Source organism: Sulfurovum sp. TSL6 (genome assembly GCF_019972115.1).
Lineage (GTDB): Bacteria > Campylobacterota > Campylobacteria > Campylobacterales > Sulfurovaceae > Sulfurovum.
Genome location: NZ_BPFJ01000002.1, coordinates 345,656 through 576,341, shown reverse-complemented (window position 1 = coordinate 576,341; position 230,686 = coordinate 345,656). Strand labels below are relative to the sequence as shown.

Sequence of the window (230,686 nt, the reverse complement as noted above, 5' to 3'; positions counted from 1 at the left end):
GGAAGATGTGGGGGTTATCTCTGCTGAAGATGCACTTTCCTGGGGGTGTACAGGTCCTATGCTAAGAGGTTCTGGTGTGAAGTATGATATCAGAAAAGAAGAACCTTATGAACTCTATTCAGAGCTTGATTTTGATATTCCTGTAAGTGAAAGATGTGATTCATACGGACGTTATAGACTCTATATGGAAGAGATAAGACAATCTACAAGAATCATCAGACAACTTATCCCTATGTATGATGAGACTGAGCCTCAACTTATGGCACATTCACCACAGTATATCTCAGCAACAAAAGAAGAGATCATGACACAAAACTATGCATTGATGCAACACTTTGTATTGGTAACTCAAGGTATGAGACCACCAAAAGGTGAAGTTTATGTGCCTACCGAATCACCAAAAGGTGAACTTGGTTTTTACATCAAGTCAGAGGGTGAGCCCTATGCTTACAGACTTAAGTGTAGAGCACCAAGTTTCTTCCATACAGGACTTCTTCAAGAGCTTCTTGTGGGTACATACATAGCAGACGTCGTTACGATCATTGGTACTACCAACATCGTATTCGGTGAAGTTGACAGATAAGGAGAGCCCATGAAAAGATATGATTTAAGACATTTAAAAGACGATTTCTATGATAGAATGGTTGAGCTTATTGATCAGGGATTAAAAGTGGGAGAAGTAGGAATTTTCCTTTTTGAAGTAGGAGATTATTCTTCTATCCAAAAATCTGCAGATGTAGTGAAAGCTACTGGACATGATCTGATGAATTCACTGAAATTTAACGAAGTAGACTGGACGATTGTCGTGAAAAAAGTAGATGAAGCGACAAAGAAAGAGAGAGCTGCCAAGATCGAGGCAGAAAAAGCTGCAGCTGAATCAGAAGAAGCTGAGGCAGAAAAGGCAGAATAAAGCTACTGCTTTATATCATATAGTATCTTTTCATGTATGAAGATGCTATATGATTCTACTATCACTACAACATAAACATCAATCAATTTAGTATTTATAATTATTGTTAAGCGAAAAAAGTTTTATAGAGTATTGTATATTCATACCATGCTCAAAAGAGCACAGTATAGAAGAATTACTTCAGGTTAGAAGCAATATTTTTTACTGCAGATGATGCATGGTTAAATGCAAGTGCAATACTACCTTGGTCTGTTACAACATCACCGATAGTGTAAAGACCTTCAACATTTGTTTCAAATGTGTTTTCGTCGTATACAGGAACATCCCATTCTCCAGTTTTAACACCAGAGTTTACAAGGATATCTTTTGGTGTTGTACCACCAAGTGCGTAGACAGCTCTGTCATACTCACCTGTTGAACCATCTGTAAAGTTTACTTGGATCTTACCAGCTGGTGAAGGCTCAACGCTCTCAACATCTACACCCATTTTGTTAACAATTTTACCATTGTCAAGATACTTTGTACACATTTCAGTATTGATTGGGTTCATACGTGTGATTTCTGCTTTTCTGTAGTTAAGTGTAACCACACAATCTTCCATACCTTCCAGTTCTACTAGACCATAAGCATACTCACCAGCAGTGTCTCCACCACCAACAATCATGACGTGCTCACCGTTTTGAACTTTTGAAAGGTTGAAGTTAAGAACATCTTTAAGCTCTCTAGGGAACTTATATTTAGGTTTGTTTGGTTTACCCATACGACCCACTGAAAGGATAACGTTTTTAGCTTTCAACGTTTCCAACGCTTCATCTACACCGTCAGTACCATAAATAATTGAGAAAAGACCATCTTCACCTTTTTCAACTCTCATGATCTCATGATTATACTCAAATCTGTCAAGTACGCCAGCATCAGTGAGTTTTTTATCCATTTGCTCAATGTACTCTTCTTTAGAACACTCTTCAAATGTAACGTTACCAGTGAATTCAAATTTGATACCCATCCAGTCTTTATCTACACGTTTACCTTTTTTGTAAAACTTGTGGATCATATCATTGTGATGAGGTGCCTTGTCAATAACAACAATGTTCTCAATACCCGCTAGTTTTGCTTCGATAGCAGCTGCCATACCGCCAGGCCCTGCTCCAATAATCGCTATATCAACTACTTTTCCGTTTTCGTGTATCATGTTTACCCTTATAAAACTTTATTTTGACCAAATTGTAACATAGGGAATTAAAAAATTATCTATAGTGAAGTTATAACTTGCATAAGTTGATCTTCGATGTGAGTATATGTAACATCAGAAAGTATAATATAAGCATCAAAGAGCGCTCAATCGATTGTAATTGATACATTTTAACACAGAACTTTGTTTTTTAATTTGTTTTCTAATACAATCATCCAACGCATTTTTAAGCAGAGACAATAGGGTAGTATTGTCTAAGGTAGTTAAAGGCGAGAAAAGCAGGAGGAAGAGACAATAGTGGAGTCCACGTATGAAAATCAAAAAAAGAATTTTGAAAATGTCGAGAGTATAGTTTTTTCAGCAGATATTACAAATGAAGAAGCATATATTTTTCAATTGTTTAAAGAAAAACACGGTAAGAACTTGATATGCCCTGAAGCAAAGGTATATCAGGATTTTTTAAAAGCATATAGCAGTGGTAGCGGGTATCATGTTTTTAAAGGTGATCTAGAAACTTTGGCTGCTTCTGAAGTAGTGATATCTTTTGGCGTATGGTTTCAGGATGAAAGTACAGAAGCTATGCCATTAGTTCAGAAGGTATTGGAAGAAAAAAATCCCAAATTTGTTTATATGCATCCTATAGAAGATGCCACACTACAAACCAGTATCTCACAGTTTATAAAATATGAAGTAGGGAGTGAAGAGGGTGTAGCTGCATTATTGGCAGATGCACTATTGAAAGATAAAGAGCTTCCCGAAGAGATAGAAGATATTTTAGAGGATCTTGATATTGGTTACCTTAGTGCGGAAAGTAATGTGGGAGAAGAAGAACTAGAATCAATGCATAGCCTTATAGGGCATGACACTACAGTCTCTCTGATCCTAGGCAGTGATTTATATACGCATCCAAAAGCAGGACAAATAGCAAAACTCATAGCGCTGTTGGAACGGCATGCCCGATTGCATATTTTGTGTGTACCACCTGCTAAAAATGCCTTAGGTATTGCATTGGTTTGTGACCTTGATGAGAGGACAGAAGGTCGAAGTGTCCTGTATGAAAGTTGTAAAGAGGGTACCTATATCAATAGTGATAAATGTGTGTGTGTCAATGACGACATGAAAACTTCAAGTGCGGGTGGATTACACAGTATTGCCCATACGTTAGGGCTTAATGCCAAAACGCTTACAGACTACAGCAATCAATTACCGCAAGAGAAAGGGTTTCAAAGAGTGAATGAAGAGGATCTGAAGAAACCGTGCCTGTATAGATTGATACCTCAAGAGCAAATACGGGACTTTACACTGGATGAGATAGATGATCTTCCAGTGTATGATGGTGCAGTTATTTATACGTATAAAGTAGAAAAACCAATGGCGCAAGAGAGGGGAACAGATAATATATTACGTGGTTCTAAACAGTTTGCCATAGCTACAAAATTGCAAGATGGTGATTTGATTTCTTTTGAGATTGAGGGCGTTAAATTTATACGTGTGTTTAAAATTGATACATATATGAAAGGAACCATTGCGTTAAATCCTACTTTTGACATAAAATTAAGTGCATCTTTGCTATCCTCCTATAGATTTAGCAGACTAGCTTTTGAAAAAATAAATAATCAAAATATAGGAAACAACGATGAGTGAAGTACAAACAGTAGATAATATGGTCTCAATTTCGATTGATGGTGTAGAGTACAAAGCAAAAGAAGGTGAATATATCCTTAATGCTGCTCGTGCTAATGATGTTTTCATCCCGGCTATATGTTACCTGACAAGATGTTCGCCGACATTGGCATGTCGTATTTGTCTGGTAGAGGCAGATGGTAAACAAGTATATGCATGTAACGCTAAAGTAAAAGAAGGTATGGAAGTCACTACTGAGACAGAAAATATCCTTGAAGAGCGTAGAGCTATCATGGAAGTCTATGATGTGAACCACCCGCTTCAGTGTGGTGTGTGCGATAAGTCCGGAGAGTGTGAATTACAGAACTATACACTTGAACTTGCGGTAGATTCACAATCATATATGATCCCAGATATGAAAAGAGAGACAACAAACTGGTCTTCCGTATTGCATTATGATCCAGGTCTTTGTATCGTGTGTGAACGTTGTACGACTGTTTGTAAAGATATGGTTGGAGACGCGGCGATCACCACAGTTAAAAGAGGTGGGCCTGAACTTGACAAAAGCTATAAAGATACGATGCCAAAAGATGCATACTCTATGTGGAACAAACTGCAAAAGTCTATTATTGCTCCGAGTAACGGTACAGAATCTACGAACTGTTCAGACTGTGGTGAATGTATTGCAGTATGTCCGGTGGGTGCACTCGCAAGCCGTGACTTTGTCTACAAGTCAAATGCCTGGGATTTAAGAAGAATACCTGCTGTTGCAGCACACTCAAGTGATGGTGCGCAAATCTACTATGAAGTAAAACCTACATCCATAGAAGACAGATCTGAAAAAATTTACCGTATTACCAATGAGTGGTCGTATGTATCACTTGATGGTTCAGCACGTTTTGCTTATGACTTTGAGAACAGAGGGGCAACGAAAGATGAAGCAACATTTAATGCAGCACTTGAAGCCTTTAAAAAAGCAGATACAGTCCGATTTAACTCTATGATCACGAATGAAGAAGCAATGATGCTTCAGACACTGAAAGAAAAAATGGGCATTAAACTCTACAACCCAGAAGTAAGAGCATTCCAAAAATTCTTAGGACATTATACAGCAGCTTCAGGTTCCTCTTTATACTCTACAGATCCAGATGCGATCATGAAGAAGAGTGATTTTGTGATCTCTGTAGGTGCAGCACTTAGAAACGATTCTCCAGCAATGAAATATGCCTTTAACAATGTACAAAAGCTTAACAAAGGTGCAGGACTTTATTTCCATCCGGTAGGTGATACACTCATCCCTACATTCGGTAAGACAGTTGAAGTGTTCAATCACAAAGTGGGGCTTGAAGAAGCGGCACTTTACCTTATCTTGGACCTGTTTGCAGACAAAGAGAAACTTCCTGCTGAAGTCAAAGAATATATTGAAAGCTTTAAAAGTTCTGAGACCAGAACGGTGAAAGAGCAAGTTATGAAGACTGTCAAAGAGATGGTTGTTAACGAAGAGACCGGCGAAGAGGAAGAAGTATCTAAAAAAGTCAAAGAGACGGTTGAAAAAGAGATTACTGTGACGATCAACGGTCTAGTGACACTTTTGGGTAAGGATTCCGAGAAGTTTGATGATGCATTTGAAAAAATGATGAAGAAAAAAGAAGCGTTCTCATTGATGGTGGGTGAAGATCTTTACTTCCATGAAAAAGCAGAAAACCTGGCTAAACTTGTAGCACTTATAGAGGCAACATGTAACATTGATGTGGTGATGACTCCACCAAAATCAAATGCACTGGGTGTGGCACTGATCTGTGATCTTGATGATGAATGTTCTGGATATACAATAGGGTATAACGAAAATGGTGACTTTAGACTCTCTGCACTGGGTGATGGAGACTTAGATATGCCGGCTATGAACCAGCAAGAGGGAACATTGACCTCTATAGCTAAAAGAGTACTTCCTACGAACGCTGCATTAGAGTATGGTGGATATGAACTGAATGATCTTATGAAAGCACTGGTAGGTGCACCAGAGTTAACGATTGACTGGACTGAAATGCTTCCAGCAGCAAAAGGCTTTAAAGCTGTTGCATTTGACTCGTTGCCAAATGCATTTACAAATGCTGGTGTAGATAATCGCGGATATAGACTTGATGTCACAGTCGATGAGGTAGCACTACCGACTGTTGAGAAATTTGACGAGAGTTTAGCGCTGGAAGGCGAAATCGCCTATAGATGTAACCCTGCTAGACAGTTTAACGACTTTACAGACAAGTCTCATGAGATCTTTGAAGCATTCGCACTGTATGCAAGTACTGCGAAAGCTGAGAGTTTGGGAGAAAAAGTAGAAGTAGTATTTGAAAATGGAAGTATTACTTTAGATGTGGTAGCCGATGAAAAGATCGAAGGTGACATCGTAAAAGTACCAGATTTCAAATCTGCTAAAGATGTGTATGGTCTCTTTGGTGGGTCAAGATATCAAACAGTAACATTGAGAAAGGTGTAATATGGAAACAACACTCATAGAAAACTTACCGGAGGTAACTGCTCTAGGTGTCATTATCAAAGCCGTGATTATCTTGGCTGTGATTTCGGCAATTGCAGGTTTTGGTACGTATGTAGAAAGAAAAGTACTTGCATTTATGCAGAGACGTCTTGGGCCAATGCACGTAGGACCTTATGGTTTATTACAAATTGCGGCAGATGGTATTAAACTCTTCACGAAAGAGGATATTATCCCACAAAATGCAAACAAACTGATCTTTATGATCGCACCGATCATTACAGCAGCAACGGCATTTATTGCCCTTTCTGCTGTACCGGTTTTCCCAGACTTTACGGTTCCTGAGTTTATTCCTTTACTTGGTGGTACCTTTGTACCATCTATTGCATCTGATTTGAACATCGGTGTATTGTTTGTACTTGGTATGATGGCAGCAGGACTTTACGGTCCACTTTTAGCAGGTATGTCACAAGCGAACAAATGGGGTATCATAGGAGCAGCGAGAACAGCGATCCAGTTTTTATCTTATGAGGTCGTGACAGGGCTTTCTATCTTGGCACCGATCATGTTGGTTGGTTCATTGTCATTTGTTGACTTTAATGACGCACAAGCTGGTGGTATCGGTTCTTGGTTGATCTGGCAACAACCAGTAGCATTTGTACTCTTCCTCATTGCAGGATTTGCAGAGACGAACAGAACACCATTCGACCTTCTTGAACATGAGGCAGAAGTTGTTTCCGGGTATGCAACAGAGTATTCTGGAATGAGATGGGGTATGTTCTTTATTGGTGAGTATGCAAACATGATCACCGTTGCAATTATTGCTTCCATCGTATTCTTAGGTGGCTTTGATACAGCAGGTGCATTTGGATGGTTGTTTATTATCCTTAAAGTCGCATTCTTCTTCTTCTTGATGTTATGGGTAAGAGCATCATGGCCACATATCAGACCAGATCAATTGATGTGGCTTTGTTGGAAAGTATTAATGCCAATCGCTGTGATCAATATTCTGATCACTGCTGTAGTGATGATGGTATAAAGGAGCAGGTATGAGTTTAGAACAATTTAAAAACAGAAATGTAGGAACACAAAACTACAGAACACTTGATGTAGGAAGTAAACCTGAAACAGCGATGGCACAGTTCTCTCAAGTGGCAAAAAGAACTGTTAAAGGTGAGCTTTTTGTAGGACTTTGGGTCACAATGAGATCCATGCTTAAGGCACTTTTTAAAGGCGATATGCATACAGTAAAGTATCCATTTGAAAAAATGCCAATATCGCCAAGATATAGAGCGATCCATGACATGCTTAGATTACTTGAATCAGGTAACTACAGATGTATCGGTTGTGGTCTTTGTGAAAAAATATGTATCTCAAATTGTATCGCTATGGATACAAGATATGATGAAGAACAACGTAAAGAAGTCAGTGAATATACCATTAACTTCGGTCGTTGTATCTTTTGTGGTTATTGTGCAGAAGTATGTCCGGAACTTGCTATCGTTCATGGACCGCGTTATGAGAATGCTGCAGAGCAAAGAGCCGGGTTCTCACTCTTTGAAGATATGTTAACACCTATCGACAAACTGAACTTACAGCAAGAGTATGATGGATTTGGGGCAGTATCCCCAAATGCAGATGAAAATATCAAAAAAACGCCTTTAGCGTATTAGGGAGGAGATGACATGTTAGAAAACTTTATAGCATCTTTGATGACAATGGAAGGATTTGCTTTTTATCTCTTTTCTATTTTGACAATAGGACTTTTCTTGATCACTGTGATGAGTAAAAATATACTTTACTCTATGACATCACTTGCAGCTGGTATGGTCCTTATCTCTGGATTCTTCTTCATCTTAGGCGCAGATTTCCTTGGTGTAGTTCAACTTGTTGTATATGTCGGGGCTGTTATGGCTCTTTATGCATTTGCGATGATGTTTTTTGATGCAACAAGAACGATTAAAGAGAAAAATACAAACAATGCTTTAGTATTTTTACTTGGTGGACTCTCGGCATTGGTGCTGGTACTTATGTTCGCAGCACCGATCTTCAGCGAGAGTGTACAGGCACTTTACCCAATGCATGAAGGTGTGGGCAATGCCCAAGATGTTGGTATCATACTCTTTACAAAGTACCTTGTACCGTTTGAGGTAGCAGCACTCATGTTACTCGTAGCAATGATCGCAGGGATTATACTTGCTGGTAAGAAAATGGATGTGAGTCTCACTGAAGATATGGGTGCAGATGATGAAATTATGATAGTAAAGGATGAAAAATGATGATAGGTCTTTCTCATTATTTGATCGTATCTGCGATCCTATTCTCTATAGGATTGATCGGGGTACTTAGAAGAAGAAACCTTTTAATGCTTTTCTTCGCAACAGAGGTCATGCTTAATGCAGTAAATATAGCATTTGCAGCTATTTCACACTATTACAATGATTTAACAGGGCAAATGTTTGCATTCTTTATTATCGCTATTGCAGCGAGTGAAGTTGCAGTGGGTCTTGGTATATTAATTGTATTGTATAAAAAATATGGAAGTCTTGATTTAGATGACCTTGCAAGCATGAGAGGATAATAATGGAAAATTTAGTATATATAGCACTTTTTGCACCATTTGTAGGGTCTCTTTTTGCAGCTTTATTTGGTATGAGTGAAAGAAAAATATTTGTAGGTGTAGTAGGTTCTCTACTTATAGGTTTGTCGTTTGTCGCTTCAGCAACCTTAGCATTCAACCTTTACACAACAGGTACAGTGGTACATGTAACGATGATGGATTGGATCAATGCTGGAGATCTCAATATACCATTTGGTTTTGTGGTTGATCAGATCTCAGTAACCATGATGACAGTAGTAACTTTGGTTTCTACAGTAGTACATATTTATGCGATCGGTTATATGGACCATGATAAGAGTTTTAACAGATTCTTCTCCTATCTGTCGGCTTTCGTATTCTCTATGATGATACTTGTAATGTCAGATAACTTTGCCGGTCTGTTTATAGGTTGGGAAGGTGTTGGTGTTTGTTCATGGTTACTGGTTGGTTTTTGGTATCACAAGCCAGATCAGACAAGAGAAGAAAATCCTTCGATCTCTCCGTCTTGGGCAGCAAATGAAGCATTTATTATGAACCGTATCGCTGACCTTGGTATGCTGATCGGTATCTTTATTCTTTACTGGAACACAGGTTCACTTCAGTATGATGAAGTATTTGCTCAGCTTCCATATCTTGGTGAAACCGTCTTGGTTACAGCGGCGATCGCACTCTTTATCGGTGCGATGGGTAAATCAGCGCAGTTTCCGCTTCACACATGGTTAACGGATGCAATGGAAGGTCCTACACCGGTTTCTGCATTGATTCACGCAGCAACGATGGTAACAGCAGGGGTTTTCTTAGTGATTAGATCTAACCCATTGTATAGTATGGAAGAAGTTGCTGGAGTGAGTTTCTTTATTGCTTCTCTTGGTACCTTTGTTGCATTCTACGCAGCATCAATGGCACTGGTTGAACGTGACTTAAAAAGAATTATTGCGTACTCTACACTTTCGCAGTTAGGATATATGTTCGCAGCGGCAGGACTTGGTGCGTATTGGATCGCACTTTTCCACCTTGCGGCACACGCCTTCTTTAAAGCACTCCTTTTCCTTGGTGGAGGTAACGTGATGCATGCTATGCATGATGAGCTTGATCTCTTTAAGATGGGTGCACTTAGAAAGAAGATGAGAGGTACATGGATCTATATGACTATCGCTTCTGTTGCACTTGCTGGTCTGCCGCCACTTGCAGGTTTCTGGTCAAAAGATGCGATCATTGAAACAGCATTTAATGAACATACTTATATCTTATGGGGCATGTTGGTGATCACTGCGGGAATGACGGCATTTTATTCATTTAGACAAGTCTTTTTATCATTCCATGGTGAAGATCGTCACACACCATTAGGGTTCCACCCACATGAAATGTACAAATTTGTCCTCGTAGCAATGTCTCCTCTTGCAGTACTTGCTATTATCACAGGATGGTTTATGGGATCATACAAAGCATTTATCTATAAGATAGGTGAGACTGTTCAGTATGAAATGTCTGATCATACACACCACTTGGCAACGTATTTGGGTCTTATTGTAATTTTCTTTGCACTCTCGGGTATCGCTTATGCTTATTATAAATATGCAAGAACAGGTGAAAATGCTTGGAAAAGAAGTGAAAAAGTTGAAAACGGTTTCTTCTATAAACTACTTGCCAACCAATATTATGTGCCAAAATTCTATGAAGAATTCATCACCAAACCATATATGATGATTTCTGAGAAATTCTGGACAGAGGTAGATTTAAAAATAGTAGATGCAACCGTAGATAATATTGCGAAGTTCCTTTACGGTTCTGGTGATAAAACAAGAAGTATGCAAACAGGTAACCTTTCAAACTATCTAAACTGGATGGCTGTTGGTGCGGTACTGTTATTGGTAATTGCTGCGATTTCAGCGATGATAGGTTAAGGGGTAAAAATGGAAAATATTTTAAGTATATTGGTCTTCTTCCCGGCAGTTGCAGGATTGCTTGGATTTGTAGTAGATAAAGAGAGTGCTAGAGCCTATGGTATTACTGTAGCGACAATCGAATTCTTGCTCTCTTTATGGTTATGGTTCAGTTTCGATACATCAAGTGCCGGAATGCAGTTTGTAGAAATGATCCCATTGATCCCTGATATGGGTATCTCTTATTATGTTGGTGCGGATGGTATCTCATTGTTCATTATTCTGATGACAACATTGATGACACTTATCGGTATGGCAAGTATGGGTGAAACGAAAAATATTAAAAATATGATTGTGACACTGCTTTTCCTAGAGATGACAATGGTAGGTGTATTTGTTGCACTTGATGCGATTATCTTCTACTTATTCTGGGAGCTTTCACTGGTACCAATGCTTTATATCGTTGGTGCATGGGGTGGACCGCTTAGAATTTATGCATCGATCAAATTCTTCCTCTATACATTTACAGGGTCATTGATCATGCTTGTAGGTATGTTATTTGTTGCATATATTTACCATAACCTTACTGGCGTATGGAGCTTTGCAATTACTGACTGGTATGCATTGGTATTGCCTGTGAATTATCAATTGTGGTTATTTGCAGCGTTCTTTATCGGTTTTGCTATTAAAGTACCGATGTTCCCATTTCATACTTGGATCCCCTATGCACACGGTCAAGCACCAACAATAGGTTCGGTCATTCTTGCAGCGGTACTCCTTAAAATGGGTACATACGGATTTGTAAGATTTTCACTTCCAATGTTCCCGGATGCCTCTGTGATATCAATCACACCAATTGCTGTATTGTCACTCATTATGATCATCTATACAGCAATGATCGCATATGCTCAAAAAGATGTGAAACAAGTGGTCGCATACTCTTCGGTATCACATATGGGTATTATTATGCTTGGTCTTTTTGCAATGAATGCAGAGGGTCTGTCAGGTTCAGTATTCCAAATGTTGTCTCACGGTATCGTTTCGGGTGCACTGTTTATGCTTGTGGGTATGATCTATGATAGAAGACATACAAAACTTATGTCTGAATTTGGTGGTATCGCATCAGTGATGCCTAAATTTGCGGTTATTTTTGGAATTATGCTCATGGCATCGGTAGGTTTACCACTGACTATCGGTTTTGTGGGTGAATTCCTTGTTCTTCTTGGTTTCTACCAAGTATCACCTATGATGACTATCTTAGCTGGTACTTCTATTATTTTAGGTGCCGTCTATATGTTAAGAGTCATGAAACGTACATTCTTTGGACCATTGAATAATGAAGAGAACAAAAAACTTAAAGATCTAAATCGTAGAGAAACATGGTCACTTATTCCATTGGTTGCGATTGTAGTTTGGTTAGGTGTATATCCTAAACCAGTACTCGGCCCAATAGATAACTCTGTAAAAGCACTGTTAAGCTTTATGGATGAAAAAGCGATTACACAAGAGGCAAAAGATATGATAAGAGTTGCAAAATCAAATAAGGAGGTGAACTAATGTTAGAGCCAATTAATGTGAGTTTAGAAAGCCTAAACCTTATTTCCCTAGCACCAATGCTTATAGCTATTGCCGGCGGTTTGATTATTTTGATTCTTGATCTTCTTAATGAGAAATTACATAAGTCACTGTATGTGATGTTAACGATCCTAGTACTTTTCATTAATTTTGGTTCTGTATTGGGACTCAATGTCAATGAACGTGGATTCTTTGATGTCATGTTGATCGATGGTATCTCTATCATCTCTCAACTGATGATCGTTGGTGGATCAATGATCTTCATACCACTTGCACTCACGTCAAAAAGATTTCATGAGTATTCATATCCTGAATTTTTTGCACTCTTCTTATTTATGATTGCAGGATTCCAGTTTATGGTAGCATCAGATAACCTTATTCTGATCTTTGTAGGGCTTGAGACAGCATCTCTTTCACTCTATACGCTTATTGCGTTGCACAACAGAAGCAATTCATATGAAGCAGCGGTGAAGTACTTTACAATGGGTGCGCTTGCAGCAGCATTCTTTGCAATGGGTTCAGCTGTTATTTATGCACTGACAGGTTCAGTAGAACTTTATAAAGTGGCAGAAGTCATGGCTACACGTTTGAATGAAACAGGATTGATGATCGCTATTTTTGGTTCATCTGTACTCTTACTTGTTTCTTTTGCATTTAAACTTTCACTCTTCCCGTTCCATACATGGGCACCAGATGTATATGAGGGTGCTTCTGCACCTTTAGCTGGATATATGTCAGTGGTACCTAAAATAGCTGCTTTTGTAGTAAGTATTAGACTCTTTGGCATGTATATTGATCTTGGTATCGAGTGGGTAAGATGGACGATCCTTATCATTGCCGTACTTACAATGACACTTGCTAATATTATGGCATTGGTACAAAATGATGTAAAACGTATGCTTGCATACTCATCTATCTCTCATGCCGGTTTCATTATGGCAGCACTGGCTTTAGATACAACAGAGGGTAATACGGCAATATTCCTTTACTATGCACTCTTTATGTTTACGAATCTTGGTGCTTTTGCAATGCTATGGATCTCTCGTCACAAGAAGAGAAGATTCGATGACCGTTATGACCACCCATACGAGAAATTTGCAGGGCTTATCCAGATCATGCCTATGGGTGCAGTGATTATGGGACTCTTTATGTTCTCACTGGCGGGTGTACCTCCATTTTCAGTATTCTGGGGTAAAGTTTATGTGATGCAGGCAGCAGTCAATGCAGGTTATATCTGGTTAGCGATCGTGATGGGTCTTAACTCGGCTATCGCAGCATACTACTACTTGAAACTTGTGGTATACATGTTCTTGAAAGATCCGGTGAAAGATGTGGATGTTGTCTACTATAACATCTCTAAACCACTGATGGCTATCATCGGTTTTGCAACAGTTGCAACTGTATCAGCGATCTTCTATGTACAGCCACTTGTATCTTATCTATATTATATGATAAGTGCCAGCGGGTACTGATCTGCAAAGTTCTAGGGCTCTTTGCTCTAGAACGTATAACAAGGCTTATAAAAGTACTTGTTATCTTCTAAGTAACATATTTTCCAACTCTTTAACACTTCCTTTTATTACATTCTTGAACTGAGAGTTATTAAATGTTGTCTGTCGTTTAGCCAGTCTTGCAGTATTGGTAGTGATCTTTTCACTAAGCATCTTTTTGTCATACCTGCCATCCAGGTAAGCCAATGTCTCTTTGATCCCTATAGATTTCATACAGTTGGGTGTGCGTGTATACTTTTTTTCTAGCATACATATTTCATCGATCAATCCATCGTTCACCATCATCCCGGTACGCAAGGCTATACGTTCACGAAGTCTTTCTCTATCGATTGCAATCTGGTAAATAGGCAGTGGTTCAGTCACAGTAGGCCGGGGTGGGGATTGTTTAAAATAATGTGTCGGGGTCAGTCCTGTTTCCAAATAAATATTTAAAGCTTTTTCTATACGGTAAGGATCATTGGATTCTATATTTGACATATAGAGCTTATCTAAACCAAATAGCCATTCATAGGTTTTATGCAAGTCCTGTAGATAGGAATTGGTCTTTACTTTTGTTTCATTTGAAATAGTAGGCAGTTCACTGATACCTTCAATGAGCATTTTCAAGTAAAAACTGGTTCCCCCGACAATGACAAGGTTTTTTTCGTCTTTAAGACACAGTGTATGAACCTCATGGTAAAGCTTAATAAAGGTTGTAACATCGAAATTTTCATCAGGGTAAAGGTAGTCAATGCCAAAATGTGTAATACCGGCACGTTCCTCTGGTGTAGGCTTAGCAGAGACTATGTCGATCTCTTTGTAGATAGAAAGTGAATCCAGTGATAAAATATAGGCATCCATATGTTGCGCTACTTTGATGGCAAGAGCCGTTTTCCCGGATGCTGTAGGACCGATAAGCGCAAGTTGTTTAAAGGTTTTAAGACTCGGCATTTAGTGCCTCACTATAGTCTGTTTTAATACTTTTCATAGCGTAATCATACCATAACCCCAAAAAGGATAAAATACGGCTATAAATCAATGAGGGTCATGAATGAATTTATTTGACAAGAACAACCGTTTTAATATCGCGAACTTAGTAACATATTTGAATATCACTGCAGGGATCATGGCGATATTTTTCATTGTTAAAGGTGATTTTTTTACGGCTATTGTTTTGGCATGGATCGGTGGTGCCTGTGATATTATAGATGGAAAACTGGCTCGAAAATACAGTCTCTCTACAGAGTTTGGTATACAACTTGACAGTTTTGCAGATTTTCTCTCTTTTGTAGTCATGCCTGCATTCTTACTCTTTTATGCAGTAAGACACTACAGTGGTATCACAGGTGTAGAAGAACTGTTGTTAGGTTTGGTCTTTATTTGGTATATCATCAGTGGTTTACGTAGGCTTGTAGAGTTCAATCTCAAAGTTGATGTAGGAGAAGTTGAAAAATTCTTTGAAGGTGTACCGACACCCTTAGGAGCAATACTGTTATGGGTACTGTATCTATTGAATGCTTACGGTGTGGTCACAAGCGGTTATGTGATCGCTATTTTGGTACTGATCATTGCATGGTCTCTCAATTCTAAGTTAAAAATTCCTCATCCGTAGAGCTGTATTGTGAATCGTATAAAAGAGAAATTGAACCATTTTTCAGAACTGGTTATGTTTAAACACTCCGTGTTCTCCTTACCCTTTATCTTTATTGCAATGCTTGTAGCAGCGCAAGGTTGGTTCGGTTGGAAGTTACTGTTTTTAGGCACACTGGCAGCAGTCACTGCGCGAAACTTTGCCATGGGTGTAAACCGTTATCTTGACAGAGACGTTGACATCCTTAACCCCCGTACAAAAGGTCGTCCTTCCGTAGACGGTAGAGTGTCAAATGCACAAATGCTGGCATTTATAGTGATGAATGCCTTGTTGTTTATTGTAGTTGCATATTTCGTGAATACTTTGGCTTTTCAGCTCTCTCTACCTATTTTACTTGTACTTGGGGCCTATACGCTTTTTAAGCGCTTCTCTTCGATGGCACACCTCATATTAGGTGTGAGTCTTGGACTGGCACCTATAGCAGGTGTAGTGGCAGTCAACGCTGAAATAACGTTTTGGTCTGTTTATCTGGCCATTGGCGTGATGTTCTGGGTGGCAGGGTTTGACCTGCTATACTCTTTGCAAGATATGGCATTTGATAAAGCACATGGCTTACACTCTATTCCCTCTAAGTTCGGAGCAAACAAGACCCTGTGGATCGCAAGGGTATTTCATCTTTTAGCCATCGTTTTCTGGACGTATTTTGTAGTCACTGCAGGATTAGGTTTATGGGCACAGCTTGCAATACTTTTTTCTGCTATCATGTTGGGTTATGAACATTACATAGTCAACAAAGATTTTACAAAAATAGACAAAGCCTTTTTTACAGTGAACGGTTACTTGGGCTTCGTTTTTTTAATTTTAATTATCGTGGAGGTTAACTAAGATGCAAATGATGGATATAACAGTTTTAGCGTTATTGGCACTGTTGGTCATTATACTGTTGACGCTTATGAGTAAAAACAGTAAATTAGCCAAAGAAAATAAAAAGCTCAATGAGATACTGGAAGTAAAAAATGTGACGATAGCAAACTATGAAGCATCACGTGTTGCCGTGAAAGATGTGATAGACAACTTCTCTTCTCTTGATGAAGTGATGGAACTTATCAATGCGGGTGAAAGTAAAGCTTCTGTCTCTAAGAAACTGGGCATCCCGGTGAGCAAGATAGAGCTGATCATCAAGTTTGATAAACTAAAAAAGAGAGATTAATGTCCAAAAGCTCATGGGAGACAGTTTTATTAGAAGCGTATGCCTCTCTTGAGGCAGAGTATCAAAGGTTTTTAGAAGAAGATGAACACTACTTCCCTTCAAAAGCAAACTACTTCAATGCCTTTAACACCCTACCTAAAGAGAAAGTCAAATACATCTTGTTCGGTCAGGATCCCTATCCAAGAAAAGAGAGTGCCGGAGGATATGCCTTTATAGATACCAAAGTACAGAACCTTTTTTCAGTCTCCGGTCTAAGTAAAGAGGTCAATCGTGCAACAAGTTTACGTAACTTTATGAAAATGGCGCTTGTCGCCAGTCATAGATTGACCATAGACGATACTTCGCAAGAAGCCATTAGCAAGTTAGATAAAACGCAAATGATCGATTCTATAGATGATTTACGGCGTAATTTTGAAAAAAATGGGGTACTGCTTTTAAATACAGCACTGATTTTTACAGACAAAAAAAGTACGAAAAAACATGTAAAAGCATGGCAACCCTTTGTGCAGACACTGTTAAATGCTATGGAAGAGAATGCACCGAAACTCATCTTGTTCGGTGCACATGCAAAGGACTTAAAGAAACAATTTACACTTAATAAATTTGAAACGATAGAATTGGAACATCCTTACAATCATACGTTTATTTCCAACCCCAAGGCACTCGAATTATTCGGACCTATGAACTTACTTGATAAATAAAGATTTCTCTGCTATAATTGCGCTCTAAATTATCGCTACTACACTTTAAATGTGCACTCATAGCTCAGCTGGATAGAGCATCGGTTTGCGGTACCGAAGGTCTCAGGTTCGAATCCTGATGGGTGTACCACCTTTAAACACTGAATATACCGTTTGTAAATTACTTTTAACAAGAAGTTGAAATTTTTTTAGATTAGTCTACCTACCACTTTTGTAATATCCCATCATTTTTATTAAGTCAATAAAGTTAAAAAAAAGTTGCATTGTTTCTTCAGTAATTCATTAGTAAATAGCCTCTAGGCAACCTTATAAAATTATATTTAAACTTTAAAAATAAATATTTATTATATTTAAATATTATTTTATTTACACTTTCTTTACAATTTCTAGCTACGATGATGCCTCATTAACTATTCTTAAAGAAGAATAACTAGGATATTTTTACTTATAGAATAAAAATTAACAAGGAGAGGTGTTAACATGAAGCGCAGAAACTTTTTAAAGTTTAGCATGGCCAGTTTTGCACGTACTGCAATCGCAGGCTCAAGTCTCACCGTATGGGCCACATCGGCTCAGGCGGCAACAATAAACAGAACCCTTTATATAACAGAAGGGTTCATCACTCAAATGACTGGCGAAGATGTATATTTTATGGGGTATAGCAGCTCGCCATCGACACTTAATATCCCAGGTGAGTCATTTATAGTTCAAGAAGGCGATACAGTTGAGATAACTATCGTGAATACATTGCAAACACCACACAGTTTTGTGATTGATGGTATTGTGGATAGTGGAATAATTGCAGGTGGTACAACTAAGGACCTTAGTTTTATTGCAACAAGATCTGGTTCATTTATGTATTATGATAAGCTCAATGCTCCTTATAACCGTTTATGTGGTTTACATGGTGGTATGGCAATTATGCCAAGAGATAGTGCTAATGAACTTTACCCAGGTAGTTTAACATTTGTGCAACAACAATTTTGGGTATTTAATGATATAGACCCAGTTTGGAATAATGCAGTACAAAATGGTCAAACACCAACAACACCATTTGTACCACGTTATTTTACAATCAATGGTCTGGGTGGACGTCCTCCAGGAGCACCAGGTTCTCATGACCCCAATCTAGATGCCATGGCAGATCCACGTTCAGCACTACATGGGCATATTGGTGATAGAACATTGGTTCGTGTGATAAACGCAGGTATGTGTCAACAAGCAGTACATACCCATGCAAATCATATGGAGTGGTTAACAAGCAATGGTGTAGTTTGTCCGGATGTATGGAGGAAAGATGTTATTCCATTGGATGCGAATGGTGGACAGATAGATGTGATTTTTCCATTTGAAACACCACCGGATGCATGGCCTCCGGTAAGTACAGGTACCTATCCAATGCACTTACACACAGAGATGTCTCAGACTGCCGGCGGCGGCTTCTATATGTTCGGTTCAATGACCGACATCTATTTTGAATAAAGGAGAATGATATGGGAATGAATGGAGGCGGCGGCATGGGTGGCGGCGGCGGAATGGGTAGTGGATGTTATTTCTATCCAGCATCACCGGCTACACCGGGAATCGTAACAGCAGATGTGACTTATAACCTTAATATTGATATGCAAATTCCAATCACCATGGATGATGGAACAACCATCAACATGTGGGGCTTTGGTAGTGATGGCGGCATGGGTGGTGGTATGGGTGCAGGAACTTTTCCTTCACCACCAATGCGTATTAATGCAGGAACAATTGTACATTCAGTACTAAATGTACAAGGCGGTATGTGGTTACACACCATACACCATCATGGTATTGAGCCAGCAGATCACTCTGATGGAGTTGGTCATATTACTTGGGACGTTGATGGTACATACACTTATCAATGGCGTCCAATGCACCCAGGTACCTATTTTTATCACTGTCATACCAATACGGTATTACATGCTGAAATGGGTATGTATGGTGCACTTATCGTTGACCCGCCAGAAGGTCCGGGTACTTTAGTATCAGCTACAGGCGGTAATCCTGCAGTAACATATGATGTGGAAGCATTTTGGGTTGTGGATGAGATTGATTCAAGATGGCATACGCTTGCGTGGGATGCTGGTACTTGTGGTGAAGATGTAGGACTGAACAGACTTGAACCAGACTACTTTGTTATTACAGGTGTTGATGGTACAGGTACTTCAGCTATGAATACAGCACCAATTTCAGCTACGGTACAAGTAGGTGAGAAACTGTTAGCTCGTTATATCTGTGCAGGTTACCATCCTCAACATATTGATTTTGGTGGCTTAACGGGTACTGTGCATATTTCAGATGGTCGTAATTTACCAAATCCGATTCAAGTAACATCTCTTGATGCTGTTTCAGCTGAACGTTATGATGTGATTTTTGAACCAACTGAGCCGGGTGAATACATTATCACTTGTGATATTAAAGATTGGATTACTATGGAAGTATTAGGCACTGTTAAAACTAACGTTATTGTTACTGCTTAAGCTTTAATAGTTAAGAGGGGTTACACCTTTCCCTTCTTAGCTTTTTAGGAGAGTTCTCATCATAAAAAAATTCTGTTTAAATAAGTTTATATAATTTTTACAATGTATTTGTAGACTTAATTAATTGGAATACTGTCTAGAATATATCTTCACGATCTCCTATTGTTAATGAGTAGGAAACAAGGAATCATATGCGTTTAACGTATGAATAAAAGTGCTTATAATTCAGTCAACTAAAGTGAGTGTCAGATATCTAAATATTTGACGATATCAACTAATCATATGAATATATGTCATAACATTAGCGAGTAATAAATAGATAAATTTATTCTTGGGGGAGAAAAATTACAATGAAAATTCACGGAATAAGACCTGAATTTCAACCAGAGGCTATGATAGAAAAAGCTAGATTGGTAAATGAAGCGTATCATTTGCTTTCTTTTTCAGGTTTTTATTTGATCCTCTTTACAACCAAGTCCTAACCAGATTTATATTATAATGATATTGAATAACTTTAGGGAGTTTCCATCAATGAAAATTTTACTCATTAACATCAATCCTGTCGTCTCAAGATTGTTTGGGCTTTGTACAAGAGATGAACAGATAGGTTTGGATGAAGTAGTGAGTGCAGAGACAGTAGAGAATTTTTCCTATGACATCGTTTTTGTCGATGAAGCTTCTTATGTCAATGATGTTCAAGACTTACTTGAAGTATTAGAAGTAAGAAAGAAAGTTTTTATTTCTTACGCTGGTGAAGCGATGAGAGGCTTTGATGAGACTGTCAAAAAACCATTTTTACCTTCACAAATTATCAATATTATTAAAAGTATCACTGTGAATGATTCTGGTGAAAAAGAAGGAAAAATTGCAGTAGAAGAAGATATTTCTATTTTTCCATTGTCTTCAGAAAATGAAGAGACAGAGGGTGAGATTTTACCGGATATTTTTCCTATGTCTACAGAAGAGAAAGAGACAGGTGAACTGCTGGAGCTGGAAGAAAATGTGAGCCTCCCAAAAGTACTGGACAGTGATGAAATAGCAAAAATCAAAGCATTGCTAGATATGGATGATGAGATATCAGAGCATGAAGATGCTGTCTCTTTGAGCGATGATGAATATGAAGCACGCAAAGTAAAAGTGATCAAAGAACAACTGATCGCTGATGGATTAGAGATCGTAGAAGAAGATGAAATAGTCGAAGAGTTGAGTCATGATACTGTAAATGTTGAAGAAGCAGATGAGACACTTTCTAAGAAAAGTAAAACAAAGAAGAAGCTAAAAGAAGAGACTGGATTGAATGAAGAGGAGCTTTCTCGTATTGAAGAAGCGATCTTGGCTACGCTAAGTCAAATGAAGCCTAAAAAGATAAAAAAGCTGTTAAAAGGCAAAGAGACAAAAGTCAAAATAAAATTAGAGGATGATCAATAATGCAAAAAGGTGCTATTTTAGTGCTCTCAGGCCCAAGCGGTGCGGGTAAAAGTACCATTATCAACGCAGCATCAGATGAGATAGGTGAATATTATTTTTCTATATCGACGACCACACGTGCTCCCAGAGTAGGAGAAGAAGATGGTAAAGATTATTTTTTTGTCACAAAAGAGAGTTTTGAAGAAGATATCAAGGCGGGAAATTTTCTTGAGTATGCGGAAGTGCACGGTAACTATTATGGTACATCGCTCAAGCCTGTAAGAGAAGCTTTGGAAGAGGGGAAACTTGTGATATTTGACATAGATGTACAGGGCCACAGACTTGTACGTGCAAAGATGAATGACATTACAACCTCTGCATTTATCACCCCGCCGACACTTAAAGCATTGGAGACAAGACTTCGGGCACGATCTACAGATGATGAGTCCGTCATAGTGAAACGCATTGAGAATGCAAAATGTGAGATACAAGCCGTCGGTGAGTATGACTTTACGATTATTAATGATACAGTAGAGGAAGCGACAAAACGTTTTGTGATCGTGGCCAAGGCTGCAAGATTGAAACAAAGTACAGAAGATGAAGAAAAATTTATAAGACAATGGTTATCAAATAACTAACATTAAACATATTGCAGTATAATTATTCAAATTAATGCTCAATGTAGCGAAATATAAAGGATTGACATGGGTATGCCAAGTATGCCAGAATTACTAATCGTATTGGCGATTGTTGTGCTTCTCTTTGGAGCAAAGAAAATTCCAGATCTTGCTAAAGGTATGGGAAAAGGTATTAAAGACTTCAAAAAAGCAATTAAAGAAGATGAAGAAGAGCCTAAAGAGATTGCAAAGAATGATACAGAAGAATCTGAGGCAAAAATCGAAGAGAAAAAAAGCGAAAACGCTTAATTTTAATACTGAGTACTTTGTGACTCAGTGTTGAGACTATTCCTCCAAATAGCTATGAAGCTATTTTCTACTACAATTCCATATTAACTATGACGGAAAACCTATGAAATTAAAATTACAAATCAATAACGTGATCAAAGAAGCTTTTATAAAAGCGGGCATAGAACACGAGCCTATGAGTGTCACTGAAGCGACCAAACCTGAGTTTGGAGACTTTCAGTTTAATGGTGCGATGGCCTTGTCTAAAAAATTGGGTAAAAATCCAAGAGAGATCGCAACACAAATTATAGAGAATCTTGACTTAACCGGAATACTGGCAAAAGCAGAGATAGCAGGTCCAGGTTTTATCAACTTATGGCTGAATCCTTTTTGGCTTGCTTCACAATGTGAATTAGCACGTAAAGATAGTAGGCTTGGGGTAGAAGAGCGTGAAACACCTATCAAGGTAGTGGTAGATTATTCTGGTCCGAATATGGCTAAGCAGATGCACGTAGGACACTTGCGTTCAACGATCATTGGTGATACATTGGCAAACCTTTTAATCTATCTTGGAGATGAGGTCATACGCCAAAACCACATTGGAGACTGGGGTACACAGTTTGGAATGCTTATTGCTTACCTTGAAGAGATACATGAAGAGGGTGCGGTAAATTTGAAAGATCTGGAGCAGTTCTATAAGGATGCTAAAGGGCGTTTTGATGAAGATGAGGGATTTGCAAATAAAGCCAGAGAATATGTGGTGAAGATACAGAGCGGTGACAGTCATTGTTTAGAACTTTGGCAAAAATTTATAGATATCTCCTTGGGACACTGTGAAGAGGTGTATGAAAAACTGGGTGTCGATCTGACACGTGAGGATGTTCGTGCAGAGAGTTTTTACAATGATGACCTGCATACTGTGATCAGTGATCTGGATGCAAAAGGATTATTAACGCAGAGCGATGGTGCGCAATGTGTATTTTTAGAAGGTGAGGAAGTCCCGGTGATCGTTCAAAAAGGTGATGGAGGTTACCTTTATGCCACGACCGACCTTGCAGCATTGCGTTATAGAGCAAAGACATTAGGTGCACAGCGTATCTCTTATGTGGTAGACGCAAGACAGGGTGAACACTTTAAACACGTGTTCAGAGTGGCAAAAGAGGCTGGTTTTGTTCCTGAAGATGTGAAGCTTGAACATATTGCCTTTGGTACGATGATGGGCAAAGATGGAAAACCATTTAAAACACGTGAAGGCGGAACGGTCAAGCTGATTGAACTCCTTGATGAGGCTGTTGTGAAAGCCAAAGATACGATCAATGACAAAGAGCACTATTCGGAAGAAGAGTTGGAAAGATTGGCCAAGATCATAGGTATTGGAGCAGTCAAGTATGCAGATCTTGCGATCAACCGTGAATCGAACTACATTTTTAACTGGGACAAGATGTTGAGTTTTGAAGGTAATACTTCACTCTATATGCAGTATGCCTATGCAAGGATCCAAAGTATCTTCAGAAAGTATGATGGTCCTATGGAGGGTGATATTATCATCGGTGACGCGTTGGAGCATAGACTTTCTACGATGCTCCTTCGTTTTGAAGATGTACTGAACCGTGCAGCAGTCGATGCCTCACCGAATCAGATCACTACCTATCTGTATGATCTGGCAACGTTGTTTATGCGTTTTTATGAGCAGAACCCTATACTTAAAGAGGGTGTAGAAGAAGCAACAAAGATGAGTCGTTTACTCTTGGCCGATCTGACAGCTAAGACGATCAAACAAGGCTTAGAGATACTCGGGATCGAGACTGTAGATAAGTTATAGTATTGTGTACTCGTCATTCCCGTGCTAGGCACGGGGATGACGTGGTAAGGGAGAAATTTATATGAAAGTATTCATTATTTTAGCGATCTTTGCTACGCTGGGCATCATCTTTTTTCAGTATACGCGAAACAAAAATCTTAAAAAACTTTTTATAGCACTTCTCACGTTTGGCGTTATCATTTCATTGGCAGTCTTGGGGAATGTAACACGACAGGTCATGCCCATATACCTGGCACATATGATGTTGACAGTTGTTTCATGGGGTGGATTGATACTCTATCTTGTAAGAGATAAATATTACGGATGGATTATTTTGTCACCGCTGGTGACTATAGGGTTGTTTTTGTTATTGGAGTTGTTAACAGGCTCAGGGCATGAGGTAGGTTAGGTAAACGACAATGGCTTGTCGTTTATAGTATTGTAACCAAAGGATATCCATGCAGGTGCTAACTTGCCCCTCATGTTTAATGATTATGCAGGATCTGTATCTTGCTTTTTCTGATTTTCAACAAGTTCATTTAAAAATGTTTCAAGTGAATAACGTTGTCTGTATTCAGGTATCATAATATGGATAAGGATATCTCCCAGGTCAGCTACGGACCATTCATCACTGGAGTCTGATGCAAGAAATTCATCACCTTGTTTTTTGAGCTCTTTTTTAAGATGGTCAAAAAGTGCAAGTGTATGTTTCCCGTTGAGTGAGTTAGCGATCACTACACGTTTTGCGATATAATCTGCATCATCAAGGTTAAATACTTCTATCTCTTCAGCTTTTTTATCGTCAAGTATTTTTACGATGTTTGCTATTCTTTCGTCTATTGTCATATGGTGTTGCCCTTCTAATATATGTTTGACAGATTCTCTGATCTTTTCGTCAATAAATTGTAAATCTTTTTCTTCTCTTATTTGGGTTGAACTTACAGGCGCTTCTATAGGTAGTAGCTCCCAACTCTTAAGTTCATCCGTATCTAAATGATGATTGTCTCGTGTTACTATAACCCAAGTCACTGTTTCATTCAGCCATTCAAATGCATGCCATTTTGTCAATGTTGACAAGTTGTCAGATCCTATGATCAGATACTTGACATCGTATGTCTGGTTAAAATGTTTTACACTTTGTGAGGTTACTGTACTTTTGCCTTCTTTGATCTCATAATCATCTACTTTGACACGGTCTATAGGATCAAATAGTGTATGACACCATGCAAGTCGTGTAGCGGCATCAGCCAGTGTAGATGTTTTAAAAGGGTTCAAATAAGCAGGTACTACGAACAGTTGGTCAATTTGCAAGTTTGCTACAGCTTTTTCAACGATAAGTTGATGTCCTTTGTGCGGAGGGTCAAAACTCCCTCCAAAGATAGCTATAGTAGGCTTTTTATGATTAACCAAATACTAACCTCATTTACTGTAAAATTGCGTAATTTTAGCATAATAATCATAAGGGTAAAGTATGGCTGTAAAAGTAGCAATTAACGGACTTGGAAGAATCGGTAGATGTGTGGCGCGTATTATTGCAGATAGAGATGACATTGAACTTGTTGCAGTGAATGCTTCTGGTACAGATGAGATGATCCAATACAACCTAAAATATGACTCTGTCCATGGAAGACATAATGATGTCAGTGTAGCCAACGGATATCTGAATATCGGCGGGACTAAAGCAAAGATCTTTGCTGAACGTGACCTCTCTAAGCTGGATTTTGCCTCTTGCGGTGCGGACCTTGTGTTGGAATGTACCGGTGCATTTTTAACGGCAGAGAGTGTACAGCCTTATTTGGACAATGGTGTAAAGAAAGTACTTTTTTCTGCACCGGCAAAAGATGATACAGCGACATTCGTACTTGGAGCCAATGCAGATGATTATGCAGGTGAAACTATCATTTCAAATGCAAGCTGTACGACCAATGGACTAGCTCCTGTAGCAAAAGTTTTGGATGATGCATTTGGTATAGAGAAAGGTTTGATGACCACGATCCACTCCTATACCTCTTCACAGCCTATCCTGGATGCAAAACATAAAAAAGATCCGAGAAAAGGACGTTCTGGGGCAACAAACCTGGTACCTACGACAACAGGTGCAGCTAAAGCCATCTCTAAAGTGCTGCCAAATCTTACAGGCAAGATAAACGGACAGGCAATAAGAGTACCAACACCGGATGTCTCTATGGTCGATTTGACTGTCACACTCAACACAAACGTGACTGTTGATGAGATACAAGCCGCATTTAAAACGGCCAGTGAAGGTTCACACAAAGGTATTTTAGGTGTGGATGAAGAGTACCGTGTTTCTCAAGATTTTGTGGGCGAAGAGTTAAGTGCAGTCGTGCCACTCGATACGATCCAGGTCATAGGAGACAACATGGTAAAAGTACTCTCCTGGTATGACAATGAGTGGGGATACTCTCGCCGTTTGGTAGATATGGCAGTACATGTAAGTAAAAAGTAAGACAGGGAATAGATGAAAACATTAAAAGATTTAAATATTGACGGTAAAAGAGTTTTTATAAGATGTGATTTTAATGTACCTAAAGATGAATTTGGGAACATTACAGATGACAGACGTATACGTTCTGCTTTGGCGACCATCCGTTATTGTATAGACAGAGATTGTAAACTTATTCTTGCTTCCCATTATGAAAGACCAGAACCCGGGAAGTATGAAGAGAAGTACTCATTGGCACCTATAGCAAAAAGACTGCGTACATTACTCAAAATGGATAATGATATCTTTATGGCAGAAGATGTTGTGGGTGAAGATGCTAAAGCCAAAGCAGCGACACTGAAAGAGGGTGATGTACTTTTACTTGAAAATCTTCGTTATGAAGCAGGTGAAACGGAAAATGATATGGCATTTTCAGAGCAGCTGGCAAATTTTGCAGAGTTTTACATCAATGATGCATTTGGTGCTTGTCATAGAAAACATGCTTCTATCGATGCGATCACCAAATTCTTTGACACCGACCATAAAGCAGCAGGTTTTCTTATGAGCAAAGAGATCAATTTCTTTTCTAAAGTACTTGAAAACCCTGTTCGTCCCTTTATTGCAGTGGTTGGTGGTTCTAAGGTATCCGGTAAACTCCAAGCATTGACAAACCTTATTAATAAAGTAGACAAGATCATCATAGGTGGTGGAATGGCATTTACTTTTCTTAAGGCACAAGGGTATGAAGTAGGTGATTCATTGGTTGAAGATGATCTGTTGGATGAAGCAAAAGGCATTATGACCAAAGCCAAAGAGCTGGGGGTCAAATTCTATTTACCGGTTGACGTCGTGGTGGCACCAGAGTTTTCAGAGAAGACGACAGTGAAATTCCTCCCTATACAAGAGATACCAGTCGGTTGGATGGGACTGGATATAGGTCCTGCATCCTCAAGGCTTTTCCGTGAAGCACTCAATGATGCACAAACGATCATATGGAACGGTCCTATGGGAGTTTATGAGATGGACAAATATTCAAAAGGTAGTTTCGCCATGTCAAACAACATTGCACAAACACATGCAACGACGATCGTAGGGGGTGGAGACACTGCCGATGTGACACAACGTGCCGGTGATGCAGATGAGATGACCTTCGTAAGTACAGGTGGTGGCGCAAGCCTGAAATTGATAGAAGGTGATTCTTTGCCGGGTCTGGAAGCACTTCAGTAAAAGGATTTTGATTGATTTTTGCAGCCTGCTATTAGAGCAAAGCTCCAAAAACTACACTGTCGCTAAGACTGCTTACGATTCGGCATTTAGTGCCTCACTTGCACTATAATTTAGTTACTTGTCAACAGCAGGTTCATGCGATTGATCGCATTGAAAAATAAAAAAGGAATTTTATGATTTTTGCAGCAAACTTTAAAACGAATCATACCAGAGCATCAACAGAACAATACATTGACGTATTGCATAAAAAGTTGCTTGCAAAAAAACCTGAAGACCAAGTCTATATCTTTCCTCCTGCAACAGCTTTAGGCAAGTATGAGGGTGATTTTACTATCGGTGCACAAAATGCTTATCCTATACAAAACGGTGCATTTACCGGAGAAATAGGCACAGAGCAACTTGAAGAATTTGACATTAAAACCATACTCATCGGACACAGTGAAAGACGAGAACATTTAGGTGAGTCTCAAGAAAAAGTAGCACAAAAATTTGCATTTTTTAAAGAACAGGGGTATGAAATACTCTACTGTATCGGCGAACCGCTTGAGATAAGAGAAAAGGGTGACGAAGCTGTAATGGAGTATCTGCTCGCACAGTTTGACGGTATTGATATCAGCTATAAAAATCTTATCGTTGCCTACGAACCCATCTGGGCTATAGGAACAGGAAGATCTGCTACGGTTGAAGAGATAGCAACTACGCATCAAGCATTAAAACAAACCGTACAAAAGCCACTACTCTATGGAGGCAGTGTTAAGACAACAAACATTAAAGAGATCACTGCTATTCGCGGTGTGGATGGTGTTTTAGTAGGATCTGCTTCTTTGGATGCAGAGAGTTTTTCCGAGATGATCCTAGCTTAGTTTTCTTTCATCATTCTCGTACCTGACACGGGAATCTATCAATTTAATATTCTCAATAGCTATGGATCCTCGGGTGCCCGGAGGAAATGCCCTTGGGGTGCAAGTCCGAGGATGACTCGCTTTTAGTTCATCGTTTTATTTAAAGAGATCCTCTAGTGCTGAGGTATCAGTCGTTTTTGCTGCTTCAGTAGTTTCTGAACTATCTACTTGTCTTTCTGTTACCCCTTCAATTTCGTTTAATTCTATGGTATATCCTGTAAGCATAGAGGCTAGGCGGATATTAATTCCAGATTTACCGATCGCTTTTGCTTTTTGATCACCTGTAATGTTGACAACAGCTTTTTTCTCATCAGCATCTACTTTGATACTCTGAGAAATGGCAGGACTTAATGCACGTGTAACGAAAACTTCAGGGATAGGTGAAAATTCAATACAGTCGATATTTTCACCATTAAGTTCTTCACTTACTGCATTGATACGTACACCTTTAACACCCACAGCTGCACCGATAGGATCCACATTCATCTGCTCTGTCTTCAGTGCTATTTTTGCTCTTTCTCCCGGGATTCTTGCTGCAGCTACGATCTCTACTACGCCATCATCAATTTCCGGTACTTCACTTGCCATAAGGGCTTCAAGGAACTTAGGTGAAGTTCTTGTGAGTTCTAGGAAAAGACCATACTCAGGGTCAACACTTACATATCTTAGAAGTGCACGGATAGAGTCTCCACGTTTAAACTTCTCACCTTTGATACGGTTTCTCTGTGTAAGAATCCCTTTAAGTTCACCGATCTCAACATGAGTGTTCTCCTCTGCATCAACACGGTTCACTGTACCTAGCATCACCGTACCTACTTTTTCTCTATATTTTTCAAAGAGATCTTGTTCGATACGTCTTTGCACATGGTATTCAAGCTCTCTAAAAAGGTTTGCTGAGGCTGTACGTCCATGTTCTTCGAGAATAAACTCTTCTTTAAGTTGATCTCCCAATTCTAAAGAATCATCAAACTCTTTTGCTTCGGAAAGAGAAATAAAGCTATCTGATTCAATTTTTTGTTTGTTGTCATCTTTTCCGACCTCTACAAAAAGTTGTTCATCATCATCAGCTACAACAGTAATGACTTTATAGACAGAGTAGGTTTTTGTATCATTGTTTATAGTAACTTCAAAGGTACTTGTAAAGCTTGTTAGTTTCTTAGCCGTGTTGATCAAAGCCTCTTTGAAAGCATCTAATGCATGCTCTTTAGAGATATTTTTTTCATGTGCAATGGCTTCTATGATGTCTAATATTTTTTCCATAATTATTTCCTAATTTCATAAATGTTTTAATAATCAATACAATATACCGCTACAAGAGGTAACATAACAGTGTTAATAACGTCTTGGGGGGTGTTGTTTTTGAAGTGGAATATTATAGCTAACCAAAGCTTTACAGAAAATAAAGTATAATTCTTACATAAAGCGGAAGAATAAATAATATAATTAAAAGGTAAACATAGATGAAATTAAAACTTGCTAGAACAACACTTAAAGCGAAACCAAAGACGATCGATTTACAAAAATTAGAAGACGAGCTAGCGAATAAATCTATATTTTATTTTGATAAAGATAACTCGCATAAAGAGCTGAAAGAGTTGATCGAATATTTTGAAGAAAAAGGTTTCTCTGTATATATGAGAGAAGTCAAGTACGGACTTGATGAAAATGAATATATCTACGAAGTACATATTATCGCATAAGACTGCTTCTAAAGCAGGCTTGGCGCCAGCATAGTTTTTTGAACTAAAGTTCAAAAAACTACCCCATTAAAGAAGAGATAACATTTGAGTAAAAAATTATTTATAGAAACACTTGGTTGTGCGATGAATGTTCGTGACAGTGAACATATGATCGCAGAACTGAACCAAAAAGAATCCTACGAAATCACTGAAAATCTAAAAGATGCTGATCTTATCATTATAAATACCTGTTCTGTAAGAGAAAAGCCTGTAGCAAAACTTTTTTCAGAGATCGGTGTCTTTAACAAGCATAAAAAATCTTCCGCCAAGATAGGTGTGACAGGATGTACCGCATCCCATTTAGGAGATGAGATCATTAAACGCGCACCTTCGGTGGATTTTGTACTGGGCGCAAGAAATGTATCGAAGATCACTGAAGTGGTCAATAAAAAACATGCAGTAGAGGTCAGTACAGACTTTGATGAAAGTACCTATGCCTTTGGTGAATACAGAAGCAATCCGTTTAAAGCCATGGTCAATATCTCCATAGGATGCGATAAGTCCTGTACCTTCTGTATCGTACCGGCAACACGTGGAGATGAGATATCTATCCCTTCTGACCTTATTGTACAGGAGATCAAAAAGGCAGTCGCTACCGGGGCAAAGGAAGTGATGCTTCTTGGACAGAATGTCAACAATTACGGAAGACGATTTGGATCCTCTGAAGAGCGTTGTGACTTTACACAGTTGTTGCAAAAGATCTCTAAGATAGAAGGTTTGGAACGTATACGATTTACCTCTCCACACCCTTTACATATGGATGATGCGTTCATCCAAGAGTTCGTCTCTAATCCTAAGATATGTAAACAGATACATGTACCTTTGCAAAGCGGATCCACTTCACTGCTGAAAGATATGAAAAGAGGCTATACCAAAGAGAACTTCCTGAACCGCTGTGAAAAGATACGTACACTGTGTCCTGAAGCAACTATCTCTACAGATATTATCGTTGGATTTCCGGGTGAAAGTGATGCAGACTTTGAAGATACGATGGATGTACTGGAAAAAGTACGTTTTGAGCAGATGTTCTCATTTAAGTACTCTCCTCGTCCGCATACAGAAGCAGCAGAGTTTGACAATCAAATCGACAGCGCTGTAGCAGGAGAGAGATTAACCCGTCTTCAGGCAAGACATACAGAAATCCTGGATGAGATCATGGATGCCCAGTTAGGTACAGTGCATAAAGTCTATTTTGATGAACTCAAACCTAACGGAAGGGTTTCTGGACGTTCAGATGATGGTAAACTCTTCTTTGTTCAGGGAAGTGAAGAGCTTTTAGGTAAAATAGTAGATGTCAAAGTGACTAAAACCTCTCGGGGTGCTCTTGATGGAGTACTTGTTTAGGATACCCAATGTTTAAAACACTATCACGAAGCATTGCTCAAGTCATAGTCCCCCCACTGGGCTATCTACTGATGCGTTTCTTCTGGCACACTTCAAAGAAAAACTTTCATATTGCAGAGGAGATAAGCCAGGAACAGTCTATCGTTGTCTGTTGGCATGGTGAACTTCTCATGTCTCCGCAAGCCTATCGGTATTTTCACAAAAGACAGTTGGCTTCCGGGATCATCTCCAGGCATTTTGATGGTGAGATGATCGCAAGGATGCTAATGTACTTCTCTATATCGCCTTTAAGAGGTTCAAGCAGTCGTGGAGCTGCACAAGTGCTCTTAGAAGCATTCAGAGCATTGAAAAAAGGGGATGACCTCCTGGTCACACCTGATGGTCCTAGAGGGCCAAGACATACTATTGGAGATGGGGCTATCGCATTGGCACATAAAGCCAAGGCACCTGTATTGATAGTGAACTATATCCCCGAGTCATACTGGCAACTTGGCAGTTGGGATAAATTTGTGATTCCCAAACCTTTCAGCACGATCAATTTTTATTTGGAAAATATCTCTCTTGAAGGCATGGAGTTCGATGAAGCCAGAACATTTCTTAGAAACAAAATGTTGGCACATACGGTGCACTAAAAGATGAAATCTAAACTTCAAGAGGCATCCGAGGAGTTTTTGAATTATCTATTGGATGTAAGAGGTTATTCTGAAACTTCCATAGTAACATATGAGATAGTTTTGAGGCAAATGCTTGAAAAGAGCCATGTCTATGAAGAAGATGGCTTCATCGTCTTGGATCTTACCCCTTTTCGTCTTCAAATCGTTAGAAACCATAAAAAAACTATCGTAAAAAAGCTCTCTGCTGTACACTCTTTTTCAAAATATTTGGAAGAGCAGTGTCAACTGCGTATCAAACTTATCGGAGATGAGTCTATAAAGGTACCTCAAAGCCTTCCTAAGCCCATAGAAGAGAGATATATTGAAGAGGTACTGAACCATGCCAATGTAGAAGAGAAATTGCTTATTTTTATGCTGTATGGATTGGGGTTGCGGATCTCTGAACTGAGTCATCTCAAACTTGAGGATATCAAAGGGGGATGGATACAGATCCATGGTAAAGGAAACAAGGTAAGAGAGTTGCCTGTGTTGGAGAGTGTACAAGAACTCATTAGCTTGTATACAAAAAGAATGTCTCCTATAAAGTACCTCTTTGAAAAAGGCTCTGCGCCTATGAACGCTGCGCAGTTACGCTACATCCTTACAAAACTTTTTAAAGCACAGGGCTTGAAAGTGACGCCGCATCAACTGCGCCACTCGTTTGCCACACATCTGCTCAATAACGGCGCACGTATCTCAGATGTGAGTGAACTGCTCGGGCATGAAACGATGGCAACCACACAGGTCTATACGAAGCTTGGATCCGTGAAAAAAATGCAAGAGTACATGAAAGCACACCCTTTGGCCGATACCAAAGATATGTTAGAGTGACAATTAACTGTGGAAAGAAAGCCCTGAAGGGTCTATATGCTCTTTGAAAAGGTAGGGTCTGATCTTACCTGGTACTTTTAAAACCCTGCACACCTCTTTAAATTTCTTTGGCATATCGATTCTGAGGTAGGGTGCGATGAAGAGCAAGTCATCTTGAATGGCTACAGTCCACTCTCCGCCTATGACCAAAGAGGATTCTTTTTCTATCTCTTGACGTTGAGAAGCAGAGAGGAGATAACCCAGCTTTTTGAGTGTCAAGTCAGCAGCTTTGACCTTGGCAGTTGGGATATGCAGCTTGACAATATGCAGCAGCTTGTTGCTATAGATCGTTTCAAAGCCGCTTTCAAGTGTCTCTTTGTCTTTTCTCAAGTAATCCATACTGCGTTGGATACCTTCTTTATATTCAGCTATCAGTGCATCGGAAAACTGTTTCCTGAACTTATTGCGTTCATAGCTTTCATCATTGTTGCTTTTATCCACAAAATAGGGATGCCCGTTACTTTTCAGATACTGGAGCAACTCTTCTTTACTGTAAGCAAGCAGCGGACGGATGAGTGTATAGTGTGCTTTTTGTGTGACAGGTTCAAGACCGAGAAGTTCACTTAAACCCGCTCCTTTGCTAAGACGCATAAGCAGCCATTCCAGCTGATCGTTAAGCTGATGTGCCGTGATCAGGGTATCGTAACCCTCTATGCTGATGAGAGATTCAAAAAATTCATAGCGAAAGTCTCTAGCCTGTTTTTCAAAATGGCTGTGAAATGCAGGTGCTTTAATATTGTGGCAGAAGAGTTTATGTTTTTTAGCAAGGGCTCTTGCATGTGCCTCTTCTTTGTCACTTGCTTCACGTGTACCATAATTGACTATGGCGATATCGAATTTGATATCGTTCTCTAAGAGTAAAAAGAAAAGTGCAGAGGAGTCCACACCTGCAGAAAAAGCCAATAAATTCTTTTTTCCTTTGAGGTGTGAGAGATCTGGTATGAGCATAGGCTTGTTAGAGTGCTTTGATGAGTGTGGCAAGCAGTTGGGTACCCACTAACTCTGTGACTTTTGCCTCATATCTTTTTCCGTACTCTACAGGAAGATCAGAAGTATCATTAATGAGTATCTCTCCATCGATGTCTACTGCCCAGATGAGTGGTCTTGCTGAAAGCAGGTACTCGTGTTCATCACTTTCGCCATCGATGACAAGAGTGACAGTTTGCCCGACCATCTTTTCAAGCGATTTGAGGGTACTTCTTTCTGCTATCTCTCCAAGCACCTGTGCTCTTTGGTCGATCGTCTCTTCATCAACCTGCTCCATGTTATAAGCAGCGGTAGTCTCTTCATTGGAGTAGTGGAAGGTGTTAAATCTGTCAAACTCGAAGGTTTCCATAAAGTCACACAGGCGCTGAAAGCTCTCTTCGCTTTCACCAGGGTGTCCTGCGATCACAGAGGTACGTAAAAAGGCATTAGGTTTGCTTTTCATGTATTCGAGCAGCTCTATGGTCTTCTTCTCTCCAAACCCACGTTTCATGACCTTGAGCATCGCATCATCGATATGCTGGATAGGCATATCATAATAGGTTTGAAATACCTCAGAGTCAGCAATGGCATCGATAAGATCAAAGGTAGTAGTACTAGGGTAGAGGTACAAGATACGTGCAGACTTGACACCCTCTATGGCTTCCACTCCTTTGATGAGGTCTACAAGGCCATCTTTAAGTCCCATGTCACGTCCGTAGCTCGAACTGTCCTGTGAGATGAAAGAAAAGTCATAAAACCCTTGAGAAACAAGATTTTCGACTTCTTTGATGATGGACGAGAGTGAACGTGAGTGCAGTTTTCCTTTAAAGCTTGGAATCGCACAAAAAGAACATGCCTGGTTACACCCCTCTGCTATCTTGATGTAGGCATGGTAGTTAGACCCTGTAATGACCCTTCCAGAGGTTTCCGTAGCAAGGTAGACTTCCGGAGAGAAGGTACTCTGTTTGGAAGCGATGAGCTCATCGATCTTCTCATAGTCACCCACACCGGTAAAGATGTCTATCTCTGGCATATCTGCCTGAAGTTCTTCTTTGTACCGTTCGCTTAGACATCCGCTCATCACCAGGATAGAGTTCTCTTTACGTTCGTCATGGAGGTTGAGTACAGTGTTGATACTCTCTTCTTTTGCCGCATCGATGAAGCCGCAGGTGTTCACGATAATGACATCGGCCTCAGTGTTGTTATCGGTGATCTCATACTCTTTAAGGCGGCCAAGCATCACTTCACTGTCAACAAGGTTTTTGGTACAGCCCAGGCTGACCAAGTGTAATTTTTTACTGTTCATTGGTATCCGTTTGTATGTTAAACTTTTTCAGCATTATAGCAAAAAGATAAGATAAAGGTATAAGAGTGAAAAAATTTAAAGGATTTGGAAAGAAAAAAGAAAGGATAGAGCCAGGCAAAAGCCTGAACTCTAAAGCAAGTAAAACTTTAAGAAGTGATTCTTAGAAGTTGTAGTTTGCAATAATACGTACAAGGTTAACTGAGTCAACCATATCATCTGCATCATAATAAACGTAAGCTGCAGTTAAACCTAGAGAATCTGTAAGGTTTGTTGCATAAACAACATCGATTTCGTCAGAGTCAGCAGAAAGATTTGTAACTGGTTTATCAGCTGAAACGTTTGCATATGCCGCAGCAATGTTTCCACCAAGTGCATCCATGTTCGCACCTACAACAAACTTATCTTCATCCATTTCTCTACCTACAAGTTGATCGATAACTGTGTTTGTGTAGAGTGCTGATGTTGAACCACCAATTTGACCCATAGCACCATCTGATACTGTAGAGTATGCACCCATAAGGTTGATACCGCTAACTGTACCTGTTAATTTTGCACCAAATGCAGTCATATCATCAGCTTGAGCAGCAAATGAACCTGCATCAACTTGACCACCCTGAATAGCAACACCGAAGCTACCTGCATCGTATGCAGCATCACCCCATAGGATACTTAAATCATCAGTACCAGTAGCAGTTACAGCCATATCTGAACCAAAGTAGTAAGTACCTGTTAATGTCAAGTTTTCGATAGACTTGTTTTGTGCAGTAATCATCCAAACACCGTCTTCATCATTCAATGAATTGAAGTCAGTTATGTTGTTTGTTGCACCCCAAGCATTTGTGTTAGCACCAGCGATCCATCCACCAACGATAGTTGTGTTTGAAATATCAGTATTTACCACTGTTACCGCATCAAATGTATTTGCAAATACGTTCCAGTTTTCTGAGTATGCAAATGGAGAGAGTGATTGTGGAAGTGTTTGACGACCCGCTTTGATACCTGTGTTACCAAACTCGTAAGTCAAGTAAGCTTCAGCAATCCAACCACCATCAGTCATATCATCGATGTCACCATTACCAGTACCTTGTGGAGTATTAGATACTATAGTATTTTCTAGGTTAAGTGTAGAAAGTCCGTTTACTGCAAAACCTGCACCAATTCCAGCAACAACATCTTTGTTAGCTGCTCTAAGTTGGATACCAGCGTCTGCTGCAGATGTATCTTGATCAAAAAGATCACCACCAGTTGCACCAAGTCCTGAAACTTGTACTGCATCGTCTGTTTGGTAGTAAACTACTGCATTTCCACTGAATTCCCATGCAGCAGCTGCTGCTGGTGCCTCTACCACTGGCTCAACTGGAGCGATATCTCCACCAGCCATGATCATTGTTGACGCTACTACTGAAAGTAATAATGTTTTTTTCATTGTAATCTCCTTAAATTTTGTTTGAATACAACATAAGTATAACCTAAATTCTTGAATTATGTCAATAAAATTAATAATTAGTTAACAAAAAGTTAATAATTGTGTAGAAGTCCCTGTATACGGTATATTTTAGGTGATAAGATGATAAAGAAAGTAAAGATTGAAGGCATTTTTAACGGTTTTTTTAAGTAAAACAGTTGTTTTCAAGGTTTTGGTTAATGATTTTGAATATTTTTGGATGATTATTGAAGGGAATGGTGGCGCCAGACGGAATCGAACCGCCGACACAAGGATTTTCAATCCTTTGCTCTACCAACTGAGCTATGGAGCCAACTTAAAGACAGGATGTCTGTTTAAGTGGATAGAATTATAACAGCTCAAACTTAAAAGACAGCAAATAAAATAAAAAATAAATTATTTTTTTAATGCTTTTACCAATTCCATAAAAGTGTCACCTCTGTGCTTGTAAGATTTGAACTGATCAAAACTGGCAGCAGCAGGAGACAACAGGGCAACGCTCTCTAGCGTATGCACTCTGTCTATCTGCTTGACAGCATTTTGAATGGTTTGTGATTCTATAGCATTAACATTATAGGTTTTTGCAAGGGCTAAAAGTCTGTCAGAATTTGCCCCTATAGTATATAGTGTAAGGTTAAGTGGCTCCATGACTTCAAAAAGCGGTGTCAGATCCACTCCTTTGTCATCCCCACCCAAGATGAGATGGATGTGCTTGTCGGCATAGCCTTTGACTGCCTGTATGGTGGCATCTAGATTGGTTGCTTTGGAGTCATTGATCCAGAGTCTGCCTTGATCATCTTTAAGTTCTTCTTGTCTATGGGCATCAAGTGTAAAGGTATTCATCAACGCATAGTCTGCTTCATCAAAAAGCACTTTGGTGACAGCAAGCGCAAGAAGGGCATCCTGTAAGAAGGCGGCTTTAAATCGTAACTGGGTGCAGTCTAGTTTGAAATAGGCTTCGACAAATTCGTTACTGTCATACTCAACGACATAGGCATTTGTCTTTGGAAGGTTCAACCCTTTGGGTACCAGTGCCAGTTCCCCCTCTTTCATGGTCAGCAGAGGTCTGAGTTTGTCTGCCTCATACTGTTCCGGTGTTTCATGCCAGTCCAGATGATCTGGAGTGATAGGAAGCAAGAGATAAATGTCAGGTGATGCTTTCTTGGTATGATGCAGCGCAAAGGATGAGCTTTCAAGTACCCAGATAGGGGCATTAGTATCGAGTTCTGCCAAAGGTGTACCGATGTTCCCTCCGCTGAGTGCACCACGTTTGGACAAAAGGTGTGTGAGCATCTGTGTGGTCGTTGTTTTACCGTTGGTTCCGGATATCCAGATGCTAAAAGGCATCTCTTTGTCAAAGTAATCATATTCGCTGAGCAGGTTTTTTGCAGATGTGATCAGCGGATGATCGGGTTTGAGACTGGGTGTGGTGACTTCCAAGTGACTTTTTTCAGGATCAAAAAGAGCGGAAGGAAATATATGATTACCTGCTTCGTCGGTATAGGCTTCTGTGACATTGTCATCAAAAAAAGTACATCCTCCACCTAATTTCTTTGCGATGGCTTTGGTGGTGAGTCCGTAACCAAAGAGTGTGGGTTTTATCTGTTCCATCATTATCTGAACTTAAAGGAGATGAGTGCAAGTACATTTGCAATGAAAGAGATCATCCAAAAACGTATGATGATCTTATTCTCAGCCCATTTTTTGAGTTCAAAATGGTGGTGAATGGGCGCCATAAGGAAAACACGTTTACCGCGCAGTTTAAAACTTCCTACCTGCAGTATCACAGAGACGGTTTCAATGACAAAGATGAGACCTATAAGGATAAGCAGGATTTCACTTTTTCCTAAAATGGCAAGATAGGCTAAAAAACCGCCGATAGCAAGGCTGCCTGTATCTCCCATAAAGATCTCTGCAGGGTAGCAGTTGTACCATAAGAACCCGAACAAACCACCGATAAGCGCAGCAGCAAGTATCATTACTTCACCCACACCTTTGATGTTGGGAACCAGCAGATACTGACTGAAGATGGCATGACCTGTGACATAGATGATCAGTCCAAGTGAAACCAAGGCAATGATCGAAGGTACCGTTGCCAGACCATCAAGTCCATCGGTTAGGTTGACGGCATTGGTGGTGGCGAGAAAGACAAGTACCCAAAAAGGGATGGCTGCAAACCCTAGGTCAAACAGAGGTGTTTTGAGAAATGGTACATAGAATTCTGTTGGAAAGCCTCCGTAAAGAAGCAGTCCTGTTGCAAGTGCTGCAATGAGAGCCTGTAATCCCATCTTGCCTCTAGGTGTAAGTCCTTCAAGGTTGTCACCTGCAAGTACTTTTCCCAGGTCATCCTTAAAGCCCACCAAACCAAAGCCAATAAGGGTGATAAATCCACCCAGTATATAGATGTTGGATAGATCTACCGTAAGCAAAGCAGCCAAGAGTGTAGCGATGAGATATACTGCGCCCCCCATGGTTGGTGTATGTCTTTTTCCTTCATGTGCAGGGACATATTTGCTGATAGGTTGATTTGCATTTTTGGAGATAGCCCAGGCGAGGTATTTTGGCATGATAAACAGTGTCATCATAAAAGCGAGGAAAAATGCAATACCTGCACGTACTGAAATGTATCCGAAAAGATTGATATCTAAGAGCTGGGAGAGTTCGTATAGCATGGGCAACTTTCATTTAAAATTTTGTATTAAAGAATTAAGAAAGTTTATTTTACTATTATTTCAATTAAATACTACGAAAAGAAAAGACTATGAAACAAAAAACAGTTTTAATCATCACCGATGGCATTGGGTGTAAGCCTGACAGTACGTGTAATGCATTTAAAGATGCCACAAAACCCACTTATGACACACTTTTTGAAACAGTACCCAGTGCACTCATCTCTACACATGGTTTGAGCGTAGGTCTACCAGAGGGACAAATGGGAAACTCTGAAGTTGGGCATATGACCATAGGATCCGGCCGTATTTTGTATCAGGACCTGGTAAAGATCTCTTTGGCACTTGAAGATGGAAGTATAGAGCAGAATCAAGCACTCAATGATATTTTGGAAAAAAGTGACCGTGTGCATTTGATAGGTTTACTGAGTGACGGGGGAGTGCACTCTCATATAGAACATACTATAGGTTTGGCAAAACTTGCAAAAAGCAGAGGGAAAAAAGTTTTCTTGCATTTGATCACAGATGGTAGAGATGTGAGTCCTACTTCAGCTAAAACCTATGTGGATCAAATAGAAGATATCTGTGATGAAGATATCTCTATCGCGAGTATAGGCGGCCGTTTCTTTACGATGGACAGAGATAACCGTTGGGAGAGAGTGGAAAAGGGGTATCGTGCTATTGCTGAGGCTACACCGTCAACACCATTGAGCCCAGAAGCGTATATTGATGCAAGTTATGCAAAAAATGAAACCGATGAATTTATGGAACCTGTTGCCTTTGGAGCGTATGGAGGTATGGAAGAAGATGATGTGGTACTGATAACGAATTTCCGTTCAGATAGAGTACGGGAAATCACAGCAGCTTTGGGAGATGAATATTTTGATGAGTTCGCATGTAAGTCTACACCACTCAATATCGCAACGATGACAAAGTATGATGCAAATTTTCCGTACCCGATACTTTTTCCTAAAGAGACACCGAAGCATACATTGGCAGAAGTGATCTCTGATGCAGGACTGAGACAACTTCATACGGCGGAGACTGAAAAGTATGCACATGTTACCTTCTTCTTAAATGGCGGTGTAGAAGAGCCTATGATAGGAGAGAGCAGAGTACTTATTCCCAGTCCAGATGTGAAAACCTATGATATGAAACCAGAGATGTCAGCACCCCAGGTAGGTGAAGCTGTACGTACGGCTATGGACGAATCTTATGATTTTATCGTAGTGAATTTTGCGAATGGAGATATGGTAGGTCATACGGGTAACTATGGAGCAGCACGTCAAGCGGTGACTGCGGTTGATACGGAATTGGGTTTGATATTTAACAAGGCAAAAGAAGATGGTTATGCGGTGGTACTTACTTCTGATCATGGAAACTGTGAAGAGATGCGGGATAGTGAAGGACATGTACTGACCAATCACACGGTAGGTGAAGTATGGTGTTTTGTTATGGCTGAAGGCGTAACAGAAGTGAAAGAGGGGTGTGGACTCAATAACGTTGCACCTACGGTACTTCAACTCATGGGATTGGAGATACCTGAAGAGATGGATGCACCACTGATCTAAGACACATTTCTAGATCAGCAGGAGAAAAGGGCTTTTTTGATCTTTTCAAACTCTTCGTAGTCTTTGGGTGTAATGGTATCTGAATAGATAATATGATTAAGCTGCTCTAGGATATGCATTTTAGAAAGTTTATCATCGCATAAAGCCTCATTGATGATAGCGATATGTGCATCAAGATCATATCCTTCTTCTATCGTTCGTTTGAGAAACTCTTTTGCTTCCTCCGCATCCCAATCAAAATCCATTTCCATAAATTTACAGAAAAGCGGTGTTTCTTTTTCTATATCTCTATCATCCATTTTGATGATGTGTGCAAGTAAAGTAGCTACTGATTTTTTAATTTTCTTTTCCATCATTTTGACCTTTCTGCCATTGTACCATAAAAAAATGGTACAATTTTATTAATTTTACTAAATTTATTAAAGAATACAAAAGGGTCAAAATGAAATTTACGGGTAATAATGTCTTAGTCACAGGAGCAAGTAGAGGTATAGGAGCAGAGATAGCAAAAAGTCTTGCGGCTTTCGGTTTAAAAGTATGGGTCAATTATCGTTCTGGAGAGGCTGAAGCAAATGCTGTGAAGGCAGCTATAGAAGCTGAAGGCGGTAAAGCTGAAGTGATCGGTTTTGATGTAAGTAATGATGAAGCCTTTGTAGAAGCGGTGAAGAGCATCGTTGAAGCAGATGGTGAGCTTTCGTATCTTGTGAACAATGCAGGTATTACCAAAGATAAACTGGCGATGCGTATGAAAACAGAAGAGTTCATGGATGTGATCAATGCAAACTTAACCTCAACATTTATAGGCTGTCGTGAAGCACTCAAAGTGATGGGGAAAAAGCGTTTTGGTTCTGTGGTGAATATCTCTTCCATCGTAGGGGAAACTGGGAATGCGGGACAGACAAACTATGCTGCAAGTAAAGGTGGAACGATCGCGATGACAAAAAGTTTTGCGATAGAGGCAGCACCTAGAAGTATCCGTTATAATACGATCACTCCAGGCTTCATCGCGACAGAAATGACAGATGTGCTTAAAGATGAAGTGAAAGATGCTTTCACTGCAAAGATACCGATGGCTAGATTCGGTGAATCAAAAGAGGTAGCTGAAGCCGTAGCTTTTTTACTCTCTGACCACTCTTCTTACATCACGGGTGAGACACTCAAGGTGAACGGCGGGATGTTCATGTAATGGCCAAGAAAACTTTTTTAACGAAAAGTTTTCTTGACAAAATACCACAATAATAATACAGCGATTGCTATGAAGACACCTATCATAAGCATGTCACTGTAAGCAATCAGCTCTTCTTCAAAATTCTTAATTAAATAGATCCATAGAATAATAGCAATCAATGTACTGGAGAGTACAATAGCTAGAGTCACACGATGACGAAATCCGATCAAAAATCCTACAAAACTTCCTACTACAGGGCCAGTCATTGCAAAGGGTGTCAATACAAATAAAATCAGTCCAATCACACCATAACGTTTAATCAGGGGCTCATATTTGTGTGCATTCAGTTTAGAACGTTCTAGATAACGGATAAGTGGCGGGTATGAAACAAAGTCAAGTTTGTTCCAGCTGAATACAAAAAGCGGGTAGAGAATGAGTACCATAATGGATTCAATAAAAAAGTTGAAGAGTACAAGAAAGGTAGTATTCATTTGTGAAGCGACACCTATGGAGAGTCCGGCCATTCGACCAAATATAATATTGGTGACCGTAATACTGAGCAGCTCTTGAAAATAATTTGAATAAAAAATAGCGCAAAGTAATACAAGGATGAAATAGCCACCTAATAACATAAGCCCCAGAAACAGGATCTGGCCCTCTTTTTGTTTTAAAAATGAATGATCGGGTTTCAACAATGTATCCTCTATATAGTCTATGATATCAGATTATAACATGATATTGGCGTATCATGTAAATAATTTTGAGGTATAATCATGGGATAAAACAATAAAAAGAGAGAAAGTATTGGCACGTATACTGGTATTAGAAGATGATAAACTGTTCAATGAGACACTGGAAGACTTTTTAGAAGAAGAAGGGCATGTCATACACTGTGCTTTAGATCCTTATAGTGCACTTGATCTCACCTATGAACATGTGTTTGACCTCTATCTTTTTGATGTCAACCTACCCTATGAAAATGGTTTTGAACTTTTAGAAAAATTACGTCAAAGCGGGGATGATACACCTTGTATCTTTATTACCTCCAGAGAAGACAAAGCATCACTCAAAGAGGGTTTTGAAAAAGGAGGGGATGATTACATCCATAAGCCTGTAGATCTGGATGAACTTTTCTTGCGTATGCAGGCTGTACTACGCAGACAGGTACGTAGTGAGATCGTACAGATAGATACCTATCAGTTCGATATCTTGACAAAGACCTTGTATCAGAACGATAAAGCATTGGAATTGAGTATGAAAGGGAGCGAACTTCTTCTTACTTTGTTAGAAGGCCAGGGACGAGTGGTCCCTTTAGATCAAATAAAAGAACGTCTTTGGAGTTCTTCAGAAGAAGCTAGTGATGGGGCATTAAGAGTGTATATCGCGCAACTTAAAAAATATTTCCCTACGCAGATACAGAATGTACGTGGAGTAGGTTACCAAATGAGTATTAAATGACAAGAATTATAAGTATTAAAATACAATGCAATAAATCACTAAATGATTTATGTGAAGTTCAGTACAAGCGAGGAACTTCTAGGCTAAAGCCTGATGCAATCTTTTCACTAAATGAAAGGATGTGAAATGCTGAGTCGTAAAAAAGAGATTATCTTTGGTACGGTCATCTACTTTGTGACCATGTTTACGCTGATTACTGCAGTATCTCGTTTTTTAGGGAGTTGGAATCTTACTGAGATTAATTTTTTTATAGCGGGCGCTTTGGTTTTACTCGTAGCTATAGGATGGGGGTATGTCCTCTCTACGCTTATTTTTGCACCTAAAAAACAGATGGAAGATACGCTTACGTCTCTTACTAATGACATTATTCATGAACTTAATATTCCTCTTTCTACGATCAAAGCCAATACGGCCATGTTAAAAAAAACCATGGAAGATGAAAAATCTTTAAAGCGTATCAAACGTATAGAAGATGCCAGTGTAAGACTCAAAAAACTCTATGATGAGTTGGTTTATAGCATTCATAAAGAGATGCATACTATAGAAAAAGAACGTTTTGACCTCCAAGCTTTGGTAGAAGAACGGATCGAAGTATTTAAAGAACAGCAGCGCAATCCTTTTGAACTCACTTTAGAACCTTATGAGATAGAAGTGGACAAGATAGGCTTTGAACAAATGTTTGATAATATTGTTTCCAATGCCATGAAGTATTCCTCCAAGGATTCACCTATACGTGTGATATTGCACAATAATATACTAAATGTGGAAGATGAAGGTGTGGGGATGGGGACTACAGAACTTTTACGTATGCATGAACGCTATTATCAGGCAGATGATAGAAAAGATGGAGAAGGCATAGGACTTGCTTTGGTCAAAGCCTATTGTGATGAAGAGGGTATAGATATCCATTTTAAGTCGGAAAAAGGTGTTGGAACCCATGTGAGTTTAAATATGTCCAAGGTACACGCCACTTCATAATATTAGGTTATATTATTTTTTATATAAATTTCACACTTACTTAACACTTCTTTACTATAGTTATGTAAAAAGTAAAAGGTATGGATTGATGAAAAGAAGTTTAGTAAAAAGTTTGTGGGTTGTCAGTACAGTTTTTAGTGTAGTTGGTTGTGGAGGTGGATCTTCTAGTGTGGTAGAAACATCTGAACTACCTATAGAAGTAGAAATTGCGATAGATGCACCTGTTTCAAAATTGTCTCAAGAGTTAACTGATACACTTGCGTATATGGGAAATGAAGAAAGACTTGCCTATGATGTCTATAATGTATTGTATGCACAATATGGAACAGAACAATTTACAAAAATTGCTACCAATGGAGAATATCAACATATCACCGCAGTACAAGAGCTTATTCAAAAATATAAATTGAGTGATGATGTGAATTTTACCAATATTGATCTACCGCCATTAGGCTATATGAACTCGAGTATAGAAGATATGGAAGCAGGAACATATGACATTGCAGTCATACAAAAACTTTATGATGATCTTGTTGCACAAGGTTCTACATCTGAGATAGATGCGTTGAAAGTAGGATGTATTATTGAAGTAGTAGATGTAAATGATTTGAACCGTGATATTGCATTAGCAGAGTCTGAAGGTGCAACAGATATTGTTACAGTATTTAATTTCTTACGTGATGGTAGCTATAATCATTACTGGTCATTTGATAAAGGGCTTAAAAATCAAAATGTTGCTGATGGTTGTTGTTCACTTGGCACTGAATATTGTCATCCTGAGTACCCAAATTCAAAGTAATACAAAGTATCCATTTTACTTAACACTAAATTAACACTTCTGTGTCATAATTCTTTCACGTCGAAATAAGTGAAGCGCAGAAGGTGTCTTGTATTTATACTCCCCCTTTTAAATACAAAGTCCTTCTGTTCTTTTTAACACTTCCTTAACGTTTTTCCGCCATAATACATCCCAAAAAAGACTTTTCTATGATAAACTTGCTAAAACATCGTCATTTTATCTCTTATTTTAGCACTTCAATTGTATATCTTTTCATGATAAGTTTGTTCTTTTATGCACAAAATCGTTATCTTGTGTCAACAAAAAACACAGAAGAGAGAACGACGCAGCTTTGTCTGTGTTCTTTTCAATCTGAAGTTGTTACTTCCGTAGAACAGGTGGAGCAAGAGAAGATAGAAGAGGTAAAAGAGATAGAGAAACCTATCGTTGAAGAAGAACCTATCGTTGATGAAAAGCCTGTTGTTGAACCTGAGATCATTAAAGAACCTATCCCAGAAGAAGAGCCTGAAGTCAAAAAAGAACTTATTCCTGAACCTGTAGTACAAAAAGTGATACCTAAACCGATCGTAAAGGAAGTCAAGAAAAAGTCAAAAACCAAAGCTAAGAAAAAAGTTAGAAAGAAAACTGCTAAGAAAAAGAAACGAAGCCAAAAAGCATCTTCCAGAGGATCAAACATCAGTCCTGCTCAAAAAAATCAATTTCTTGCAAATATCAGGGCTAAAATAAATAAGCACAAGTCTTATCCTCGTATTGCACAAAAAAGAGGTATGCAAGGTACGGTCAAGGTTGAATTCACTATTTTGAGCGATGGAAATGTAGGAAATATCTCTGTAAGTGGACCTAAAGTATTTCACCGGTCTGCACGCAATGCTGTTGAAAGTGCTTTCCCCGTCAATGTGAAAAATGCACCTATTTCACTACCAAAGAGTATTAATATCACACTTCGCTATCAACTTAGATAAATTTAACACTTAATTAACACAATTATGACACTATAACTCAAATTATTTAGGAGAGTACTATGAAAAAGGGAATTTACCTCTCTTTGGCATGTTCATTATGGATGAATGCTGCCGAAGTAGAGCTAGAAACGATAAACGTAGCTACGAAAGTAGATACAGAAGTGGTTAAAGATGTTAGTGGAGAAGATATAAAATCAGCAGATTTGGCAGAAGCACTGTTCAAACAGTCAGCAAGTGTTTCACTTGGAAGAAGGTCAGGTATTGCAAATGATATTATTTTAAGGGGACAAAAAAAAGACAATATCAACATAACGATAGACGGAGCGAAAGTCTATGGTGCTTGTCCAAATAGAATGGATCCTCCAGTTTCTCATATTTTGACGAACAATGTGGATTATATTGAGATCAATGAAGGTCCGTTTAATGTCGAAGATTTTGGTTCACTCAGTGGGGATGTGAAGATTCATACCATTAAACCAGAAGAAGCGTTTGCAGGAGAGTTGAACTTAGGTTTAGGAAGCTGGGGATATCAAAAAGGTGCCTTTGCTTTGAGCGGGGGAACAGGCAAAGTAAGAGTTTTACTTTCTGGTTCAACTGAAACAAGTGAACAATATGAAGATGGTGAGGGAAATGACTTTGTAGAGCAGATGGAAGAGGCTTCAATTCCTATGGGCACACGATATCAGCCTGCATACCAAGATATGGATGCGTATACTAAAAAGACATTTATGGCAAAACTTTTCTGGGATATCGCGGACAATCAAGAATTAAGACTGAGCTACACGGCCAACAGAAGTAATGATGTACTTTATCCCTCTTCTAAAATGGATGCTTTGTATGATGATTCAGATATTTATAATGCAGAATATATAGCTAAAGATCTTAGTAAGTACTCGAAAGAGTTGAACTTACAAGTTTATCAGTCTGAGGTAGATCACCCTATGACCACCAGATATAGAGTTATGGCTGATTCAAATGCCTCTGCAAGTATGAAAGATGGTATTTGGGATTCAAATAAGGCTATGACATCCCACTTGACCACTAAGATGCAGGGTGCAAAACTGAAAAACAGTTTTGACATGGATAACCATACCATTACAGCCGGATTAGATTATAGTAAAAGAAACTGGGATGGTAGATACTATATGGATAATAATCCGATGATGACATTCCCAAAAAGTATTGATGATGCAGATACCAAGAATATGGGTGTTTTCATCAAAGATAAAATAGCATTAGATAAATTTGAAGTAGATATGGCACTTCGTTATGATGATACAGAAATTACAAATAATAACACTGCGCAACAAGACAATAGCTATAATGAATTAACTGGTTATATATTTGGAACATACCAGGCAAATGAGAGTACAAAATATTTTGCTGGAGTGGGTAGATCATCTAGAGTGCCTGATGCCAGAGAACTTTACTTCATAAGCAGCAAAGGAAAGGTTATTGGAACAGATAACTTACAAAATACAGTGAATGATGAGTTTGATATAGGGGCAGAAAAACAATATGAAAATGCAACGGTTAAAATAAAAGCATTCTATTCTAGACTAGACAATTTCATTGCCTATAGTGATATCTCGAAAAGTTTTGAAAATCTAGATGCAACTATCTACGGTTTTGAACTCAGCGGTAGCTATATAGCAACAGATGCACTCTATTTTGATTACGGTATGGCGTATCAAAGAGGCAAGAAAGAAGATGTAACAACAACTCAGCCTGATAGTGACATGCCAGAAATACCACCATTTAAATTCAATGCTGCTGTGAACTATGATTATGATGATACATTGAAGCTAAAAGCAGAAGTGATCGCTTCAGACACTTGGTCTGATTATGACTTTGATAATGGTGAACAAGAATTGGATGCCTATGCAGTAGTGAATTTGAAAGGAACTAAAGAATTTGGTAAAAACTTTGAACTTACTGTAGGGGTAGATAATGTACTTGACAAAACCTATGCAGTATCGAACACTTACAAAGACTTAACGCTACTTTCTACAGGTACAACAGGTGATGTGATGCTACTGAATGAACCTGGACGTTATTTTTATACGAACATAAAATACAAATTTTAACCTAATACTACCGGGAAGAGATGTGCCTTTCTCTTCCCACTACACAAGTAAAAAATCAACTTTACGACTTTACAAATAGCTATTTCATCAAAAATATAAGCTTTTTATACTTTTTTTGTTATAATTACCCGTATTTTTAACAAACCTAAGGAGAAAGTCAATGGCATTATTTGATGATGTAAAAGAAGTAGTTGTTGAACAACTAAACGTGAGCCCGGATGAGGTAAAAGAAGAGTCAAAATTCGTAGAAGATCTTGGGGCTGATAGTCTTGATGTTGTTGAATTGGTAATGGCACTTGAAGAGAAATTCGATATCGAAATTCCTGATGATCAAGCAGAAGCAATTGCAACTGTAGCTGACGCTATCAAATTTATCGAAAACGTATAAGTTAAGTTCCCCTCGGGGGATTTGATAAAATATATATGAATATTTTTTGAAATACTCATATATATTTTATATAAAGTGGAATAGGAGAGCCAGTGAAAAGAGTTGTAGTTACAGGTTTAGGAATGATAAATTCTCTAGGACTAGATAAAGAAAGTGCATTTTCAGCGATCGTAGAAGGGAAATGCGGTATCAAGAATATCGAGTTATTTGATACAGAAAAGCATTCTGTGAGCATCGCTGGTGAAATAACAGACTTTGACCCACTCACTGTGCTTGATGCAAAAGAAGCAAAGAAAGCAGACAGATTTATACAGCTTGGTCTTAAAGCTGCTTTGGAAGCTATGGAAGATGCTAAACTTCCGGAAGATGTAGATATGGAAAGATTCGGTGTGGCTTCTGCTTCAGGAATTGGTGGATTACCAAATATCGAAAAAAACTCAGTGGTATGTGCTACAAGAGGACCAAGAAGAATTTCTCCGTTCTTCATTCCTTCTTCTCTTGTCAATATGCTGGGTGGATTTATCTCTATTTATCAAGGACTTAAAGGTCCAAACCTTTCTTCAGTAACTGCTTGTGCTGCAGGTACACATGCTATTGGTGAGGCTGCAAAGTCCATTATGGTTGGTACTGCAGATAAAATGTTGGTCGTTGGTGCAGAATCTGCTATTTGTGAAGTAGGTATTGGTGGATTTGCTGCAATGAAAGCACTTTCTACAAGAAATGATGATCCTCAAACTGCGTCTAGACCATTTGATACTGATCGTGATGGTTTTGTAATGGGTGAAGGTGCAGCAGCACTGGTATTAGAGACTTATGAAGATGCTGTTGCAAGAGGTGCAACGATCTATGGTGAACTGATCGGATTTGGTGAAAGTGGTGATGCAAATCATATTACTACACCGACTATGGATGGGCCTCTTCGAGCGATGAAGGGTGCTTATAAGATGGCAGGTGAGCCAAAAGTAGACTATGTCAATGCACATGGTACATCCACACCGATCAATGATAAAAATGAAACAGCAGCGCTTAAAGAATTGTTTGGTGGTAAAGAGAATTGTCCTCCGGTAAGTTCTATCAAGGGTCAAGTGGGTCACTGTCTTGGTGCTGCAGGTGCTATAGAAGCAGTAGTATCTCTTATGGCTATGAGAGATGGCGTACTTCCTCCGACGATCAATTATACAACGCCGGATGAAAACTGTGATTTGGATTATGTACCTAATGAAGCGAGAAAAGCAGATGTAAATATTGTTATGAGTAATTCATTTGGTTTTGGTGGGACAAACGGCGTAGTTATCTTTAAGAAAATATAAGGATTCATGTATGGCAACTTATTTAGACTTTGAAAGTAAAATTGAATCGATACAGGAAGAGATCGTATCGGCTCATGCCATAGGAAATTTCGAGGCTGTAAATAAGTATCAAGATGAGTTGGATAAAGAAGTACAAAAAACTTTTAGTTCACTGACTGACTTTCAAAAACTTCAGCTTGCCCGTCACCCGGATAGACCTTATGCATTAGACTACATAAGACTTTTAATGGATGATGCGTATGAAATTCACGGTGATCGTGCATTTAGAGATGACCCGGCTATTTTATGTTACATTGGTTGGATCAATGGTCAGAAGACGATGCTCATCGGTGAACAAAAGGGACGTGGTGTTAAAAATAAGATCAAAAGAAACTTTGGTATGCCAAACCCTGAAGGGTATAGAAAAGCACTTCGTGCAGTCAAAATGGCAGAAAAGTTCGACATTCCTGTACTGATGCTCATTGACACTCCGGGTGCATACCCTGGACTTGGGGCAGAAGAGAGAGGTCAGAGTGAGGCTATTGCTAAAAATCTCTTTGAATTTGCTTCTGTGAAAGTACCCATGGTTTCTGTTGTGATAGGTGAAGGTGGTTCAGGTGGAGCACTTGCTATCGGTGTTGCAGATAAACTTGCCATGATGCGTTACTCTGTATTTGCCGTGATTTCACCTGAAGGGTGTTCTGCGATCTTATGGAATGACCCAAGCAAAGTAGAAGCTGCGACGAAAGCATTGAAGATCACACCAAATTATCTACTTGAACATGGTTTGATAGATGATGTACTTGATGAGCCTCTGATAGGTGCGCATCGCGATAAAGAAACAGCAGCAGATGCACTTAAAAAGTATTTCCTGGAGAGTGTACAAGCACTGAGAGAACTTTCTGAAGATGAAATGCTTGATCAGCGGTATAAAAGACTTACCGCCGTTGGCGCATATAGCGAATAGTGACTAACCCCTTTTTATGATACACGAGATAGCCCAAACCATTGTAAGTTACATTGGTGATATGGGCTACTGGGGTATCTTTCTTCTCATGTTTCTTGAGAGTACCTTTTTCCCTTTTCCCAGTGAAATTGTCATGATACCTGCTGGATATTTAGCATTCAAAGGTGAAATGAATCTTTATATGGTTGTTTTAGCAGGTATAGTAGGGTCTGTGGCAGGGGCACTTTTTAACTACTATCTGGCGATGCACTTTGGAAGAAAATTCATTTTGCGCTATGGCAGATACTTTTTGATTAAAGAAGAAACGTTAGACAGACTTGAAACTTTTTTCATCAAACATGGGGAACTCTCCACTTTCAATGGAAGACTTATTCCGGGGATACGACAACTCATTTCTCTTCCTGCCGGACTTGCACGTATGCATATGGCTAAATTTGCTTTTTATTCAGGTTTGGGTGCAGGTATCTGGGTGATCGTTCTGGTGGCCTTAGGGTATCTTCTGGGCTCAAATGAAGCGCTTATCTCTGAGTATCTTCACTCTGCTACATTGATCGCGCTATTTTGTGTAGTATTGATCACACTTTTCTATATAGTAAGACACAAAAGAAGACAAAAGATATTAGAAGATTAGTTCAATATCCAGGTGACATATTTTTTCTTTTTGATCGGTGTTTTCTTTAATGCTTTAAATACTTTGTCCGTTACAGTATGATGTAGCGCAACATAAGATTTCGTATCTGTGATATTTATCTTTCCTATCATTTTGGGGTCAATGTCTATCTCTTTACATAAAGTACCGAGTATATCTCCCGCACGAAGTTTGGTTTTTTTACCGCCGTTAATACAAAGTGTATCATACTTAGAGACCATTTTAAAAGTCGCGTCTACACGTAAATCTTTCATCTCTCCTTTACGTGCTGCGGAAGTAATGTAAGCGCATTTCTCACTGTCTCTTGGACCATAGAGGGATATAGCAGTACCTTTGGCATCTGCACGTCCTGTACGACCGATACGGTGAGTATAGACTTCTTGGTCAAAAGGCAGATCATAGTTAATGACCAGTTCAATGTCTTTGATATCCAAACCTCTTGAAGCTACATCTGTAGCTACCATAATGCGTTTGGAACCATTGGAAAAAGCGATCACTGATTCGTTGCGATCTCTTTGTTCAAGGTCACCATGGATGTCGATGGCAGAATGCCCACGTTGATGTAAAGTATCAGTGAGTGAGATAACTTCTGCTTTGGTATTACAAAAAATAAGCAGTGACTCTGGTTTATAGGATTGGATCAGGGCTGTAAGAGTCTTCAATTTATCAGATGTCTCATAGACTATTTCATCTATCTTATCGCTCTCTTGAACCGTGTCTACTTTGATGGTAATGGGCTGTTTCAATAGTGCTTTAGCAAGCTTTTCTATTTTATCCGGGAATGTCGCTGAGAAGAGCAGGGTTTGTTTAGTACGTGGCATGTTGGAACCTATTTTGACTATCTCATCATAAAAACCCATATCCAGCATACGATCTGCTTCATCAAGTACCAGTGTTTTGATACTGTCAAGTACCAGTGTTTCTTTAGCCAAGTGGTCTTGTATACGTCCAGGTGTACCGATGAGTATATGTGCCCCTTTTGCAAGTGATTCGGCTTGAGTACGAAGTGGTACACCCCCATAGAGTGTGAGTATTTTGAGGTTAGCCTTATAGGCTGCAACTTTTCTCAGTTCAACAGCTATTTGATCTGCCAGTTCACGAGTAGGGGTAATGATGATGGTTTGTGGTTTATAGGTGTTGGTATCTGTATGTACCACACAGGGTAATCCAAAGGCCAATGTTTTCCCCGAACCTGTCTTGGATTGCGCTAAGATGTCTTTACCTTCCAGAATAGGGCTGATGGCCTTTTCCTGTATTTCAGTCATCGTTGTGAAGTTCAGTGTATTCAGTGTTTCTAAAAGCGCCTCTGGGAATGCTTCGATACTCTTAAAAGCTGCCATATTATTTGACCTCAAATGTAGCATCCTGGATAAGTACTTTATAGAAGTAGCCATATCCAAAATTTTTGTTGACAATGACTTTACCTTTGGCAATGACCTTGTCCCCAGCTTTGATATCGGTTGAAGCAGCGGTAAATACCAGGTCATCGGTAAGTTCTTTCTCGATGCCTGTGCCATCACCTAAGTGAACCCAGTCACGTTTCATGATCTGATGAGAGACTTTAAAGACTGTACCTTCTAGAGAGATGGTCTGACCTTCCAGACTCTTTCTCCACATATGTACCTCTTCAACCGTATAAGTATCTTTTTTCATGAAAGGTTTTGTAGGTTTTCCCTCATCTTCTGGTGACGTGTCTACTCCCATGCCTTTGTGCGGATCTTTATTGCCAAGCCCCAATATATCTTTCATACTTTGAGGTTTTTGTACTTTTTGAGAAAGATAGACATCTGAGGCAAAGATAATCTCTTTAAATGTTTTACCTAGAGATTTACTTTCAAAGTCATGCATAATGGTTCTTTTATCATAGCCGATCCTGTCACCCACCGAAACTGGTGCATTGGCTATGGCAACCCAATGTTGGGTACCATTTTCATCTACTTTAAGATATTTGTATCCTCTGACACCTTGTATCTCTAATACTTTGCCATAGTAGATGGCTTGAGGTGCAGTATGCGCTGTATTTTCATGGGTCTGTTTCTCTTGTCCGGCTTCTGCAGCATGGATCGTTGTTGTAAACAGGGTCATAAGTATGAAGGGTAATAATTTCATGGGTATTCCTATGCTGTGATTCAAGATATTATAGGGTAAGAAGGTTAATATATGGGCAAGAGCCCATGGGAGATTGAAGACTACGATTAAGCTTACGCTTTTTTATAGTCTAAGATCATTTTATAAGCTTCGTCTTTTAAAAGAAGTTTTTCTTTCTTAAGTGTTTCAAGCTCTACATCCGTTAAAACAGTACGACCCGCTTCTGCATCTTCTACTTGTTTATCAAGTGCATTGTGCTTATCAAAGATATTTGCAAAGTGTGCATTGCTTTGTTTAAGTTCGTGTATTTCATCTCTGTATTCGTGTAACATGTTCATTCCTAGTATTAAGATTTCTATATTATAACTTTTTTGTGTTGGGAAAAAGTTAAAATGAAAACTTTTTACGTTCGGTATTCTGCATTTATTTTTACATATTCGTAACTCAGGTCACAGCCATATGAAGTATAATTTGCATCACCTAAGCCAATGTCACAAGTCACTTTAAAATGCTCTTGTTTCATGATCTTGTATGCTTTGTTTTCACGTTCTTTGTCTAATTCTCTAAATTCACTAGAGTAGATAAGAAGGTCATCATAATGTATGGTAAGTGTTTCATCATCACAGGCTATACCGGATGCACCTATGGTGGAAGCGATACGTCCCCAGTTTGGATCTTCTCCAAAGAGCGCAGTTTTTACCAGAAGAGAGTTACTTAAAGCCATACTTGCTTTCTTCGCATCTTCTTCACTTTTGGCTCCCTTGACTTCAAAGGCTACCAGTTTGTTCGCACCTTCCCCATCTTTGAGTATAAGCATTGCCAGTTCGAACATGATCTTATTGAGGGCTCCAGCAAAGGCTTCTTTATCGTACTTTGCACTTTGTTTGTTTGCAAGCAGCATGACCGTATCATTCGTAGAGGTGTCACCATCCACAGAGATACGGTTAAATGAACTTTCTGTGGCTTCTGTGAGCAGTGCATCCATATCAGACTTGGGGATGTTGGCATCGGTAATGACAAAACAGAGCATGGTAGCCATAGCAGGGTTTATCATGCCGGCACCTTTACAGATGGCTGCAATATTAAATGTGTTGCCGTCTTCAAGTTCTACTTTATACGCCAACTCTTTTTTAAAGCTGTCTGTCGTCATTATGGCACGGGCTGCTTGATGTGAATTTGAAGCATTGAAATCAAGTGCATCAAAAGCAGAGGTGATTTTATCTACAGGCAAACGGTATCCTATGACACCCGTAGAACTCATCACAGGGTTCAGTACATTTTGTTTGGTGGTGAGTGTAGATAGTATGGATTCTATATCTTCTATGCCTTTTTCACCTGTCATGGCATTGGCATTTTTGGCATTGATGAGAACAAAGTCGGTTTGAAAATCTTTAGGATATTTTTGAAAATGTTTGATAGGTGCAGCTTGAAATGTATTGCTTGTAAATACAGCGGAAATGTCACAAGGTTGTTCACTTCGTATGAACGCAACATCACCATCTATATCACTGTTACCAGAGTTGGCAGGGTTTGTTCTCATCCCCACATTGGTTGCACCACAGAAGAAGCCTTGTACATTGTTCAGACCATTTTCAAGTGGAATAAGTTTAAACATATTTAAGTTCCTCAGGTTTTTCTTTTTTACGCATGATCTTTTTAGCTTTAGCGATACCTTCACCGGTACCGATAAGTAAAAGCTTAGACTGCGGCATGATGATCGTATCACCTTTAGGCATAGGAATAAATTTACCATCTTTGTGACGTATACCGATAACAGTCACATTTGCGACGTCTCTAAAACGTGCAGTTTTTATCTTTTTGAGTGCAAGCCATGATGTTTTAAAGATCTTTGCCTCTTCCATATCAAGCGGGGTATCTTTTTTATAAAGAAACTCTTGGAGAAGGTTTTCCATGTCTGGACGTGCCGCCATAGCATTGATACGTTGTGCCATAAGTTTTGTTGCCGTGACTACCTTGTCAGCCCCAAGTTTAAGCAGTTTTTGATCATCTTCATTGCTTTTGGCATTGGCAATGATAAGGAATTTTTTCCCACGGTGTATCTCTGATTCATAGAGTCTGGCAGATGCGATAGTTGCAATATTGTCTGCTACGTTATCTGCGAGGGTAATGACACCTTTTGCTGAAGAGAGATGCGACTTTAAGATACCTTCTTCTGTATGGGGTTCTGCTGTTACAAAGTAAGGGTAATGGTATTTTTTTGCTATCTCTTCCATATCTTCTCTAGGGTCCACAACCACAAAAGGGATGTGGTTGGCACGAAGTTGTTTGGTCACCTGTATCGTAAATTCATTATGATAACAGACAACAAAATGGTGTTTAAGTCTAGCAATTTCGTAAAGCATTTTACGCTCCTTAGCTGTTTTTTGAAATTCACCTTTTTTGACGACTTCTGCAATAATACCCACGGCGATAGAAAAGACAACAAAGCCAAAGATAATAAGGGTGATAGTGAAAATACGTCCTGTATCAGAAATAGGTTGTATCTCTCCGAAACCTACGGTCGTAAATGTTATACCTGTTTGGTAAATGGCATCCATAAGCGGGAAACCGTCAATGACCATATATCCCATTGTGCCGATAAGCATAACAATGACAGTAAGTATAAGGGGTAGTCTAAAAGGGGCTAAATGACCATAATACTCGTCATTTAGTGTAATATGAGGTTTGGGTGCGCTTCTCCAACCGAGAAACTTTTTAAGGTTTTGTATGGCTTTCAAAGCCGAGTCCCAAAAGTAGGGACTTACTCAGCTGTTGCAGCTTGAGCAGCACGTTTTTTCATGGTTCTAAGTGTAGAAGCAGCAACTTTAACTCTTTTACTTGTTCCATCTTCAAGTGTGATCTTCACAGATCTTAAGTTTGGAAGTTGTCTTCTTTTTGTTTTGTTGTTTGCGTGAGAAACGTTGTTTCCTGTTAATGGGCCTTTACCCGTAATGTCACATCTTCTTGCCATAGTATGTCCTTTAAGTTGATCATCCCGGTTACACTTTTTTACAAGTTCAGTGTAAAACGATGAATATTTTGTGGGATTATAGACAATTTGAGCATAAAATTTGCTTAAGATGTTTGTCGCTCTCCTTGAAGTTTTGCAGAAGTTTTGCATGAAAAGAGAAAACAAACCCGAAAGCAGCACTCTCATGAGAGTGTGGCGAATATTATTCTTTCGTAAATCGTATGCGTATGGCGCAAGGTCAAAAGTTTGATTTTGCTATAATAAATTAAAATAACACAAGAGGATATTTATGTTAGTAGCCCCAAGTATACTTTCAGCTGATTTTGGACATTTGGCTCATGATGTTGCAGCCATTTGTGAAGGTGGTTGTGATCTTGTACATGTAGATGTGATGGATGGGCATTATGTACCAAACCTTACCATAGGACCTGTTGTTGTGGAAGCAGTAGCTCAAGTGGCAACCAAACCTTTGGATATACACCTTATGGTAGAGAACAACACATTTTTTGTTGACCTTTTTGCCCCTTTGAAACCAGAATTTATATCATTTCATATCGAAGAAGAGAAACATCCTCATCGACTCATACAAAAAATACGTGGATTGGGTATACGTCCTGCAATCACACTGAATCCACATACACCGATTGAAGCGATAGAATTTTTAATTGAAGAGGTCGATATGGTCCTTCTTATGAGTGTGAATCCAGGTTATGGCGGACAAAAATTCATTTCTTCGGTTTTAGAGAAAGCACAGCGTTTAAAAGCACTGATAGAGAAGCGAAATCCAAAATGTCTGATAGAAGTAGATGGTGGAGTGAATGATGAAAATGTCAAAGAGCTGGAGGCAGCAGGTGTTGATGTTGTTGTGGCTGGCTCGTTCGTCTATAAGCATCCAGATGGCATAGAAAAAGCAATTTCTGCATTAAAGTAAGGGGAAGATATTATGCGTGTAAAGATTTGTGGAATTACCAATTTAAAAGATGCTTTACATGCTGTAGAGTGTGGAGCTGATGCATTGGGTTTTGTTTTTTATAATAAATCACCACGCTACATTACACCTGCAGCAGCGAAAAGAATCATTGATCAACTCCCCCCGTTTGTGGAAAGAGTAGGGCTTTTTGTCAATGAAGGTGTGGAGACGATAGATACAGTGTGTAGATACTCTGATATTTCACGCGCACAGATCCATTTTGATGTGGATGAAGAGTCTTTGGCTGCCATCGGCTTACAAACACTGCCTGTAGTACGTGCAAAAGGCCCGGAAGATTTAACAAAATTTAAAGACAGGTATCGTTTGGTAGATGCATACAGTGAAGCGTATGGCGGTACGGGAAAACGTCTGAACCTTGAATGGTTCAATGGTGTAGACTGTTCTAAGATCGTTTTGGCAGGGGGCTTGACTCCTGAAAATCTGGCCCAAGTCAAACAACTTGGTTTTTATGGTGTGGATGTAAGTTCCGGCGTAGAATCCATTAAAGGGAAAAAAGATCCTAAAAAAGTGCAGCAATTTATAGCCAATGCAAAAAGTCTTTGAAGAACTCACCACAGCATTTCGCAAAAATGAGGGAGTGCTGCATGAAGAACAATACAGACATATCGTTACAAAGCATACCACACTATTGGAAGATCCTGAAACGATCTTCATTCTTCTTCAAGCTTCAGGCTATCCTATCACCCAATCAAATGAAGAACACTATAGACTTGAGACATGTTTTACTTCACATAAAGAACAGCGTTATTGTGTCATAGACATAGAAACTAACGGATCTAAGCCCGGTACTTCTCAAGTCATAGAGATCGGTGCAGTGATGTTGCAAAATGGGGAAGTGATAGACCGTTTTGAAACCTTTGTCGAATGTGCTTTTTTACCAGAATATATTACCAAGATCACAGGCATAGAACCTACGGACCTTATAGGTGCACCCACAAGAAAAGAGGCGTTAACAGCCTTACGCCATTTTATGGGTGATGCTGTGTTTGTCGCACATAATGCAAATTTTGATTATAGTTTTTTGAATGCCTCTTTTGACAGGTTTGGCTTGGGACATATAGGTAACCCTAAACTCTGTACGATCGATCTTGCTAGACGTACCTTTGAGAGCGAACGTTATGGGCTTGCCTATCTTATAGATTTTTTAGAGATAGAAACGGCTACGCATCATCGTGCTTTCAGTGATGCTGTATGTGCTGCGAAGGTAATGGAAAAAAGTTTAGAAACACTGCCAGAGTATGTAAAGAGTGCAGATGAGTTATTACGTTTTTCCGTCTCCAGTAAGAAAGAGAGAAGGGTGAAAAAAGAAAAAAAGAGTGAATAAACTCTATTTTTCTTTTCCTAGTATATGGTGCAAAAACAGTATCTGAGCAAATACAGGGGCAAAGATATTGACTAAGGGAATATAGTTAAAGAGTGCAGCTATCATAGCCAAAACCCTTGTTTTTTTCTTTTTTTCTTTGAGTGTTTTTTTGTCATTGATGAAGAGTGCCCCTACATCATAAATAGTAGGTTCCTTCAGTAGGATAGACCACAAGTAGAGTATCAGTACCTGACCAAACAGGGGTATAAAAAGTAAAGGCAGTGTGATGATGAAAAGCAGTAGAAAAACGATACTGGCTTTCAGGGTTAAGAGGATAGAAGTAGTGATATTTGCACTGCCGACTACAGGAACATCAGGATAACGTTTTTTGGCTAAGGCGATAAGTAATTTTTCACTGTAAAGTGAGGTAAGCAATGCAACTATGATGATAAAAAGCATATAGGTAAAGGAAAAGGTTGCTATAGATGCGCCTGATGTTTGTACCCATGTCCATGGGATCCATGAAAGATAGGAAGCAATGATATTGGTTACTAGACCCCACATACTCCATGCGAACAGCAGTGTAACGGCGAATGAAATAAATCCTATTTTGATGACAAATAGGATGACATCCTTAGAGAGCATGTCCTGCAGACTTTTCGTTATGATCTGTTGCATTTTCTTCATACTTTATGTTTACTGATATTCATTTTTAAAACTGACATAACGTTCAGCAGAGGCATAAAGTTCTTCTACTTCTTTGTCAGTTAACCCACGTACAACTTTTGCAGGACTTCCCATGATGAGACTTCGAGGAGGAAAAACTTTGTTTTTTGTGACGAGGCTGTCTGCCCCCACGATAGATTCTTTTCCTATGACTGCACCATCAAGTATGGTGGCCGACATACCTATGAGACAGGCATCTTCTATCGTACAGCCATGAAGCATGACACGGTGACCTACCGTGACATCATTACCTATGACAGTAGGATGTCCATCTGACATATCTGCTTTTTTATGATGTGTGACATGTACCATACTGAGATCTTGGATATTCGTTCTGTCTCCTATGGAAATGTGGTGTACATCACCACGTACGACACAGCCAAACCATACAGCAGAATCTTCTCCCATGGTTACACGTCCTATGACAGAAGATCCTTCTGCTATCCAGGCATTAGGTCCGAGCTTGGGTGTCCACTCTTTAAATTTTAGTATCATTAACTCTCCTTCAATATACGATTTGCTAAACGGCTTACGTAGTCAGGTGTCTCTTTTTTTGTTTTATCATGAATCTTGTTGACATACTCTTCTAAGACAAAATGGTTGTTTACCGTTTTACCCAGAGGCGGTACTTTTGTGTAGTTTCCATCTTCTTGCAGTTCCCAGCGTAAGGCATTATCTGCAAGTTGTAACATCAAGATCTGTTCTATCTTTTGTCTAAGGGTCTCTTCCAAGATAGGTGTCATAAGTTCAACACGCCTTACAAGGTTACGTGGCATGAGGTCCGCAGAAGCAATGTAGCATTTGATTTTGTCATGTTTAAAAAAGTAGATACGTGCATGTTCCAAGTATTTTCCTATGACAGAAGAGACAGTAATGTTTTCACTAATGCCTTTGATCCCCGGTTTTAAACAACAGATACCACGGATGATAAGATCAACTTTACATCCTTTTTGAGAAGCAATATAAAGTGCTTTGATGATATCCGTATCCACTAAAGAGTTCGCTTTAAGAATGATGTGCCCCTCGGATCCATATTTATACTCTTTCTCTATGAGTTTGAGAAGCTTTGGTTTGATCTGTGTAGGTGACATGAAAAGTGTATCTAATTTTGTATGCGTAGAGAAACCTGTGAGGAAGTGAAAAAAGTGTGTGGCATCTGTACTGAAAATTTCTTTGGTTGTAAAATATGATATATCGGTATAGATCTTCGATGTACTCGGATTATAATTCCCTGTGGCTAAATGGACATAACTTTTCAGCTTTCCATTTTGTCTTTTGATCACCTGAGCGATCTTAGCATGCACTTTGAGTCCAGGTATACCATAGACTACGTGTGCTCCAACATCTTCAAGCAATCTTGCCCAACGCAAGTTATTCTCCTCATCAAATCTTGCTTTGAGCTCAACAAGTACCATCACCTGTTTCCCATCACGAACTGCATCTATGAGTGCTTTTACGATAGGAGAGTTTGGACCTGCACGATAGAGTGTCATCCGTATAGTGATCGTTTCAGGGTCGGCTGCTGCCTGTTTGATGAATTGCACTACGGGTTCAAAACTGTCAAAAGGATGGTAAAGAAGGACATCCTGTTTCTCGATAGCCTTAAAGATATCTTCACTGTTTAACGGAGGAAGTATTTTGGGTGCAAAAGTAGGCAGTACAAGGTGTGAAAGTGCTTTATCTCCTACGATCTGCCATAGGCTTCCCAGGTTGAGAGAAAGACTTTTGTAGGAGTAAATGTCTTTGTCATCAAGGTTAAGATGCGAAAGTAAAAAGTTTATAAGATTTTCATCTGCCCCATCGTTGAGTTCAAGACGGATAAGCGAACCTTTGTTTCTGGAGCGTAAACCTTCCTGGAGGATCTCCAAAAAGTCATCCGCTTCTTCCTCTTCTATCTCGATATCCGCATTTCTTGTGACCCTGAAAGGTGTTGAAGCCAGTGGACTGAACCCAGGAAAAAGTTCAGAGGCAAAGTACTCAACCACAGACTCTATGGGAATAAATGTTTGTCCTAACTGGACAAATCTTGGGAGTATTCTAGGGATACGCACAAGTCCATGTTTGATATGTTTGGAGTCATCTTCCAGTGTAAGTGCCAAACCAAAACTAAGATTGTTGAGGTGGGGGAAAGGGTGTGTCGCATCTACAGCTATGGGGATGATCACAGGATATATCTCATGAAAGAATTTTTCTTTTACTTCCTCTTGTTCTTCCTGGTTGAGCGCATCATAGTTCTTTACATTGACCCCATGTATATGAAGTTCCGAGATGATAGAAGTATAACATGACTCCAACACTTTGTGCTCTTTATGAAGGTAACCATGTATTTGGTCGAGTTGTTGGCTTGGCGTCAGCTTGTCCGGTCCAGTCTCCTGTACGCCTGCTTTATAGAGTGCCTTCAGCCCTGCAACGCGTATCATATAAAATTCATCAAGGTTCGTTCCGTAGATAGCAAGAAACTTAAGGCGTTCCAGTGGTGGTAGCTGTTCATCCAGTGCCTGTGCCAGAACACGTGAGTTAAACTGCAGCCATGAGAGTTCACGGTTAAAATAGAGTTGTGAAGAAGAGAGATCTAACGCCATGCATTTTGCCTATATACTTTAAGATTTACGTGTATTATAGCAAAAACCTACAATTTTTTGATTTTTGCTATCTGGTCACGCAGTCTGGCAGCCTCTTCAAAGTCCAGATTTTTTGCTGCAGCAAGCATCTTTGCTTTGAGTTCTTTGACCATTTGTTGACGTTCTGCTTTTGGCATTTTGTCCAGTTTACTTTGTTTATTGTAGAGTTCACCTGCGTCTTCTACTTTGAGGTCTGTGTCAAGGACCCTGAGTGTGGTTTGTGGGGTAATGCCATGTTCTTTATTATAGGCTATTTGTGTTTCTCGTCTGGCTTGTGTGGTATCGATGGTGAACTGCATAGAATCTGTGATCTTTTTAGCATACATAAGCACATGCCCGTTGGCATTTCTTGCAGCCCTTCCTGCTGTTTGTATGAGAGAAGTCCGTGAACGTAAAAAACCTTCTTTGTCTGCATCGAGAATAGCTACGAGACTGACTTCAGGAAGGTCAAGTCCTTCTCTAAGCAGGTTAATACCTACTAAGATATCAAACTCACCTAAACGTAAGGAACGTATGGTCTGGTTACGTTCTATGGCATCCATATCTGAGTGCATATGCCGGGCTTTAAGCCCAAGATCATTGTAGTAAGTGGTCAACTCTTCTGCCATCTTTTTTGTCAATACTGTGACAAGCACACGTTCACCACGTGCTATGACCGGTTTCATCCTGTCATGCAGGTTTTCCACCTGGTACGTACTGTCGATCACTTCTATCTCTGGGTCAAGCAGCCCTGTAGGTCGTACGACTTGTTGGGCTACTGCAGAGGAAAGCTCAAGTTCAAGCGGGGCAGGAGTAGCAGAAACAAAGAGAAAGTGAGGTGCTTTATGGATATATTCGTCAAACATCAAGGGACGGTTGTCCAGTGCAGAAGGGAGTCTGAAACCGTGGTCAACAAGCACTTCTTTTCGGCTTCTGTCTCCGGCATACATTCCCCTGAACTGTGGCAAAGAGACATGGGACTCATCAACAATGACGAGATAATCATCATGCATGGCTTCAAAGTAGTCCATCATGGTATAAGGTGTCTCTCCTGCTTTTTTCCCGGTAAGGTGCCTGGAGTAGTTTTCGATACCTTTACACATCCCTGTACCTTCCAGCATTTCCAGGTCGAACTCTGTACGCTGTTTAAGACGGTTGTACTCTATCATACGGTCTTCTTTTTGGTAATAGGCAAGTCTCTCCTCAAGCTCCTCTTCTATGCTTTTGACCGCACGGGCAAGTTTTTCTTTAGAGACGATGAACTGGTTGGCCGAGTAGATGGTAGCTTCTTTGATACCTTCTTCTTTTTCTCCCGTGAGTGAATTAAACTCATAGATAGCTTCTATCTCATCACCAAAAAATTCTATACGTATGGCAAACTCTTCAGAGTAAGCGGGGTAAATGTCTATGACTTCACCCGTAACCCGAAAATCACCCCTGTCAAAAAATTCATCATTGCGTTTGTACCCCATATCTACCAGTCTGAGGAGCAGGGCTTTTTGGTTGTACTCATCACCCACACAAAGTTTCTGTACGATGGAACGGTAATCATCGGGCGACCCCAATCCATAATTGGCAGAAACAGAAGCGATGACAATGACATCATCATGTGACAGCAGGTTCGCAGTCGTACTTAAACGCAAACGTTCCAACTCTTCGTTGATGGAAGAATCTTTTTCTATAAACAGATCTTGTCGTGGAAGATAGGCTTCAGGCTGATAGTAGTCATAGTAAGAGATAAAGTATTCGACATGGTTGTTCGGAAAAAAACTTTTAAACTCAGAGTAAAGTTGTGCTGCCAACGTTTTGTTATGTGTCATGATAAGGGTGGGTTTTCTGGTCTTTTCTATGACTTTTGCCATCGTATAGGTTTTACCTGAACCCGTAACACCCAGCAGTGTTTGGTACTGATTTCCTGCTTCTATGGAATGACAAAGTGTTTCTATGGCTTTGGGCTGGTCACCGGCTGGTTGGTATGGACTGGCTACCGTGAAATTTGGCAAAATAAACCTCTACTTTATGTTGTTTCTTTTTAAATTTTCGCTATTATAACACAAAGAAATTATGGAGAATGAAATGGCGGCATTACAAAAATTACAAGAGAAGATCACACAGTGGAAAGCAGATCATGAAGCACTGAAAAGTGAAAATACACAACTTAAAGCAGAGCTTGCAAATGTATCAGGGTCTCAAAATGCACAAGAGGCACAAATAGCAGCACTTAAACGTGAACTTGAAGAGAAAGATTCAGAGATAGAAAAGATCATTGCACAGGTCGAAGCACTCTTAGCATAAGCATATAAAGGGATATCATGAAAAATGTTGCACTTACTGTTTCAGGAAATCGTTATGAGATAAAACTGGAAGATGAGTTTGCAGACTTTGTAAACAAAGACTTAGAAGCAGCAGGCGTCAATCTATATCAAGATAACAAGCCAGATAAACTGCTCAAGGCCTATCTGCGTTTAGCCAAACAGGCTACTTCTTACGAAGATGAGATCGAACTGCTTATTGAAACGCTGGATGGTCTATAAAAAACCATTCCATCGTTTATTTTAACAACCCTTCTGTACGGGTTCTGAATGCTTCAGCTGACTCTTTGAAGTTGAGATGGGCTGTTGCGAACTTGAAGTTGAGTTCCGGAACCACACCAAAATCATGTTTCTCAAGTGCTTCACGTACACGTTTCTCTAAAACCAATGCATTTTCTTCTGAGGTATCAGGCAAAAGTATAGAAAAGTGATTTTCGTCATACCGGCATGCCACATCACTTTCTCTAGTCAAAGAAGTGATCAGCCCTCCAAAGGTTTTAAGTATATATGCTTGCATTTTTTGACTATAGTGCTTACTCTCGTCCCCCAGATCATCGATCGCAATAGAAAGTAAAGAGAGGGGGGCGTTGTTTCGTGCTGCTCTGGCACAAGATGTTTTCAGTTCTGCACAAAAATATTTTTTGTTAAAGAGTTTGGTATCATGGTCATGAATGGCATGTTTCTTCATCTGTTGATGGATATAGGCTCTAACCAAGTAGATCAAGAGTAATGCAAACAGCATGGCAGCAGCCAGATTCCAATAAAACATATTGATCAATTTATTTTGTTTTAGATAAATCATATTTTCAATGATAATGGTTAAATTTCTTACAGAGTCGTCCCACTTTAAACTATTTTCTTTAATATTTGTACCAATATCATGATTTGACAGTGCTTGTTTGTATACATTCCAATCATTAGTGACATTTGAGAGGTCTTTTACAAGCGTTTGTCCTCCTATGTAAAACTCTGAATCATTATTTTGAATCACCCAAGCAGATAATTTATGCAATGCATCATCAATATGCTTTACCATCTGTTGATTGTTTTGATCAGAAGGATCTATGGCTAGAGTCATAGCAGCACCCTCTAACCACCCAGCAGTACGTATGGCCTTAGTATCGGCATCTAGAGTATTAAATGAAGTATATACAAAATAAAAAGTGAGAGGTATGATAAAAATAATTGCGTAAAGTAAAAGCGTAAGTCTAAATGATGACCATTCTTTTTGTATTTTCATAGGATAATCCTTTAAAGTAAAGAGTTTTAAGAAGCTTTTCATAGATTATACTTGTAAAAGATAAAGATTGTATAAAGGTAGTTATGAGATAAAGAAATTTATTTAATTAAAAAATAAAAAGTTATTAAATAATGAAAAATTATATTAAAATGTCCCATAAAGTAAACAATAAAGATACTTTTTTACAATTTTTTATTACTTTTTACTTTTTTTTGACATTTATTTGAGTATACTTAACGAGGTCAATTATTGAATTGATACTAATTTATTTTAACAGGAGTTAATCATGACTAACATGAGACGCGGATTCACAATGATCGAATTGATCTTTGTAATTGTAATTATCGGGATTTTAGCAGCGGTAGCAATACCTAAATTGGCAGCAACTAGAGATGACGCACAAGCATCAACTTGTATACATGAGTCTGGTCAATTGGTACAGGAAATATCAGCGCAGTATACAAAATTAGGTTATGCAGACTTTATCCTTACAGATATTGCAGATATGACAAATATAAAAGTAGCAGCTGGTACTACAGAGAACGGAATTAGTGATGCTGCAACTGCTAAGTTAGCTCAAGATGGTGATACTATCACTTATGTATGTGGTGGTGAAGACGTAATGGTTGTAACTGCTGAAATTGGTGGTGGAGATTTTAACTTATCAGTTTCAACAGATATTACTACCCCTACTTCACCAGCTGCTGTAAAAGCTGCAGAAGGTGTCTTGGAGAATATTGGTGGAACTTCGCCTAAGCAATACGAACTATAAAACATTATAGTTCATTCTCGTGCTGTACTGTGAAGGGAATTTTCTTTCACAGTTTTAGGCGCATTAGTGTATTCATTTCCACTGTTAGGTGGGAAGGAATACATTTCTACATTTGATATATAACTTTTGACTATTTACTATCCCTCATTAATATATAATATTTGACATTTTAATGCTATACTTACCTCTCATGGATGTGATTTTCCGTTGCATCATTTAAAGAATAAAGGATAATAGATGAGACGTGGATTCACAATGATCGAACTGATCTTTGTCATTGTTATTATTGGAATTTTGGCTGCGGTTGCTATGCCTAAATTGGCGGCTAGTAGAAATGATGCAGAAGCATCAGTCTGTGTGCATGAAGTAGGGCAGCTTCTTTCTGAAATTGCATCCGAATATGCAAAACTGGGAAATGCAACTTTTAAGTCTACAACTATATCAGATATGACAAATATTCGTATATACTCTGCGGGTGATTCAAAAGGTATCAAAGCAGATACAGTAGTGGACACCAGAGGTATTACCTATGTGTGTGGTAATGAAGATGTTGTGAGTATGGTAGGAGAAAATGCTGGTGCAGACTATAATTTGACTGTTACGGTAACTGCAGGAACCACACCTGTATCTCAAATTGTAGCGCAAGATGTTACTCAAAATATCCTTGGGGGCAGCTCTTCAAAAATATTTGGACTTTAATTTAAAAATACATCTTTCTTTTAATTTTTAATAATAAAATGTTATTATAAAATGTATAATTCATTAGGGAGCCAATATGAACAGTAATCAGCGTAAAGCATTTACTCAGATAGAATTAATCTTTGTAATGCTTGTAGTCGGCATATTGGCAGTAGTGGCCATACCTAAATTGGCAGCAAGTAGAGATGATGCGAATGCTGCAAAATGTACACAGGAAGTACAGCAGCTTCTTTCTGAAATGAGTCATCACTATGCGGTGCAGGGCTATAGGGAATTTTCTACGACAGGAATAGAAGAGATGACAAACCTTAATATAGCAGTAGTAGAGGGAGATGGCGTTTCCAGTCCTCAAGGTTCTTTTGTAAACAATGGGATAACATATATGTGTAATGGTGAGGATATTGTTGAAATACAAGGTATACATGCGGGTGCTGAATATAACTTAACCGTAACCGACTTAAATCCAACTATTACACCCGCGGCAGTGACCGCTTCTAAACTCATACGAAAACTTAATGATATAAGTACAGCCGGTGGAACAAGAGTTTATAGTTTAGAGTAAAATTTATGATATAATCATAAAAAAGAGGGAAGGATTAACCATGTTTCATAAAGATCATAAAGCATTTACAATGATTGAACTTGTATTTGTTATTGTCGTGATTGGTATATTATCGGCTATAGCTATACCAAAATTTGCGGCTACTAGAGGGGATGCAGAAATTGCAAAAGCTAAAGCAACGATAGGATCTGTACGAAGTGCTATTGCGACAGAAAGACAAAAACGTATTTTAAAAGGTGATTTTACACACCCTATCACTACTTTACATTCAGCTAATAATGCTTTTGATGTTTTTAACGCAGATGCAGATGGAAATACAGGAAGAGTTTTAGAATACCCTGTTCCTAAGTGTGCAACATTAGGAAAGTCACAGGGATGCTGGAAGGTGGTTGGTACTAACTATAGATTTATGATGCCTGTATCAGGTTATGCTGATTTTAATATTACAAGTAGCCGTTTTGACTGTGACCCCTCGGATGCGAATTGTAAAATTTTGACTCAATAACTTGCATTTTTATAAAATTCTTCTTCTCAGGTCAAGTGCTCCTAGCTTGACTTATGCATCTAACTATACAGTAAAAAAGGGTACAGTGCTTTCTGTGCCTTTAAAGAGTACGCTCAAAGATGCTGTTGTCATCGAAGAGGTGGCAAAGCCTGAGTTTGAAACAGCAGAGATCGCTTCTATTTCAGACAGTTATTATAGTGATCAACAGATGGAAGTAGCAAAGTTTATCTCTGAGTATTATTTTTCTTCTTTGGGTGAAGCACTTTCTCTCTTTATTCCATTTAAACTTTCTTCCGCAACAGAATTATCTTCGGGAAGCATAGAAAGCAATATGCTTCCGAAGTTAAGTGAAATACAACAAAAAGCCTATGAGCAACTCTCCAAAAAAGACAAAGCGCTTCTTTTTGGTGTCACGGGTTCGGGGAAGACAGAGATTTTCATTTCTCTCATGGCTAAGATGCTGGAAGAGGAGAAAACTTCTATCTTTCTCATGCCCGAAATCTCACTGACACCGCAAATGGAAACACGTCTCAAGGTCTATTTTGGTGAGTGCGTGGCAATGTGGCATTCTAAGTTGACCAAGAAGAAAAAAGAGTCTATTCTCAAAGGCATAGAAACAGGAGAAATACGCATAGTGGCAGGGGCACGTTCTGCTCTTTTTGTGCCATTGTCCAACCTTGGGCTCATTATTGTAGATGAAGAGCATGATGATAGCTATAAGGCGATGACCAGACCTCGTTACCATGCACGCGATGTGGCTGTGTTGATGGGGAGTAAACTGGGTGCTAAAGTGGTATTGGCCTCTGCAACACCTTCGATGAGTTCGTACTATAAATATGATGTGGTCAAGCTCGATAAACCGTATGTTCAGACAGAAAAAAATTACAAGTTCATTTCCGGTGACAGGATCAACCATACGATGTTGGATGCCATACATACACACTATAAAGCGGGAGATCAGTCACTGCTGTTTCTTCCTACACGTGGGAACTTTAAGTACCTTTATTGTGAGAGCTGTGGAAAGACACATTTGTGTCCTTACTGTTCCGTCGGTATGGCATTGCATAGAAAACACAGACACTTGAAATGTCACTACTGCAACTATACGGAAGCGATAGTGGATACTTGTACCCACTGTGGGCACACACCGCTCAAAAGCGAACGTATGGGAACAGTGGAAGCCATAGAAGTGATCTCTGAGGCGGTAGAAGGCATACAAATAGAACAGTTTGATAAAGACAGTATCACGACGGCTAAAAAACTGAAAGAGGCATTGAAACGTTTTGAAAGCGGCGAGAGTCAACTGCTTTTGGGTACACAGATGCTGAGTAAGGGCCATGACTATGCAAATATTACCTTGAGTATCATTATGGGACTTGATTACATCTTGGGACTGGCCGATTATAGAGCACGTGAGAGAGCGATGTCCTTACTCTTTCAAATTGCCGGTCGAAGCGGACGGGCAAAAGCAGCGCAGATCATAGTACAGACCGGTGATCCGGAATTTTTTCAAACCTATCTGGCTGATTATGAACTTTTCATTAAAGATGAACTGGCATTTTTAGAGATGGCTGATTATCCTCCTTTTGCTTCATTGGCACGTATACTCATCGCACATAAAGATGAAACCAAAGCAAGCAAAATCACACTGGATACCGTGACGAAACTCAAAGCATTTGAAGAGGTGGAGATCGTGGGACACGGTAAAGCACCCGTAGAGAAAATAGCCAATAAATTCAGGTTTCATATATTATTGAGAGCCAAGCACAGAGTCCCTTTACTCAAGGCGTTACATCGTGTAGATTGTAGAGAGATAGAGATAGATTTCGACCCGGTTGAATTCTCTTAATATCTGTTGTAGGTTGTTTGGGTAAAATAAGAGAATTATTCAAAAGGCAAACCGTGAAAGAAAGAGTGAAAACCAAAAAAATTTATGTAGGTAATGTCGCTGTAGGCGGAGATGCACCTATCTCTGTACAGTCTATGACATACAGTGATACACATAACATAGCAGAGACAGTAGAGCAGATCAACCGTCTGCATTTTGCCGGGGCTGATATGGTACGTGTGGCGGTACCTGAGATGCAGGATGCATTTGCACTTAAAGCCATTAAGGAACAGATCTCTTTACCTCTCATTGCAGATATTCATTTTAACTATAAGCTTGCACTGGAAGCAGCAAAATGGGTGGACTGTATACGTCTGAATCCTGGGAATATCGGTGAGAAATCACGTATAAAAGAGATCGTCAAAGCCTGCCAGGATAGAAACCTGCCTATACGTATAGGGGTGAATGCCGGTTCATTGGAAAAAGAGTTTGATCAAAAGTATGGTGCAACAGCAGAGGGTATGGTTGCTTCTGCAGAGTACAACATCAAATTTTTGGAAGATCTTGGATTTACAGATATCAAAGTGTCACTTAAAGCTTCAGATGTAGATAGAACCGTAGATGCCTACAGAATGTTACGCCCCAGAAATGAATATCCTTTTCACTTGGGTGTGACAGAAGCAGGTACTATTTTCCATGCAACGATAAAGTCTTCCATAGGTTTGGGGGCTTTGTTGCTTGACGGGATAGGGGATACGATGAGAGTCTCCATCACCGGTGAGTTAGAAGAAGAGATCAAAGTCGGTAAAGCCATACTCAAAGACAGCGGCAGGATGAAAGAAGGACTAAACATCATCTCCTGTCCAACCTGCGGACGAATAGAGGCGGATTTGGTAACAGCTGTAGCAGAAGTAGAAAAACGAACGGCACACATCAAAACACCTATGGATGTTTCTGTGATGGGTTGTGTGGTCAATGCTATTGGTGAAGCCAAACATGCGGATGTTGCTATAGCGTATGGCAAAGGCTCAGGACTGGTCATGCTTAAAGGAGAGGTGGTTGCAAGACTCCCTGAAGAAGAGTTGGTTGAGAGATTTGTGCAAGAAGTAGAGAAATTCGCAGAGGATAATAAATAATGGAAAACATGTACAACCTAAATATCGAAAGAGCAGTACTCTCTGCCATTATTTTTGATCCTGAAATCTATGAAGAGATCGCGGCGAAGTTAAAGCCACATGACTTTTACCTGCCTTTTCATCAGCATGTTTTTGCTGCGATGGAAGAACTTTCGGTAGAAGAGAAACCATTGGATGATGAGTTTCTACGTTCAAAACTCAATGCTATGGGTAAGTTTGATGAAGTAGCGATGTTGGATCTTCTCTCAGCAAATCCTATTACCAATACAGCGGCTTACCTCAAAGAGATCAAAGCAAAATCAAGCAAAAGGGCGTTGGCTACACTTGCCACAGAGATCAAAAAGGTCACGATAGAAGATGATCTGCCTGCTGAAGAGGTGATGAATCTGGTAGAGAAAAAGCTTTACGAGATCACACAAAACTCAACATCAGATGACTTTAGAGAATCTAAAGAGATCACTTTGGCCATGATGGCGGAAATAGAACGTCTCAAAGCGCTCGGAAATTCTAAACTGATCGGTACAGATACGGGATTTAGAAACCTGAATGATAAGACGTCAGGATTTGGTAAAGGTGACCTGGTGATCATCGCTGCACGTCCTGCGATGGGGAAAACAGCATTTGTCCTTAACATGGCACTCAAAGCGATAGAGCGTAATGAAGGGGTGGCTTTTTTCTCACTGGAAATGCCGGCAGAACAGCTGATGCTTAGACTGCTTTCTGCAAAAACCTCCATACCTCTTCAGGCACTGAGAGTAGGTGACCTTAAAGATGAGCAGTGGAGTGATCTTTCTGCTGCGACACAGGATCTCTCTTCAAAAAAACTTTTTGTAGATGACGGCGGATATGCAACTATTCACCATGTACGTAGTAAACTGCGTAAACTGAAAGCACAACACCCTGAAATCTCTGTAGCCATTATAGACTACTTGCAATTGATGAGTGGTGAAGGACGGGAAGGAAGACAGCAGGAAGTCTCTGAAATTTCAAGAGGGCTCAAACAGTTGGCCAGAGAACTTCAGATACCCATCATCGCACTCTCTCAGCTTAACCGTGGTGTGGAAAGCAGGGATAACAAGCGTCCGATGCTCTCCGATCTGCGTGAGTCCGGAGCTATAGAACAAGATGCCGATATCATCCTTTTTGTCTATCGTGATGATGTCTATCGTGAGGCGCAAGAGAAAGAAAAAGAGATGAAAGCCAAAGCCGAAGGTAAAGAGTACACGTCCGAGTTTAGAAAAAAACCTGAGGAAGATGCAGAAATCATCATAGGGAAACAGAGAAATGGACCTACGGGTACCGTTAATCTTATTTTCCAAAAGAACTTTACACGTTTTGTCGATGCGCCAACAGGACCAGCCTTTGAAATAGAGTATGAAGATGCAGATATTCCTATGAATACAGGAAATATAGACTTACCTGCTATATAATAAGAATATTACGTATAATGTTATTTCGTCATTCCCGTACCTGATATGGGGATCTAAGGATATAACATCATGCAATTAGAAAAACCAAAACTATTCCCAGAAAAGAAAACATTTATTTGGGTGATACTCTTTTTTCTATTGGTGATACTGATCCGGCTCTTTTTTGAATATCAAGCGTATCAACAGTTTATTTCAAAACCTTTTTACTATACCCATGCAAAAGTATTGAATGCCTATCAAAAGTCTAAAGAAAATAAACGTTATCAAGTGCTTAAACTTCGAAGTAAAGAGGGTTTGACTTTTTATACTACGAACTACAGTAAAGATCTTTTCGATCACAAACGTCTTCGTCTACAGATATTTCCAAATAAGAACATATCCTTTGTTGATTATATAGGTACCTTTTATGTGAAAAGCCGCATTAAAGCACAAGAACTTCTCCCTGTAACTTTTAAAGACAGGCTATTGGTGAACGTGGCTTCACAACATGAAAAGTCCTCTTTGCAGTCATTTTACAATGCTATATTTTTTGCTACCCTTTTGGAGAAAGAGTTAAGAGAGAAGATCAGTATGCTGGGTGTGAGTCATCTTGTTGCTTTAAGCGGGTTTCATTTAGGGATATTGTGGGGGTTGGTGTATGGTTTGATTTTGTTACTCTATAGACCACTGCAGCAACACTATTTCCCTTATCGTCATGCACTTTTTGATGTAGGATTGACGGCAATGATTCTGCTAGGTACTTATGTATGGTTTGTAGATTTTCCTCCCTCTTTGGTACGTTCCTATGCTATGGTACTGGTCGGATGGATAGTACTTCTGTTGGGGTTGGAACTAATGAGTTTTACCTTCTTAACTACAATCATCTTGATACTTGTGGCACTCTTTCCTTCTTTGCTTGTTTCCCTTAGTTTTGGGCTTTCTGTGGCAGGGGTATTTTATATCTTTTTATTGCTGCAGTACAGTAAAGGTGTTAAAACATGGATCATTTCACTTATTTTTATCCCTTTGGGTATCTTTCTTTTGATGCTTCCTATTGTACATACTGTGTTTCCTGTGATGAATGGATATCAACTTTTGTCACCTCTGCTTTCATTGCTGTTCATTCCTTTTTACCCTTGTGTGATGGGGTTACATCTATTGGGTATGGGTAGTCTTTTTGATACGGGGTTGTTAGTATTGTTTGCTCTTCCAAAAAGCAGTACAGAGTCACTTTTACCTATCTGGGCAATACTTGGATATATAGGTATATCTCTAGGGGCTGTATGGAGTAAAAAACTTTTTTGGTCACTTAAAGGTTTAGCATTATTGTATGCTATGTATCTTTTTTTATTATGAATACTGGGTCTTCCTTCATGGGTCGCCTTGCTCCACCATTTCGGTTCCAAACCTATAAATGACAAACTGTTGTCATTTACTTACGGTTTTCATATATGGTCTATCTCTTCATTTTTGTTCAGTAGGTCACAAAATTTAAGCCCATGGATGAAGATAGCCCATGAGATATAGATCCATAAAAAGAAAAAAAGTGCAATACTGATACTGCCATAGATACTTGCATAGGTCTTATTATGGATAACATAGAAGACAAAAGCACTTTTAGAAAGATACCATACAAGAGAAGCAATGAAGGAACTTATCAGGGCAGCGGAGACCTCTATAGGGGTATTTGGAGAGAGTTGGTAGGCAATGTAAAACATCATCCATATGATGAAATAAGGGATAACTTCGTAGAGATGTATGATACTGGTGATACTGCTTTTATCAAGATACACTTGTATCTCAGCGGAGAGATAAAAAGAAGCAGCCATCATGGCTGGTATGGCGATGATAAGTAAAAGATAGGTTTTAATGGCTTGCCAAATAGTTCGTTTGGATGTTGAAAAGATATCATTCACGATATAATCATAGTCTTTGAAAAACATGACTGCAGCAAATATCACATACAATGCACCCATATAACCCAATTTATCAGAGTTGGCTACAAAGGTATTAAGGTATTCCATAATGACTGTTGATTCTGTAGGTAAGAGGTTGGCAAAAATGAGTTCTTCCACTTTTGCATACATGGTATGAAACAGAGGCATAGTAGTAAAGATAGCAAGCATGATCACTAAGAAAGGAATGATGGAGAAAAGTGTACTCCAACTCAAACTGGATGCATAATGCCCCAGCCTACTGTCAAAAAGATCCCCTAAAAAGTCACGTAAAAAGATGTAATAGTGTTTTAATATTTTTGTGAATTGAGGATTATTTTGCATGTTCATTGATTCCTCCGCTATTCCCGTGTTTTTGACGGGAATGTATACATTCAATCAAAGTGACATACCTCTAGAGGTTATGTCAAAGAGGGTGAATAATTAGTTGGGTAATCCCATTTTACCCGGGTTGAGTATGTTGTTAGGGTCAAAAGAGTGTTTGATACTCTTAAACAGGTCTAGTTCAAGCTCATTAAATGCAATGTTCATGAACGGTGCCTTACTTGTACCGATACCATGTTCACCACTGAGTGTTCCTCCCATCTCTACGACGAGTTCAAAGATCTCTTCTATGGCTTTGTGACCATCGTGAAGTTGTTGCTCATCCGAACCATCAACCATAACATTGACGTGAATATTACCATCACCTGCATGTCCGAAACATGGTACTTTAAATCCATATTTATCACCTATGGCATAGATACGCTCAAGTGCTTCAGGCAGCATACTTCTTGGCACAGAGATATCTTCGTTGAGTTTTTTGCTTCCAAAGATCGTGATGGACGGGGAAGCATTACGTCTTGCATACCAGAGTTCATTTCTCTCTTCTGCATTATGTGCAACAATGAACTCTTGGGCACCATTCTCTTTAAATGATCTTTCCAGAGTATCAAGTTGAAACTCTACCTCTTCTATCACATTTCCATCGACATCACCTATGAGCAGTGCACCTGCATCTTCCGGCAGTTTGATGCCCAGTTTCTCTTTCAATGCCTGGACCACCAGATCATCCATAAATTCCATAGCCACAGGGTTTGCACCCGCTGCAAGTGATTTGAATACGGCATTCATCGCATCATCTACAGAAGGGAATATCCCCATATAGGCTTTAGTAAACTTCGGTTTAGGTATGAGCTTCACTGTGATCTCAGTAATGACTGCAAGTGTTCCTTCACTGGCAATGAGGATACCCGCTATATTGTATCCGGCTACATCTTTGATAGTACGTTTCCCTGCACGGATGATATCTCCATTCGCACGTACAGCACGAAGCGCCATCACATAGTCTTTGGTAATACCATACTTCGCAGCACGCATGCCTCCTGCATTTTCACTCACATTTCCACCGATGGTTGAGTACTCTTCACTGGCTGGATCAGGCGGATAAAAAAGTCCTACTTCTTCAACCGCTTTTTGAAGATCCATATTGATGACACCTGGCTGTACGACGGCTACCATGTTTTCCATATCGACCTCAAGGATCTTATTCATGTGCTTTTCCATACCTAAGGTGATACCGCCTTGCGTCGGCAGAGCACCGCCTGTAAATCCAGAACCTGCGCCTCTTGGTGTAATAACAATATGATGCTCATTACAGTATTTGAGTATGGCACTTACATCCGCTTCATCTCTAGGGAAGACCACTGCTTCAGGTTCAAAGCGTGTGCGTGTAGCATCATAAGAGTATGCGATGAGGTGTGCTTTATCACTATAGACATTCTCTTTTCCGACAATTTTTTCAAAATATTTTATATGTTTGTTATCTAACATGATAGTGTTCCCTTATAAAGATTCCATTGTGTTGTAATAATTACCCTCAACATCGCTGCCGAACCATCCTGAACCACGTTTTTTAAAACGCATATAGAAAGGAAATACTCCTTTGGCAGGTAGATTTGTCATAGACTTTTGAGAGACTATTTTTTCAGAAACAGGGTCTAAAAGTACAGCAGAGTTTTTACGTACGATATAGACAAGTCCTACTTGATATTTTTTTGCAAAACGTGCAAGGTTTTCTCTGGTTGGCTTCTCTTCTCCTTCGACAGAAAGATATAAGGCAAAAAGGTCTGGATGTATCCATTTTTTATGATGTGCAGAGGTGATTTTTGCATAGGTATCTGCATCCGGTGCTAAAACAAGCACATTATTATAAAGGTATCCGCCAATGACCTTGTCTTTGGGTGAAACAGGTGTTTTGATGGTAGGAAGTTCATCATGATGCAGGATATCTTTACTGACCAAGGCAATGGATTCATCCGATGAAGTTTGGGCGATACGACTGGTGATAGCTGTCAGGTCATTGCCGTAATTATGAATCACCACACCACTCATACCATTGATAGGAAACTTTTTGTTGAGTGTAATGGTATTTCCTTTTACAGATTTAACAGAAGTGTGTACTGTTTGAGGGAAAAAACCTGCAAAAAGTGGTAAAGAGAGTAGAGCGATAAGAGCTATTTTGTGCATAGCGGTCCTTTAAGTGTTAAATAATGGTATTGATTATACAAGTAATATAGTAAAAGTTTATTGATGTCTTTATTGTTGCGGGTAGATTAACCTACTTAAGTTATAATTATATCCAACTAAGCAGTAGGGATAATGGTAGAGAATGGGAAGTCTTAAAAATATAGTGGTATGGATCTTGATATCAAGTTCCTTATTTGGTGCGAAAGTAACGCTTGGATATTGGAAAAAAGGGGAAACATTTTCAGAGTATTTAGACTCCAAAAAGATCTCTAAAGAGATACTCAATGATATTTCAAAAGCAGATATTCAGTTTCTCTCCGAAATTGAGGGTGGTCAACTCTTTTATGAGTTGAAAGACAGCAAGGATACACTAGAGCAGGCATTGATCCCTATAGGGGAAGAGATGCAAATAAGATTGGCTAAAGCGCATAACAGTGATGTGTATAGTTTCGATATTATTCCTATAGAGTATAAAGAAAAAGAACATGGTGCTACGGTTACCATAGAACAAAATCTTTATACAGATGTGAACAATGCATTACATCATCCAGCTCTGGCAGATAAGATCGGACAGCTTTTTAAGGGTACTGTGAATACGAGAAAGTTTCAAAAGGGAGATAAAGTTTCTTTTCTCTATTCACAAAAAACGAGAATGGGTCAACCACACTCTATGCCATATATTAAAATAGCTACGTATGAATCTCATAAGAAACGGCAGTTCATCTATGCAGATAAAGATGGCTATGGCTACACGAGTACTAAAAAGTCTCAAGCATATACGGTTAAAGATAAGGAAAAAGTGACTTATTACCGTAGGGTCCCCATCAAAAGTATCTCTTCTCGTTTTGGTATGCCTTTACGTCATGTTCGTATCACTTCCTCATTCAGTCATAGACGATATCATCCGATATTGAAACGGTACCGCCCGCATCATGGTACAGACTTTGGAGCAAGAAGAGGGACACCGCTTCTTGCAGTAAATTCTGGAAAAGTTACTTTTTCGGGTCGCTTGGGTGGGTATGGTAAAGTCGTAAAGATCAAACATCCCGGTGGATATGAATCACTGTACGCACATCAGAGTCGTATACGTGTTAAAAGAGGACAGCGCGTGAAGAAAGGTCAGATTATAGGGTATGTTGGGAGTACAGGACGAAGTACAGGACCCCATCTGCATTTTGGAATGAAGAAACATGGAAGATGGGTAAACCCAATGCGAGTATTACGTAAGGCATCAATCAAAGATACTGTTTTAAAGAAATTTACCAAATATAAGGATGTGTCCACAACAAAATACAAAAAAGTCGTGATCAAGAATGCAAAAGAGAAGAAAGAAAGAATGTTGGCATATCTCAAAGAAGAAAGTACCCCTTTTGTGTGGGATGGATATGAACAAACAAGCATGAGAGTAGAAGATGGAAAAACGGATCAAGCACTTTAAACTTCAGCCTTTGGTCAATGCCAAGTTTATATCAACAGCATTTGCGACATACGAACAAGAAGGTATTCAAAAATCATGGGAGATCGTTGAAGCACATGATAGTGTTGCCATTCTTCTTTACCATAAAGAAAAAAGATCATTTGTTTTGGTGAGACAGTTCCGTCCTGCGGTCTACTTGAACAATGATATTGGTATGACAATAGAACTGTGTGCGGGTATCGTGGATAAAGAACTTTCTCTGGCAGAAATTGCAAAAGAAGAGGTAGAAGAAGAGTGTGGATATGATATCCCACTCCAAAACATCGAGAGAATCACTTCTTTTCATACCTCAGTAGGCTTCGCAGGAAGTAAACAGACACTCTACTTTGCCGAACTCGATGAGAGTATGAAGGTGAGTGAAGGCGGTGGTGTAGACCATGAACAGATAGAGGTTGTCTATTTGCCCATAGAGGAAGCAAAGAAGCTTCTCTATGATGAAAGTATCGCAAAAACACCAGGACTCATGTTCGCCTTTATGTGGTGGTTCGAGAAGCAGTGATCTTCACAATACCCTCTATAATACGTATCGGAAATGATACGTTAGTCACAATATCTTTTCAGTAAACACTCATACGCTTCTATACGTCTGTCACGTAAAAACGGCCAGATATCACGTACTTCTTTGGTACGCTCATGTTCAATGTCTGCATAAAGTATGGTTTCGCTCTTATCATCTGCATGTACAAGCATCTCTCCTTGTGCGCCACATACAAAAGAGTTCCCCCAAAAACGCGTACCAGCCATCACACCGGCACTATCGGCTTCAAAACCTACACGGTTACAGCTTAGTACGGGTAATCCGTTTGCAATGGCATGAGAACGCTGTATGGTGATCCAGCTGTCAAGTTGTCTTGCTTTTTCGTCTTCACTGTCTGCTTCAAACCAGCCTATAGCCGTAGGATAGATAAGTATGTCTGCCCCTTTGAGTGTCATAGCCCGTGCAGCTTCAGGGTACCATTGGTCCCAGCAGACAAGTACACCTAGTTTCCCCACAGAAGTTTGTATAGGTTCAAAACCAAGATCACCTGGCGTAAAGTAGAACTTCTCGTAAAATCCTGGATCATCAGGGATATGCATCTTCCGGTATTTTCCTGCGACAGACCCATCTTTTTCAAAGACGACGGCGGTATTATGGTAGAGGCCTGCTGTCCGTTTTTCAAAAAGTGACGTGACCAGAACCACATTGTACTCTTTGGCAATATTACCCCAAAATACTACATCAGAATCAAAGTGGGCCGCATAATCAAAAAATTTGGTATCTTCACTTTGACAGAAGTACTCTGTTTGATGCAGTTCCTGTAAGACAACAAGTTCTGCACCGTTTTGTGCAGCTTCTTTTATCTTCTCTGTAGTGACTTGAAGGGTTTTATCTTTACTGCCATGGTAGGCTTGTTGAATCAGTGCTGTTTTCATAAAAATCCTTTTTAATAGGCTATCTGCATCGTAGAACAGTGTAGACTCCCACCCTGTTCTATCAGTTTTGAACAATTCACAGGAATGATCTCTTTATCTGGGAAAACCTCTTTAAAGATCTCTCCTGCTTTTGTATCATTTTTATCCTCATAGGTAGGGTAGATCAATGCATCATTGGTAATGAGAAAGTTGGCATAGGTTGCCGGCAGTCTCTCTTGTGCATCATTATATTTTGCTTCACACATGGGAAGTGGAACGAGCGTATAAGGCTGGCCTTCTGAAGTGGTAAAACTTTTCAATTGTTTTTCCATTTCCTGTAGTGCTTCGTAATGTTCATCTTCTTTATCTTCACACTTGACATACATGATGGTCGTTGTGTTGACAAACCTGGCCAAAGTATCTATATGACTGTCTGTATCATCGCCTGCAAGATATCCATGGTCCAGCCATAACACTCTTTGTGCACCCAGATAGGTATGCAGTTTCTCTTCGCTCTCTTGTTTACTCAGTCCACCGTTTCTGTTCGGGTTGCAAAGGCATTCTGAAGTCGTGAGGATGGTTCCTTCCCCATCACTCTCTATCGAGCCTCCCTCAAGAACAAAATCAATATGTTCAAGGGGCGTCGTGCCAAGATAACCTTTTTTATGTAAAGCAGTATTGACAGCATTGTCAAGAGAGGCTTCAAATTTACCGCCCCAGCCATCAAAGGTAAAGTCAAGCAGTTTCACTTCCTGATTTTCTTTTATACTGATGTAGCCGTAGTCACGTATCCATGTATCGTTCGTGGGTATCTCTATGAAAGTCATGTTACGTGTAGAACAGAACATCTTTGCAATTTTTTCTTTGTTTTTACAGATAATGTAAACGGCTTCTCCATAAGCGATAGCTTGAGCGATACGTATAAAAGGTGAGAGACTCGCTTCCAGGTCTGCTGCGTTATGGGGATCATGCCAATCTGTCTCTTCATGAGGAAAGGACAAGAGTACGGCACGCTGTTTTTCCCATTCTGCCGGCATCACCACTTTTAGATCTTTTTGCATCGTATCCCTTATTTATTATCTATATTGTATAATCTCGTCATGGCATTTATTAAAATAAATAAACAAAATTTCTATCATAATCTTAACCAAATTGCACTAAAAACTGGCTCAGTTGAAAAGATCGCAATTGTCCTTAAAGACAATGCCTATGGTCACGGACTGGAACTGATGGGAAGACTGGCATCAGAGTTTGGTATCAGACATGCAGTGGTACGAAAAACGGCAGAAGCAGAAGTGATCAGATCTTTATTTGAAACGATACTGGTATTGGGTGACAGTATCATAAAAGATGAGGTCTATTCTTTTACTATCAATACATTAGAAGATATCAAAGAAGCCCAAAAAGGTGCAAAAGTAGAACTCAAAGTAGATACGGGAATGCACCGTAACGGGATAGCCTTTGATGAGCTGGGTGAAGCTTGTACTTTGATTAAAGCACAAGGGTTAGAACTTACAGGTGTGATGACCCACTACCGTAGTGCAGATGAGTTAAGCTCTGAACTCTTTTGGCAGCAAAAACAGTTTGAGCGTGTGAAAGAAAGCGTAAAAGAAGCTGGGTTTACGCATGTAAGAGTACATTCGCATAACACAGCAGCTATTCTTAGAACAAAAAGTTTTGATGAAGATCTAGTACGTGTAGGCATAGGTGCGTACGGATATAGTGAACTGCCACACCTTTTTGATGAAGTAACACTACGTCCTGTAATGTCACTATATGCTAAAAAGATATCAACTAAAATATTAAAAGATGGAGAGCGCATAGGGTACGGAGGGGACTTCATAGCTTCACATGATATGACGGTATCTACCTATGATCTGGGTTATGGTGACGGATGGTCCAGAGGAGACAGTGCTCAACCTTATATAACAAGTGAGGGCTTACCTATACTAGGACGTGTTTCTATGGACTCTATCTCTCTTGAATCAGATAAAGAAGAAGTGTGTGTGATGAGTGATGCACAAGCGGCTGCAAAACAGTTTGGGACTATTTCTTATGAAATGACGACTGCGTTATCTGCTGAACTGCGAAAAGAAGTGATTTAAATTTGGTGAATTGTTTGAGATGAGGGAAATTGAACCCCCTCTTAAAAATAATCATATACTTTTTCTGTTATAATTTCTTGTATTTAAATAGATATATTTGTTGTGCCAAACTTGTTGTGAAGCAGGGACGGAAAGCCATGGGTCTTAACTTAAGATCGCCAGGTTGCCAAATACTAATACTAGTGTATTATGTATCATTCTCTCTTTACTACTTACTATCCCATATAAATCTTATTTAATTCAAACTTATTTTGTTGTGAAGCAGGGATAGAAAGCCATGGATCTTAACTTGTTAAGATTGTCAGGTTATCAAAATTTAGTTAATTCATTTTTCACAACTATTTTATTTTTATGTCAAAAGGAACAGATAATGAAATTTTTTTTTAAAGGTACTTTAGTTACATGTTTAGTAACAATGGGTGGAGGTTTAGCTTTTGCAGATTCTGTTGGTGAATCAAATTACAATGCTGGTATAACAGTAGGAACATTAGGTGTAGGTATTAATTTAGCAACTCCTATTAGTGATAGTTTTTCAGCTAGAGTAAATGTGAATGGCTTACAGTATAGCCATACTTTAGATGTTGATACTGTTAGTTATGATGGAAATATTGATTTTAAAAATGCTGGTCTTCTAGTAGATTATTTCCCATTTGAAAATACATTTAGAGTAAGTGGTGGTGTTTATTATAATGGTAATGAATTTGATGGTAGTGCTACTCCTTTTGGATCAGAAGTAATAACAATCGGTAATGATAAATATACTGCTTCTGAAGTTGGTAAATTAAATACTCACGTTGAATTTGATGATGTTGCTCCATATCTTGGTATTGGATGGGGAAACAATTCTAATGAAAAAGGTTGGGGATTTTCTTTTGACCTAGGTGTTATGTATCAAGGTTCACCAAAAGTAGATTTAAATGCTGATTTAAATCCATTAATCATTGGAACTCCTATTGAAGATGAAATTAATAATAACCTTGTAATTGAAACTCAAAAAATTATTGATGATGTAGAAGATTATAAATTCTATCCAGTGGTAATGATAGGTGTAAATTACAAATTTTAAAAAACAAGGTGTCCTTCTATTACAATAGTTCAGTATTAAGAGTATGTAAAATGTCTTATTAACACTAATGTAGTTCTTTAGGGCCAATGTAAAATATTTCATATTAGCATAATGATATTTTTGACTTTTACTTATTTGATCAAAAGTGAAACTTTTGTATTATTCGACAGAGAAGTTAAAATGAATACTCTCTTATTGTAATAATCACATGCGGATGTGGTGAAATTGGTATACACGCCAGACTTAGGATCTGGTGCTTTACGGCGTGGAGGTTCGAGTCCTCTCATCCGCACCACTTAAATTAACCAATCCAAAAAAATCCCCTCAATAGCATACTTTTAGAGACTTCTTGATGTTTGATGATTTTGTATTGCAGATAGTTTTCCACTCATATCTATGCGTTCTGTCATTGTATACTTCTTCTTTGCGACAGTTAGATGTTCCTATTGGAGGCACTAATGGCGTTTGTATCAGTCTTACCGATGGAGTTCTAAAAGAACAAATCCTTAGGGTGCATAGGAGGTATGGAACTTGAGTAAGCCTAAAAGATTATCTCATTAACGACCAGCAATATTACCTAAAAATGCCGTAAAGAATGTAAAAATAACCATTAAAATGAAAATAGCTGGAATTGCTGCAAGAGCTGCTTTTACCATAAACGTAACCATTGACATGAATGGCATCTTTATATCTACTACCGTTACTTCATTTTTGTTTTCATTGTTCATTTCTTCTTCCTTTTTTTAATGTACCAATAATTATACATAATAATCTAACACAGTTAGACTATATATGATTTAATGTTCGTAAATAAGGGGGTTATTTGTATTTTATTAGATTGTATTAAATTGGAGTTTGGTGGAGATGAGGGGAATTGAACCCCTGTCCTAAAATAGATAGAACCATGACTCTACATGCTTAGTCAGTGTTGTTAATTTTAATCCTGCTTTGTACTACACTCAAAACTTTACAAGACGAGCTAAAATTCTCACACCCTGGCATAGCTTCCAGGGAGCATAGTCATCAGATGTGATACTTCAAAATCCGGTTAAGATGACACTCACCGGCGAAGCAGTCCTCCGCGTTAGCGGGGTTAATGACTTACGCTACTGCGTAAGCTGGACGATAATCTGTATTGTTTGCGTTTATTCGCGTGTGGGCCGCGTAACGGAATTGCCCAGTCCGACATGCACATAGCCCCGACTACTCCAGTCGAAACCAAGTCATCCCCATATCTGAAAGATGGTGGATATTAACACATTTAGGTTACTTTGTCAATAGGGGCAGAAAAAACTATATTTTGTTATAATGCAAACCACCAATAGAACAGTTAGATTTAGGCCATCAGCTTATGTATCTGGGGTTGAAAAGAAGATTGTAGTATTCAAGTACACTTATGAGATAACCTAACTTTTAACAATAGAGACAATAGAAGGGAAGAAGTAATATGACACTTACACAAAAAGTACTATGGGCGATGCTCTTGGGGATCATCGTAGGACTGGTGATCAATATGGGTGCCTGGAACAGTGAAGGCAGCTTTATACAGGAGTATGTGGTTGGAGGCGTTTTTTACATCATAGGAAAGATGTTCATTACCGCACTGAAAATGCTTGTGGTCCCTTTGGTCTTCTTTTCACTGATCTCAGGTGTATTGGGTATAGGAGATGTGCGGAAACTGGGGAGTGTAGGGGTAAAGTCATTTGGACTTTATATACTAACGACGGCTATCGCTATCGCTACTGCTATAGGTTTCGCGATGATCGTGGCTCCTGGTTCCGGTGTAAATGGTACAACTGCAACGACTTTTACAGCCAAGGAGGCACCGCCTCTTTCGGAAGTACTCATTAACATTATCCCTGACAATGTCATCCATGCCTTTGCTTCTGGAAATATGCTGCAGATCATCTTTTTTTCTATTTTGTTCGGTATCTCATTGTTAATGGTAGGGAAAAAAGCGCAAAACATTGCAGAAGGTGTAGAAGTGCTCAATGAAGCGATGATGCATATGGTCAATATCATTATGTCTGTAGCACCTATCGCTGTGTTTGCATTGCTTGCCAAAGCGATTTCAGAACTCGGTTTGGATCTTCTTATCAGCCTGTCCGGGTATGTATTGGTTCTTGTGGCTGCATTGTTACTCCATCTTTTTGGCACGCTGATGATCCTACTCAAACTTTTTTCCGGTCTGAGTCCTAAAATGTTTTTACAAAAGATACGGGATGCACAGGTATTCGCCTTTTCTACAGCAAGTTCCAATGCTACCATACCGGTGACACTAAGATCAGTGACTAAGCGTATGGGTGTAGATAACTCGGTGGCTTCGTTCACTGTACCTTTTGGTGCCACTATCAATATGGACGGTACGGCCATTATGCAGGGGGTTGCTACTGTTTTTATAGCCAATGTATATGGTGTTGAACTGGGATTAAGCGGCTATTTGACAGTGATACTTATGTCTGTACTGGCTTCCATAGGCACAGCAGGGGTACCAGGTGTAGGGCTCATCATGCTTTCTATGGTCTTTGTGCAGGTAGGACTTCCTGTAGAAGGTATAGGGCTCATCCTGGGGGTTGACAGACTGCTTGACATGATACGCACTTCTGTGAATGTCACAGGGGATGCTGTCGTGACCTGTGTCGTGGCTAAGAGTGAAAAAGAGTTGGAGATGTCAGTCTTTACAGATCCTGAAGCAGGGGTAGTGGAAAAGCTGGATATCGATGAAGAGCAAGAAGAAGGACTGGCTGAAATTATCCACAAGACAGAAGAGGGCTAAAGCCTTCTTACTTCTAAACTTGATATCAATTGTGAAGCCGTACCTGCCTGTTCACTTTTAGGCTGATAGAGATAGTTATGTATCTTCTCTGGTATCTCTTCTGGCAGTGTTAAATTTTCAAATTCCTCTTTTGCCGATTGTTTTGCTTTGAACAGAGCCATCTGTACACGTGAATAAAAGTTCGCTGCGCCTTCTCCTGATGTTTCGATGGCAAGAAAATTGGCTTCAGGAAAACGGCTTGTGACCAGTGACTGTACCCCATCAGAGACTGAAGAAGAGGGCATACATCCAAAAGGTTTGACGGAGATGACAAGGTGTGAAATGTTCTCTTTAACACTTTCGATCAGGTGTGCTACTTCCAAATGTCCTTCACCCCCGTCACAGTCAAGCGTATAGTACTCTTGGCCTAAACGGGCAAGTTTATCCATATCAGGTATCTCATAGTCATGGAGACCTATGGCTTTTGCATACAGGGCGAAATGGGTTTTGATCGCTGCCTTGCCCAGCTTGATAAGCACTCGTGTTTTCACAGAAGAGAAGTCTACTTTTTTTGCATCTTGAACCTGCAAATGTTCTTTTTTGTGTAAAGCACGTTCTGCTTCCCAAAGATTTAAAAGCAAACGGTTGATGATAGGCTGGGGTATACACTCTGCGCCTTCGGATTCTAAAAATCTATGCAGGTTGTAGTTTCCGTCACCCTCTGTCATAGCCGCCCAAAATTCACCCATGACCATGACCTTGGCTTTAGGTTGTAAACGGTCGAGTTTGACCTCTTCTAAAACCCTTCGGCATTTCCATAATGTTTTGATTAAACTCTTTTTTTCTAAGAATGCTTCAGAGACAAGATCTTCACAGATCTTCATGGCTGCATCAACACTTCCTGCTTCTACTTCATACGGACGCATTTTATAGCCAAGGATGTTCATAATATCACCGATAATCACAGATTTGGTCAGTGTGATGAAAAATGTAGGGGTAAAGTTTAAAATCCCGTCATCGATCTCATCTCCTTGGAAGATGCCTTTATCATGGTCAAAAGAGGTAATTCTCAATCCATCAAAACCTGCATCCCTTAAGGCTTTTTTATATTCGGTGATATACATACCAAACCGACAAGGCCCGCAACCGCCCGCAGTGATGTAGACATATTTTCGTACGATCTCTTCACTGCTGAGACCTTTTTCATCACGGAGTTTTTGTAAGTATTTGACGAGGTTTCCGACTGTAAAATAGGTAGGGTTGCACTGGCCCCTATTTCCATAGGCTTTCCCTTTCTGAAAGGATTCAAAATCGGGGTTAGGGATAGAAATATAATTCTCACCCAGTGACTGCAGGGCAGCCTGTATGAGTTGGTCTTGCAGGATGGTTAATCCGCCTGAAAGCAGGATCGTTTCATCTTTGGGTGCATACTGGATCGTTTCTTGCGGTACATCCCTCCATTGTGTTTGAGTTGCATTGATAAATGTTAAATCACCATTGCTCTCTGGAGGTCTCATGCTGCTGCATATTTCACTCATACTGTCATCTCCTCTTGTTTTGTATTGTACGTTGTTTGTTGTGGATGTGAAAGTCTTTTTTGATACTGTTCCATTGTATAGGCAAAGGTTTTCACACGTATTTTGATCGATCCGCCGGGTTTGTTGGCATCGATGTCATGAAGGGTCAAGTGTGGTGTACGGCTTGCACCTAATATTTTGTCAATGATCGCGTAGGTGGGTGCATCATGGCCACATTTGAAACTAGAAAGGTCAAGTACGGCAACATTAGGATGACGTGCTGCAAACTTGGCTGCCCAGACCTTCTGTGCAGAATTGGTTGAAAAATTCTCTGCCCATACATCGCGTATGTCATAAGGCGATTCAACATAACCCAAGTCCACATCTTCTTTAAAATACTGCATCAGGTACGCTTCATCTTTAGGAATGGCACGCATGGATAGTGTTTTAAACCCTAAGGATTGAAATTCATCCAAGACTTCATGGTTGAGCCCCGGGTCTGAATGGTAGGGACGTCCCAGCAGCAAGATCACGATCTCATCCTTGGCTACCGCCTCATCCAGGATACTGCGTCCCTCCTGCATGATCTGGGCATCATTTTTATCCAAGGCTTTCCATGCCTGCTCAACCGCCCAGTTATTCTCATCCTCTGTGATACAGAGTTTGTCTTTCCAGGTTTGAAAAAGCTGTTTTTTCAGCAGGTCGGGGTTGTCAAAATTAAGTGCATCTTCTACGTAATCGATACCTTTTTCTTCAAAGAGATTTTTCTCTTTTGTGAATGCAGAGTAGACTACTTTTGGTGTACCAGAGATGATAGGACAGGAAGTTTGACCCATCGTATGTTTGAGATAGCCGGGAAGATGGGTGACTGCAGGAAACCAAAGATGATCAAAGTGTTTTTTGGAAAACTTTTTAGAGTACATCAGCGAATAGACATGAGACTGGGCTACTTTGGCCGGGTAACATGAGTCTACAGAACCGTATTTAGCTCCTTCCAAGAACATGTCTTCATTGGAAAAACCTGAAAACTGTATGTGCATAGGGCTAAGGTCAAGTGCTTCGAGATAGGTACGTAAAAAAGGAGCCAGAGAGTAAATGTTCAGTACTTTGGGTATGGCTATCTGCAGATTCTTTCTGTAATTTTTACTCTCTTGGCTGCTCTCTGAAAAATTTCTGCTGACCTCTTTTCTTAATGTAGGTCCCCAGCCGCCCAGTGTTACTTTGACCTGTTGCTCTTTGATCTGTGTGGAAGCGGTAGGTTTTGTCTCCAGATCATAGGTAGGTGCAAAGAGCGACATCGACTCTTTTTTGACAAGGTTAGGAGTGTTTTGTTGTAACTCTTTTCTGCTTTCTTTGAGTAGTTTAAGTGCTTCATGTGACTCCACGGTACCCTCTTCACAGGAGAACCCTGCGATGTAGCGTACAGTGTCAGATGAAGGTGTTTGTGTGTCTATAAAGGTACGAGAACAGTTGATACTGCAAAAGTGACAACGCGTACTTTCATCGGTTCTGGAAGTGTAGGTCATCTGTAACGCTTCTTCCATGCCGACAAAGGTTGCATACCCTCTTTGCTCGACTAGATCTTTAGCCTCTAAAGCTGCACCATAGGCACCGGCTTCTCCCGGGTGAGGGTGTACATCTACCCTTGCATGCGGTACTTTGTCTTTGATATAGTCTATTTGGGCTTTGAGCGCTGCTTGATTGTATTGTGTACCGCCTTGCAGTACAAAATGGTCTCCAAACGCAGCGAGGTTAGGTGCCTGTACAACATACTGCCAGACATTTTTAGGCAAAACTTTGGCAATACCAGCAAAGAGTTCTTCTTTACTGTAGCCCTCTTTTTGAAAGTTGACCCTGTCTGTGTCCAGGAAGACCGCACAACCATAGTTGAATAGTGGCGCTTTCTTGGCTGTAAAGGCTGTTTCTGCATAGTTTTCTACAGGGACACCAAACTGTTTTGCCATACTTTGAAGTAGGGTCCCGTTACCTGCAGAGCATTGGTTGGAGAGACGGAAGTTCTTCATCATGCCGTTTTCCATAAAAAGCACTTTGATATCCTGTCCTCCGATATCACAGATGACATTGATATCTTCTCCAAAGGCTTTTTGGGCACTTTTCATGTGTGCGATGGTCTCGATGATATTGGCATCTGCATTGAGTGCACCGCCAAGTACTTCAGCTGCGTAACCGGTCACACCTAAACCTCGAATGTCATAGAAGTGATGAGAATCTTGTGCCTGTATTTTCTGTAGCAACTCTAGGGTATCTTCGATGGGATTCCCTTTGGAGAGTTGATAGACCTTTAAGAGCAGTTCTCCTTTTTCATCACATAAGACAGCTTTAGAAGAGGTAGAACCACCATCTATACCTAAGAAGCAGGTGGTTTTTTCTGTAAGTACAGGAGGTGTGAACGCTTTGATAGTGTACTTCTCTTTAAAGGTTTGTAATTCTTCAGGGCTGGAAATGAGAGGGGTGTCATCATTCTCATTTTGTGTCACACCTCCTGTGTCAACCAGGGTCTTAAGCTGTATAAGACCCGTAAAAGGTTTATCATTGTTCGCTTCGCCTTCACCAAAGATCACAGCCCCTAAAGCAGCATAATACTGGGCATTGTCAGGTACGATGATGAGTTCATTGATTTTCTCTTTGTCATACTTTATACCACGTTCATCCCAAAGTTCACTGATACGCATACGCCAACACTCTTGCAAAAAGGGTAGGTAAGTGTTGGGACCTCCAAGAAGTAAGACTTTAGGCATCAGGGTATTCCCACGTGTCAGTACAGTGAGGTTTTGCATAACGATGGCATCGGCAAGTGAGTTCATGATCTCATGCGAAGGTACAGAGGTTTTGACGAGGTTCACAATGTCTGTTTCCGCAAAGACCCCGCATTTTGCTGCGACATGGTGAAGTTTATCCGTTTCAAAGGTGAGTTTTTGCACTTCATCATTTTCCATGCCAACTTTCATCGTACATTTCTCGATCGTTGCACCTGTACCTGAGGCACACTTGTCATTCATAGAGCTAAGGACAGACTTTTTACCATCCTCACTGACTTTAAAGTGCATGATCTTGGCATCCTGTCCACCCAGTTCGACAACAGCTCTTACATCAGGATGGAGATGTTCTACAGCTAGGACAACCGCATTCACCTCTTGTACAAAACGTGCATTGATCGTTGGCGCTATACGGGTGGCTCCTGAACCGGTGATGTAGACTTTGTCTATATTGTTATAGATATCGGGGTGTGTAAGAGAGAGTTCCTGAAGGAGTCTTAAAAGTGTCGGGGCTTGTTTTGTATCGTGGGGAGTATAGGCTTTTTGGAGTATGTTAAAGTGTTCATCACATACTACATATTTAACGGTAGTTGAACCGATGTCAATACCGAGTGCATATTTAGCTATGAGAGGCTTTGTCATGTTTTTTATCCTTAGACGTACTTTTAAATGCCCATATGATCCATAAGATACCCAATATTATATAAGGTATGCTTAACATCTGTCCTGTAGTAAAAGGAAGATCTGTTGTGTAGGCTGCCTGCCTGGTTTTGGTATATTCCAAAAAGAAACGCGCAGTAAAGACTGCGACCAAAAAGACACCAGGGAGTATTTTGGTTGCAAAAGCAGGTGTTACTTTTCGGTAGATAGCAATTAAAAGTCCTAAGATGATGAGGTAGGAAAATGCTTCATAAAGTTGTACCGGGTGTCTAGGGACCATATCTACACGTGCAAAGATAATGGCCCAGGGTTTATCACTCGGAAGTCCCAGTATTTCAGAATTGAAAAGGTTACCAAAACGTACAAAGGCCGCAGTAAGCGCACCAGGGATGGCTACACGTGAAAGTAACCACATGTAGGGTGTATGGTAACGTTTTGAAAAGAGATAAAGCGCGATCAGTACACCCGCAAGTCCTCCATGACTTGCAAGTCCGCCTTTCCATACTTTGAGGATTTCCAGGGGATGAGAAAGATAAAAGTCCGGTTCATAGAAGAAACAATGGACCAAACGTGAACCCAGTACCGCACCTACCATGATATAGATGAGCATACTGTCAAGCACAGCCGGATCTTTGCCTTCACGTTTATATATCTTGGTGAGGATCATGAGCCCAAGAAAAAATGAACCCACAAAGAGCAGACCGTACCAACGAAGCTGCAAAGGACCTAATTGCAATATATTGGGATTGACGTTCCAGATAAAATGTTCCATAGAGTATAACCCTTTTTGTAATTAAGAGTATTATACTCGAAATTATTTAATACACTTTTATGGGTAGAAGTATTATTCTTTTGGGAGCTTTTTGGTCATATAGTAATATCCGCCGCCTACGACAATAATAGATGCAATGAGCAGAATGAGACCGATTTTGATACCTTCATCCATCATATTCTCCTTATTTAGCTATTTATTTTTTCTTTTATTTCTCTGGCAATAGCAGAGATCTTCGTGATCTTTTGACTATTACTCAAATGCTCATCCAATAGGACCTTGACAAAAGCAGAACCTACGATAACCCCATCTACACCTTTGGCTTTCTCTTTGGCAGTATGTTCATTTACCCCGAAACCTACATAGACTGGTGTATCTGTAAACGCTTTGATATCTGTGATGATCGGTTGTAGATCTTCACTTTGTCCAGAACCGGTAATACCTGCATACGCTACAAGGTAGATGAATTTTTTTGCATCAGTCACTATCTGCTCGATACGTGCTTTGGAGTCTGTAGGCGCAATGAAATCTATAAGGGCCAACCCCGCAGCTTCTATGGCTGGTTTATAGGGCTTTGCTTCTTCTAAAGGAAGATCCGGAATGATGAAACCGTTTACACCGGCTTTGTTTGCTTCAGTGATGAAAGTCTCCAATCCTTTGTGGTAAAAAGGATTGAAGTATCCCATCCATAAAGTATCTATATGGGGAGTTATCTTCGCGGACACTTCAAACAGATGGTCAAGTTTAAAACCGTTTTCCAAGGCTTTCAGGTTGGCCTTTTCGATGACGGGACCATCTGCAACAGGATCTGAAAAAGGCATACCCAGTTCAAGGGTATCAACACCTGCTTCTGCTAAAGCCAAAGCGGCATCAACGGTAAACTCCAATGAAGGGAAACCGGTGGTAATATAGGCAACTAAATTTTTCAATGTGAACTCTTTTATGACAATATGTAATATATTTTTGTTATTATACATTTTTTAGATAAAATGAGACACATTGAGATGAGAAGAAGAGTTTCTTCTCTTTAGTGTCTAAACCGAAGCGTTCTAAGCAAGGAAAAGCAAAGACGTGTAGGAAATACTTAACTATGTAGGAAGACAATGAGTATTCATACCCCAAAAATAGAAAAAAAAGTTACTTTAACGACCCTTGCAAAGATGAAAGGTGTTGAACCTATTACGATGGTGACAGCCTATGATGCACTGTTTGCACAGATCTTTGATGGTGAAGTGGAGATGATACTTGTCGGTGACAGTCTTAATATGAGTTTTCTGGGAAAAGAAGATACACTGTCTGCAACCATGGATCAGATGATCTACCATACACAAGCGGTATGCAATGGTGCAACGTTACCTGTGATCGTAATGGATATGCCTTTTGGGACTTACACGTCGCCTGAAGTTGCAGTCAAAAATGCAACAAGGGTATACCGGGAGACCAGTGCACAAGCAGTAAAGGTAGAAGGCGGTAAAGAGAGAGCACCTATTGTTGAAGCTTTGACACAAAACTCTATCGCAGTACTTGGGCATATAGGGCTCATGCCACAGTTTATACGCAGTGAGGGTGGCTATAAAATACGAGGGAAAGACCAGGCTGACATCGATAGATTGGTTGAAGATGCCAAAGCGATCGAAGCAGCCGGTGCATTTGCCATCGTAGTTGAAGGGGTGAAAGAAGAAGCAGCCAAAGCGATTACCGAAGCAGTCTCTGTACCGACCATAGGTATAGGGGCAGGGAATGTTACCGATGGACAGGTACTCGTCTGGAGTGATATGTTCGGATTCTTTGAAGCCTTTAAACCGAAGTTTGTCAAGCAGTATTTTGATGGAGCAAAACAGGTACGTGAAGGACTTGAAGCCTATCGTAATGAAGTTAAAGCAAGAGAATTCCCCAGTGATGAATATACCTATTGAGAAAGCAAAAAATGACTAAAAGTTTATTTGCTATGGGGATGGTTGCAGGATTATGCTTGAATGGGTGTAGTGACAATAGATCGGTACACAGACCAGTAGCGAGCATAGGTTCTGCTTCTGACATCAAAGATAAACTGGCAGCAACACAGGCATTGCGTCATACAGATATCAAAGTTGATACACGAAATGGTAAAAACATTTTATCTGGTGCGGTACAGACACAAAAACAGAAATTTTTGGCAGGTTCTGTGGCACGTTCCGTAGAAGGTTCGGGTATAGTAGTCAATCGATTGGTGGTACAGTAATAAATGGAACGTATGGTTGAAATAGAACGTTTTGATGAAGAGGTCTCTTATGAAGCAACACTTCGCCCTAGTTCATGGGATGAGTATATCGGTCAAGAGAAAATTAAAAAGAATTTAAAAGTTTTTATAGAAGCAAGTAAAAAAAGAGAAGAAGCATTAGATCACATTCTCTTTTTTGGACCTCCCGGTCTGGGAAAGACGACCATTGCAAATATTATCTCTACAGAGATGGGAGCCAATATCAAAACGACCGCTGCACCGATGATCGAAAAAGCGGGAGACTTAGCGGCACTGCTTACCAATATCGAAGAGGGTGATATTCTGTTTATCGATGAGATACATCGTATGTCTCCGGCTATAGAAGAGATACTCTACCCGGCTATGGAAGATTTCCGTTTGGATATTATTATAGGTTCCGGACCTGCTGCACAAACGGTAAAGATAGACTTGCCGCGTTTTACTCTGATAGGGGCAACAACAAGAGCAGGGATGCTTTCCAACCCTCTTAGAGAGCGTTTTGGTATGCATTTCCGTATGCAGTTCTATACCCCTGTTGAGTTGGCCCGTATCGTTGCGCAAGCTGCTCAGAAATTGGAAAAACCAGCGCAAGAACATGCGGCGACGGAGATAGCACGCAGAAGTAGGGGTACACCGCGTATTGCACTTCGTTTGCTTAAACGTGTTAGAGACTTCTCTGAAGTGGCGAATGAAGAAGAAGTGACGTTACAAAGAGCCCAATATGCTTTAGATGAACTGGGTGTCAATAATTTAGGTTTCGATGAACAGGATATACAACTTTTAGAATTGCTTGTCTCTGCAAAAAACAAACCCATGGGACTCAGTACCATAGGTGCAGCACTGAGTGAAGACGAAGGTACGATCGAAGATGTCCTGGAACCTTATCTGATAGCAAACGGCTATATAGAAAGAACAGCACGTGGCCGTATAGCCACACAAAAGAGTTATGAACATTTTAAGCTTGGTGGAATGAAGGACGGACTTTTTGATAACGAATAAAAGTATCACGATCACTATACTTTTTGTACTTTCACTGATGGGTGCCTATAGTATCTACAAACCCTTTTTACTCTCTATTGTAGTGGCGATGTTGCTTACTATGGCAACGTACAACCTGACAAAAAAATTGATCAAATATTTTAATTCCAGAAAGTTGAGTGCTATTTTTACTTCTTCACTATTGATCTTGATACTATTTGCACCTATCATTTATATGGCAACCACAGGGGTAGGGTATATCGCACAACTTGATGTTGAAACCATCAATGAGGTTACCTCGGTCGTTCAAACCTTTACACAAAAGATACCCTATGTAAAAGAGTGGAGTCAGATAGGTTTGAGTGATGAAAGGATCGCAGGGTATATCCAAGAGTCAACCTCTTACATGACAACAGCCGGAAGTGCGGGTCTTGGGTTTGTGAAGAATATGATTCTTGTACTTGTTTTTTATTTTATCATCAACTTCTATGGGGAAGGCTTTTTTGATCTGATACGTGCACTCATGCCTGTGAGCAGAATGAAAAGTGCCAAGATGATACATGAAGTATCTTCTACGATGGAAGTGGTTTTTTATTCGATCGTTGTGACAGCCATTTTTGAAGGTTTCCTATTTGGGGTCATGGTGAGTTACTTCGGATTTAATGGACTGCTTTTTGGTGTGATCTATGGTTTTGCATCATTGATACCTGTCATTGGAGGGGCTGTTGTCTGGATACCCGTGGTATTGTATTCTTGGTCAAATATGGATGCGAACACGGCCATTTTTATTGCGAGTTATTCTATTGTTGTTATTTCTATCATCGCCGATACGCTCATTAAACCGGTGATTATCAAAGTGATCAAAGTAGATCTATTGAAAAGTACGATCGAGATCAATGAGATTGTTATATTTTTCTCTATTATCGCAGGGATGAGTACGTACGGCTTTTGGGGAATGATATTGGGACCGGCGATTACTTCATTTTTGATTGCGATTACTAAAGTATATATAGATTATAATCATAAAGAACAAAGTAAACTGATCACGTAAGTTACATAAGGAAGACATCATTATAAAAATACTCATTATAGAAGATGATCCGGAATTAGCACTCATCTTAACAAATTACCTTACAAAATATGATATGGAAGTGATAGGTGCTGAAGACCCTTATATAGGACTTTCACTTTTAACACAGCATGAATTTGATCTGATCATTTTAGATTTGACCTTGCCGGGTATGGATGGGTTGGAAGTGATCCCTAAAATACGTGATCTGACCAATATTCCTATTATCATCTCTTCAGCAAGAGATGATATTACCGATAAGGTGATCGGTATGGAACGTGGTGCAGATGATTATATGCCAAAACCTTATGATCCTAGAGAACTTGTGACACGTATCAAAACGATTTTAAGACGTACACACAGTGTAGAGGAAAAAGTACAGGAAGCAGAAGCACTTTTTGTTGCAGACCCTAACGCCAGAGAGATCCGCTTCAAAGGGAAGTCATTAGAACTCACTGCTGCAGAGTATGATATCTTGGGTATGCTCTTACAGCACAAGAACGGCTCTGTCTCAAGAGAACAGCTTTTATATGAAAGTGAACATATTGATGATGACAGTTCTATTAAAAATATTGATGTGATCATTTCACGGATACGACAGAAAATCGCGAAAATAGATCCTGATAACATTTACATTAAACCGATTCGTGGTGTAGGATACCTTTTAACTGATAGAGTATGAAAAACTTATCCGTAACCACCTTTATACATATTCTTTTCTCCGTAGCAATTTTGATTTTGATCGCTACTTTTTTACTTTTTCTTTCCTGGGATAAAGACCGACATAAGATCGAAGAGTATAAACACTATCAACTTATCTCCATTACTTTTCTCTCAAAATTACAGCTCAATCCAGGAAAAGAAGACTTGGATTCACTCTATAAAGACTTACGTGTAAAACCACTGTCTCAGAAGAAGGCCATAGAGATTAAAAAGCAGATCGAAACAGAGGGTGAAACAGTGTTTACCGGAGGCTCTTCTGTTGGACAAGTGAGGGTTTTTAGAGTAGAAGATGAACATTATATCTATGTACAACGTATGCAACACAATCTTTTGTTAGAAGATGACAGGCCAGAGAATTATTATTTCGAGATCGCTGTCGCCTTGGGTGTTTTTCTTATTGCTGTACTTTTTATACTCTATTTGGCGGTTTTAAGAAAACTTTATCCTTTAAAAAAATTACATAAACAGATACAAAGATTTGCCCAGGGGGATATGCAGACACGCATTACCTATCTCTATGATGATGAGATAGGTAAAATTGCAAAAAGTTTTGATGATGCTATTGTGCATATCAATGCTTTGAGTACCTCTAAAAACCTTTTTATGCGTAACTTGATGCATGAGCTTAAAACGCCTATTACCAAAGGGCGTATCGTTGTTGAAATGATGGAAGATGAAGCAAGTAAAAAGATACTTGTACGTGCCTTTGAACGGATGAATGAACTGATCTCGGAACTTGCAGAGATAGAGAGGGTGACGACGCAAAGTTTTGAACCTACATATGAGTATGTCATGCTTGATGAAATCATACGAAGAAGTCAAGAACTTTTGATGATGCCTAAAGATAACATTACTGTCGATGTGAAAAATATCGCTTTAGCTACAGATATCAAACTACTCTCCCTAGCTATTAAGAACCTGCTAGACAATGGGATAAAATATAGCAAAGATAAACACGTGACAATTAAATCGGTAGGGGATGGTTTGGAGATCAGTTCTAAGGGTGAAAAACTGCAACATCCGCTCTCTTATTATGTAGAACCCTTTTCCCAGGGAGAAAAAAGAAGTTCAGGTTTTGGTTTGGGACTTTATATTGTTCATAATATTTTGGAAAAATTAGGTTGTGGATTGGAGTATAAATATATAGATGGATATAATATCTTTGTTATCAAGGCAGGAGATGCCTGCCGATTTGGTTAATCCTTAAGAGCCTCAGCTATAAGCTCTAAAGGATTTTTAAAGATAGTCTCTACCTCTGCGTTGTTCATCGCTTCACTCAGTTGTACACGACAAGCACTACATTCTGCACTTACATATTTGGCTTTTGTATCATCGATCATGGCTGCTTTAGGTTTTCCTGCAGCTTCTGCAAGATGGAACTTCTCTGTTTGCATCGTTACCCCACCAAATCCACAACAGCGGTTCGGATCACTCATCTCTTTCATCGGATAGTTTTGCGCAAGTAGGTTCCGAGGTTCTTCCCAGATACCCTGTACTTTCCTCGCATGACAAGGGTCATGATACGTGACGACGTCATCAAACTTTTTACCCTTTTCTGCCAGTAATTTAACCAGGTCGGTATTGTTATAGAGCCATGCCGTTGCCATGTGGATCTTCTGGGCTACTTTTTCTGCACGTTCTTTCCATTCAGGCATATCATGATTTTCAAAGAAGACCTGCCAATCATGTTTTACCATCGCTGAACAGGTTGCTTCAGGGATTAACATCGCATCACACTCATCCATAAAACCCTCAAAGTATTCGATATTTTTTTTGGTCATAAACTCTACAGAATCAACATCTCCTGTAAAGTAGGCTGGCGCACCGCAACAGAGTTGTTTTTTAGGGATGAACACATCAATATTCAATTGTTTCAGTATTTCTACCAAACTCTCGCCGATATCTGTATAGTTATAGTTGGCAAGACATCCAATGAAGATCGCTACACGAGGGTTTTTCTTCTCTTGCAGCGGTGCAGGTATCTCTTCAGGATGACTATTTAAAAAGCTTGTTTTTGCCAATGATGGAAGCAGTCTGCCTTTTTTTACCATAGGGAGGGAAAATCTTGCTCTAAGACCTCTGCCTTTTTCATCTACAGACAATGCACAGGTTTTGAACATGAAGCCAAGTTTCATGACCAGGTCCATGATCTTACGGTGGCGAAGCAGGTAGAAAAATCCGCGTTTGAACCATGCTATACCGAACTTATCCGCGATATCGGCACGCACTTCTTCGATGATCATATCCGTAGCCAATGAGTTAGGACAGACATCGACACAGTTGGTACACAAGAAACAAGATTCGAAAATATCTTTGGCATTTTTATCTAGTTCCAGATCGCCTTTTTGATAGGCACCTAAAAGGTCAATGAACCCACGAGGAGAAGTTGTTTCATCCGGGTTTACTTGGTGGATGGTACATACTGGGATGCATTTTCCACATTTGATACAGGCTTCACTGGTATCGGTAAAGTTAAAAATATCTTCTAATTTTTTACTCATTGTTTTTTACTATTTCCTCTTTATATAATGGGATATTATACCGTTTTCGAAAAGCTTTTCTTGCTTTGTGCATACTTTTTCATATAGGCATCAAACGGCATTGCTATATTTCGTATCAGCAGGGTACCAGTGGTGCTTACGGTTATTTTATCCTCTGTAATGGTAACCAAGTCAGCCTCTACAAACTCTTGCAAGGCCTCTAATGCATCGGCAAAGTATGTTTTAAAATCTATATGATACTCAGCATTGACTCTTTTCATATCTATGGAAAAGTTTGCCATAAGCTCCATGATCACCGCTTTACGAAGGTAGTCATCATCACTCAGATTGACCCCTCGTTCAAAAGGCAGTTTTCCTGCATCAAGTGCAGCTTCATAGACTTTCATGTCTTTGGTGTTCTGCGCATAATAGCGCTCACCTTCACCAATACTGGTAAGACCGATACCTACAAGGTTCGCACCGCCTTTTGTCGTGTAGCCTTGAAAATTCCGGTGGAGTTCACCTTTTTCGATAGCCCCAAAAAGTTCATCTTCGGGTTTGGCAAAATGGTCCATACCTACCATTTTATATCCATTACTTTCAAAAAAGTCAATAGTGTATTGGAAGATCTGCAGTTTTACGTCCGGTGTTGGCAGTGTAGTTTCATCAAACTTGCGCTGTGTTTTCATGAGCCAAGGGACATGTGCATAGTTAAAGACAGCGACTCTGTCGGGATCGAGTTGTGTAGAGAGTTCAAGTGTTTTTTTAAATGTTTCTAGTGTTTGATAGGGTAAACCATAGATAAAGTCAGTGTTAATAGAGGTTACTCCATACTTTCTCGCCAGATCTACAGCTGCTTGCGTGAGTTCCAAAGGTTGTATACGATGGATCTCTTTTTGTACTTTTTCATCAAGGTCCTGTACACCAAAACTTATACGGTTAAAACCGTGTTTCTGGAAGACTTTCATTTGGTCTTCGTTAAAAAAACGAGGGTCTATCTCACAACTGATCTCAGCTTCTTGACTCCAGTTAGGAAACTTCGATTTGATATAGGTAACGATCTCATCCAGTTCAAAGGCTTTGTAGTATGTCGGTGTACCCCCGCCAAAGTGAAACTGTATCACTTCACGGGATGTATCGATGTGTTGTGCTAAAAGATCTACCTCTTTTTTTAAGTACTCTATGTAAGCAGAGAGTTTTTTCTCTTTGGAAGTAAACACCACATTACATCCACAAAAATAACATGCTGATCTACAGAAAGGCAAGTGTACATAGAGTGAGAGTTTCTCTTTTGCGTTTTCCAGATAGTGAATATAATCATCATATTTGAAGTTATCACTGAACTCTAAGGCTGTAGGGTAAGAGGTGTATCTTGGTCCTGGCTTGGAGTATTTGCTGAACTTTTCGAAATCTATATCGCTCATTTAGGCGATTCCTCATTACGATGTGCATCTAACCACACCATGATACCTTTTTGTGCGTGTAGTCTGTTCTCGGCTTCACTAAAGATGACTTCTTCATGTTTTTCAAAAGTCTCTTCACTCACTTCATAGCCTCTGTATGCAGGTAAGCAGTGTAAGAAGATGGCATCAGGCTTCGCTAAAGACATCATCGCTTCATCTACCATATAGCCGTTAAATACACGCACACGTTCTTCTTTTTCATCTTCTTGTCCCATAGAGACCCAAGTATCTGTAGTGACGACATCACAATCTTTGACTGCCTCTTTAGGGTCGTTACCAAAAGTGATCTTCGCACCGCTCTCTTTGGCTATTTCAAGCGCCTCATTGACAATCGCTTCATCACACTCATACCCTTGAGGTGTAGCCACTCTCAGTTCAAAACCAAGTTTAGCTGCAAGCATCAGCCAGGAGTGTGTCATATTGTTTCCATCACCGACATACGCAACCACAGGATCCTTCTCTTTACCATGTTCTATCATTGTGAGATAGTCAGTCATAAGCTGCACAGGATGGTAAGCATCCGTCAAACCATTGATCACAGGCACTTTAGAGAAGTTCGCGAACTCTTCAAGTTTTGACTGTTCAAAGGTACGTATCATCACCATATCGACCATACGGCTGATCACACGAGCCGTATCTTTCATCGGCTCACCGCGTCCTAGCTGTATGTCATTAGAAGAGAGGAACAGTCCCACACCGCCAAGTTGGTAGATACCTGTTTCAAAGCTCACACGTGTACGGGTAGAACTTTTTTCAAAGATCATCCCGAGTGTCTGGTGTTCCATGTAAGGTACGAACTTGCGCTGCTTTGTCTGTGCTTTTATCTTCTGTGCTAATGTTATCATCTCCAAGATTTCGTCTTTCGTAAAATCTTTGAGTGTCAAAAAGTGTCTCATCACTGTATCCTCGTGTCTTTCAACCTTGTTTATTTTGATAAATAGTCGGGGGTTGAAAATTTAAAAGAGATTATTCTACCATAAAAGGGTTGAAAGTTGTAGAAACCTGCACTTTTGAGCTAAGTACAGGGAGTAAATGGGTTATTTGTTTAAAAGGATCGCTGCTTCTTTTGCATGGTAGGTGATGATGATATCTGCACCCGCACGTTTAAATCCCAAGAGTGTTTCCATCATCACCTTGTCATAGTCTATCACACCCGCTTTGGCTGCCATTTTGAGCATAGAGTATTCACCAGACACATTGTAGACGGCAAGTGGAAGCGATGTGTTATTCTTCACATCTCTTACCACATCAAGATAGGCAAGTGCAGGTTTGACCATCAGGATGTCTGCTCCCTCTTTTTCATCTTCTATACTCTCTTGTATCGCTTCATTTCTGTTAGCTGGGTTCATCTGGTAAGATCTTCTGTCTCCAAAACTCGGACTGGACTCAGCCACATCACGGAAAGGACCATAATAAGCTGAGGCAAATTTGGTGGAGTAAGACATGACAGGAAGGTTGACAAATCCTGCTTCATCCAGTCCGTTACGTATGGCAGTGATCATCCCGTCCATCATGCCTGAAGGTGCTATCATGTCAACACCTGCCTTGGCATGTACTACGGCTTGTGCAGCCAAGTTGTCAAGTGTAATGTCATTGTCAACCGTGTGGAGTACCGGGTCGATGACACCGCAGTGCCCATGGTCAGTGTATTCGCAGAAACAAAGATCTGTAACCACAAACATGTCAGGGTGTGCAGCTTTGACTTCACGTACTGTTTGAGCGATGATCCCATGCTCACACATCGCATCAGATCCTACAGAGTCTTTCGTATCTGGGATACCAAAAAGGATGATGGAGTAGATACCAAGTTCTTTCAGTACATCACACTCTTTGACTATCTCATCAATGCTCATTTGAAAAACACCAGGCATAGAGTTTACCTCTTCTTTAATGCCTGACCCACTTTTTGCAAAAAGGGGATAGATGAAATCATTGACAGAGAGGTGTGTCTCTTGGAGGAGGTCTCTGAGGACCGGATTGATTCTTTTTCTTCTAAAACGTGCGAACATATACTAACCTTACGATATCTTTTGAAGTATTTTACACTAATTATGGATTATTAATTATTAATTGTTCATTCTTAAAGTATAATCTCATCATGAATACTATTGATATATCACAAATCGCTACTTTACCAACCAAATACGGTGTATTTAAAATACAGGCGTTTAAAGAAGGTACAAAAAATGGTGAAGGCAAAGAACATTTGGCCATTTTTACAGAAGATATGTCAGATGAACCCATCGTCCGTGTACATTCTGAATGTCTGACTGGTGATGCGCTTGGTTCAGTGAAGTGTGATTGTGGAGAACAACTTCAATATGCACTGGAACTGATCGCAAAAGAGGGTGGAATGATCATTTACCATCGTCAAGAAGGACGTAACATCGGCCTGTTAAACAAAGTCAATGCCTATGCATTGCAGGATGCAGGCTTTAACACTGTAGAAGCAAATCATCAACTTGGTTTCAGAGCGGATGAACGTACCTATGAAGTGGTTGAATTCATTTTACATCATTTTGGCATTCAAAAACTAAAACTGCTTACCAACAACCCTAAAAAAATAGAGAGCTTGGGTGACATTGAGATCATAGAACGCCTTCCTATCCAAATCACGCCTAATCCTCACAACGAGGGTTATCTTCAAGTCAAAAAAGACCAGATGGGACATCTGCTTTAATCTCTGCAAAGTTTGACATGAATCGACAGCACTTTGGAAAAATTCATAACTTAGGTTTAAATTTTTCTTAAAATATATTTAACAAATGATTCTTTTTGTATCAAAAAGAGTCATTATCTGCTATAAGAATGAAAAAGTATAACAATTATGTTACGTTTTTTCGAATATTGAGTTATCATATTAATACAAGTTATAATTTTTTTATAGTGAAACAAGATAAATGCTACACCTGTTGTGAGGCAGGGTCAGAAAGCCATGGGTCTTTGATGTTATAGCTCTATAACAAATGAGAAGATCGCCAGGTTACCTAGTACATCATATATACTATTGTGTAATGTAAAAAAGGGGTAATCATATATGGCTTTGAATCCAAAAGAAAAACATACAGATAAAAAAGATGAGATGCAAAAAAAGCGTCGAATTTTTTTGAAGAAGACAGTTTATGCAGCGCCTTCACTTATAGTGTTAGGACAGTTGGCAAGGCCAAATAGTGCTAAAGCTTTTGGAACACCACCAAGTGCTCCTGCCGATAGTGGAGAACAACAATGGTAAAGGTAATAGCAATGAATAAGGGAAATTTCAACGTAATGAAGGCAGTCCTATTGTCTGTAATGATTGGACTAGCATCATTTGCGCACGCTGAAGTTGCATACACTGAACAGACTCTCACGACTAATGGCGGGCAATCAGTTTCTATGGATGGTGAATGGGGGGCAGTCGGAGCCTATGAGGCGGGGATTGCTGGTACCTGCTATGTTACGATGTACCGACTTGATTATACTACTATGACATGGAATTATCATTCTACAGTCGGTGCAGCAAATGGTAATTGTAATGGGAATAAGGGATTTGGGGCTGCCATCACTCTTTCCGGTGAGGAATTGGTGGTTGGACTTGAAGATTATAATGATGGACCAAATAAGGATATAGGTGCCTTTAGTGTCTATGCATATGACAGTGCCAAGGACTCTTGGGAACCGTTAATTGAGCATGTTGTGGCAAGTGATGCACAAGCCTTCTCTGGTTTTGGAACAGCCGTGAATATTCAAAGTGGTTTCTTAATGGTCGGGGCTCCACGACATGATGGAACTGCTGGGGCTGATGTAGGTAAAGTGTATTTGTATGAGAAGCCACAGGATTTTGCTAATGGCTTACCAGAAACAATAACAATCGAGGGAGATCAATCCGGCAGTCTATTTGGTAGTGCTATAGCTGGGGATGGTACGGATATTGTAATCGGAGCACCTGGATATGATCAAGGAGGCTTGATCGATAACGGGGCAGGTTTTATGTACGAGTATAACAATTCTGTGCCAAGTATAACACAGACAGGATCTCTCTATGGTGCCGTTGCTAACGAAGCGTTGGGGATACAGGTTGATCACAAAGACCCTTATGCTATTATAGCAGGTAATTTAAGAACACATGGCTATCATCTTGGAGATGTTTGGTACAAGGATTTAGATGTGGACGGAACAGGGGGTGGTGATGTTTCTATCAACAGTAATGTCAGTGCCATAGCAACAAAAGGAAGTTTCATCAATGTTTACCCTTCAATAGTTAACTCTTTTAACAGCTATTCTCTGCAAATTAACCCAACTGGCACTGTATCTACTGAATTCGCTGAAGATATCTCTTTGTCACAGAATTTTCTGTTCGTAAGTGAAGCAGGGAGTGATCAAGCACGAATGTATGAGATGCCATGTGGGTATGGAGGAGCATTGGTAGAGAACGAGTGGGCAATGGTAAGCATCCCTTGTAAGATCTCCGGTCAGACAGTTGGAACCATTTTTGGTGATGATGGCCTGGGAACGTATGATACTAACTGGGTAGTCTATGAGCAGAATGCTAGTAACTATAGCGGTAAATCGGCTGATTATATTAAGTTGGATGAAACTAGTCCGATAGTACAGGGAAAAAGCTACTGGATCATTGCCGATGCCAACAGAACATGGAAAGTGGACAGTACTGCCAGTTCAACAAGAACGGATCTTAATACTGCGATTGTCCCTAACCCAGATATAGTAGCAGGGACATATGCCGTTGCATTGCCAATGGCAGATCAGAACCTTACTGGCCTTGGATCTTGGGCTAAAGTAATGATAGGGAATCCTTTTGCACGCTCGTTTGAATGGACAAATGTACAATACCTTGTATCTGATGTTGTATCTGATGTGAATATCTCTTTATCAGAGGCTGAAACATTAGGGCTTATGGATAGTACAGCGTATGTTTATGACAGTTCAAGTACTAGTGGACAACCATACACAGCAGTGACTGTCACTCCAGGTGTAGGTACTAAAACAATCTCTGTGAATGAAGGGTTTTGGATTAAGATACTCAATAATGCACTGATAGGTAACAAACTATTGATACCTTTAGAGAAATAGGAGGAGACAAGCATGATGAAAATAAAAAAGAAACTAATCTTCTCAGGTGTAATATTTGCGTTAATAGGTATTATTGGCTGTGGTAATAATAACAACAGTAACAGTGAAAGTGTATCATTGGCACAGTGGTATGCACGTACGACAGTGAGTGCGGTTAACCCGGATACACAAACGATTATCGAACATAAGACAGCGGGCGTATTCGGGCAATTGCATGAAAGCAGTGACGAAAAAGATCCTCATGATATTATCGGGATGGGTACAGATACGGCAATACTTGAAGTTGTCTTCCCACAAAATGAATGGGGCAGTGATAATGGTGATTATTTTAGTGATTACCATAGTGTCAAAGAGGATGGTGATAGTTGGATATTTCAGGTTAAAAATATGAATAAGAATATCGACTTGAAAGATGAGGCTATTATGATCACATTGGAAGGAATATACACGGTCGAATCCACTATTGTTGACGGAAGCACTCGTTATAGTGAGAAGCTAAACCATACAGATGAAAGGTTAGAAGAGCTGACACTTATAGATTTGGACAATAAAGTCGCGTATAGTGTTTCTGAACTGAACAATGCAGAGATAAGTATGAATGGAATGCATATTAGAACGTTTAAATGGGTGTTAGGCAGCGTAATAGAGGCAGATTATAATGCACCATTAAACACTTCAATAACAGCTACACCAATGTCATTTAAAAGAACAGCTGTAAATACCGAGAGTGTATCAAACAGCAAATTTGGCTTGCCTCCCAAATAGTTTTTTCTCCTCTGTTTGTAGGAAAATGAATGGATCAGGTTTAACTAGAAGCAATTATCAAAAAATATTGTTATAATCTTGAGGAGAAAGGTTTCTGATGATTTTCGGTCACAGTTTTGATTTTCAGAGTGAACCTATTTTGCAAAAAGAGTTTCTCTCTTTTCCCTCCGATCCTTCATATTATCCTGGAAATAAAATGATACGCGTCATAGAATCTTCCAAACCTTCGCTTTTAAAAGACTTTACTTTTAAAACAGAATGGTTCCCTATGTCAGGTCAGGAGACACGATATTATAGTATTGATCCTTTTGAAGAGGCAGATGAAGATTTTACTTGGGCATTCGAGATTAAAGGTGTTGTTACGTTGATCTGGGATGCAACAGATCAAAAGATCATTTATAGTAAAAGTGCAAACTATACACCTCAAAGACTTCGTTTTTGGATCTACCATACTTTTTTCCCCATGGTTTTGGAACTTCAGAGAAAGTATCGTATCTTACATGTAGGTGCGGTTGAGATAAAAGGAAAACCGGTACTTTTCTCCGCCTTCTCTTTTGGTGGGAAATCTACATTGACAGATTATTTTATCCAAAAAGGGCATACACTGCTCTCAGATGACTCTTTGGCCATAGAAAAGCGCGGAAATACATATTATGCTATTGCTTCATACCCTTTTCATAGACCTTATAGAGAAGTAGAAACACTTGGTTATCCTGTAAAAAACTTTGCAGTTGAACCTAAACCTTTGCACGCCATCTATGTGTTGGCAAAGAGTGAGCTTTATGCAGAAGTGGAGATAGTAGAGCTTAAAGGCATAAATAAGTTCAAAGCATTACACTATAGCATTTTTATTATGTGTGAATTTATGAAACAAGAACGGTTCTTGTTTTTTACTGAGATGGCAAAGAAGATTCCTGTATATGAGGTTCATTATCCTCATGACTTGAAGAGATTGCCTGAAGTTTATGAAAAGATCGTTGCACATCAAATCATGCTATAATCCCACTAAAAAAGAATGACAATGAACCTCAATCAAAAAATAACATTTGCAGATACAGTTTTCGCACAAGAAGTAGATGGGGAAATGGTATTGTTGGATATGGAAAGTGAAAACTACTTCGGGCTTGATGAAGTGGGTACAGCTATCTGGCAGACTATGCAGGAGTATGGTACTTTGCAAGAGGTTTTTAATACGATGTTAGAACAGTATGATGTGGAAGAAGAGGTATTGGAAAAAGATCTTTCTGATTTTATAGAAAAATTGGTTGAGAGGGGTTTGGTAGAGGTGAAAGAAAATTGAATTTATCGCAACATTTAGATAAAGAAGGGATCATACTGTCAAGTGGGATCATCGTAAAGTTGGAGCGCTTTGCTTCGCTTTTGAATGAGTGGAACCAGATCCATAATCTTACAGGGGCTAAAACCATAGATGCGATCTATGTGAACATCGTGGATTCACTGTATCCTTTGACCTTTATAGAAAAACCAAAAACACTGTTAGATGTAGGAACCGGTGCTGGCTTTCCCGGTCTTGTACTCGCCATTGCCTTACCCGATACCCAAGTGGTCCTTGCCGAGCCGCTTAAAAAACGTGTCTCTTTTTTAAAGTATGCATCGATAGACTTGGAACTTCCCAATGTCAGTGTAGAAGCAAAGAGAGTCGAAACAGTCGAGCATGATGCGTTTGATCTTATCAGTTCACGTGCCGTGACCAATACAAAACTTCTTTTGGATCTGACCTCCAAGATCAGTGATGCACATACGGAATATCTTTTTTACAAAGGGTCTCGTGTATTTGATGAGATAGAAGATGTACAACATCAGCTAAGATATGATATAGTACAAAAAAATCAACGAAATTACCTCTATATAAAGACTGAAGAATGATATTAAAACTACTTATTTTTGCTATTGCCGGTGTGCTTATCTACAAATTTTTTGGCGGAAAATTTCCGACATTTGGGAAAAGCCCACATGAGAAAAAACTGGATGATGATACACTTGTAGAATGTGAAACATGTCATACCTATGTGACTGTGAAAGAGAGTATCATTGTAGGCGGTAAGTATTACTGTTCTAGAGAATGCACACCCTAAAAATATAAAGGAATATAGATGATAATTATTGGACACCCATGGATAAAAAGTAATCATTTTTTTAAAGTTTTTTCTATCGAATGTATTGAGAAGAGTCAAGCGGATGATATCATTTTACTTGAACCTTTAGTGGATTCTCATGCCTATGCAGTACATTGTCAAGAAAACAATATACCTTTTGCGGTAGTTGCAAATAATTTGGAGGATGCACTGTTTGCAAATGCTTTAGGCGCGAAATATATCATTTGTGAAGAAGATCATGCTTTGATGATCCAGCCTATAGCGAACGAGTACCTTTTTGATACACGTATACTAGTGCTTATCCATAGTGAAAAAGAGATCAGTAAAATAGCCAGAGGTGGTGTGGATGGTGTGATCTTCGCAGATGCTATCTATGAAGGCTGACATCCAGCGTTATACGCTTACCTATATACTGATAGCATCCAGCAGTGTCGTCTATCTTTTTTCTGCACTGTTGAGCCAAAGCCTTAGTGATATGGACATGCAGATCCTTGTGGATATGGGTGCACTGTTTGGTCCATTGACTGTGCTTAAAGGTGAGTGGTGGAGGCTACTGACCGCCATGTTCTTGCATGGTGGTATGACCCACCTTCTGATGAATATGTTCTCTCTTTATCTCGTAGGCCGTGGTGCAGAGATGTACTTTGACACAAAGTCTTACCTGAGCATTTACTTCTTTTCTGGGATCATTGGCGGACTTGTCTCTTTGTATATACACCCAGTCTCTGTAGGTGTAGGGGCATCTGGTGCTATCTTTGGCGTTTTTGGTGCATTGGCAGGGTTTTTTCTGGCACATAGAGAAAAGATAGCTACACATACCAAAGCATTCATGAAAGACTTTAGTATCATCATTGCGATCAACCTTGTCATAGGTTTTTCTATCCCTTCCATTGATGTCAGTGCACATATTGGGGGGCTTATCGTAGGTTTTGTAGGCGGATTTGCACTCTCAAAAGATCCAAAATGGATATGGGAGTATAGCAGTGCAATGGTCTTGCTCATTTTGGTTATTGTCTCCTATCTTCCTGATCATTATGCGCAGATACTCTTTTAAACTACTACTAAAAGGAACGTAAAATGAGCAAAGCCCATTTTACTACGTTAACACTACGTTTGCTTCAGCAGAAAGCTCAAACGACTAGTCGCTTTTTAAATATTTATTTTCGTTGGATAGATGTTAGCAAATTTTTATTGATCAGTTTTTTATTGGTAGGGTGTATGGTAACTGCACCTTCGGTATCACAAACTAAAATGAGAGAACTTTCACAGCTTTTTCAGTCCATGGACAGTACGATACCTCAAAGTGAAGCGATGCAGCTTTCCAACGATATTTTTCATAAAACAGCACAATTGACAAAAGAGTTTGAAATGACGTCTCCTCCTCAGTTTCACAATTTTTTAGTGACCATGGGTATACGAAAAAAAGGACTTTGTTACCATTGGAGTGATGCTTTATATATCTATTTGTCTCAGAAGCACTATGCTTCTTTTGAGTTCCATTTAATGGGTGCAAATGTGGGAGAATACTTTTTTGAACATAATGCTTTGGTGGTGGTAGCCAAAGGTGGAAATATAGAAGAGGGTATCATCATTGATCCGTGGAGAGATTCGGGAGAACTGTTTTTCTCCAAAGTGAAGGATGATCCAGACTATGTATGGATGCACAGGCAAGCAAGAGGATGTCGTTAGTTTTATTCCGCCAGAGGCTCTGGCTCCATTCCTGCTTCACGCAACTCTGCCTCTTCAGCAGCGATGGCTTCTTTTTGTGCTTCTGAAAGTTCTTCTTTCGGCTCTTGTACTTGGGCTGTTTCTTTTACTTCCTGCTGTTCCTGGATGCTTTCTGTTTGGGTACTATTGGTTTCATTTTCATCGGCCAGGGCACTATTTTGAAGAAGTAAAAAAAAAGAGAAGAGAATGCCTGAAAAAATTTTAGACATGATATACCTCGTATAATTTGATAAAACAGTGTACAAAATTTTTGAGAAAATTGCAAACAGCGGTTGAAACTCTCAAGTAAGAAACATCAAGCAGGTTTTTACTGTAATGGCAAATAGATCTTATCTATCAGCTCATCATATTCACTTTTGGCATTGGAATCTATGGTAATGCCTCCACCACTTTTGTAAAAAAGCTTGTCATTTTCTTTTTCAATGAAACGTATCATCACTCCGGAGCGTAAGGATTCTCCATCAAAAACACCAAAGATCCCGGTATAAAATCCTCTGTCAAAATTCTCTATCTGCTTGATGATATTGACCGTACTCTTTTTAGGTGTCCCGGAGATGGATCCTGCGGGAAGTATTTTGCTGAGAAGTGTACCTAAGTGATCTCTCCAGTCAGTAGGAAGCGTTGCTGTGATCTTGGAACTGACCTGAAGTAGGTCTTTTTTACCTGCTTTGATCTTCTCTATATAACGAAACTTCTCAACTTTGATCTCTGAACCTATGATCCCCAAGTCATTACGCATAAGATCGACGATCATGATATGCTCTGCCATCTCTTTTGTATCGGCTAAAATGCTCTCTTGGGCATGAGGAAGGTCAGCATCTATAGTTCCCTTCATGGGATAGGTGGATATGGTATTCTCTTCTATCTCCACAAAACGTTCTGGAGAGAAACAGATAAATTGATCTTTAAAATAGAGTTTAAACTTGGCTCTGGCATAGGTGAAGATCTCTTTAAGGGTGAAAGAACTTTCTATGGGTGTTCTGAATGTAAGGTTGAGCAGATAGGTATTACCAGAACGTATCTCTTCGAGTACTTTATCGAGTGTTTTTTTGTAGGTGACGAAATCCACAGGAGACTTGGAGAAAGTAAATGCTTTGGTACGTTTTTGTACAGGATAGTTACGCCAATCTTCCAGTTTATAGTAAATGTCATCATCTAACTCATTGAGTGGTTTTGCAAAGATTTTTTCACCATCAAAAGAGATGATAAAAAGAAAAGGGGTACGTGATTTTGAGAGTTTGTTTATCTCTTCAAAACCATTTTCTTTGCTAAGCCAAATCATTTTATACCCTTACTTCTATCTCTACTTTTTTTAGAAAAAAGTAGGCAAAAAAGCGTCACTTCGCAAGTGTGCTACATTATTACAGCGTGTGCTTCGCAATATGCACGCTTTCATAATGGCACACTCAGTGCTCAGTGACAATCCAATATCCAACCTAAGAGTCTAGAAGCAATAATTTCAAAATAGCCATACGCATATAAACACCATTTTTGACCTGTTCAAGCACTTTACACCGTTCATCTTCAAGCATCTCATCAGAAATATCTATGTTTCTCATGACCGGACCGGGATGAAGTACCAGGATATCTCTATCCCCTAAACGATCATGGTTGATACAGTAGTGTTTCGCATACTCCTCATAATCATCAAAGATAGGAGAAGCATGACGTTCCAACTGTGCTCGTAGAGACATAATGACATCCACTTTGTCCAGGACATCTTCAAGTTTTTCATATTGAGGCAGATCACTCTTGGGCATAAATGGTTTGGGTGCAACCAAAATGACATTCATCCCCATACGTGTAAGCAGACGAATACCAGAACTCGCCACACGTGAACTTACAATATCACCTACAATGGCAATGGTCTTACCTTGAATGTTACCATTAAAATGTTCGACCATTGTAAAGAGGTCAAGGAGTGCTTGAGTAGGGTGTGCGTAGTTGCCTGCTCCAGCGTTAATGACGGAAGTCATCTGCATATCAGCTAAGAGACCCGGAGCTTCATTTTCAGAGTGACGGATGATGACCCCATCTGGTTCCATCGCACAAAGGTTTGCAAAGGTGTCTTCGAGTGATTCCCCTTTTTTAGTAGAACTTTTACCCGGATCAAGGTGCACAACAGCCGCACCCAGTCTTTTAGCTGCTACTTCAAAAGAACTGCGTGTACGTGTCGAGGCTTCGAAGAAAAGGGTAATGAGCAGTTTATCTCTAAGCAGTTGAGAAGGGGATTGAGCTTTAAAGGTTTTAGCGTCATGAAGTAGTTGTTGTATTTGTGTGTCAGATAAGTTCGTGGTATCTACCAAATGTTGCATAGTCAGCCTTGTGGATGAAATTTTGTAATTATAGCTAATAGGTGCTAATAAACCTTTGTATTCCTGCTTCAACACTCCACCAATCAGGGAAGACTTCATCATAAAAAGGCTGTGTGACTTCAGAAAAACTCTCTTTGTCTTCAAAGAGGTTTACACACCATTCAAACCCCATATTACGAGAATTTAGGGCTTCCATGGAGAGTAAAGTATCATTGATGCATCCTAATCTGCTGGGTGTGACCAAAAGCACTTTGGCTTTTAGTTTTTTAGCCAGATCGATCATCATAAAATCTTTTGTTACAGGGACCAAAAGACCACCGGCACCTTCAACCAGAAGTATGTCACAAAGCTGTGAGAGTTCGTGGTACTTTTTGATGATCTTCTCAAGGACTATTTCTTGATGTATATCTGCACAAAAAGGGGCTGCTGGAAGAGGAAAAGTATATGCTGTGATATCTTCTGGATTGAGATTTTTAAAGTTCTTGTTTACCTTTTGGCAAACTTTTAAGAGTAAACTAGCATCATGGGGTAAGGTACTTACACCTGTTTCGATAGGTTTAAATACACCCACAGACAAACCTTTGGCGGCAAAAGCTTCAATGAGTTGAACTGTGGTATGTGTTTTGCCAATGTTTGTACCTGTAGCAGTGATAAAAAGTGATCGCACTTGCATTTCTCCATTTTTTTTGTATAATAGTCATAGAATAATTTATGAGGATTTTAACATAATATGCCAAAGTTTGAAGAAGAGTTAGAGCTAGATTTAGAGTTACACGAACCACAAATGTTTAAAGTGTTACTGCATAATGATGATTATACGAGTATGGACTTTGTCGTGGAAATACTCATGGGGATTTTCCATAAGACACATGACCAAGCAGAACAGATCATGTTGCAGATACATGAAAAAGATAAAGCCGTATGTGGTGTATACAGCTTTGAAATAGCACAAACCAAAGCACAGCAGGTCAAGCAACAGGCCAAACAAAATGAGTTTCCATTACTCGCAACCATTGAAGAGGATAGTTAAGATGATTAGTATTGCACTGAATGACGTATTTAAAGCAGCTGTAGGATATGCTAAAGAGAACAGACATGAATATTTAACCGTAGAGCATGTATTCCTGTCGATAGTGAAAAGTGCAGCAGGTCAAGAGATACTTTCTATACTTGATGCAGATCTTAAGAGATTGGAATCAGGTATTGCCGAGCACATTACCAAGACCATTCCTTCACTGAAAGAGGCGGTTGAACCTTTTGAGACTGTGGCACTGTCCCGTGCTATCAATGACATGATGACACATATCCACAGTTCAGGGAGAACAGAAGCCAGTATCGGTGATATGATAGCAGCAATCTTTATGCAAGAACACTCCTATGCGGTGTACCTCATGAAAAAAGAGGGTATAGCCCGTGTAGATGTACTTGAAGTGATATCACATCGTTATGATAAAGTAAAAGGTGGTACAGTAGAGAAAAAAGAGGGAGAGACACTTTTAGAGCAGTTTACCGTGGAGCTTGTATCCTTGGCTAAAACAGGCAAAATAGACCCGGTAGTAGGCCGTATAGATGAAATAGAACGTGTGATGCAGACACTCTGTAGACGTAAGAAGAACAATCCTCTGCTTGTGGGTGAACCAGGAGTGGGGAAAACAGCCATTGCTGAAGGTTTAGCACTGAAGATCTCTGAAGGTGATGTACCCGAAATACTTAAAAACGCAAAAGTATTTGCTTTAGATATGGGTGGATTGGTTGCAGGTACAAAATACAGAGGTGATTTTGAAAAACGTCTCAAAGGTATCATCAAGGAACTGACCGTAGAAAAAGATGCCATTTTGTTTATCGATGAGATCCATACCATGGTAGGAGCAGGGGCAACAACCGGTGGAAGTATGGATGCATCCAACTTACTGAAACCTGCACTTGCACGTGGTGACCTGAAGTGTATCGGTGCAACGACCTATGCAGAGTTCAGAAACTTTTTTGACAAAGACAAGGCACTCAGCCGTAGATTTGCCAAAGTAGATGTGGAAGAACCGAGTCTTGAAGATACGATGACGATCCTAAAAGGTATCAAACATAAATACGAAGACTATCATAACATCACATTTACGGACGCGTCACTACAGTCGGCTATCGACCTTTCTGTAAAGTATCTGCATGACAGATTCCTGCCGGATAAAGCGATGGATATCATCGATGAGGTCGGTGCACACTTTATGCTAAGAGGAGAAGAGGGTGTAACGGTCAAGCCTAAAGACATTGAAGAGAGTGTAGCAAAGATCATGAAACTTCCTTCAACGGTCATAGGTACGGACGATACAAAAAAACTTCAATCATTGGAAAAAGATCTGGCATCACATATCATCGGACAGGATGAAGCGATCACTGCCTTAGCAACAGCTATTAAGCGTTCGTATGCCGGGCTGAATGCACCTAACAGACCTATAGGAAGTTTTTTGTTCGTAGGACCTACAGGTGTGGGTAAAACGGAACTTGCCACACAGCTTGCCAAAACCATGCATGTGCATTTTGAAAGATTGGATATGAGTGAATACATGGAAGCACATACCATCAGCCGTTTGGTCGGTGCGCCTCCAGGATATGTAGGGTATGAGCAAGGCGGATTGTTGACCGAAATGATCAAAAAACATCCGCATACGGTCTTGCTTCTTGATGAGGTTGAAAAAGCACACCCTGATATCATGAACATTCTCCTTCAGGTGATGGATGGTGCGAAGTTGACAGATAACAACGGGGTGGTCTCTGATTTTAAAAATGTAATACTTATCATGACCTCGAACATCGGTACCAAAGAAGCCAATGTCATGGGCTTCAATAAAGATACTTCTGTCAAAACAGATAAAGCACTGGCAGCTTTCTTCTCTCCTGAATTTAGAAACCGTCTCAGTGCTACCATCGAATTTAATGCACTCGGACTGGATGCACTTGTGACTATCGTCGATAAAGAGTTAGATAAATTGAACCTCTTGCTTAAACCTAAAAAAGTCAAAGTGACCTTGGGTAAAAAAGCCAAAGAGTATTTGGCCAAGGAGGGGTACGATGAACGTTATGGTGCCAGACACATTGCACGTGTGATAGATGCCAAGGTCAAAGAAGCACTGACCGATGAGATACTTTTTGGAAAACTTAAAAAAGGCGGTTCAGTCAAAGTAAGCTATAAAAATGAGAAATTAGATTTTTCATTTGACAGTAAATAAGTTACATACACTGACCAAGAGCAAAGGATATATAGTTGGCGTCTGAGTTTGAGGAGGATGACTATTTTATCCCTCCGCTACGTAAGGATTCTACGGCGTTTCCCGATCCTCGTTCAGCTTCAGATGAAGGTCTTCTTGCCTATGGAGGGGATCTCTCACCGCAGCGATTGATCGCCGCATACAAAAAAGGGATATTTCCCTGGTACAGTCAAGGTGATCCTATACTCTGGTGGTCACCTAACCCACGCCTTCTACTGTATCCTGAAAAGTTTAAAGTACGTAAATCATTTAGAAGGGTATTGCGTTCCGGAAAATTCACTGTCACTTTTGATGAAAGGTTTACCGATGTCATCAAACAATGTGCAACCGTCTATAGAGAAGGTCAGGAGAGCACTTGGATCGTTAGTGATATAGAGGAAGCCTATATACGCTTGCATGAAGAGGGGTTTGCACATAGTGTGGAAGTTTATAAAGAGGGAAAACTTGTAGGCGGACTTTATGGCATTGCTCTGGGGAAAGCGTTTTTTGGTGAATCGATGTTCTCTTTGGTTGCAGATGCATCCAAGGTCGCTTTCAAAGCACTAAGTGATGTTTTAGGCAGGAGAGGCTATGATTTTATAGATTGTCAGATGAAAACAGATCATATGATAGGTTTAGGCGCTGAGGTGGTTGAGAGAGATATCTTTCTTGATGCACTGGAAGAGACGCTTGAAAAACCTACTGATCTTGGTTCATGGCAGCATTTTACGTGGGAGTACAAAGATGGTTAATAGAGATATAGGGTTCTCATTATGGTTGGATTTTGTAGAAAGGGATTTTCTTAAAAATGATTTTTCTGCATTGATTGAAAAAGGTATCATTAATGGTGCTACGAGTAATCCGTCTATTTTTGCTTCTGCGATTACCACTTCTCCTGCCTATAAAGAGCAGCTGGCTTCTCTTTCAGGCAAAAGCCCCAAAGAGAAGTATGAGGCACTGGCTATCGAAGATATTCGTACAGCTGCACAGGCCTTAAGACCTTTATATGATGAAGGGAACGATGGGTATATCTCTATAGAGGTCGACCCTTTCCTTTCAAACGATACAGAAGGTACGGTTGCCGAAGGTAAAAGACTTTTTGAGGCTATCGGTGAGCCCAATGTGATGGTAAAAGTACCTGCCACAGAAGCAGGATATGATGCTATGACACAACTTCTAAGTACAGGTATCTCAGTCAATGCAACACTCATCTTCTCACCTAAACAGACGCAAAAAGCCTTGAAGGCGATGAAAAAAGGCTTAGATTGTTTTGAAAAAGATGGTGGGTTGAGAGCAGAGGCGGTGATCTCTGTCTTTGTAAGCCGTTTTGACAGATTACTGGATGCTGATCTGGAAAAAGAGGGACTCTCTGTTTCAAAAACCGGTATCTATAATGCGGCAAAAATCTATAATCTTATCGAAGCAAACCATACACCAAGTGTACGTACACTTTTTGCAAGTACAGGTGTTAAAGGTGATGACCTTCCAGCGGATTACTATATGAGAGAATTGCTTGCACCGCACACGGTCAATACTGCACCGCTTGCAACGATAGAAGCATTCATCGCTAAAAAAGCACCGGCACCTAAATTCCCGTTGGAAGAGAGTGAAGTCAACGGCTATTTCACAAAATTGGCTGATAACGGTTTTGATATGGATGAAGTGTATAGCCAACTCTTAAAAGAGGGACTTGAAGCATTTGAAAAAGCATTCCAAGAGATGCTTGACAGTTTAAAATAAATCACATCTCAAAGGGATAATCAATGGAAGAAAAACTCAAGCTCTACCTTAGAAGCATGATCAGCAATAGCGGGAGTGACCTTCATCTTAAAGCTGGTTCACAAGTCAGGGTACGTGTACATGGTGTACTAAAGGTATTGGGTAAAGATGAGCTGAGTGCAGAGATGATGGACAAGTTGGCTCAGGAAATCACGACTGCAGATCAATATGAGAAACTACAAACAGATAGAAACCTGGATTTTTCCTATGTATTGGGAGATGAAAATAGATTTCGTGTAAACTTCTTTTTTCAAATGGATGGTTTGAGCGCGGTTTTCCGTATTATTCCAGTAAAGATATTGACACTGGATGAACTCAATCTACCACCGGTGATCAAAACATTTACACAGATACAAAGAGGCCTTGTGCTTGTAACCGGAGTGACCGGTTCTGGTAAATCAACGACGCTTGCAGCTATCTTAGACAAGATCAACAGGGAATCGAAAAAACATATCATTACGGTCGAAGACCCTATAGAGTTTGTACACAAAGATAGAGGATGTCTGATAAACCAAAGAGGTATAGGTCCGGATGCACACTCTTTTTCCGATGCACTAAGAGCAGCACTGAGGGAAGATCCGGATATCATACTTGTAGGGGAGATGAGGGACTTGGAGACGATCGATATCGCGCTTCACGCAGCTAATACGGGACACCTTGTTTTTTCAACACTGCATACACTGGACGCGAAAGAGACGATAGACAGAATTGTCGGTATGTTCGGTAATGAAGAACAAAACCGTATTCGTATGTCTCTTGCTTCGGTACTTGAAGGTGTTATTTCACAAAGACTTATTCCTACGAAGCGTGGAGGAAGGGTTGCAGGGATTGAAATCCTTAAAAAAACGGCAAGGATCGAGCAACTCATCGCTGAAAACAGAGATGCAGAGATCCCTGATGCTCTTTTTGAAGGGAAAGAGATCTACGGTACGCAGACTTTTGACCAGGCACTTTTAGATATTTTACGTAGAGGAGAGATCACAGAAGAGATCGCACTTGAATATGCAACCAATCCTGCAGATATGAAACTTAAAATGCAAGGGGTTGGAAAAGGTGCGATCGTTGATGAGCAGGCCCAGAAAAAAGAGCTCGAAGTCTTTGGGTTTAAGGATGATGAAGAATAATTTAATACAAACTGGGTATAATTCGCGTCTATTTTACTAGATGAAGCAATTGATTGAGTAAAAAAATTATACACAAGTAACAAAGGACAAATATGTTAGAAGGTATCGTTAGAGAGAGTATCGGTAAGCGTAATGCAAAGCAGCTTAAAAGAGATGGTTATCTAATCGCAAACATTTATGCAAATGGTGTTGAAAATATCAACGCTGCATTTAAACGTGGAGAATTCGCAAGAACAGTAAGAAACAAAGAGACACTTGCATTCCCAGTGAAAGTTGGCGATAAAGAGATCAATGTATTTATTCAAGAGTATCAACTACACCCAGTAAACGGTGATGTAACTCACGTAGACCTAAGAGTAGCAGTACCAGGTCAAGTAACAAACTTCCTTGTACCGGTAATTACTCACGGGACACCAGTTGGTCTTAAAAACAAAGGTGTACTTGTGATGTCTAAAAAGAGATTAAAAGTAAGAGGCGCTATCGAAGATATGCCAGCAAAATTTGATCTTGATGTTGAACCATTGAACAGAGATGATTCAATTCTTGTAAGAGATGTTGAAGTACCTGCAAACTGTAAAATGATGGACAGACCAGATGTTGCTATCTGTGGTGTGATCAAAGCTAAATAATAGCAGTATGAAAGCACAGTCGTGATACTTTTCGTAGGTCTAGGTAATCCGGGATCACAATACGAAAATACACGACACAATATCGGTTTTAAAGTCATTGATAAGCTTGTCAATGACTTTAATGCCAGAGATATATCCAAAACTTCTTTTCAGGGCAAGCTTTATCGCGCTGCCAATTCACTTTTTTTAAAACCTACCACATTCATGAATCTTTCAGGTAAGTCTGTACAGCCTGTGAAACATTTTTTTAAAGTAGAACTTGAAGATATTATTGTGATCCATGATGATATTGACCTCCCTTTTGGTGCGGTACGTTTTAAAAGAGGTGGAGGCCATGGTGGTCACAATGGACTTAAGTCTCTTGATACACATATCACAAAAGAGTATTTACGTGTGAGAGTAGGTGTCGGTAAGCCAGAACATAAGTCACAGGTATCAGATTATGTCTTGCATGACTTTTCCCAAGAGGAAAATCTAATGTTAGAGCGTTTGATATCCCATGTAGCTGAGGCTTGTAAAGTGTTATCCCAAGAGGAACTTAATGAAGTGAAGTCAAAGTACAGTTTGAAGTCCATAGAAGGCTTAAGTCTATGAGTCTGTTTAACCCTTCATTGCACTTTAGATATTTAGTCAAACTCTATAGTAAAAATCTATTGTCGATATTATTCGGTCTCTCTTTTGCTTTTGCTGCGATTGATTATTTTCAACATTTACAGAAGCTTGATGTTGCTTCAAACTATAAAATACTTTACATCTTTTACATGTGGCAGGAAGCACTGGGCTTACTATACCCATTGGCCATTGTTTTTGCGCTGATCATGACGAAGCTCTCACTGATCAAAAATAACACGATGGGAGCGCTGCATGCCTTTGGATATGACAAAAAAAGACTTTTTGTACCATTATTCGCAGTAGGATCTTTGACATATATCATTTTTTTAACCTTGCATACCACAGAGTTTTCTTATGCAAAAGACAAAGCAGAATTTCTTCTAGAAAATAGGCGGGGTACCTATAATGTGAATGAACTTTTTTTCAAATACAATGATACCTTTGTTTATATCACCAAGCTTGATCCTATAGAAAAAAAGATAGAAGATATTACGATTTTCAAAGTAGAAGGGTATCAGGTACGGTATACGATCAATGCGCCTGTAGCAACATTTGACGGTGAAATATGGACTGCGCATGATGCAACATTGAAAACACATATTTATGAAAATGGCGAATTGAAAAGATATGCCATAGAACATAAAGAGCGTATAGAAACATTAGAGGGCTATAAACCTAAGATCATAGAGTCACTTTATGAGGGTAAAGCATTGAATATAGTAGATGCCTATACGACATGGGAGTTACTCAATAAACAAAATCTGAGTTCAGATAAGATCAGGGCAGCCTTGTATGACAAAGTGGTCGTACCACTTTTTTCACTAGCCTTATTGCTTATTTTATTTTTCAAACTCCCTTTTCATGCCAGAATGATGAATATGGGTGGGGTGATCGCACTCTCTTTGGCTGCAACATTTGTCATTTGGGGTATATTGTTTGGTTTAAGTCAAATGGGGGCAAACGGTGTTTTGCTTCCAGAATTGACAGCGGTATTGCCTGTTATTCTTTTGTGGACCTATGCCATTCATGTCTATTTTACAGATGAAAGAAGCCTTGTATAATCCCCTACAGTACGTTAAATGTACCTTTTAATCAACTTTTAGATAAAATCACCCTAAAATTGACTCAAGGTATTGAGCATATAGGATAGTATAAATGAATATTGATTATAAAGCATTGGCAAACAAATATGGTACGCCTTTGTATATGTATGATTTTGATTATATTGAAAATAGATATACCACACTTAAAGATGCTTTTGCAGGTAAAAAATCACTCATCAATTATGCAGTAAAAGCAAACTCGAACCTTTCTGTTATTGCACACTTGGCTAAGCTTGGTGCTGGCGCTGACTGTGTGAGTATCGGTGAAGTCAAACGTGCACTGACTGCAGGGGTCGATAAATATAAGATCATTTTTTCTGGTGTAGGAAAACGTGATGATGAGATACGTGAAGCACTGGAACAAGATATTTTACTGCTTAACTTAGAGAGTGAAGCGGAGATGAAACGTGTAGAGATGGTGGCTAAAGAACTGGGTAAAGAAGCACGTATTTCTATCCGTGTGAATCCTAATATCGATCCACAAACACACCCCTATATTTCAACAGGATTGCATGAAAATAAATTTGGTGTAGAGATAGATATGGCAAAACGTATGTATATTTATGCCAATAAATCGGAGTTTTTAAATCCTGTAGGTATCCATTTCCATATAGGTTCTCAGCTTACAAATATTGAACCTATACGTGAAGCATGCGGTATCGTAGCAGACCTGGTCCGTTCACTTAAAGCGATCAAGATCGATATTAAGTTCTTTGATGTGGGTGGGGGTATCGGAGTAGTGTATGATGATGAAGTTACGATTCCTGCAGAGGCATATACCCAAGCGATATTTGATGCAACCAAAGGGCTTGATGTGACACTGCTTTGTGAACCAGGGCGTTATATGGTAGCCAATGCAGGGGCATTTTTTACCAAGGTGCTCTATGAAAAAATAAATGACGGGAAACGTTTTGTCATTGTGGACGGTGGGATGAATGACCTTATCCGTCCAAGCCTGTATAATGCATATCATAAGATTGAAGCGGTACTCAAAGAGGGTGAAAATACACCGGCAGATGTAGTGGGACCAGTATGTGAAAGTGGTGATTTTTTCGGTAAAAATGTACCGCTTCCGCCTTTGGAACATAATGATCTTATCGTGGTCCACTCTGCTGGTGCCTACGGGTTTACGATGGCAAGCAACTACAATACACGTGCAAAAGCTGCAGAAGTAGCACTTGAAGGTGGAAAAGACAGGCTGATTCGTAAGCGTGAAACGTATGAGGATCAGGTACGTTTGGAGCTTGAGTATTTAGAAAAGTAAAGCAAAAATGAAGGGTAAGCAGATGACTTTGGATGAGTTAAGAGAAAAGATAGACAACATTGATGATACATTGTTAAAACTCTACAATGAACGTATGGAACTGGTACACCAGGTAGGTGAACTTAAAAATACTACAGGAGCACCTATCTACCGTCCTGAACGTGAACAATCTATTCTCAATCGTTTGAAAAGTCAAAATAAGGGTAAACTTACGGATGCTGCGATAGATGCACTTTTTTTGGAGATGTTTGCCGTAGCCAGAAATCTTGAACTACCTGAAGGTATCGCCTACTTAGGACCTGAAGCAAGTTTTACGCATCAGGCTGCTGAGAGTAAATTTGGCGCTATGAGTGCATACTTGTCTATTAGTTCTATACCGGGTATTTTTCGTGAAGTCAAAAAAGGTACAGCCAAATTTGGTGTCATCCCGATAGAAAACTCTTCTAACGGTATTGTATCGGACACCATTAATTGTCTGGATGAGTACGATCTTAAAATTATCGCTGAAGTATGCATAGATGTGCATTTGGCATTTGCTACAGTCAGTGATGATATCACAAAGCTTACAAAAATTTACTCTAAAGACATCGCGTTTGGACAGTGCCGTAAGTTTTTACAAGACCTGGGACTGGATGAAATAGAACATATCCCTGTGGAATCCACAGTGAAAGCGGCAAAGCTTGCTCTCAAAGATGAAACTGCAGCAGCACTATGTCCTGCAGTGGCAGCAAAGTTAAATAACCTGCCTATACGTTTCAATAACGTAGAAGATGATACGAATAATAAAACACGATTTTTTATTATCTCTGACTTTGAAAATGCAGCTTCTGGGAACGATAAAACCTCTTTGCTTGTAAGACTTTCTAATAAACCGGGTTCATTGGTAAACTTTCTTAATGATTTTGAAGAAGCACATGTGAATTTGACAAAGATCAAGTCACATATCGTAGAGGGTAAGTCAATCTTTTTTATAGAGTTTCATGGACATCAAAATGATACACATATCAAACCTATTTTGGAAAAACATAAAGATGAGATCAAAATATTAGGTTCCTATGTGAAAGAGATAGACGATATTTAAAGTAAGCAGTGAGGAAGAAAGATAATTATGAGATTTAACAAAGTATTAGAGAACATTCAAACGTATGAAGCGGGTAAACCTATAGAGCTTGTGGTACGTGAATTTGGTATTGCAGCCAAAGATGTGGTGAAACTCGCTTCAAATGAAAACCCGATAGGTACAAACCCTGCCATCGCCAAAGTGATCAGATCTAATGCTGACATTGCGCATCTTTACCCTGATGACAGTATGTTCGAACTTAAGGCTGCATTGAGCAGCAAGTTTAATGTCCAAGATGACAATATCATCATAGGTGCGGGTTCTGACCAAGTGATAGAGTTTATTTCTCGTGCACTGTTGGATGAAAATTCTTCAGTATTGATGTCTGCGGTGACATTTGCCATGTATGAGATCTATGCAAAACAGATGGGGGCAAAGATCCTTCGTACAGCCAGTTATGAACATAAGTATGATGAGTTTATGGAAGCATACCGTATGCACAGACCAAAGATCATTTACCTTTGTACACCGAATAATCCTACAGGAGATGCCACAAGTAAAGAAGAGGTCTTAAAGATCATCAATGCAGTAGATGAGGATACGCTGGTAGTGGTAGATGGTGCCTATATGGAGTATGCTGCAGCCAAAGATGAAAAATACGCGATCACACCCAATGATCTTTTAGGTTATGAAAATGTCATCTATCTGGGTACATTTTCCAAAGCACATGGTTTGGGTGGTATGCGTGTAGGGTATGGTATCGCACAGGCTGAACTGATCAAAGAACTCCATAAAATGAGACCGCCATTTAACATCTCTACGCTCTCTTTGGCCGTGGCCATAGAGGCATGCAAAGATGACAGTTTTGTGAAAGAATCCATTGCGCTTCACCAAGAGCAGATCAAACGGTATGAGGCTTTTGCAGAGGAACAAGGATTTGAATATATAGAGAGTTATACCAATTTTATCACGTATCTGTTTGATGAAAATATGGATTCAACAAAGATAGCAGATGCACTGCTTAAACGCGGTGTCATCATACGGAACCTTGCCTCTTATGGGTTGAATGCCATGAGGATCACTATAGGAACTGCAAAACAAAATGATGTTTTCTTTAAACATTTTTTAGAAGTGATAGCTTGAAAAAAGTTGAAGTAGTCAAAGCAGAGGAAGTAGAGGTAAAACCTTTTATTTTGGATGATTTTACCCAACATAAAGTCCAGCACAGTATGATGAACAAAATAACGAAAAAAGAACTCAAAAATTTAGCAGATGATCTAGGTTTGGCGTATGATGATGCTCAGATCGTTTTCACAAAAAAACTGCTAAGTGCCTATTTGCTAGGGAAATAAAAAGATGATAGATATAAAAACACACTCTATAGACGAACTCAATACTTTAGCCGGAGAGATCAGACAAAAGATATTGGATACGGTCAGTAAAAATGGCGGACACCTGAGTTCTACCATGGGTGCTACAGATCTTATCGTGGCGATGCACAAAGTGTTTGATGTAGAGAAAGATCCTTTTATTTTTGATGTGAGCCATCAGGCCTATGCACACAAGCTCTTGACGGACAGATGGGACCGGTTTGATTCTTTACGTCAGTTTGGAGGTATCTGCGGATATACGAAACCCAAAGAATCCAAATATGATTATTATGTGGCTGGTCACAGTTCGACCTCTATCTCACTTGCGGTAGGTGCAGCCAAAGCCATAGAACTGAAAGGTGAGGAGAGAATACCTGTTGCCTTCATCGGTGATGGAAGTATGTCTGCGGGAATGGTATATGAGGCTCTGAACGAACTGGGTGACAGAAAATACCCTGTAGTGATCATTCTGAATGACAATGAGATGAGTATCGCTAAACCCATAGGTGCCATCAGTAAACTGCTTTCTCAAACGATGGCCGGTTCATTTTATCAGAAGTTCAAGGGAAAAGTAGAAAAAGTTCTTGATCATTTGCCTGAGGGTGCAACCTATATGGCAAAACGGTTTGAAGAGTCTTTCAAACTTATCACACCGGGTATTTTGTTCGAAGAGATGGGAATAGAATACATCGGACCTGTGGACGGACACGATATTGAATCTTTAGTAGAGACGATGGAAGTCGCTAAAGCATTGCATAAACCAGTGATCATCCATGCGCAAACCACAAAAGGAAAAGGCTATGAGATAGCTGAAGGGACCAAAGAACATTGGCATGGGGTTAGTGCTTTTGATCTAAAAACAGGTGAAGCGCCTAAAAAGGCCGGTTGTGCTAAAGCTGCAACAGCTATTTTTTCTGATACCCTAGTAGAACTTGCAGATGAAGATGACAAAGTAGTGGGGGTGACGGCTGCAATGCCGAGCGGTACGGGCTTAAGTGCTGCCATTGAAAAATACCCTGAGCGTTTTTGGGATGTTGCCATAGCAGAGCAGCATGCTGTGACTTCCATGGGTCCATTGGCAAAAGAAGGGTTTAAACCCTTCTGTACGATCTACTCGACATTCTTACAGCGCGGATATGATCAAGTCATCCATGATATAGCACTTATGGATCTAGGTGTCGCTTTTGCATTGGACAGAGCAGGTATTGTAGGAGAAGATGGAGAGACACACCAGGGTGCTTTTGATATTTCTTATTTAAGAAGCATACCCAATATGACACTGCTTGCACCCTACAATGAAACAACGATGAAACTCTGTATGAGATTTGCCAAAGAGTATGACCATCCTTGTGCTTTTAGATACCCTAGAGGGGCATTCTTGGCAGAAAACACAGATAGTCCGGCCTATGAGTTAGGGAAGTCTGTTTTACTCAAAGAGGGGGAAGAGATACTCTTTATCGGATATGGTAATGGTGTCGGACGCGCCCAAAAAGTGGCTGAACTTGTTGAAGCAAACCCTGCAGTGTTGGATCTGCGTTTTGTAAAGCCATTGGATGAAGAGATGCTTGTGACTTTAAGTACTCAGTACAAAAAATGGTTTGTTTTTTCAGATTCTGCAGCACAGGGTGGGGTAGGTTCAGCGATCTTAGAATTTTTAAGCCAAAAGAAGATCAAAGATATAGAGCTAACCACATTCGAGTATAGTGATGCATTTATCACACATGGCAATACCAAGTTGGTAGAAGAGTCCTTGGGGATACTGCCTGAGCAATTGGCAAAAAGAATCGTGTAGAGGAGGTTTCTTCTACATGAACTCTGTATTTGATAAAGTACCTTTTTAGGTGTTTTATCAAGTTCAGTGACAGTGAACAAATATTTCAAAATTCTCTGAGCCGAATGGCGAAACTTCAGCAAAATCATGGAGTGATTTATCGACATTGCTCTGTAGAGCAGAAGTGAGAGAAATACATTAAAGGAAAAAAATGGCTAACGAATACATTTTTACAAGTGAATCGGTAACCGAGGGTCATCCAGATAAAATGGCTGATCAGATCTCAGATGCTATACTTGATTATATCATCGAAAAAGATCCACAGGCCAGAGTGGCTTGTGAGACGTTATTGAGTAATGGTTTTTGTGTTATTGCAGGAGAACTAAAAACAGTAGCGTATGCACCGATGCAAGAGATTGCAAGAGAGGTGGTAAGAGAGATAGGGTACACGGATGCAAGTTATGGTTTTGACTATAGGTCTGCAGGAGTGCTCAATGGTATAGGGGAACAGAGCCCGGATATCAATCAAGGTGTGGACCAAGCTTCTGGTGAGATCGGTGCGGGCGACCAGGGATTGATGTTCGGATATGCCTGTAATGAGACCAAAGAGCTTATGCCTTTGCCTATCTCACTTGCACATAAGATCACAGCTAAACTGGCAGAGGTTCGTAAAAATGGTACTGTCCCGTTTTTACGACCCGACGGGAAAGCACAGGTTTCAGTGAAGTATGTAGATGGCAAACCGGTTGCTATAGACACTATCGTTGTCTCAACACAGCATCATCCCGAAGTAACACTTGAGCAGGTACAAAAAGCGGTACTTGAAGAAGTGATCAAAGCAGTCATACCGGCAGAGTTGATGTCTGATGATATTGTCTACCATATCAATCCTACGGGACGTTTTGTGATCGGCGGTCCTCAAGGGGATGCCGGACTTACAGGTAGAAAGATCATCGTAGACACCTATGGGGGTTCTTGCCCTCATGGTGGAGGAGCTTTCTCGGGTAAAGATCCTACAAAAGTGGATCGTTCTGCTGCCTATGCGGCAAGATACGTAGCAAAAAACCTTGTAGCTGCAGGCGTATGTGATAAAGCAACACTGCAAATAGCGTATGCGATCGGTGTCGTTAAACCGATCTCTATCTATGTAGATACACATGGTACGGCAACGGTGGATGAATCGAAGATCACTGCTTGTGTGGAATCACTTTTCGATCTTACACCTAAAGGTATCATGGATGCGCTGGATCTGCTTAAACCTATCTACCGCAGGACAGCAGCTTATGGTCACTTCGGAAGAGAAGAAGAAGGTTTCAGCTGGGAGAAGACAGATAGAGTAGAGGATATAAAAAGATATTTAAATATCTAGTTTAGAATAGTGTAATGAATTGTACCTTTTTGTGCACTTTAACAAATTATCTAAAGGGTTTAAACTTTTTTTAAATATCTTTAGCTATAGTAATTTCTATATTAATAAAAAGGAATAAAAATGGCAGTAATTATTGGTGACACATGTATAAACTGTGCAGCTTGTATTGACGAATGTCCAGTAGAAGCAATTGTAGATGAGGATGATAATCCAACGGGTGAGGAGTACTACTATGTATATCCTGACAAATGTGTTGAGTGTGTAGATCACTTCGACTCTCCAGCATGTGCTGAAGCATGTCCAACTGAAGGTTGTATTACTTGGGATATGCCATTCACTGCTGAGCATAAAGAGTACTTCAATGGTGGAAACTATATTGATGGTCTAGATTACGTTATGGAAAATCCAGATGCTGAAATGCCAATGAGAGATGATATTTCATTGGAAGATAGAGCAGCGCATAAAAATGTTGTAGAAGACTAATTTTTAGTACTTTAAAGAGACTACCTCTTGGTAGTCTCAATTTATACTCCCTTAACTCTCTCAAAACTTAAACTTATTTTAATACTTTTTTAGGTAAAATTCCGGCCGAATACTCTCCAGTAAATGTAATTTGGAAGTAAATTAATCGCTTAGGAATATAAGTATGGAACAAACATTATCAATCATCAAACCAGATGCAGTAGCTAAAAATGTTGTAGGACAGATTCTTGCAAGATTTGAAGCAGCAGGCCTTAGAATCGCAGCAACGAAAAAAACAAGACTTTCTCGTGTAGATGCAGAAGCATTTTATGCTATCCACTCTGAAAGACCTTTCTTTAAAGACCTTGTAGACTTCATGATCTCAGGACCTGTGGTTGTAACAGTACTTGAAGGTGAAAATGCAATGGCTAAGAACAGAGAGCTTATGGGCGCTACGAACCCTGCAGAAGCTGAGCCTGGTACGATCAGAGCAGACTTTGCTGACAGCATCGATGCAAATGCAGTACACGGAAGTGACTCTGTTGAAAATGCAATCAATGAAATTAACTTCTTTTTTGCACAGAGAGAAATTCATTAAGCAAAAAACTATGAAAATAGTTTTTGACAAAATTGGTTCTACAGCGAAACCCATTGAACTGAGTTCAGAGGGTGTGAAGCTGGAAGGAACTTTAAAGAAGAGTGGTTATCATCAAGTAACTTTAGATGCACACATGAGCGGTAGTATTGAGTTGGACTGTGATAGATGTGGAGACACATATAACTATGACGTGGACAATAAACTACAACTTAGACTGAGCGATATAGTATCCGAAGATAAAGATGATTTAGATATAATTGAGTTTTTAGATGGCGAAATAGATATTTCGTACATACTACAGAGCGAAATAAATACATTTAAAAATGCTTATAACTATTGTGACAAGTGTGCCAATAGTGATGAAGATTTTGAAGTAGAATATTAAATAAAATTGTAATAAAGGACATAAAATGGCAGTACCTAAAAGACGTGTGAGTCACACAAGAGCAGCGAAAAGAAGAACACATTACAAATTGACATTACCAATGCCAGTTAAAGATGCAGATGGAACATGGAGAATGCCTCACCACATGAACATGACTACCGGTGAGTACAAAACAACCAAAGCATAATCTTGATGATAAAGATTGCGATTGACGCTATGGGCGGGGACTTCGGTCCTGAGCCTATTATAGAAGGTGTGGTTCAAGCACTGGAATCTGAAAAATTCCTTCCTATTTTAGTAGGTAATACAGAAGAGATACGCTCTTTCCTCCCCCCATATTATGCAGACAAAGTTGAAATTGTTGAAGCGAATGATGTGATATCTATGAGCGATCAGGCGACGGATGCACTTAAGCGTAAAGATTCATCTATTTACAAAGCGGTGGAACTTGTACGTGAAAAAGAAGCCTCTGCTGTAGTTTCAGCGGGCCACAGTGGTGCAACCATGACATTGGCTACATTGCGAATAGGACGTTTACCGCATATCTCTAAGCCTGCGCTTGCTACATTGATGCCAAGTGTTGTAACGACTAAGACATTAGTACTGGACGTAGGTGCAGTAACAGACTGTACACCTCAAAACCTTTATGAGTTTGGTGCGATGGGTGAAGCATATGCGCAACAGATCTTAGGTATAGCCTCTCCTAAAGTAGGGCTTTTATCTAATGGGTCTGAAGATTCTAAGGGTAATACTTTGACGAAAGCAGCCTTTAAACTGCTACAAGGTTTAGATGGTTTTGTGGGTAATGTTGAAGGTAGAGACATCTTTAACGGTAACGTGAATGTCGTTGTCTGTGATGGGTTTACAGGTAATATTTTACTGAAGACAAGTGAAGGTGTGGTATCCACTATCTTTACATTGATGAGACAACATATTCGAAAATCATTACCGGCAAAGATCGGTGCATTGATGATGAAAAGAAAAGTGTTTGGAAATATGAAAAAGCAAGTTGACTATGCAGAATATGGTGGAGCACCACTTCTGGGTATCAATGGCTGTGCTATTATCAGTCATGGTAGCTCAAATGCAAAAGCGATTAAAAATGCTATTTTTCAAGCGCTTAGATATACAGAATCTGATGTGAATACGACAATAGAAGAACTACTTTCAAACGATAGATAATCCTTGTTACCACGGTATCCGTGGTAATAGTATACCACTTTAAATAATCAACACACTTCTCATTGTATTTTAGAATGCTCCATAGAAAATTATGGTAAAATAAGGCAATTAATTTATGGCTTAAGGATAACCATGTCACAAACAAAACCAGTATATGCTTCATTTAGATCTATAGGTGCGTATGTACCTGAAAAGATTTTGTCTAATGCGGATCTTGAGAAGATGGTAGATACTACAGATGAATGGATTGTGAAGCGTACAGGTATTACAGAGCGTCATATAGCTGCAGACGATGAATATACAAGTGATATGGCTGCTAAAGCATGTGAAAAGGCAATAGAGCGTTCCGGTTTAGCAAAAGAGGATATCGATCTAGTACTTTGTGCAACAGTGACTCCAGATTACTTTAATATGCCTTCAACTGCATGTATCATTTCAGATAAGATCGGTATCAGAGATGTGCAGGCGTTTGATATTTCTGCGGCATGCAGCGGTTTTGTCTATCTGCTTACTATCGCGAAAGCGTTTATAGAGTCTGGTATGAAGAAAAATGTACTGGTCGTTGGTGCTGAAAAGTTTTCTTCTGTTGTCGATTATACAGACAGAAGTACATGTATCTTGTTTGGAGATGGGGCAGGCGCTGCGGTGATCTCTGCTACATCAAATAAAGATGAAGCATTTATTGATATCCATGCTAGTGCAGATGGATCGTATGCAGACTTTTTGGTCACACCTGCGCCTGGTGCTATACACCCTGCAAGTCAGGAAGTCATTGATCAAGGGCTTAATTTTGTACAAATGAAGGGAAATGAAACCTTTAAATTGGCCGTTAAAACGTTGACAAAAGATGTCAAAGAGATATTGGCGAAGAATGAGATCAATGCGGATGATATCCCGCACTTTGTCCCGCATCAAGCAAATTACCGTATTATTAAAGCAGTAGGTGATGCTTTGAAAATGAGAGAAGAACAAGTGGTTCTAACGGTAGGTAAATATGGAAATACATCAGCTGCTTCGATTCCTATGGCATTGAATGATATTTGGGAATCTGGAAGACTACAGACAGGAGATCTTATGTTGCTTGATACTTTCGGTGGCGGATTGACGTGGGCAAGTGCATTACTCCCATTTGCCGGAAAAGCAAACAACAAATAGGATATCAATTTGAAAATAGGGTTTATCGGTGATATTGTAGGTAAACCAGGGCGTTTGATGATCAAGCGCCATTTAAAACGTCTCAGACAAGAGCATTTTGTAGATTTCATGATAGCAAACTACGAAAATGCAAGTCATGGCTTCGGGTTAACAGAAAAAAACTGTATAGAACTACTGGGTTACGACATCGACATGATGACGGGTGGAAACCACAGTTTTGATAAAAAAGAGATCCTAAACCTCTTTGACACTTATCCTCTTATACGTCCTATGAACTACCCAAAATCTACACCTGGAAAAGGTATCTATGAAACCACCCTCTTAGGACATAAAACAGCGATCTTAAATCTTATGGGACATTATACGATGCCCCTGGCTGATAATCCATTTACCATGATCGTTGAAGAGGTAGAGAAATTAAAAGCACAAGGATTTAAACACATCATTCTTGATATGCATGCTGAAGCAAGTTCAGAGAAACAGGTCATTTTGCATATGCTCAAAGATGATGTATCTGCGATACTGGGTACACATACCCATGTGGCTACCGATGATCTACAGATACATGATGGCTGCTGTTATGTGACAGATGTAGGTTTGACCGGTTGCCGAGACGGTGTGATAGGGATGGGTTCAGATGTACCTATTAAACGGGTGCTTACAGGTATTGGAGGACATTTCAATGTACCTGATGAGTGTAAAGCGCTGCTTCAAATGGTTGTGTTTGAATTGGATGATGACGGGCGTTGTATAAGTGCGGAGAAGATAAAGATCTATGATGATAAACCTAAAATAGTGACAAAGGCATGGATGGATACCTGAGGAGAGAGGTTTTCTCCTTAACTATTACGCTTGATCCGTACTTTTTTGGGGTCAAATAGAGCGATAGCTTCTTTGATCATAGGTTCTTCAAGCAGAGTGGAAGGGTCTTTCTCTTTGGCTGCTTCAGTTTCTCCGGCTTCCGGGGCGATGCAAGAACTTTTCATTTCGATATCTTCTATCATGGAAGCGGCATCTGCATCCTGATGTGCAGGGATCTCTTTTTTCGGCTCTTCCGCTTTTTCCTCTATGGGTGCTGTATTAACTTTTTTTTTAGGGATATTGATAATTTGGGTTTCAAAACCAAAAATATCTTTCACGAACATCTTGATAAGTCCCCAATGGGTGATGAGCATTTTTTTATCTTCACCTTCTGCCATAGAAGCCCATGTAAGTTTATGATCTTCAAAGTTTTCAAAGGAAATATTACGTTCAAAACAAACACCTAGATCATAATCCCTGTCATAAAGTTTTTTTACCAGAGCATCAAATGTTTTTTGATGCGGATTGATGGCTGGTGCAGAGGGTTGTGTGACTTCTGGTTGGGTAACCGGTTGTACATAGACAGGTGCTTTTTCTTCTTCTATAGGAGGGGTAGGCTCATTGTGTATGACTGGTTTTTCTGTCATCTCAGGTAACGCTTCAGGTGCTTTCTCCTCTGGGACAGGTTCTGCTTTAGGTGCTGTAGTTTTAGGAAGAGTGGATACGATCTCCTCTTCAGTGATCGTGATGACTTCAGAGGGTGCAGCTTGGTCAGGTGAGGGAGTGGTCACCATTATTTCAGACACTTCAACCCCTTTGAGTTCCTGTTCCAAGCCACGTATCATGGTATCTATATCTTTTATCTCTAAAGATTCCATCATTTTAAAGAGTGTAAGGGAGAGTACGAATCCACTATCACTTCCAAGAGAGAGTAAGCTTTTAGATTCGGCGATCACCCTAAAGAAACGCTCTATGATCATAGGACTGAACTTTCCTTTTGCATTGAGAAGCAACTCTTTAAGATAGAGTGTGAGTTCATCCAGTATCATTTCTGCCTCATAATCTGCTGCCATTTTGATAAAGGCTAACACTTTTGTCGTGTCTTTGGCCATGATGTCAGAGAGCAATGTTTCCAAATGACTGGGTTCAATGATACCAAGCATCCCTGTAACAGTATTCACATCGACAAAGTTCTTAGAGTAGACAATGGCTTGATCCATCAACGTAAGTGAATCTCTCAGACTCCCTGCACCTGAACGTGCGATGATGTCCAAAGCATCTCTTTCATACTCTATGTTCTCAAGATCCAAGATGTGTTCTAAGTGCATCAGTACAAGATTTTGAGGAATTTTTTTGAACCTAAAATGCTGTGTACGTGAAAGGATAGTAGCAGGCAGTTTTAACGGATCTGTCGTTGCCAGTATGAACTTCACAAAGTCAGGTGGCTCTTCAAGTGTTTTAAGCAAGGCATTAAACGCTTGATTCGTAAGCATATGTACTTCATCGATGATAAAGATCTTATAACGTGCAGAGCTTGGTTTGTATTTTGTATGTTCTATGAGATCTTTGATGTCGTCGATACCACGGTTGGAAGCAGCATCCATTTCGATAATATCCATATGGCTGCTTTCACTTGCCATCACACAATGGGTACAAGTACCGCAAGGATGAGAAGTCGCACCTTTTTCACAGAGTAATGCTTTGGCAAAGATACGGGCGGTAGATGTTTTTCCACTCCCTCTAAGTCCCGAAAAAAGATAGGCATGTGAGAGTCTGTTACCCTCAAGTGCTAGTGAGAGTGTTTGTGAAACTGACTCTTGTCCGATGAGGTCATCGAAAGTTGCAGGACGGTATTTTCTTGCTAAGGCTAAAGACAAACAAACTCCTTGGTTTTATTGCTATTATTGTATTTAAATTTTACTTTTGATTGGTATAAAACAACTAAATATGAAGATGAAATTCAGTAGAAAAAAGTGATAACACTATGTTACCTAAGCCTGGATGTTAGATGTGCTATAGAAAATATTCCACTAATCAGATAGAGTATGCAGATGATAGCATATATATCCCTTTCAATTCATCTCTAACCCCATATTGGATATAATCTCCTTACTTAAATAATCACAACAATGAAGCGAGAAACTATGAGTTACAATCCAAGTGAGATTGAAGCCAAATGGCAAAACAGATGGGATGATGAGAAGGCTTTTGAACCGGATGATGCCTTAAACAGAAAGAAAAAATATATCTTGAGTATGTTCCCTTTTCCAAGTGGACGTTTGCACATGGGACATGTACGTAATTATGCTATAGGTGATGCTTTTGCACGTTACTACAGAAAACAAGATTTTAATGTACTCCATCCTATCGGCTGGGATGCGTTTGGTATGCCTGCTGAGAATGCTGCGATCAAACACGGTCGTCATCCTAAAGAATGGACCTATTCGAATATTGATTATATGAGAAAAGAGCTCAATACACTGGGACTTTCATTTTCTAAAACACGTGAGTTTGCTACCTGTGATACACTCTATACGAAGTGGGAACAAGAGTTTATCATTAAAATGTTCGAAGAGAAACTGCTTTACCGTGAGTCTACAACGGTAAACTGGTGTGAAGATTGTCATACGGTATTGGCAAATGAACAGGTCGAAGAAGGGTGTTGTTGGCGTTGTGACAATGAAGTACAGCTCAAAGAGATGCCGGGGTATTACCTGGATATTATCAAGTACGCGGATGACCTGCTTGAGGACTTAAAAGAGCTTGAAGGAAAATGGCCTTCACAGGTACTAACGATGCAAAGTAACTGGATCGGTAAATCTCAGGGACTTGAATTTGAGTTTGAACTCAGTGCTGAGAGTCAAAAGAAACTGGGTGGAAATTTTGATATATACAGTGTGTTTACTACACGTCCGGATACGATCTATGGTGTCACATACTCTGCGCTTGCAGCGGAACATCCTATCACGAAGTATCTGATTGACCATGATCTACTTGATGATGGGGTAGCTCAAAAGATCACTGATATAGCCAATATGACAGAGCGTGAAAGAGCACAGGCAGATAAAGAGGGGTATCCTCTTGGTATTACTGTGATCCATCCTCTTACAGGGGAAGAGATACCGGTATGGACAGCGAACTTTGTACTGGCTTCTTATGGCGGCGGAGCGGTCATGGCGGTACCTGCACATGACGAGAGAGACTTTGAGTTTGCAAGCAAGTATGATCTTCCTGTCAAAAGAGTGATCAGTGGTGGGGAAGAGCTTCCTTATACGCTTGAAGGAGAACTGGTTGATTCTGCAGCTTTTACAGGGTTAGGCAATTACGAGGCTAAGGCTAAGATCATTGCGATGTTCGAAGAGGCGGGATTCGGGAAAGGCACGACAAACTTCAAACTCAGAAACTGGGGTGTAAGCCGCCAGCGTTACTGGGGTGCACCGATACCATTTGTGCATTGTAAAAGTTGTGGACTTGTCCCTGAAAAGATAGAAAACCTTCCTATTGCACTGCCTGAAGATGTTGAGATCACTGGGGAAGGAAACCCGCTTGAAAACCATCCTACATGGAAACACTGTGCTTGTCCGAAGTGTGGAGAAGAAGCTATTCGTGAGACAGATACACTCGATACCTTTGTACAGTCAAGCTGGTACCAGTTCCGTTATGCGACCAATCCTAAGAAGTGGAATGAAGTAGGTATTGACAAAGAAGAAGCCAATTATTGGTTGGGAGTAGATCAATATATCGGTGGGATCGAGCATGCCATTTTACACTTGTTGTATGCTCGTTTTTTTACAAAAGTACTTCGTGATCTTGGTTACCATGATGTCAATGAACCGTTTGAGAACCTCTTGACCCAGGGGATGGTACTGATGGATGGTGCGAAGATGAGTAAGTCTAAAGGAAATACGGTAGACCCGGATGCACTGGTAGAGAAGTATGGTGCAGATACGGCCAGACTCTTCACTCTTTTTGCTGCACCGCCGGCAAAAGAGCTTGAGTGGAATGACTCGGCCGTAGAGGGTGCATTTAGATTTATCAAAAAACTCTATGACAGAAAAGAGAAAGTCACACAAAACAGTCTGCCTGAGATCGATCAGGGAACATTGAGTAAAGAATCTAAACTTGCACGTGTAAAAGTCTATGAAGCACTGCAAAAATCTTCAGATGTTTATGAGAAGACATTTGCCTTCAATACGCTTATTGCAGCATGTATGGAAGCACTGAATGCATTGGATAAACAAGATGATGGGGCTGTGTGGACTGAAGGTATGTACATTATGCTCAACCTTCTTGAACCGATTATTCCTCATGTCACGACAGAACTTAGTGAAGTATTGTTTGAGCGTAAAAACCTACAGGCTGTTCTTGAAGTGAAAGAAGAAGTTTTTGTGCAGGATAGTGTTTTGTATGTCGTCATGATAGGTGGTAAAAAACGTACGGAGATAGAAGTAAGTCCTTCCGCTACACAGGATGAGATCTTAGTTGCAGCAAAAGAAGCCGGAGCAAAATGGCTTGAGGGTATGAGTGTCGTTAAAGAGATCGTTGTGCCAAATAAATTGGTGAATTTAGCGGTAAAACCGAGCTAAAAAACATAAAAAGAGGGGGATGTATGCGTACTATTGTAAAATTTTGGATGAGTGTCAGTATGGTCTTACTTGTCAGTGCGTGCGGATATAAACCCTCTTCTCATATGATCCAAAATGTTTTTTCCGATACGGTGTATGTGGAAGTCATTGTTGATCGAGCAGAACCTGAAAATGCACCTTTTATTAAAGATGAGATGAGCCGTTTGGTTTACACACGATTTAAAGGACGTGTGGTTTCCAAAGCACAGGCAGAAAGCCAAATCCGGCTCTCTTATGCAGGAAGTACGTTCACACCACTCTCATACAAAGAGGGTTATGTCACCCGATACCGTGCAAATACCAGAGTAAAATTTGATATGGTCACTAAAGAAGGTAAAGTAAGTAAAACGATCTCGAGCATAGTAGACTCAGAGATTCAAGAAAGTTCTCTTACCTCTTCTGCACTGAGAACGGAAGCTATACGTATAGGATTGGGAAAAGCATTGGATGAATTCTTGGCTTACGTCAGTGCTAAAGGGATGTTAAAAGAAACGAAATGATGGACTCTTTTGATACATTTCTTCAAAATAAACCTCTGTACTATAAAGAGATAGACCATAAGCGAGTACATTTGGCTTATGGTCTATTGAAACCGCATATTAAACACCCCAGAACGGTCCATATCGTAGGAACCAATGGTAAAGGTTCAACGGGTCGTATGATCGCACATTTAGCTTATAAAAGTGGTCTCAAGGTAGGACACTTCTCTTCCCCGCATATTTTAAAGTTCAATGAACGTATTTGGATCAATGGCAGTGACGGTACAGATGAAGTACTTGAAGAAGCACATCAAAGACTTTTTATCATCCTGGGTAAGGAGTTGAGTGAAAGTTTGAGTTACTTTGAATATACGACACTGTTGGCTTTTGTGGTCTTTGAAAATTGTGATCTTATGGTTTTGGAAGCAGGGTTGGGTGGAGAATTTGATGCTACCAATGTATGTGACAAAGCACTTTCTGTGATTACGCCTATAGGCATCGACCATCAGGCCTTTTTGGGTGAAAGTATTGAGGCAATAGCCGGTACGAAAATACGAAGTATTCAAAAACAAGTGTTGCTGGCGCCACAAGTGTATGATGAGGTATTCACTGTCGCTGAAAAGATAGCGAAGGAGAAGGATGCAAGACTCTACATCCATAAAACCTTAAGCCAGGTGATGAGTGAACTGGAAGTGATTGCCAAAGAGAAATCCTGGGGAAATTATCTGGTAGAGAATGCTTCAGTGGCACTGCAGGCTTTGGATATCTTGGAACTCTCTTATCAGATAGATGATCTACGCACTTTGGAACTCTTTGGACGTTTCTATCCCTTAACAAAAAATATCCGTATTGATGTGGGACATAATCCTTTAGCTGCAAAAGCCATAGAAAAAGCATTGGATCAAAAGGTGGTCCTTATCTATAACAGTCTTGATGACAAAGATTATGAAGCCGTGTTACAAACACTTAAACCTAAAGTCAAACGTATAGAGATCATCCCCATACATTCACAAAGAGCGACCACTTTAAGTGAGATAGAACAAGCAATCAAAAAAGTAGGTATCAACTATAGCTACTTTGACGGTAAGATAGACAAAAATGAACATTACCTGGTATTTGGGTCATTTTATGTCGTAGAAGAATTTTTAAATAAGATGCAAAAGAAGAGAGATGTACCAAAGTAATATTTACGAATACTTAGAAGCGTTACAAGAAGAAAAACTGCTTATCTGTAAAGATGATAAAGAAGCAGTTCAGATACGGGATATAGCTGTTTTACTTGGATTTGATACGTTTATTCTGCCAGATCTTCGTGTAAGCGTAGGGGAAGACCTGCGTACCTATGATGAAGAGATACATGAGCTGTTCATACAGTTAGCTTCTTTCTATAAAAGTACAAAGAGAAAGATACTTATCTCACCGCTGCGCACGCTGCTTATTCCTTTCCCCAAAGCTGAACTGTTTGATAGCAGGTCCATAGAATTTGGCGATACCCTGGACCTGTCGGAACTCAAAGATACCCTGTATCAGTGGGGATACCATTTTACGGACATTGCTGCCAGCCATGGAGAAGTCTCTTTTCGCGGGGATATCATAGATATCTATCCGATCGATGCCACGAAACCTTACCGTATCTCTTTGTTTGATGAAGAGGTAGAGGCCATCCAGTACTATGATGAAGGTACGCAGAAACGTTCAAGCGATGAGTTGGAATCTTTGACCTTTAGACCGGCATTTTTGGCACTAAATAAAACCCAGCATGAAGCACTGAGAAACAGAACTGAACGAAGCAGTTATGATACCTTTGTAAAAGACATAGATTCATTGGGATTATGGCACCTGGATGATCTGGGAGAGAGCGCTCTAACACTGTTTGACGGAGTATGGGCATCTGCTTTGGATGATGAACTGAAAGAAGTGTATGAGCTGGATGAACCGCTTGTCCCACGAGAGTCATTTGTACTGCCGGCTATTCCAGAAGGGCATAAATACCGTGATCTCGAAGCAGTACATCCCAATAAATTACTTGAATCCCATAAAGATAAAAAGATCACGATCATTGCAAAAAATGAGAGTATCGTACGTGGATCTGAACTAGACTCGTTTGAAAATATAGAGTTTGTCTACCAGGAGGGGATCGTCAATCTTTTGGGTGCAGATAAACTCATTCTTTCACTCAACAAACCCATTAAACGAAAAAAGGTCAAAAAAGCGACGATCATACTCGATGAACTGAAGCCCGGTGACTATGTGGTGCATGAGAATTACGGTGTAGGTATCTTTAAAGGGATAGAAAAACGTGATGTATTGGGAGCTACCAGTGAATTTGTAGTGATGCATTATCAAAATGAAGATGCGTTGCTCATCCCCGTCTCGAACCTTGAAGTGGTAGATCGTTATGTAGCTGAAGGCGGTGTATTACCGATACTTGACAAGCTGGGGAAAGCCAGCTTTAAAAAGCTCAAAGAAAAAGTCAAAGAGAAGCTTTTTGCGATCGCTTCACAGATCATTAACCTCTCGGCACAACGTCATTTGAAAAAAGGTATCAAACTCAAAATCGACATGGAAGAGCATGCTATCTTTATGTCTGAGGCCGGTTTTGTACATACCGAAGACCAGGAACGAGCCATCAACGATATGTTGGCTGATATGAGTTCGGGCCGGATGATGGACAGACTGCTTTCTGCAGATGTAGGATTCGGAAAAACAGAGGTAGCAATGAACGGGATGTTCGTAGCGGTAAAAAATGGTTATCAGGCCATGATGATCGCCCCTACGACTCTGCTGAGTTCACAGCATTACAAAAGCCTTAAGGAGCGTTTTTCCGGACATGATATCAAAGTAGCCAAGCTGGACAGGTTTTCTACAACCAAAGAGAAGAATGCCACACTGAAAGGCTTGCAAGAAGGGACGATTGATGTGGTTGTGGGAACCCATGCGTTACTCAAAGCGAAGTTTAAAAACCTGGCACTTGTCATTATCGATGAAGAACATAAATTTGGTGTGAAACAGAAAGAGGCACTCAAAGAGATAGCTATTGATGTACATCTTCTCAGTATGTCAGCCACTCCGATCCCAAGATCTTTGAATCTTGCCATGTCTGAAGTCAAGTCTTTTTCTGAAATACTTACCCCTCCGACTGAGCGACAAGGGGTACGTACGTTTGTGAAGAGTTATGATGATAAAGTGATCAAAGAAGCGATACTTCGTGAGATGCGGCGTGGTGGACAGATATTTTATGTCTTTAACTCTATTGCAGGGATAGAAGAGAAAAAGAAGCAATTGCTTGAGATACTTCCTAAACTACGTATCGCAGTGCTTCACTCTAAGATCTCAGCAAAAGAGACTGAAGATGAGATGATGCTTTTTGGAGAGGGAGAGTATGATGTACTGCTCTCTACTTCGATCGTAGAGTCTGGGATCCATATGCCTCATGCTAACACGATGATCGTTGATGGTGCGGATAATTTCGGTATCGCTGACTTGCATCAGCTTCGTGGGCGTGTAGGACGTGGAGCTAAAGAGGGATACTGCTACTTCATGGTCACAGATAAGGAACGTCTTACAGACAATGCAAAACGTCGTCTGCTTGCATTGGAGTCACATTCAGATCTAGGAAGCGGTGCAGTACTTGCCTTTCATGACCTTGAGATACGGGGTGGAGGAAATATCATCGGTGAAGCACAGTCGGGACATATCAAACAGATAGGATATTCACTCTACTTGCGTATGCTTGAAGATGCCATTAAAGAACTTTCCGGACAAGACAAGGAAGTGGCACAGAATATCGATATGAAACTCTCCATTGATGCGTACCTGAATGAAGAGCTGATCGAAGAAGACAGGTTGCGTTTGGAACTCTACCGACGTCTCTCACTTTGCGAAAGTACAGGAGAAGTGTATGAGATAGAAGCCGAGATAGCAGACCGATTTGGAAAGCTGGATGTGATCACCAGACAGTTCATTGATGTCATTGTGATGAAGGTCTTGGCAAGAGAAAAAGGTATCTCCAAAGTCTCTTCGTATGGTGAAAATGTCTTTATCGAATTCATGGATGAAACTAAAGAGAGAGTGGTACTCAAGTCACGCAGTAAAGATGATGATGACATTATCGCTACAGCCATGGGGTATTTGAAGTAAGGTTTCTCAGATATTAACCTTCAATTAACCTCACAAAAGTATACTTTTCACATCAATATGTAGGAGAGTAACTTGAGTCAAACCATAGAAAACATCAAAACAGAAATTTCTAAAGTGCTTGTCGGACAAGATAAAATGATCGAAGGGCTTTTGGCAGGTTTACTTTGTCGCGGGCATATCCTGCTAGAGGGTGTTCCCGGACTTGCAAAAACGACTGCAGTCAATGCTTTGGCAAAGACACTTGGACTGGACTTTAAACGTGTACAGTTCACCCCCGACCTCCTTCCTTCTGACATCATAGGTACTGAGATCTATGATCCTTCTAACAATACATTTAAGATCAAACAAGGTCCTATCTTCACGAATCTTTTACTTGCTGATGAGATCAACCGTGCTCCAGCTAAAGTACAGTCTGCATTGCTTGAAGTGATGCAGGAAAGACAAGTCACCATCGGAGATGAAACATTCAAAATTGATCTTCCATTTTTAGTTATGGCGACACAAAACCCAGTAGAACAAGAAGGTGCCTATGAACTTCCTGAGGCGCAGCTTGACAGATTTATGATGAAAGTAGTGGTCGGTTATAACACCAAAGAAGAAGAGTTGGAGATCGCAAGACGTGTTGCGAATAACAGTTTTGGAGAGATCCAACAAGTAGCAACCATTGAGGATCTCAATAAGATCAGAGAAGAAGCGCTTCAAGTGCATATGGATGAAGAGATAGAAGCCTATATCATAGAACTCGTAGCTGCTACGCGTGATCCTAAGGCATATGGCCTTGAAGAGCTTGAAGCGTATATCGAATTTGGAGCAAGCCCGCGTGCCAGTATCGATATGTATAAAGCTGCCCGTGCGATCGCTTACTTGAAAGGACAGGATTATGTTTCGCCTATAGAGATAGCCTACATTGCAAAAGAGATCCTTCGCCATCGTATCATACTCTCTTATGAAGCACAGGCAGAAGATGTGACACAAGATGAGATCATAGAGAAGATTTTAGCTGCTGTTCCAATTCCGTAGAGGTATATGTTTTGAACAAAGCAGTTAAGAAAATTATCCTTAAAACAAAAAAGCAAGTCTATGGAGATATGCTGGGAAACAATGCCTCACTCTTTCAGGGGGAAGGCTTTGAATTTGCAGAACTTCGTGAGTATGTGTATGGTGATGATGTTCGTAAGATCGACTGGAAAACCACTGCAAAACTGGGCAAACCTTTTGTAAAGATCTATAAAGAGGAGAGAGAGCTGAATGTAGTGGTCGTTTCGATGCTTGGCGGGTCTGTCTATTTTGGTACCGTGAAACAAAAATCAGACGTTATCGCAGAAGTAGTGGCTACCCTTGGTTTTTCTGCTGTAAAAAACTCTGATTTGTTTTCACATATGATCTTTGCAGATCAACTGTATGAAGTCAGTAAAGTAAGTAAAAAACTTTTTTCTGTACATAAAGCAGTGGAAGATGTTTTTGAATTTGATCCACTAGGAAAAGAGGGTGATTTTTCTGCCTTGGTCGAGACACTGCATCACCGTTTGAAAAAGAAGTCTTTGCTTTTTATCGTGTCTGATTTTGTAGGAGATATAGACTTGAAGCTACTGAGTAAAAAACATGATGTTTTTGCAGTCATGGTTCGTGACAGGTTTGAAGAAGATCCTTCTGAACTGGGGTACCTCAGACTCATAGATATGGAAAGCAGACAGAGTTTTGAAGGTGATGTGGATAGTGCCACACTGAAAAACTACAAAAAAGCGTTACATGATAATGATGAAAAACTCTATAAGCAGTTTAAAAAGCAGGGTGTACGGTTCACCAAGATCTATACGCATGAAGAACCAGCACTCAAATTAATGAAAAGAATGAGGTGATAGGCATGGATACGAATCAAACAGCAAACATCAATGAGCAACTCAGAGACATCAAACCTTTACTTGAGATACCGGACAGTTCCTATTATATCTATTGGGGTTTGATCGACTTTGCAATTTTATTGGTGGCGGCTATTTTGTTTTTTGTAGGGAAAAAACTTTGGGATAACAGAAAGATCAATCTTGCAAAAGGCTACCTTGAAGCCATGAAAAAGATAGACTGGAAAGAGACCAAGAAGTCTGCCTATGAAGCCACACATTATGCAAGACTTTTAGCCACAGATGAGAGACGAAAAGAACTTTTTTCTCAACTCGAACCACTACTTGAACAGTATAAATATAAAAAAGAGGTAGATACTGTAGATCAAGATACCCTCAACAAATTCAATCTTTATGTGCAGGTGGCCGATGAGTCAGTTTAGTTTTGAGCATCCGGCCCTGTTAGGGATATTGCTTCTCTTCATCGTGTGCAGCATTTGGTGCAAAGAGAGAAGCCGCGCACTTTTTTTCCCTCATGTCAAAACACTGATGGCAAAGAGTGCAGGTAAGTCTTCCTTGCTATCTGTATTAAAGTGGGTGGGTATTACAGCAGCGGTGATCGCTTTGGCTTCACCGGTTATCACAAAAAGTTATTCAAACACCAAAAAAGAGGGACGTGACATTGTATTGATCATTGATTCGAGTGATTCGATGCGACAGCAAGGGTTTGATCCTTCTGATCCATGGAAAAACAAGTTTGATGTAGTCAAAGAAGTTGTGGGTGACTTTATAGAAAAAAGAGAGAATGACCGGTTAGGTATGGTCACATTTGCAGACATTGCTTTTATCGCATCACCTCTGACGTTTGAAAAGAAGTTTTTAACAGACATCACAAAAATGCAAGAGATGGGCATGGCAGGGAAACGAACGGCGATCAACGATGCTATCGTGCAGAGTTACAATCTCTTGAGTAAAAGCAAAGCCAGTTCCAAGATAGCCATTTTACTTACCGATGGTATAGACAATATGAGCAAAGTAGCGTTCGGAGATGTAAAAAGTCTTATAGAAAAACGTGATATTAAACTCTATGCCATAGGTGTAGGGGATGCACGTGATTATAATGCACAATATTTACAGGCATTGGCAGATGCGGGTAAAGGATTGGCATTTGGTGCACAAGATGCAACGACACTCTCTCAAATCTATGAGGAGATAGATAAACTTGAAGCAACCAAGATCGATGACAAAAAGATAGTGCAGCATACCTACTTGTACATCTATCCACTCTTTTTAGCAATAATGAGCTTGTTATTGTTTATTTATTTTAGAAACAGTAAAGGAGTCTAGAGATGAGTTTTGTAAATCCACAATTTTTTTGGGCACTCATCGTTCCTTTTGTCATCTTTGCGTTTCTCATTTCTACAAACAAAGAGAGGCTTGCACGTATCTTTGATGAAAAGGTACTGAAACGTTTGAGTGCGACAGATGAGAGTATGCCTTTGGTCGTACGTAATATACTGATGCTCTTAGCACTCTTTTTAATGATCGTTGCGATGGCCAGACCTGTGATAGAAAAAGGGGATAGGACCGTAGAAGTACAGGGATTGACACTGTTGACTGCACTGGATATCTCCGGTTCTATGAGGAGTACGGATGTCTATCCCAACCGTTTGACCTTCGCTAAAAAGAAGATGAACACATTTTTTGATGCCATGCCAAGCGATGAGATAGGGGTAGTGGCCTTTGCTTACAGTCCTTTTGTATTGGCGCCTTTTTCGAGTGATAAAGAAACGTTGAAAATGATGGTCGAAGGCGTAGATGACAGCTATATTAGCATGGGATCTACAGATTTTTCAGCCTTAGGAGAACTGGCAAGTTCTTTACTCGAAGATAAGAAGCCTAAGATCATGGTACTTTTCACTGATGGTGGAGATGAAGAAGCCATCGCAGGCTTTACCCAGATACTTAAAGAAAATGAGATAGACCTTTATGTAGTACTGGTAGGGACTGAAAAAGGAGCGCCTGTGATCGACGAGAATGGCAAACCATTTACGCTTGAGGACAGTACCATAGCGATCACGCAAAGAAATGATGCATTGGGTGAAGTTGCCAAAGAAAATGATGGTGCGTACGTAGTAGCAAGTACGGGTAAAGAAGATATCACGCAACTGGCATCTGTGATAAAAGGCAAATATCAAAACCAACAGCAGGGCGAAGTGACAGTGAAAGAACGTGTGGAATATTTTTATTACCCATTGGGACTTGGACTGTTACTGCTACTCATTTCATTGAGTTCGATGCCTAGAAGGAGAGAAGTATGAGAAGGATGATCTTAGGGATACTGAGTGCAGGTGCCTTACTCCATGCCGGGCTAACCGACTTCAAAACCATCAAAGAGGCAAATCAGGCCTATGAGGCTAAAGCGTATGGCAAGAGTGCAGCCCTGTTAAACAGTTTGGATACAAAGAGTCCCCAAAAACAGTATGACATAGGAAATGCATTGTACAAAGATAAAAAATATGATGAGGCGATCAAAGCCTATGAAAAAGCAGAAGGTATAGATGAAGCAACTAGACTGCATAACATAGGTAACACCCAGTTTCAGAAAAAAGAGTGGGACAAAGCCATAGAGTCGTATGAAAAAGCCTTGGAAATGAAAGAGGATGAGGATACAAGATTTAATCTTGAGTTAGCTAAAAAACAGAAGCAAAAAGAAGAAGAGAAAAAACAGCAGGAACAACAAGATCAAAATAAAGATCAGGAACAAAATAAAAACGATAAACAAAAGCAGGATCAAAAACAGAATAAAGAGCAAAAAGAGCAAGATAAGAAACAACAAGAGCAAAGAAACAAAGATCAAGAGAAGAAACAACAAGACAAACAAAATCAAGATCAAAAAGACAAAGAGAAGAAAAAGAAAGAAGATCAAAAGAAAAAAGAGGGTGATAAAGACAAATCTGATGCCAAAAAAGAGAAAAAGCCCCAAGATAAAAAAGGTGATCAAGCGCCAGATCAGCCTAAAGAGCAAAAGAAGATGAGTAAAGAAGAGAAGCTCAAAGAGCAAGAGCTAAAACGTCTGATGAAAAAGATGGGACAGAAAAAAACACCTACGATGATGTATCAGATGGGTGAAGGTAAAAAAGGTCAAAGGAGTGAAGATGCGAAACCTTGGTAAAGTATTATTGGTGATAACATTGGTTGTACAAGTGATGTGGGCTGATGGAGTAGAGGCTACTGTATCAAGTACAGAGGTTGTCAGGGGTAATACTGTTGAGTTACGCATTAAAGCGATAGGGGATGATGCAGAATTTCCAGATATTCAAATGATTGATGGACATAGTATCATAGGAACGCACTCCGGGAGCAGCAGTTCCTATAGCTATATAAACGGGACGATGAAAAGTGAGCATACCACGACAAAAACATTTACTTTCGTTCCCGACCAAAATGTGACCATTCCAGCTTATGAAGTGAAGATAGATGGCAAAAGTTATAAAACCCAACCCATTGAGATAAAAATCGTTACATCCAATGCCTCTGTAGGGCAGAATAATGAGATGTTTACTTTACAGATGCGTGCCAATAAAACGAAGGTAATGGTAGGTGAATCACTTATGGTAACTGTCTATTTTTCTTTAAAGAACGGTGTGAGACTATCACAGGATATACAATATAGTGCACCGAGTTTTCCAGGCTTTATCGTGACAGAAGGCGGCGAGCAAAATGCGTATATCAAAGGCAACTATCAAGTTCAGGAAGTACGTTATATTCTTACACCACAAGCAGAAGGGAACTTTACAGCAAGTCCGGCCTATGCCAAAGTAGGTGTAGCAGACAGAAGCAGAAGGGATATTTTTGGTATGACCTTTGGAACACAATGGAAGAAAGTAGCATCTAACAGTCTGCAGATAGATGTTTTACCTCAAGCACAAGAGAGTGATCTCGTAGGTGATTTCACGATCGATACGACGATAGATGCACAAGAGGTCAAAGCCAACAAACCGGTCAACCTCACAGTGAAGATAGAGGGAAAAGGTAATCTGGAAAGTTTTGAATTCCCTAAATATGAGATAGATGGGGTAACCGTATACAGTGATGAAGCTAAAATAGAGACGAAAGTTGTGGATGGAGAGCTCTACAGCAGTTACAGTAAAAGTTTTGCCTTTATCTCAGAAGAGGACTTTATGATCCCGGCACGAAGTTTTTCTATGTTGACACCAAAAGATAAACAGCTCAAAGAGCTTACGGTGAATACCTACGATATTAGCATTAAGAAGAAGTCATCTACTGCATCTTCTGCAACTACAAAACCCCATACAAATGGTGTGGTGCAAAGAAAGATATCACAACCTGCACAGCCTAAAGAAGTGGTAGTAGAAAAACAAGTAGAGGTTAAAAGTATCGCATGGTGGATGTTGGCGGCAGCCTTTTCTTTAGGTATGCTAATGATGTTTGTTCTAAGATGGTTGCCTCGTGTAAGAACACGAACTGCAAGTCCCTATAATGAGTCAGAAGCATTGAAGATATTGTATGGTCATATGAGTGAGGATGCCGAAATAGAAGAGATGGTCCGTAAACTTTATGCCCGTAAAAATGGCGATAAATCGGTTCAGATAGACAAAAAAGTACTTAAAGAGATGGTGAACCGCGTGAAGCAATCGTGAACAGTTTCACGATGGTAGTGAATAGAAACGAAGTGGTCGGAATCAAAGCTAGCATTTTAGGTAGGATCCTATCCCAAAGAGAAGATGGAGAGGCCGTATTAGTCTAAAATATCATGTAAAGTATTGGCTTCCCTCATCCAGTCATTCAACGTTTCCCACTCTTCATTCTCGACCATTTTTTGGCATTTTTTCAGTTCTGACTGAAATGAGTGTATGGCTTTAAGCACATTGGTCTTGTTTTGTCTAAAGATATCTTCCCACATATTAGGAGAAGATTTAGCGATACGGCTCATGTCTTTAAATCCACCGCCTGCCAGAGCGATAATACTTTTTGAATCTTCCTGTGCCATCACAGAATTTGCCAAGGAATAACTTATCGCATGGGGCATGTGGGAGATGAAGGCAGCATGTCTATCATGCTCTTTAGCACCCATACAGACGATATTCATGCCTATGTCATTAAAAAGTTTTTTGGCAACATTTTGCTGATGTGATCCACTCTTTTCAAGATCACAGAGTACGACAACTTTGTCTGTATAAAGATCTTCAAGTGCAGCAGTAGGACCAAATTTTTCGGTACCTGTCATAGGGTGTGCAGCCACAAAATTAGGTCGAATATCAGAAGGGATAGAAAGAGAGATCTTCTCTTTGGTACTTCCCAGATCAATCACGGTACATGTATCAGGTAAAGCACCTAACTGTTGAGCTACAGAGATTATGCCATCTACAGGTATACTAAGGAAAATGATCTCGCAATTTTTGAGTGCTTCGGTAGAGGTACAAATTTCATCAACGAGACCGAGTTCAAGTGCTTGTGAACAATGCAGTTCATTATGATCCAGTCCTATGAAATAATAGTCTTTGGAGAGCTTTTTAAGCGCAAGACTTAAAGATCCCCCCATAAGTCCTAGACCCACTATACCGACTTTGATTTTAGCCATAAAATACCTACCTCAATTTTTGGAAGAGTATAGCATGATTTATCTGTTTCTTATGAGATTCTTATTGAAAAACAGATAGAATATTGGCAAATTACTCTAAGGCTTAATGATGATCAAAAAGATGGCACTGGTTCAGATACTACTTTCTTGGATGCTTGTTGGTTCACTCCTTTCAGCGCAGAAAGTCACACAGATTAAATTTGAAGGACTTGCGCATCTTTCTCCAACAAGTGCAAAAGAGATTGCCGGCATCCGAGTGGGTGAAGAGATACATGCTGGTAAGATCAATGATTCCATTAAAAACTTATTTGCGCAAGGATATTTTAAAGATGTGTGGGTAGACCAACAGGGCGGGGTACTTATTTATCATTTTAAAGAAAAACTGGCTATTGCAAATGTCGATATCAAAGGGTATGGATCAGGTGATGATGGTATGAAGCTTCTGGAGGGTATAGGCCTTAAAAAAGGTGATCTCTATGATGAAAGACGTGTGAAGAAAGCCAAAAGAACACTGATTTCCAAGTTGGAAAGTCAGGGCTATTATGACACAGTGGTGGATGTGAGCACGACCCCTGTAGGTCAAAGCAGTATAGCGATTGTATTTGATGTAAACAAAGGTGAGAAGATCATTATCCAAGAACAAAACTTTGTAGGGGCTGAGGAGTTGGTTCAAAGTGATCTAGAATTAGACCTTGCGAACAAAGAAAAAGATTTTCTTGGTTGGATGCCTTGGAGAAACAGTGGTGAAGCGACTGTGGATCAACTGGAATATGATGCATATAGAGTCAAAGATGTTTACATGAGACATGGTTATTTGGATGCCTATGTCAGTAAACCGCTTATGAGAGTGGATTTTGGTTCCTATAAGGCAAAAGTAGATTATCAAGTGATCGAGGGTGTACAATATCGTGTGGGAACCATAGGTATCACACAAGATGTGAAGGGACTTAACACAGAAGATCTCAAAGATGAACTGATTTTGAGAGAAGGTAAGATCTTTAACATTAAGCGTATGCGAAAAGATATCAGTATTTTGGAAGAAGAAGTAGGTAATCTTGGTTATGCATTTGTAAAAGTTGCTCCACAAATGCATAAAGATCCCGAAAAGAAGATCATTAACCTGAACTATGTGGTTCAACCAGGAGAAGTTGTGTCGATCAATGATGTGATCATTTCGGGTAACGATACGACTAAAGACAGGGTGATCCGCCGTTATATCTATTTGGCACCTGGCGATACATTCAGTGCTAGAGACCTTAAAGATTCAAAGAATGCATTGGGAAGAACAGGGTTTTTTGAAAAAGTCGATGTTGAGAGTCAGAGGATCTCAGCGAATAAGATCAATCTTCTTGTGAAAGTCAAAGAGACATCTACAGGTACGATCTCTGCAGGTGGTGGATACGGAAGTTATGAAGGGGTAATGCTTAATGCGTCTATTTCAGATAGAAACTTTTTTGGTTCAGGTATCAATACAACCTTAGGTTTTGAAATATCAAAAATCTCAACAAACTACAATCTCTCGTTTGTCAATCCAAAAGTGTGGGACAGCATGTACAGTTTAGGACTCAGTCTTTATAAAAAAGAGTATGAGTATATAGACTATACGCAAGACCAGTTAGGTGGATCTCTGAACGTAGGTAGAGAATTCTACAGATATTATCATGCTTCTGTAGGAGTGGGATATGTTGATAACCAGTCAACGATGAATGATACAAATACTACACTGTTTGATGAGTATTATTTTAATCTTTATAATGACCAGTACAAAAAGACTTCTCTCTTTGCAAGTGTAAGTTTTGATAACACGGATGATTTTTATACACCAAGAGAAGGAATGATCGCAGCTCTGAATCTTGAGTATGGACAATTGGATGGCGATGATTATAATGCTACTCAATATCCTAATGGTTATGCAGATATCATAAAGACAAGTGCAAAAGTAGGACTCTATTATGGATTGGAAGATTGGATCGATTATGATCTTATCTTACGTCTTAAAGGAAGAATGACAACGATTGCAAGTGATAATGGCACGTATCTTCCTATCGCTGAAAAGCTCTTTTTAGGGGGTATAGGATCTGTAAGAGGGTATAATCCTTATTCTCTTTCACCATTAAATGATCCAAATGATCCCTACAGTGGCCGTAAAGGAGGTCTCCATAGAGCTTCCACCAGTGTCGAAGCTAGTATACCGCTCTCTGAAGCAGCAAAGATGAGATTGGCATTTTTCTATGATTACGGTATGATCGGTGAGGATAATTTTAACGATATCACAAGATCGTCAACCGGTGTGGTCCTGGAATGGCAGTCAGGATTTGGACCGATCAATCTCGTATTTTCTTATCCGATCGATGAACAAGAAGGTGACCAAACAGCGGTATTTGAGTTCTCTATGGGAAGCAAATTCTAGAGATAGACTCTATACTGAGCCAGGGTTGTCCCTCGCTCTCTATACCTATTTAAATTCCCAACTTTTTATTTTTAGGCAATCTACTTTCGTCTTCTATAATGATGGCAAACGGTATAGGTTTTTCCAAAGCTTTTACATTCTCTTTTGCCAGGTATAAGGGCCTGTCTGATGTGATACGAAGGGTTCTATTTTCATAGCTAAATGAGAGATTCGCACTGTTGGAAGCTTCTTGTAGGAGTACAGTAAGCGTATAGATAAAGCTTAACCAAAGCAGTGCATTCTTTTCTGGAAGAAGCGGTTTATAGTGTTTAAAGAGAGGTTTGTTTAAAAGCTCCTTGCCATACATTCTCAACAATAATGATATAAGAAGTATCTCTTCATGGGTAAAACCGTAATTCAGCTCTTGCATGGCGATATAGAAAGCATGTTGATGTGACCTGTAAACAGTCAGTGTTTGTCCGATACTGGAGAGTGTTACTGCCCACAGAAGTTCTTTTTCATATTGTTTCCCATCATCAATATCTTTTTGTAGTACAGTATAAAGGTTTGAAGCCAGTTTACGTTTTGTTTTCTGGTTTTTTTGTATGTTGACCAAAGGTTGAAATCTATCCAATATAGAGACAACACTGGGATTGATACGGCTTGGGAATTTGAGGTTATCTTTTTTAAGAAGTTGTTCCAGGAATACCCCTTCTCTTACACCAGCTGCACTTGAAATAACCGTTATTGTACCTATATGGGAAAGTATTTCATTAAAGATCAGTGTCCCTTCGCGTATCGTATCATAGCGGTTTTTTTTCAATCCGAATTTTTTAAGGTTTTTGGCACTGGAGAGAGGGATGGCATCGAGGTAGGATTGATGTTCTTTCACGTTATAGGAAAAAGCATGCAGCTTATCTAAAGGGTATGAGACTTGCTTCATAATACCCTTAGAAAGCGTTCTTGCAGTACCCCCTATACCGATGGCCATTGTATGTTTAAAATGCTTTGGAAGTTGATCTAAGGCATGTTGTATGTATGCTTTTGCTTTTTCATTGATCTCTGAAGGGTTTACCCCTTTGTCAAAAAACAGTTCTTTGAGTCTTACGGTACCAAGATCAAGGGAATAGGTATCAACGATTTGACCATTTTTTATGAGTGTCATATCGGAGGACCCCCCTCCGATGTCTATACTGATCCCCTCACTGATAGGCAGTAAATTGACTGCTGCGATACCACCATATTTTGCTTCTTTGTTTCCATCGATGATCTTGATAGAGAGACCAAGCTCTTGTTTGATCCATTGGACGAACTCTTTTCCGTTTGGTGCATCCCTAAGTGCAGAAGTAGCGATACAAAGTGTTTTATTTACCTGGTATTTGTCTATAGTGTGAAGGAAAGATTTTAAAGTGAGGTAGGCTCTTTTGATACCAATGGGTTGAAGATAACCCTCTTTTTCATAAGCGCCTTCACCAATACGAACTTTGGATTTTTGTTCGCAGATAAGATGAAAGCCATAACGACTTGTTTTTTCAAATATTACAAGTCTTGCTGAGTTTGAACCGATATCAATGATAGCAGTTCGTTTTGACATGCTCTAACTACTCTTCTTCTTGCAGTTTGTCATATTTGAATTTTAACTCTTCCACGTTCTCAACATTGTCTGGGTCCGGGACAATACAGTCTACAGGACATACAGCAATACATTGAGGTTCATCAAAATGACCTACACACTCTGTACATCTATCAGGATCGATAATATAAACCGGATCATTTTCTTCGATTGCCTCATTCGGACATTCTTCTCTACATGCATCACATGCAATACATTCGTCAGTTATTACTAATGCCATGGTTTCCTCTGTATATGTTATTTATACGAGTTATAACGGAACAAAGCTTATGCTTAAGTTAAATTATCTGTGAATTTATAATAAAATTTTACTTTGGTAGTTTTTCGGTAAAAGAGGAGAGGATTTAGGGTCTATTTTACCTGCAATTTTTTATCGTATTTTTGCGATGAAATCATAGACAAAACCCCGTAATATATTAGATATGCATTGACTTATCTTTGTGATAATAAACTATATAGTGCCGAATGTACAAGTCCTATTATAAAAAAAGAATGGCTTTATGGGTTGGATGCGCTGTTTTCATCCACATAGGAGGAAAACGCCAAAACGTTTTCATGGGAGTTTGACCTATGAGATCTTTTTAGGAAAGCAAAATCTATAACCGCGTCTTCTGACCGTTTCAATGGTAGTAATATCCAAAGGTTTATCCATCTTCTGACGGATCTGATTAATAGCAACTTCAATCACATTCGGTGTGACAAGCTCCGGTTCTTCCCAGATAGCATCAAGCAGTTGCTCTTTAGAGACGATCTGATCTTTATGCATGGCCAAATGCGTCAAGACCTCAAATGGTTTACCTTTGAGTTCTATCTCTTCACCCTCATAAATGATCTTCTCTTCTTCAGGATTAATGATAAGGTCATCTATTTCGATAATGTTAGAGACACCAAAGCGTAATTTTGCCTCAATACGTACCAGTAAAATATCAAAATCAAGAGGTTTTCTGATAAAATCATCCGCACCGGATCTCAGTGCTTTGATCTCGCTCTCTTTGTCTTCCCGTTCAGAGAGAACAATGACAGATGTTTTGTGTGCTTCTGTTTTGATAGTGGAGATGATATCCAAATTTTTGTCACTGCCAGATGGCCATCCAAGTAGCACCAGGTCATAGTTTCTGATCTGCAGAAAATATCTTGCATCATCAAGATTTTCAGCTACATCATTCTGATAACCCTCTTGTGTCAACGTATCTGAAAGTGTCTTACTCTGTGTCACTTCATTTTCTATGATCAATATTCTCATAACATGCACCTTTGTTCTATCTTTAAGATTTATTTAATATTATAACATAAAAAATAGTGCTTTTTAAAAAAAATTTAAAAATTCCAAGTTTTACTTAAGGAAACGTTGCATTGGGCTAAGATATCGGGTTTAGATATCTTGAGTGAAAGTGTTTGAAGCTGTGGGTAGGTTGTATAGAGTACCTCTTTGAGTCCTAAAAGCGCATTTTCCAAAAGTTCATAGCGTTTTTCTTTGAGTTCATTTTGTATCAACAGTACCATATCCGCATAATCGATAAATTGATCATCGCTGTAATCATAGGAAGCTTGAAGGTTGATGATGACACGTTGAGGTCTGTCTCGTTCAAAGTCCAGTAAGCCAATGATGACATCAAAAGTCAGATCTTCTATGTGAATGGTCATGTTAGACTTTGCCTTCTTCTTTTTTAAAGAGTCTTACGATATTTGGGATATGTTTATAAAAGATGATGAATGCAATGATCCAGATAGGTGCATGAGAACCTATACCAGGCACTTCAGGATAGAGTATATAAGAGGCGATAATGAATGCTATGAGACCAATAAGTGACGAGAGTGATGATATCTTCAACCCTTTGGCTGCAACCAGCCAAACAACAATGGCAATCAGTGCAGGGATAGGCATCATAATAAGCAGTACACCAAAGCCTGTTGCCACACCTTTCCCTCCTTCAAAAAACAAAAATGCCGAAAAACAGTGACCGACAACGGCAAGTACTGCAATGGTCCAGAGTACACTTTCAGGAGCACCAAGCATCATAGCTATAAGTATCACAACCACACCTTTGATGGCATCCAAAAAGAGTGTGATTGCTCCTAATTTTTTTGCCAGTTTCGGGTCTTGTTCTTTGACCACACGAAGTACATTGGTCGCACCGATATTACCGCTACCTGCTTCTTTGATGTCAACGCCTGCAAATTTTTTGGCAAGTAAGTATCCAAAAGGGATCCCGGCTATAAGATATGCCGCAAGATAGAGTAAAATATTTTGATTTGTTAAAAAGTCCATGAGTCGTCCACTATTAAAATTTATACGGCACTTATCTTGAAAATGTTATAAGTGCTTGAATAGTGCAATTTTATCCGAATTTTGATAAAATAGCCACAATAGTTAAGGATATATAAGATGAGTATAGATTATAAAGCTGAGATAAACAGACTAAAAAAAGAATTGGATGTCACGGTAGTGGCACACTATTATCAGCGTGATGAAGTCTTTGAAATGGCTGATATCACAGGTGACAGTCTTGAGTTGGCACGCAGATGTCAGGCAGACACAAACCCTTGGGTCGTTTTTTGCGGTGTGGGGTTTATGGGGCAAAGTGTCAAGGTTATTGCACCTGAAAAACGTGTGCTTATGCCAAAGATCGCATGTTGTGCTATGGCACGAATGATGGATGGATCATATTTTGACGAATCCGTACAGTATATGGTAGACAGAGGTATTACCAAAGAAGATATCCTGCCTATTACCTATATCAATTCTGATGCTTCAGTCAAGGCAAAGGTGGGGAAGATGGGCGGACTCGTATGTACCTCTTCCAATGCCTATAAGATCATCGAGAAAGGCTTGGAGAGCGGGAAGAAGATCCTCTTTGTCCCGGACAGATGTTTAGGACAGAATTTTGCGATACAGATGGGATTGAAATCCTGTGTGATCGGTGTAGAAGAAGAGGGCAAAGAGTGTGATCCTAAAGAAGCAGATATCATTTGTTTTAATGGTTTCTGTTCTGTACATCAACTCTTTACGGTAGATGACGTAGAGTTCTACCGAAACAAGTACCCGGGTATTAAAATAGCTGTACACCCCGAATGTGATCCAAGTGTCGTACTGGCAGCAGATTTTTCAGGTTCTACCTCACAATTGATCAAGTATGTCAATGACCTTGATCCAGAACAAAAAGTCGCCATAGGTACAGAGTACAATCTTGTCAACAGAATGAGAAAGGGTAATACCTATGTACTCTCTTCCACGAAGCCGGAGTGTCCTACCATGAATGAAACGACTTTAGAAGATCTGTACAATACACTCAAGTCTATAGAGGACAATAAGCCTATCAATGAAATTGTAGTGGATCCCGATACGATCAAATATGCCAATGTAGCATTAGAACGTATGTTGGCGATAAAATAATGTTAAAAGAGACATTTTTAAAGGCTTTAGTAGCTGAAGATGTAGGACGTGGAGACCTCTTCTCACGTATCAGTTCAGGTAAGCCCATTCGGGCTTATATCATTGCCAAGAGCGATGGTGTACTCGCCGGCCAGGAGTATATAGATGCCTTTGCAAAAATGTATGATCTGACACTGGAATGGAAAAAATCTGATGGCAGTCGTTTTAGCAAAGGTGAAAAACTTCTTTTTATCTCAGGAGACTCAAAAACCATTCTTTCTCTGGAACGTTCTATTTTGGATATGGTTATTCATGCAAGTTCTATAGCAACCTTGACAGATTCGTATGTCAATGCCATTAAAGACACGGGTGTGAAGTTACTGGATACAAGAAAAACAAGACCGTTACTTCGTGAATTTGAAAAGTATGCCGTACGCTGTGGCGGCGGCATCAATCACCGTATGGGCTTAGATGACTGTCTAATGCTCAAAGATACACATTTGCAGACCATAGAGGATCTGGATGTATTTATGCAAGAAGTACGACAAAAAATACCCTTTACTTCCAAGGTAGAAATAGAGTGTGAGAGTTTGGAAATGGCAAAGAAAGCGATGAAATCAGGAGCAGATATCGTGATGTGCGATAATATGTCTACAGAAGAGACCATGAAAGTCGTTGCATACAGAAATGAAAACTATCCGCATATTTTACTTGAGGCCAGCGGTAATGTAACATTGGATACGATCGAAAAGATCGCAAGTACGGGAGTAGATGCCATTAGTTCGGGATCGATCATTCATCAGGCAAATTGGATAGATCTCTCTATGAAGGTAGAGTAGTAACACTTCATTAACACTCTTTGTATATAATCTCAGACTGTGCAAATTAAACCATGAAAGAATACAATGATACGTGAAGGTCTCCCTTATGATGAAGTCAGAAATAAGATAGAAGACACTGGTTCTATTACGATACTTTCCCATCTGAACCCTGATGCAGATACTTTAGGTACGGCTTTAGGACTCTATGCATTGTTAAGTACAGATAAAAGGCTAAAAGTTGAAATAGTGAATGCTTCAACCGAGTTACCCCTTTATCTTGATTTTTTACCAAACTTTAAAAAGATCAAGCATCATATCGATTATGCGGACAGTGTGATAGTCTCTTGTGACTGCGGGAGTGTGGATAGACTGGGATTTGATCTAGAGGGTAGAGATATTATCAATATCGATCACCATCAGAGTAATACACGTTACGGAAGTATCAACGTAGTGATAGCAGAATATGCCTCTGCGTCACAGGTGGCATTTGCATTGTTTAAAGAACTTTATCCTGTAAAGGCTGATGCAGCAACTTGTTTTTACACAGCACTGCTCTCTGATACAAGATTTTTTACAACCTCTTCAGTCAATGAAGAAGTGTTTACCGTAGCAAAAGAACTTGTTCATGCGGGTGCTTTACCTGATGAGATAGCCTGTCACTTTACACAGAGACGACCATTGAGTTCATTGCGTATTTTGCAAAGAGCTTTAACGTCTTTATCTTTATACCATGACGCGGAGATAGCTGCACTCATGGTAACCAAAGAAGATATAAACGCATCAGGTGCAACGGTACCGGATATGGAAGGTGTAGTGGATTACGCCAGATCTTTAGCGACCGTTGAGATAGCGATATTTGCGATGGAGTTGGCGAATGGTATCCGTATCTCTTTACGCAGTAAAAAAGTAGATGTATCCAAAGTGGCTATGGCTTTTGGGGGCGGCGGGCATAAAGTGGCTGCAGGTTTTACCTTAGGTGATAAGGGAGCGCAATGCGGATTACAAGAAAGTATAGATACAATTTTAGCAAAGATAGAAGAATTAGGATTACTAGATGAGAAATAGAAGTGGTAAAAAAGGCGGAGCAAAAATCGTAGGCGGATTATTTTTAGTGGTATTAGTGGGTTTACTTGCTGGAGCGGGGTATGTGTATACGGCACCGGAATTTGAAAGAGAAGTCCCCAAAGTCTACAGTGAGCAAAATATGTTTTGGAACCGAAAGGATCCATTAAAAGTGCAACTCACTGATAATGAAGGATTAAAACGTTTTCAACTGATCTTGAGCGACGGGCAAAAGAGTCTTATTGTTGGAGAGGGAACCTTTGAAGGAAAACCAAAAGAGCAAACGCTTCTGGTGAACTATCCACAAAGTAAAACACTGGATACAAAAGCAAGCAAGCTAAAATTAAAAGTGTTGGTCAATGATAGCAGTCTATGGAACTTTGGTAAGGGAAACAAGAGTGAACAAGTGATCGACATCAATGTTGACTTTAAAAGACCCAATGTAAACATACTTGCAAACTCTTACAGCATTACGCAAGGCGGAAGTGCTTTAGTTGTATTTCAAGCAGAAGATGAAAATCTTGATATGCTTTATGTGAAAGTAGGAGAAGAGAAATTTAAAGCACAACCGTATAAAAAAGAAGGATACTATGCCGCACTTATCGCATGGCCATTTACGCAAACAGAGTTTAAAGCTGAGGTCATAGCGATAGACGCTGCCAAAAACATACGTACTGCTGACATTCCTTTTTATGTCAAAAACCATGAGTATAAAGTTTCATGGATCAGAGCAAAAGATAAATTTATCGATGGAAAGATCACGGATCTTGCATCAAGTGATCCTGAATATGCCCATATCGACGATAAACTGGAAAAGTTAAGAGCGATCAATGAAACCATGCGTTTGAAAAATGAAGCCTTGATCCACTCCTTAAGTAAAGAGGTCTCTTCTGATGTGTTGGAAAGCTGGAAAATGAAAAAGTTCTACCCGCTTAGAAATGGACAAAAGGTTGCGAGTTATGGTGATGAAAGACATTACTACTATGGAAACAAAGAGAATGAAGTATCTCACTCCTATCATGTAGGGTATGATCTTGCAAGTACAAAAATGGCTACGATTAAAACTTCAAACGCAGGTAAAGTAGTATTTGCGAATGAAAATGGAATTTATGGAAATATGCCTATGATCGATCATGGATTGGGTCTTTATTCACTCTATGGGCACTGCTCTCAACTATTGGTGAATGAGGGCGATGAAGTAGATGCGGGAGATGCCATAGCAAAAACGGGTGTTTCTGGTTTGGCATTGGGTGATCACCTGCATTTTGGTCTTTTGGTTCAAGGTGTAGAGGTCAGACCGGTAGAATGGTTTGATCAAGAGTGGATCAGAAAAAATGTGGATAATATTTTTAAGGCTGCGGATAAGATCATTCAAGGTAAATAGCCTAAAAATTATACATAGCAAAAGTGTACACTTTGCAATAATTATTATATTATACTATAATACGCCCAATAAAAAATGAGAAAGGAGGAAGTCATGCAACAAAGAACACTGAAAAAACCTGTTGAAGTGATAGGTATAGGTCTGCATAAAGGTGAGCCGATCAAGTTAAGACTTGAGCCGCTTGATGTAGATTCCGGTATTATGTTTTATCGTGAAGATCTAGCGATGAGAATACCACTTTCTCCTGACTCGGTCATAGATACACGTATGGCTACGGTCATAGGAAATGAGAAAGGGTATATCTCTACAATAGAGCACTTTCTCTCTGCCGTATACGCGTATGGTATAGACAATATGCGTGTGATCGTGGACGGAAATGAGATGCCGATCATGGATGGTTCATCCATCTCTTTTTGTCTTTTGTTGGAAGAAGCGGGTATTCAGGAACAGGATGCTCCAAAGAAAATTATCCGTGTCAAGCAACCTGTTGAGGTAAGTGAAGGTGATAAATTTGTACGTCTTTTACCTCATGAGAGTGCACAATTTGACTTTCGTATCAAGTTTGACCATCCTGTGATCGGTGATCAGAAAGAGCATTTTGAGTTTAGTACCAAAGCGTTTGTAGAAGAGATCGCAAGAGCAAGAACATTTGGATTTGCGAAAGATATACAGTATCTGCAAAGTCAAAACTTAGCGCTTGGTGCAACACTTCAAAATGCCATAGGGCTCGATGACCATAAAGTACTTAATCCTGAAGGATTACGTTTTGAGAATGAATTTGCAAGACATAAGATCTTGGATGCCATGGGTGATATGTTGGTCTCTGGCCATAACATTCTAGCTAAATATGAATCATTTGCAGGAAGTCATGATCTCAATTATAAACTGACATCCAAATTGCTTTCAGACAGTAAAAACTATGATCTTGTAGCAGTAGAAGAGTTACAAAGTAGGGCATTTGCAAAAAGCTTTGCCTAAGAGATACGAACTTCTCATTATATCTATCTCTTCACCTCTGATGTTAGGGGTCTATGAAGAGGGCAGGCTTATTGACACGATATCCAGTGATTTAAAAACTTCCGAAATTCTTTTACCCTTGATTAAAGAGTGTCTAGACAGATATGATATTAGCAGGATCATTTATACCCGAGGTCCTGGCTCCTATATGGCTATAAAACTCACCTATATTATGCTTAAAACGATAGAAATTGTACAAGGTATTGAGTGTGTCGGATGCAGTGGTTTTGCCTTAAATGGAGGGGAACCTATCAAAGCGATAGGTAACCTTTATTTTATCAAGGAAAAAGAGACTATAATTACAAAAAAATATGAACAAGCAATGAATGTAAAATTTACATTACCTCAGAGTATTCAAGATCTTGAATTGGATGAAGAATCAACACCTGAGTATATACTGCCAGCTGTGTAGGAACCATGTAACCTGTTACATGGTTCCATAGCTGAAGTTGACATGGCGTCAGCGTAGTTTTTGGAGAGTTCTCTAAAAGCGTTCAAAATAAGGACAATGATGTTTATAAGCGTACCCGCAACCTCTGCAAACTTAGGCCCTGGATTTGATACCTTGGGTCTTGCAGTAGATCTAAGAAATGAAATTACTATCACACCTTCAAAATTTTTAAGTCTTTCGACACATGGAGAGGGTGATGACAATCCTAAAATAAAGAAGAATTCTCTGTTTTTAAGTATTTTTAATGAAAATTATAAAAGACTCACCGGTAGAGATGATAATTTTAGGTTTGAGTTTCATAACCGTATTCCCATCTCAAGAGGATTGGGAAGTTCTTCTGCGGTTATTGTGGCTGCATTGAGTGCAGCGTATACCGCGGCAGGTAAGAGATATAACAAAAGAGAAATACTCAATCAGGCATTACGCTATGAACATCACCCGGACAACATTACACCCGCAGTGATGGGTGGATTTAATGTCGCCTGTGTAGAAGGTGACAGGGTCTACAGTAAAAAAAGGCGTATGCCCGACTATTTAAAAGCGGTAGTGGTTGTACCTAACCGTACCATATCTACGGCAAGATCGCGTACTGTCTTGCCCAAAATGTATAGAAAAGAAGAGACAGTCTATTCACTATCACGTTCGTCCTATATGACAGCACTGTTTATGAGCGAATCCTGGGATCTTTTGCGTATCGCATCCAAAGATAAGCTACATCAGGCAAGACGAATGAAAATGATGCCTGAATTGTTCGATGTACAGAAGTTGGCACTGAAGCATGGTGCACTGATGAGTACACTTTCCGGTTCAGGTTCCACATTTTTTAACCTTGCATACGAGAAAGATGCAAATAAAATAGCACAAGCACTACAGGCACGTTTCCCTCAATTCAGGGTTTTTATTCTCTCTTTAGACAATAATGGTGTCATCACCAAAAGTTAAGCTGTACGCTTAATCTCTTTTTAGGTATAATACGCATGAAAAAATCACAGCCAACACGTATGTGCATCGCTTGCCGAAGTAGACTTCCTCAGAACACTTTGATTCGTTTAAAACAAGAGGGTGACGAGGTAGTAGGATTTGATGGTAAAGGAAGAAGCTTTTACCTCTGTGATATTTGTATACATAATGAGAAAAAAATCAAAGGCTTAGTGAAGCGTTTTAAACAAGATGCAGGACGATTTACTAAGTTATTGGAAGAGTTGGCTAATGAAGCCGACACATGCAACTAGTTGCATTATATTAAAGGAGTTAATCAAGAATGGATAAAGTTAAAATCCAAGAAATAGCAGATGAAGCAGGATTGTCAAATGGAGATTTGCTAGACAAAGCCAAAGAGTTAGGTTTTGATGTAAAAGCAGCCAACAGTACTATCAGCATGGAAAATGCTGGTATCCTCGTAGATTATGCGATTAGCGGTACATTACCAAAAGGGTTTAAAAAACCCGGTAGCAAATCAAAAATTACTGTAGTAAAGAAAAAAGTGGAAACTGTAGAGAAAAAAGCTTCAACTCCAGAAGTTGAAACTGAGGCTGCAGAAAAACCAGCACCTGAAACTACAGTCGAGACTCCTGAAGCGACAACGGAAGAGAAAGTTGAGACAGAGACTCCAGAAGTAACTGCAGAAAGCACGGAAGAGCCTGAAGTCAAAAAGGTGAAGAAACGCAAAGGTATCTCTGTTGTAAGCAAGAAAACAGAACCTGAAGTACCTGTTTCTGCAAAAGAAGCTGAAGAGGCACCAAAGAGAAAAACACTTTCTCGAGGCGGCATCAAAATTGTGAGAAAAGCAAAACCTGCACCTGCAAGAGCTGCAACGAAGATATCTATGGATGAGCAAACAGCTTATGTGGCAAAAAAGAAGCCAAAGAAAGTAGCTGAAGCCAGAGATACCGGTAAGAAAATAGATATTTTCAACCATGACAGTATGAGTGGTGATATCGATAGCGGTCTTGGTGGTGAAGAGGTAGTACTTTTAGACTTCTCTGATAAAAATATCTATGAAGATATGATGCGCCAAGAACAAAAACGTAAAGAAGAAGCGAAGAAAAGAGAAGCAGCAAGTGGTGGACCTGTTAAAGGTAAACAAGCATTCCGTCCTCAGAAAAAACGTTCACTTAAACGTGGCGGTAAACGTAAGAAGTATGAAAAAGTAGAAAATACTGAAGTAGTCACTTCTGTAGAAATCCCTGAAAACGTAAGGGTGTATGAGTTTGCTGAAAAAGTCAACCGTTCTATAGGTGAAGTGATCGGTGTACTTTTTGCATTGGGTATGATGGTAACAAAGAATGACTTTTTAAGTAAAGATGAAATCGAGATATTGGCCGAAGAGTTTGAAGTTGAAGTGACGACGGTTAATCCTCTTGATGAACTTGAAATTGTAGAGGATCAAGATGCCCAAGAGGATGAGGCGAATCTTGAAGAGAGACCACCTGTAATCACGATCATGGGACATGTTGACCACGGTAAGACCTCACTGCTTGACAGAATTCGTACGTCAAAAGTAGCAGATAAGGAAGCAGGCGGTATTACACAGCACGTAGGTGCTTACCAAGTAGAAAAAAATGGTAAGAAGATCACGTTTGTGGATACTCCGGGTCACGAAGCCTTTACAGAAATGCGTTCACGTGGAGCACAGGCAACAGATATTGTTATTATCGTTGTGGCAGCAGATGACGGTGTAATGCCTCAAACCAAAGAAGCGATCTCTCACACCAAAGCAGCGGGTGTACCTCTCATCGTTGCGATCAATAAAATGGATAAAGAGAGTGCAAACCCTGATAATGTGAAGGCCCAACTTTCTGAGATAGGTGTTATGGCAGCAGACTGGGGTGGAGAGTATGAATTCGTTCCTGTTTCAGCACATACGGGTATGGGTATAGATGACTTACTTGAAACGATTCTTTTACAAGCAGAAGTGATGGAACTCAAAGCCAACCCAAATAGAAAAGCAAAAGCGGTTGTGGTAGAAAGTTCTCTTGAAAAAGGCTTTGGACCAGTGGCCAATGTGATCATTAAAAATGGTACATTACACGTAGGTGATAATGTGATCGTAGGTAAGACATACGGGCGTATCAAAGCCATTAAATTGGATGACGGAAGTAATGTTAAAGAGATCGGTCCAAGTACACCGGCAGCTATTGTAGGACTGAATGAAGTGCCAGGCGCGGGTGATGAACTTATCGTGATGGATACAGATAAAGAAGTGCGGGAATTGGCTGAGAAAAGAGCGGAGTATGATAGAGCAAAAGCACTCTCCAAGAGTACAAAAGCATCGCTTGATGATCTTTCTGCACTTATTGCCGAAGGACAGCTCAAGTCACTTCCTGTGATTATCAAAGCAGATGTCCAAGGTTCCCTTGAAGCGATCAAAGGAAGCCTAGAGAAGCTTAGAAATGAAGAAGTAAAAGTTAATATTATTCATGAAGGTGTAGGTGGAGTCACAGAGAGTGATCTTACGCTTGCCGATGCATCTGAACATGCGGTTGTACTTGGATTTAATGTACGTCCGACAGGTGCAGTGAAGAAGAAATCAAAAGAGTTGGGTGTAGAGATACGTACGTATTCTATCATTTATGATCTTCTTGATGATGTAAAAGCACTACTTGGCGGTATGATGAGTCCTGTGATCTCTGAAGAAGTGACTGGACAGGCAGATGTACGTGAGACATTTGTTGTCGGTAAAGTGGGTACGATCGCCGGGTGTAAAGTGTCTGATGGTGTGATCACAAGAAACTCCAAAGCAAGACTTATCCGTGATGGTGTTGTAGTCTATGAAAGTAAGATTGCTTCATTGAAACGTTTCAATGAAGATGCGAAAGAAGTCAAGAATGGTTATGAGTGTGGTATCATGCTTGAAAACTTTAATGACATTAAAGAGGGTGATGTGATCGAAACATTTAAAGATGTTGAAGAGCAGGTTACATTATAGGACAGAATTTGAGCAAAGCCCAAATTACAACGTTGACATTGAGTTCTCTTCAGCAGAGTGCTCATACGACTAGTCGCATTTTAGGAAAGGTTCTAACATGACTCAAGAAGAGATTAAACGGCATAGGGTAGAGTCAGTACTCAAAGAGATCATTCCTGAGGCACTGGGTAGTTTGGACGATGAGCGTATTAACGGACTGACAGTGACTGATGTGGTCTGTTCAAAAGGTAGATCGGATGCTAAGGTTTATCTTGATACTTCATTTCTGAATGAAAAAGAACAGAATGAAGCACTCAGGCAATTACGAGCGGTCGCTGGGTATATACAAAACCATTGTAAGCAAAGTGAAGGGTGGTTCAAGGCCCCACGTTTTACGTTTGAATTTGATCATCAGTTAGAAAAAGTGAGTCGTATGGAAGACCTTTTTAAACAGATATCGACTAGAAAGTCTAATGATGATGAGGAGTCAAAAGATGAATCTTGAAACACAAATAGCTAAGATCATAGAAGCCAATGGTGCATCCTTGTATGATATAGAGATAGTGACAGAATTTGAAGAGACCATTTTTCGTGTTTTAGTGACAAAAACGGGTGGTGTAGATCTCGACTTGTGTGCAACTATTTCTCATGAGCTGTCCCCTTTTTTAGATGTACATCCCCCAATGAGTCAAAAATACCGTTTGGAGGTCAGTTCTCCGGGTATCGAAAGAAAGTTAACAAAACCTGTGCATTTTCAAAATGCTATCGGTGAAAAAGTGAAGCTCAAGATCTCAGGCGGTGACAAAGTGAAAGGAACACTCAAAAGTGCTGATAACGATGGTATCGTTGTGGAAACAAAGCAGGGTGATGAAAGATTTGAATATGGAGCATTAGGTACAGCAAAAACCTATTTTGACTGGAACTAGTTTTAGCTTTTACGTAAAGGAGAGGTTGCTGTGAGAGATGAATTTTATATGCAGCTTGCTCTGGATAAAGCTTGGGAATACCAAGGTTTAACATACCCCAATCCTGCAGTAGGTGCCGTAGTGACTCTTAAGGGTAATATTTTATCTATAGCTGCGCATCAAAAAGCAGGGACTTCCCATGCTGAAGTATTGGCTCTGCTCTCAGCCTATGAAACACTCTCAAACACATCTATAGATTTTGATCCCAATGATTCCCATAAGGCACATGCCTTTCTTTTAACACTTCCTAAAGATTTTTTTTCTCAATGCACTATTTATGTGACACTTGAACCTTGTTCTCATCAGGGGAAAACACCTTCTTGTGCTTCTTTATTGCAGTCACTTGCATTAAGCAGGGTAGTGATAGGTATAAAGGACCCTATAGAGGGGCATGACGGTGGCAGGAATAGACTGGAGCATGTAACCGTAGGTGTACTGGAAGAGGAGTGCAATGCTCTCATAGAGCCTTTTCTCATTTGGCAAAAGAGGGCCTTTGTATTGTTTAAACTGGCACAAACTACCAACGGACGTATCGGTGGTGGCTATTTGAGCTCTCAAGCTTCCCTGACCCATGTACATCAGCTAAGGGCAGTGTGTGATACATTGCTCATAGGTGGAAATACCGTAAGAGAAGACAGGCCTACTTTGGATTGCCGATTTATCCAAGCGCAGGCCCCTGATGTCAAGATCTATGCAAAAAAAGATTATTTCGATAGAGAGATTCCACTTTTCACTGTTGAGAAAAGGAGTGTAGAGATCATCAACACATTGGATTTTTTAGAGACACCTTCATTTGTCATGGTGGAAGGTGGTGAGGGTATGCTGGAAGCACTCAAAGAGAAGATAGATTGGGTCCTGCTTTACCAAACACCTAAGCTCTCTACGAATAATTTAACCTATAATACCACTATGAATTTACGTTTTTTACATCAAAACAAAAAAGATGTAGATCTGATGATATGGAGCAAACAAATTGGGCATTGAAAAACTCACAAATAAAGAAGAAAAACAAGAAAAAATTGTCACAATGTTTGATGATATCGCATCAACTTATGACCTGGCGAACAGGGTATTAAGCTTTGGTATCGATATACAGTGGCGTAAAAAAGGGTGTGATAAAGCCTTTGAGATCTTGGATAAAAAAGAGTTAACACAGGTGACAGATGTAGCGACAGGTACTGGTGATCTGCTCATTTACTGGAAAGAACAAGCCAAAAAAAATGGTGTAAACATCGAAAAATATGTAGGAGTTGATCCCTCTGTAGGTATGCTGGAAGTGGCAAGGAAAAAAGTAGATTTTGCAGAGTTTATTGAAGGTAAAGCGCAGAAGCTCCCTATAGCAGATGAGAGTACGGATGTTATTTCCATCTCTTATGGTATTCGTAACGTGGTAGATAGAGTAGAGGCACTGCAAGAGTTTAACCGTGCATTAAAGCCAAACGGGATTGTAGTGATCTTGGAATTTACAAAACAAGACAGAAGTGGTGTGGTCAACAAGATCGTTGATTTTGGTATGAAGAACGTGCTTCCACGAGTGGGTGGACTTATTTCAAAGAATTATGAAGCCTATAAATATCTTCCGGAATCGATAGAAGAGTTCTTAACCACAGAAATGTTAGCCAAAGAGTTGGAAGAAGCTGGATTTGAGATGAAATATATCAAATCTTTCTCTATGGGTATATCGACCCTTCTCGTGGCACAAAAAATATAACCAATAGATCAAAAAAAGGAGTACCATGAGTCAATCAATGATGAGTGTCTCCTCACTCAATACAAAAATAAAATCACTGCTAGAAGCCACATTTATGCATATCCTTGTTGAAGGTGAAGTGGCGTCCGTCACCTATCATACTTCAGGACATATCTATTTTTCCATTAAAGATCAGAAGAGCAGTATCAAATGTGTCATGTGGCGCTCTTCGGTTTCAAAATTGAAATTTCGTATAGAAAAAGGGATGCATATCGTCATAGAAGGTTCCGTAGGGGTCTATACACCCAGGGGTGAATATCAATTCTATGCGGTACATGTTGAACCTTATGGCAAGGGTGCTTTGGCATTGGCCTATGAACAGCTCAAAGAACGCTTAAAGGAAAAGGGGTACTTTGATGCACAAAGAAAAAAACCTATTCCTAAACATATCAGAAAAATCGCATTGGTCACAGCAAAAGAGAGTGCAGCACTTTATGATATGTTGAAAATCATAGAACAGCGTTGGCCTTTACTCGAAGTGATGATCGTCGATACATTGGTCCAGGGTGATGAAGCAGCTTCTCAGATAGCCCATGCTTTGCGTTATGCGGACAGTTTAGGTGTTGATGTCATCGTCGTAGGACGCGGCGGGGGAAGTGCAGAAGACCTGTGGTGCTTTAACGAAGAAATAGTAGCAGATGCTCTTTTTGCTATGCAAACACCAGTAGTAAGTGCCGTTGGACATGAAGTGGATGTGATGATAAGTGATTTTGTGGCAGATCTTCGTGCACCAACCCCGAGTGCAGCGATGGAGATGATACTTCCTGATATGAGAGAGATACTCTATACTTTAAATGATCTCAGTGAACGATTTACCTATGTGATGAATCAAAAGCTGCAGCACCTGGCACGTGAATTAAAACATACTGAAGAGATCTTATTACGCAGTTCGCCCAGCAGACAACTCAAAGAGATTCAGATGGAATTTATACGCTTAGAAGATGAATTTAAGAGAGTCATGACGTATAAGTTAGAGCGTTTTTCTTCTTCTTTACCTGAAATGGTTAAAAAGTATAGACAAAATCTGGTGTTCATACTGGAGCAAAAAAGCCAGTATTTAGAGTATATAAGTAAAAAACTGACGATGAATGATCCTAAACTGCAGTGTCGTAAAGGCTGGGCACAAATATCTGCAGAGGGTAAGACCATTGAACTGGGTGCCATAAAGGTCGATCAAAAATTTACGGTTCAAGATGCAGAAACACGAATAGAAGCATTATGTTTAAGTAAAACTTGAACTTGAATATTGGTATAATATAAGTTAGTTTAATAACTACAAGGGTAGGGGATGGATATCACATTGGAAAAACTTCAAGAGATACTAGTACAAATCACACAAGAGGAGTATGTAACAGTGGCAACACTGGTAATAGTACTTATATCCATTTTCTTTGTACTCTCTACCTATTTTCTCTCAAGACAAAAAAAGAAACTCAGAGTAACGCTTGATAATAATCTGAAGGTTTTTCAAAAGGCCTTTGATATTTCTGATGATGCCGTATTGATACTCTCTCCTAAAAATAATGTGATGTATGCAAGTAACGGCATGGTACGACTGCTGGACCTAAAAAGTGATTTTTTATCGAAATCATTAAAAAGTACGGTTCAGATAAAAGTAAAAAAAGAGTGGGTAGGGTTAGATCAATTTATTCAAGAGCATCGTACATCATCTAAAGATAAAGTGCTTGCATACCCTCATGTGACGTTAAAGATCTCAGAAGAAGATGAGATACCTGTGAATGTCTATTTGGATAGTATCGTGATGGAAATGCCAAAGGAGATGTTGTGTGATGTGATATCGATACAGGATCTAAGTAAAGCCAAGGAACGCTCTGCTGCGGACTTTAAACATCCACTGACACATTTACCCAATCAACTACAGGTCTACAATGATCTGCCGGCATTTTTATCGAAAGCGCATTTAGAAAAAAATAAATTGGCTTTAATGCTTATGAGTCTGGACAATCTTTCAAGGTTACGTTCCATTATCGGAGATGAACAGACCAATGATATACTTAAAAAATTTGCTACCTATTTGGAGACTTTGGCAAAGAATGTCAATGTATCGGTCTATCATACTTTTGATAACCATTTCTTACTGACCGTAACGAACTTGAACTCTATAGATGAGGCAAAAGTGTTTGTAGAAGATATTCAAAAGAAATTGTCCACATTTTATAAAATGGATGGAGTCCATTTGCATTTAACCGTTTCGGCAGGTATTGCTATCTATCCAGATAGTGGACATATACGTCTACTGCTTGATCATGGATATAAAGCGTTGGCAGAAGCAGAAAAAGAGGGTGACAATAACATCACCATATTCTTACCTGAAAAATTCACAGCTGCGTATGATGAATTAAGACTCCATAGTGATATGCCGAGTGCATTAAGCAACGGTGAATTTGAAGTATACTATCAACCTATTGTTAGGGCCCAGGATGAGGAAGTTGTAGCGGCCGAAGCCCTGATCCGATGGAAACATCCGCAATATGGTATGATCCCACCGGATGTCTTTATCTCTTTAATGGAGAAAACAGGTTTTATCGTGAAGTTGGGCCAATTTATACTGGATGAAGTACTCAAACAGCAAAAGCGTTGGGAACTGTTCAATTTTAAGAATATCGAGGTTTCGATTAACGTCTCCATGATTGAGATCAATACGGGTGAGTTTGTCCAGCATGTAGAAAGAAAACTGGCTGAGCATCAGCTTGATCCGGAATGTATCAAGTTTGAGATTACAGAGGGTATCGCCATGCTCAATGAAGCGCAGACTGTCAAATACTTTCTTGCATTAAAAAAATTGGGAGTCGGCATATCATTGGATGATTTCGGTACAGGGTATACCTCTTTTGGATACTTGAAGAAATTTCCCGCAGATATTTTAAAAATCGACAAAAGTCTGGTCGATTACATCTTAACCAACGAAGAAGATCAAAGAATTGTAAAAGCGATCATAGAATTGGCACATACTTTAGGCATGAAAATAGTGGTTGAAGGTATTGAAAATAAAGAAATGGTGGATATGATGATCTCTTATGGATGTGATTATATGCAAGGGTATCATTTCTCAAAACCATTACCTGTGTTTGAATTTCAAAAACTTATCAGATAATGGGTATTTGACAATCATTAGAACATATAGAGAAGCTACTGAACACTCTGTTTGGTAGCTTTCCCCCTAATTAATTATTCTCAATTCTATTTATGATTGAATGAATGACTTTTGTGAGTTTGGACGTAGTCGGAATGTCTTGTCCTGTTTCTCCAGTCTAGTTTTTAGCGTTAGTCATTGCCACAATAGCACCTGTAGTAATTACTAATGCTGTCAGGATACCAAAAAAGATATATTGTAACTCCATTCTCGTCCTTTCTTCTTTAATTATCAAATAACCAACTCATACCCTATACCGTTTCATCTTTAAAAACGTGACGGAAAAAGTTATAAAGGACAGAAACACTTATGGTCTTATCTAGAGGGAGGGGCTAGATAAGTATGCTTCTATTCTTTAAGTTATTTTGAGGCTGGAAGTATAGCCAATAAAGTGTTAATAAAGTGTAAATTTTTTACAAAAATTAAGCCAATTTTATCACTCTTTTTTTCTTATATTTCATCATTGGTTTGCTGATAGTATCCAATATTTGGATGACTTAATTTGATATATATTTGTTTTGAATAAAGGTGGTAGGATCTATTGGAAAAGAGAGTTTTAGAAGTTCACAAAACCTCTTTCTTCATGAGGTTTTGTGAGGTGTAAATCAGACGTAATGTCCGGGTTACATCATTCCTGGCATACCGCCCATACCACTCATATCTGGTTGTGCTGAAGGAGGTTCAGGTATATCTGAAACAGTCGCTTCAGTTGTCAGAAGTAACGAAGCAACAGATGTGGCATTTTGAAGTGCTACACGTTCTACTTTCAGTGGATCGATAATCCCTGCTTCAAGCATATTGACATACTCTCCTGTTGCAGCATTAAATCCTAAATTCGCATCGGTTGAATTAGCAATTTCATTTGCTACCACACCGGCATCAAATCCGGCATTTTGTGCTATCTGTTTGACCGGTGCAAATACTGCTCTTAAGATGATCTCTGCACCTACAGCCTCATCGTCTTTAAGATCAAGTTTCACGGCCTGGCTGGCTTTAATCAGTGCAGCCCCACCACCGATTACAATACCTTCATCTACAGCGGCTTTTGTAGCGGATAGTGCATCGTCAACTCTATCTTTTTTCTCTTTCATTTCAGTCTCAGTAGCAGCACCTACTTTGATCACGGCAACACCGCCAGAAAGTTTCGCTAGGCGTTCCTGGAGCTTCTCTTTATCATATTCACTGCTGGTGGTACCAATTTGTGTTTTTATCTCATTTACACGTGCAGCAACTGCATTTGCATCACCTTTTCCATCAACGATAACAGTATTGTCTTTGTCTATAACCACTCTTCCTGCTTGTCCAAGATCAGCGAGTGTTGCTTTCTCCAGTGTAAGACCAAGCTCTTCAGTGATCAGTGTTGCACCTGTCAAGATAGCGATATCTTTAAGCATTTCCTTCTTTCTGTCACCAAACCCTGGCGCTTTGACAGCCGTGATGTTAAGTACACCTTTTAGTTTATTAAGAACAAGTGTTGAGAGTGCCTCACCTTCAATATCATCTGCGATGATAAGAAGCGGTCTACCACTTTGTTGTACTTGTTCTAACATAGGCACTAAATCTTTGAGTGAAGTCACTTTACCATCTGTTAGAAGAATGATAGGTGTTTCAAGCTCACAGGTCATTTTTTCTGTGTTTGTGACAAAATAAGGAGAGATATACCCTCTGTCAAACTGCATACCTTCTACCACATCAAGGTCATCATTAATTCCTTTTGCCTCTTCTACAGTAATCACACCATCTTTTCCTACTCTATCCATAGCTTCAGCGATGAGATCACCGATCGTCTTATCAGAGTTTGCAGAGATCGTAGCCACTTGCGCGATCTCTTTTTTGTCTTTGACTTCTTTAGAGATCTTTTTGAGTTCTTCGATGATGGCAGCAGATGCTTTGTCCATACCTCTTTTCACTTCTATAGGATTTGCTCCGGCCGTAATGTTTCTAAGACCTTCTTTAAAAATAGCATGTGCAAGTACTGTTGCAGTAGTCGTACCGTCACCCGCTTCATCAGCAGTATTACTTGCTACTTCTTTGACCAGTTGTGCACCCATGTTTTCTAGAGAGTCTTCAAGTTCAATTTCTCTGGCAACACTCACACCGTCTTTTGTAATATGTGGTGCACCATAACTTTTTTGTATAAGAACGTTACGCCCTCTAGGCCCCATGGTTACCTTCACAGCATCGGCTAACTTTGTCACACCTTCAAAGAGACCTGATCTTGCTTTGTCTGAAAAAAATATTTCTTTTGCCATAAATTATCTCCTTAAAATTATTTGATTAAACCAAGCACTTCTTTGCTTGTTAATATGAGGTACTCTGTACCTTCGATCATGATTTCCATTCCGGTAAAGTTTGCAAAGACTACAGTATCATCTACATTAATACCATCCTCTTTTGCATCAGGACCAACTGCAATGACTTTTCCTTCTAGTGGTTTTTCTTTGGCTGTATCTGGAATATATAGCCCAGAAGCGGTTTGATTTGACTGCTCTTCACGAAGAACAAGTAGTCTGTCTTTTAATGGTTCAAATGCCATAGTAACTCCTTTATATATGATTACATTTTTATAGTTGCATTGTAGTGATTTTTTCTAAAAATGTCAATAAGTTTCTTTAAATTATTTAATTAATATGAGTGATATAGACTAAACTATTTGTAATCTAAAAAATATTAAGGGCTTTTTACCTTATTTTTATAAAATGTGTTGACAATAAAGGTATCTTTAGATAGAATTCCGTCTCTTCACAAACATGTCAAGGTAGCTCAGCTGGTTAGAGCGCTGGTCTCATAAGCCGGAGGTCGAGGGTTCAAGTCCCTCTCTTGACACCATTCAAATTATCAACAATCCCCTTATTTACTTAACTTCCTGAAGATTTATCAAAATAATGCACGTATTTGTATTTTTCAGTTTTTGAGCCGCAGGTCTAATTTTTTGTCCCGATTTTTGACCCGAATAAAAATGTCATTTTAAATCTATGAAGTCAGACAGTATTTCTATCTATAAAACTCAATTAATTGTATGAACTTACGATTTTAATCTCCAGTCAACCTTGCCAAGAAAAGGGCTTTGTCACTGTAGTTATCATGCAATGTACTATTACCAGCTACAACAATTTTCCCATCACTTTGTACCAGTACACTTTTCAACTGTGCATATCCACCACTCACAACAGCACTGATTCCATCAATACTTAATGTATTATCATATATGCCATCATTAGTAACACGTATTACAAAACCATCAGTATTAACAAAGCCAGCCATTACAATTTCGCCATTATCCAATAAACTTATGGCATGACCTGCGATTGAAGGAAAACCGTACTCTTTTTTGTATATTAATACCCCGTTTTCTGCAAAAGTAGTATCCATACTACCATCACTGTTGTAGCGTATCAATAATGCTGCATTCTCAATACTAGAATAAGACCACCTTGTCCCAGCAACAATAATTTTTCCATCATTTTGTATACGTACTGCTCTTCCTGATTCATAAATACTATTATACGTTACTACACCATTAGTTCCAAATGTATCATCTGGAGTTCCATCTGTATTAAGTCGTAATAACAATAGGTCAGTCAATGCTACACCAGGGTAAGCTTCTTCAGATGTACTTCCTGTAGTTACAATCTTCCCATCAGGCTGAACAGTAACCCCGTATGCAATATCCCAACCAATACCATCATATGTGGTTATCCCTGCGCTTCCAAAAGTGTTATCTATTGTACCATCACTGTTATATCTAGCTATTAGTGCCTGCACATCGGCCCCACCAATTGATACTTCTCCGGCTATAATTATCTTGCCATCACCTTGTATAGCTATGGCATATCCGTACTCACCATATTCACTAACATTGGTCGTGACAATACCATCTCCACCAAATGTTGTGTCGTAGGTTCCATCTGTATTTAAACGTATAATCAGGATATTTTTCTCTCCTGCACCAAATTCTCTAATGTATCCAACTAAAATAATTTTACCATCGTTTTGCAAAGCAACATCGTATGCTATTTCATGATCTCCACTATTATAAACAAGTGTACCATTATTAGCAAAATTTGTATCTAATGAGCCATCAGTAGTATATCTCTGAACAAGAACATCATCATTTAAACCATTGTATTGTCTCCCAACTACGACAATTTTCCCATCACTCTGTAACACAGAGCCTAAAGCTTCTTCATCAAAACCACTCGCTGCATCATCAAAAATGACAATACCTTCTTGACCAAAAGAGACATCAAGGTCCTCTGTTACAGTATAGGTACCTGAAAATACATTAGAATCGTTACCCTGACTATCTTCAACCCAAATATTATAATTATAAGAACCTGCTAATACTGTCGAAACTTCATAAAATGCTTCAAGTGTACCACTAGTAGCTCCCGGTGTAATATTTGTAGAGATATCTGCACCGCTGGACGTGGTTAACCTAACAGTAACTACATCACCATCAGGGTCTACAAAATCAAAAGTACCACCAATATATGTCGATCCCTTTCCTTCATTGATTGTTGCTGAAACTGGTGTAACAATATTTAAGTTTGAAATGACAGGACTCACGCCCTCTGGCACTGGTTCTGGCATTGGTTCACTACTACTTCCACCACTTCCACCACATGCTGTGATAAGTATTCCGATACTTGTAAGTAAAAGTATTTTAAATGGTTTCATAATTATTTCCTTTTAACTATTTATAATATTACTATATTAATATAATATCGTAATATAAAATTATAGTATAGCCACAAATCTTTTTTCTGTAGGTCTTTGAACGTACCTGACCAACAACTCATATGGACAAGAATCTAGTTCTTAGTGTCTTAAAATGGTATGTTGAGAGAAGAATAAATGTTTTACCTTTAATTCATTTCAAGAATTAGTCTATAATTAAAAAATAAGAACTTAGGAAGGATAAATATGGATAAGTACGGAAAAGCTTTTATACTCTTCCTAAGCATAATACTTATGTTTACAGGCTGTGCAACATCAACAATTATAGTAAAACCCGATGTAAAAGATACCCATGTGTCTAAAAAATCATTATTGAGTGGTACAATAGATTATGATAAAACTAATAAAGACTATCTTCCTACAATGATAGAGAAAGGTAATACAAATCTTACACTTAGATATAGGTATACGGTTAAATACAATACTGAAGGTGTAGAACATGATGCCTTGAATTTATTTAATCCTTTGCTCTTTGTAGGATTTCCACTAAGTGAATCAGATTTATTAGTAAGTGGAAAATTAACTGTATTAAAGTATGGAAAAGTGATAGAAACCTATGAATCCTCTTGTGTTGCAAAGGATACAAGGAACTTATTTGATACCGGTGGGAGTAGTGAAGATAGAAAAAAATGTTTGTTGAAAATAAGATACAATATTGATACACAAATTTCGAATAAATATAAAAAGAGGGAGAGGTGATGAAAACTATATTTAAATCTACATCATTAGTAATAATAGGGGTGAGTAGTACTTTTTTATTATTAGGATGTTCAGCTAAAGGTCCTAAGTTTACTGAAATGGAAAAAATTGAAAAAAACAAGAGTGTAGTATATGTCTATCGACCTTCTGCTTTTGTTGGGGGTGGAGTTACTTATGATGTACATGCAAAAAAATCTGATGGATCTGATGTCGTAATAGGTAATTTGAAGAGTGGTGGTTATCTAAAATATAAGACAAAACCTGATGAAATAGAGTTTTGGGCAAAAACAGAATCAACAAGTTCTGTAACAATTGATGCACAGGCAAATAAAATGTATTGTATCAAAGGTGAAGTAGGTGTAGGATTTTTTGTTGGAAGACCGCACTTAAGAATTGTTGATAATGCATTATGTATGGAAGAATTAAAATCTACATCTTTATCTGTTGACGAATAATCAGATTTAACGGGTAGGTAGTATCATTGTTATTTCAAATAATTTTAAGTATAACTCAAAAAAGTTTGTCTAAGGAAACCTAGCTGAATCGACCTTGAAAGACTTCAAAAAAAGACCCATTTTTGACTCAATAGTTTTATGAAACAGCTCTTTCGTAAGGGTTCTGTAGGACATCGTCAGTTCATCTAGCTTACTCATAAGCCGGAGGTCGAGGGTTCAAGTGCCTCTCTTGACACCATTCAAATCAAATTATCAACAAATCCTTTATTTACTTAACTTCCTGAAGATTAATCAAAATAATTCACATATTTATATTTTCCAGTTTTTGACCCTCGGGTCTAATCTTTTGTCCCAAATTTGTCCCGATTTTTGTTTCTAAACTTTAAAAAAGATTTTATTTAAAAATTTAAGTAGATTGTATAGTAGAGTAATTCTATTATGCGTTAGATCGGAGAACTTGTATTAGAATCTAGTTCTCCTGATTGTTAAAAAGGGTGTTTATCTTATTTTGTGTCTTCGTAATATCCAACACCTGCACCTATAGCTGTACCAACGGCTGCTGATTTAAGTACTGAACGTCCAGATACAGCACCAACCACTGCTCCAGTACCGGCTCCAATCAGAGCACCTTTTTGTGTTTTTGGGCCAGGCTGAGCACATCCTGACATCATTCCTGCAACTGAAATAGCAACTAAAATGTTTTTAATGTTTAATCTTTTCATAATTATGCTCCTTTTTATTTATAGAATATTATGAAAGTGTGTAATGCCTGTGCAGTAATTTTTTGTATGTAAACTAGATGAATCGGAGGTTGAATTGTAATTAAGCACCGGATATAAGAGCTTTTTATATGTTTTAAAAATGCTTCGGGTCTTTCATTGAAAAAATTAGAAAAAATCTTACGAGAAAAAACCGTACAAAGTGATATATTGTATTGCGTACGTTGCTTTTTTGTTTTAAAAGGTTGCATGGACTTATTGGCATAGCGTACTGATTCTGTATTCACAGAATTTGAACTTCATGGTACAATAAGTCGTAAAGCCTATAACATGCTGTTCCCTTAAAATACTAAAAAGAGGTGGCTCTGCTGTAGGTGATGAAGTAAAGACCAATCTTGAGATTGAAGGTATAAAACCGTAAGTAAATAAATCAGTCAAAAAAGGACACATAATGGCAACACCAGTAAAAGTCAAGTTAGAAGCAAATAAAACACACTATTTCTGTACTTGTGGTAACAGTGCAGACGGAGTACTGTGTGACGGCACCCATAAAGGTACAAGCTATAAACCACAGCCATTTACTGTAGATACAACAAAGGAGTATTCTCTGTGTGCCTGTAAAAAAGTGGAAACCTTCCGTTTTGTGATGGAACACATAGGACATTGTAAAGAGTGACTTATATCAAGGCAATCATTTGTAAAATTTTGTACATTTCATCTCTCAAAAGGGTGTCGGACAAACATCTGAATATTTATGCTCTAATGCCTAATTTATGGAGAAGAAAGATGACACTGTAATAAGCAAAAACAGTTAAAAAGATCGAGATAAGCATACTTGGATAAAAGCTGAGCCCTTTTTTTATTAGAAAAGGAAAAGAGATAAACAGTGTCATGGATGGGGCAATGAGCCAAACAATGTTTTGTGAAAACTCCACTGCCTTGTTGCTGCTGTTTGTGTCTATATACATCCATGTCATAGCCAATATGGATACCAAAGGGATAGCTGCCAAAATGGCACCTATCAAACTGCTTCTCTTGGAAATCTCAGATATCAATACAATCAAAATCGTAGTAATAACGAGTTTTGTTATATAGTAAGCCAATGGTCACTTCCTTTGTTTATATTAGATTATAATGTTACCGTTGTTGTCCAAATACCATGTAGATTACAACCTGATTTTGCTTTTAATACTTTGACATTATCAAGTTTCACTGCAAATGAAGCTGCACCACGTGAAATTTCTGGTTCAAGTGTACTTTTACCTACCAGTTTATCATCTGCATAAAGCTCTATAAAGTCAATCCAGTGATCTGGTGTGCTTGGATGAATGATCCCACCTTGACCTACAGTGATCTCAACTAGTGTATATCCATTGGCATCTTTTTCTTTTAGTGTTACAAGTGGAGAGTGTTTGAGTTCACCTTTGTCCATATTTGATGGATCTTTTGGTTTCATCTCCATACGATTCATATGTGCTACGCCCATTTTTGCTTCAGCACTTACTGCTGCCATCATTGCTGTCACACCTGCAACTTTTAATGCATCTCTTCTATTCATCTCTATTCCTTTTTTTATGATTATAACTAGTGAACACTATATAAAAAATTTTCTTAAGTTCATCTAATCCATCATTCTTGCATATGGAGTACATAAAGTAAAATACCTATAACTATTTTTCTTCATTGTGTTTATAGATGAATCGTCATATATAGTCATAGTATAGGGTAATCGGTAATCTTATTCTCAACACTTTCCACTATAATTTTATAAACATTCCACATCTAGGTAAATATGATGATTGATTTAAAATATCTTCAAAACAATTTTGACGAAGCCAGTGCAAAACTGCAAAAAAAAGGTGTAGATACAGCTACGCTTGAAAATCTTAAAAGTCTTTTTGCATCTCTAAAAGAAGCCAATGCTACATTGGAAGCTGCAAAAGCAGAGCAGAACAGTATGTCTAAACTTTTTGGCCAGTATATGCGTGAAGGTAAAGACATTACTGAACTTAAAGCAAAGGTGGATGCAAATAAAGAAGCGATGGGTCCTCTTCAAGAGAAGGCGAGGAAAGCGGAAGAAGCACTCTATAATGTTGCACTTGCAATGCCTAACTTTCCGGACGACAGTGTGCCGGAGGGTGCGGATGAAGAAGATAATGTAGAACTTCGTAAAGTATTAGAGCCAAAAAGTTTCTCTTTTGAACCCAAAGAGCACTGGGCTTTAGCCGAGGCTAATGGATGGATAGACTTTGAACGTGGAGTGAAACTTGCCAAAAGTCGTTTCTCTGTACTTCGTGGTGAAGCTGCAAAACTGGAAAGAGCGCTTATTAACTTCTTCCTGGACACGAATGCTGCAAAAGGATTTGAAGAGCTTTGTGTACCGTTTATGAACAATGCTACAATGCTTCAAGGTACAGGACAGCTGCCTAAGTTTGAAGATGATCTTTTTAAAGTAGAGGGAGAAGATCTTTACCTTATTCCTACAGCAGAAGTGCCATTGACCAATATGTACCATGATGAGATACTTACAGAGAAAGAGCTTCCTGTATTGATGACAGGGTACACACCATGTTTCAGAAAAGAAGCGGGATCGGCAGGACGTGACACACGCGGTATGATACGCCAACACCAGTTCGATAAAGTAGAGATGGTGGCCATTGCGCATCCGGATAAATCGGATGAGGTATTTGAAATGATGGTACAAAATGCTTCAGATATATTGACATCACTAGGTCTGCCTCACAGGGTGGTAGAACTTTGTCATGGTGACCTAGGTTTCTCTGCCGCAACTACTATTGACCTGGAAGTTTGGCTCCCGGGACAAAACAAATACCGCGAAATATCTTCTATCTCTAATACAAGAGATTTCCAAGCAAGACGTGCAAAGATCCGTTTTAAAGACGGTAAGAAAAACAGTTTTGTACACACACTAAATGGCTCGGCACTCGCGGTAGGACGTACTCTGATCGCTATTATGGAGAATTATCAGAATGAAGATGGAACAATCTCTATCCCTACTGTTCTTCAAAAGTATATGTAATTTATAAACCTCGGGTTTCTTTCGAGGATTTTTATTAAATAACTATAAATAGGCAGATTGAACTGCCTATTTGCTGCCACAATTATTAATCTTTTTCTTCTTTTATCCCCTCTAACATAAGTTATCAACTTTTTATATTCTTTTTCTATTATACCTGTTTAATAAGCCTGATAATGAATAGCAATATAATGGCCCCGGCAGTTGCTGTAATAATTGAACCAATTAAACCTCCTGTAGAAATGCCAAGTAAGCTAAATACAAAGCCTCCAACTACTGCACCAATAATTCCGATAACGATATTACCAAGCAGACCAAAGCCACCACCTTTTATTAAAGTTCCGGCCAACCAACCTGCTACTGCACCTATGACTAAAAAAATCACTAATCCTGTTATATCCATTGTATCACCTCTTTTGTAAGCTATCACCTTCATTATTTAAGCATAATGTAACTGTTCCAATATCGCTAATTTGTTTTGGCATAACAGTTACATTAGGAATACTACCTATATTATGTCCGTCTTGTGTTACAACCAAGTTGTATGTACCTGACTGAACATGACTCATTTTAAAATTGCCAACTGAACCTGTAATGGCCTCAAAAGAAGAGCCAGGTATATAAACCCTAACACCTTCACTCGAACCTAAAACTAAACACGTATTAATTTGACCAACAATGTCACCCGTATATACTGGATTATCATAATTTGAACTAGGTGCATCTGCAATAGTTTGACTACCTATACCGAGAACCAAAAGCATTAAAAACAATCCTTTATAAAAAAAAGACTTCTTCATTATATATCCCTTTTATTGCGTTAACTTTTTATTTTTATCACAATCCTTATATAAACGAACACCTAATTATAACTATATCAAATATTTAAACATAAAGCAAATATATGTAAAAGATGGTGAGAAACAGTTTTGTATATATTTTAAATGGCTCAGCATTTGAGGTAAGCCGTATAATAGTGGCTATTATAGAGATTTATCGAAATGAAAATGGAATGAAAGAGATTACTGAGGTATGTAAAAAATATATGTGGATGAAATGCCTCGGGATTATCCCGAGGATGTAGTATAGTTTGAGAGAAAAGCTTACACAGTTTTAGAACTGTCACTATGACGAGACTTTAACTTCCCTTTCATGCTCAAATAGGAATTTAAAGCACCGATGTAGGCTCTTGCAGAGGCCAGCATCGTGTCTATGTTCAATCCGTGCCCTATGATGGCAGGTTCACCGTTAAATGAGACTTTAACGGTTACATTTGCCAAGGCATCTTTCCCTTCACTTACTGATTTTACTTTGTAGTCCATTAATTGACCCTCATAGCCGGAGATTCTGTCTATGGTTTTAAAGACCGCATCGATCGTTCCTTCACCTATACCTGCATCAATGATCTCATTCTCATCTTTTTTGATACTGACAGCTGCAGAGGGTACACCATTGGAACAATCCATTAACTGTAAAGAGACCAATTCAAATACTTTAGGTGCCGTAGTCATCTCATCAGTGACCAAAGCCCTTAAGTCATCATCATAAATATCTTTTTTCTTATCTGCCATGATCTTAAAGCGTTCAAAAGAGGCATTTAATGCCTCATCACTTAAAGTAAACCCTAACTTGGTCAATTTGTCTTTAAAGGCTGCACGGCCAGAATGCTTACCTAAGACCAACGTGTCATCCATATCTAATCCGATATCTTCAGGACGGATGATCTCATAGGTCTCTTTATTTTTCAACATACCGTCTTGGTGTATGCCGCTCTCATGTGCAAAAGCATTTTTACCGACAATGGCTTTGTTTGGCTGAGGTTCTATGCCTGTAATGTTGGCAATTAAACGGCTTGATGGATAGATCTCTTTTGTATTGATATTTGTTTGATAGTCTGCAAAAACATCAGAACGTGTTTTTAATGCCATGACTATCTCTTCAAGTGCAGCATTTCCTGCTCTCTCACCTAAACCGTTGATGGTACACTCTACCTGTCTTGCACCATTGATCACAGCCTCTAAAGAGTTTGCGACACCCAAACCTAAGTCATTGTGATTATGTACAGAAATGATCGCTCTGCCTTTGGTGTATTCACTCATCTCTTTGACCATGGCACCGATTTCAAAAGGAAGTCTGAACCCGACTGTATCGGGCAAGTTTATGGTACTTGCACCTGCCTCTATGACAGCATCAGATATCTCTTTCATAAAACCGATATCTGAACGGCCTGCATCTTCACAGGAAAACTCTACGTCATCCACAAATGTACGGGCATATTCAACAGCTCTTACAGCTCTTTTGATCACTTCATCAGGTTTCATCTTAAGCTTATGTTCCATATGTATGCTTGACGTGGCGATGAATGTATGGATACGTCTCATCTTTGCTTTGGCTATGGCTTCCCCTGCCGCTTTCACATCTGAGTCAATGGCTCTGGCTAAAGAACAAACCGTCGAGTTTGTCACCCGTTGTGATATTTTATCGATCGCATCAAAATCTCCGGGACTTGCAGCTGCAAATCCCGCTTCAATGATGTCTACACCCAAACGCTCCAACTGTGCAGCGATCTGGATCTTTTCTTCAGTGTTCATGGAAGCCCCGGGGCTTTGCTCACCGTCTCTTAATGTGGTATCAAATATTTTTATGGTTTCCATTCTGTTTCTCCTCATAATGCGGCAACGCCACATTATTATTCCTCTCACTCAAGCTACACCTAGCAGTGAGGGATAATAACATACTCTTTTAAAGTATGGGTGTAAATGATTGTCTAATTCTACCTAAATTGTAGTTATTAGAAACTAATTGTTTTATTATTGTGTAAAAAGTGGTATGGATCGTTAGACGATTAGAGTGCGAGCAGCAGCAGGAGAGAGCTATCTTTAGTGAAAATAGTATGTTGGTTTATGATAGTTTTCATAATCTCTCCTTTAAATTTCAGAAATTATACACTATTTGAAACTAAAATACAAGAGATAATAATTATCTTTTAATATTGATCTTTCTAAGATTGAGTGTATACAGTGCACGTAGAGGACCATAAAGCGTATATCCCAAGATCACAATGGCAAAGCCTTCTGCTGAAAAAAGATAGAGCAGAGAAGCCGTCAGCATGAGCATGATCATGGTTTTAAAGACCATAGGTTTGTCTAAGCTTACTTTCTTAAATGATGGGTAACGAAAATTGCTGACCATCAGTACTGCGATCCCAAGTGTCAGAAAAAGTAAGATAATAGCGTAATCTTCAAGTGTGTATTTGTGAAAGAGAAGTATCCACATGGAGACAAATATAGCTGCAGTAGGAATGGGTAGCCCTATAAATACGTTGGGATCAGTCTTTGCAGTAGAGATGTTAAATCGTGCTAAACGGATAGCACCAAAGATCACATAGAGTGCAGAGACCAGGATACCAAAACGTCCAAATTCATTGCCTATGAAAAAGTGGAGTAACATGGCTGGAGCGATACCAAAAGAGATAATGTCTGCCAAAGAGTCAAACTCTACACCAAACTGGCTGGTTGTGTTTGTCATACGTGCAATACGACCATCCAAACCATCAAAGACAAGTGCCAAGAGTATGAGCCAGGATGCAAGAACAAAGTTTCCTTTACTCGCTTCCACTATACTTATCACTCCTACAAAGATACTGCTTGCAGTAAACAGATTTGGCAGGATATAGATAAGATTTGCGTTTTTCATTAAAAGGAGACCTTTTGTGCTTTGCCCATACGGCTGGTCATATGGGCATGTTGATTAGGCATCGGTATCTGATTCTTCTTTAGCAGCAGCTTCTGCTTTTGCTATCTTGTCACCATGAGCCAAACGGCTCTTTAGATTATTTTCTTTTTCATATGTCTCTATGATCTCACGTACTTTTTTACCTTCTATCACTTCAACATCTAAAAGTACTGCAGTCATGTTTTCTATCGCTTGATGGTATTCAGTTAACGTATTCTTGACATACGTATAACGTTCATTCAAAGTGGAACGGATATAGTTATCCATATCTTCTGCCATTTTCTCACTATAGTCTGTTGATACTGCACCACCGCCAAGGAAAGAGTTTTGGCTACGAGAAAGAACCATGAGTCCTGCTACATCGGTCATCCCATAGACAGAGATCATATCTTTTAAGATAGCCGTAGCACGGTCAAGGTCATTACCCGCACCTGTACTTATCTCACCGATGAAAATTTCTTCAGCCGCACGTCCACCTAGAAGTACATCTATCTCAGCCATAAGCTCATGCTTTTGTTTTAAGAAACGCTCTTCATCTTCAGGAAGGTGCAGGGTATAGCCCAGTGCACCCAATCCTCTAGGAATGATAGAGACTTTAGTCACACGTGTTGCCCCTGGTGTAAGTTCTGCCATCAGCGCATGACCACTTTCATGATAGGCGACGATCTTTTTCTCAACTTCTGAGATCTTTCTGTTTTTCTTTTCAAGTCCCACAAATGAACGCTCTATAGATTCTAAAAGATCTTCTTGTTCTATCTCTTTTTTGTTAAACCTTCCCGCTAGAAGAGCGGCTTCATTGATGATATTCGCCAAATCTGCACCTGCCAAACCAGCTGTTTGTTTTGCAACGATCCTCAAGTCAACATTGGCTGAAAGTTTCACATCCTTAGAGTGTACTTTTAAGATAGCTAAACGTCCGTCATAGTCAGGTTTGTCTACAAGGACTTGTCTGTCAAAACGTCCTGCTCGAAGCAGTGCAGCATCGAGGGTTTCCGGTCTGTTCGTCGCAGCCAATACGATAACAGGGGTGTTTGCACCAAACCCATCCATCTCTGCAAGTAGTTGGTTGAGTGTTTGTTCTCTTTCATCATTTCCACCCATCTGTCCGCCAGATGCACGGCTCTTACCAATGGCATCGATCTCATCAATAAAGATAATAGCGGGTGCTTCTTTTTTAGCCTGGGCAAAAAGGTCACGCACACGGCTTGCTCCTACACCCACAAACATTTCAATGAAACTTGAACCGCTGACAGAGAAGAATGGTACAGAGGCTTCACCTGCAACAGCTTTTGCAAGCAGTGTTTTACCAGTTCCTGGAGGTCCTACTAAAAGTAAACCTTTGGGGATCTTTGCCCCGAGTTCTATGTATCGTTCAGGAAATTTAAGGAAATCAACGATCTCTTTCACTTCATCTTTGGCTTCCTCAACTCCCTGCACATCATTAAATTTTGTGTCGGGTTTTTCAGAGTTTATGAGCTTGTCGGCTTTACCTGCACCCAGTATGCCACCACCCATACCTTTAGACATTTTTTTGGCTAAAAAGATCCAAATACCAAAGAATATGAGGATAGGAAGCAGTGAACCTAACAGGTCAGAAAGAAAGCCGCCACCCATGATACCTTCATAGGTAATCTTTTTTTCTTCCAAGAGAGGGATAAGCTCTTTATCATAGGTAGGGACATTTTGAGCAACAAAACGCGTTTTACGTCCATCAATATCAGCGATAGCTTCTATTGTTGTAGGAGTAAGCTTTACTGACGTGATCGTCCCTTTTGCTATTTCACTCTTGATCTCTGAGTATTTTACTGTTTTGGTTTGTGTGACATTGTTGCTGTCCAACATATTACCCAGACCACCACTATCACCTACAAATGATTTAAAGATCATGATGATAACGATAGAAAAGAGTGCAAATGCCAACAGTGGATTATTGTTAAAAAAATTATTATTGTTATTATTATCTTGGTTATTATTTTGCTTAGCCATTTATTTCCTTCTTATATACGAGTGTGACCCACTCATCTTTAAGTATTCTTTGTACCAGTGTCAGCTCATTAAATGATTCTACCACTAGGTTTTCTTTTTTATCTAAAATACCTGAAAGTATCAATAGTCCATCCTCTTTACAGGCAGATTTTAAATCTTTCGCAATAAATCTGAGTACATCTGCTATGATATTTGCGATGACCACATCATAGCTACCTTCTGCTTTATCTACAGACCCTTCCCAGAGTTTGTCATAGTTTTCTTCATTGAGTGCAAAATTTTCTTTACAACTTTCAACAGAGAGAGGGTCTGTGTCACAAAGTTCTACGTTTGCCCCCAGCTTTTTACAAGCAAGACCTAAAATACCCGAACCACAACCGACATCTATGACAGACTTACCGGCATCGACATAAGAACTTATTGCTTCTAAACATGAAAATGTTGTTGCATGATGTCCTGAACCAAAAGCAAGTGCAGGGTCTATTTTAATATTGATACATTCTTCTTTAGGCTCATACCAGCTTGGAAAGATGTAGAACTTACCAGCTTCTATAGGTTGGATAGAATCCTGATACGTCTTTATCCAGTCTACATTTTCTTTCTCTTCGAGTGTATAGTCCATTTTGATGGCATTACTTAAAGTACCTGACAATGATACAAGTGCATCTTTAACGAAAGTTAAATCAGATTCACTTCGTACGATGATCTTTCCTGTACCAAGTTCCAGTCCTTCACCATAAATATTGGCAACGAAGTCTGCTATAAAATCGACAAAATCATCATCAAGTGTGATGGTCAGTTCATAATACTTATCTTGCATTAGATACCTTAAATGCTTCTTCAAGGTCAAGCGTACCTTCGTAGAAGGCTTTACCCACAATCGTACCATCGATGCCCGCATCAATAAGAGCATTGATATCTGTCATATCTTTTAATCCGCCAGATGCGATCGTTTCAAGTCCTGAAGCCTTTTGAATTTCCAGCGTAAAATCTACATTAACCCCCGTCATCATTCCGTCACGGCCTACATCGGTACAGATAATGGCTTGTACACCTGCATTGGCAAATTCCCGTGCTAGGTCAGTGGCTTTCATGTCACTCACTTCTCCCCAGCCTTCTACGGCTACCATACCGTCTATCGCATCGATACCCACAACGATAGGGTATTTTGCTGCCATATCTTTAACAAATTGTGCATCTTTTACAGCGATAGAACCCAAGATCAATCTATCGATACCCAGTTCCAAATACATCTTGATGGTCTCTTCATCACGGATACCGCCGCCCAGTTCAAGTTTGAGGTTGCAGTGCTCACGAATTTGTCTGATCTGCTCCAGGTTCTCAGGCTTACCTGCGAAGGCACCGTTAAGGTCAACAAGGTGAACCCATTCAGACCCAAGTTCTTCAAATCGTTTAGCCACTTGCCAAGGTTCATCCGAGTAAATTTTTGCAGACTCCATAAGCCCTTTGCTTAGTCTTACTGCTTTACCGTCTTTAAGGTCAATTGCTGGTAGTATTGTCATTTATTTTTTTCCTATAATTTTGCAAAATTTTCTATGATCTTTAAACCATTTTCATGGCTTTTTTCAGGGTGTGGTTGGATGCCGTAAATGTTTCCGTTTTGTACGGCCGATACAAACTCATAGCCATAGTGTGTTTTTCCTATGACGTACTGGTCGTCACATACTGCATGGAATGAGTGGACAAAGTAGAGATAAAAGTCTTTATTTAGCCCAGCAAAAATAGCCGTTTCTTTTTGTTGAAACAATTCATTCCAGCCCATATGCGGGACTTTGAGAGGATGATCAAATTTCTTTTCATCAAAAGCGACTACCTTACCCGGAATGAGTCCCAAACCTTGTGTACCATTCTCATCTTTTGCAAACTCTTCAGAACTTTCAAAAAGCAACTGCATGCCCAAACAGATACCCAAAAGTGGTTTCCCTGAAGCAGCAAAACCAATGACTGCTTCATCCATACCATTTGCTCTTAAGTGTTCCATAGCATCACCATATGCACCTACACCAGGTAAGATAAGTTTGTCATACTGGTTCAGTTTAGCAGGGTCACTCTCTAAAGTAGCATCAGCTCCAACTTTCGCAAAAGCATTGATAACAGAAGCAAGATTCCCCATCTTGTAATCGACGATTCCTATCACGATATTGTTCCTTTAACACGCTATAAATTACCATGATTATAGCAAATTAAATTGAAAGCAGATACTTTTATTCTACATCCTTTAGGCTATTTGGGTAAAATATCGCATTAAAGAAGTCAGGTTGGGTATGAGAGAAAAAACAGAATATAGCTTGGTAAAACTATTTTTATGGTTGGCAAAGATAGCACCAAAATCATTTATCTATGCCACTATGAAAGGTCTTACCCTTCTTGTTTATCATTTGGATAAAAAAAGACGTAACCTTACAATCACAAATCTCACTATGGCATTTCCCGAGAAAACGTCTGAAGAGATAAAATCACTTTCTAAAGAAGTATATAGTGAACTCTCTAAAACCATTACTGAAATTCTGTTGATGTTTACAGGAAAGTTCGATATTGAAAATGCGATAAAAAACAGAGATGAAGCCAAAGAGAAATTACAAAAACTGGCAGAAAACAGCCCACATGGCATTGTCTTTATGACAGCACATTTCTCTAACTGGGAACTTATGGCGCACTTTATCGCAAAAAACAAACTTCCTATGATCGTCATAGGACGCAAGGGAAACAATAGACTGATAGAAGACAACATTACAACCCCGTTTCGTGAAAAATACGGGAACAGTGCTGCAAGCAAAGATAAAGCGATGCTGTTGATGATGAAAAGATTGAAGGCTAAGGGCAATGTAGGATTACTTATTGACCAAAAAGCGGGAGGTTCACACAGTGCGAAGATCGATTTCTTTGGCAAACCTGCTGAAACCACCTTATCTGTCGCTTCACTTAAATTGAAGCTGGATCCTTTAATTGTACCTGTTTTTGTAGTGAGAGACTGTGATGGGCTGTATGAGTTGGTTATCAGTGAACCTGTTGAGTATGTGGCCGACGAGATCGAAGATCAGCAGAAGAAGTTAGAAGCGATGACTTTGAAATACAATCAAGCTATAGAAAATATCGTAAAAAAATATCCTTCGCAATGGTTCTGGATGCATAACAGGTGGAGAGTGTGAGTAGAGCCCTTATCCTCAGTGATGACCGTATGGGGCATCTTAACCAATCGTTGGCATTTGTGAAATATTCAGATCTTTCTCATGATGTCGTATCTGTAAAGTTTAGACGTAAATGGTACAAGTTCCTGAGTTATATATTTGACAAAATAGGTATCTATACTGAAAAATTGTTTGATATTCAGATAGACAAGAAGTATGATCTAATTGTGGGGACAGGCTCTACAACTTCCTATGCAACTAAAATGCTAGCTAAAAAAATGCATGCTAAATCTATAGCGATGATGTTGCCTCGCGGATATCGTTATGATTTTGATATCATTTTTGCTCAAAGCCATGACAATCCGCCTAAGCAAAATAACATTATAGAAATACCTGCAAATTTTTCTTATGTGGAACCTAAAGGGTTATACCAGGCAAAGAAGAAATCCATAGGTATCGTTATTGGCGGGGACAATAAAATTTTCACTATGTCAAAAGAAAAACTACAAGCACAATTGGATACGATAGTTGACGCATACAAAGATCATGAGATTGTCATCACTACTTCTCCTAGAACAAGTGAAGAGATAGAAGATTTGATAGAGTCATATGCTTTTGATTATGAGGTAATATTTTCGAAAAATCCAATAAACCCTATCCCTGATTTTCTTGAGCAGTGTGAGACAGTGTTTATTACAGGTGACAGTACTTCGATGATATCTGAAGCAGTATCTTATGGTAAAGCTAATATTGTTGTTTTGCCTTTAGAGAGTAAAAAAGAAAATAAATTCACCCGATTCATAGATACTTTGGAAGAAGAGGGATATTTGCATATTTTCGATGGAACTATCAAGTCTAAAAATAAAAAAATAGCGTTTAAATCATACCTTGAAGAAGTAAAACTGTGAAGATCGTACAGTTATTACCAGAACTGAATGAAGGCGGTGTGGAACGCGGTACGATGGAGTTGAGTCGTGAATTAGTAAAGTTGGGGCATGAGAGTATTGTGATCAGTGCTGGGGGGAAGCTGGAAGAGCAGATCAAAAAAGACGGTGGTATACATATCACTTTTGATGTCTGTTCCAAAAATCCTTTGACTGTACCTTTGCGTATGATTCAATTACGAAAAATCTTGAGAGCATTAGATCCTGATATCCTTCATGCACGAAGCAGAGTACCGGCGTGGCTGACGTATCTTGCAAATAAAAAACTCCACATTCCTTTTGTGACCACAGTTCATGGATTCAATAGTGTAAGTTCCTATAGTGCTATCATGGCAAAAGGCGACAGCGTGATTTGTGTGAGTAGTGCCATCAAAACGTATATTCAAGAACATTACCAGACAGAAGAGAAGAAAATCACCGTGATCCCCAGAGGGATAGACTTAGAAAAATTCAATCCTCAAAATCTTGATCAAACATTTATCGAAGATTTTAAAAAAGAGTATCATTTAGAAGATAAACGAATCATCACAACGGTAGGACGTATCACGCAACTCAAAGACCATCAGACCTTTATCCGTGCGATTGATTTACTGAAAAAAAATGATCCAAACATTATAGGTTTGATCGTTGGTGGGATACGTGAAGATAAACAGGAGTATTTCCATTCTTTGGAAGGTTTGGTTAAAGAGTTAGGTTTAGAGGAGAATATTATCTTTACTGGTTCACAAAATAAAGTTGCTGAAATCTATGCTTTAAGTGATGTAGTGGTCAGCAGTTCTAAAAAACCAGAGAGCTTTGGTAGAAGTGTAGCTGAAGCTTTGGCGCTTAATACACCGGTTGTTGCAACAAATCATGGTGGAGTATTGGATATTATTGTAGAAGGTGGAAATGGTTTCTTTTATCCGGTTGGTGAAAGTGAAGTATTAGCTAAGACTATTGAGAGATGTAGAAATTTAGAATTTGATGGATATCACTATATTACTGCAAATTTTTCACTGCAAAAAATGATACAAAGCACGCTACATGTTTATAAGAGGCTAGTATGAACATTTGGCTGATCATCATGATACTTCTGTTAATATTTGTTTATTTTTCCTATCGTTATGCGTGGTGGAAGAGAACTATTGATTATCGATATCCAAGGATCTTGATGTATCATATGGTACGTGATGCCATTCCTGGTAAAAAGTTTAATTCTCTGCGTGTTTCTCCTAAAAATTTTGAAAGGCAAATCAAGTATTTACATGATACTAGATGGCACTCCTATACAATGGCAGAAGCAATAGAAAAAAAGGAGTATCTGCCACAAAAAAGCGTGGTGATTACTTTTGATGATGGATACCAAGATAATTTAACAAATGCGCTCCCAATTTTACAAAAATATGGGTTTAAAGCAACCATATATTTAGTGAATGATCGTCATAATCGTGATTGGTCAGGGTATCGTAAAGCTAAAAATGAAGGGGCAGGACTTAAAGATGAGCCTAAACTTGCTGATGATGAGGTGAGAGAGCTGTTAGATAGTAGTTTGATAGAGATCGGAGCACATACTTTGACTCATGCAAATTTGAAAAATCTCGATGAATCAGAGAGCCATAGGGAGATATGTACTTCAAAAGAACAGATAGAAGAGCAGTTCCAAACAGTTTGTCAGAGTTTTGCCTATCCTTTTGGACTTTATGAGGCTAAAGATGAAAAGATCGTTGCAGATTGTGGTTATACCAATGCGGTGACAACAGAAGTAGGTATAGCAGATCTACATGAGTGTGATCCTTTTAAAATTCCTCGTGTGACGGTAAGTGGTAAAGATAATTTTTTTGCTTTCTGGTTAAAATTGCGTATGGGAAAACGGGGTGTGAAAAAATGAGAATATGTCAAATTTTAGCCGGTGATGAAGAAGGTGGATTGGAGAAACACTTTGAAGAATTATGCAATAGATTGGTATCTTGTCATGAAATTCATGTTATAGCCCATGAAAAGTATAGAAAACGTTTTGATCCAAAAATAATTTTTCATGCACTTGACCTTTCTAAAGGTCGTAGAAATCTTGTTATTCTCTACAAATTACGAAAAATTATCAACGATATTCATCCAGATATTCTTCATGCTCATGCAAATAAAGCTGTGGATATGATAGTATCTATCAAACATTTTTTGCATCCATCAATAAAAATAATCGCTACATTACACAGTAAAAAACGTAATCTTAAAGGCTTTGAACGTTTTGATCATGTTATCGGTGTTTCACATGAAGTTTTGAAAGATTTGAAAAATCCTCATCAGAGTGTCATCTATAATGGTATTGAATTGACACATATAGAGAAAGATCCCAAGTACTTATCACAGTTTGGGATTAAAGATGAGTTTGTTATTTCTGCAGTTGGAAGGCTTGAAAAAGTTAAAAACTTCCCTTTATTGATTCGTGCTATTAAAGATTTGGATGTAAAGCTTATTATCGTAGGGGAGGGCAGTGAAGCCGAATCACTCAAGCATCTAGTGAAAGAGCTAGGTATAGAAGATAAAGTAGTATTTACTGGTTTTAGAGAAGATGTACTCAATATTATTGTTAATTCAGATATCTGTGCAATTAGCTCAGAGAGAGAAGGTTTTTCTTATGTTATGGCAGAAGCATTACTGTTGAGTATTCCAGTTGTATCTACAGATGTGGGAGATATGAAAAAGATTTTACCCAATGTGTTTGTGGTACCTGTAAATGATGAAAAAAAATTGACTGATACTTTACATTGGATGCAAGAAAATTATCAAAGTGTTTTAGAAAATTACGAACAAAGTTTTCACTTTGCAGGTGAAAACTTTACATTGGATGCTATGGTAAAACAAGTTTTAAATAGTTATGACAAGGTTGTAAAGGGATGAAAAAGGTATTAATATTAAGTGATGGTAGACCGGGACATTTTAACCAAAGCCTTGCCGTGGCTGAAGCTATGAAAAAACTTGATGTAGTAGAAGTGAAATATATAGAAGTAAAAATTAAAAAATTTGGAAAATATTTTTTACGTGCATTCTTAAATGCAGGCCTAGGTCAAAAACTATGTGAAGGTTCTTATTTGTTGAAGTTTATTCATCTGTTATATGAAGGATATACTTGGGATAAGGAACCAGACATTATCATTTCTGCGGGAAAAGATACCTCTTTACTGAATGCTTTGCTGGCCTTAACATATGGAAGTAAAAACTTTTTTATAGGGCATCCTAAAAAATTAGACCATCACCTTTTTACTGCTGTTTTTACTGTTTTAGATTTAGGGTTTGATAACCAGATTGTTTTGGATGTGGCACCGACACTTTCATATAGTGGTGATTTGAATGAATTTGCAAATAAATACGGTCTTGATCTCCAAAGTGAGTATTATACACTCTTGATAGGAGGTGATGGTTCAGGATATCAGTATGATGAAGAAGATATTGAGAAACTCATTACTTTTGTCAATGCTACAGCAGACAAGGTGAAGTGGCTGGTCACGACGTCACGACGAACTCCTGTAGCGTATGAAGAAAAAATGGAAAAAGAGATGAAAGCAGAATGTTTTATTGCTTACCATAAAAATCCACAAAAAGTTGTTGCAGGCTTTTTGGAACTTAGCAGTGCAGTCTTTGTTACAGAAGAGAGCGCCTCTATGGTGAGTGAAGGAGTAGCCTCCAGAAAGCCTGTAGTGACACTGGTTCCAAAAATTCATGATGCCGATAGAAACTATGCTGAGATATTAGATAAATTTCAAAAAGAGGGTCGAATAAGAAGAGAAAAGATGAGTTTACTGAATACAAAGGTTTTAGATCCAAATTTATTTGTTCCGCTAGAAAGAACATCTATTGATGAGATTGCAGAAAAACTTAGTGAAATTGGAGTATGTGGAAAATGAAAATCGCATACTTTATTAATACATTCAAATCAATTAATTGGGGTGGCCAGGCAACTTCTTCTGGAATTGAGTATATGCTTAATCATACTTATCCTGAAGCTCAATTTGTACCACTTGATTTACCTGTTTTACCCTTTAAAAAGATTAAAATATTAAGAAAGTATTATGAGTATAAATTAGTTAAATCAATCATGATGGATGATCTTGAGCAAGTGTATTATTATTTAAAAAAAATGAATATATCAAGTACATTATTTGATGGTTTCTCTCATATATGTTTTAATGGTGAGGGTGCAGTTCATTCTAAGTCAGGACATATTAGAGTGTTCATGGGACTGCTTTATATTGCGAAAAAGCAAGGTAAGGTTGTAGCAGCAATAAATCAAACTATAGATCTTAATGATGAACCAATACTTGAAGCAGTTTTAAGTAAAGTGTACAATAGTGTTGATTTTGTGTCAGTTAGAGAGCCTATTTCTTATGAGTATGCAATAAAAATAGGTATAAGGAATGTGAAACTAATTCCTGATGCTGTTTATGGTTTACCGAAGATGGATAAGTATGAAATAAATGAAATAGTTTCAAAGTATCAAGTGCCAGATAGATATATTACAGTTACTGGCTCTTCCATTCTAAAAAGAGATAAGAAATCATTAATACAAGTTAAAAAAATTATACAATATCTTCAAGAATATTTTCATATGCCTATAGTATTTATGGCTAATGCCAAAACTGATATTTGGATAGCCCATAAATTGGAAAATGAATTTAACCTAACAATTATTGAACCCCCAACAAAATATCAAGATGCTATGGCAATCATTGCAAATGCTGAGATATTGGTGGGGGGACGGCAGCACCCCAATATCTTTGCATATATTTATGAAGTCCCTTATGTACCTTTTTCTGGAAATACATTTAAGAATGAGGGTGTAGCAAAGTTACAAAACTATCCATTAGTACCTTTATCATGGAATACCAACAAATATAAGTTGTTTAATGCTATTGAAAAAGTATACAAGAATAAAAATATTTTTCCAACAGTCTATATTGATGATTTTAAAATCTTTGGAGAATCATTAAATTCGAGTCCTTCTGTGAACTCTAAAAGTATAGCGATTGTAGTGACTAATTTGGCTGGAAGTGGCGGAGAAAAAGTTGCAATGGCACAAGCAAAACTTTTTAGAGAAAAAGGTCATTATGTTGTTTTATTTCTACTTGAAGATGTACAAACATATGATACAAGTCATTTTGATTTTCCCATTGTAGCCTTGACAAAATATAAAAATATGTATAAAGGTTTAGGTAAAGTTGGAGATTATACTTACGCTAAGATACTAGAATCAAAAATGAAACAATTTGGAGAATTTGACATAGTATTTTCCAATTTACCAAGAGCCGATAGGGCAGTGAAACTCTTAAATCATTCAAATAAATATTTTGTCATACATACGTCTTATAGAACTGAGATAGATAAATTTAAATCATTGCGTGCTAATAATAAATTAAAGCTATATAGAGAAATATATCATAATGAAAACCTCGTTACTATTTCAAGAGGAATGATAGAGGATTTTCATGAGTTAGGTATACATTATAAGAGTATTAAGACAATTTATAACCCATTTGATATTCAAGAAATTCGAAAAAAAGGATATGAAGAAGTTGCATTAGACTATGAATATATCATTTCTGCATCTGCGTTTAGAAAAGGAAAAAGATACGATATGATGCTTGATGCATTTAAAATGGTAAAAAAAGATATTAAGTTGTTAATTCTTTCTAAAGCAAATACAAAACTGAAAGAGATGATTAAAGAAAGAGGACTTGAAGATAAAGTTGTAATTGCAGGGTTTCAACAAAATCCATATAAATATATTAAAAATGCTAGATTATTACTATTGTCATCTGACAGGGAAGGATTACCTACTGTAGTCATAGAATCTTTGATTTTAGGTACTCCTGTGATCAGTACAGATTGTCCTACTGGACCACGTGAAATTTTAACTGATGAATTGGCAGATTGGCTAGTTCCTGTTGGGGACCCTCAAGCTTTGGCTATTAAAATAGATGAAGCCTTTGCATCTGATATTTGCATTAAAGATGAGAGTATTGAAAAGTTTGACCAAGAGACTATATATCATGAGTATAAAACATTATGGGACAAATAAAAATAGCGCAAGTATATATTGCTTAAATGGCATGTGCTATAGAGAAGTGACCTATTCTTAGGCTTGATGGCTGTTCTCTGAGATAGTTGTTAGCCTTTCATATCGATACTGTGCAACTATCAAACCCGCAAAAAGAGCAAAGAGACTAAGTGGTCGGTTCAGATGGAACATCGCATCGCTAAGAGATGCAAGCGCTATAGTTGATACTAAAATGTATTTAATGGTATTCATTCTTATATCTGTTACTTTAGTTCTGATGAGAGATATAAAGATAAATATATATGAAAACAGTCCAAATATCCCTGCGATAACAGCAAATTCTGCAAATTGATTGTGATAGTGAACCAATTCTTTTACAGTTTTTCTATCTGGATATTTTTCTTGAACCATTTCATCTTTTTTACTTAGGTAGTCACCCACACCAATACCAATAATCGGGTTTTCCAAGAAGATATCTTTAGCAACAATATTTAGTCCTATCCTTGCTCCAATAGCAGTTGAATATGAGATGTTGTTTATATTCTGGTATGTTTGAATCATTCGTGTTTTGAAGTTCGGACTAAATGTAAATGCTAAATATGGAATAATCAGTAGTAAAGAGAGTGTAGTAAATACGGACTTGAATGTAATTTTATAATGCCCGACTAACACAGATGCCAATACAAACAAAAATAAAAACTGGCCAGTACGACCTGAGTTTATGAATAGATTGGCTGTAATTGTAGTAAAAAATATTGTGTAAACAATTTTATGCTTTATGTATTCGGATGTTAATATACGATTCAATAAAATACCAGCACTAAAAGCAAGAAAAACACTATAGAGTGTATGGTGCATGAATGGACTAGGGTCTTTATGACTGTGTCCTTCAATAGTCATAAATTCAAAAAATATACTATATGAAACCAGTTCACTGATTAGCATACCTGTAAGGAATGCAGATAGAGTTATGGGGATAAACTTTTTATCTATGGATGTATATATCACAAACATGGGTATGATATACCAATATCTTGTGATATATTTGACTCCTGTACGCAGGTTTTCATAATCGGTCCATAAGAGAGAGAGAAGTAGTAGGCATATTAGAAAAAAGAGTGCTATAAACAATGGCTGCTTTTTTATATATACAAGTTTCTTTGTAAATTCCCCTTCACGAATCCAGAAAATGATCATGAGAATTGCTGTTGCACGCACTATATCCAAAGATAAAGGAATCATTAGTGCATATAGTATGATAAGATAATTTATCATTTTAGTGTTTTCAGTGAAAATAAAGGTATAAAAATTTTGTAATGGTTGATAATTTTTAAATTCAATGTGGAGTAAAATAATAATTAATAACCAAAGGAAGATAATTATTTTATTTTTATAGATTAATATATCATTATAAATTTTTGATAATGTGTATTGTTTTAAATCAGATTGATTCTCAATTTTTAGGTTACCCCAATCAGCACTAGTAGACCCATGCTTGTCGGCAATTATTGTAAGGGTGTCATTTTTAATGACGGAGACAAATATTTGCCTAGTTATCTTTGGTGTAATGATAATCTCATTTAATTTTAGATTATTTTTTTTAATGCTAAAATCGATATCACCGGTTTTTGATCCAGAACGGATTGAAAAAGTTAAGATCAAGTTTAAATTTTTCTTAAAAGTATATACTCCTATTGATGGATCACTCTCGCCGGTATGAATAAAAAATGTACCATTTTTTTCTTCTCTAAAAGTTGCCCATTTATTGTCTTTTTTGATGTTATATGTTTCTAGTTTATAGTCATTTTTTTTAAGGGGTAAGCAACCGCTGCAGTTTATTAAATTTGGAAAACTATAGAGAAAAAAGAGAATTAAGAAAGAGATAAGTAATAGTGTTCGTGTGATATATTTTATCATTTAGATAAGTTTTCCTTGCCGTATGTAGATCAGTTTTTTTCTGGATAATTATGTTTTTAATATTCTACATGTTCTGTTAAAATAGTATGCTTAAATTGCTTTAAAAGAGAAAAAAGAAAAGTAGTGATTATTGGTTGTTAGTGAAGAGATACGTGCAGATTATTTTCACTGAATGGTTATCAAATAGAGACCAATCCACTGATCAAATAAGAGGATATCATCAATTTTTCAAACATGTATTCATGTGCGACCACTAGGGTAGTTTCTGTACCTTGTATGTTCACTATTTATTATAGAAGTGAATATGATACCCCCCCCCAAAAAAAAAGGACTTCAGAGGGAAAATGTACTGGATGTCCTGTCCCATACTGATGTAGAAGTGTATGATAAAAAGATGGATATAGTACACAAATGAGTGAGTAGTTGTAGAGTAATGATCTGGCTTATTCTAAAAGAAGAAGGAAATTATCTAAACTTCTTCTTTTTCTTCTTCCTTTATACCTTGTAAAAATTCTATAAAGAATGCTAAAAATATAGAAAACATTAAACCGGTAATAAATGCTACAATAGTAATTAGCATTTTTTTGGGTTTGATAGGCTTATCACTTATTATGATATTCCCAATAGTTTGTGTCATTCGTACTTTGGCATTAGAACCTTTGTAAAGTTTTATTTTATCTTTATGACGCTGTAATATATAATCGATTGCAGTTTGTATATGGATATTTATTTCCTCAATATCTGAGCCGTTACTTGTCAATATTAAAAGGTTATTGGTGTTTTTAGGGACAGTAGCATCAATTTTCTTTGCTTGAATAACAATATTCTTTAAGTTATTAATATTATCAAGTGAAATAATTGTCTTTTGATGATTGTCATTTACAACTTGATTTTCATTGACAACTTCACCAATTTCTATAAGTGCTTGACCCTGATATATGGCTTTTGCATTGAATGCATAAATTACTGCAAGTAGAGTAAAGAGTACAGTCACTCCTAATATTAGTTTCTTACGTTTTTTAAGTATAGAAAAAAGTTCTCTTAGATAAATTTTATCTTCTTGTATGTATTGAGTGTTGTTTTGCAATGTTTACCCTTTTTTTAATGATGTGATTATACTAGAAAAGCTACTAAGTTTTCTTTAACTAGCATCTTCATGAATAAGTACTTTTTTAACTGTTTTGAGTAAAATAACTAGATCCATCCAAAGATTCCAGTTTTTTATATTTTAATAAGCACCTTCTCTGAAAAGAACCACTTTGACTGTTTTAAATAAGATAACGATATCCAGCCAAAGTGACCAGTTCGATACATACCATTTATCTGTAGCAACTCTAAAGTCATAATCTGTATCACTTCGACCACTGACTTGCCAAAGTCCTGTAATTCCAGGTTTTACCATGAAATAGTACTCGGCATCATCTTTGTAATACTGATCGATCTCTTGCTGTATTACTGGGCGTGGACCTACGAAATTCATTTCACCTTTGAGAACATTAAATATTTGTGGTAACTCATCAAGAGATGTTTTACGCAAAAATGCACCTATTTTTGTTACACGGGGATCATTTTTTAATTTAAAGTTCGTTTCCCATTCTTTCTTAATCTCTTCATCTTCAGCCAAAAGTTTTTCTAGTCTCTCTTTTGCATCGCTATACATACTTCTAAACTTTAGGGTAGGAATAATTCGACCATCTTGGCCTATGCGATTATGTGCGAAAAATACTGGACCAGGCGATTCTCTTTTAATTAAAAAAGCTAAAATTGCAATAATAGGCAGGAGTACAGGTAATAACAAGATTGCTAATATATAATTGAACACTTGCTGCATTAGAACACGATATCTACTTTTTAAACGATTCTGAAAGACAATAAGATTTGTCCTCGTGTTAGAAAGCTCGTAGATATGGGACTGGGTCAGGTCGTATTCATCTATCAGCGGAATGAAAACAACTTCATGTTTGTTGCGGATCTCCTGGCCGATAATGCGGCGGAGTTCCTGGGTATTTGTCCCTTTGGAATTAATAAAGACGGTCTTAGGTTCTTTTCTTATTACTTCAATATACCCAAGATAGGGATTTCTAAATATCTCCTCGATAAGGAATGGGTCATTTCCGTACACCTTAGCCTCACGCTGCCAAATCCCTAACCGGAATAGTTGCTTTTTGCCGATGTTCTTGAAAAGCGGGATCAAAATAGCCATCAGTAGAAACGTGAAGATAACCACAGCACGTGAATACTCCCCAACGCTTTTGGTCATCGCCAGGTAGGAAAGAATGATGAGGAAGGCAAAGCTAATTGCTTTGAGGACCTGCCTACTCTCATGCCAGAAGTCGTAGCGCCGAGTATAAGAACCTTCGTAGGCTAACATAGTAAAGGTAGCCAAATAAATAAGTGAAAAATCCAGATAATGTGCAAGTGGCTGTGAGTGCATCACAAAAAAATGTTTATCCAAAGCCACCCTAAAAAAGTAAGCCAGATAGATAGATACAAAAACGGCTACCATATCAAGAGAAATAAGAATGGTTTTAGATAATAAATCCTTTATATTTGTCTGCATATTTCTCCAAGTTTTTTTATGTGATTATATTCAAATACATCTTTGGTTACAATTTTTTCACCTACTTCATAATATATAGACGTGGTGAATTTTTTACTTCTTGAAAATAACATCAACAACTTTGATAAAGACTCAAGTACCCTTCAATCATTTGATCTATCGAAAATTCTTTCTGAACCAATTCCTGTGAATGCAATCCAAAAACTTCCACTCTGTCGAGATTTTCAATCATATCATTTAAGGCTTTTACTGCATCAGTTTTTTCATCAAAGAGTACGCCATTAATACTTTCTTTTACCAAATCTTTGTTACCGACACAATTAGACAACACTAAAGGTTTTGCCGCACACATGGCCTGGAGTACAGAAAGAGGCAAGCCTTCCCACAAAGAAGTTGAGAGAAAGATATCTATTTTACCCAATTGCTGATCTACTTCATCTCTAGATAACCAGCCAGTTACGTTAATATTATCGGCGCTTAGCTCTTCTTTCAACTCCCCGCCACCTATCCATAAAAATTCAATTGACTTATTGGTACTAAAACTTTGTGCTATTTCATGAAACAATGTAGGATTTTTTGGATAGGTTATTCTTCCTATCGTACCAATTGTAATTTTTTCACAATCTGTTTTTTTATTTACTTGAAAAGACAGATCGCATTTTATACCATTATTGACATAATTTGACTCTATCCCATATTCATGAAATGCTTCGGACTCTGATTTTGAGCAAGCGACTACTCGCCCGCCGAACCAAGCCCCAATTTTCTCCAGAAAAATAAAAACTTTATGTTTAGTGGGAGATACATCTTTACGCAAAAATGAAACGCCATGAGGTGTATAAAGAACTTTTTTTTGAACCCATAATATTCTTGCAGCAACCCTTCCCAAAAAACCCGCTTTTGATGAATGCAGATGAATAACATCTACATTATTTAGCGGCTTAAGCAGTTTTACAATTTGTATAAAGGCAAGAATGTCCTTTTTGGGGTTAATTTCTCTGGTCGCATCTTTCCACGCAAAAAACTGTGTACCCTGTGGAAAATATTTTTCAAAATTTTCAGGAGTGTGCTCTCGTTCACCATAAATAATAATAAACTCGTTTTCAGGCATTCCACTGGTCAGGTCGACTAGAAAATCAAAAACACCGCCAGCGAATGATTCAACAATGTGGACTATTTTCATTTTTTTTCCTTAATAAAGATAACTATTTGGTCTTTCAAACTAATAATTTTAATAGCATAAATTACTGGCAAGGTTAACAAAATTGACATTGCGCCAAATCCACCGATTGAATAACTAATAAAATTTGCATTAAGTACTAATGCGAAAAACAAAATTGCTAATTTTAAATCGTATTTTTTTAAAATAAAAAAGGTACATGTTATTACTAAAACAATTATAGCTCCAGTGATAAAGCCGTATGCAAAAATTGTGTCCAATAAATAATTATGAAAACTCCTATTCAATAAATCATTATTCAACAAATGCACTTTTAAATCGTTTGCTCCATAACCAAAAAGAGGTGATTCAGAAATTTTATCTAGAAAAAAAGATGCCATATTATCTCTATTATTAAATCCCATGGAAAATCTAAAAAAATCTAGTTTTGTAAATATGAAATAAACTAAAATACTTGTTACCATAAATATAACGATGGCTAATATTTTCTTCAATAAAGTTGTTTTCAAGAAAAAATAAAAAAAAAGTGATATGACAAATGCTGCAACTGATGCTTTTGAAAAAGTTAAAATTAAACTGAGTATCAGTATTCCTGTGACTAAGAAAGATTTTGTACTTTTATTCAATTTAAATAAAATGTAATAAAGAAGTAAGAACATATTAAAAGCACCAAAGAAATTAGGGTCATAAAATATTGATGCACCTCTCACAATGTATATTTTGTTCCAAAATAAGAAGCTGCCATTATACATAATTAATAAGTTAATAATTGCAAGTAGAATTCCAATTTTATAATATGACTCTAAAAGCTCTTTAATATCGGATAGCTCTAGGTACAAAAGCATAAACACTAACCAGATGTTTATCAAAAGTAATTTTAATAATAAATGCCAATCAGAATACTGACTTATATCCAATACTTGTGAAGATAATGTACTTATCCATTCTGACAATACAATACTTAGTAATAAAAAAGCTAAGACTTTGTTACCTATAACTGATTTTGTCTTTATATTGTTTTTCAATATCACTAAACAAAATATTAAAAAACTCACCGACATTAACATGATGAGATTTGAAAAACCTGTAAATAGATTTTGTTCATATGCCAATAGGTTGAATAATACAAAAAAAGGAAAAACAAATTTATATATTGTACTATTGTAATAATAAGTATTCAATATTACTTTCCTCAATTATTTTTTTCCATAAAACTGTAGAAACCTCAAATGCATTATTGTCAACAATTTTTTTAAGCTCATTTTCATCAGGAAAATTATAATCATCTACTATCAAACTATTTATTTTATACTTTTCAAGAGTTATTTTATTTGCTTGTGTGAATGAAGTTATTATCTTTTTACCCAGTGAAGCATATTCCAAAAGCTTTGTCGAGGTTTGAAACGAATAAGGGTATTTATTAGGAATAAAATTTAATGCGAATTCTGATTTTTGTATCATATTGAAAACTTCATATTGAGGTAAACGCCCAGTAAAAAAAACATTTTCATATGTATGATATTCCTTGAAAATCAATTCTTCGTACGTTCCTACCAGCATTAAAGTTTTTTTTTGATGTTTTTTTTGAAATTTTTCTATTAATTTATCTGTTTCTCTTTCAAAAGAAATATCTCCAACATAAATAAAATCAAATTGATAACTATTTTTATTGGTCTCTTTATTTTTAAGAATTTTTTCTGGCACGCCCATATCTATAAATATCTCTGGTACCTTGTCTTTAAAATTCATTTCATTTGCAATAGTTTCATTTAAAAAAATTCTAATATTTGGTTGTTGATTAATATATTTTTTTAGAAAATTTTTTATTTTTGGAAACATACCCACCGAAAGTGATCTATAATCATGAATAATTAATCCCGCATTATATCGTTCTGGATAGAATCCCATAATAAACCAAAGTATCGTATTTTTATCATATTTTTTTTGTTTCAAATTTTTTTTCTCGATTATTTCTACATGAAACATATCTGAAAAATAATCTCGGTATGCTTCTAATTCTGGATAATATGCTTTATTGGAATATACATAAAAAATTGTTTTTTTCATTTATACATACCTATATTTTTTTAATAAAGGAAATGTAAATACATTTGTTATGATTTGATCTTTTTTATTCATCTTTTCTTTCCATTCTTCATCAAGTCTTAAGTTGACTTCACCGGTTTTAAAACGCATTGGATTGCCCGAAACTGTATGATTTTGATTTAATTGTACAGTTTTTTCATCCATAAAGATATGGTTTGTTTCATCCTTTAACTTTAATAATTCAAGTATATTACTGATTTCATTTTTAGGATTTTGAATAATATCCTCATAACGTAACAGAGTATATGTATTTACTTGTTGCCCAACATAATTGCCAATAAAATTCACGACATCCCAAGAAATGGCAGTACGGATTACAGAGTATCTAGGCATTAATTCCTGATGCGTTGTGATCTCGGGTCTGATTTTCTTTTTTCTCCAAGAATAAGCTACACCTCTTACATCCCTTACAAGATGTATCACACTTAGTTCTATATCAGGGTGCATAGACAATAAAAGCGCAAAAACAGGATGTTTCGATGCATCCAAAACATATTTTTTCCCAGTAGTTTTCAAAATTGCTTTATAGAGTTCATAATATGCATTAATTATTTCCATAAGATCTTCATTATCTCTATACTTATTATTAAATTGTAGGTTTTTCAAAGTAAAAAAATGTCTTAGTCTGCTTATTTTTTCTTGTGCTTCTTGTTGTTTATTTGGGTTGATGTCTTTTAGCTCAAAATTATCAAGAATTTTCCCCCATATATCACACTCATTAAATGCTTTACCACAGCTGCATAACTGGTTCTCTTTAAAACTTCTTTCCCATATATGTTTTAATTCACCAGCTGAAAATATTTCACTGTGCTGTCCCAAAATTCTTTCGACAAGCGTACTTCCGCTTCTCCCTTCGCCCAAAATATAGATGACTTTAATCTTATTTTTCATAAATCCCTCTTTCTAGTTTATATGGTAGATATATTGTTGTAATTTTCACTTTATATCTTACAACATACACTGATAACAAATTCCATGTTCCTAAGCTAAATGCGCTTGCCACTGCAGCACCTTCTATTCCATATAGTGGTATTAACCAATAGTTCAATGCGATATTTAACACTATTGACAGCAAAATAATATGCTGAAACACTTTTTCTTTACCAGTCATTTGCAATATATAGCCTACGGATCCAGATACAACATTAACGAACTGTCCTATACATAAGATAATTAATGCCCATGATGCCAATTTGAATTCTTCTCCAAAAATACTCAGTATTTGCTCCGGAAAAACAATGCTAACAATCAAAATAGGCAATGATGTCCAAAAAATAAGTCGGCTCGAATGACTGACAACATACTGTAACGACGCCATATCGTTTTTGGCATAAAACTCAGCGAACTTTGGGGCAGACATGCTGTTAATGGCCATCAAAGTGATACTCGTCACCGTAGCTACCTTTAACGCGACACTGTACACACCAACACTACTTTCATCTATAAACATACCGATCATGATGGTATCGGTCCAGCCCATGATGAGCATTAGTGAACTTGCAACCATCATGGGAAATGAGACTTTTAACATAGAAAAAATTTCACGTCCCTGCATCGTAAGTTTGAATCTGAAAAGTTTCATTACCTTATACTGGCTCAAAAGCCATGTAACATAAGCTGCGGTGACAAAAACCACTATCGATACAGCTGGATCTGAGTCGGTGTCCAGCATAAAAAATAGCAACACTGTCGCTACCAAAAAGGTCGAAACATTTTGAAAAAAAGCATACTCACGTATTTTTTTCATGGCCCGCATTGTTTCGAAATTGAGATAGGTCAGTGTCATCGGGACAACGCCTGTCGAAGCAATCTCAAATGACCTTGTAAGTTCCAGGTTAGAAAAAACTCCGGCTGCAATGGTTTCTGCCGACAGGTACACGGCAATGCTTATAGAAAGTGCCAGGAAAAACGCTAATACCATAGCTTTCCCATAGGAACCTGCAGCTTCACCCATTTTACCATGTGCAGCTGATTCAGAGACAAACCGCAAAAGTGCTGTATCAAGTCCGAATCTCCCGAAGATAGAGGCGATCTGCAACACTGTAAAGGCCAATGTAAAGATACCTACGGAGGATGCCCCTAGATTGCGCGAGATCAGTAGTATGAAAAGATACCCCACCACAATACCCATAATACGCAGTCCGAATGACATGATTGAACTACTGATAAGATCGGACAAGTGGCTATCTTCTTCAAGTTTCGTTTTAATTTTTCTTATCATTTTACGACAAACCAAGGGTTTAAAAGATTTTCTTTATTGTATACGATAGGCTGATCTGAATCATACTGATATGTCAGTTTACCACTTTCTCTGACAATTGCATCAGCCGCGCCGGTATCCCACTCCATGGTCGGTGCTAAACGGGGGTAGATGTCTGCAGATCCTTCAGCAACCATGACTAGCTTTAAAGAGCTTCCCTTTGAAACTTGTTCAATGTTTTCTGTACTCTTTGCTACATCATCGATAAAAGTTTGTGTCTCTTCCGAGAGATGAGACTTAGATGCAACCACTCTTAATAATTTTTCAGGCATTTCATTTACCTCTAATGGTAACTTATGTCCATTTTTAAATGCACCGGTACCTTTTTTAGCCTTATACATATCACCCAATGCTGGAGCATAAACAACACCAAGTACGGGCGTGTCTTTATGAATAAGTGCAATATTAACAGTAAACTCATCATTTTTCTTAATGAACTCTTTTGTACCATCAATTGGGTCGATCAACCAAAAGTATTCCCAATGTTTTCTTACCTCATAAGGAACTTCTTTATTTTCTTCAGAAAGTAAAGGGATATTAGAATAAGCTTTTCCCAATGCCTCACATATGATTTCATTTGACTTTGTATCTGCTTCAGTCAATGGTGATTTGTCATCTTTATAATCGATAGTAAAATCTTTATCATAGATTTCCATAATGACATCACCAGCATCTTTAGCAATGGACACTACGAGATCCAGGTCTATTTTATCAAGCAAGTAAATATCCTTTATCTTTCAAATAATCTATGATTTGTGTGGTAACATCTTCTATAGATATTTGATCATTTAATATATGTATTTCAGGTTTTGTTGGAGCTTCATACGGCGAAGAGATCCCGGTAAAGTCCGGTATCTCTCCATTTCTGGCTTTCTGGTAAAGACCTTTTGGATCTCTTGATTCACATACTTCCAAAGAAGTATCTATAAACACTTCAATAAATTCATCTTCTTGTACCAATCCTCTGACGGCATCTCTTTCCTTTTGGAAAGGTGAGATAAATGCTGTGAGCACAATAGTTCCGGAATCCACAAAGAGCTTAGAGACTTCTCCAATGCGTCTAATATTTTCAATTCGATCTTCATCTGAAAAGCCTAAACCTTTATTCAGCCCCATACGAATATTGTCTCCATCAAGAAGATAGGTGTGTTTATTCAGTTCTAAGAGTTTACTTTCAACGGCATTTGCAATGGTAGACTTACCTGAACCGCTTAACCCTGTGAACCAGAGTATGCAGGGTTTTTGAGCTTTTATTTGTGAACGTTCTTCTTTAGTGACATGATGATCATGCCATACAATATTTTTATTTGACATAGTGTTTCTTTATATATTTTACAATGATTCTACAGGCTTCATCTGCACTCATTTTATCAGTATCTATTACGATCTCAGCATGTTGTGGTTCTTCATAAATATCATTGACACCTGGAAAGTTCTGAAGTTCACCGGCTAACGCTTTTTTATATTTGCCTTTGTAGTCACGTGCTTTACAGGTTTCAACATCCGCTTTCACATAGACAACAACATTGTTTTTAACCATATCCCGAATGGCTTTTCTTGATTCCCGGTAAGGAGAGACAAACGATGCCACAGTAGAGATAGAATTATGCTGTAAAGTACGTACTAGGTTTCCAATACGGTGCATATGTCGATTACGCTCTTCTCTGCTATACCCGATACCAGGGATAAGATCACGGATATCTTTGGAGTCAATTCTTTCGATAGGTATATGCAATTTTTCCAGTTCAGTGTAAACCTTGTCTGCTATGGTTGTTTTTCCACTCAGAGGAAGTCCTGTGAACCAAAGGTTAAATGGATCTATTTTCTTTTTTCCCCATTGAATTTTAAACCATGCTCTCTCATGTGCCCAGTAGAGTCCTACTTTGAGTATAGTTTCTATCAATCCTGCAGCAATAGCAAGGTCAAGTCTTCCAAAGAATAGGTAAACAATGATGATAGTGGTAGTGGTTGCCAGTATACGCCAACTGATACCTTTAACTATAGAACGCCTGTTTGTCTCTTTATACATTAAATGGCTTTACAATCCCACTCTGGAAAGTGTTTTCTGACATAGGCATTAAGTTCTTTTTCTGCATCACTGTACTCTTTAGTGATTGCTTCAGTATTACGTCTGCTTACTCCTAGAATCATCCCAGCACCTACGGTGTTGTTAGTGATACGGTCTACTACGATAAAACTACCTGTTAATCTGTTATCCGTATAAGCATCTGCTGCTATAGGACGTGTAAGTACCATACGGCAAGAAGCGATATCATTTAGTTCCAATGTAGAGACTTCTTCTCTCTCATAGGTATTGACATCGACTTTATAGTTGATATGCTCAAAGCTTCCTGAAACAACAGATGTAGCACGCTTGATGTCGTAAGACTTTCCTGTAGTCATAGGAGTTTCATCCATCCATACAAGCATGACTTTGAGGTTATTGGATACTGCAGGTAAACTCTCTGTATGTACCAGCATATCGCCTCTGGAAATGTCTACTTCATCTTCTGTAGTAATCGTGATGGCCATAGGAGCATAGGCTTCATTTGTTGTGGCTTCACGATTATCTTCAGTGATGTCACCTGCATTGATAATGCTTTTGACAGTAGTACTTTTCCCTGAAGGCAATACGGTGATCTCATCGCCTACTTTGACCGATCCTGCTGCTATGGTCCCGCAGAAACCTCTAAAGTCAAGGTTTGGACGGTTAACGTACTGGACAGGAAATCTGAAATTCTCTGCTTTTGGTTCCTTAGAGATATCCATAGTATCAAGTAAGCCTAACAATGGTTTACCATCATACCAAGGTGTATTCTCACTTTGATCAACGACGTTATCGCCATCTAAAGCACTTACAGGGATATAATACGTATTCTTGATACCAAGCTCATCTGCGAGTTCACCATAAGCTTCAGATATCTCGTTGAATACATCTTCACTGAAGTCAACCAGGTCCATCTTATTAATGGCTACAATGACATGTTCAATACCAAGTAGGTTTACAATGAAACTATGACGACGTGTCTGTGTCAAGATACCTTTACGTGCATCGATAAGGATGATGGCCACATCAGCGGTTGAAGCACCTGTAACCATGTTACGAGTATATTGTTCATGACCTGGAGTGTCTGCAATGATGAATTTACGGTTCTCTGTTGCAAAGAAACGGTAAGCAACATCAATGGTGATACCCTGTTCACGTTCACTTTGGAGACCATCAACAAGTAGAGCCATATCGATCTTCTCTCCGGTAGTACCGTACTTTTTACTTTCACCTTCTGCTGCTGCAAGTTGATCATCAAAGATCATCTTTGAATCATAGAGCATTCTTCCAATAAGAGTACTTTTACCATCATCGACTGATCCGCAGGTGAGGAAGCGGAGCATATCTTTGTTTTCATGTGCCTTTAGGTAGTTTATAATATCCATTAAAAGTATCCCTCGATTTTCTTTAATTCCATAGCGCCTTCCTGGTCTTTATCGATAAGACGGCCTTCTCTTTCTGAACTGGTTGAGAGAAGCATCTCTTTGATGATCTCTGGAAGTGTAGTTGCTGTAGAGTTGATAGCACCTGTGAGTGGGTAACATCCCAGTGTTCTAAAACGTACCATCTCTTTTTTAGCTGTTTTACGTAGTTCTTCAGGCATACGGTCATCATCGACACGTATTTTTGTACCTTCATACTCCACGACATCCTGCTCTTTTGCAAAGTAAAGTGATGGTATTTTGATATCTTCCAGGTAGATATATTGCCAGATATCCAGTTCCGTCCAGTTAGAGATAGGAAAGACACGTACACTTTCACCTTTTTGGATGGCAGTGTTATAAACATTCCAAAGTTCTGGACGTTGGTTCTTTGGGTCCCATCTATGGTGTTTATCTCGGAATGAAAAAATACGCTCTTTGGCACGGGATTTCTCTTCATCACGACGAGCTCCACCAATGATAGCATCGTAGCCACCTGCATTGAGTGCTTGTTTAAGACCTTGGGTTTTCATGATGTCCGTATGGACTTTAGAACCATGTTCAAAAGGAGAGATATCCATCTCTATACCTTCAGGATTAGAGTGAACGACAAGGTCAAATCCTAGATCTTTTGCACGCTGGTCACGAAACTCGATCATCTCTTTGAATTTCCAGAGTGTATCGACATGTAAAAGAGGGAAAGGGAGTTTACTCGGAGCAAATGCTTTCATCGCAAGATGTAGCATAACAGAAGAGTCTTTACCTACTGAATACATCATCACAGGGTTAGTGAATTCAGCTGCTACTTCACGTAAGATGTGGATGGATTCGGCTTCAAGTTGCCGAAGATGGGTTAATCTTTCTTTAGTTATCAATTTTTTCCTTTGTTATAAAAATAATTAGTAGCTTGAACAAATCCATCAACAGAACCACAGTCAAAACGTTGACCATCAAATTTATAAGCGATCACTTTACCGTTCTTCGCCTGCTCAAGAAGGGCATCAGTGATCTGGATCTCTCCGTTTTTACCCGGTTTTGTTTCTCTGAGAATATCAAAGATATCTGGTGTAAGAATATAGCGTCCGATAATGGCCATGTTGGTTGGAGCATCTTTTGGGGCTGGTTTTTCTACCATATCAGTCACTCTATAGATATTGTCTGTATTATCGACCAGGTTTCCAGCTATCACACCATACTTATGCGTCTGGTCCATACGTACTTCTTCAATGGCTACAACAGAACATTGGTACTTTTCAAACACCTCAATCATCTGCTTGAGTACACCATCATTCCCATTGGTACAGAGGTCATCTGCCAGAACAACGGCAAACGGTTCATTTCCTATAAGTGTTTCTCCTGTGAGGATAGCATGTCCCAACCCTTTCATCTCTACTTGTCTTGTGTATGAGAATGTACATTGGTCTATCAGGGAACGGATCTCATCAAGAAGATGTTCTTTGCTCGTACCTTTGATCTGCTGTTCAAGTTCATAGGAGATATCAAAATGGTCTTCTATCGCACGTTTACCACGTCCTGTAATAATGGCCATGGTATTAAGTCCCGCTTCCAGTGCTTCTTCTACACCATATTGGATGAGTGGCTTGGTGAGGACCGGTAACATCTCTTTTGGTGTGGCTTTGGTCGCTGGTAGGAAACGTGTTCCATACCCTGCAGCGGGGAATAGACATTTTTTTATCATAGTGAACTTTCGTTTTAAAAATCATGCAAATTATAACTAAAGGACAGTTAATTAGGCATTAGATTTTTAAATTTGATTTTTTAAATACGAAGGTTAGTATTATGATGTCAAATTTATGTAATATTTTGTGTCAAAACCCAATAGTTTTTAAACACTATAGCATGAATCGTTTTTTGGTACTTAAAGGATATTAACCTTTTTCAGCTACCATAACGAAAATCTTTCCAAGGATAACATTGAAACCTAGAACATCTGCAGCTCTTATTATAGGGGTCTCGTTATTTATCGTACTATTTACCAATGTTTCATTTTTTAAGCATGTGCTGGAAGTCTATCCTTTTGATAGTATGTATACACCTTTTGTCATTTCTCAGGGATTGGTCTTTACTCTTTTTTTAGTACTTTTTTTCTCTCTTTTAAGTTGGAGATATCTTACCAAGCCATTGCTCATCGTCATGTTGATGATTGCTGCGGTGGAAAACTATTTTATGCAAACGTATAACATCATGATAGATAAAACAATGATTGAAAATACGGTACAAACAGATATAAGTGAAGCCTTCGACCTTATTAGCTGGAAACTGTTTGCATACGTAATAGTACTTGGAATACTGCCTTCGTATTTTATTTATAAAACACCTATCGTGTATCACGGAATAAAAAAGGAGTTGTTTTCAAAATTAAAATTGAGCACGGGAAGCTTTGTGTTGATATTTGTCATTATGCTTCCTTTTTCTAAACACTATACTTCTTTTTTCAGAGAGCATAAAATCTTACGTTCTTATACCAACCCAACCTACGGACTTTACTCTTTAGGTTCTTATGTGAAAGAACAGGTAGCAGTAACTGATATGCCACTCATACAAACAGGGTTAGATGCTAAGATAGAAAAAAGAGAAAAAAGAAGAGTAGTGATCATGGTTGTGGGCGAAGCAACACGCGCAGACCATTTTTCACTCAATGGGTATCAAAGAGAGACCAATCCACTGATCAAACAAGAAGATATCATCAATTTTTCAAATATGTATTCCTGTGGTACCACTACAGCGGTCTCCGTGCCATGTATGTTCTCTGTGTATGGTAGAAGCGATTATGATACCCAAAAAGGACTTCATACGGAGAATGCTCTGGATGTGCTTTCTCATGCAGGGATAGAAGTGTTGTGGAGAGACAATAACTCCGATTCCAAAGGCGTGGCAGATAGAGTGAAATACGAGTATTATAAAACACCTGATAATAATACTCTGTGTGAAGGAGAGTGTCGAGATGAGGGTATGTTGGTTGGATTGGATACACTGATCGAAGAGAGTGATAAAGATATGGTGATCGTGCTGCACCAAATGGGTAACCACGGTCCTGCCTATTACAAACGGTATCCAAAAGAGTTTGAACGCTTTACTCCCACTTGTCAGACCAATCAGCTAGAAGAGTGTTCTCAAGAAGAGATTGCTAATGCCTATGATAATGCACTACTCTATACAGATTATTTTCTTTCTCAGACGATAGGGCTTTTGAAGAAGTATGAAAATAGTATAGATATAGCCATGTTCTATATGGCGGATCATGGAGAGTCTTTGGGCGAGGGAGGATTTTACTTGCACGGACTTCCCTATTTCATAGCACCGGATGCTCAAAAACATGTGGCTTCTGTACTATGGTTCGGAAAAGATTTTCCTGTGGATAGAGAAAATCTTAGAAAAACTGCTTCATACGAATTTACACAGGACAACCTTTTCTCCACACTGCTTGGACTTTTTGATGTGGAGACCGAAGTGTATGATAAAAAGATGGATATTCTAAAATTTACGAACCTGTAAAAGAATACATTTTTTGTATTTTATATATGGTAGAATGCTCTATACCACTGTGCAAATTTGTCCACACCCTCCTCAATAGAAGTATCGGGTTTATAATCAAAATTATCAATAAGACCACTGACATCCGCATAGGTTGATTTGACATCTCCCTGTTGCATTGGAAGATACTCTTTCTTTGCTTCTCTCCCTAGAGAATTCTCTAAAGCCTTGATAAAGTCCATCAGTTGCACAGGAGCATTATTACCGATGTTATAGATTTGATAGAGATCTTTTTCATTAGGGTTGTCGATCACTTTGATACATCCATCTACAATATCATCGATGTAAGTAAAGTCTCTGCTCATATCTCCTTGATTAAAGATCTTAATGGCGCGGTCATGAAGAATGGCATCCGCAAAGAGCATAGGTGCCATATCGGGTCTTCCCCAGGGACCATAGACTGTAAAAAATCTAAGACCGGTTGTAGAGATACCAAAGAGATGGGAGTAGGTATGCGCCATCAGTTCATTTGATTTTTTGGTCGCTGCATAGATAGAGATAGGTCTGTCGACTTGATCAGTGGTTTTGAACGGTTGTTCTTTGTTGAGTCCATACACAGAAGAGCTGGAAGCATAAGAGAGGTTTTTGATGCCGTTTTCCCGACACCCTTCAAGGATATTCATAAAGCCCTGTATATTACTTTCTATGTAAGCATGTGGATTCTCAAGACTGTAGCGTACACCTGCCTGTGCGGCAAGGTTGCAAACCGCATCAAATTTTTCTCTTTTAAACAGGGCTTCCATTTGATCTTTATCGGCAAGATCCAACTTTACAAACGTATGTTTTGGAGAAATACTCGAAGCGATAGGTTGGTTCTCCTCTATTTTTTCGGGATCGATACCCAACTCTTTTAAACGACCATATTTTAGATTTACATCATAATAATCATTGATATTATCAAGTCCTACCACTTCATCACCACGCTCAAGCAATTTTTTTGCCAAATGAAATCCTATGAACCCAGCTGTTCCTGTAACTAAAATCTTCATTTTCTTCCTTTAGTCATTACCAAAGAGATCCCTGGTATACACTTTCTCTTTCACATCTTTGAGATCATCTGAGAGTCTATTTGCTACGATGACATCTGAAATCTCTTTGAATGCTTGCAGATCGTTCATGACTTTTGAGTGAAAGAATGTATCTTCGTCTAATACGGGTTCATAAACCACGACCTTGACCCCTTTGGCTTTGATACGTTTCATAATACCTTGAATGGATGAGGATCTAAAGTTGTCTGATCCGCTTTTCATCGTCAAACGGTAGATACCGACTGTAGACGGGTGCTTTTTAAGTATAGAGTCTGCAATAAAATCTTTTCTCATACTGTTAGCCTCTACTATGGCACCAATGAGACTGTTAGGTACATTTTTATAGTTCGCTCGTAACTGTTTAGTATCTTTAGGCAAACAGTAGCCACCATATCCAAACGAAGGGTTATTGTAGTGCATTCCTATTCTAGGATCAAGTCCCACCCCCTCTATGATTTGTCTGGTATCAAGGTTATGAGTTTCAGCATAAGAATCCAGTTCATTGAAGTAGGCTACTCTCATCGCCAGAAAAGTATTTGAAAAGAGTTTCACTGCTTCTGCTTCTGTAGACCCTGTAAATAGAATGTCAATATCTTTTTTGATAGCACCCTGCGCCAGAAGGTTTGCAAAGGTTTTTGCACGTTCACCCTCTTCTCCTACGATGATACGGGAAGGGTAAAGGTTGTCATGGAGGGCTTTGCCTTCTCTAAGGAACTCCGGAGAGAAAATGATATTGTTACAGTTGAATTTTTCTCTTATGCTTTTTGTGTAGCCTACAGGAATGGTAGACTTGATCACCATTACTGCATCAGGATTGATCTCAATGACATCCTTGATCACGGCTTCTACCAGGTCTGTATTGAAATAATTGGTCTCTGGATCGTAATCTGTAGGGGTAGCTATAATGACAAAATCAGCATTCTCATAAGCTTCATGCTTATCCAGTGTTGCTTTGAAGTTCAGCGGTTTGTTTTTGAGGTACGCTTCTATTTCTGTATCTTCGATAGGAGAGATCTTTTTGTTGAGCATTTCTACTTTTTCAGGAATGACATCCAGGGCTACGACTTCATTATGCTGTGCCAGTAAGATCCCATTTGACAGTCCTACATATCCTGTTCCGGCTATGGCTATTTTGTAACTCATACTTTTATCCTTTCCTTTGGTTTAGTTTTTTCTTCAAAATAATCTTGCCTGCTTCCACTCCGGGTTGATCATAGGTATTGACATCGATGAGCTCTCCCACAAGTGATGTCAGCAGTTCATAGTAGTAGAGCAGTGAGCCTATGGTATTCTCATTGACGTTTGGAAGGATAATACTGTCAATAGGAATGTCATTTTGTGCTTCCAGTGATTCCAATACAGAGTCACACTGCATATTGATGAGTTTGGAAAAAGGCAGGTTATTGAGTGTATCGAGACTTTCCAAGTGAGGAAGCGTGATATCTGGGATAGTGATATTGTCATTAAAATCTTCAATTTTAATGAAGGTGACTGACTTGTCTCTGGTTCCTTCCATGATAAGCTGCAGGAATGAATGCTGGTCTTCCGGACCGATAAGACCGATAGGTGTTAACCCGACATGAAATGCACTATGGCGTTGGTGTTTTCCTAAGCTTTCACCCCAAAGCTGCACATACCACTCACAAAAATATTTGAGTGTTTCAGAATAGGCGAAAATACAGTTGATGTTGTACTGGGTATGATTTTTTGCATAAAAGGCGGCTTTTTTGAGAAGTGTATCTTTGAGGTATCCATCATTAAAAAAGCTCTGTTTGACGTCTTTAGCACCAGTTAATAGTGCCTGTATGTCTATACCGCATAAAGCCAAGGGCACAAGTCCTACCGTTGAGAGAACAGAAAACCTTCCTCCTACATTATGAGGTAGATGAAGTACGGCAGCATTGATCTCTTTAGCATATTTTTCAAGCGGTGAGTCAGGATCAGTGATAAACGTATAGGCGGTAGGATCACTTTGAAGTGAATAGATGTATTTATAGATAGAGAAAGTCTCTACAGTGGTCCCTGATTTGGAAATCACAAGAAAATGGGTTTTTGTAAGGTCTATTTTTGAAAGCAGGGTAGTGATATTGATAGGGTCCGTACTTTCAAAAAAGTAAAGTTTCCGTGTAAGCCCATTCAGAGGTTTTAGAAATTCATACACGGCCCTGGCACCTAAAGAACTCCCACCTATACCAATGACTGCGATCGTCTCTATCGTATCAGGAATCGTGTCACAGTACTTTAATATAGGCGTGATGTCTTGGTCTGGCAGTGTATAATAGCCAATACTCCGCTGCTCTTTTTCAATCGCTTTAAACGCTTTTTCCTGGGTTTTTTCATCTTGGTAAGTAAAAGAAATTTTATTGATCACAATAGGCTCTTTGCTTGTTTGATCAGTGCATTGACTTTTGATTCGTACTCTTTTGCCAGTGCTTCATCCGTAGACTCGAACCGTGTGACAAGTACAGGTGTAGTGTTACTGGCTCTCACCAATCCCCAACCCTTTTCAAAGTTAATACGCACACCATCTACATCAATGATGTTAAGAATTTCAGGAAAATCTTCAGGTGGGTTGACAAGCAGTTCTTTGACTTTGTCAATAATCGCAAATTTCTCTTCTTCCGTGGTCTCGACTTTTATCTCTTCTGTAGAAAACACAGTGGGAAGTGCATCGATCTCTTTATCCAGATCAATACCATCATGGATAAGCTCCAGCATTCTAAGGGTAGCATAGATGGCATCATCATACCCAAAATAACGGTTCTTAAAGAAGATATGTCCACTGACTTCACAGGCAAGATCTGCACCGGTTTCTTTCATTTTTACTTTGAGGTTGGAGTGACCTGTTTTATACATGATGGCTTTTGCACCACGACGTTCCAGTTCATCGTACATGACCTGTGAACACTTGACCTCTCCTATGACCGTAGGGTTTTGCATCTTCATAGCATAGAGCAATGCCATTTGATCCCCTTTGATGTTATGATTATGTGTGAGCACAGCGATACGGTCAGCATCTCCATCATAGGCAAAAGCGATGTCTCCATCTTTTTCTAAGGCTGCTTTGACATCGACAAGGTTTTTTTCTACAGAGGGGTCTGGATGGTGGTTTGGGAAAGTACCGTCTGGTTCAAGGTAGAGGCCTGTGTAGTTAAAGTGCAAAGCATCAAAAATATCTGTGATGACTGTATCTGCAACACCGTTACCGGAATCAATGACAATTTTTTGAGGGAAGTTTTTCAGGTGATCGAACTCTTTGACCATAAAGTTAATGTAAGGGGTTTTTACATCTATATCTGTCTTGGCAGTATTGTCTTCGATGATGCGTTCTTGATGGGCCAGGATCTCATCCCCTAAGGCATAAATGTCTTCACCGAAAAAAGGACTTTGATCCACAGTGATTTTAAAACCGTTGTATTCGCTGGGGTTGTGCGAGCCTGTGATCATAATGGAAGCATCAGTCGTGATACCGTCAAAATCGATGTAGTTGCTATAGTAGTTCACCGGGGTAGCGACCATACCCATATCCAATACTTTACATCCAGCAGCATTCAGTCCGGAAGTCAGATAATCTCTTAGGATGGGAGAGTGGGAACGGGCATCATAACCGATGGAAACCACTTTATCTCCACCAATTTTTTGGCCAAGGTAATAGCCGATCAGTTTGACAGATGTTTCATTCAGCTCTTTTTCGAAGATCCCGCGGATATCATACTCTCTGAATATACTTTTTTCTATACGGTCTGCCATTATCTTCTTCCTTTATGCAGTCTGTGAGGTGACCAAAGATGCCCAAGAACATGCTTTCAGTTTGAATATGAAAGTATATCACTAAAAACTAAGTTTCATCCCACCATAAAAGCTGTTATTAAAAGTCTGATCATAGGTATCATACTCTGTATCTATATTACGATAACCTGTAAATAGATGCACATTCGTGATGATCTCCATGTCGGCTTCTACTCTAAACTCTGTATAGCTTTCTCCATCACTAAATGTAAGAACAGAAGGAGCATAAGCCACACTTGTGGCTAATGAAGTAGTAGGGATACTGTAGTTGAATGGAAGTGTATATTTTGCTTTTGCAAAGAAAGGAATAGCGATAAAATTATCGGCAAACACAGATTTTATCCCTAACCCTAGTGCAAGTCCTTCTACGCCCTGGAAATTACTTTCCGCACTGACACCTACAGTCGTTAAGTTGTCACCATCTGTATGAAGATAAGAAGCATCCAGTGTGTATGAAGTACTGTCTGAGTAGTAGGTTAAAGCATTAAGGTCAATAGAAGCACCTATTTCCAGATCATCATTGTTAATATTGAGTCCTATAGTGCTTTGGGCGTGAAGTAGTCCAAAGGTTAAAAGTGAAGTGAAACAGAGTTTTTTTAAGTACATGGCAAACCTTTAATATTTATTCATATAATACTATCATAATTTTCTTGATAGTTCTTAATCTGCAGGTCGATAGTTTTTTTCTTTTTCCCGTTTTTCTTGTTTGATCTTTTCTTTATACGCTTTTTTCTTCTCTTCCATCATAGCTGCATCTTTAAGGTCCTCTTCATTGTCGTGGCGGACAGCATCTATGAATTTGCTATGGTCGTCAAATTGTCCTGTTCTTACAGCCCAGATCAGAGCCAATAACCCTATGGCACCTAACAACGTAGAGATGCCTATCATTAAAATGACTATATTTTCTGACATTATTTATCCTTAAATTTTAAACTTTTAATACGCATAGAGTTACCGACCACAACCAGTGAGCTCAAACTCATAGAGAGTGCTGCCACAAGTGGATTGACAAACCCCATGACAGCCAGTGGAACAGCTACGACATTATACAACAAAGAAAAGCCAAGATTTTCTTTGACTGCACCAAACGTTCTCCTAGAGAGTTTGTAAGATTCGTAAATACTTTCAGGTTTTTCATCTAAAAGCACGATGTCACTGACAGAGATAGCCACATCCGCGCCATTCCCCATCGCTATGGAGATATCTGAGGAAGCAAGAGCTATAGCATCATTGATACCGTCTCCGGCCATCACAACGACATGTCCGTCTTGATGAAATGTATCTATCAGTGCAGCTTTGTCCTGGGGGAGAAGTTTTGCATAGACTTCTTCTACCCCTACCTGTTTCGCCACCTTTTGGGCACTTTGCTCATGGTCTCCTGTAAGCATGACTACCTTGACACCTAACTCTTGAATGTTTTTGATAGCTTTGGCCGCACCTTCTCTGATGGTATCAGTCAGCTCAAACCGTGCGACAAGTCTGTCGTCAATCGTAAAGAAGAAGAGGGCATTTTGTGAATCTGTATCTACATCGAGCTTTGAAGCTTTCATCAGTTCCGCATTGCCTCCAAGAAGTGATTGGTTTTTAACTCTGCCTTTTACTCCTTTGGCTTCGATACTTGTGATCTCTTCAAGCGTGAGCAGTTCTACCTTCTCATGTGTATCCTCAAGATATGCTTTGATCCCTTTAGAGATGGGATGGTTGGAGGTACTGACAAGCGAATAAAGCAGTGAAGGATCAAAAGTTTCAAGATAGTCTGCCTTCACTACAGAAGGTTTCCCCTCAGTGATCGTACCGGTTTTGTCCAAAGCAAGGATGTCACTTTTTGCCATCGTTTCCAAAAAAGAGGCTTCTTTAAAAAGGATACCTCGTTTTGCTGCAACACTGATACCCACAAGGGTTGCCATAGGAGTAGCCAACCCTAATGCACAGGGACAAGCGATAACGATCACGGAGATGCCTACGATGAGTGCCTGTTCAAAGCTATCAACCCAAAAGTACCAACTTACGAAGGTGAGTAAGGCAATGATGAGAATCACGGTAGAAAAGTATCCTGAAACACTGTTGGCAAGCTGTTCTATACGGGGTTTTTTAGTGATGGATTCTTCAAGCAGGTTGACGATGGAGGTCAACATAGAGTTTGAAGCATCTTTGGTTGCACTATAGTGTATGATGGAGTCTAAACAGAGAGAACCACTTAAAATCGTGTCATGCTTCTTTTTGTAAATAGGTTCATTTTCTCCTGTCAGAGAACTCTCATCAAAAGAACCTTTCCCCCAGGTGACTTCACCATCAATCACAACTTTTTCACCGGGTTTAAGTTCGATGATATCTCCCACAATAATGTTTTCAATACTCACTAAGGACTTTACACCATCTTTCAGAGTGGTCACTTCGGTCGGTGTACTTCCCATAAGACTGTCCAAGGTATCAACAGCATGCTTTTTACTCAGTACTTCAAGGTATTTTCCTACCAGCACAAAAGTGATAATCATCACCACTGAGTCAAAGTAGACTTCTCCGCTTTGACTGATCATCGCGTAGATGGAGTAGATATAAGCAGAGAGTGCACCTGAGGCAACAAGGGTATCCATATTGACGATATTGTTTTTATAGCCATAGTAGGCACCTCGGAAGAATATCCATCCAGAGTAAAAAAGTACAGGTGTAGCTAAGATGAATTCAGCCACATTGAGAATGTCTTTAAACGATTGCTGTATACCGCCAAAGTATCCGGCATAGTGTGCAACAGCCAACCACATAATGTTCATAGATCCAAATACAGCCACCAAAATACGGGAATAATAGGTTTTTCGTGTACGGGTGGCACGTTCTTCCTGAAGCTTTGGATCATAAGGGTAGGCATTATAGCCGATGGAACGAATCGTTTCTATAATTTTGGAGAGCTTGATGACCTCCGGGTCCCAGATGACCTTGGCTTTGTTGTTGGTGTAGTTGATACTGGTTTCAATGACCCCATCCGTTTTATGGAGAACCTTTTCGTTCAGCCATACACAGGCAGAACAGTGGATACCTTCGATGATAAGGTTAATTTCACACAGTCCATCCTCATGGGTAGTGATATACTTGTTTTTAAATCCTTCTAAGTCAAACTTTTCCAGATCTTCATTGCTTTGTATGGCAGGTTGAAGTTTGGTATCGCCTAACTTGTCATAAAAGGTATCCAACCCTTCAGAGTTTAAGAGATGGTAGACACCCTGGCAGCCTTTACAGCAGAAATAAAGTTGTGTCTCATTCTGCTGTTCAGCGATCATCACTTCTTCAGGAAAAGTGAGATTACAGTGGGTACATGCGATGTCTGCCAATGATAATTCCTTGATTGATGGTAATATGCAGTTTTTTGTCCACATTATGAGAAGTGTATATTTTATCTAAATATGGGTAAAATCTTCTATGGAAAATGCACTTTTATTTACGATCATCCTTCTTTTTGCAGAACTTTTTGAGGCAACTATTCAGCGTGCCCCAACGCTTTTGGGTGTTTTGAAAAAACTCTATGCTTATTATCAGAAAAGTATCTTTCTGTTTTTTCTCATCCAGCCTGGGTTTTACTTTATACTTTTAATAGTAGTCCTTACAGGTGTACTGAATGTGACGATGATCTTTCTTTTGGCGATTAAAATTTTTGACATGTTTTATAAAATAGAACTGATTAAAAAAGTGTTTATCGATCGTAAAGTATCCCCGGAGATAGCACAAATGTTAGAATGGAAAATGCCTCCAATATTTTTTTTGATGGGGGCTGCCTTATATCCTCCGTTATTGTTTTATGCTCTAATATGAATGCATGTGACCAGTCACAGAACCAGATACTGACAAGCAACTAAATTGCAGTGCAAGCGAGGCACTAAATGCCGAGTCGTAATCTGCATAGTGTCAATGTAATCTGTCATGCTTTGCCCAAGAGGCGTCCTTAATGATAATTTCAGCCAAAAAAGATTATAATGCCATAACTACACGTAGCACATCGTATGGCTAACGTACAATCTCCATAATGCATATTCAATACAAGAGGAAATATGAGCGATAATAAAAAATCTTCTAACGGCAATACTGCCAGCAGAAAAAACAGAACACACGTACCGGTAGATGGCTACAAAATAGAAAATCTTCAACAACTCCCACTGACAGAACTTGTAACGATAGCAAAAGAAGTAAAAGTTGAAAATCCCAATGAATTTCAAAGAAAAGATCTTATTTTTGAAATCCTCAAATCTCAAGTGAGCCAGGGAGGATTTATCCTCTATACGGGTATTCTTGAAGTGATGAACGATGGTTTTGGTTTTTTACGTTCTATCGATGGGAACTTTGCCAACTCCAGTAATGACACCTATGTAAGCGGTACTCAGATCAAACGATTTGCACTGAGAAATGGTGATATCGTGACAGGCCAGGTACGTTCGCCTAAAGATCAAGAAAAGTATTATGCATTGCTTAAAATTGAAGCGATCAATTATTTAGCGCCTGAGAAGTCAAAACAGAGACCTCTTTTTGAAAACCTTACACCATTATATGCAAGTGAACAACTCAAGCTTGAGTATAACCCAATGAAAATGACAGGACGTGTACTGGATCTCTTTACCCCTATAGGAAAAGGACAAAGAGCACTTATCGTTGCTCCGCCAAGAACAGGTAAAACAGAACTGCTTAAAGAACTTGCGCATGGTGTTACGTATAATAATCCTGATGCTTCACTGATGGTACTTCTTGTAGATGAAAGACCTGAAGAAGTCACAGACATGCAGCGTTCAGTGAAAGGTGAAGTGTATGCTTCAACTTTTGACCTTCCAGCCCAAAACCATGTTAGAACAGCAGAAATGGTGATAGAAAAAGCCAAAAGACGTGTGGAGATGGGTAAAGATGTTATCATTTTACTTGATTCTATCACAAGACTTGCACGTGCTTACAACACAGTCACACCAAGTTCAGGTAAAGTACTTTCTGGTGGTGTGGATGCCAATGCACTGCATAAACCAAAACGTTTCTTCGGTGCAGCAAGAAACATAGAAGAGGGTGGTTCTTTGACCATCATTGCTACAGCACTGATAGATACAGGTAGCCGTATGGATGAAGTGATCTTTGAAGAGTTTAAAGGTACAGGTAACTCTGAAGTAGTTCTCAGCCGTCACGTTTCTGAAAGACGTATCTATCCTGCGATCGATGTAACGAAATCGGGAACAAGAAAAGAAGAGTTGATGATGGAGCCTGAAACCCTTCAAAAAGTTTGGGCATTGAGAAATGCAATGCAAAACATGGAAGAGGTAGAAGGGCTGAAATTCCTCTTCTCTAAAATGATGAAAACCAAAACAAATGAAGAGTTTCTTTCTATGATGAACGAAGGTGCGTAGGTAACTGCAATGAAAATATCTATATTTTCATCTGAGCCGATAGCTGAAGCTTTAGTGAAAGGAATTGTAGATGGGCTTTGCCTATCTACAAGGAGATAACTATCATGCGTATTGGTGTTTTTGATTCTGGTTTGGGTGGCTTGACCGTTGTTCAGGCAATGACCCAAGTGATCAAAGGTGCTCAGATATTCTATGTGGCAGACACCAAAAATGCGCCTTATGGCGAAAAAACCCCTGAACAAATTCTACAATACTCACTAAATATAACCAAATATCTTGTTAAGACCCATCAGATAGATGCATTGATCTTAGCCTGTAATACGGCTACTTCTTCTGCGATCCAACATTTGCGTGAAACGTATCCTTCGCTGATCATTATAGGTACAGAACCTGGTATCAAACCGGCTATCGAGCAGACGAGAACAGGGAAAATAGGGGTTTTAGCAACACCAGCCACACTACAGGGAGATAAGTATCAGACATTGGCACAAACGCTCTCTTCACAAAAAAGTGTTGACATTTTTGAACAGGCTTGTCCCGGTTTGGTTGAACAGATCGAAAAAGGTGAAATGGATAGTGACGTGACAAAAGGGTTACTTGAAAAATGGCTTGCACCTATGCGTCAGAATAATGTAGATACGATCGTACTGGGATGTACACATTACCCTCTTGTGGGTCAAAGTATTGAAAAGATTATGGCCTGTAATGTGAGTCTGATCCATACGGCTGAAGCTATATCCAAACATTTACTCACATTAGGCACCCAAAAAGGACATCTCAATGAGGGCGACTTACAGGTGCATATTCATACTACGGGTGAGATTCATATGCATGTTGTTGAGAGTCTTATTGGTGCCTATGAAAATATATATTTCATAGACGTTGAAAATAACTAAAGTCCACTATTTAATTTTTCTAGGCTGCTACTTAATTATACATTAGTTAAAGTTATTTCCAATTATATTTTTATGAAAAACGGCTACTATAAACTTATCTATGTTAAAATACATCCACACGGTTTTACTGTATGTAAAAAGCCTAGTTTGTTGTGAAGCAAGTGCAGAAAGTTATGGGACTCAGAAACTTCATATCTGAGTTTGCCAGACTACCAATTTGAGGATAAAAGATGAAAAATTTGTTAGAAAGCTTTGCTATATTTCTTGTTGGACTTTTGTCTATAGGTGTTGTATATTTAATTGTACAGTACAATTCGATCGATGATAAAAATTACGTAGACCCGTTAGACAAGACTGCATATCAAATGCCGACTGATGCAGAATTAGAAGAAGCTGATGATCTTGATCTTGATGATGAAGATATTGATCTAGAGGATGAAGCGTAGATGAGGCGAAAGTAGGACTTACTTTACAGTAGTCCTACCGCTTCTCTTACTTTCGACATTTTGGCATTTGCTATAGCTTTGGCTTTCTTAGCGCCTTGAGCCAAAATGTCATTTACCTCATCCATATGGTTGAGGTAATACTCGCGTTTTTCCCTGGCTTCACCCAGTTCTTCCCAAATCAACTCTTTAAGATACTTTTTGAAGTGCCCATACCCCTCTTTACCGCTTTTATAACGTGCCTGCAGTTCAAGTTTTTGTTCATCATTTAAAAAGAGTGATGCCAATGCATAGATATTGTCTCCCTCATATTCCAATGGTTCACCTAATGGCGTAGAGGATGAGACGATCTTATTACATCTTTTTTGCAGCGGTTTCTCATCCATAAAAAGGTCAATGGCATTCCCATAACTCTTACTCATCTTTTGCCCGTCTATGCCCGGGATCGTAGCAACATCCTCTTGTACAAGATGCTCAGGAAGTGTAAAGATCTCTCCATACTCATTGTTGAATTTTATCGCGATGTCTCTTGTCATTTCAACGTGTTGGATCTGGTCTTTTCCTACAGGGACTTTTTCAGTGTCTAACATCAGTATATCTGCAGCCATAAGTACGGGATAAGAGAAGAGTGCATGATTCGCGGCAATACCTTTAGCTACTTTGTCTTTATAGGAATGTGCACGTTCAAGTAGTCCCATAGGCGTAAACTTAGAAAGTATCCAGTAAAGTTCAAGTACTTCAGGCATATCACTCTGTACCCAGAATGTTGTTTTCTCCGGGTCAATTCCAATGGAAAGGTAGTCAACAGCAGCATCAATAGTGTGTTGTTTCAGTGTGGCTGCATCTTTTGAAGTGGTCAGTGAGTGGTAGTTGGCGATAAATGTAAAAAGTTCATGCTCTTCTTGAAGTTCAACCATAGGTTTCATAGCTCCAAAATAGTTCCCTATATGAAGTTTTCCTGAAGCTTGTATTCCTGTAAGTACACGCATATTGTATCCTAAAATAATTTTAGGAGATTATAGCGAAGTGTTAGTAAAAAACCTATTCATCGTCATCGAACCGTTCACCGCGTTTACGGGCAACGATGTCTAAAGGTACACCTTCAAAGTCAAACTTGCTTCGAAGGAAGTTTGACAGGTAACGTTTGTAGGAAAAGTGTATAAATTCAGGTCTATTGCTTATGAGAGCAATTTTTGGTGGTTTTGTCTCATACTGTGTCGCATACTTGATATTTACTACCGCACCGTTATGTGTAGGTACATGGTGTCTTCTTATGGCTTCACGTATGGTATCGTTAAGTTCAGAAGTAGGGATACGTTGGGTGTATCGCTTATAGATCTCTGTGACTTGGTCAAGTATCTTGTTGACACGCAACCCTGTTTTTGCCGAAATGGTAATAAGCGGTGCATAGTGAAGGAACTTCATTTCATCTCGTATCTCTTCAACCACTTCCTCATAGGTTTTGTCTCCATGTATGTCCCATTTATTCACAACGATAAGACAAGCCAATTTGTATTTCTCTATGAGTCCTGCAACCCTTTCATCAAGCTCTGTCACACCTGCAGTTGCATCGATCATAAGCAGTACCAGGTTTGCTTTTTCCAGCATTTCTGTCGTACGTGTCAGAGCATACTTCTCAATACCTACAATTTTACTTCTTCTTCTGATCCCTGCTGTGTCAACGAAAGTAATTTTATAGTCATTGTATTCTATCATCTCATCAATGGGGTCAATCGTGGTTCCTGCAACATCAGAAACGACTGAACGCTCTTCACCCAACAGTGCATTAAGGAGTGAACTTTTTCCTGTGTTGACACGACCGATTATCGCGACTTTGATCTCATTGTCTATGGTTTCTTCTTTGACACTATTAATATCACGAATGATCTCATCAAAAGGATCTACTTCCGCATCTTCAGTTAATTCAAGTCCTTCAGGTTCTTCTTCGCGAGGAGGGATGAGTGCTTCAAGCCATGCATAGAAGTCATTAAAATAACGGTTATGACTGACTGACATAGGAAAAGTTGCCTCTGCACCAAACTCCAAAAATTCCCAGTAACGCTCTTCTTCTTTGTCATTGTCAATCTTGTTGACAACAAGCGCAAGCGGTTTACCCATGGCCTGAAGTTTGTAAAAGAGTTCTCTGTCTTCTTCAGATGGCAGTGTTTTACCATCTACCATATAGATGATGATATCTGCCATTTCAGCCGCTTTCAGTGAAAAATCGGCTACCTTAGAGAAAAGTTCAGTAGAATAGTCTATTCCTCCTGTATCGATCACTTCAAAGTCACGGTTTTCTGAAATAGTCACGATACGTTTTTTGATATCTCTTGTGGTTCCTGAGATATCAGCAGTGATGGCATCTCTTTGTCTTGCCAAACGGTTGAAGAGTGAACTCTTTCCTACATTTGGACGTCCTAGTATCGCTACTTTTTTAAGTTCTTGCATAAATAGTATTCTTTCTTAATAATTATCGTAATTATAACACATTTTTATCAGGTATCTGTTCCATGTAGATAGACCGTGAAGGAAAGGCAAAACTTGACCCGTTGTCTTCAACGATTTTCATAATTTTCAGATGGATATCTTCACGTATATTTAAATAGCGTTCCCAGTTGGAAGTGCTGGTAAAAGCATAGATAAAGATATTGAGTGAAGAGTCCCCAAAAGATTCAAAATTGACGAGTAAAGCATCTTTTTGAGAGATTTTTTCATGGGTATGCAACATCTCTCTGAGATCTTTTACTATGGCATTCACTTGATCTCTGCTGGTACCGTATGTGAGTCCTACCTGCATTTTGATTCTACGGATACCTCTGCGAGAAAAATTTTCTATAGGGGAATTAGAGACAATTTGGTTAGGAACGGTGATAAGTGACTTTTCAAATGAGCGTATTTTAGTCGTACGCATCCCTATGTCTTCCACTGTACCTTCCACACCTCCTACTTTGATCCATTCGCCGATACGAATAGATTTATCTGCAAGCAGGGCAAAAGAGCCAAACATATTTGACGCGGTATCTTTAGCAGCGAGGGCAAAAGCAAGACCTCCAAGTCCGAGTGAAGCAACTAGTGCGGTGACATTGATCCCCCATACTTGAAGCATCGCACCGAGTCCCATAGCAGCTATAAGGAATATGACTATTTTAAGTATGAAATTACCCATCTCTTCGGCAAGATCAGGATTAAATTTTTCTGTAGCATGATGGAACACGCTACGTAAAGACTCCAGAACAGAAATAATTGCCCAAAAGATCGTATAGACAACCAGTGTATTGAGAATATTTTTGATCCATTCGGTCTCTTTGAAAATAAGTACGAAAAAGAGATGTGCTCCTATCAGTATAAAAGCAAAACTCACAGGTCTTTTCAGTGCAGATATAACCTTGTCATCATGGTATGTGGCTGTTACTTTGGAGACTTTTTGCAGGGTACCCATCACAATAAGCGTGAAAAGTTTTCGCAAAAGTAAAAAGAGTAAGAAGACTACTATGGCAGCAATAAGGTTGGCTAAGGGGATATCTAAAAAGGTATTTGCCAAAATAGGATATTTTTCATAGATAGGTATCAGCAGTGACTGTACGGTACCCTCAAGATTCATCGAGAGACCATCTATCACATTTAATTCAATTGTTGTATTCAGGTCACTTGTATTCACTTCGTTTGTTTGCATTTTTATGTTATCCTTCACTTTTTCTACAGGTAATTATAGTAAAAATTGATATAAGTTGAGATAGAAAAGGATTGATGTGTTAAGAAGAATTTTTATAATGAGCGGTTTATTTTTACTTTTAGGAAGTTTTGCTTCAGCTAAAATGACACAATTGGACTATAGAGCTACCTTTGGGATATTTGGTACTGTAGGAACCATTGAAAACAGACTGACGCAAAACGCTAAAACCTATGAGATTGATACAAAAGTCACCTTAGCGGGATTGGCTAAAGTACTTATGGGTGGACAAACGGAACATTATGTTTCAAAAGGACATATGAGAAATGGACTCATGGTCAGTGATTTTTACCAGATGACAAGTAAGAAGAGAAATAAAAGAGTCATTAAAGAGTATCATATAGACCACAAAAAGAAGTATGTCACAAAAAGAGTGAGAAAATGGCGTAAAGAAAAATTGGTAGAAGACCGTACTGAAAAACTTAAATTTTATGCCAAAGATGACTTGTTGACACTGTACTTTAACCTAGGTAATGCTGTGAAGCAGAAGCCAAAAGGCAGAACATACTTGTTTAAATCGGTGGGTCTTGAAAAACAAAATGGTGAAGTACAGATCACTATACCTGATGATGTGCAAGTGACAGACTATAAAAAAGATCTAGGTCAAGATGCAAAGATCTATGCGAAGGCGTTCATCCATCAAAAAAATTTCAGAAAGAAAAAAGGTGATATCCTGCTTGCTGTTGCAAAAGACGGCTTTATCCATAAATCGGTGATCAAAGATATACTTTTTTATGGGGATGCAAAGCTGACAAGGATCAAATAGCACTAGCGTGTAAAACAAAGTCGATCACTTTTTGATCTGACATTTCACAAGGTTTCAACATCCCGCCTTTCATCGTAGGATAGTAGTTTCCGCTGACAATGTCATTCCCGCCTAACTCTTCTGCATAAATTTTGAGAAGTTTGCCATCTAACAATGTCTCTTTTCTTAGTAAATACCGTTTACCAAGGTAGCGTATATCATTGGCCCCATTGGGAAGCGCTAAAAGTTTTGTATAAAATTCTGTATGGTTCATAAATGTATTATGCTACACTTTCACAAAATTAGCAAATGCCGTTTTGCCTAGGCAAAAAACTTCTATTAGAAAAATGAGGATAAATGATTGAAGAAAATGATTAAAAATATGGATAGAGGTATCCTTTTGATGTTATTGGCTTCACTGAGCTTCGCACTTATGGGTGGTTTTGCCAAGGTTGTGAGTCAGGTTTTGCCCCCAGTAGAAGTAACATTTTTTAGAAATATTTTTGGTGTTGTTCTTGTAGGACTGGCTATCTATAGAGTACCGTTGAAACAAACAGGCGGAAAGTTCTTCTTACTTATTTTCCGGGGTTCTATGGGATTTGCAGCGCTTTTGGCATATTTTTATATCATGGCATATATTCCTTTGGGTGAAGCAGTGACGTATAACAAAACCTCACCGATATTTGTGGCGATATTTGCCTATCTATTTTTAAATGAAAAATTGCACAAGAGTGCTTTATTGGCTATCATTATAGGATTTATAGGGATTGTTCTGGTGGCACAACCTCAGGGGGGAACCTTTGATAAATATG

At 39.0% G+C, this 230,686-nt stretch carries 227 protein-coding genes, 4 tRNA genes, 1 other RNA gene, 1 pseudogene and 4 riboswitches (2 of these 237 cut by a window edge); of the genes and pseudogenes, 145 read left to right on the top strand and 88 right to left on the bottom strand.

Going from position 1 to position 230,686, the window contains the following annotated elements:
* Window positions 1-583, top strand: the 3' portion of a protein-coding gene (gene nuoD / locus LDM93_RS07865) for an NADH dehydrogenase (quinone) subunit D (protein ID WP_223891820.1). The gene continues 647 nt to the left of window position 1, outside the view; 583 of the gene's 1,230 nt are visible here — the last part of the coding sequence; the start codon falls outside the window, past its left edge; it ends in the stop codon at window positions 581-583.
* 9 nt (window positions 584-592) lie between these two features.
* Window positions 593-910, top strand: coding sequence for an NADH-ubiquinone oxidoreductase subunit E family protein (locus tag LDM93_RS07860; RefSeq protein ID WP_223891817.1), 318 nt, complete (start codon window positions 593-595; stop codon window positions 908-910).
* A 175-nt stretch (window positions 911-1,085) separates the two neighbouring features.
* Here the strand turns inward: LDM93_RS07860 and LDM93_RS07855 are convergent, their stop codons facing one another.
* A complete protein-coding gene (locus LDM93_RS07855; RefSeq protein ID WP_223891815.1) occupies window positions 1,086-2,102 on the bottom strand; it encodes an NAD(P)-binding domain-containing protein in 1,017 nt (338 codons plus the stop codon).
* A gap of 297 nt (window positions 2,103-2,399) precedes the next feature.
* Between LDM93_RS07855 and LDM93_RS07850 the strand changes: the two genes are divergently transcribed.
* From LDM93_RS07850 to nuoN, 9 genes are read left to right on the top strand one after another with little or no spacing between them, the layout of a single operon-like run.
* Window positions 2,400-3,746 (top strand): hypothetical protein, encoded by a 1,347-nt coding sequence (locus LDM93_RS07850; RefSeq protein ID WP_223891813.1) that lies wholly within the window; start codon window positions 2,400-2,402, stop codon window positions 3,744-3,746.
* On the top strand, window positions 3,739-6,219 hold the full coding sequence (locus LDM93_RS07845; RefSeq protein WP_223891812.1) for an NADH-quinone oxidoreductase subunit G: 2,481 nt from the start codon (window positions 3,739-3,741) through the stop codon (window positions 6,217-6,219). The genes LDM93_RS07850 and LDM93_RS07845 overlap by 8 nt, the downstream gene beginning before the upstream one ends.
* Window position 6,220: 1 nt before the next feature.
* Window positions 6,221-7,255, top strand: coding sequence for an NADH-quinone oxidoreductase subunit NuoH (gene nuoH, locus LDM93_RS07840; protein ID WP_223891811.1), 1,035 nt, complete (start codon window positions 6,221-6,223; stop codon window positions 7,253-7,255).
* A gap of 10 nt (window positions 7,256-7,265) precedes the next feature.
* On the top strand, window positions 7,266-7,889 hold the full coding sequence (nuoI, locus tag LDM93_RS07835) for an NADH-quinone oxidoreductase subunit NuoI (RefSeq protein ID WP_223891810.1): 624 nt from the start codon (window positions 7,266-7,268) through the stop codon (window positions 7,887-7,889).
* 12 nt (window positions 7,890-7,901) lie between these two features.
* Window positions 7,902-8,495, top strand: coding sequence for an NADH-quinone oxidoreductase subunit J (locus LDM93_RS07830; protein ID WP_223891809.1), 594 nt, complete (start codon window positions 7,902-7,904; stop codon window positions 8,493-8,495).
* Window positions 8,495-8,797 (top strand): NADH-quinone oxidoreductase subunit NuoK, encoded by a 303-nt coding sequence (gene nuoK / locus LDM93_RS07825; protein WP_223892057.1) that lies wholly within the window; start codon window positions 8,495-8,497, stop codon window positions 8,795-8,797. Before LDM93_RS07830 ends, nuoK begins: the two co-directional genes overlap by 1 nt.
* Before the next feature lie 2 nt (window positions 8,798-8,799).
* Window positions 8,800-10,719 (top strand): NADH-quinone oxidoreductase subunit L, encoded by a 1,920-nt coding sequence (gene nuoL / locus LDM93_RS07820; RefSeq protein WP_223891808.1) that lies wholly within the window; start codon window positions 8,800-8,802, stop codon window positions 10,717-10,719.
* A gap of 9 nt (window positions 10,720-10,728) precedes the next feature.
* Window positions 10,729-12,255, top strand: a complete 1,527-nt coding sequence (locus tag LDM93_RS07815; RefSeq protein WP_223891807.1) for an NADH-quinone oxidoreductase subunit M — start codon at window positions 10,729-10,731, stop codon at window positions 12,253-12,255.
* A complete protein-coding gene (gene nuoN, locus LDM93_RS07810; protein WP_223891802.1) occupies window positions 12,255-13,745 on the top strand; it encodes an NADH-quinone oxidoreductase subunit NuoN in 1,491 nt (496 codons plus the stop codon). Before LDM93_RS07815 ends, nuoN begins: the two co-directional genes overlap by 1 nt.
* Before the next feature lie 60 nt (window positions 13,746-13,805).
* Here the strand turns inward: nuoN and miaA are convergent, their stop codons facing one another.
* Window positions 13,806-14,714, bottom strand: coding sequence for a tRNA (adenosine(37)-N6)-dimethylallyltransferase MiaA (gene miaA / locus LDM93_RS07805; RefSeq protein WP_223891801.1), 909 nt, complete (start codon window positions 14,712-14,714; stop codon window positions 13,806-13,808).
* Window positions 14,715-14,814: 100 nt separating this feature from the next.
* Here miaA and LDM93_RS07800 point away from each other — a divergent pair, with 100 nt between their 5' ends.
* The 13 genes from LDM93_RS07800 to LDM93_RS07745 all read left to right on the top strand — a co-directional run bounded on the left by LDM93_RS07800 (window position 14,815) and on the right by LDM93_RS07745 (window position 24,294).
* Complete coding sequence (locus tag LDM93_RS07800) at window positions 14,815-15,375, top strand: phosphatidylcholine/phosphatidylserine synthase (protein WP_223891800.1); 561 nt, start codon at window positions 14,815-14,817, stop codon at window positions 15,373-15,375.
* A gap of 9 nt (window positions 15,376-15,384) precedes the next feature.
* Window positions 15,385-16,239, top strand: a complete 855-nt coding sequence (gene mqnP / locus LDM93_RS07795) for a menaquinone biosynthesis prenyltransferase MqnP (protein ID WP_223891799.1) — start codon at window positions 15,385-15,387, stop codon at window positions 16,237-16,239.
* 1 nt (window position 16,240) lies between these two features.
* The gene (locus tag LDM93_RS07790) at window positions 16,241-16,564 is read left to right on the top strand and encodes a sigma-70 family RNA polymerase sigma factor (protein ID WP_223891798.1); all 324 of its coding nucleotides are present in this window, start codon (window positions 16,241-16,243) and stop codon (window positions 16,562-16,564) included.
* A complete protein-coding gene (locus tag LDM93_RS07785; protein WP_223891797.1) occupies window positions 16,564-17,265 on the top strand; it encodes a uracil-DNA glycosylase family protein in 702 nt (233 codons plus the stop codon). Before LDM93_RS07790 ends, LDM93_RS07785 begins: the two co-directional genes overlap by 1 nt.
* A 53-nt stretch (window positions 17,266-17,318) precedes the next feature.
* Window positions 17,319-17,395: transfer RNA gene (locus tag LDM93_RS07780), tRNA-Arg, on the top strand.
* A 350-nt stretch (window positions 17,396-17,745) separates the two neighbouring features.
* Window positions 17,746-18,747 carry a multicopper oxidase domain-containing protein gene (locus tag LDM93_RS07775; protein WP_223891796.1) on the top strand — a complete coding sequence of 334 codons (1,002 nt, stop codon included), beginning with the start codon at window positions 17,746-17,748 and terminating at the stop codon, window positions 18,745-18,747.
* A gap of 11 nt (window positions 18,748-18,758) precedes the next feature.
* Entirely contained in the window at window positions 18,759-19,772 is a 1,014-nt protein-coding gene (locus LDM93_RS07770; RefSeq protein WP_223891794.1) for a multicopper oxidase domain-containing protein, read from the top strand.
* 350 nt (window positions 19,773-20,122) lie between these two features.
* The gene (locus LDM93_RS11345) at window positions 20,123-20,254 is read left to right on the top strand and encodes a hypothetical protein (protein ID WP_255586211.1); all 132 of its coding nucleotides are present in this window, start codon (window positions 20,123-20,125) and stop codon (window positions 20,252-20,254) included.
* A gap of 49 nt (window positions 20,255-20,303) precedes the next feature.
* Window positions 20,304-21,200: a hypothetical protein gene (locus LDM93_RS07765; protein ID WP_223891791.1), complete on the top strand. Its 897-nt coding sequence runs from the start codon at window positions 20,304-20,306 to the stop codon at window positions 21,198-21,200.
* A complete protein-coding gene (gene gmk, locus LDM93_RS07760; protein ID WP_223891790.1) occupies window positions 21,200-21,817 on the top strand; it encodes a guanylate kinase in 618 nt (205 codons plus the stop codon). Before LDM93_RS07765 ends, gmk begins: the two co-directional genes overlap by 1 nt.
* Before the next feature lie 66 nt (window positions 21,818-21,883).
* Window positions 21,884-22,105, top strand: coding sequence for a twin-arginine translocase TatA/TatE family subunit (locus LDM93_RS07755; RefSeq protein WP_223891789.1), 222 nt, complete (start codon window positions 21,884-21,886; stop codon window positions 22,103-22,105).
* Between the two features lie 103 nt (window positions 22,106-22,208).
* Window positions 22,209-23,906: an arginine--tRNA ligase gene (gene argS, locus LDM93_RS07750; protein WP_223891788.1), complete on the top strand. Its 1,698-nt coding sequence runs from the start codon at window positions 22,209-22,211 to the stop codon at window positions 23,904-23,906.
* 61 nt (window positions 23,907-23,967) lie between these two features.
* Window positions 23,968-24,294 carry a hypothetical protein gene (locus LDM93_RS07745; protein WP_223891782.1) on the top strand — a complete coding sequence of 109 codons (327 nt, stop codon included), beginning with the start codon at window positions 23,968-23,970 and terminating at the stop codon, window positions 24,292-24,294.
* An 83-nt stretch (window positions 24,295-24,377) separates the two neighbouring features.
* Here the strand turns inward: LDM93_RS07745 and nadD are convergent, their stop codons facing one another.
* Complete coding sequence (nadD, locus tag LDM93_RS07740; protein WP_223891781.1) at window positions 24,378-25,295, bottom strand: nicotinate (nicotinamide) nucleotide adenylyltransferase; 918 nt, start codon at window positions 25,293-25,295, stop codon at window positions 24,378-24,380.
* Between the two features lie 61 nt (window positions 25,296-25,356).
* On the opposite strand from nadD, the gene gap reads away from it, so the two are divergent.
* From gap to LDM93_RS07725, 3 genes are all read left to right on the top strand, one after another.
* Window positions 25,357-26,352, top strand: coding sequence for a type I glyceraldehyde-3-phosphate dehydrogenase (gap, locus tag LDM93_RS07735; protein ID WP_223891779.1), 996 nt, complete (start codon window positions 25,357-25,359; stop codon window positions 26,350-26,352).
* A gap of 12 nt (window positions 26,353-26,364) precedes the next feature.
* Entirely contained in the window at window positions 26,365-27,555 is a 1,191-nt protein-coding gene (gene pgk, locus LDM93_RS07730; protein ID WP_223891778.1) for a phosphoglycerate kinase, read from the top strand.
* Between the two features lie 173 nt (window positions 27,556-27,728).
* On the top strand, window positions 27,729-28,418 hold the full coding sequence (locus tag LDM93_RS07725; protein WP_223891776.1) for a triose-phosphate isomerase: 690 nt from the start codon (window positions 27,729-27,731) through the stop codon (window positions 28,416-28,418).
* Between the two features lie 135 nt (window positions 28,419-28,553).
* Here the strand turns inward: LDM93_RS07725 and nusA are convergent, their stop codons facing one another.
* Window positions 28,554-29,717: a transcription termination factor NusA gene (gene nusA, locus LDM93_RS07720; protein ID WP_223891774.1), complete on the bottom strand. Its 1,164-nt coding sequence runs from the start codon at window positions 29,715-29,717 to the stop codon at window positions 28,554-28,556.
* Window positions 29,718-29,917: 200 nt separating this feature from the next.
* Between nusA and LDM93_RS07715 the strand changes: the two genes are divergently transcribed.
* The 4 genes from LDM93_RS07715 (at window position 29,918) to LDM93_RS07700 (ending at window position 33,024) form a co-directional block, all read left to right on the top strand.
* A complete protein-coding gene (locus LDM93_RS07715; protein WP_223891773.1) occupies window positions 29,918-30,157 on the top strand; it encodes an HP0268 family nuclease in 240 nt (79 codons plus the stop codon).
* Between the two features lie 84 nt (window positions 30,158-30,241).
* On the top strand, window positions 30,242-31,540 hold the full coding sequence (gene miaB / locus LDM93_RS07710; protein WP_223891772.1) for a tRNA (N6-isopentenyl adenosine(37)-C2)-methylthiotransferase MiaB: 1,299 nt from the start codon (window positions 30,242-30,244) through the stop codon (window positions 31,538-31,540).
* A gap of 8 nt (window positions 31,541-31,548) precedes the next feature.
* Window positions 31,549-32,172, top strand: a complete 624-nt coding sequence (locus LDM93_RS07705) for a lysophospholipid acyltransferase family protein (RefSeq protein WP_223891771.1) — start codon at window positions 31,549-31,551, stop codon at window positions 32,170-32,172.
* Window positions 32,173-32,175: 3 nt separating this feature from the next.
* Complete coding sequence (locus LDM93_RS07700) at window positions 32,176-33,024, top strand: tyrosine-type recombinase/integrase (RefSeq protein WP_223891770.1); 849 nt, start codon at window positions 32,176-32,178, stop codon at window positions 33,022-33,024.
* A 3-nt stretch (window positions 33,025-33,027) separates the two neighbouring features.
* Here LDM93_RS07700 and tilS read toward each other — a convergent pair whose 3' ends face one another.
* From tilS to mraY, 6 genes are all read right to left on the bottom strand, one after another.
* Window positions 33,028-34,011, bottom strand: coding sequence for a tRNA lysidine(34) synthetase TilS (gene tilS, locus LDM93_RS07695; RefSeq protein WP_223891769.1), 984 nt, complete (start codon window positions 34,009-34,011; stop codon window positions 33,028-33,030).
* A 7-nt stretch (window positions 34,012-34,018) separates the two neighbouring features.
* Window positions 34,019-35,335: a 30S ribosomal protein S12 methylthiotransferase RimO gene (gene rimO, locus LDM93_RS07690; RefSeq protein WP_223891768.1), complete on the bottom strand. Its 1,317-nt coding sequence runs from the start codon at window positions 35,333-35,335 to the stop codon at window positions 34,019-34,021.
* 160 nt (window positions 35,336-35,495) lie between these two features.
* Window positions 35,496-36,761, bottom strand: coding sequence for a hypothetical protein (locus LDM93_RS07685; RefSeq protein WP_223891765.1), 1,266 nt, complete (start codon window positions 36,759-36,761; stop codon window positions 35,496-35,498).
* Between the two features lie 255 nt (window positions 36,762-37,016).
* Window positions 37,017-37,092, bottom strand: a tRNA-Phe gene (locus tag LDM93_RS07680).
* Between the two features lie 83 nt (window positions 37,093-37,175).
* A complete protein-coding gene (murD, locus tag LDM93_RS07675; protein WP_223891764.1) occupies window positions 37,176-38,393 on the bottom strand; it encodes a UDP-N-acetylmuramoyl-L-alanine--D-glutamate ligase in 1,218 nt (405 codons plus the stop codon).
* On the bottom strand, window positions 38,393-39,451 hold the full coding sequence (gene mraY / locus LDM93_RS07670; RefSeq protein WP_223891762.1) for a phospho-N-acetylmuramoyl-pentapeptide-transferase: 1,059 nt from the start codon (window positions 39,449-39,451) through the stop codon (window positions 38,393-38,395). Before mraY ends, murD begins: the two co-directional genes overlap by 1 nt.
* 89 nt (window positions 39,452-39,540) lie before the next feature.
* Here mraY and gpmI point away from each other — a divergent pair, with 89 nt between their 5' ends.
* On the top strand, window positions 39,541-41,019 hold the full coding sequence (gpmI, locus tag LDM93_RS07665) for a 2,3-bisphosphoglycerate-independent phosphoglycerate mutase (RefSeq protein WP_223891761.1): 1,479 nt from the start codon (window positions 39,541-39,543) through the stop codon (window positions 41,017-41,019).
* A 14-nt stretch (window positions 41,020-41,033) separates the two neighbouring features.
* Here the strand turns inward: gpmI and LDM93_RS07660 are convergent, their stop codons facing one another.
* Window positions 41,034-41,372, bottom strand: coding sequence for a hypothetical protein (locus tag LDM93_RS07660; protein ID WP_223891760.1), 339 nt, complete (start codon window positions 41,370-41,372; stop codon window positions 41,034-41,036).
* Between the two features lie 89 nt (window positions 41,373-41,461).
* On the opposite strand from LDM93_RS07660, the gene fabG reads away from it, so the two are divergent.
* On the top strand, window positions 41,462-42,205 hold the full coding sequence (fabG, locus tag LDM93_RS07655; RefSeq protein ID WP_223891759.1) for a 3-oxoacyl-ACP reductase FabG: 744 nt from the start codon (window positions 41,462-41,464) through the stop codon (window positions 42,203-42,205).
* Window positions 42,206-42,222: 17 nt separating this feature from the next.
* Here fabG and LDM93_RS07650 read toward each other — a convergent pair whose 3' ends face one another.
* Entirely contained in the window at window positions 42,223-42,879 is a 657-nt protein-coding gene (locus LDM93_RS07650; protein ID WP_223891757.1) for a small multi-drug export protein, read from the bottom strand.
* 112 nt (window positions 42,880-42,991) lie between these two features.
* Between LDM93_RS07650 and LDM93_RS07645 the strand changes: the two genes are divergently transcribed.
* The 9 genes from LDM93_RS07645 (at window position 42,992) to LDM93_RS07605 (ending at window position 51,746) form a co-directional block, all read left to right on the top strand.
* A complete protein-coding gene (locus LDM93_RS07645) occupies window positions 42,992-43,645 on the top strand; it encodes a response regulator transcription factor (protein WP_223891754.1) in 654 nt (217 codons plus the stop codon).
* 126 nt (window positions 43,646-43,771) lie between these two features.
* On the top strand, window positions 43,772-44,623 hold the full coding sequence (locus LDM93_RS07640) for a HAMP domain-containing sensor histidine kinase (protein WP_223891753.1): 852 nt from the start codon (window positions 43,772-43,774) through the stop codon (window positions 44,621-44,623).
* An 88-nt stretch (window positions 44,624-44,711) separates the two neighbouring features.
* Window positions 44,712-45,422: a DUF2202 domain-containing protein gene (locus tag LDM93_RS07635; RefSeq protein WP_223891751.1), complete on the top strand. Its 711-nt coding sequence runs from the start codon at window positions 44,712-44,714 to the stop codon at window positions 45,420-45,422.
* A gap of 254 nt (window positions 45,423-45,676) precedes the next feature.
* A complete protein-coding gene (locus tag LDM93_RS07630; RefSeq protein WP_223891750.1) occupies window positions 45,677-46,384 on the top strand; it encodes an energy transducer TonB in 708 nt (235 codons plus the stop codon).
* Between the two features lie 59 nt (window positions 46,385-46,443).
* Entirely contained in the window at window positions 46,444-48,471 is a 2,028-nt protein-coding gene (locus LDM93_RS07625; RefSeq protein ID WP_223891748.1) for a TonB-dependent receptor, read from the top strand.
* Window positions 48,472-48,631: 160 nt separating this feature from the next.
* On the top strand, window positions 48,632-48,859 hold the full coding sequence (acpP, locus tag LDM93_RS07620) for an acyl carrier protein (RefSeq protein ID WP_008244620.1): 228 nt from the start codon (window positions 48,632-48,634) through the stop codon (window positions 48,857-48,859).
* A gap of 92 nt (window positions 48,860-48,951) precedes the next feature.
* Window positions 48,952-50,169 (top strand): beta-ketoacyl-ACP synthase II, encoded by a 1,218-nt coding sequence (locus LDM93_RS07615; RefSeq protein ID WP_223891746.1) that lies wholly within the window; start codon window positions 48,952-48,954, stop codon window positions 50,167-50,169.
* A gap of 10 nt (window positions 50,170-50,179) precedes the next feature.
* Window positions 50,180-51,115 carry an acetyl-CoA carboxylase carboxyl transferase subunit alpha gene (accA, locus tag LDM93_RS07610; protein WP_223891745.1) on the top strand — a complete coding sequence of 312 codons (936 nt, stop codon included), beginning with the start codon at window positions 50,180-50,182 and terminating at the stop codon, window positions 51,113-51,115.
* Window positions 51,116-51,131: 16 nt separating this feature from the next.
* A complete protein-coding gene (locus LDM93_RS07605; protein ID WP_223891744.1) occupies window positions 51,132-51,746 on the top strand; it encodes a DedA family protein in 615 nt (204 codons plus the stop codon).
* On the opposite strand, the gene dbpA is transcribed toward LDM93_RS07605, so the two are convergent.
* From dbpA to rpmB, 6 genes are all read right to left on the bottom strand, one after another.
* A complete protein-coding gene (gene dbpA, locus LDM93_RS07600; RefSeq protein ID WP_223891739.1) occupies window positions 51,743-53,104 on the bottom strand; it encodes an ATP-dependent RNA helicase DbpA in 1,362 nt (453 codons plus the stop codon). The two genes, LDM93_RS07605 and dbpA, sit on opposite strands and share 4 nt — an antisense overlap.
* 1 nt (window position 53,105) lies before the next feature.
* Complete coding sequence (locus LDM93_RS07595) at window positions 53,106-53,873, bottom strand: hypothetical protein (RefSeq protein ID WP_223891738.1); 768 nt, start codon at window positions 53,871-53,873, stop codon at window positions 53,106-53,108.
* A 92-nt stretch (window positions 53,874-53,965) separates the two neighbouring features.
* Window positions 53,966-54,184: a YdcH family protein gene (locus LDM93_RS07590; protein ID WP_223891734.1), complete on the bottom strand. Its 219-nt coding sequence runs from the start codon at window positions 54,182-54,184 to the stop codon at window positions 53,966-53,968.
* A gap of 71 nt (window positions 54,185-54,255) precedes the next feature.
* Window positions 54,256-55,467 carry a bifunctional glutamate N-acetyltransferase/amino-acid acetyltransferase ArgJ gene (argJ, locus tag LDM93_RS07585; RefSeq protein ID WP_223891733.1) on the bottom strand — a complete coding sequence of 404 codons (1,212 nt, stop codon included), beginning with the start codon at window positions 55,465-55,467 and terminating at the stop codon, window positions 54,256-54,258.
* The gene (locus LDM93_RS07580; RefSeq protein ID WP_223891732.1) at window positions 55,460-56,590 is read right to left on the bottom strand and encodes a TrkA family potassium uptake protein; all 1,131 of its coding nucleotides are present in this window, start codon (window positions 56,588-56,590) and stop codon (window positions 55,460-55,462) included. The genes argJ and LDM93_RS07580 overlap by 8 nt, the downstream gene beginning before the upstream one ends.
* Window positions 56,591-56,613: 23 nt before the next feature.
* Window positions 56,614-56,823: a 50S ribosomal protein L28 gene (rpmB, locus tag LDM93_RS07575; protein ID WP_223891729.1), complete on the bottom strand. Its 210-nt coding sequence runs from the start codon at window positions 56,821-56,823 to the stop codon at window positions 56,614-56,616.
* 289 nt (window positions 56,824-57,112) lie between these two features.
* On the opposite strand from rpmB, the gene rpe reads away from it, so the two are divergent.
* From rpe to LDM93_RS07560, 3 genes are read left to right on the top strand one after another with little or no spacing between them, the layout of a single operon-like run.
* Entirely contained in the window at window positions 57,113-57,754 is a 642-nt protein-coding gene (gene rpe / locus LDM93_RS07570) for a ribulose-phosphate 3-epimerase (protein WP_223891728.1), read from the top strand.
* 12 nt (window positions 57,755-57,766) lie between these two features.
* Window positions 57,767-58,357 (top strand): phosphoribosylanthranilate isomerase, encoded by a 591-nt coding sequence (locus tag LDM93_RS07565; RefSeq protein ID WP_223891726.1) that lies wholly within the window; start codon window positions 57,767-57,769, stop codon window positions 58,355-58,357.
* Entirely contained in the window at window positions 58,341-59,138 is a 798-nt protein-coding gene (locus LDM93_RS07560) for a 3'-5' exonuclease (protein ID WP_223891724.1), read from the top strand. Before LDM93_RS07565 ends, LDM93_RS07560 begins: the two co-directional genes overlap by 17 nt.
* A gap of 3 nt (window positions 59,139-59,141) precedes the next feature.
* On the opposite strand, the gene LDM93_RS07555 is transcribed toward LDM93_RS07560, so the two are convergent.
* Genes LDM93_RS07555 through uvrB form a run of 4 tightly spaced genes read right to left on the bottom strand, consistent with a single transcriptional unit; the run spans window position 59,142 to window position 64,446 of the window.
* A complete protein-coding gene (locus LDM93_RS07555) occupies window positions 59,142-59,804 on the bottom strand; it encodes an EI24 domain-containing protein (protein ID WP_223891723.1) in 663 nt (220 codons plus the stop codon).
* Window positions 59,805-59,813: 9 nt separating this feature from the next.
* Complete coding sequence (locus tag LDM93_RS07550) at window positions 59,814-60,338, bottom strand: gamma carbonic anhydrase family protein (protein WP_223891722.1); 525 nt, start codon at window positions 60,336-60,338, stop codon at window positions 59,814-59,816.
* Window positions 60,338-62,425, bottom strand: coding sequence for an RNA degradosome polyphosphate kinase (locus tag LDM93_RS07545; RefSeq protein WP_223891721.1), 2,088 nt, complete (start codon window positions 62,423-62,425; stop codon window positions 60,338-60,340). Before LDM93_RS07545 ends, LDM93_RS07550 begins: the two co-directional genes overlap by 1 nt.
* A 47-nt stretch (window positions 62,426-62,472) precedes the next feature.
* Window positions 62,473-64,446: an excinuclease ABC subunit UvrB gene (gene uvrB / locus LDM93_RS07540; protein ID WP_276571372.1), complete on the bottom strand. Its 1,974-nt coding sequence runs from the start codon at window positions 64,444-64,446 to the stop codon at window positions 62,473-62,475.
* 73 nt (window positions 64,447-64,519) lie between these two features.
* Here uvrB and LDM93_RS07535 point away from each other — a divergent pair, with 73 nt between their 5' ends.
* Together LDM93_RS07535 and LDM93_RS07530 are read left to right on the top strand one after the other, a co-directional pair.
* Entirely contained in the window at window positions 64,520-64,738 is a 219-nt protein-coding gene (locus LDM93_RS07535; RefSeq protein ID WP_223891720.1) for a hypothetical protein, read from the top strand.
* Window positions 64,739-64,755: 17 nt separating this feature from the next.
* On the top strand, window positions 64,756-64,977 hold the full coding sequence (locus tag LDM93_RS07530) for a hypothetical protein (protein WP_223891719.1): 222 nt from the start codon (window positions 64,756-64,758) through the stop codon (window positions 64,975-64,977).
* 16 nt (window positions 64,978-64,993) lie between these two features.
* On the opposite strand, the gene LDM93_RS07525 is transcribed toward LDM93_RS07530, so the two are convergent.
* Window positions 64,994-65,995 (bottom strand): GGDEF domain-containing protein, encoded by a 1,002-nt coding sequence (locus LDM93_RS07525; protein WP_223891718.1) that lies wholly within the window; start codon window positions 65,993-65,995, stop codon window positions 64,994-64,996.
* 313 nt (window positions 65,996-66,308) lie between these two features.
* Here LDM93_RS07525 and LDM93_RS11380 point away from each other — a divergent pair, with 313 nt between their 5' ends.
* The 8 genes from LDM93_RS11380 (at window position 66,309) to LDM93_RS07485 (ending at window position 74,262) form a co-directional block, all read left to right on the top strand.
* Window positions 66,309-66,767: a type II secretion system protein gene (locus tag LDM93_RS11380; protein ID WP_374706128.1), complete on the top strand. Its 459-nt coding sequence runs from the start codon at window positions 66,309-66,311 to the stop codon at window positions 66,765-66,767.
* Window positions 66,768-67,004: 237 nt separating this feature from the next.
* The gene (locus LDM93_RS11375; protein WP_276571370.1) at window positions 67,005-67,466 is read left to right on the top strand and encodes a type II secretion system protein; all 462 of its coding nucleotides are present in this window, start codon (window positions 67,005-67,007) and stop codon (window positions 67,464-67,466) included.
* Window positions 67,467-67,542: 76 nt separating this feature from the next.
* A complete protein-coding gene (locus tag LDM93_RS07510; protein ID WP_223891716.1) occupies window positions 67,543-68,028 on the top strand; it encodes a type II secretion system protein in 486 nt (161 codons plus the stop codon).
* Between the two features lie 40 nt (window positions 68,029-68,068).
* Complete coding sequence (locus tag LDM93_RS07505; RefSeq protein WP_223891710.1) at window positions 68,069-68,533, top strand: type II secretion system protein; 465 nt, start codon at window positions 68,069-68,071, stop codon at window positions 68,531-68,533.
* A gap of 1 nt (window position 68,534) precedes the next feature.
* Window positions 68,535-70,382, top strand: a complete 1,848-nt coding sequence (locus LDM93_RS07500) for a primosomal protein N' (RefSeq protein ID WP_223891708.1) — start codon at window positions 68,535-68,537, stop codon at window positions 70,380-70,382.
* A 53-nt stretch (window positions 70,383-70,435) separates the two neighbouring features.
* Window positions 70,436-71,497 carry a flavodoxin-dependent (E)-4-hydroxy-3-methylbut-2-enyl-diphosphate synthase gene (gene ispG / locus LDM93_RS07495; RefSeq protein ID WP_223891706.1) on the top strand — a complete coding sequence of 354 codons (1,062 nt, stop codon included), beginning with the start codon at window positions 70,436-70,438 and terminating at the stop codon, window positions 71,495-71,497.
* Complete coding sequence (locus LDM93_RS07490) at window positions 71,497-72,927, top strand: replicative DNA helicase (RefSeq protein WP_223891704.1); 1,431 nt, start codon at window positions 71,497-71,499, stop codon at window positions 72,925-72,927. The genes ispG and LDM93_RS07490 overlap by 1 nt, the downstream gene beginning before the upstream one ends.
* Window positions 72,928-72,996: 69 nt before the next feature.
* On the top strand, window positions 72,997-74,262 hold the full coding sequence (locus tag LDM93_RS07485; protein ID WP_223891702.1) for a ComEC/Rec2 family competence protein: 1,266 nt from the start codon (window positions 72,997-72,999) through the stop codon (window positions 74,260-74,262).
* Between the two features lie 89 nt (window positions 74,263-74,351).
* On the opposite strand, the gene LDM93_RS07480 is transcribed toward LDM93_RS07485, so the two are convergent.
* The 3 genes from LDM93_RS07480 to LDM93_RS07470 all read right to left on the bottom strand — a co-directional run bounded on the left by LDM93_RS07480 (window position 74,352) and on the right by LDM93_RS07470 (window position 77,369).
* Window positions 74,352-75,185 carry a YihY family inner membrane protein gene (locus LDM93_RS07480; protein WP_223891701.1) on the bottom strand — a complete coding sequence of 278 codons (834 nt, stop codon included), beginning with the start codon at window positions 75,183-75,185 and terminating at the stop codon, window positions 74,352-74,354.
* Window positions 75,186-75,284: 99 nt separating this feature from the next.
* Window positions 75,285-76,673, bottom strand: coding sequence for an FAD-binding oxidoreductase (locus LDM93_RS07475; RefSeq protein WP_223891700.1), 1,389 nt, complete (start codon window positions 76,671-76,673; stop codon window positions 75,285-75,287).
* Window positions 76,674-76,685: 12 nt separating this feature from the next.
* Complete coding sequence (locus LDM93_RS07470) at window positions 76,686-77,369, bottom strand: plasminogen-binding N-terminal domain-containing protein (RefSeq protein ID WP_223891697.1); 684 nt, start codon at window positions 77,367-77,369, stop codon at window positions 76,686-76,688.
* Between the two features lie 142 nt (window positions 77,370-77,511).
* Between LDM93_RS07470 and LDM93_RS07465 the strand changes: the two genes are divergently transcribed.
* Window positions 77,512-78,807 (top strand): peptidoglycan DD-metalloendopeptidase family protein, encoded by a 1,296-nt coding sequence (locus LDM93_RS07465; protein WP_223891695.1) that lies wholly within the window; start codon window positions 77,512-77,514, stop codon window positions 78,805-78,807.
* Window positions 78,782-79,345: an NUDIX domain-containing protein gene (locus tag LDM93_RS07460; protein ID WP_223891688.1), complete on the top strand. Its 564-nt coding sequence runs from the start codon at window positions 78,782-78,784 to the stop codon at window positions 79,343-79,345. Before LDM93_RS07465 ends, LDM93_RS07460 begins: the two co-directional genes overlap by 26 nt.
* A gap of 41 nt (window positions 79,346-79,386) precedes the next feature.
* Here LDM93_RS07460 and LDM93_RS07455 read toward each other — a convergent pair whose 3' ends face one another.
* Both LDM93_RS07455 and LDM93_RS07450 read right to left on the bottom strand, forming a co-directional pair.
* Window positions 79,387-80,259, bottom strand: coding sequence for a carbon-nitrogen hydrolase (locus LDM93_RS07455; protein WP_223891687.1), 873 nt, complete (start codon window positions 80,257-80,259; stop codon window positions 79,387-79,389).
* Window positions 80,260-80,270: 11 nt separating this feature from the next.
* Window positions 80,271-81,299 carry an agmatine deiminase family protein gene (locus tag LDM93_RS07450; RefSeq protein ID WP_223891685.1) on the bottom strand — a complete coding sequence of 343 codons (1,029 nt, stop codon included), beginning with the start codon at window positions 81,297-81,299 and terminating at the stop codon, window positions 80,271-80,273.
* Window positions 81,300-81,338: 39 nt separating this feature from the next.
* Here LDM93_RS07450 and LDM93_RS07445 point away from each other — a divergent pair, with 39 nt between their 5' ends.
* The 3 genes from LDM93_RS07445 to LDM93_RS07435 all read left to right on the top strand — a co-directional run bounded on the left by LDM93_RS07445 (window position 81,339) and on the right by LDM93_RS07435 (window position 83,704).
* Window positions 81,339-82,343: an alanine racemase gene (locus LDM93_RS07445; protein ID WP_223891684.1), complete on the top strand. Its 1,005-nt coding sequence runs from the start codon at window positions 81,339-81,341 to the stop codon at window positions 82,341-82,343.
* 94 nt (window positions 82,344-82,437) lie between these two features.
* Window positions 82,438-82,514: riboswitch (cyclic di-GMP riboswitch) on the top strand.
* 63 nt (window positions 82,515-82,577) lie between these two features.
* A riboswitch (cyclic di-GMP riboswitch) is annotated at window positions 82,578-82,657 on the top strand.
* A gap of 56 nt (window positions 82,658-82,713) precedes the next feature.
* Window positions 82,714-83,409 carry a hypothetical protein gene (locus tag LDM93_RS07440; RefSeq protein WP_223891682.1) on the top strand — a complete coding sequence of 232 codons (696 nt, stop codon included), beginning with the start codon at window positions 82,714-82,716 and terminating at the stop codon, window positions 83,407-83,409.
* A 210-nt stretch (window positions 83,410-83,619) separates the two neighbouring features.
* Window positions 83,620-83,704, top strand: a tRNA-Leu gene (locus tag LDM93_RS07435).
* 262 nt (window positions 83,705-83,966) lie between these two features.
* Here the strand turns inward: LDM93_RS07435 and LDM93_RS07430 are convergent.
* Together LDM93_RS07430 and ssrA are read right to left on the bottom strand one after the other, a co-directional pair.
* Window positions 83,967-84,137 carry a hypothetical protein gene (locus LDM93_RS07430; protein ID WP_223891680.1) on the bottom strand — a complete coding sequence of 57 codons (171 nt, stop codon included), beginning with the start codon at window positions 84,135-84,137 and terminating at the stop codon, window positions 83,967-83,969.
* A 128-nt stretch (window positions 84,138-84,265) separates the two neighbouring features.
* Window positions 84,266-84,640: a transfer-messenger RNA gene (gene ssrA, locus LDM93_RS07425) on the bottom strand.
* A gap of 216 nt (window positions 84,641-84,856) precedes the next feature.
* On the opposite strand from ssrA, the gene LDM93_RS07420 reads away from it, so the two are divergent.
* Complete coding sequence (locus LDM93_RS07420; protein WP_223891679.1) at window positions 84,857-86,185, top strand: dicarboxylate/amino acid:cation symporter; 1,329 nt, start codon at window positions 84,857-84,859, stop codon at window positions 86,183-86,185.
* On the opposite strand, the gene LDM93_RS07415 is transcribed toward LDM93_RS07420, so the two are convergent.
* The 4 genes from LDM93_RS07415 to trpA all read right to left on the bottom strand — a co-directional run bounded on the left by LDM93_RS07415 (window position 86,182) and on the right by trpA (window position 92,819).
* Window positions 86,182-87,702, bottom strand: coding sequence for a hypothetical protein (locus LDM93_RS07415; protein ID WP_223891678.1), 1,521 nt, complete (start codon window positions 87,700-87,702; stop codon window positions 86,182-86,184). The genes LDM93_RS07420 and LDM93_RS07415 overlap by 4 nt on opposite strands.
* Entirely contained in the window at window positions 87,699-91,100 is a 3,402-nt protein-coding gene (locus tag LDM93_RS07410; RefSeq protein ID WP_223891673.1) for a BadF/BadG/BcrA/BcrD ATPase family protein, read from the bottom strand. Before LDM93_RS07410 ends, LDM93_RS07415 begins: the two co-directional genes overlap by 4 nt.
* Entirely contained in the window at window positions 91,078-91,890 is an 813-nt protein-coding gene (lgt, locus tag LDM93_RS07405) for a prolipoprotein diacylglyceryl transferase (RefSeq protein WP_223891672.1), read from the bottom strand. Before lgt ends, LDM93_RS07410 begins: the two co-directional genes overlap by 23 nt.
* 188 nt (window positions 91,891-92,078) lie before the next feature.
* Window positions 92,079-92,819: a tryptophan synthase subunit alpha gene (gene trpA / locus LDM93_RS07400; protein ID WP_223891671.1), complete on the bottom strand. Its 741-nt coding sequence runs from the start codon at window positions 92,817-92,819 to the stop codon at window positions 92,079-92,081.
* A gap of 174 nt (window positions 92,820-92,993) precedes the next feature.
* Between trpA and panB the strand changes: the two genes are divergently transcribed.
* The 6 genes from panB to LDM93_RS07370 are packed head-to-tail and all read left to right on the top strand — an operon-like array spanning window position 92,994 to window position 98,099.
* Complete coding sequence (gene panB, locus LDM93_RS07395; RefSeq protein ID WP_223891670.1) at window positions 92,994-93,806, top strand: 3-methyl-2-oxobutanoate hydroxymethyltransferase; 813 nt, start codon at window positions 92,994-92,996, stop codon at window positions 93,804-93,806.
* 11 nt (window positions 93,807-93,817) lie between these two features.
* Window positions 93,818-94,111: a BON domain-containing protein gene (locus LDM93_RS07390; protein ID WP_223891669.1), complete on the top strand. Its 294-nt coding sequence runs from the start codon at window positions 93,818-93,820 to the stop codon at window positions 94,109-94,111.
* A 3-nt stretch (window positions 94,112-94,114) separates the two neighbouring features.
* Window positions 94,115-95,128, top strand: a complete 1,014-nt coding sequence (gene ruvB, locus LDM93_RS07385) for a Holliday junction branch migration DNA helicase RuvB (protein WP_223891666.1) — start codon at window positions 94,115-94,117, stop codon at window positions 95,126-95,128.
* Window positions 95,115-96,158 carry an AI-2E family transporter gene (locus LDM93_RS07380; RefSeq protein WP_223891665.1) on the top strand — a complete coding sequence of 348 codons (1,044 nt, stop codon included), beginning with the start codon at window positions 95,115-95,117 and terminating at the stop codon, window positions 96,156-96,158. The genes ruvB and LDM93_RS07380 overlap by 14 nt, the downstream gene beginning before the upstream one ends.
* A 19-nt stretch (window positions 96,159-96,177) precedes the next feature.
* Window positions 96,178-96,858 carry a response regulator transcription factor gene (locus LDM93_RS07375; protein ID WP_223892055.1) on the top strand — a complete coding sequence of 227 codons (681 nt, stop codon included), beginning with the start codon at window positions 96,178-96,180 and terminating at the stop codon, window positions 96,856-96,858.
* Window positions 96,855-98,099: an ArsS family sensor histidine kinase gene (locus LDM93_RS07370; RefSeq protein WP_223891663.1), complete on the top strand. Its 1,245-nt coding sequence runs from the start codon at window positions 96,855-96,857 to the stop codon at window positions 98,097-98,099. The genes LDM93_RS07375 and LDM93_RS07370 overlap by 4 nt, the downstream gene beginning before the upstream one ends.
* On the opposite strand, the gene LDM93_RS07365 is transcribed toward LDM93_RS07370, so the two are convergent.
* The 4 genes from LDM93_RS07365 to hemB all read right to left on the bottom strand — a co-directional run bounded on the left by LDM93_RS07365 (window position 98,096) and on the right by hemB (window position 102,851).
* Entirely contained in the window at window positions 98,096-99,400 is a 1,305-nt protein-coding gene (locus tag LDM93_RS07365; RefSeq protein ID WP_223891661.1) for a (Fe-S)-binding protein, read from the bottom strand. The two genes, LDM93_RS07370 and LDM93_RS07365, sit on opposite strands and share 4 nt — an antisense overlap.
* 35 nt (window positions 99,401-99,435) lie before the next feature.
* Window positions 99,436-100,803: an oxygen-independent coproporphyrinogen III oxidase gene (gene hemN / locus LDM93_RS07360; RefSeq protein WP_223891659.1), complete on the bottom strand. Its 1,368-nt coding sequence runs from the start codon at window positions 100,801-100,803 to the stop codon at window positions 99,436-99,438.
* Window positions 100,800-101,738, bottom strand: a complete 939-nt coding sequence (gene argF / locus LDM93_RS07355) for an ornithine carbamoyltransferase (RefSeq protein WP_223891658.1) — start codon at window positions 101,736-101,738, stop codon at window positions 100,800-100,802. The genes hemN and argF overlap by 4 nt, the downstream gene beginning before the upstream one ends.
* A 141-nt stretch (window positions 101,739-101,879) precedes the next feature.
* A complete protein-coding gene (hemB, locus tag LDM93_RS07350) occupies window positions 101,880-102,851 on the bottom strand; it encodes a porphobilinogen synthase (protein WP_223891656.1) in 972 nt (323 codons plus the stop codon).
* Window positions 102,852-102,940: 89 nt separating this feature from the next.
* Here hemB and ribA point away from each other — a divergent pair, with 89 nt between their 5' ends.
* From ribA to LDM93_RS07295, 11 genes are all read left to right on the top strand, one after another.
* Entirely contained in the window at window positions 102,941-103,522 is a 582-nt protein-coding gene (gene ribA / locus LDM93_RS07345) for a GTP cyclohydrolase II (RefSeq protein WP_223891653.1), read from the top strand.
* A gap of 212 nt (window positions 103,523-103,734) precedes the next feature.
* Window positions 103,735-103,833: riboswitch (cyclic di-GMP riboswitch) on the top strand.
* A 46-nt stretch (window positions 103,834-103,879) separates the two neighbouring features.
* The gene (locus LDM93_RS07340; protein WP_223891651.1) at window positions 103,880-104,074 is read left to right on the top strand and encodes a hypothetical protein; all 195 of its coding nucleotides are present in this window, start codon (window positions 103,880-103,882) and stop codon (window positions 104,072-104,074) included.
* 59 nt (window positions 104,075-104,133) lie between these two features.
* Window positions 104,134-105,912, top strand: coding sequence for an FG-GAP repeat protein (locus tag LDM93_RS07335; protein ID WP_223891649.1), 1,779 nt, complete (start codon window positions 104,134-104,136; stop codon window positions 105,910-105,912).
* Between the two features lie 117 nt (window positions 105,913-106,029).
* Window positions 106,030-106,677 carry a hypothetical protein gene (locus LDM93_RS07330; RefSeq protein ID WP_223891647.1) on the top strand — a complete coding sequence of 216 codons (648 nt, stop codon included), beginning with the start codon at window positions 106,030-106,032 and terminating at the stop codon, window positions 106,675-106,677.
* A gap of 97 nt (window positions 106,678-106,774) precedes the next feature.
* On the top strand, window positions 106,775-107,677 hold the full coding sequence (locus LDM93_RS07325; protein WP_223891645.1) for a hypothetical protein: 903 nt from the start codon (window positions 106,775-106,777) through the stop codon (window positions 107,675-107,677).
* A gap of 21 nt (window positions 107,678-107,698) precedes the next feature.
* Window positions 107,699-107,977, top strand: coding sequence for a PqqD family protein (locus LDM93_RS07320; RefSeq protein WP_223891643.1), 279 nt, complete (start codon window positions 107,699-107,701; stop codon window positions 107,975-107,977).
* A complete protein-coding gene (gene rsmG, locus LDM93_RS07315; protein ID WP_223891641.1) occupies window positions 107,974-108,564 on the top strand; it encodes a 16S rRNA (guanine(527)-N(7))-methyltransferase RsmG in 591 nt (196 codons plus the stop codon). Before LDM93_RS07320 ends, rsmG begins: the two co-directional genes overlap by 4 nt.
* Window positions 108,561-108,773 carry a PP0621 family protein gene (locus LDM93_RS07310; protein ID WP_223891640.1) on the top strand — a complete coding sequence of 71 codons (213 nt, stop codon included), beginning with the start codon at window positions 108,561-108,563 and terminating at the stop codon, window positions 108,771-108,773. Before rsmG ends, LDM93_RS07310 begins: the two co-directional genes overlap by 4 nt.
* An 18-nt stretch (window positions 108,774-108,791) precedes the next feature.
* A complete protein-coding gene (locus LDM93_RS07305) occupies window positions 108,792-109,178 on the top strand; it encodes a hypothetical protein (protein WP_223891639.1) in 387 nt (128 codons plus the stop codon).
* Complete coding sequence (locus LDM93_RS07300; protein ID WP_223891638.1) at window positions 109,159-109,848, top strand: rhomboid family intramembrane serine protease; 690 nt, start codon at window positions 109,159-109,161, stop codon at window positions 109,846-109,848. The genes LDM93_RS07305 and LDM93_RS07300 overlap by 20 nt, the downstream gene beginning before the upstream one ends.
* A gap of 23 nt (window positions 109,849-109,871) precedes the next feature.
* Complete coding sequence (locus LDM93_RS07295; protein ID WP_223891637.1) at window positions 109,872-110,483, top strand: hypothetical protein; 612 nt, start codon at window positions 109,872-109,874, stop codon at window positions 110,481-110,483.
* Window positions 110,484-110,485: 2 nt separating this feature from the next.
* Here LDM93_RS07295 and LDM93_RS07290 read toward each other — a convergent pair whose 3' ends face one another.
* From LDM93_RS07290 to bioD, 4 genes are all read right to left on the bottom strand, one after another.
* A complete protein-coding gene (locus LDM93_RS07290) occupies window positions 110,486-110,731 on the bottom strand; it encodes a hypothetical protein (RefSeq protein ID WP_223891636.1) in 246 nt (81 codons plus the stop codon).
* Window positions 110,732-110,829: 98 nt separating this feature from the next.
* Complete coding sequence (locus LDM93_RS07285) at window positions 110,830-111,804, bottom strand: aminodeoxychorismate synthase component I (RefSeq protein WP_223891635.1); 975 nt, start codon at window positions 111,802-111,804, stop codon at window positions 110,830-110,832.
* A gap of 154 nt (window positions 111,805-111,958) precedes the next feature.
* Window positions 111,959-112,837, bottom strand: coding sequence for an aspartate carbamoyltransferase catalytic subunit (locus LDM93_RS07280; RefSeq protein ID WP_223891634.1), 879 nt, complete (start codon window positions 112,835-112,837; stop codon window positions 111,959-111,961).
* Between the two features lie 34 nt (window positions 112,838-112,871).
* Window positions 112,872-113,510, bottom strand: a complete 639-nt coding sequence (gene bioD / locus LDM93_RS07275) for a dethiobiotin synthase (protein WP_223891632.1) — start codon at window positions 113,508-113,510, stop codon at window positions 112,872-112,874.
* A gap of 57 nt (window positions 113,511-113,567) precedes the next feature.
* On the opposite strand from bioD, the gene LDM93_RS07270 reads away from it, so the two are divergent.
* The 21 genes and pseudogenes from LDM93_RS07270 (at window position 113,568) to LDM93_RS07170 (ending at window position 132,761) form a co-directional block, all read left to right on the top strand.
* Window positions 113,568-113,867 (top strand): ATP-dependent Clp protease adaptor ClpS, encoded by a 300-nt coding sequence (locus tag LDM93_RS07270; RefSeq protein ID WP_223891630.1) that lies wholly within the window; start codon window positions 113,568-113,570, stop codon window positions 113,865-113,867.
* 1 nt (window position 113,868) lies between these two features.
* A complete protein-coding gene (gene clpA, locus LDM93_RS07265) occupies window positions 113,869-116,058 on the top strand; it encodes an ATP-dependent Clp protease ATP-binding subunit ClpA (RefSeq protein ID WP_223891628.1) in 2,190 nt (729 codons plus the stop codon).
* Window positions 116,059-116,093: 35 nt separating this feature from the next.
* Window positions 116,094-116,828 carry a leucyl/phenylalanyl-tRNA--protein transferase gene (gene aat, locus LDM93_RS07260; protein WP_223891625.1) on the top strand — a complete coding sequence of 245 codons (735 nt, stop codon included), beginning with the start codon at window positions 116,094-116,096 and terminating at the stop codon, window positions 116,826-116,828.
* Window positions 116,821-117,816 (top strand): transaldolase, encoded by a 996-nt coding sequence (locus LDM93_RS07255; RefSeq protein WP_223891624.1) that lies wholly within the window; start codon window positions 116,821-116,823, stop codon window positions 117,814-117,816. Before aat ends, LDM93_RS07255 begins: the two co-directional genes overlap by 8 nt.
* A 23-nt stretch (window positions 117,817-117,839) precedes the next feature.
* Window positions 117,840-118,979: a type IV pilus twitching motility protein PilT gene (locus LDM93_RS07250; protein ID WP_223891623.1), complete on the top strand. Its 1,140-nt coding sequence runs from the start codon at window positions 117,840-117,842 to the stop codon at window positions 118,977-118,979.
* 92 nt (window positions 118,980-119,071) lie between these two features.
* On the top strand, window positions 119,072-119,608 hold the full coding sequence (locus LDM93_RS07245) for a 50S ribosomal protein L25/general stress protein Ctc (RefSeq protein WP_223891622.1): 537 nt from the start codon (window positions 119,072-119,074) through the stop codon (window positions 119,606-119,608).
* Between the two features lie 21 nt (window positions 119,609-119,629).
* Complete coding sequence (pth, locus tag LDM93_RS07240) at window positions 119,630-120,202, top strand: aminoacyl-tRNA hydrolase (RefSeq protein WP_223891621.1); 573 nt, start codon at window positions 119,630-119,632, stop codon at window positions 120,200-120,202.
* Window positions 120,199-121,281 (top strand): LptF/LptG family permease, encoded by a 1,083-nt coding sequence (locus LDM93_RS07235; protein ID WP_223891616.1) that lies wholly within the window; start codon window positions 120,199-120,201, stop codon window positions 121,279-121,281. Before pth ends, LDM93_RS07235 begins: the two co-directional genes overlap by 4 nt.
* A gap of 94 nt (window positions 121,282-121,375) precedes the next feature.
* The gene (gene lysA, locus LDM93_RS07230) at window positions 121,376-122,587 is read left to right on the top strand and encodes a diaminopimelate decarboxylase (RefSeq protein WP_223891612.1); all 1,212 of its coding nucleotides are present in this window, start codon (window positions 121,376-121,378) and stop codon (window positions 122,585-122,587) included.
* 22 nt (window positions 122,588-122,609) lie between these two features.
* Window positions 122,610-123,668 carry a chorismate mutase gene (gene pheA, locus LDM93_RS07225; protein ID WP_223891611.1) on the top strand — a complete coding sequence of 353 codons (1,059 nt, stop codon included), beginning with the start codon at window positions 122,610-122,612 and terminating at the stop codon, window positions 123,666-123,668.
* A 27-nt stretch (window positions 123,669-123,695) separates the two neighbouring features.
* Entirely contained in the window at window positions 123,696-124,790 is a 1,095-nt protein-coding gene (hisC, locus tag LDM93_RS07220) for a histidinol-phosphate transaminase (RefSeq protein ID WP_223891610.1), read from the top strand.
* Window positions 124,787-124,999 (top strand): hypothetical protein, encoded by a 213-nt coding sequence (locus LDM93_RS07215; protein ID WP_223891609.1) that lies wholly within the window; start codon window positions 124,787-124,789, stop codon window positions 124,997-124,999. The genes hisC and LDM93_RS07215 overlap by 4 nt, the downstream gene beginning before the upstream one ends.
* Before the next feature lie 4 nt (window positions 125,000-125,003).
* Window positions 125,004-126,809 carry a 1-deoxy-D-xylulose-5-phosphate synthase gene (gene dxs, locus LDM93_RS07210; protein ID WP_223891606.1) on the top strand — a complete coding sequence of 602 codons (1,806 nt, stop codon included), beginning with the start codon at window positions 125,004-125,006 and terminating at the stop codon, window positions 126,807-126,809.
* Window positions 126,810-126,999: 190 nt separating this feature from the next.
* Window positions 127,000-128,157, top strand: coding sequence for a methionine adenosyltransferase (gene metK / locus LDM93_RS07205; RefSeq protein WP_223891604.1), 1,158 nt, complete (start codon window positions 127,000-127,002; stop codon window positions 128,155-128,157).
* A 120-nt stretch (window positions 128,158-128,277) separates the two neighbouring features.
* Window positions 128,278-128,485 (top strand): annotated as a pseudogene (locus LDM93_RS07200) (4Fe-4S dicluster domain-containing protein); the annotation flags it as partial.
* Window positions 128,486-128,803: 318 nt separating this feature from the next.
* On the top strand, window positions 128,804-129,217 hold the full coding sequence (gene ndk / locus LDM93_RS07195; RefSeq protein ID WP_223891602.1) for a nucleoside-diphosphate kinase: 414 nt from the start codon (window positions 128,804-128,806) through the stop codon (window positions 129,215-129,217).
* Between the two features lie 10 nt (window positions 129,218-129,227).
* A complete protein-coding gene (locus LDM93_RS07190) occupies window positions 129,228-129,602 on the top strand; it encodes a DUF177 domain-containing protein (RefSeq protein ID WP_223891601.1) in 375 nt (124 codons plus the stop codon).
* 25 nt (window positions 129,603-129,627) lie between these two features.
* Entirely contained in the window at window positions 129,628-129,789 is a 162-nt protein-coding gene (gene rpmF, locus LDM93_RS07185) for a 50S ribosomal protein L32 (RefSeq protein ID WP_012083812.1), read from the top strand.
* 5 nt (window positions 129,790-129,794) lie between these two features.
* Entirely contained in the window at window positions 129,795-130,784 is a 990-nt protein-coding gene (gene plsX, locus LDM93_RS07180; RefSeq protein ID WP_223891600.1) for a phosphate acyltransferase PlsX, read from the top strand.
* Between the two features lie 132 nt (window positions 130,785-130,916).
* Entirely contained in the window at window positions 130,917-131,939 is a 1,023-nt protein-coding gene (locus LDM93_RS07175) for a beta-ketoacyl-ACP synthase III (RefSeq protein WP_223891599.1), read from the top strand.
* A gap of 9 nt (window positions 131,940-131,948) precedes the next feature.
* The gene (locus tag LDM93_RS07170) at window positions 131,949-132,761 is read left to right on the top strand and encodes a TIGR00282 family metallophosphoesterase (protein WP_223891596.1); all 813 of its coding nucleotides are present in this window, start codon (window positions 131,949-131,951) and stop codon (window positions 132,759-132,761) included.
* A gap of 17 nt (window positions 132,762-132,778) precedes the next feature.
* On the opposite strand, the gene LDM93_RS07165 is transcribed toward LDM93_RS07170, so the two are convergent.
* Window positions 132,779-134,617, bottom strand: coding sequence for a DNA polymerase III subunit gamma/tau (locus LDM93_RS07165; RefSeq protein ID WP_223891595.1), 1,839 nt, complete (start codon window positions 134,615-134,617; stop codon window positions 132,779-132,781).
* A gap of 267 nt (window positions 134,618-134,884) precedes the next feature.
* Here LDM93_RS07165 and leuS point away from each other — a divergent pair, with 267 nt between their 5' ends.
* The 11 genes from leuS to LDM93_RS07110 all read left to right on the top strand — a co-directional run bounded on the left by leuS (window position 134,885) and on the right by LDM93_RS07110 (window position 148,486).
* The gene (leuS, locus tag LDM93_RS07160; RefSeq protein ID WP_223892054.1) at window positions 134,885-137,326 is read left to right on the top strand and encodes a leucine--tRNA ligase; all 2,442 of its coding nucleotides are present in this window, start codon (window positions 134,885-134,887) and stop codon (window positions 137,324-137,326) included.
* A 23-nt stretch (window positions 137,327-137,349) separates the two neighbouring features.
* Window positions 137,350-137,865, top strand: a complete 516-nt coding sequence (gene lptE / locus LDM93_RS07155) for an LPS assembly lipoprotein LptE (RefSeq protein WP_223891594.1) — start codon at window positions 137,350-137,352, stop codon at window positions 137,863-137,865.
* Window positions 137,862-139,028, top strand: coding sequence for a folylpolyglutamate synthase/dihydrofolate synthase family protein (locus LDM93_RS07150; protein WP_223891592.1), 1,167 nt, complete (start codon window positions 137,862-137,864; stop codon window positions 139,026-139,028). Before lptE ends, LDM93_RS07150 begins: the two co-directional genes overlap by 4 nt.
* Entirely contained in the window at window positions 139,015-141,984 is a 2,970-nt protein-coding gene (gene mfd / locus LDM93_RS07145) for a transcription-repair coupling factor (RefSeq protein WP_223891591.1), read from the top strand. The genes LDM93_RS07150 and mfd overlap by 14 nt, the downstream gene beginning before the upstream one ends.
* 72 nt (window positions 141,985-142,056) lie before the next feature.
* Window positions 142,057-143,004 carry a MoxR family ATPase gene (locus LDM93_RS07140; RefSeq protein WP_223891589.1) on the top strand — a complete coding sequence of 316 codons (948 nt, stop codon included), beginning with the start codon at window positions 142,057-142,059 and terminating at the stop codon, window positions 143,002-143,004.
* An 11-nt stretch (window positions 143,005-143,015) separates the two neighbouring features.
* On the top strand, window positions 143,016-143,843 hold the full coding sequence (locus tag LDM93_RS07135; RefSeq protein ID WP_223891587.1) for a DUF58 domain-containing protein: 828 nt from the start codon (window positions 143,016-143,018) through the stop codon (window positions 143,841-143,843).
* Between the two features lie 5 nt (window positions 143,844-143,848).
* Window positions 143,849-144,265: a hypothetical protein gene (locus LDM93_RS07130; RefSeq protein ID WP_223891586.1), complete on the top strand. Its 417-nt coding sequence runs from the start codon at window positions 143,849-143,851 to the stop codon at window positions 144,263-144,265.
* The gene (locus LDM93_RS07125; protein ID WP_223891584.1) at window positions 144,252-145,169 is read left to right on the top strand and encodes a VWA domain-containing protein; all 918 of its coding nucleotides are present in this window, start codon (window positions 144,252-144,254) and stop codon (window positions 145,167-145,169) included. Before LDM93_RS07130 ends, LDM93_RS07125 begins: the two co-directional genes overlap by 14 nt.
* A gap of 2 nt (window positions 145,170-145,171) precedes the next feature.
* Window positions 145,172-146,143 carry a VWA domain-containing protein gene (locus tag LDM93_RS07120; RefSeq protein WP_223891583.1) on the top strand — a complete coding sequence of 324 codons (972 nt, stop codon included), beginning with the start codon at window positions 145,172-145,174 and terminating at the stop codon, window positions 146,141-146,143.
* Entirely contained in the window at window positions 146,140-146,997 is an 858-nt protein-coding gene (locus LDM93_RS07115; RefSeq protein WP_223891582.1) for a tetratricopeptide repeat protein, read from the top strand. The genes LDM93_RS07120 and LDM93_RS07115 overlap by 4 nt, the downstream gene beginning before the upstream one ends.
* A complete protein-coding gene (locus LDM93_RS07110) occupies window positions 146,981-148,486 on the top strand; it encodes a BatD family protein (protein ID WP_223891581.1) in 1,506 nt (501 codons plus the stop codon). Before LDM93_RS07115 ends, LDM93_RS07110 begins: the two co-directional genes overlap by 17 nt.
* A 98-nt stretch (window positions 148,487-148,584) precedes the next feature.
* On the opposite strand, the gene LDM93_RS07105 is transcribed toward LDM93_RS07110, so the two are convergent.
* Window positions 148,585-149,427 (bottom strand): prephenate dehydrogenase, encoded by an 843-nt coding sequence (locus LDM93_RS07105; protein ID WP_223891580.1) that lies wholly within the window; start codon window positions 149,425-149,427, stop codon window positions 148,585-148,587.
* Window positions 149,428-149,536: 109 nt separating this feature from the next.
* Here LDM93_RS07105 and bamA point away from each other — a divergent pair, with 109 nt between their 5' ends.
* A complete protein-coding gene (bamA, locus tag LDM93_RS07100) occupies window positions 149,537-151,837 on the top strand; it encodes an outer membrane protein assembly factor BamA (RefSeq protein ID WP_223891579.1) in 2,301 nt (766 codons plus the stop codon).
* 49 nt (window positions 151,838-151,886) lie between these two features.
* Here bamA and LDM93_RS07095 read toward each other — a convergent pair whose 3' ends face one another.
* The 5 genes from LDM93_RS07095 to plsY form a co-directional block, all read right to left on the bottom strand.
* Entirely contained in the window at window positions 151,887-153,410 is a 1,524-nt protein-coding gene (locus LDM93_RS07095; protein ID WP_223891578.1) for a Ppx/GppA phosphatase family protein, read from the bottom strand.
* A 7-nt stretch (window positions 153,411-153,417) separates the two neighbouring features.
* A complete protein-coding gene (locus LDM93_RS07090; RefSeq protein WP_223891577.1) occupies window positions 153,418-153,669 on the bottom strand; it encodes a YfhL family 4Fe-4S dicluster ferredoxin in 252 nt (83 codons plus the stop codon).
* A 348-nt stretch (window positions 153,670-154,017) separates the two neighbouring features.
* On the bottom strand, window positions 154,018-154,692 hold the full coding sequence (hsrA, locus tag LDM93_RS07085) for a homeostatic response regulator transcription factor HsrA (RefSeq protein ID WP_223891576.1): 675 nt from the start codon (window positions 154,690-154,692) through the stop codon (window positions 154,018-154,020).
* A gap of 74 nt (window positions 154,693-154,766) precedes the next feature.
* The gene (locus LDM93_RS07080) at window positions 154,767-155,093 is read right to left on the bottom strand and encodes a dihydroneopterin aldolase (RefSeq protein WP_223891575.1); all 327 of its coding nucleotides are present in this window, start codon (window positions 155,091-155,093) and stop codon (window positions 154,767-154,769) included.
* 1 nt (window position 155,094) lies between these two features.
* Complete coding sequence (plsY, locus tag LDM93_RS07075) at window positions 155,095-155,718, bottom strand: glycerol-3-phosphate 1-O-acyltransferase PlsY (RefSeq protein ID WP_223891574.1); 624 nt, start codon at window positions 155,716-155,718, stop codon at window positions 155,095-155,097.
* A 117-nt stretch (window positions 155,719-155,835) separates the two neighbouring features.
* On the opposite strand from plsY, the gene nadA reads away from it, so the two are divergent.
* From nadA to LDM93_RS07000, 15 genes are all read left to right on the top strand, one after another.
* On the top strand, window positions 155,836-156,843 hold the full coding sequence (gene nadA, locus LDM93_RS07070) for a quinolinate synthase NadA (RefSeq protein ID WP_223891573.1): 1,008 nt from the start codon (window positions 155,836-155,838) through the stop codon (window positions 156,841-156,843).
* Complete coding sequence (gene nadC / locus LDM93_RS07065; protein ID WP_223891571.1) at window positions 156,843-157,661, top strand: carboxylating nicotinate-nucleotide diphosphorylase; 819 nt, start codon at window positions 156,843-156,845, stop codon at window positions 157,659-157,661. The genes nadA and nadC overlap by 1 nt, the downstream gene beginning before the upstream one ends.
* 66 nt (window positions 157,662-157,727) lie before the next feature.
* Entirely contained in the window at window positions 157,728-158,708 is a 981-nt protein-coding gene (locus LDM93_RS07060; RefSeq protein WP_223891569.1) for a bifunctional oligoribonuclease/PAP phosphatase NrnA, read from the top strand.
* Window positions 158,698-160,089, top strand: a complete 1,392-nt coding sequence (locus tag LDM93_RS07055) for a M23 family metallopeptidase (protein WP_223891568.1) — start codon at window positions 158,698-158,700, stop codon at window positions 160,087-160,089. The genes LDM93_RS07060 and LDM93_RS07055 overlap by 11 nt, the downstream gene beginning before the upstream one ends.
* A gap of 93 nt (window positions 160,090-160,182) precedes the next feature.
* Window positions 160,183-161,067, top strand: coding sequence for a UDP-3-O-acyl-N-acetylglucosamine deacetylase (gene lpxC / locus LDM93_RS07050; protein ID WP_223891567.1), 885 nt, complete (start codon window positions 160,183-160,185; stop codon window positions 161,065-161,067).
* The gene (locus tag LDM93_RS07045) at window positions 161,048-161,518 is read left to right on the top strand and encodes a hypothetical protein (protein ID WP_223891566.1); all 471 of its coding nucleotides are present in this window, start codon (window positions 161,048-161,050) and stop codon (window positions 161,516-161,518) included. The genes lpxC and LDM93_RS07045 overlap by 20 nt, the downstream gene beginning before the upstream one ends.
* A 99-nt stretch (window positions 161,519-161,617) precedes the next feature.
* Entirely contained in the window at window positions 161,618-162,499 is an 882-nt protein-coding gene (gene thrB, locus LDM93_RS07040; protein WP_223891565.1) for a homoserine kinase, read from the top strand.
* Between the two features lie 35 nt (window positions 162,500-162,534).
* The gene (locus tag LDM93_RS07035; RefSeq protein ID WP_223891564.1) at window positions 162,535-162,789 is read left to right on the top strand and encodes a DUF448 domain-containing protein; all 255 of its coding nucleotides are present in this window, start codon (window positions 162,535-162,537) and stop codon (window positions 162,787-162,789) included.
* Window positions 162,790-162,818: 29 nt separating this feature from the next.
* Window positions 162,819-165,485, top strand: coding sequence for a translation initiation factor IF-2 (infB, locus tag LDM93_RS07030; protein ID WP_223891563.1), 2,667 nt, complete (start codon window positions 162,819-162,821; stop codon window positions 165,483-165,485).
* 97 nt (window positions 165,486-165,582) lie between these two features.
* Window positions 165,583-165,969 (top strand): 30S ribosome-binding factor RbfA, encoded by a 387-nt coding sequence (gene rbfA, locus LDM93_RS07025; RefSeq protein ID WP_223891561.1) that lies wholly within the window; start codon window positions 165,583-165,585, stop codon window positions 165,967-165,969.
* Window positions 165,959-166,390 (top strand): ribosome maturation factor RimP, encoded by a 432-nt coding sequence (gene rimP, locus LDM93_RS07020; protein ID WP_223891560.1) that lies wholly within the window; start codon window positions 165,959-165,961, stop codon window positions 166,388-166,390. Before rbfA ends, rimP begins: the two co-directional genes overlap by 11 nt.
* A gap of 30 nt (window positions 166,391-166,420) precedes the next feature.
* Window positions 166,421-167,413: a bifunctional diaminohydroxyphosphoribosylaminopyrimidine deaminase/5-amino-6-(5-phosphoribosylamino)uracil reductase RibD gene (ribD, locus tag LDM93_RS07015; RefSeq protein WP_223891558.1), complete on the top strand. Its 993-nt coding sequence runs from the start codon at window positions 166,421-166,423 to the stop codon at window positions 167,411-167,413.
* Window positions 167,403-168,140, top strand: a complete 738-nt coding sequence (ubiE, locus tag LDM93_RS07010) for a bifunctional demethylmenaquinone methyltransferase/2-methoxy-6-polyprenyl-1,4-benzoquinol methylase UbiE (RefSeq protein ID WP_223891556.1) — start codon at window positions 167,403-167,405, stop codon at window positions 168,138-168,140. The genes ribD and ubiE overlap by 11 nt, the downstream gene beginning before the upstream one ends.
* Window positions 168,141-168,165: 25 nt before the next feature.
* Window positions 168,166-169,416, top strand: coding sequence for an exodeoxyribonuclease VII large subunit (gene xseA, locus LDM93_RS07005; protein ID WP_223891554.1), 1,251 nt, complete (start codon window positions 168,166-168,168; stop codon window positions 169,414-169,416).
* A 51-nt stretch (window positions 169,417-169,467) separates the two neighbouring features.
* Window positions 169,468-171,294, top strand: coding sequence for a bifunctional diguanylate cyclase/phosphodiesterase (locus LDM93_RS07000; RefSeq protein ID WP_223891553.1), 1,827 nt, complete (start codon window positions 169,468-169,470; stop codon window positions 171,292-171,294).
* 662 nt (window positions 171,295-171,956) lie between these two features.
* Here the strand turns inward: LDM93_RS07000 and groL are convergent.
* On the bottom strand, window positions 171,957-173,585 hold the full coding sequence (gene groL, locus LDM93_RS06995; RefSeq protein ID WP_223891551.1) for a chaperonin GroEL: 1,629 nt from the start codon (window positions 173,583-173,585) through the stop codon (window positions 171,957-171,959).
* A gap of 17 nt (window positions 173,586-173,602) precedes the next feature.
* Entirely contained in the window at window positions 173,603-173,869 is a 267-nt protein-coding gene (locus tag LDM93_RS06990) for a co-chaperone GroES (protein ID WP_223891549.1), read from the bottom strand.
* Window positions 173,870-174,085: 216 nt separating this feature from the next.
* Between LDM93_RS06990 and LDM93_RS06985 the strand changes: the two genes are divergently transcribed.
* Window positions 174,086-174,162 (top strand) — tRNA-Met (locus tag LDM93_RS06985).
* 204 nt (window positions 174,163-174,366) lie between these two features.
* On the opposite strand, the gene LDM93_RS06980 is transcribed toward LDM93_RS06985, so the two are convergent.
* Window positions 174,367-175,926: a hypothetical protein gene (locus LDM93_RS06980; protein ID WP_223891548.1), complete on the bottom strand. Its 1,560-nt coding sequence runs from the start codon at window positions 175,924-175,926 to the stop codon at window positions 174,367-174,369.
* A 333-nt stretch (window positions 175,927-176,259) separates the two neighbouring features.
* Between LDM93_RS06980 and LDM93_RS06975 the strand changes: the two genes are divergently transcribed.
* Both LDM93_RS06975 and LDM93_RS06970 read left to right on the top strand, forming a co-directional pair.
* A complete protein-coding gene (locus tag LDM93_RS06975) occupies window positions 176,260-176,772 on the top strand; it encodes a hypothetical protein (protein ID WP_223891547.1) in 513 nt (170 codons plus the stop codon).
* Window positions 176,772-177,227, top strand: a complete 456-nt coding sequence (locus LDM93_RS06970; RefSeq protein ID WP_223891546.1) for a DUF2846 domain-containing protein — start codon at window positions 176,772-176,774, stop codon at window positions 177,225-177,227. The genes LDM93_RS06975 and LDM93_RS06970 overlap by 1 nt, the downstream gene beginning before the upstream one ends.
* Before the next feature lie 503 nt (window positions 177,228-177,730).
* Here the strand turns inward: LDM93_RS06970 and LDM93_RS06965 are convergent.
* The gene (locus LDM93_RS06965; RefSeq protein ID WP_223891545.1) at window positions 177,731-177,949 is read right to left on the bottom strand and encodes a YMGG-like glycine zipper-containing protein; all 219 of its coding nucleotides are present in this window, start codon (window positions 177,947-177,949) and stop codon (window positions 177,731-177,733) included.
* 448 nt (window positions 177,950-178,397) lie between these two features.
* Here LDM93_RS06965 and LDM93_RS06960 point away from each other — a divergent pair, with 448 nt between their 5' ends.
* The gene (locus LDM93_RS06960; protein WP_223891544.1) at window positions 178,398-178,622 is read left to right on the top strand and encodes a CDGSH iron-sulfur domain-containing protein; all 225 of its coding nucleotides are present in this window, start codon (window positions 178,398-178,400) and stop codon (window positions 178,620-178,622) included.
* Between the two features lie 76 nt (window positions 178,623-178,698).
* Here the strand turns inward: LDM93_RS06960 and LDM93_RS06955 are convergent, their stop codons facing one another.
* Complete coding sequence (locus LDM93_RS06955; protein ID WP_223891541.1) at window positions 178,699-179,049, bottom strand: DUF3147 family protein; 351 nt, start codon at window positions 179,047-179,049, stop codon at window positions 178,699-178,701.
* A 26-nt stretch (window positions 179,050-179,075) separates the two neighbouring features.
* Window positions 179,076-179,504 (bottom strand): desulfoferrodoxin family protein, encoded by a 429-nt coding sequence (locus LDM93_RS06950; RefSeq protein ID WP_223891540.1) that lies wholly within the window; start codon window positions 179,502-179,504, stop codon window positions 179,076-179,078.
* Window positions 179,505-179,741: 237 nt separating this feature from the next.
* On the opposite strand from LDM93_RS06950, the gene serS reads away from it, so the two are divergent.
* Window positions 179,742-180,986, top strand: a complete 1,245-nt coding sequence (serS, locus tag LDM93_RS06945) for a serine--tRNA ligase (protein ID WP_223891539.1) — start codon at window positions 179,742-179,744, stop codon at window positions 180,984-180,986.
* A gap of 148 nt (window positions 180,987-181,134) precedes the next feature.
* On the opposite strand, the gene LDM93_RS06940 is transcribed toward serS, so the two are convergent.
* The 8 genes from LDM93_RS06940 to hisH all read right to left on the bottom strand — a co-directional run bounded on the left by LDM93_RS06940 (window position 181,135) and on the right by hisH (window position 188,862).
* Window positions 181,135-181,386: a GlsB/YeaQ/YmgE family stress response membrane protein gene (locus tag LDM93_RS06940; protein ID WP_223891538.1), complete on the bottom strand. Its 252-nt coding sequence runs from the start codon at window positions 181,384-181,386 to the stop codon at window positions 181,135-181,137.
* A gap of 4 nt (window positions 181,387-181,390) precedes the next feature.
* Window positions 181,391-181,783, bottom strand: coding sequence for a carboxypeptidase-like regulatory domain-containing protein (locus tag LDM93_RS06935; RefSeq protein ID WP_223891537.1), 393 nt, complete (start codon window positions 181,781-181,783; stop codon window positions 181,391-181,393).
* A 303-nt stretch (window positions 181,784-182,086) separates the two neighbouring features.
* Window positions 182,087-183,637: a 2-isopropylmalate synthase gene (locus LDM93_RS06930; RefSeq protein ID WP_374706127.1), complete on the bottom strand. Its 1,551-nt coding sequence runs from the start codon at window positions 183,635-183,637 to the stop codon at window positions 182,087-182,089.
* A gap of 325 nt (window positions 183,638-183,962) precedes the next feature.
* Entirely contained in the window at window positions 183,963-184,679 is a 717-nt protein-coding gene (gene pssA, locus LDM93_RS06925) for a CDP-diacylglycerol--serine O-phosphatidyltransferase (RefSeq protein ID WP_223891535.1), read from the bottom strand.
* A gap of 54 nt (window positions 184,680-184,733) precedes the next feature.
* Entirely contained in the window at window positions 184,734-186,704 is a 1,971-nt protein-coding gene (ftsH, locus tag LDM93_RS06920; RefSeq protein WP_223891534.1) for an ATP-dependent zinc metalloprotease FtsH, read from the bottom strand.
* Window positions 186,697-187,524 (bottom strand): 50S ribosomal protein L11 methyltransferase, encoded by an 828-nt coding sequence (locus LDM93_RS06915; protein ID WP_223891532.1) that lies wholly within the window; start codon window positions 187,522-187,524, stop codon window positions 186,697-186,699. The genes ftsH and LDM93_RS06915 overlap by 8 nt, the downstream gene beginning before the upstream one ends.
* Window positions 187,514-188,227, bottom strand: a complete 714-nt coding sequence (hisA, locus tag LDM93_RS06910; RefSeq protein ID WP_223891526.1) for a 1-(5-phosphoribosyl)-5-[(5-phosphoribosylamino)methylideneamino]imidazole-4-carboxamide isomerase — start codon at window positions 188,225-188,227, stop codon at window positions 187,514-187,516. The genes LDM93_RS06915 and hisA overlap by 11 nt, the downstream gene beginning before the upstream one ends.
* A gap of 11 nt (window positions 188,228-188,238) precedes the next feature.
* A complete protein-coding gene (hisH, locus tag LDM93_RS06905; RefSeq protein WP_223891524.1) occupies window positions 188,239-188,862 on the bottom strand; it encodes an imidazole glycerol phosphate synthase subunit HisH in 624 nt (207 codons plus the stop codon).
* 127 nt (window positions 188,863-188,989) lie between these two features.
* Here hisH and LDM93_RS06900 point away from each other — a divergent pair, with 127 nt between their 5' ends.
* The 7 genes from LDM93_RS06900 to LDM93_RS06870 all read left to right on the top strand — a co-directional run bounded on the left by LDM93_RS06900 (window position 188,990) and on the right by LDM93_RS06870 (window position 196,849).
* Window positions 188,990-189,874, top strand: a complete 885-nt coding sequence (locus tag LDM93_RS06900; protein WP_223891522.1) for a lysophospholipid acyltransferase family protein — start codon at window positions 188,990-188,992, stop codon at window positions 189,872-189,874.
* Window positions 189,871-190,761: an ELM1/GtrOC1 family putative glycosyltransferase gene (locus LDM93_RS06895; RefSeq protein WP_223891521.1), complete on the top strand. Its 891-nt coding sequence runs from the start codon at window positions 189,871-189,873 to the stop codon at window positions 190,759-190,761. Before LDM93_RS06900 ends, LDM93_RS06895 begins: the two co-directional genes overlap by 4 nt.
* On the top strand, window positions 190,758-191,843 hold the full coding sequence (locus LDM93_RS06890; protein ID WP_223891519.1) for a glycosyltransferase family 4 protein: 1,086 nt from the start codon (window positions 190,758-190,760) through the stop codon (window positions 191,841-191,843). The genes LDM93_RS06895 and LDM93_RS06890 overlap by 4 nt, the downstream gene beginning before the upstream one ends.
* A 104-nt stretch (window positions 191,844-191,947) precedes the next feature.
* On the top strand, window positions 191,948-192,664 hold the full coding sequence (locus LDM93_RS06885) for a polysaccharide deacetylase family protein (protein ID WP_223891518.1): 717 nt from the start codon (window positions 191,948-191,950) through the stop codon (window positions 192,662-192,664).
* Window positions 192,661-193,674, top strand: a complete 1,014-nt coding sequence (locus LDM93_RS06880) for a glycosyltransferase (RefSeq protein ID WP_223891515.1) — start codon at window positions 192,661-192,663, stop codon at window positions 193,672-193,674. Before LDM93_RS06885 ends, LDM93_RS06880 begins: the two co-directional genes overlap by 4 nt.
* Complete coding sequence (locus LDM93_RS06875; RefSeq protein WP_223891513.1) at window positions 193,671-194,678, top strand: ELM1/GtrOC1 family putative glycosyltransferase; 1,008 nt, start codon at window positions 193,671-193,673, stop codon at window positions 194,676-194,678. Before LDM93_RS06880 ends, LDM93_RS06875 begins: the two co-directional genes overlap by 4 nt.
* Window positions 194,675-196,849: a glycosyltransferase gene (locus LDM93_RS06870; RefSeq protein WP_223891508.1), complete on the top strand. Its 2,175-nt coding sequence runs from the start codon at window positions 194,675-194,677 to the stop codon at window positions 196,847-196,849. Before LDM93_RS06875 ends, LDM93_RS06870 begins: the two co-directional genes overlap by 4 nt.
* Window positions 196,850-196,906: 57 nt before the next feature.
* On the opposite strand, the gene LDM93_RS06865 is transcribed toward LDM93_RS06870, so the two are convergent.
* The 14 genes from LDM93_RS06865 to galU form a co-directional block, all read right to left on the bottom strand.
* On the bottom strand, window positions 196,907-198,745 hold the full coding sequence (locus LDM93_RS06865; RefSeq protein ID WP_223891506.1) for an O-antigen ligase: 1,839 nt from the start codon (window positions 198,743-198,745) through the stop codon (window positions 196,907-196,909).
* 469 nt (window positions 198,746-199,214) lie between these two features.
* Complete coding sequence (locus LDM93_RS06860) at window positions 199,215-199,832, bottom strand: Wzz/FepE/Etk N-terminal domain-containing protein (protein ID WP_223891505.1); 618 nt, start codon at window positions 199,830-199,832, stop codon at window positions 199,215-199,217.
* 141 nt (window positions 199,833-199,973) lie between these two features.
* On the bottom strand, window positions 199,974-201,305 hold the full coding sequence (locus LDM93_RS06855) for an exopolysaccharide biosynthesis polyprenyl glycosylphosphotransferase (RefSeq protein WP_223891504.1): 1,332 nt from the start codon (window positions 201,303-201,305) through the stop codon (window positions 199,974-199,976).
* Between the two features lie 112 nt (window positions 201,306-201,417).
* Window positions 201,418-202,488: a glycosyltransferase gene (locus LDM93_RS06850; protein ID WP_223891502.1), complete on the bottom strand. Its 1,071-nt coding sequence runs from the start codon at window positions 202,486-202,488 to the stop codon at window positions 201,418-201,420.
* Window positions 202,485-203,597 carry an O-antigen ligase gene (locus LDM93_RS06845; protein WP_223891501.1) on the bottom strand — a complete coding sequence of 371 codons (1,113 nt, stop codon included), beginning with the start codon at window positions 203,595-203,597 and terminating at the stop codon, window positions 202,485-202,487. The genes LDM93_RS06850 and LDM93_RS06845 overlap by 4 nt, the downstream gene beginning before the upstream one ends.
* Window positions 203,598-203,643: 46 nt before the next feature.
* Window positions 203,644-204,552: a hypothetical protein gene (locus LDM93_RS06840; RefSeq protein ID WP_223891500.1), complete on the bottom strand. Its 909-nt coding sequence runs from the start codon at window positions 204,550-204,552 to the stop codon at window positions 203,644-203,646.
* Window positions 204,553-205,482, bottom strand: a complete 930-nt coding sequence (locus LDM93_RS06835) for a sulfotransferase (protein ID WP_223891499.1) — start codon at window positions 205,480-205,482, stop codon at window positions 204,553-204,555. It lies immediately after the preceding gene.
* Window positions 205,472-206,812, bottom strand: a complete 1,341-nt coding sequence (locus tag LDM93_RS06830) for a flippase (protein ID WP_223891498.1) — start codon at window positions 206,810-206,812, stop codon at window positions 205,472-205,474. Before LDM93_RS06830 ends, LDM93_RS06835 begins: the two co-directional genes overlap by 11 nt.
* Window positions 206,809-207,570, bottom strand: a complete 762-nt coding sequence (gene cysQ, locus LDM93_RS06825; RefSeq protein ID WP_223891497.1) for a 3'(2'),5'-bisphosphate nucleotidase CysQ — start codon at window positions 207,568-207,570, stop codon at window positions 206,809-206,811. The genes LDM93_RS06830 and cysQ overlap by 4 nt, the downstream gene beginning before the upstream one ends.
* The gene (cysC, locus tag LDM93_RS06820) at window positions 207,563-208,165 is read right to left on the bottom strand and encodes an adenylyl-sulfate kinase (RefSeq protein ID WP_223891495.1); all 603 of its coding nucleotides are present in this window, start codon (window positions 208,163-208,165) and stop codon (window positions 207,563-207,565) included. Before cysC (LDM93_RS06820) ends, cysQ begins: the two co-directional genes overlap by 8 nt.
* On the bottom strand, window positions 208,155-208,880 hold the full coding sequence (cysC, locus tag LDM93_RS06815; RefSeq protein WP_223891493.1) for an adenylyl-sulfate kinase: 726 nt from the start codon (window positions 208,878-208,880) through the stop codon (window positions 208,155-208,157). The genes cysC (LDM93_RS06820) and cysC (LDM93_RS06815) overlap by 11 nt, the downstream gene beginning before the upstream one ends.
* Window positions 208,880-210,283, bottom strand: coding sequence for a sulfate adenylyltransferase subunit CysN (cysN, locus tag LDM93_RS06810; protein WP_223891491.1), 1,404 nt, complete (start codon window positions 210,281-210,283; stop codon window positions 208,880-208,882). The genes cysC (LDM93_RS06815) and cysN overlap by 1 nt, the downstream gene beginning before the upstream one ends.
* Window positions 210,283-211,194: a sulfate adenylyltransferase subunit CysD gene (gene cysD, locus LDM93_RS06805; protein ID WP_223891488.1), complete on the bottom strand. Its 912-nt coding sequence runs from the start codon at window positions 211,192-211,194 to the stop codon at window positions 210,283-210,285. Before cysD ends, cysN begins: the two co-directional genes overlap by 1 nt.
* Window positions 211,191-212,018: a UTP--glucose-1-phosphate uridylyltransferase GalU gene (galU, locus tag LDM93_RS06800; protein ID WP_223891486.1), complete on the bottom strand. Its 828-nt coding sequence runs from the start codon at window positions 212,016-212,018 to the stop codon at window positions 211,191-211,193. Before galU ends, cysD begins: the two co-directional genes overlap by 4 nt.
* A 236-nt stretch (window positions 212,019-212,254) precedes the next feature.
* On the opposite strand from galU, the gene LDM93_RS06795 reads away from it, so the two are divergent.
* Window positions 212,255-213,835 (top strand): phosphoethanolamine transferase, encoded by a 1,581-nt coding sequence (locus LDM93_RS06795; protein ID WP_223891485.1) that lies wholly within the window; start codon window positions 212,255-212,257, stop codon window positions 213,833-213,835.
* Between the two features lie 20 nt (window positions 213,836-213,855).
* On the opposite strand, the gene LDM93_RS06790 is transcribed toward LDM93_RS06795, so the two are convergent.
* The 7 genes from LDM93_RS06790 to LDM93_RS06760 all read right to left on the bottom strand — a co-directional run bounded on the left by LDM93_RS06790 (window position 213,856) and on the right by LDM93_RS06760 (window position 222,017).
* Window positions 213,856-214,863 (bottom strand): NAD-dependent epimerase, encoded by a 1,008-nt coding sequence (locus LDM93_RS06790; protein WP_223891483.1) that lies wholly within the window; start codon window positions 214,861-214,863, stop codon window positions 213,856-213,858.
* Between the two features lie 9 nt (window positions 214,864-214,872).
* Window positions 214,873-216,045 (bottom strand): nucleotide sugar dehydrogenase, encoded by a 1,173-nt coding sequence (locus LDM93_RS06785; RefSeq protein WP_223891481.1) that lies wholly within the window; start codon window positions 216,043-216,045, stop codon window positions 214,873-214,875.
* 4 nt (window positions 216,046-216,049) lie between these two features.
* Window positions 216,050-217,273: a glucose-6-phosphate isomerase gene (locus LDM93_RS06780; protein ID WP_223891479.1), complete on the bottom strand. Its 1,224-nt coding sequence runs from the start codon at window positions 217,271-217,273 to the stop codon at window positions 216,050-216,052.
* Window positions 217,270-218,652 carry a phosphomannomutase/phosphoglucomutase gene (locus tag LDM93_RS06775; RefSeq protein ID WP_223891478.1) on the bottom strand — a complete coding sequence of 461 codons (1,383 nt, stop codon included), beginning with the start codon at window positions 218,650-218,652 and terminating at the stop codon, window positions 217,270-217,272. Before LDM93_RS06775 ends, LDM93_RS06780 begins: the two co-directional genes overlap by 4 nt.
* A gap of 81 nt (window positions 218,653-218,733) precedes the next feature.
* Window positions 218,734-219,297 (bottom strand): YfaZ family outer membrane protein, encoded by a 564-nt coding sequence (locus LDM93_RS06770; protein ID WP_223891476.1) that lies wholly within the window; start codon window positions 219,295-219,297, stop codon window positions 218,734-218,736.
* 54 nt (window positions 219,298-219,351) lie between these two features.
* On the bottom strand, window positions 219,352-219,603 hold the full coding sequence (gene ccoS, locus LDM93_RS06765) for a cbb3-type cytochrome oxidase assembly protein CcoS (protein ID WP_223891474.1): 252 nt from the start codon (window positions 219,601-219,603) through the stop codon (window positions 219,352-219,354).
* Window positions 219,603-222,017 carry a heavy metal translocating P-type ATPase gene (locus LDM93_RS06760; protein ID WP_223891473.1) on the bottom strand — a complete coding sequence of 805 codons (2,415 nt, stop codon included), beginning with the start codon at window positions 222,015-222,017 and terminating at the stop codon, window positions 219,603-219,605. The genes ccoS and LDM93_RS06760 overlap by 1 nt, the downstream gene beginning before the upstream one ends.
* A gap of 88 nt (window positions 222,018-222,105) precedes the next feature.
* On the opposite strand from LDM93_RS06760, the gene LDM93_RS06755 reads away from it, so the two are divergent.
* The 4 genes from LDM93_RS06755 (at window position 222,106) to LDM93_RS06740 (ending at window position 225,402) form a co-directional block, all read left to right on the top strand.
* On the top strand, window positions 222,106-222,495 hold the full coding sequence (locus LDM93_RS06755) for a hypothetical protein (protein ID WP_223891471.1): 390 nt from the start codon (window positions 222,106-222,108) through the stop codon (window positions 222,493-222,495).
* Window positions 222,496-222,731: 236 nt separating this feature from the next.
* A complete protein-coding gene (rho, locus tag LDM93_RS06750) occupies window positions 222,732-224,060 on the top strand; it encodes a transcription termination factor Rho (protein WP_223891469.1) in 1,329 nt (442 codons plus the stop codon).
* A 104-nt stretch (window positions 224,061-224,164) separates the two neighbouring features.
* Window positions 224,165-224,956, top strand: a complete 792-nt coding sequence (murI, locus tag LDM93_RS06745) for a glutamate racemase (protein ID WP_223891467.1) — start codon at window positions 224,165-224,167, stop codon at window positions 224,954-224,956.
* Between the two features lie 130 nt (window positions 224,957-225,086).
* Window positions 225,087-225,173: riboswitch (cyclic di-GMP riboswitch) on the top strand.
* Between the two features lie 13 nt (window positions 225,174-225,186).
* Window positions 225,187-225,402 carry a hypothetical protein gene (locus tag LDM93_RS06740; RefSeq protein ID WP_223891466.1) on the top strand — a complete coding sequence of 72 codons (216 nt, stop codon included), beginning with the start codon at window positions 225,187-225,189 and terminating at the stop codon, window positions 225,400-225,402.
* A gap of 23 nt (window positions 225,403-225,425) precedes the next feature.
* On the opposite strand, the gene trpS is transcribed toward LDM93_RS06740, so the two are convergent.
* Genes trpS through LDM93_RS06725 form a run of 3 tightly spaced genes read right to left on the bottom strand, consistent with a single transcriptional unit; the run spans window position 225,426 to window position 229,072 of the window.
* Window positions 225,426-226,388: a tryptophan--tRNA ligase gene (gene trpS, locus LDM93_RS06735; RefSeq protein WP_223891465.1), complete on the bottom strand. Its 963-nt coding sequence runs from the start codon at window positions 226,386-226,388 to the stop codon at window positions 225,426-225,428.
* 52 nt (window positions 226,389-226,440) lie between these two features.
* Window positions 226,441-227,847: a ribosome biogenesis GTPase Der gene (gene der / locus LDM93_RS06730; RefSeq protein WP_223891464.1), complete on the bottom strand. Its 1,407-nt coding sequence runs from the start codon at window positions 227,845-227,847 to the stop codon at window positions 226,441-226,443.
* Window positions 227,848-227,878: 31 nt separating this feature from the next.
* Window positions 227,879-229,072 (bottom strand): mechanosensitive ion channel family protein, encoded by a 1,194-nt coding sequence (locus LDM93_RS06725; protein WP_223891463.1) that lies wholly within the window; start codon window positions 229,070-229,072, stop codon window positions 227,879-227,881.
* 97 nt (window positions 229,073-229,169) lie between these two features.
* Here LDM93_RS06725 and LDM93_RS06720 point away from each other — a divergent pair, with 97 nt between their 5' ends.
* Window positions 229,170-229,895 carry a DUF3108 domain-containing protein gene (locus LDM93_RS06720; protein ID WP_223891462.1) on the top strand — a complete coding sequence of 242 codons (726 nt, stop codon included), beginning with the start codon at window positions 229,170-229,172 and terminating at the stop codon, window positions 229,893-229,895.
* On the opposite strand, the gene LDM93_RS06715 is transcribed toward LDM93_RS06720, so the two are convergent.
* On the bottom strand, window positions 229,888-230,148 hold the full coding sequence (locus LDM93_RS06715) for a hypothetical protein (RefSeq protein ID WP_223891461.1): 261 nt from the start codon (window positions 230,146-230,148) through the stop codon (window positions 229,888-229,890). The two genes, LDM93_RS06720 and LDM93_RS06715, sit on opposite strands and share 8 nt — an antisense overlap.
* 96 nt (window positions 230,149-230,244) lie before the next feature.
* Here LDM93_RS06715 and LDM93_RS06710 point away from each other — a divergent pair, with 96 nt between their 5' ends.
* Window positions 230,245-230,686, top strand: the start of a protein-coding gene (locus LDM93_RS06710) for a DMT family transporter (protein ID WP_223892053.1). The gene runs 452 nt beyond the window's last position; 442 of the gene's 894 nt are visible here — the first part of the coding sequence; it begins with the start codon at window positions 230,245-230,247; its stop codon lies off the right edge, out of view.

Coding starts and splice junctions, on each gene's coding strand:
- miaA (WP_223891801.1), bottom strand. CDS start 14,714: ATGCCGAGTCTTAAAACCTTTAAACAACTTGCGCTTATCGGTCCTACA.
- argS (WP_223891788.1), top strand. CDS start 22,209: ATGAAATTAAAATTACAAATCAATAACGTGATCAAAGAAGCTTTTATA.
- der (WP_223891464.1), bottom strand. CDS start 227,847: ATGCAAGAACTTAAAAAAGTAGCGATACTAGGACGTCCAAATGTAGGA.
- LDM93_RS07175 (WP_223891599.1), top strand. CDS start 130,917: ATGTCACAAACAAAACCAGTATATGCTTCATTTAGATCTATAGGTGCG.
- ndk (WP_223891602.1), top strand. CDS start 128,804: ATGGAACAAACATTATCAATCATCAAACCAGATGCAGTAGCTAAAAAT.
- LDM93_RS06875 (WP_223891513.1), top strand. CDS start 193,671: ATGAAAAAGGTATTAATATTAAGTGATGGTAGACCGGGACATTTTAAC.
- LDM93_RS07105 (WP_223891580.1), bottom strand. CDS start 149,427: ATGGCTAAAATCAAAGTCGGTATAGTGGGTCTAGGACTTATGGGGGGA.
- murI (WP_223891467.1), top strand. CDS start 224,165: ATGCGTATTGGTGTTTTTGATTCTGGTTTGGGTGGCTTGACCGTTGTT.
- LDM93_RS07460 (WP_223891688.1), top strand. CDS start 78,782: ATGGAAAAACGGATCAAGCACTTTAAACTTCAGCCTTTGGTCAATGCC.
- LDM93_RS07295 (WP_223891637.1), top strand. CDS start 109,872: ATGAGCAAAGCCCATTTTACTACGTTAACACTACGTTTGCTTCAGCAG.
- nadC (WP_223891571.1), top strand. CDS start 156,843: ATGTTAAAAGAGACATTTTTAAAGGCTTTAGTAGCTGAAGATGTAGGA.
- LDM93_RS07340 (WP_223891651.1), top strand. CDS start 103,880: ATGGCTTTGAATCCAAAAGAAAAACATACAGATAAAAAAGATGAGATG.
- groL (WP_223891551.1), bottom strand. CDS start 173,585: ATGGCAAAAGAAATATTTTTTTCAGACAAAGCAAGATCAGGTCTCTTT.
- LDM93_RS07755 (WP_223891789.1), top strand. CDS start 21,884: ATGGGTATGCCAAGTATGCCAGAATTACTAATCGTATTGGCGATTGTT.
- LDM93_RS07305 (WP_223891639.1), top strand. CDS start 108,792: ATGATAATTATTGGACACCCATGGATAAAAAGTAATCATTTTTTTAAA.
- LDM93_RS07410 (WP_223891673.1), bottom strand. CDS start 91,100: ATGACAAAGCCTCTCATAGCTAAATATGCACTCGGTATTGACATCGGT.
- nadA (WP_223891573.1), top strand. CDS start 155,836: ATGAGTATAGATTATAAAGCTGAGATAAACAGACTAAAAAAAGAATTG.
- LDM93_RS07235 (WP_223891616.1), top strand. CDS start 120,199: ATGAGTCTGTTTAACCCTTCATTGCACTTTAGATATTTAGTCAAACTC.
- LDM93_RS07635 (WP_223891751.1), top strand. CDS start 44,712: ATGAAAAGAAGTTTAGTAAAAAGTTTGTGGGTTGTCAGTACAGTTTTT.
- LDM93_RS07310 (WP_223891640.1), top strand. CDS start 108,561: ATGATATTAAAACTACTTATTTTTGCTATTGCCGGTGTGCTTATCTAC.
- LDM93_RS07765 (WP_223891791.1), top strand. CDS start 20,304: ATGAAAATTTTACTCATTAACATCAATCCTGTCGTCTCAAGATTGTTT.
- LDM93_RS07250 (WP_223891623.1), top strand. CDS start 117,840: ATGGAAGAAAAACTCAAGCTCTACCTTAGAAGCATGATCAGCAATAGC.
- LDM93_RS07245 (WP_223891622.1), top strand. CDS start 119,072: ATGTTAGAAGGTATCGTTAGAGAGAGTATCGGTAAGCGTAATGCAAAG.
- LDM93_RS06870 (WP_223891508.1), top strand. CDS start 194,675: ATGAAAATCGCATACTTTATTAATACATTCAAATCAATTAATTGGGGT.
- LDM93_RS07510 (WP_223891716.1), top strand. CDS start 67,543: ATGAACAGTAATCAGCGTAAAGCATTTACTCAGATAGAATTAATCTTT.
- cysC (WP_223891495.1), bottom strand. CDS start 208,165: ATGTCAAATAAAAATATTGTATGGCATGATCATCATGTCACTAAAGAA.
- LDM93_RS11380 (WP_374706128.1), top strand. CDS start 66,309: ATGATCGAATTGATCTTTGTAATTGTAATTATCGGGATTTTAGCAGCG.
- LDM93_RS07545 (WP_223891721.1), bottom strand. CDS start 62,425: ATGGCGTTAGATCTCTCTTCTTCACAACTCTATTTTAACCGTGAACTC.
- rimO (WP_223891768.1), bottom strand. CDS start 35,335: ATGAACAGTAAAAAATTACACTTGGTCAGCCTGGGCTGTACCAAAAAC.
- LDM93_RS07055 (WP_223891568.1), top strand. CDS start 158,698: ATGAGAAATAGAAGTGGTAAAAAAGGCGGAGCAAAAATCGTAGGCGGA.
- LDM93_RS07770 (WP_223891794.1), top strand. CDS start 18,759: ATGGGAATGAATGGAGGCGGCGGCATGGGTGGCGGCGGCGGAATGGGT.
- LDM93_RS07090 (WP_223891577.1), bottom strand. CDS start 153,669: ATGGCATTAGTAATAACTGACGAATGTATTGCATGTGATGCATGTAGA.
- hisA (WP_223891526.1), bottom strand. CDS start 188,227: ATGACAATACTACCAGCAATTGACCTTAAAGACGGTAAAGCAGTAAGA.
- LDM93_RS07480 (WP_223891701.1), bottom strand. CDS start 75,185: ATGCAAAATAATCCTCAATTCACAAAAATATTAAAACACTATTACATC.
- LDM93_RS07630 (WP_223891750.1), top strand. CDS start 45,677: ATGATAAGTTTGTTCTTTTATGCACAAAATCGTTATCTTGTGTCAACA.
- LDM93_RS07095 (WP_223891578.1), bottom strand. CDS start 153,410: ATGTCAAAACGAACTGCTATCATTGATATCGGTTCAAACTCAGCAAGA.
- LDM93_RS07860 (WP_223891817.1), top strand. CDS start 593: ATGAAAAGATATGATTTAAGACATTTAAAAGACGATTTCTATGATAGA.
- infB (WP_223891563.1), top strand. CDS start 162,819: ATGGATAAAGTTAAAATCCAAGAAATAGCAGATGAAGCAGGATTGTCA.
- nuoI (WP_223891810.1), top strand. CDS start 7,266: ATGAGTTTAGAACAATTTAAAAACAGAAATGTAGGAACACAAAACTAC.
- LDM93_RS07790 (WP_223891798.1), top strand. CDS start 16,241: ATGCAAATGATGGATATAACAGTTTTAGCGTTATTGGCACTGTTGGTC.
- LDM93_RS06855 (WP_223891504.1), bottom strand. CDS start 201,305: ATGCAGACAAATATAAAGGATTTATTATCTAAAACCATTCTTATTTCT.
- LDM93_RS07080 (WP_223891575.1), bottom strand. CDS start 155,093: ATGACCATTCACATAGAAGATCTGACTTTTGATGTCATCATTGGCTTA.
- rimP (WP_223891560.1), top strand. CDS start 165,959: ATGAATCTTGAAACACAAATAGCTAAGATCATAGAAGCCAATGGTGCA.
- lpxC (WP_223891567.1), top strand. CDS start 160,183: ATGCAACAAAGAACACTGAAAAAACCTGTTGAAGTGATAGGTATAGGT.
- LDM93_RS07745 (WP_223891782.1), top strand. CDS start 23,968: ATGAAAGTATTCATTATTTTAGCGATCTTTGCTACGCTGGGCATCATC.
- LDM93_RS07550 (WP_223891722.1), bottom strand. CDS start 60,338: ATGATACTAAAATTTAAAGAGTGGACACCCAAGCTCGGACCTAATGCC.
- ribA (WP_223891653.1), top strand. CDS start 102,941: ATGAATACTATTGATATATCACAAATCGCTACTTTACCAACCAAATAC.
- plsY (WP_223891574.1), bottom strand. CDS start 155,718: ATGGACTTTTTAACAAATCAAAATATTTTACTCTATCTTGCGGCATAT.
- LDM93_RS07465 (WP_223891695.1), top strand. CDS start 77,512: ATGGGAAGTCTTAAAAATATAGTGGTATGGATCTTGATATCAAGTTCC.
- tilS (WP_223891769.1), bottom strand. CDS start 34,011: ATGCTCATACCAGATCTCTCACACCTCAAAGGAAAAAAGAATTTATTG.
- LDM93_RS06850 (WP_223891502.1), bottom strand. CDS start 202,488: ATGAAAATAGTCCACATTGTTGAATCATTCGCTGGCGGTGTTTTTGAT.
- LDM93_RS07430 (WP_223891680.1), bottom strand. CDS start 84,137: ATGAACAATGAAAACAAAAATGAAGTAACGGTAGTAGATATAAAGATG.
- LDM93_RS07700 (WP_223891770.1), top strand. CDS start 32,176: ATGAAATCTAAACTTCAAGAGGCATCCGAGGAGTTTTTGAATTATCTA.
- nuoH (WP_223891811.1), top strand. CDS start 6,221: ATGGAAACAACACTCATAGAAAACTTACCGGAGGTAACTGCTCTAGGT.
- LDM93_RS06930 (WP_374706127.1), bottom strand. CDS start 183,637: ATGGAAACCATAAAAATATTTGATACCACATTAAGAGACGGTGAGCAA.
- LDM93_RS07440 (WP_223891682.1), top strand. CDS start 82,714: ATGAAATTTTTTTTTAAAGGTACTTTAGTTACATGTTTAGTAACAATG.
- pgk (WP_223891778.1), top strand. CDS start 26,365: ATGAAAACATTAAAAGATTTAAATATTGACGGTAAAAGAGTTTTTATA.
- LDM93_RS07470 (WP_223891697.1), bottom strand. CDS start 77,369: ATGCACAAAATAGCTCTTATCGCTCTACTCTCTTTACCACTTTTTGCA.
- pheA (WP_223891611.1), top strand. CDS start 122,610: ATGACTTTGGATGAGTTAAGAGAAAAGATAGACAACATTGATGATACA.
- LDM93_RS06940 (WP_223891538.1), bottom strand. CDS start 181,386: ATGGATATAACAGGATTAGTGATTTTTTTAGTCATAGGTGCAGTAGCA.
- LDM93_RS07420 (WP_223891679.1), top strand. CDS start 84,857: ATGACACTTACACAAAAAGTACTATGGGCGATGCTCTTGGGGATCATC.
- LDM93_RS07450 (WP_223891685.1), bottom strand. CDS start 81,299: ATGCAAAAAGATCTAAAAGTGGTGATGCCGGCAGAATGGGAAAAACAG.
- metK (WP_223891604.1), top strand. CDS start 127,000: ATGGCTAACGAATACATTTTTACAAGTGAATCGGTAACCGAGGGTCAT.
- LDM93_RS07130 (WP_223891586.1), top strand. CDS start 143,849: ATGGATACGAATCAAACAGCAAACATCAATGAGCAACTCAGAGACATC.
- LDM93_RS07390 (WP_223891669.1), top strand. CDS start 93,818: ATGACTAAAAGTTTATTTGCTATGGGGATGGTTGCAGGATTATGCTTG.
- LDM93_RS06990 (WP_223891549.1), bottom strand. CDS start 173,869: ATGGCATTTGAACCATTAAAAGACAGACTACTTGTTCTTCGTGAAGAG.
- rbfA (WP_223891561.1), top strand. CDS start 165,583: ATGACTCAAGAAGAGATTAAACGGCATAGGGTAGAGTCAGTACTCAAA.
- galU (WP_223891486.1), bottom strand. CDS start 212,018: ATGATAAAAAAATGTCTATTCCCCGCTGCAGGGTATGGAACACGTTTC.
- LDM93_RS07370 (WP_223891663.1), top strand. CDS start 96,855: ATGAAAAACTTATCCGTAACCACCTTTATACATATTCTTTTCTCCGTA.
- LDM93_RS07475 (WP_223891700.1), bottom strand. CDS start 76,673: ATGTTAGATAACAAACATATAAAATATTTTGAAAAAATTGTCGGAAAA.
- acpP (WP_008244620.1), top strand. CDS start 48,632: ATGGCATTATTTGATGATGTAAAAGAAGTAGTTGTTGAACAACTAAAC.
- LDM93_RS07605 (WP_223891744.1), top strand. CDS start 51,132: ATGATACACGAGATAGCCCAAACCATTGTAAGTTACATTGGTGATATG.
- LDM93_RS07255 (WP_223891624.1), top strand. CDS start 116,821: ATGGTTAATAGAGATATAGGGTTCTCATTATGGTTGGATTTTGTAGAA.
- LDM93_RS07035 (WP_223891564.1), top strand. CDS start 162,535: ATGAAAAAATCACAGCCAACACGTATGTGCATCGCTTGCCGAAGTAGA.
- xseA (WP_223891554.1), top strand. CDS start 168,166: ATGAGTCAATCAATGATGAGTGTCTCCTCACTCAATACAAAAATAAAA.
- gmk (WP_223891790.1), top strand. CDS start 21,200: ATGCAAAAAGGTGCTATTTTAGTGCTCTCAGGCCCAAGCGGTGCGGGT.
- clpA (WP_223891628.1), top strand. CDS start 113,869: ATGATTAGTATTGCACTGAATGACGTATTTAAAGCAGCTGTAGGATAT.
- rho (WP_223891469.1), top strand. CDS start 222,732: ATGAGCGATAATAAAAAATCTTCTAACGGCAATACTGCCAGCAGAAAA.
- LDM93_RS07525 (WP_223891718.1), bottom strand. CDS start 65,995: ATGAAAATACAAAAAGAATGGTCATCATTTAGACTTACGCTTTTACTT.
- panB (WP_223891670.1), top strand. CDS start 92,994: ATGAGTATTCATACCCCAAAAATAGAAAAAAAAGTTACTTTAACGACC.
- LDM93_RS06840 (WP_223891500.1), bottom strand. CDS start 204,552: ATGAAAAAAACAATTTTTTATGTATATTCCAATAAAGCATATTATCCA.
- nuoK (WP_223892057.1), top strand. CDS start 8,495: ATGATAGGTCTTTCTCATTATTTGATCGTATCTGCGATCCTATTCTCT.
- LDM93_RS07785 (WP_223891797.1), top strand. CDS start 16,564: ATGTCCAAAAGCTCATGGGAGACAGTTTTATTAGAAGCGTATGCCTCT.
- LDM93_RS06720 (WP_223891462.1), top strand. CDS start 229,170: ATGAGCGGTTTATTTTTACTTTTAGGAAGTTTTGCTTCAGCTAAAATG.
- LDM93_RS06885 (WP_223891518.1), top strand. CDS start 191,948: ATGTATCATATGGTACGTGATGCCATTCCTGGTAAAAAGTTTAATTCT.
- LDM93_RS06965 (WP_223891545.1), bottom strand. CDS start 177,949: ATGAAAAGATTAAACATTAAAAACATTTTAGTTGCTATTTCAGTTGCA.
- hemB (WP_223891656.1), bottom strand. CDS start 102,851: ATGTTCGCACGTTTTAGAAGAAAAAGAATCAATCCGGTCCTCAGAGAC.
- LDM93_RS07415 (WP_223891678.1), bottom strand. CDS start 87,702: ATGAGTGAAATATGCAGCAGCATGAGACCTCCAGAGAGCAATGGTGAT.
- LDM93_RS06980 (WP_223891548.1), bottom strand. CDS start 175,926: ATGCCAGAACCAGTGCCAGAGGGCGTGAGTCCTGTCATTTCAAACTTA.
- LDM93_RS07120 (WP_223891583.1), top strand. CDS start 145,172: ATGAGTTTTGTAAATCCACAATTTTTTTGGGCACTCATCGTTCCTTTT.
- ruvB (WP_223891666.1), top strand. CDS start 94,115: ATGGAACGTATGGTTGAAATAGAACGTTTTGATGAAGAGGTCTCTTAT.
- rpe (WP_223891728.1), top strand. CDS start 57,113: ATGTTAGTAGCCCCAAGTATACTTTCAGCTGATTTTGGACATTTGGCT.
- hisC (WP_223891610.1), top strand. CDS start 123,696: ATGAGATTTAACAAAGTATTAGAGAACATTCAAACGTATGAAGCGGGT.
- LDM93_RS06775 (WP_223891478.1), bottom strand. CDS start 218,652: ATGGCAGACCGTATAGAAAAAAGTATATTCAGAGAGTATGATATCCGC.
- bioD (WP_223891632.1), bottom strand. CDS start 113,510: ATGCAAGTGCGATCACTTTTTATCACTGCTACAGGTACAAACATTGGC.
- LDM93_RS11375 (WP_276571370.1), top strand. CDS start 67,005: ATGAGACGTGGATTCACAATGATCGAACTGATCTTTGTCATTGTTATT.
- rpmB (WP_223891729.1), bottom strand. CDS start 56,823: ATGGCAAGAAGATGTGACATTACGGGTAAAGGCCCATTAACAGGAAAC.
- LDM93_RS07560 (WP_223891724.1), top strand. CDS start 58,341: ATGCAAAAAGTCTTTGAAGAACTCACCACAGCATTTCGCAAAAATGAG.
- LDM93_RS07365 (WP_223891661.1), bottom strand. CDS start 99,400: ATGAGTAAAAAATTAGAAGATATTTTTAACTTTACCGATACCAGTGAA.
- lgt (WP_223891672.1), bottom strand. CDS start 91,890: ATGGAACATTTTATCTGGAACGTCAATCCCAATATATTGCAATTAGGT.
- argJ (WP_223891733.1), bottom strand. CDS start 55,467: ATGTTTAAACTTATTCCACTTGAAAATGGTCTGAACAATGTACAAGGC.
- rpmF (WP_012083812.1), top strand. CDS start 129,628: ATGGCAGTACCTAAAAGACGTGTGAGTCACACAAGAGCAGCGAAAAGA.
- cysN (WP_223891491.1), bottom strand. CDS start 210,283: ATGGATATTATAAACTACCTAAAGGCACATGAAAACAAAGATATGCTC.
- LDM93_RS07280 (WP_223891634.1), bottom strand. CDS start 112,837: ATGCAACATTTGGTAGATACCACGAACTTATCTGACACACAAATACAA.
- LDM93_RS07800 (WP_223891800.1), top strand. CDS start 14,815: ATGAATTTATTTGACAAGAACAACCGTTTTAATATCGCGAACTTAGTA.
- LDM93_RS07595 (WP_223891738.1), bottom strand. CDS start 53,873: ATGAAATTATTACCCTTCATACTTATGACCCTGTTTACAACAACGATC.
- LDM93_RS07845 (WP_223891812.1), top strand. CDS start 3,739: ATGAGTGAAGTACAAACAGTAGATAATATGGTCTCAATTTCGATTGAT.
- LDM93_RS07325 (WP_223891645.1), top strand. CDS start 106,775: ATGATTTTCGGTCACAGTTTTGATTTTCAGAGTGAACCTATTTTGCAA.
- dxs (WP_223891606.1), top strand. CDS start 125,004: ATGATAGATATAAAAACACACTCTATAGACGAACTCAATACTTTAGCC.
- fabG (WP_223891759.1), top strand. CDS start 41,462: ATGAAATTTACGGGTAATAATGTCTTAGTCACAGGAGCAAGTAGAGGT.
- lptE (WP_223891594.1), top strand. CDS start 137,350: ATGCGTACTATTGTAAAATTTTGGATGAGTGTCAGTATGGTCTTACTT.
- LDM93_RS07485 (WP_223891702.1), top strand. CDS start 72,997: ATGCAATTAGAAAAACCAAAACTATTCCCAGAAAAGAAAACATTTATT.
- LDM93_RS06755 (WP_223891471.1), top strand. CDS start 222,106: ATGGAAAATGCACTTTTATTTACGATCATCCTTCTTTTTGCAGAACTT.
- bamA (WP_223891579.1), top strand. CDS start 149,537: ATGATCAAAAAGATGGCACTGGTTCAGATACTACTTTCTTGGATGCTT.
- LDM93_RS06950 (WP_223891540.1), bottom strand. CDS start 179,504: ATGAATAGAAGAGATGCATTAAAAGTTGCAGGTGTGACAGCAATGATG.
- LDM93_RS07290 (WP_223891636.1), bottom strand. CDS start 110,731: ATGTCTAAAATTTTTTCAGGCATTCTCTTCTCTTTTTTTTTACTTCTT.
- LDM93_RS07455 (WP_223891687.1), bottom strand. CDS start 80,259: ATGAAAACAGCACTGATTCAACAAGCCTACCATGGCAGTAAAGATAAA.
- LDM93_RS07320 (WP_223891643.1), top strand. CDS start 107,699: ATGAACCTCAATCAAAAAATAACATTTGCAGATACAGTTTTCGCACAA.
- LDM93_RS06790 (WP_223891483.1), bottom strand. CDS start 214,863: ATGAAGATTTTAGTTACAGGAACAGCTGGGTTCATAGGATTTCATTTG.
- LDM93_RS06970 (WP_223891546.1), top strand. CDS start 176,772: ATGAAAACTATATTTAAATCTACATCATTAGTAATAATAGGGGTGAGT.
- LDM93_RS07125 (WP_223891584.1), top strand. CDS start 144,252: ATGAGTCAGTTTAGTTTTGAGCATCCGGCCCTGTTAGGGATATTGCTT.
- LDM93_RS07775 (WP_223891796.1), top strand. CDS start 17,746: ATGAAGCGCAGAAACTTTTTAAAGTTTAGCATGGCCAGTTTTGCACGT.
- leuS (WP_223892054.1), top strand. CDS start 134,885: ATGAGTTACAATCCAAGTGAGATTGAAGCCAAATGGCAAAACAGATGG.
- LDM93_RS06725 (WP_223891463.1), bottom strand. CDS start 229,072: ATGCAAACAAACGAAGTGAATACAAGTGACCTGAATACAACAATTGAA.
- LDM93_RS07830 (WP_223891809.1), top strand. CDS start 7,902: ATGTTAGAAAACTTTATAGCATCTTTGATGACAATGGAAGGATTTGCT.
- LDM93_RS06900 (WP_223891522.1), top strand. CDS start 188,990: ATGAGAGAAAAAACAGAATATAGCTTGGTAAAACTATTTTTATGGTTG.
- LDM93_RS06785 (WP_223891481.1), bottom strand. CDS start 216,045: ATGAGTTACAAAATAGCCATAGCCGGAACAGGATATGTAGGACTGTCA.
- accA (WP_223891745.1), top strand. CDS start 50,180: ATGGCAACTTATTTAGACTTTGAAAGTAAAATTGAATCGATACAGGAA.
- ccoS (WP_223891474.1), bottom strand. CDS start 219,603: ATGTCAGAAAATATAGTCATTTTAATGATAGGCATCTCTACGTTGTTA.
- gap (WP_223891779.1), top strand. CDS start 25,357: ATGGCTGTAAAAGTAGCAATTAACGGACTTGGAAGAATCGGTAGATGT.
- LDM93_RS07625 (WP_223891748.1), top strand. CDS start 46,444: ATGAAAAAGGGAATTTACCTCTCTTTGGCATGTTCATTATGGATGAAT.
- LDM93_RS06830 (WP_223891498.1), bottom strand. CDS start 206,812: ATGATAAGAAAAATTAAAACGAAACTTGAAGAAGATAGCCACTTGTCC.
- LDM93_RS07270 (WP_223891630.1), top strand. CDS start 113,568: ATGCCAAAGTTTGAAGAAGAGTTAGAGCTAGATTTAGAGTTACACGAA.
- LDM93_RS06835 (WP_223891499.1), bottom strand. CDS start 205,482: ATGAAAAATAAGATTAAAGTCATCTATATTTTGGGCGAAGGGAGAAGC.
- LDM93_RS06915 (WP_223891532.1), bottom strand. CDS start 187,524: ATGCAAGATAAGTATTATGAACTGACCATCACACTTGATGATGATTTT.
- LDM93_RS07530 (WP_223891719.1), top strand. CDS start 64,756: ATGAAAAATGTTGCACTTACTGTTTCAGGAAATCGTTATGAGATAAAA.
- LDM93_RS11345 (WP_255586211.1), top strand. CDS start 20,123: ATGAAAATTCACGGAATAAGACCTGAATTTCAACCAGAGGCTATGATA.
- LDM93_RS06715 (WP_223891461.1), bottom strand. CDS start 230,148: ATGAACCATACAGAATTTTATACAAAACTTTTAGCGCTTCCCAATGGG.
- LDM93_RS06740 (WP_223891466.1), top strand. CDS start 225,187: ATGAAAAATTTGTTAGAAAGCTTTGCTATATTTCTTGTTGGACTTTTG.
- serS (WP_223891539.1), top strand. CDS start 179,742: ATGATTGATTTAAAATATCTTCAAAACAATTTTGACGAAGCCAGTGCA.
- LDM93_RS07115 (WP_223891582.1), top strand. CDS start 146,140: ATGAGAAGGATGATCTTAGGGATACTGAGTGCAGGTGCCTTACTCCAT.
- LDM93_RS07505 (WP_223891710.1), top strand. CDS start 68,069: ATGTTTCATAAAGATCATAAAGCATTTACAATGATTGAACTTGTATTT.
- LDM93_RS07590 (WP_223891734.1), bottom strand. CDS start 54,184: ATGTTACACGAATACAGAGATGAAATACACGAACTTAAACAAAGCAAT.
- thrB (WP_223891565.1), top strand. CDS start 161,618: ATGTTTATAAGCGTACCCGCAACCTCTGCAAACTTAGGCCCTGGATTT.
- LDM93_RS06880 (WP_223891515.1), top strand. CDS start 192,661: ATGAGAATATGTCAAATTTTAGCCGGTGATGAAGAAGGTGGATTGGAG.
- mfd (WP_223891591.1), top strand. CDS start 139,015: ATGTACCAAAGTAATATTTACGAATACTTAGAAGCGTTACAAGAAGAA.
- mraY (WP_223891762.1), bottom strand. CDS start 39,451: ATGCTATACGAACTCTCCCAGCTCTTAGATATCAATCTTTTCGGATAC.
- plsX (WP_223891600.1), top strand. CDS start 129,795: ATGATAAAGATTGCGATTGACGCTATGGGCGGGGACTTCGGTCCTGAG.
- nuoN (WP_223891802.1), top strand. CDS start 12,255: ATGTTAGAGCCAATTAATGTGAGTTTAGAAAGCCTAAACCTTATTTCC.
- murD (WP_223891764.1), bottom strand. CDS start 38,393: ATGATGGAACAGATAAAACCCACACTCTTTGGTTACGGACTCACCACC.
- LDM93_RS07335 (WP_223891649.1), top strand. CDS start 104,134: ATGATTGGACTAGCATCATTTGCGCACGCTGAAGTTGCATACACTGAA.
- LDM93_RS07000 (WP_223891553.1), top strand. CDS start 169,468: ATGGATATCACATTGGAAAAACTTCAAGAGATACTAGTACAAATCACA.
- pssA (WP_223891535.1), bottom strand. CDS start 184,679: ATGAAAAACGCAAATCTTATCTATATCCTGCCAAATCTGTTTACTGCA.
- nuoL (WP_223891808.1), top strand. CDS start 8,800: ATGGAAAATTTAGTATATATAGCACTTTTTGCACCATTTGTAGGGTCT.
- LDM93_RS07705 (WP_223891771.1), top strand. CDS start 31,549: ATGTTTAAAACACTATCACGAAGCATTGCTCAAGTCATAGTCCCCCCA.
- LDM93_RS07490 (WP_223891704.1), top strand. CDS start 71,497: ATGGAAAACATGTACAACCTAAATATCGAAAGAGCAGTACTCTCTGCC.
- LDM93_RS07815 (WP_223891807.1), top strand. CDS start 10,729: ATGGAAAATATTTTAAGTATATTGGTCTTCTTCCCGGCAGTTGCAGGA.
- ftsH (WP_223891534.1), bottom strand. CDS start 186,704: ATGGCTAAGCAAAATAATAACCAAGATAATAATAACAATAATAATTTT.
- nusA (WP_223891774.1), bottom strand. CDS start 29,717: ATGGAAAAAATATTAGACATCATAGAAGCCATTGCACATGAAAAAAAT.
- trpS (WP_223891465.1), bottom strand. CDS start 226,388: ATGCGTGTACTTACAGGAATACAAGCTTCAGGAAAACTTCATATAGGG.
- dbpA (WP_223891739.1), bottom strand. CDS start 53,104: ATGGCAGCTTTTAAGAGTATCGAAGCATTCCCAGAGGCGCTTTTAGAA.
- LDM93_RS07285 (WP_223891635.1), bottom strand. CDS start 111,804: ATGATTTGGCTTAGCAAAGAAAATGGTTTTGAAGAGATAAACAAACTC.
- hemN (WP_223891659.1), bottom strand. CDS start 100,803: ATGAGCGATATAGATTTCGAAAAGTTCAGCAAATACTCCAAGCCAGGA.
- argF (WP_223891658.1), bottom strand. CDS start 101,738: ATGAGACACTTTTTGACACTCAAAGATTTTACGAAAGACGAAATCTTG.
- LDM93_RS07855 (WP_223891815.1), bottom strand. CDS start 2,102: ATGATACACGAAAACGGAAAAGTAGTTGATATAGCGATTATTGGAGCA.
- LDM93_RS07555 (WP_223891723.1), bottom strand. CDS start 59,804: ATGAAGAAAATGCAACAGATCATAACGAAAAGTCTGCAGGACATGCTC.
- LDM93_RS07060 (WP_223891569.1), top strand. CDS start 157,728: ATGATACGTGAAGGTCTCCCTTATGATGAAGTCAGAAATAAGATAGAA.
- LDM93_RS07300 (WP_223891638.1), top strand. CDS start 109,159: ATGCTATCTATGAAGGCTGACATCCAGCGTTATACGCTTACCTATATA.
- LDM93_RS07565 (WP_223891726.1), top strand. CDS start 57,767: ATGCGTGTAAAGATTTGTGGAATTACCAATTTAAAAGATGCTTTACAT.
- LDM93_RS06975 (WP_223891547.1), top strand. CDS start 176,260: ATGGATAAGTACGGAAAAGCTTTTATACTCTTCCTAAGCATAATACTT.
- LDM93_RS06865 (WP_223891506.1), bottom strand. CDS start 198,745: ATGATAAAATATATCACACGAACACTATTACTTATCTCTTTCTTAATT.
- LDM93_RS06960 (WP_223891544.1), top strand. CDS start 178,398: ATGGCAACACCAGTAAAAGTCAAGTTAGAAGCAAATAAAACACACTAT.
- LDM93_RS06770 (WP_223891476.1), bottom strand. CDS start 219,297: ATGTACTTAAAAAAACTCTGTTTCACTTCACTTTTAACCTTTGGACTA.
- LDM93_RS06935 (WP_223891537.1), bottom strand. CDS start 181,783: ATGAAGAAGTCTTTTTTTTATAAAGGATTGTTTTTAATGCTTTTGGTT.
- LDM93_RS07445 (WP_223891684.1), top strand. CDS start 81,339: ATGGCATTTATTAAAATAAATAAACAAAATTTCTATCATAATCTTAAC.
- LDM93_RS07685 (WP_223891765.1), bottom strand. CDS start 36,761: ATGAAAAAAACATTATTACTTTCAGTAGTAGCGTCAACAATGATCATG.
- LDM93_RS07535 (WP_223891720.1), top strand. CDS start 64,520: ATGGCGGCATTACAAAAATTACAAGAGAAGATCACACAGTGGAAAGCA.
- LDM93_RS07150 (WP_223891592.1), top strand. CDS start 137,862: ATGATGGACTCTTTTGATACATTTCTTCAAAATAAACCTCTGTACTAT.
- lysA (WP_223891612.1), top strand. CDS start 121,376: ATGAATATTGATTATAAAGCATTGGCAAACAAATATGGTACGCCTTTG.
- LDM93_RS07715 (WP_223891773.1), top strand. CDS start 29,918: ATGAAATTAAAACTTGCTAGAACAACACTTAAAGCGAAACCAAAGACG.
- LDM93_RS07110 (WP_223891581.1), top strand. CDS start 146,981: ATGCGAAACCTTGGTAAAGTATTATTGGTGATAACATTGGTTGTACAA.
- gpmI (WP_223891761.1), top strand. CDS start 39,541: ATGAAACAAAAAACAGTTTTAATCATCACCGATGGCATTGGGTGTAAG.
- LDM93_RS07660 (WP_223891760.1), bottom strand. CDS start 41,372: ATGGAAAAGAAAATTAAAAAATCAGTAGCTACTTTACTTGCACACATC.
- hsrA (WP_223891576.1), bottom strand. CDS start 154,692: ATGAGAATATTGATCATAGAAAATGAAGTGACACAGAGTAAGACACTT.
- LDM93_RS07190 (WP_223891601.1), top strand. CDS start 129,228: ATGAAAATAGTTTTTGACAAAATTGGTTCTACAGCGAAACCCATTGAA.
- LDM93_RS07640 (WP_223891753.1), top strand. CDS start 43,772: ATGCTGAGTCGTAAAAAAGAGATTATCTTTGGTACGGTCATCTACTTT.
- LDM93_RS07725 (WP_223891776.1), top strand. CDS start 27,729: ATGATTTTTGCAGCAAACTTTAAAACGAATCATACCAGAGCATCAACA.
- cysC (WP_223891493.1), bottom strand. CDS start 208,880: ATGTATAAAGAGACAAACAGGCGTTCTATAGTTAAAGGTATCAGTTGG.